Here is a 230,686-nt window from a genome sequence, read left to right as displayed (position 1 = left end):
CCGCGGACGGGCCCCACTTGGCCAGCAGCCGCCTCTCCTCGGCGGCGGTCAGGTTCAGGATCGACCCGTGCCGCTTCTTGGTGCCGCCGAGGTGGTAGTCGCTGCGGGTGGCGAAGTTCGCGGTGCTGCCCAGGTTGGTGGACCGCACCGGCATGTAGCCGCGGCCGGTGGCGTACTGGTCCACCCAGAGGTGCCACTCGTTCGCGCCGTTGGTCTGTGCCCACATCGGGCCCTCGACCACGTTGCCGCCGGTCGCGCCGTTGGAGATGCCGAGGCGCTGGAGGTCGCCGATGCGGGTCCAGGCGCCGAGGATCGAGTTGCTGCCCTCGATGGTGATCTGTCCGTCGGCCGACGCCCGGTAGTAGCGGTAGCCGCCGAGGCTGTTCGCCACCTCGATGATCTGTGTGTCGATGATGCCCTGACCGGTGCCCCGGTCGATGTAGAGCTGGGGAGCGCTCACGGTTCGGAAGTCGCTGGTCCGGACGTACCAGATGCGGTGCTTGGTCACGCCGTTCATGGCCGAGTTGGTGGCCCAGTAGATGACGTAGTCATTGGTGGCCGGGTTCCAGATCGCCTCCGGCGCCCACGCGTCACCGGCGCCGGAGATGCCGCCGGCCACGTTGACGAGTCGGGGCACCGACCAGTTGACCAGGTCGGTGGACTCCCACACGACCAGGTTCTTGCTGCCCCTGGTGGAGGCGTCGCCCCACGAGGTGCCGCTGGCGATCCGCAGGTCGGTGGCGATGATCCAGTACTTGTCGCCGTTGGGGGAACGGACGATCGCGGGGTCACGGACACCCTGCGTGCCGACGGTGGAGAGCAGCACCGGGCCGCCGCCGTTGAGGTCGGTCCAGTTGCGGCCGTCCTTGCTGTGGGCCAGGTAGATCTGCTCGCCCCGGCTGGACTCCCCGATGAAGTGGGCCATCAGGTAGCCGGTGAACGGGTCGAGCGCGCTGGCGGGGGCGGCCAGCCCGGCGATGAAGAGGACGAAGAGGGCGAGGAATGCGCTGACACGGCTGAGGACTCGGGGCATCGGATCTCCGATTGTTAGCGCTAACGCACGGGGGAATGTTTCGAAGTGTTGATGCCTGTAACTTTCTTGTCAAGAAGTCGAAGCATTCGGCATTCGATGACGTTGACGGCGAGGCCACCGCGAGAGGTCTCCTTGTACTTGTCCTTCATGTCCGCGCCGGTCTCCTTCATGGTCTTGATGACCTTGTCGAGGGAGACGTGATGACGGCCGTCGCCGCGCAGCGCCATCCGGGCGGCGGTGACCGCCTTGACCGCGCCCATGCCGGTGCGCTCGATGCACGGGATCTGCACCAGCCCGATCGCGGTCCGGTGAATCCGGTGGCCTCGTCCACGGATCGCGGTCTACTCGCAGGCGCTCGACATCGGGTTCTTGCGGGCCAGCGCCATGGGCGACCCGTTGCGGCGCTGATGGCCGGCGTGCAGCCGGCGCATCACCGGGTACATCGCCAGCAGGAGACGGGCGGTGACCCAGGCGCGGGCGAACGACCCCCGCCGCAGGCGGCCGATGTGCCGGGCGTAACCGCGCTCGGTCATCAGCAGGTACTCCCGGAACCCGGCGAAGTCGCCCTTGACCCGGCGCGACGACGTGCCCGCCACCAGGCGCCGGGCGTAGAACACCGAGAAACCGCCCTCCCGCAGGTGGATGCCGAGATCCAGATCCTCGTGGAACAGCTCGTCGGCGCAGAGGCCGGCCGCTACCGCCTCCCAGATCGGCCGGCGGATCGCCATGTTCGCGCCGAAGATCCAGTCGAGCCGGCCGTTCGGCACCGTCCAGAGGCCACGGACCAGCGCGTCACCCCGGGCCGCCACTCGCGGCAACCTCACGTCGTAGTAGCGCACCGGGCCCGTCGCCGCGTCCACCGACGGGTCGCCGAACGTGGCCACCACCTCGGCCAGGTAGTTCTCCGGCAACCGGGTGTCCGCGTCGATCCGCACGATGATGTCGCCGGTCGCCGCGTTCAACCCTCGATTGCGGGCGTGCTGCACGCCCTGCCGCGGCTCACCGAGCACGATCACACTCTCCCGGAAATCATGCAGGATCTCCGCCGTACGGTCGGTCGAATTGTTGTCGACGACGATCACCTCGTCGGCGGCCCGCGACTGCCCGAGAACGGCTTGCAGGCAGGGGCCGATCATTGACTCTTCGTTGTATGCGGGAATGACGACGGAAATACGCGGCCGGGACATCGATCCTCCGATGCTCATATTGGCCAGCATGATTCCGCGCAGGTGGAGAAGGGGGAAACCGCATTCGGGCGACGGGTGGGTGGCGGTTTGATGAGCGGCCGGACACCGGTAAGGTCTGTCGATGTGCCGATCATGACGCGTTGATTAAGTCGCCCCTAAGAAAAACTTAAAACAAACGAGGAAAAGGACATGCGAGCCCGGAGATCCCTGCTGGCGGCATCGGTTGCCGCTCTCGCCGCATTTGTCATGGGAGCGTGCTCAGCCGGAGAGCCGTCGACCGCCTCGCCGGCCCCCGACGCGGCGGTCCCCGGCCGACAGGTCGCCGACGGCGCCGCACTGCCGCCCGGTGCGTCTCCGGCCCCCGCCGCCTCCACCGGCGCCCTCTCGGCCCCCGCGGGACCGTCGGCTCCGGGGGCCCCGGCATCCGCGGCCACCGCCGCCGCAGGATGCGCCCGCAAGACCTCCGCCGCCCCCACCGCCCGGATCACCGACGTCAAGCTGCCCACCAAGGTGGTCGGTTACGGATCCGAGGGCGACACCGAGAAGCTGCCGATGGCGATCGCGGCCCGCCCCGACGGCGGCTCCTGGCTCGCCTGGCTCGGCACCGACGGCAAGATCCACCTCGGCGAGCTCGGCTGCGACGACGAGTTGACCGGTACGCCCACCAGCTTCACCGGCATCGACCTGCAGGACGTCCAAGCCGACGCGAACGGCGGCGTCATCCTGCTCACCCGCAAAGGCGACTGCGGCAGCGGCCCGCTCTGCGGTGGCGAGTCCAGCCCGTGCAACACCATGCACATGATCCGGTTCGACAACGACGGAAAGCTCGCCTGGGAACGTCAGGTCACCAACCTGACCGGCGACCGCACGGGGTACGACGACGGCGCCCGCTTCATCTGGTGGTACCAGCACCACGGCCGCCTCGCCACCAACGGCTCCGACTACGCCGCCTACTTCGGCGTGGCCATCACCGTCAAGAACGGCAACTGCGTCGACGTCCACGAAGGCGACCGGATGCAGGTGGTGAACGCTGACGGGAAACTGGTCGCCAACCACAAGGACGCCTTCGAGGTCGGCTGCAGCCACTCCTGGACGTCCCGCATCGTCTGGGACCCCGACACCAAGCGGTTCGTCACGGTGTGCGCCACCGACAACGGTTGCCGGATCGCCCAGCCCAACCCGTACCGCACCGTCGCCGCCGGATCCTGCGACGGCACCCTTTTCGGCGGCGACCTGGTGCTCGCCAAGACCAAGGGGTACTGGACGGCCTGGAGCCAGGGCGGCACCGTCCGGCTGGAACGGTTCACCACCGGCAAGTCCACCAGCACCATCAAAACCGGCATCTCGTCGGCTCACCCGCACCTGGTCTCCTACGGCGCCGACCGGATGCTGCTCGCCTGGCAGTCCGGGTCCTCCATCGCCGCTCAGGTCTACGACGCCGACACCGGCAAGGCTGTGGGCGGGCGGCTCTCGATCAGCGTCGCGGACCACTCTTACCAGGCCTTCAAGGCCTACGCGGATGGGAGCGTCGCCTATCCGGCGGCGGGCTCGTCCAACTCCTCGATCAAGATTGCCCGGGTGTTGCCGCAGGCCTGACCCCACCCACCCGGCCCCCACCACCGCCTGGTCTCGCACCGCTCCGGTTCCACTTGTCCGCGCTCCCGGAACCCGCGATCTTGAAGCGGTGACCACCTACATCGGTGGTTGGCGCATCAAGGTCACTGTTTCAGGTGGCCGCAGCGTCCATCGTGCACCGCCAGTCCGCCAGTCCGCCAGTCCGCTCGTGCGCGGTGCCAGGCCCGGGAGCGCGTAGCGCGGTGACGATGAACCCCACGTCGTGCGGTGTGAACCGAGTGCGTGCCGTAGTCGGCGCGTGTTGTGGGCGCGCGGTGGCACCTCACGGCTACGGCTGGGTGGGGTGGTGGATGCGGGCCGAAGCTGGGACGTGCGGTGGCACGGCCGGACTGGGCAGGCGAGTGCTGGTCAGGCGGTGATGGGGGTCCAGGTGGGGTACTTCGGGAGGCGGTTGTCGCCGGAGGATCGGCCCCGCAAGCGGCGGTTGATCCACGGGACGACGTGCTGGCCGTAATAGCGCGCCTCGGCGAGCAGGCGGAAAGCGGGCGCCGGGCCGGGGTCGAGGACGTGCGGCGGGACGTTGTGGCCGAGGCCGGCCAGGATCAGCGAGGCGACGCGCCGGTGACCGGCGGCGTTCAGATGGAGGCGGTCGGGGGACCAGTAGACGTGGCGGCGCAGTTCCACGTCGCGGAAACAGTCGACGAAGGTGACTCCGTCGAGGGGGAGCAGGGCTTCGACGGCGGCGGTGAGGGCCTCGCCGCGGTGGCGGAAGGTGCTGCCGAACGGGAGGTGGTCGGACGGGTCGGCGCCGCTCAGCAGGAGCAGCCGGACGCCGGCGTCGGTGCAGCGGCGGATGACCTGCTCGGTGAAGGCGACGAGACGGTCGACGGAGGCGCCGCGGCGCAGCATGTCGTTGCCGCCACCGTTGAAGGAGAGCAGCGTGGGCGCCGGGGAGAGGGCGAGGGCGGCTTCGAGTTGGTCGTTGACGATCGGCTCGATGAGGCGGCCACGGATGGCGAGGTTCGCGTACTCCACGGGGCCTTCGGTGGCGAGGCCGGCCGCGACCAGGTCGGCCCAGCCGCGTTCGGTGCCGTCGGGCAGGGTGTCGCCGAGGCCTTCGGTGAAGCTGTCGCCGATCGCTACGTAGCGTGTCATGTGGTGCCCTCGCTGAAGAAACCGCTTGTGATCGCAACGACGTTATCCGACCGGCCGGTCGGATTTCTAACCGTTCGTTGGCGACCTGCGTCACGGCCCACGCATCGGCGAACGCGGATCGACGTTTCCCGCGCTGCCCGGAGCCGGCCACTCATCGGGGTGGTGTCCGGCTATGCGGCCGGATCGATGGCGCCCCCCACCCAGGGCCGGCGGGACGGCGTCACGCGGGCCAGTCGACGCTCAGATACTGGGTCTCCTGGAACTCGCGCAGTCCGTCGCGCGCTCCCTCCCGGCCGAGCCCGCTCTGCTTGACGCCGCCGAACGGCGCCGACGGGTCGGACACCAGGCCACGGTTGATGCCGACCATGCCGGCGTCGACGGCTTCGCCGAGGCGCAGGGCGCGGGCCAGATCGCCGGAGTAGACGTACGCGGCCAGGCCGTACTCGCTGTCGTTGACCAGGTCGAGCAGTTCGTCGTCGGACGTCCAGGTGGTGATCGCCGCGACCGGCCCGAAGATCTCCTCCTTGAGGATCGCCGCGCCGACCGGCACGTCGACCAGCACGGTCGGCGGATAGAAGTGACCGGGCGCGTCCGGCAGCGTGGCCCGGTGGCTGATCCGGGCACCGGCCGCGACGGCCTCGTCGACAGTCCGGGTCACCCGGCGAAGGGCTGCCGCGCTGATCAACGGCCCGATCGCGGCCCCGTCGGCGGCGGATCCGACGGTCAGGTTCTCCACCTCGGCGCCGAAGCGGGAGACGAAGGCCTCAAGAACGGACGAGTGCACGTAGAAGCGGTTCGCCGCGGTGCACGCCTGCCCGCCGTTGCGGAACTTGGCGATCATCGCGCCGGCCACGGCGGCGTCCAGATCGGCGTCGTCGGCGACGATGAACGGCGCGTTGCCGCCCAGTTCCATCGACGAGTTGACCACCCGGCCGGCGGCGTGCCGCAGCAACACGCGGCCGACCGCGGTGCTGCCGGTGAAGGAGATCTTGCGGACCCGCTCGTCGTTCAGCCAGGCGCCGACGACACCGGACGAGTCGGTGGTGGTGACCACCGTGATCACGCCGTCCGGCAGTCCGGCCTCGGTGAGCAGGCGGGCGATGGCGAGCGCGGTGAGCGGCGTCTCGGCGGCCGGCTTGACCACCGCGGTGCAGCCGGCCGCCAGCGCCGGGCCGATCTTGCGGGTGATCATCGCGGCCGGGAAGTTCCACGGCGTGACGAGGGCGGCGACACCGACCGGGCGGTGCGTGACGAGGGTGCGGGTGCCGCCGGCCGGCGATTCCCCGAAGTCTCCGCCCGGCCTGACGGCCTCCTCGGCGAACCATCGGAAGAACTCGGCGGCGTACGTGACCTCGCCGGTCGCGTCCGGCAGTGACTTGCCGTTCTCCCGGCTGATCAGCCGCGCCAGCTCGTCCCGGTCGCGGATCATCAGCTCGAACGCCCGGTGCAGGATCTCCGACCGCCGCCGGGGCGGGGTCCTCCGCCACGCCGGGAATGCCCGAGCAGCAGCGTCGACAGCGGAACGGGCGTCCGTGAGGCCCTGATCGGGGACGGTGCCGACGACGAGCAGTGAGGCCGGGTCGAGCACGGAAAACGTCATCGGATCTCCTGGGAAGCGGCCGCGATCACGCCGACAAGTCTCAGCCCGGGAGCCATGCCCGTCCATTACCATCTCGGCAGCGTGACTATGCCGAGGAGGCATGATGGAGCTACGCCATATCCGGTATTTCGTGGAAACGGCGGAAGCGGGAACGGTCAGTGGCGCGGCCGCGAAGCTCCATCTCACCCAACCAGGGCTGTCCCGTCAGCTACGGCAGTTGGAGAAGGACCTCGGGGTGCGGCTCTTCGACCGGGACCGCGGCCGGCTAGAACTGTCGACGACCGGCCGGGCTCTCCTCCCGCTGGGCCGTGACCTGCTGCAACGTGCCGAAACACTGAAACTGGCGGCGTCCTTGCACGCCAACGGCCGCCTGGAGCGCCTCACCATCGGCGCACCGACGGTGACGTTGACCGATGTGGTCGCGCCGTTCATCGCCACGCTCGCCCCGGACGATCCGACCACCGACGTGCTCGGCTCGGACGGCCTGTCTCCGGCCGAGACGCTGCGGCTCGGCGCCGACCTGGCGATCGGCACGGTCCCGGCAGGAGCGTCGTTTCACGAGACGGCGCTCGCGGTGCTCCCGGTCTGGGCCTACGTTCCCGCCGGCCACCGGTGGGCCCACCGCGGCAGCGTTGCTCTCGACGACCTGCTCGGGGCGGCGCTGATACTGCTGCCGCCCACCTTCACCGCGCGGCAGGCGCTGGACGCGGTGGCGACCGGTCACCGCCCCGCGATCGAAGCCGCCAACGGCACCGTCGCGCAGGCCCTCGCCGCCGCCGGCCGCGGCATCGCGGTCGCCTCCGACGACCCTCGCTTCGGCCTTATCCCCCTGGCCGTGGACGTCGGGGATCGCCGCCTCTGCATCCGCTTGCGCGCCGCCTGGGACTCCCGCCACCCGGCGGCCGCCACGATCGGACGCTTCGCCAGCCGCCTGGGCCGCTTCATCCGCGACCGCTACGACGCCCCCGCCTCCTGACCTCGCCCGCCGCCGATCACGGCGGTCCCCGCCCGCTCTCCCTCACCTGCCGCAAACCCATGGGCGGGGTACGGCCACCGGCGCCCCGCCGAACCAGCCCGTCCCGCACCACCGCGCGACGCCCGGCCCCCTCCCGGCCGTCTCGCGGCCGCCGGGCTGGACCCCGGCGCGAGGGCTGGGCCGCTCTCCACCTCGGGTGTGCCGCCGGTGGCGGCCGGGCGGGGCCGCTCTCAACCTCGGGTGTGCCGCCGGTGGCGGCCGGGCGGGGCCGCTCTCAACCTCGGGCGTGCCGCCGGTAGCGGCCGGGCGGGATGCCGAAACGGCGTTTGAACGCGGCCGCGAAGGCGAACTCGGACCCGTAACCCACCTGCCCGGCGATCGCGCCGACCGTCGTGTCGGTGCGCCGCAGCAGCCCGGCCGCGACCGTCAGCCGCCACCACGTCAGATATGTCATCGGTGGCCGGCCCAGCAGGTCGGTGAACCGGCGGGCGAACGGCGCCCGGGACAGCCCGCCCTCCGCCGCCAGCGCGGCCACCGTCCAGTCCCGTTCCGGCTCGCGGTGGATCGCCTGCAGGGCCGCGCCCGTCACCGGGTCGGCCAGTGCCGCCGCCCAGCCGGTCGGATGCTCGCCGACCAGCCAGGTGCGCAGCAGATAGACCAGCATCGTGTCGAGCAGCGCCGGGATCAGCGCGGCGCTGCCCGCTCCGGGCGTGGCCAGTTCGGCGGCCAGCAGGTCCACGGTGGCACGCAGGTGCGGATGCCGGCCCCACTGGGCCGGGACGTGGATCAGCTCCGGCAGGTCGGCGATCAGCGGGTGCACCAGTTCCGGGTCCAGCTCGTAGGCGCCGCACAGGGTCACCGTGGCGTCCGCGGACGCGGGCGAGCCGACCACCGCGAAGGCCGGCAGGTCGCCCATCTCGGCCGGGTCGCAGGCCGGCGCGACCGGCCTGGTGCCGGGGGAGTCGGCGAGGACATGACCGCCGCCGTGCGGACGGAACACGATGTCACCGGCGCCCAGCGCCAACGGCTCCGCGCCGTCCTGGAGCAGGCGGCAGGAACCGCGCAGCACCACATGGAAGCCGGCCGAGCCCGGCACCGGCGCGAACTCCTGCGCCCACGGCGCGTGCCAGGCCACCTGCGCCGACCGGACCCGGCCCGTTCGCATCACCGCGAGCACGTCGCTCAACACGTCCATACGCGAGACGATCGCATAGGAAATCGAGATCGTGAAGCATTCATCGTCCTCAACCGGCTGCCTACGGTGAACCGTATGAGAGCGATGCGCATGCACGGGTACGGCGAGCCGACCGTGATCCGGCTGGACCGGATCGAACAACCCGCTCCCGGCCCCGGTGAGGTCCTGATCAGGGTGGCCGCGACGACGTTCAACCCGTCCGAGGCCGGTCTGCGGCGTGGCCTGTTGCGGTCGATCGTGCCGGTCGAACTGCCGTACACCATGGGCCTCGACGTCGCCGGAACCGTCGCCGCCGTCGGCCCGGCGGCGCCTGCCGGCGGGGCAGCGACGCCTGCCGGCGGGGTGGCGGCGCCTGCCGGCGGGGTGGCGGCGCCTGCCGGCGGGGTGGCGGCGCCTGCCGGCGGAGCGGCCGGGGACTCCGTGGGCCTCGCCGTCGGCGACCGGGTGATCGGCCGCCTGGACGGTGGAGCCGCCGCCGACTACGCCGTCGCGCCCGCGAACGTGCTCGTCCCGGTCCCGGCCGGGGTCAGCCTCGAAGACGCCGCCGCCCTGCCGATCGCCGGGCTCACCGCGTGGCAGGCCGTGTTCGAGCACGCCGCCGTCACGGCCGGGCAGCGGGTGCTGGTCAACGGGGCGGGCGCGATCGGCCGGTTCGCCATCCAGCTCGCCCGGCACGCCGGCGCGTACGTCATCGCCGTCGCCACCCCGCGCACCATGGAAGCCGCCCGAGCCGCGGGCGCCCACCACGTCCTGCCCGCCGGCGAGACGGGCTCCGGCGGACTCTCGCCCGCCGGAGGTTCCCGCCCCGGCCCGCCCGGCGGCGCGGAGATCGGGCCGGTCGACGCGTTGATCCACCTGGTTCCGGCCGATCCCGAGCACGCGGCGCTGATCCGGCCCGGGGGTGTGCTGGTGTCGGCGACCACCCCGGCCGGCCGGCTTCCGGCGGGCCGTTTCCGGGCGGCGCACTTCATCGTCCGTCACGACACCGCGGGCCTGGCCGCCCTGCTCACGCTGGTGGAGGCCGGCACGGTCGGTATCGACATCGCGGGCCGGCGGCCGCTCGCCGACCTCGCCGCCGTCCACGACGAGGCCGAGACCGGCCGGCTCGCCGGCAAGACCCTGCTGCTGCCCGGCCGGTAGCGGGCCGGGGTCAGCCTGACGCCTCGCCGGCCCGGCGGCGGGTCCACGCCTGCGGCGCCGTCCAGTGCCGCACCATGGCGATCACCCGGAAGGCGAACACGGCCACCGCCGCGGCCGGCGCCGCCACCGACATCGGCAGGTCCAGGCGGTGTGCGACGGTCACGGTGGCGGCGCCGAGCATCGCCGGGATCGAGTAGAGGTCGGTGTCGACCTTGACCAGGGCCGGGGTCTGCCGGGCGATGACATCCCGCAGCAGACCGCCACCGACGGCGGTGGTCACGCCCAGGACCGCGGACTGCACCGGGCCGAGGCCGTGGTCGAGGGCTTTCAGGGTTCCGGTGACGCAGAACAGCCCCAGCCCGGCCGCGTCGAACAGCAGCACGGCGAAGGTGAGCCGCTCCACCACCGGGTGGGCGAAGAACGCGACCGTCGCGGCGGCCACCGGCACCAGCAGCAGCCAGACGTCCCGGAACGCGGCCGGCGGCGTGTCGCCGATGATGACGTCGCGGACCACGCCGCCACCGAGCGCGGTGACCTCCGCCAGGATGAGGATCCCGACGGCGTCGAACCCCTTCTGGATGGCGGTCAGGGCGCCGGAGATCGCGAACACGAAGATGCCGATGAGTTCGAGGGCAGCCATCGCGTGGTGAGTCGACATTCCTTCAGTCTCGGTGACCAGCCGGCGATGACGGCCTCGCCGGACGGCGTCACGCCGCGCCTGCCGCGCCTGCCGGGCGTCCTGGACGGCGTACGCCGCGCCTGCCGGGCGTCCTGGACGGCGTGACGCCGCGCCTGCCGGGCGTCCTGGACGGCGTCACGCCGCGCCTGCCGGGCGTCCTGGACGGCGTCACGCCGCGCCCGCCGGGCGTCCGGAGGGCCGTGGATTCGCGAAGGCGAAAAGTGTGCCGCATCGGTGAGCTGACGGGGTGGGCGCGGTTCGCCGGCTTCTCCGAGGCCGGCCGTGATGGCCGAGGCGTGGCATCGATGATCGACGGAACCGGCCGCCGACGTCGCCGGCCGGCCGTACCCCGAGGTCATCCGCAGGTGAACGCCCTGGCAAGCTTCCGCATCGTGGAAGCATTGCGGCTGATTCTGCTCTTCATTCATCTGGTCGGGTTCGCGCTGCTGCTCGGCGGCGCCGTCACCCAGTTCGTGTCCGGCAAGTTCCGGATCAACCCGGCGATCCTCTGGGGATCTATCATCCAGCTCGCCAGCGGCATCGCGCTGTCCGCGCCGCTGCGTGGGGGCGGCGACGACGAGCCGAGCCCGGTCAAGCTCGGCGTCAAGCTGCTCTTCGCCGTGCTGATCTTCATCATGGTCTTCATCCCGCGTAAGCGCGAGGACGTCAACAAGGGTCACTTCATCGGCATCATCACGCTCACCGTGGTGAACGCCGCCGTCGCCGTCTTCTGGCACTGACAAGCCGTCTTCCGGCACTGAACAAGCCGTTTCGCGGCACTGACGACGCGCTGGGTTCTGTCTCGTGGGTCTCGTGAGCAGCGGCACAGAACCTAGTCGATCGGGCAATAATCCGCCGCGCCCGCGTCGAAGCCCCGGTCGAAGCCGAGGACGTAACCGCGCGTGTAGTCGGTGATCTTGAAAGTCTCGGCCCGGGCCGGTTTCTCGCAATCGTCCCGGGCGGCCTGCAGCCCCCGGTCGAAACCGTCCTGGTAACCCTGCTTGAACTGCCGTCCGTCACTCGGGGCGGCGACCGCCGGCGCCGGGGCGACCGGGCCCAGCCCGAAGCCGACCAGCAGGAGCGCGACGCCGAATCGTCTCGCCTTCATGACTGACAGAATCTACGCGCCCCGTCGCCCGGCCGCGTGGTGAACGGGAGAACCCGCGCGGTCCGCCGTGGGCTGAACGGAAGAACCCGCGGATGAGTGTGATGCGGGCGGCGAGGGCGTGCGCGTTCTCCCGGGCGCCGGTAGTCTCGGTCGGATTCTTGCGGGTAGGAGGCCCGTTCGATCATGCCCACGGCAGGGGCGCGGGGACGTTGCGTAGGATTTCTGGCCGCACGACCTCACCAAGGGAACCGAGGAGCACGATGCCGCTCACTCCAGCAGACATTCACAACGTGGCGTTCAAAAAGCCGCCGATCGGAAAGCGTGGATACGACGAGGAAGAAGTCGACGCCTTCCTGGACGAGGTCGAGGGTGAACTGACCCGCCTCCTGGAGGAGAACGGCTCCCTCAAGGACACGCTGCAGCGTGGCGGCGGCGGTGGGGGTGGCAACCCGGCCGCCACGATGGTGCTCAACAACGAATTCGCGGACCTGGCGGCCCAGTTGGAGCGGCTGCAGGAGGCTCGCGCCCGGGCCGAGCAGAACGCCCGCAACATCCAGGACCAGCTCCAGCGGGCCCGCAGCCAGGGCCCCTCCGGTGCGATGCCGACGGTCCCCGCCGACGACGACCGCAACTCGCGGGTGCTGATGATGGCGCAGCGGACCGCCGACGAGCACATGCGTGACGCGCAGCGCGAGTCCGAGTCGTTGATCACCAACGCTCAGGACAAGTCCGACCAGCTCGTCAGCGAGGCCCAGATCAAGGCCGCGACGATCGAGGCCGACGCCCGGCGCAACCACACCGAGGCGATGGACAGCCTGGTGGAGAAGCGGACCTCGGCGCTGGACGAGATCGAGCGCCTGGGCCAGCTCGCCACCAGCTACCAGGAGGCGCTGACCAACCACGTCCAGCAGCAGCTCATGGACCTGACGGCGGCTCCCGAGCCCGGCGGCCGCGACATCTGAGTCCCGGTGACACCGAAGGCCCGCCCCGAAAGGGGCGGGCCTTCTGCTGTCGCCTCTTACGCTTCCGGGCGGTGGTCGTGCTCGTCGCCGCCGTCACCGGTGTTGAAAGTGCCCTGCGGACCGGCCGGAGCCGGCAGCTTGATCGGCTTGCCGGGAACCGGCTTGCCCTTCACACCGTTCACCGACTCCGTCGAGAAGGCGTAGGTGAGCTGGGCGAACGCGATCAGGTCACTGTTCAGCTCGAGCGCTTTCAGGTCCAGGTTGGTGATGTCGTCACCGGCCTGGTGATAGTTCGGGTCGAACGACGCGCCCGCGGTGCCGCCCCAGATCGCGGCCTGCTCCTCGGTCTTGACCACCTCGGCGCCGGTGAAGAGACCACCGGACGGGATGCCCGCCTCGATGAACGCCTGGTAGTCGCTGCGGCCGGAGAACTCGGCGTCGTCGTAGGGCTGCTTCTTCCAGGTGTAGTACGACTCGAAGAGGTCCTCGAGCGCGGTCGAGCCCTCCGGCACCACGACCGGGGCCGGGAACGACGACTGGTCGGCGTCGTACACCTGGAAGATGTAGTTCGGCGAGGCCACCATGTCGTAGTTCAGGTACAGCGCGATCTTGTCCTTCTCGGCCTGGGACAGCTCCGCGACGTACGCCGCGGAACCGAGCAGACCCTCCTCCTCGGCGCCCCACCAGGCGAACCGAATGGTGTTCTGCGGCTTGCTCTTCGCCAGGGTCAGCGCCGTCTCGAGGATCGCGGCCGAGCCGGAGCCGTTGTCGTTGATGCCCGCGCCGGCGGTCACGCTGTCCAGGTGGGCGCCGGTCATCACGACGTTGTCGCGGTTCCGGCCGGGCAGCTCGGCGATCACGTTCACGTCCGTCCGGGTCTCCGACGGCAGGATCCGCACGTGCGCGGTCGAACCGGCGGCCGCCAGCGCGGAGCCGTCGGCGAAGCTGGCGCCGACCACCGGAATCGTGACGTCGGGGTTCTCGCCGAGGGTGCCGACGATCAAGCCCTCCCGGGTCGGGTCGTTGCCCTGGTTGAAGAGGACCACGGCCTCGGCGCCGGCGGCCTGGGCGTTGCGCGCCTTGGTCACGAAGTCACAGGTGCCGCGCTGGACGAGGGCGATGTCGTTCGCGCCGCTGAAGTCCAGGCCGGTGAAGTCGGCGGCCTCGCAGCCGCTCGTGCTGGCGCGGTCGCCGGTCAGGTTGATGTCGACCGGGATCACCGGGCCGGTCACGTCTCCGGGGGCGCTGTTGGTGAATGCGCCGGTCGCGTACGACGCGCTCGCCGGGGTGATCTGGTCCAGGACCGCCGGGAAGACGAACTGGAACTCGAACGGGTCGAGGGTGACCTTGTAACCGGCCTTGCGCAGCAGGCCGGAGACGTACTTGACGCTGTCCGCGTAGCCCTTCGTGCCGGCCGCCCGGCTGCCCGGGTAGTAGGGGTCCTTGTTCCTGTCGGCGATCTTCTGGAGACGTTCGAGGTGCTCGACCACCCCGTCGACCGTCACACACTTGAGAACTTCGGCGTAGGTGTCGTTGGCCTGCTTCGCGCACTTGTCATCGTGGCCGTGGCCGTGACCACCGGCCGAAGCGGCGGTCGCCGGGGCGATGGTCAGCACGGTGGCGATCGCCACCGCGTTGAGGGCCCGGAGCGATCGGCGCCTGGTTGGCGCCACGTCGTCGTGACTCATCTACGAATCTCCCTGTCCATTTCGGAACTGGCACCACCGTAGAAGAGGTTGGTGTCGATGACCATCGGACGAAATCAAGCCGGAACAAGTGATATGCGGCGGAGCGGAAGATACTCACGGCCCGAATTCGCTGACCGGCCCTTCAGGGCCGCCCACTGCGGCCGGCACCGATGATGCGGATTGATGTCACGGCGAGTAATCGATCATGATGGTGCCCCATGACGGACGGCGCCACGGTCTACTCCTATGTGTTGATCGTGACGGTCTACGGGGTTGTGTTCGCGGGCACCGTGCGCGCGGTCCGCGGGCGCGGGCAGCTTCTCGGCGTGCTGACCGCCCGTCCGGGGGCGCGGGCGGCGTTCTTCCGGAACAGCATCGTCAACCTGGCGATGCTGGCCGGGATCACGGTGCTGATCGTCGCGCTCCACCCCGGCCTGACGCCCGCGGAGGCGGGCTGGGCGTGGCCGGCCGGTGACGGGCTCGGCTACCTTCTCACCGGCTGCTTCCTCGTGCTGATGATCCTCGTCCGCGTGCGGTCGCGGCGGGGCGCGCTGCCGCTGGTGACGGCGGCGATGCTGCCCCGGACGACCGGGGAGCGCTGGCTCGCCGCGGGGGCCTCGGTCGCGGTGGGCGTCGGCGAGGAGGCGATCTACCGGGGCCTGCTCCTGGCCATCGGAACGGACCTGCTCGGCCTTCCGGTGCTGCTGGCCGCGGCCGCCGGGCTGGCTGTCTTCACCGCCGCGCACGCCTACCAGGGATGGCTCGGCATGATCACCGTGGCCTTGCTCGGTGCGCTGTTCACCGCGTTGTACCTGACCTCGATGAGCCTGCTGCTTCCGATCGTCGCGCACACCTGCTGGGACGCCATGGTGCTTCTGCTGCTCCGCTCGGAGCCGGCATCCGAGGCCGCGCCGATCGCCGATCCCGGGCCGCGTCCCGCGCCCACGGCCGAGACGGCGTCAGCGTCGGTGTCGGCCGAGGCGGCGCCGACCGTGCCGGGCCCCGGGGCCGCCGCCGAGACCGCCGGCACAGGACTGCCCGGTCCGGAGGGCGACGTCCGGATCCGTCTGCGTGCCGCCGCCCCGGCCGACGCGGTTCGATAGCGATGCGGCCGGTGAGCCAGGCGGGCGGGCGGGAACGGCGGCGGCAGGCGGTCAGGCGGGGCCGGCGGGAGCCCACGGCCACCGCGCCCCGCGACGGGCCGCGCGCCGCAGACGCACCGCGACGACCGGGATCGCGACCACCGCCATGACCAGGAAGATGTACGTGAAGACGGCCATCCGCTCCTGGCTGACGGTGAACCCCTCGGCGCTCAGCATGCCGGGGAGCACGGCCTTGGCGTGGACGTACGCCGGATGGGCGGCCAGCACGATCCACCCGGGAGCGACGGCGGCGACGATCGTCGCCGGTCCACGGAGCCCGTGCGGAAGGAACGGGATCGCGCACATCAAAGCCACCGCCACGGCCAGCGCCGCCGGCCACAACAGGGAGACGCCGCCGATGTCGAACGGCGAGAAGTCGACCCGTTCCACTTTTCCGTCGCGGACCGCCCAGAAGGAGCTGAGATCCGGGGTGGCCCGAGCCGCGGCGAGGGCCGCGGTGACGGCCAGCGCGCCGGCGAGGACGAGTTCGTACGGTCCGGCGACGATCAGGGCGGCGACCAGCAGGAGCAGGAACGTTCCGGCGAAGGCCAGAACCCATCCGCCGCTCACCCGCCAGGCCGGGCCGCCGGCGCTCAGGTCCCCGGTGGGCGCCACGGTGGGCAGGAACTCGGCCGCCAACCGCCCGTCGAGCTGCTGGATCCGGCCGTACAGCAGGAGCAGCAGCCCCATCAGCAGCCCACCGGCGACCAGGGCTGGCACACCGGCGACGAACCGCCACGTGTCCCGGCGCGGCACCAGCGTCAGAGTCAGGATCGTCAGCATGGTGGCGCCCAGCGCATACGCCGGCCAGTACACCGGCGTGCCGGTGCCGTGCATCGCCATCAGGGAGAGGCCGCCGGCGGAACCGGCCTCCAGGAAGTCGAGCGTGCCGCCCAGGACGAGCGCCCCGATGCCGAGGGCGGCGAGCGTCCAGAGGCCGCCGGCGCTCCGCCGGACGGGAGGTGGGGCGGCCGGGCCGCGACCGCGGCGCAGAAGCGCCAGACCGGCCGTCAGCCCCAGCGGCGCCATGATCACGGTCACCATCCAGAAGGTCACCGCGGTGACCTCGGAAGGCGTGGGAGCCATCTCCGGCATGGTCGTCCCCTCCCCGGCCGATCCACGATCGTAGAACGATGCGGACCGACCGGGGTGCCCGTGTCGGCGCCGGGCGATCGGTGTGGGTCAGTCCCGGCGGACCAGGGTGACGCGGTAGGTGGTCCGGCTGCTGCCGTCCTCACTGGTGGTGACGACGGTGCGGGCCTTGCCGGAGCCGGTGACCTCGACCGTGGCGTACGGGTCGGTGGTCACCGCCGTCACCTGGGCGGACGACGGGTCACGTGCCGGGACCTGCCAGGAGGTGACCGCGGGGTCGAACGACCCGATCGCCACGCCGTCGACCAGGATCGAGCTGACCGACGAGTCGGAACCGACGCCGGGCGCCGCGGCGTACACCTGAAGCTCGGAGACGGTCAGGTAACCGTCCGGCGTCGGGGTCAGCCGTAGGCAGAACGAGGTCGAGCCCGGAGTGAGCGGGATGTCGACGACAGCCGAGGTCACCGCAATGGGCGACCCGACGACCTGGCAGCCGGCGGCGGAGACCGTACCGGCCTGGACGGTGGCGGCGACACCACCACCGGAGGAGTTGTCCCGGTAGAAGTGCAGCACCGCCCGGTGCGCCGTGCGCCCGGCCGGCAGTGTCGCGGTGAGCGTCTCGACCGGGTTGCGGCCGGACCCCTTCCAGTTGGACCACGCCTTGTCGGTGATGTCGCCGTTGGTGAGGCCGGCCGTCGAGTAGCCGGGCTCGGTGTAGGAAGCGGTCACCGAGGCCCCCGCCAGCGGGCCTTCGGACGGGGGTGTGACCTGTACCCGGGCGGTGGCCGGAAGCGTCTGGCCGGGCGCCACGGTGGCGGTTCCGGTCACCTCGGTCACGCCCAGCTTCGGGAACGACGCGGCTGTCCAGACCACCGGGACGGTCGCCGTGCCGCCGTTCTTGCCGAGGGCGGTGACGGTGGACGGCATCGAGGCCGTCCCGCCGACGTAGGCCTTGGCGCGGCCGGCCACCGTCGAGGTGAAGACGTCGACGCTCACCTTCGCGGTGGCCGGGACCTTCTTGCCGAGGGCGTCGGTCGCGGTGCCGGTGACGAGCACCGTGCCCGGCGTGTTCCACTTCTCCGCCGGCGGAAGGGTCCAGGTGACCGGCAGGGCGCGGTTCTCGCCGCTGGGCAGGACGGCGGTCACCGTCGCGGGGAGCACGGGCGCCTGGCCGGGCACCGTGTGGGTGAGGGCGATCTCGGTGCGCCCGACCGTCTCGTCCTTGAGCCTCCACCGCTGGTTCGACCCCCCGGTGGGGATGTAGGTGCCGACCCGAGAGCCGTCGCCGGTGGAACCCCCGTTGACGTCGAGCAGTCGTCGTTCGCCCACGTTGACGAGGGTGTAGGTGCCGTCCCCGGTGCTGGAGAAGCGCCACAGCGCACCGTCGTCGACGGCTCCGGCGGTCTCGGCGACCGCGGCTCCGTCACGGACGGCCAGCCGCTGGCCGGTGCCCGCGTTGATCAGCTGGTAGCGCTCGTGGACGTCGCTCTCCTGCACGGTCCAGAGCTGGTCGGCGGCGGTGGTGCTGTTGGTGCGGATCACCACGTCGGTGCCGGACGGCGTCATCGACCGTCCGCTGGCGGTGCCTTCGAACCGGTAGGTGCGGCCGGCCCGCAGGTGCGACTCACCGTCGTCGCGGACCGAGCTGACCAGGAAGGTCGTCACGGACTGGGCGGGCACGGTGAGGGTGACCCGCTTGTCGGTGACCTGTACCGCGGTGCCCTTGACCAGCTTGCCGCTCGCGCTGGTGACGATCGGGGTGACCTTGGCGCTCTTGTCGACCTCGAACTTCGACAGGTCGAGGGTCACGTTCTCGGCGGTCACGGCCGGGTTGCTGTGGACGACCGTGAGGCCGCGCTTCGAGGCCGCCGCCACGCTCCGGGTCCCGTCGACCTTCACCAGGCGGTCGCCGGGGCGGATGTAGTGGGTGAAGTTCCGGATCGTGTCGAACTTGGTGTTCGTCTGGATCGGGCAGGTGGCGAGGGTGTCGTTCTTGCCGCAGTCGAACGGGACATGGATGGCGCCCCACTGCAGGTTGCCCTCGGCGATCATGTTCTTGGCGTCCTCGACCGGCTGCCACAGCACCCAGGCGGTCGGCTCCAGCTCGCGCAGGTCGTCGATGATCCGCTGGGCCATCCCGAGGCCGGAGTCCATGCTGGTGAAGTCCTTGCCCCAACTGCCCTCGACCTCGCTCATCCAGAGCGACTTCTGCTCGGCCTTGGCGATGTCGCGAACGCTGGTCCGCTGGCCGGTGCCGTACGTGTGCACGTTGATCCGGTCGACCGCCTCCTTGGCGGCCGGGGTGTAGCCGTACCAGTCGGTGACGAGTGTCCCCGGGTTGGTCTCGTCGGGGCCCGCGATGCCGCGGTGCGGTGCGATGCGGCGGAGCGACTCGAGCACCGCGGCCTGCAGTGCGGGCCCGGCGTGGGCGCCTTCCTGCCGGCCTCCGGTGGGCTGGCCGTCGGCGCCCAGGGTGGTACGCCAGTAGTTGGTGTTCGGCTCGTTGAGCGGCTCGATGGTGTCGACCTTGATCTTGTGCTTCTTCTCCAGGAACTCGGTGACCCGGAGCAGGTAGGTCGAGAATTCGTCGAGCGTCTCGGTGCGGATCTGGTCGGTGTTCGGGTCGAAGCCGCCGCTGACGTATCCGCTGACGGTCTGGAACCAGGGTGGCGAGTTGCTGAAGGTCTCCCAGTGGTCGACCCGTTTTTTGATCTTGTCCACCCACCAGCGTTGGTTCTGGTCGGCCTGCCAGTTCCAGTGCTGTGGGTTGTCCGGGTCCCACCAGTCCTTGTCGGCCGGCGTGTAGGTGGCCGGCGCCTTCCACCAGCCCGGCACGGCGCCACCGGGCCGCAGGTAGGGCTTGACCGTCGGCGCGTTGCCGCCGCCGATGTTGTAGCGGGCGATGTTGAGGTTCAGCCCGGTCGGGCCGTAGAGCATGTCGGCGAGCTTGTTGCGGATCTCGTCGGGGTAGCCGCCGGTGGCGTCGGCGAGCCAGGCGAGGCTGGTGCCCCAGCCTTCCCACTCCGCTCCGTGGTAGCTCGGATCGATGGTGATCGTGGTGGTGGCAGCGGCGGCGGAGGCGGCCACCGGTGCCGAGAGGGTGGAGACGGCCACAGTTGCGGCCGCGAGGAGCGCTCTGATCTTCATGGCTGCCCTTGTTTCGAGGACGAGGATGTTTACGTAAACATTTGCCAAAATAGATGTCAATGCCGAGCAGGCCGGGAGTTGGCCCCGGCCTGCTCGGGCTTTCAGAGAGTGATGCCGCCGCCGTCCAGGTGAACGTCGCGCACCTCGTGGACCAGCTTCCCGGTCCGCGACTCCCAGATCCTGATCACGACACCGTCCTTCCGGCCGTCGAGCACGCTGACCTGGAGGCGGTAACTCCCGGTCCCGTTGATCGTGCCGGTGCCGAGGAACGACGCCACCGGCCCGATCACCAGCGCCGGGGTCAGACCGGTCGACTGGAACGCCCGGCCGTCCGGCAGCCGGATCCAGGCGCTGCCGCCGCCCTTGCCGGAACGGGCCACGAACGCGAAGTCCGTCTGCCCGCTCCAGCCGCTGCCGGCGACGTAGCCGGAGCGCGGCTGGTGGGCCGTCACGAACGGCAGCACGCCGGCGACCGACGCCCCGTCGTCGTCGCGGACCGTGACACCGGGCCGGTAGACGCCGGCGGTCGTGTACCGGTGCCGCAGAGTGCACACGCCCCCGGCGATCGTGCCGTCCGAGGTGGTGCCGTCACCCCAGGTCGCGGTGCAGGTCAGCACATCGCTGCCGGCGTCGCGGACGTCGACCGTACGAACCACCTCGGTCGTCGTGGCGACCGGCGCGTCCGGGGCGGGGCGCCCGCCCGGCACGGTGAGCACCGGCGCCGCGTTGACGATGCGGACCGTCGCCGAGTCACGGCTGCGGCCTGCGGTCAGGGTGAGCGTGTACGTGCCGTCGTCCGCGCAGGTCACCGTCGTGGCCGCCGCGTGTGGGTCGGCGAAGACGCAGCCCGCGCCGCTGGCCGTCCAGGACGGCCGGTTGGCGTCGTTGGATACCGTCCCGCGCAGGCTGACGGCGCTGCCCTCGACACCGCCCACGTCCGGCCCCGCGGTCACGATCGTCACCGGGTCCACGCTCGTGAGCGTCGGCGTCACCGGCTTGATCGCCCCGTCGGCCGCGAACTCCATCCGGTCGATCGTCGTCTCCCGGTGCGTGCCGTCACCGCCCGGCATGGCGAACCGGTGGTAGGCGATGTACCAGTCGTCGCTGGAGGAGCCGCCGGGGACCCGGACCACCGAGTGGTGGCCGGTGCCGAGGATGCCCAGCGAAGTGTCCTTGCGCAGGATCACGCCGGCCCGGTCGCTCCACGGCCCGGTCGGGGAGGAGCCGGTCGCGTACGCCACCTGGTAGTCGGGACTGCGGGTGTCGTTCTCCGACCACATGAAGTAGTAGACGCCGTTCCGCTTGGCGACGAAGCTGCCCTCGTTGTAGTTCGCCGGCTTGTAGGTCTTCACCAGCGAGGCGTCGAAGGACACCATGTCGTCGTTCAGCGGCACCTGGTACGAGCCGCCGTTGCCCCAGTACAGGTAGGACTTCCCGTCGTCGTCGGTGAACACGGCCGGATCGATCATCTGGCCGCTGTAGGTGCCGCCGGCGACCAGCGGCTTGCCGAGCGCGTCGGTGAACGGCCCGGCGGGGGAGTCGGCCACCGCCACGCCCAGGTGCTTGGCCGTGTTGCCGCTGGCCAGGCCGCCGCTGAAGTAGAAGTAGTACTTCCCGTTCCGCTCGGCGATCGCCGGTGCCCAGGCGCTGTTGTCGGCCCAGGTCACGTCCGGCCCGAGGTCCAGGATCACCCCGTGGTCGGTCCAGTTGACCAGGTCCTTCGAGGAGAACGCGTGGAACCGGGTGCCGGACCAGCCGGCGAACCCGTCGGTGGTGGCGTGGATCCAGAAGGTGTCGCCGAAGACCGAGATGTTCGGGTCGGCGTACAGGCCGGGGATGACCGGGCTCTTCATCGCCAGCGCGGTGACGGTCCAGGTCCGCTTGGCGCCGTCGGCGCCGGTGATCTCGTACGTCACCGGAGCGCTGAAGTCCCGCACGGCGCCCGAGGCCGGGCTGATCGTCGAACCCTTGGCCAGGGCGAACGACGGCGCCAGCTTCGTCACGTCGGTGCCGGGCTTGACCGGCAGCCGCACCACGGAGGCCGAGTCGTCGACGATCGCGTCGATCTTGAGTTCGGGGAGGGTCACTCCGCCGATCGACGTGGTCTTCCCGGCCAGTTCCAGGATCTCGGGCGCGGACAGGGCGGTGTCGTAGATCCGGAAGTCGTCCACCTCGCCGGCGTAGTACGGGTCGGCCGCGTAGAGCGAACGGCCCACGTAACCGCTGTACGACTTCGTCGCGTCGTACAGGTCCGAGGGCTTGACCGTGACCCCGGTCGCGGTCGCGACGCGGGCGCCGTTGAGGTACATGGCGGCGTTCGGCCCGTCGAGGGTGACGGCGATGTGCTGCCAGCTGCCGCCCGGCAGGGCCGCGCTGTGACTGAGCTGCGACTCCGCCTGCCAGGAGCCGGTGGTGATCGCCGAGAACAGCACGTTGCCGCCGTTGCGCGGGCCGGTGTACAGATACTTGTCGCTGTCCGGGCCGAGGCTGTAGATCCACTGGTTGATCGTGGTGGAGGCGGACCACTTGGCCCAGACCGAGACCGTCGCGGCCCGCGCGCCCTTGAGCACCCCGTTCGGGATGGTGACGTAGGGGGAGGCCGAGCCGCCGGACATCTTGAACGAGCCGTCCTGGACGCCGGCGCCCCACGCGGGCGTGCGTTCGTAGGTGCCGTTGAAGTCGTTGCCCGACGTGTCGCGGGCGACCGTGCCGCTCGTCTCGTCGAACTGGTAGCGCAGCCGCAGGCCCTGAGCCGGGGTGGGTGGCTCCTCGTACCGGGCGGAGATCCGCTCGTACTCGGCGGCGGTCACCGGCAGCACCGTGCCGTGACGCGGGCGCGACGGCAGGCTGTAGGTGGGTTCCGGCGTCCACTTGCCCGAGTTCAAGTCGGTCGTCGAGAACGGGACGTAGCCGCGGCCGCCGTACTCGTCGATGAAGAGGTACCACTTGTCCTCGGTGTTGGACTTGAACACCAGCGGGCCCTCCCCGCGGTCGATCGCGCCCGAGCCGATGCACTCGGCCTCGAAGTCCCAGCTGGTGTCGAGCAGGTCCGTCGCCTTCTCCTGGATCAGGAACTTGCTGCACGGCGAGGTCGAGGAGTTGTTCCGCTCGTCCTTGGTGATCCGGTGATGGACGCCCTCGTGCTCGACGATCGTGGAGTCGATCACCGAGTAACCGGGGTCCTTCCACACCTGCGGTTCGCTGAACGTGCGGAAGTCACGCGTGGTCGCGTACATCATCCGGTTGTAGGTGTTGCCGGTGTGCGCGGTGTCCGACGGGTCGTAGAGCTTGGAGGCCCAGAAGACCACGTAGGCGCCGAGTTTCGACGAGTAGAACGCCTCCGGCGCCCAGGTGTTGCCGGCCGTGTCGGGGGAGACCTTGACCAGGCGCTGGTCGGTCCAGTTGACCAGGTCGGTCGACTCCCACACCATGATCGACTTGCTGCCGGTGCGCTGGGACGCGTCCCAATCCCCGTTGCCGTGGATCTTCAGGTCGGTGGCGATCTGATAGAACTTGTCGCCCTCCGGCGAGCGGATGATGAACGGGTCCCGCAGGCCTTTCGTGCCCAGCGTCGAGGTGAGCACCGGGTTGCCGTTGTTGATCTCACGCCAGCTCAGCGGGTCGTTGCCGTTGCTGAGGGCGTTGTAGATCTGTTCGCCGTTCGCGTAGCCCTCACCGGTGAAGTAACTGAACAGGTAGCCCTGGTAAGGCTCCTTCTTCGGCAGCGGTGGGACGGTCGCGATGAAGTCGCGCGTCGCCGTCGCGGTGCCGTAGGTGACGGTCGCGGTCAGCGTGACGGTCTTCGCCGCGGCGCCCGCGGCGGGGCGGTGGACCTCGCCGGTGGCGGAGACGACGGCCGGGTCACTGGAGGCCCAGGTCGCTGTCGTGGGGAGGGTGAGGTTTCCCCGTACGTCATCGAGGTCGTGCACCACCAGGGCTTTCGCCGCGGCCGCGGCGTTGGCGGCGTCGTCGAACGCGGCCTTGACCGTCACCGTGAAGGTCTTGGTGCCGGTCGCCGCGCCGCGGCTCAGTGTCGCGGTGAGCGTCGCCCGCGCGTCCGGCTCGCCGGTCGCCGGGCGGGTGATCTTGCCGGTGTCGCTGATCACGCCGGTGTCGCTGCTGCTCCAGGTGACCTTCGAACCGTGCGCGCCGGTCGCCGGGAGGCGGAGGTCGGCGCTGAGGGCGCTGGTGTCGCCGAGGTCCAGGGCGGCCACGTCGGCGGCGACCGACTCGGTGTTCGCGGGGCCCGCCAGGGTCTCCACCTCGGCGGTGCTCAGCGCCCGGTCGTAGACGCGGACGTCCCGCATCCGGCCCTTCAGGAGCCGGTCGCCGGTGTAGACCGACTTGCCGAAGTAGTTGGCGGTGGTCGAGCCGCCGCCGATCGCGCCGGGCAGAACGCTGATGGCGGTGTTGGTGGCGACCACCGCGCCGTCCTCGTAGAGGGTGCCGGTGGTTCCGGTCTGCGTATAGGTGACCGTCTTCCACATGCCGCGGCCCAGATCGGCGCCGGACCCCGGCCGAGTGTTCTGCTCGCCGGACCAGTTGCCGGTCGAGATCGCGTTGCGGTAACCGTTGCCGGTCGCGAACAGGTAACCGTTGCCGTAACCGGTCGCGGTGTCGGTGTTGCCGAAGCCATAGAGGAAGTACGGCGTCGCCTGGGCGGTGTCGATCTTCACGTCGAACGAGACACTGACCGAGTTCAGCCCGCGCAGCAGATGGTCGGGGGCCTTGACGTAGGTGTCGGCGCCGTTGAGAGCCAGCCCCTGGCCGCCGGACCAGGACGGTGTGCCGAGCACGGCCCCGTCCCGTCCGTTGCCGGACGAGTCGGTGGCGACCGAACCGCTTGACTCGTCGAGTTTGTACCAGAGGACGAGCCCGTCGGCGGCGGCGGCCGGCGCCGGGGCGGCGAGCGAGCCGGCCATGACGGCCAGAACGGCGAGGGGTGTCGACACTAAGGCTCTACGGCGCCCGGGGCGCCTGCTCAACTGCATATCTCTCCCTGCTGAGGGCAGCCGCGCCAACCGTCCCGTCCGGGGGGCGCGTAACGGGGGTGTTGCCAGAGTGTTAGCGCTCACAGCAGTGGCGTCAAGAGTTTGGCAATCCAATGTGGCTTGCTGGGGTGTGTCAGCCGCCGAGGCCGGCCCACCGTCGCCACTGCCGGATGGTCGGCCGCAGCTCGTACTCGCGAGCCTGGCCCATCATCCGCACCCACATCGTCTGGTAGGCCACGTCCATCGACGGCTCGGCCAGGTCGGCCTCGAAGAGCATCCGGGTGGTGGAGGTGGCGTGCCCCGCCAGGCTCATCTCGTGGGCGCCCCGCTGGGCGCGGGGGTCGCCCGGCCCGTCGAAGGGGAACGTCACGATCAGCGCGACCAGTTCGTAGTAGTCGCCGAACGCGAGCATGCCGGTGGCCGTGGTCAGGTAACGCAGATGGGTGGTCTCCGTGACGTCCGGGGGCTCGGCGCACATCACGCCGACGGCCTGACGGCGCATCCGCTCGGCGTGCCGGAGCTGGGTGGCCCGCAACTGCCGGCCGGCGGCGGTGACGGCGAGCCGGGTGGCGTCCGGCCGGTCCACCGACCGCAACTGCAGCAGATGCGGCTCGGCCAGGTCGTCGAGGAGCAGGGCGGCGATGCGGGCGATCTCCGCGTCCGCCGGGGCGAGGCCTGCGGCGGACGGCGCCTCCCGCCCGGCGATCGCCGCTCTCAGCTCGGCCAGCGCCGCGGCCCGGCCGCACGGCCCGGCCTCCTCCAGCAGGGCTCGCAGGCTAGGGGTCGTCCACAGCGCCATTTCCCCACGGTACCGCCCGAAGGGTCCTATTTCGAGAGTCGTCTATGCCTGGTTCGCCACCCTTACGGCCTGCGCGGTGAACCGGGTCCCGGGGTCATATCCTCGACACGGTTCGACAGAAGGCGGGAGAGTGAACCGTGCCGGCGGTGAATGACAACTCGGCGAAACTGGCCGTGCTGATCGACGCTGACAACGCGCAGGCGGCGATCGTCGAAGGACTCCTCGCCGAGGTGGCGAAGTACGGCACCGCGCACGTCAAACGTGCCTACGGCGACTGGACCGGCACCAACCTGCGCGGCTGGAAGGACCAGTTGCTGGCCCAGTCGATCCAGCCGATGCAGCAGTTCTCCTACACGACGGGCAAGAACGCCACCGACGCCGCGATGATCATCGACGCGATGGACCTGCTCTACACCGAGCGCTTCGACGGGTTCTGCATCGTCTCCAGCGACAGTGACTTCACCCGGCTCGCCTCCCGCATCCGCGAGTCCGGGCTGACCGTCTACGGCTTCGGCGAGCGCAAGACGCCGAAGCCGTTCGTGGCCGCCTGCGACAAGTTCATCTACACCGAGAACCTGTTCGAGCCGGAGGCCGTCGCCATGCCGGCGCCGAGCCCCGTCCTCGGCGCCACCCAGCTGCGCGGCGACACCAGTCTGATGAACCTGATCCGGTCCGCGGTCGAGGCCGCCTCCGGCGACGACGGCTGGGCGCCGCTGGCCGCGGTCGGGCACATCATCACCAAGCAGCGCTCCGACTTCGACCCGCGCAGCTACGGTTACCCCAAACTGGGCGGCCTGGTCACCGCGATCGGGCTGTTCGACATCGACCGCCGTGACACCGGCGACGGCAAGCCGGCGATCATCTGGATCCGCGACAAGCGCCGCCGGCCCGAGAAGAAGGCGGCGGAGTGACGGCGCCACGCGGGCGGCGCCGGGACGCCGAGGAGAACCGGGACCGGATCCTGCGGGCGGCACGGACCCTGCTCGCCCGCCAGCCGGCGGCCAGCATGGACGACCTGGCCCAGGCGGCGGGCGTCGTCCGGCGGACGGTCTACGCGCACTTCCCCAACCGGGACGAGCTGCTGGCCGGGCTGGCCGACAAGTGCGCCACCGACCTGCTGGACGCGCTGGGGCGTACCGAGAGGGATGCTCTTGAACCGGAGGTCGCCCTCGCCGATTTCGCCCTGACGGTGTGGGCGGCCGGCGAGCAGTACCGCCTGCTGATCTCGCTGGCCGAGAGCAACCTGGGCATGGCCGGGTTGCGTGAGCTGCTGCACCCGATCGCCACGCAGAGTTTCGCGCTGCTGGAGCGGGCCCGGGAGAGCGGCCGGTTCGCCACCCATCTGCCGCTGCCGGTGCTGAGCGCGGCCCTGCAGGCGATGACCCTGGCCATGATGCAGGCGGTCAACGACGAGCTGTGGGCCGACGACGGGACTGGGGCCGCGGTCGCGGTGCTGGTGGCCGCCGGCCTGCCGCAGCCGGCCGCCGAGGAGGCGATCCGGCGAGCCGTGTCACAGGATGTTGCACACCTGTGAGCATGAAACCTAATCTGCACGTGTCCGTGCATCGTCTCGTCGCCGAGGAGTCGCCGTGAACACCGTGCTGGCCGGCATCGTCATCGTGTTCTTCGGCATGCAGGGCATCGCCCGCCTGACCGCCGACCCGGCGGAGCAGCACGCCGCCGCGTACCATTTCGGAGTCTCGATCGGGGAGTACCGCAAGTTCTCCGCCCTGATGATCCTCGGTGGCGCCGGGCTCGCGGCCGGACTGGTGATCCCGCCGCTCGGCATCGCCGCCGCCGTCGGCCTGATCGGTCTCATGGTGATCGCCGCCGGACTGCGCTACCTGTGCCAGGACGGCGCGTTCCGCGTGGCGCTGCCGCTCGTGATCGCCGTTCTCACAGCGGGTTACCTCACCACGGCGGGCTGAGAATTCCCGGTGGCCGATCGGTGAACGCCATTGCGTCCAGGTCGGATCCTCGGGTAGTCACTTCAGAAATGAAGCGTCTTCTCTTCACGGCACTCCTCAGCACCGCGCTGATCGGCAGCGCCACGCCGGCGCTCGCGGGCGGGCGGCACCACGATCTTCGCTTCGCGACATACAACCTGTCGCTCAACCGGCCGTCCGAAGGCCTTCTCCGCGAGCATCTCGCCAACCCGGCCGTCGACGACGTCTACCGCCGCCAGGCCCGCAACGTCGCCGAGGTGATCCAGCGCGCCGCGCCCGACGTGGTGCTGATCAACGAGTTCGACTTCGACCCCGACGCGGCCCGGCTCTTCGCCGACAACTTCCTCGCCGTCGGGCAGAACGGGGCCCGCGGCCAGAGGTACCCGTACCGCTACGTCGCCCCGTCGAACACCGGCATCGCGTCCGGCTTCGACCTCAACAACAACGGGGTCATCGACACCACGCCCGGTGACGGCTCCTACGGCGACGACTCGTTCGGCTTCGGCCTCTTCCCCGGTCAGTACGGCATGGTCGTCTACTCCAAGCACCCGATCGACACCCGCGCGGTTCGCACCTTCCAGCACTTCAAGTGGAAGGACATGCCCGGCAACCTGCTCCCTGCCGACTTCTACTCGGCCGAGGAGCAGGCGGCGCTGCGGCTCTCCTCGAAGAGCCACTGGGACGTGCCGGTCAAGATCGGCGGGCGCACCGTGCACTTCCTGGCCTCGCACCCGACGCCGCCCACCTTCGACGGCGCCGAGGACCGCAACGGCCGCCGTAACCACGACGAGATCCGCTTCTGGGCCGACTACATCACCCCGGGCCGCGCCTCGTCCTACATCTACGACGACCGTGGCCGACGCGGCGGCCTGCGCGCCGGCGCGGCCTTCGTGATCGCCGGCGACCAGAACGCCGACCCGAACGACGGCGACTCCACCGGCGACGCCATCGATCAGCTCCTGGACCACCCGCTGATCAACACCCGGGTCACCCCGGACAGCGCGGGCGGCCCCGAGGCGGCGGCCCTCCAGGGCGGCGCGAACCTCACCCACACCGGGGACCCGGCGTACGACACCGCCGACTTCTCCGACACCGCGCCCGGCAACCTGCGTGCCGACTACGTGCTGCCGCGGAAGGGCCTGAAGGTTCGTGACGCGGGCGTGTTCTGGCCGGTCCGCGCCGACCCGCTGTCCCGGTTGAGCGGGGTCTACAGCCCGGAGTGGGCCGCGGTCAACGGCTTCCCGACCTCGGACCACCGGCTCGTCTGGCTGGACCTCAAGCTTCGTCACTGACGCGTGCGGGGTGGAGCACTCCGCGTCGGCCGGCGGGCTCCACCCGGCGCCCCGGCGTGGCCCGCCGCTCGCGACGACTGTCTCCCCGGTGCCCCGGCGCGGCCCGCTGCCCACGACGACTGTCCGATCGGCGGCAGTTCGCGCCGATGCGAGTCGATGAAGGGCACTCTGGATCGCCATGGACGTACTTGTGGTGGGCGGCGGCATCGCGGGCCTCGCCCTGGCCCGGGCGCTGCGCCGCCGGGACGTGCCGGTGGCCGTCGCCGAACGCGGCGACGGCGACGGCGGCGGACTCGCGATCAACCTGCCCGGCAACGCCGTCGCCGCCTTCGCGGCCCTCGGGCTCGCCGAAGGCCTCAGCGGTCTCGGCCGCCCCACCGAACGCCGCGAATACCGGTCGATCCGCGACCGCCTGCTCTTCTCGGTCGACGAGGACGCCTTCTGGGGGCCGGAGGCGCGACCGCGGTGCGTGCGCCGCTCCGACCTTCTCGCCCTCCTCGCCGACGGGCTCGACGGCGCCGTGCGGCGACCGCTTCCGGTCGCCGCGGTGCGCCCGGTGCCCGGTGGCGCCGAGGTCGATTTCGGCGACGACACCCGCCAGCAGTTCGGCTTCGTGGCCGGAGCGGACGGCGTGCGCTCGGCCGTCCGCGCCACCGCCATCGGCAGCGACACCACCCGGCCGGCCCTGCTCAGCGCCGCGAGCTGGCGCTTCATGGCACCCAACCCGGGCGTCGACTGCTGGACGGCCTGGTCCGGCCCCGGTGGGGCGTTCCTGCTCATCCCGGTCGACGGCGATCAGGTCTACGGCTACGCCTCCGCGACCGGCGGCGGCCCGGTCAGCGCCGACCCCGCCTGGCTCCACGAGTCCTTCCGGGACTATCCGGGGCCGGTCCGCCGGGTTCTCGACAGCATGACCGATCTCTATCACTCACCGGTCGAGGAGGTCCGCACCGGCAGGTGGTCCGCGGGCCGCTGCGTGCTGGTCGGCGACGCCGCCCACGCCACCGCGCCCGTCTGGGCGCAGGGCGCCGCACTCGCCGTCGAGGACGGCCTCGTGCTGGCCGACCTGCTGGCCACCGCGGACTGGGACACGGTGGGTTCCGGTTACGAACGCCTGCGACGCGAGCGGATCACCCACGTGCGGTCGGCGACCGACCGCTTCTCCCGGGCCGCCGCCCTGCCGTCCTGGCTGCGCCACCTGATCATGCCGATGATCGGCCCGCGCACCTATCGCGAGACCTACGGTCGCCTCCGGCACCCTTTCCCCACCCCATGATCTTTCCGGTACGCCGTTGCCCGAACCGCCGGACGACGGCTGTCCCCGGGCCACCCCGCGAGACGGCGCGGGGCTGAGGCCCCGGCGCGGCTCTCGGGCTGAGGCTTCGGGTCACCGGCTCCTCCGCCCGTGCCCTGCCACCTGGCGTGGACGTGTGGAGTCGCGGTGCGCTCCGCGCTCGTATCTCCCCCGCAGGGGCGCGCGCCGCACCGGCACTTCGGACGTTGAGCCGGAGTACCGCAGTGCGGACGCTGAGCCGGAGTACCGCAGTGCGGACGCTGGGCCGGAGCATCGGCAGTGCGGACGGTCGCGACGGGACCGGATCAGTTGGGCGTGAAGAGACCCTGCAGGCCGACGATGATCGCGATGATGCCGAAGACGGCGACGAGCAGGGCGGGCCCGGACAGCTCGGCCGGGGTGGGCGTGGCCGGGCTGGGCGCGGCCGCCGGAGCCGGACCGGCGATGCCACCGCCGGCCCCCGTGTGCGCGGGCGCCGCAGCGGTGGGGGCCAGCGGCCGGCGGCCGGTCAGGCGCTCCCAGGCGAGGATGACGCCGACGGCGATCCCGACCACCTCGAAGTGGAACAGGTGTGGGCCGGACACCAGGTGGACGATCAGGAAGTAGCCACCGGCGACCAGCCCGACGATGCCGATCAGCCATCGCCAGGGCGCGATGCGCGTGGTCACCCGGGCGACTGCCGGAAACCGCCCGAGCAGGCCGACGGCGAGCAGCAGGCCGCCGACGATGTTGGCGGCGTCGAGCAGCAGGGCCATCAGCATGGCGTCCGTCCTTCGGTCGGCGTCGGCTTCACGAGCTTAACTTGGAGCGCTCCCAAACGCAGGGCGGGCGGTGTGCGGCCCTCGCTCTCACGACGGCCGCCGCAGGAGGGGGCGGATCAGCCAGGTGGCGACGAGCGCGACCACACAGAGGGCGGCCAGGCTGAGGAAGCCGGCACGGAACGACCCGGTGGCGTCCTTGACGGCGCCGAGCGCGTACACGAAGGCGAAGCTGCCCAGATTGGCGCAGAAGTTGCCGAACCCGCTGATCAGGCCGGCGTTGCGATCTCCGAGAACCTGCAGCGGCAGGGCGAACAGCGGCCCGAAGTAGACCTGGATCGCCATCGAGATCAGCGCCACCGCACCGAGCACCCCGGCCATCCCGGGCACATGGGGAAGCAGGGCGAGCCCCACGGTCAGCACGGCCAGGGATCCGCCGATGACCAGCAGCGGGCGGTCGATCCGGTCGGACAGGTAGCCGCCGAGGTAGTTGACCGGAGCGCTGATCGCCGACGCCACGGCGGCGACCAGGCCGGCCGCCGCCAGCGACTGGCCCCGGTCGACGACCAGATAGGTCGGCAGCCAGAAGGTGAAACCCTGCGCCACGGCCAGCCGGGTGAACTGGACGACGCCGGTCAGCTGGATGATCCGGAACCGCAGGAGCCCCGGGAGCTCGGCGAAGCGGACCGGTGTGGTCTCCGGCCGAGGGATGGCCGGCCCGGCGAGATGCCGGTAGAGAGCCAGCACCAGCAGGCCGAAGACCGCGAACAGCAGGAACAACGGCCGCCAGCCGAGCGGGCCGACCAGGATCGGGCCGACCGCGCTGAGCAGGATGTTCGACGAGAAGCCGCCGACCACGTAGAGGCCCATCGCGGTCGCCCGGCGGCCGGGCGGGAACAACTCGGTCATCAACAGCATGCCGGGCGTGAAGACCAGCGCGCGGAAGACTCCGGCCAGCGCCTGATCGATCAGGAGCAGGGGGAACGATTCGAGCATGGCGAACAGGGCGGCCAGCAGGTTCGTGCCGAGCAGCCCGATCAGGAACAGCCGGCGCGGGGTGAACCGGTCGGCCAGATATCCCGACGGCACCTGCATGAGCGCGTAGGTGAGGCTGCTCGCCGCCGCCAGCGTGCCCGCGTCGGTGAAGGTGAGTCCCAGGTCGGCGCGGATCAACGGCAGGAACAGCGCGATCCCGCCGAAGATCAGGCCGATGGTGCTCTGGCAGACGATCAACAGGGTGATGACCGGGCGGCGCGGCCGGGTGTCGCTGATCGTCACCCGTGGATCGTAAGCGGGACCTGCGGGCGCCCCGGATCGCATCCCGTGTCGTACCCGGCCGCTAGCGTGTCGCCATGTTCGACGCCATCGACGTTCCCGGCTATCTGTCCCGTCTGGGCCTGCCCGAGCTGGCCGGTCACGAGCCGAGCGTCCCGGCTCTGCGGGCGCTGCACCAGGCGCATGCCGAGCGGGTGCCTTACGAGTGCCTGGAGATCTACCTCGGCCGCCCGGCCTCGATCTGCCCGGCCGAGTCCACTCGGCGCATCGTGGCCGGTCGCGGGGGCTACTGCTTCCACCTCAACGGGGCGTTCTCGGCGCTGCTGCGGGCGCTGGGTTACCGCGTGACCCGGCATGTCGGCGGCGTCCAGGGCGACGCCGATCCGGCCGGTGCCTGCGGCAACCATCTGGTGCTCACCGTCGCCGGCCTGCCCGCGGCCGAGTCGCCCGAGGGCGACTGGCTGGTCGACCTGGGCATGGGCGACGGCCTGCACGGCCCGCTTCCGCTGGTCGCCGGCACCCATCAGGACGGCCCTTTCCGATACGGTCTGCGTCCTTCCGAGGCCGAGCCGGGCGGCTGGCGTTTCGATCACGACCCGGCGGGCAGCTTCCGGGGCATGGACTTCCGTGCCGAGTCCGCCCGGATCTCCGATTTCGCCGCCAAGCACGCCGAGCTGTCCACCTCTCCGGAGTCCGGTTTCGTGCGGGTCGCGGTGGTGGCCCGCCGGGACGCCTCCGGCGCGGACGTGCTGCGCGGTCTCACCCTGACCCGCATCGGCGCCGCGCCGGCCCGTGCCGAGCTGACCACGTCCGCCGACTACTTCGCCGCCCTCGGTGACCTTTTCGGCATCACTCTGTCGGCGGATGACCGCGCGGTGCTCTGGCCGCGCCTCGCCGCCGCCCATGAGCGGTGGCTCCAGGAGCAGTCCGGCTAAGGGCGTCGCACCGCCGGATTTGCCAATGCGAATAGGCCTCTGATTAGGTAAGCCTTGCCTTATTGATCGTTAACAGTTTGGGCGTGGGGGCACGCATGATTCGATATGTCTGAGACAACCAGTTCCGTCGTCCTTGCCGAGAAGGTCGACATCGACGAACTGGCCGCGGTGTACCGGCGGGTCCACGCCGCCGATCTGCATCTGACCGACCACAGCGATCCGTCGGTCGAGGACCGTCTTCGCTGGACCGCCGAGGCGCCTGGCTTCCAGGCCGCGCTCGGCTACGTGGACGGCGAACTCGTCGGCACGGTGATGGGCTGTCCGCTGCCGCCGGAGACGCTCTGGTGGCGTGACCTGACCGATCTGTCCGATCCTGATCTCGCCGTCGAGTGGGAGGGCCGCACGTTCGCCATCTGCGAGGCGTTCGTCGACCCCGCCTACCAGCGGCACCGGCTCGGTGTCCGGATGGTCGCCGACCTGCTGGATCAGCGGCCCGAGGAGCGCACCTCCATGGCGGTGGCCGAGACCAACACCAGGGTGTGGGGCGCGCTCCAGCGTCTCAAGTTCGAGCACGTCGGGGATCTGATCCCGTTTCCCGGCTGGCGTTCGCACCGCATGCTGGTGCGTGCGTTGCCGCTCAGCGCCTCCCGCTGATCTCCCGATCTTGTGAAGCCACACGGCAACGCCGCCGTCACTCTCCCCAAGGTCACCCCATGAGGTGGCGATCTTGGGGAGGTGGGCGGCTACGGTGCGACGGGATTGCGCAAGGTCGCGGACGTGGTGCGGTGGTGGCGTCAGCGGGGGTGGGCGCCGGGGCCGGGGCGGGGGTGTATTTCGCGCTTCGACTCGACGGTGTGGCCGTCGGCGCAGGCGACGTTGATGTGCAGTTCGGCGCCGCAGTCGCGGTGGGCGTACTCGATGGGCGGGCCCTCGGGGTCGGCCAGGTAACGGTTGCCCCACTCGGCCAGCGCGATCATGACGGGGTAGAGGTCGAAGCCCTTCGGGGTGAGCCGGTACTCGTGGCGCACCCGGGAGCCGGGCTCCCGGTAGGGCTCGCGGCGCAGCACGCCGTTCTCGACCAGGGTGCTCAGCCGGTTGGTGAGGACCTGGCGGGGGATGCCGGTGCGCACCCGCATGTCGTCGAAGCGCCGGATGCCGGTGAACACCTCGCGCAGCACCACCAGGGTCCACTTCTCGCCGAGGACGCTCATGGCCCGTTCGACCGTGCAGTTGTCGACGGACCAGTGGAGGGCTGGTGGAGTGGGCATGTGAGGAAGGCTAAGTCTCGTTGACAGATGCAGCAAGCCTCTGTAAGCCTGCATCCATGACGCAGACCCAGGAAGCCGCCCGCACCCGCACGTTCGGCTGGACCGACCCGGCCGAGCACGCGAGCCGGCTCGGCCGTCTCAGTGGGCTGGAGATCCTTCAGTCGATGTCCGCGGGCGACTTCCCCCCGCCGCCGATCATGCAGCTGATCGACGCCGCCGGCATGCGCGTCGAGGAGGGCAGCGTCACCCTCGAGCTGGACCCGCAGGAGTTCCACTACAACCCGCTCGGCACCGTGCACGGTGGCGTCCTGTCCACGCTGCTCGACACCGCGGCTGCCTGCTCCGTGCACAGCACCCTGCCGGCCGGAGTGGGTTACACCAGCATGGACCTCAATGTGAAGTTCCTCCGGCCGGCCACCATCTCGTCCGGCCGGCTGACCTGCACCGGCACGGTCCTTCAGCGCGGTCGGCGGACCGCGCTCGCCGAGGCCCGGATCACCGACGCGGCCGGCCGCATGGTCGCGCACGCCACCTCGAGCTGCATGATCTTCGAGATCCCGGCCGCCTGACCCGCTATTCCGGCGGATCCTCGCCGGTCAGGCCGTCGATCGCCTCGCGGATCAGATCGGCGTGGCCGGTGTGCCGGGCGTACTCCTCGATCATGTCGATGAGCGCCCGGCGCAGACTGGGGGTCTGCCCGTCCGGCCAGGTGAAGTCGAGCGGATGGTCCAGGCCGCCCTCGCTGAGGGCCGCGGTGATGTTGGCGCGGGAGCGTGCCGCGCACTCCGCCCACAGGGCGTAGAGGAACTCCGGGCTGTCGTCGGCCGCGGTGCGCCACTCCCAGTCGGGCTCGGCGTCCCAGTCGACGTCCTTCCACAGCGCGGCCGGCTGGTGACCCAGGCGGATCGAGAAATACATGTCCTCGCAGAGCGCCAGATGCTTGAGCAGTCCGCCGAGCGTCATGGTGCTGGCCGCGGCGGTCGCGCGCAGGCCGGTCGCGTCGAGCCCGCCGGTCTTCCAGGCGAACGTGCGCCGCTGCCGCTCCAGCGCTCCGATCAATGTCTCGGCCTCGGTTCCGGCCGCGGGAGGTCCCATCGGAATCATGACCGCACGCTAATCTGCATTCCGGACGATCGGCTTCCGGAATGCGAGGAAGTGCCATGGAAAGCCCGACGGCACGGGCGCTGATGGCTTACGAGGCCGTGCAGGGCAGCCCCGGCATCACCGCCGACCGGCTCGCCGAGCGACTCGGCGGCATCTCCGCACGAGCGGCCCGCCGCTACATCGCGATCCTGCGCGAGGCCGGCATTCCCATCGAGTCGGTGCGCGGCCCCTACGGCGGCTATCGCGTCGGCCGCGGCGCCCGCCCCGCCCCGCTGCTGTTCACCCAGGAAGAGGCACTCGGCCTGGTCATGGCGGTGCTCGACGGCCACCACGCGGCGGGTGACAGCGGCGACCCGGTGGGCAGCGCGCTCGGCAAGATCGTCCGGGTGCTGCCGGAGGCCCTGGGCGCCCGCGTCGAGGCGGTCCGCCGCACCGCGGCGCCCGCGCCCGACCCGGCCGCGGCCCGGCCCGACCCCCACCTCACCAGCGCTCTGGTGCAGGCCTGCGCGGGAAATCTGAGGGTACGGCTGAGTTACCGCTCCGAGGCCGGCAAGGAATGGGACACCGAAGCCGACCCGTGGGCCATCGTGGTCCGGCACGGCCGCTGGTACCTGCTCTGCCACTCGTACAGCTCCGGCGCGCGCCGGGCGTATCGGATCGACCGGGTCACCGCGGTGGAGATCCTGACCGCGACCTTCCGTCCGCCGGACGACCTGGACCCGGTCGCCGTCCTCGACGAGCATCTCGCCAGCGGCTGGGAGTACCGCGCCGAGATCCTGATCGAGGCGCCGCCAGGCGACGTGGCCGGCCGCGTCGGGCCGTCGCTGGGCTCGATCCGGCCCGGCCCGGATCCCGGCACGACCCTGCTGACCGGCACCACGAGCAGCCCTTACTGGTACGCCCAGCAGCTCACCGCCGTCCCTGTTCCGTACCGCATTCTCGGCGGCCCCGAGGTGTGTGAAGCCGCCCGCCACATCGCCGAACGCCTGCTCGCCGCCACCCGGCCCGAGCCTGACCACCGGACTGAGCCGGCCCACCCGGACTGAGCCCGCTACCCGAGGTGAGGTGCGGGCGGCAGGGTGGTGCCGGCAGCGAGCCGGGGGACCGGTGGCACGGGGACGGCGTGGGTGTGGGTGTGGGCGGCCGCGTTCCGGGGCGCCGGCGCGGCGGCCGGCTGATGCGGCTGCCGGTGCGGTCGGTGACCGGCGGCGGGCCGAGGCATGACGTCGCCGGTGACGGTGACGGTGACGGTGACGGGGCCCGGGCTGGGGCGCGGGCGACGACGGTCGGCCACCGGGGCGCGGGGATGGGCGAAACGACCGCCGAACCAGGCGCCGAACGCGGCGGCGGCCAGACCGCCGGCCTCGACGACGAGCAGGCTCGCGGACACGGCACGGTCCGGGTCGCGGACCCGCATCAGCGCGAGAACGGCGAAGACGATGAGCACCCCCACGTCCAGGAGGAGGGCGAGGCAGAAGATCCGGGCCGCGGTGGGACTGTCCGCGGAGACGGCGTCGAAGACGGCGGCCAGCGCGGCGAGCACACCGCCGCCCAGACCGGCCACCAGGTTCCAGAACGCCACCGTGCCGATCATGGCGGGCGCCCCGAGCAGAGTGGCCAGGTCGAAGACGAAGGCCGTCCAGAAGAGTCCGAGCGGAAACATCAGCAGCAGCGGCTGCACCCCGTGGCCCGCGAGTCGAAGCCGGCTCTGCATGCGACGGTCCCCCCTGCCGTGTCGCCTCTGTCACCGGGACCCCCTCAGCCTCGACGGAAACTCCTCGGAGCGGGCCGTCCCGGGCGGGTGAATCACTCCGCGAGCGGGTGAATCCGGACGTCCGCCGACGGGCCGACCTGGTCCGGCGCGTTCCGCGGGCCCGGGAAAGGCTCAAGACGGGCGGCGCCGGGCCGATGGTGGCGGGGTCGAGTTCTGCCACGGGAGGTGCCGGTCGTGAACGGCGATTCCCTGGGCACCGTCCAGCGGTCGCGGCGGCAGTCGCTGCGGGCCTCCGCCGCCTACGGGGCGGTGCCGGGGGTGCTCGCCGCGGCGTACGCGATCGGCACCTGGAGTTCAGCCGGCCGCGGCCCGATGCTGTCCGTTGCCGCGGCGCTGGTGCTGTTCGCGGCGTTCGGCTGGGCCATGGCCGGCCGGATCGCCCGGACCCGTTGGTGGATCTGGATCCAGGTGGCCGCCTCGGCCGTCAGCCTGGCCGGCTCAGCGGTCCTGGGGCTGCTCGACGGCGGCGTGGGCGGGCCGCTGGGCACGTTCATCCCCCTCTCGGTGGTCCTGATGGCGATCGCGCTGCCTCCACGGATGTTCGTGGTCAGCGCGGGGCTGGGCGTCGTCGCGTACACCGTGCTGCTGGTTTCGGGTGATCCGCCGCCGGCCGGATACCCGCTGGTCCACGCCCTGGGGTTCGCCTCCGTCGCGGTGTTGAGCCTGCGGCATTCGGCGGTGCTGGCGTCGCTGCGGCGGCGTCTGGCCGACAGTTCGCGCACCGACCCGCTGACCGGCTGCCTGAACCGGCGCGGGTTCGACGAGCGGGTGGCCGCCGAACTGGCCGAGGCCGAGAGCACCGGCGCCCCGGTCACCCTGGTGCTGCTCGACCTGGACCACTTCAAGCAGGTCAATGACACGTACGGGCACCGCGCCGGTGACGAGCTGCTGGCCTGGACCGGGAAGGAGTTGCGCGCGGAGCTGCGGGCGCATGACGTCGTCGGCCGGCAGGGCGGCGACGAGTTCGTGATGCTGATGCCGGGAATGGACGCGGCCGGCGCCGTGACGGTGGTGGAACGGCTCCGGGAGCGGCTGCGTGCCTGCGCGCCGGGCAGTCTCGGGCACGCGACCCTGACGGCTGACGCGCCAGACTACGCCGGACTGCTGCTGGTCGCCGATCAGCGGCTGTACCAGGACAAGGCGGCCCGGGTACGGCGCGCTCCGACCGCCGAGGCGGTGGCCGGCGCGCGAAGCCTGATGGGGCCGTCCGGCCCGATGCGGGCGGTCGAGGCACGGGAACGCCGCCGGCATTCGATCGCCGACCCGGGCTGGATGTCGATCACCCAGACATGTGTCGCGCTGGTCTATGCGCTGGTGTTCGTGAGCGACCACGCGCACCGGGCCGGCATGGTGGCGTTGTCCGCGTGGGGGTTCCTGACCGGCCTGGCGGTGGTCGCCGGCGCCGGCTGGATGAGCCGGTCGCGCCTGGCCCGGCCGTTCATGCTGGCGTTCGCGGTCAGTTCGTTCGTCTGCTGCGGGGCCATCGCCGTCCTGGACGGTGGCGTGGATCAGCCACTCGGTATCGGCATGCTGCTTCCGATTCCACTGCTGATGCTGGGCATGCGCCCGGAGGTGATGGCGCCGGTCGCGGTGGCGGCGGGCGGGCTCTACGTGCTGGCCGGAGTGTTCGTCGGTGACCCCGGTGGCTGGTACATCGCGATCCAGGTGCTCGGCACGGCGGCCGCGGCGACGGCCTGCGCGATGCAGGGCAGGTCCGCCGCCCGGCAGCGCCGCCTGCTCACCAAACTGTCCCGGGTGGACGCGCTCACCGACGTGCTGAACCGGCGGGGGTTCGCCGAGCGGTTCGCCGCCGAGACCGCGTACGCCCGGCGGACCGGCCGCGACGTCGCCCTGCTCGTCCTCGACCTGGACGGGTTCAAGCGGCTCAACGACGCGCACGGGCACGCCGCCGGCGACGAGTTGCTGCGCTGGGTGGCCGCGACGCTGCGGGCCGGGACGCACCCGCACGACATCGTGGGCCGGCTCGGCGGCGACGAGTTCGTGATCCTGCTGAGCACCGACGGCGCCGGCGACGATCCGTTCGCTGTCGCGGCCGGGCTGCGCGCGACGCTGGCCGCTCGGACCGGCGTGAGCATCGGCGTCGCGGTTCTCGGCGTGGCCGGCGACGACTTCGACGATCTCTACGCGATCGCCGACGCCCGGCTCTACCACGAGAAGCAGCTGGTCAGGCAGCAGCAGAAACAGCAGGCGAGGCGGTACGCCGGGAGCGGGCGCCGTGGCAACCGGTTAGCAACCGGCGACCACCCGGGGCGGCACCCGTAGCCATCCCAGAATGGGGATCCCTCGATGAGAACGGATTCCCATGAAGCGCGTTCTGCTCCTGATCGCTGCGGTATCCACGCTGGTGGTGGCCCAGCCCGGCGTGGCCCAGGCGGCCGCCGGCAGCGCGAAGGCCTACGCCTTCATGAGCCAGTCGCACGGTGCCAGGCTGATCGCCCGCTGGAACCCGTGCGGTGGCGTTCTCGACTACCGGGTCAATCTGGACCGGGCGCCGAAGAACTCGCTCGCCGAGGTGAAGACGGCGTTCAGCCGGATCTCCGCGGCCACCGGGCTGCGCTTCCGGTATGCCGGGACGACCAGCGTGATCCCGCAGGCCGCGAAGGGCTACAACGGCACGTACCCGGCCGGCACCGACTTCGTCGTCGCCTGGGCCACGCCGGGCCGGCACAGCACGTGGCTGCCGTCCGGCGCCCGTGCGCTGGGCATGGGCGGGGGAGTGTGGCAGAGCGCGTACACCGCGTCCGGTGGCGCGGCGCTGATGATGGTCGAGGGCGCCGTGGTGCTGAACGCGACCTCGGTGAAGTCGATGGCCCGCGGGTTCGGGGCTGCCCGGGGCGGCACCACCGGCGCGGTGCTGCTGCACGAGATCGGGCACGCGATCGGTCTGGCTCACCCGGAGCAGGACGACCGGAGCCAGATCATGTACCACACGATCACCTCGAAGAAGGCGGTGTGGGGCGCCGGTGACCTGGCCGGGCTGCGCAAGCTCGGCAAGTCCAGCGGGTGCCTTTACCACTCGCGGTCGGCCAGGGCGGCCGTCGACTCCGCGGGCCGGGTCTGATCACTTCGCCAGGCCGGAGACCCACGACTCGACGTCGGCGGCGGTGCGGGGCATCGCCGCCGACAGGTTCTCGTGACCGTCGGCGGTCACCAGCACGTCGTCCTCGATCCGCACGCCGATGCCGCGGAACCGTTCCGGCGCCAGCTGGTCGTCGGCCTTGAAGTAGAGGCCCGGCTCGACGGTCAGGATCATGCCGGGCAGCAGTTCGCCGTCCAGGTAGTCGTCGCGCCGCAGCAGCGCGCAGTCGTGAACGTCCATGCCCAGGTGGTGTGAGGTGCCGTGGACCATCCAGCGGCGGTGCCAGCCGCCGTTCTCCGCGTCCAGAGTCTGCTCGACGGTCACGCCGTCGGGCAGCAGGCCCCACCCGTGCAGTCTCTCGGCGATCACCCGGATCGCGGCGGCGTGGATGTCACGGAACCGGTTGCCCGGCTTCACCGCGGCCAGCCCGGCCTCCTGCGCGGCGAGGACGGCCTCGTAGACCTCGCGCTGGGCGTCGCTGAACCGGCCGCCGACCGGCAGGGTACGGGTGATGTCGGCGGTGAACAGCGAGTCGACCTCCACTCCGGCGTCGATGAGAATCAGCTCGCCCGGTCGCACCTCACCGGTGTTCTTCTGCCAGTGGATGGTGTTGGCGTGGTCGCCGGCGGCGCAGACCGAGTCGTACCCGATGCCGTTGCCCTGATGCCGGGCGTGCAGCCCGAAGACGCCCTCGACCCACCGCTCGCCGCGTCCTCGCGCGACCGCCTCGGGGAGCGCCTCGATGATCGCGTCGAAGCCGCGATGCGTCGCGGCGACCGCCGAGCGCATCTCGCCGATCTCCCATTCGTCCTTGACCAGCCGCACCGTGGACAGGTGACGGTCGAGTTCGGCGTCGGCCTCCGGCAGTCGGGCCGGGCCGTCCACCCGGAGCCGGTCGACGATCGCCGCCACGTCCGGGTCGGCTGACCGCAGCACCCGGATCCGGGCCGGGTCGGTGTCCTTGGCCAGCGCGTCCGGCAGCGAGTCGAGGTGGGCGGCGCCGAGGCCGAGGCGGGACTCGATCTCCTCGGTGCCGGGCCGCGGGCCGACCCAGAACTCGCCGTGGCGGGAGTCGGCGAAGTACTCGGCGCTGTCGCGCGGCGCGGGCGGCCGGAAGTAGAGGGTCGCGCCATGGTGGTCGAGGACGAGCACGCTGTCCGGTTCGGCCTCCGCGCCGAGGCCGGTCAGGTAGGCGAAGGCGGTGTGCGGGCGGAACGGGTAGTCGGTGTCGTTGCTGCGCACCTTCAGCCCACCGGCCGGGATGACGAGCCGCTCGCCGGGGAAACGGCCGGTCAGGGCGGTCCGGCGGCGGGCCGCCCAGGCCGCGGCCTCGGAGCGGGGCGCCGGCGCCGGCGTGCGAGGCGTCCATCCGGAGGCCATGAACGCGCGGAACGCGTCGCTGCCCGGTCCGGCGCGGTGTTCGTTCTCTGCTTGCTTCTCACTTGCCACGAGGGGAAATGCTGCCATAAGTCGCGGTTATCGCGGGGGTTACCGAATGTGAACAAGTGATTACCATCGATACATGCGGGCCTTCTTGAGTGCACTTCTGCTGCTCACCGTGGGCGTGGTTCTGCCGGCACAACCGGCCGCGGCCGCACCTACCGATCCTGCCGGCCGCGAGATCGTGCTGCGCGGCTTCAACGTCTCCGGCAGCACCAAGCTGTACGAGAACGGTCTCCTCCCGTTCCGGAGCACCGCCGACGCGGCCGCCGCCGCCGGCCAGATGCGCGAGCTCACCGGCGCCAACGCGATCCGTTTCCTGATCAGCTGGGAAGGCGTGCAGCCGGCCCGCGACCGCATCGACACCGCGTACCTGGACCGGGCCGCCGCCCAGATCCGGCAGTTCACCGACCGCGGCATCCGCGTGATGATCGACTACCACCAGGACCTCTACTCGGCGCACCTGTTCGACCCGGACAGCTGGTACACCGGCGACGGCGCGCCGAAGTGGGTGATCGACGCCGCGAACTACCCCGACGAGTCCTGCGGCATCTGCGTCCTGTGGGGGCAGAACATGCTCACCAACGCAGCGGTCCGGTCGGCGATGTACGACTTCTGGCGCAACCGCAACGGGGTGCAGGACGCCTACCTCGAGCAGGCCCGCGCGGCGCTGGTCCATTTCCGGGCCCGTCTGGACCACTCGATGATGCTCGGCGTCGACCCGTTCAACGAGCCCTTCGACGGCGGGCTGGACGGCGCTTCCGGAACGACCTGGGAATCCACCTGGCTGATGCCGTTCTATCAGCGGTTCCGGGCCGTGATGGACGCGGCCGGCTGGGCGGACCGGCCGCTCTACGCCGGACCACTGGTCTTCTGGAACACCGGGTTCGGCGAGGCGGGCGGGTTCTCCACGATCGCCCCGCTGGGGCCGCGTTACGTCTTCAACAGCCACTACTACGACGGGGCGCGGATGACCCTCGACCCGACGGCAGCCGGTAACGGGACGTACAGCGCGGCGATGAACCGGATCCGGGACCGCGCTGCCGCGCTGGGCACCAGCGCTTTCGTCTCCGAGTTCGGCAACGCGATGAGCGGCTCCCGGACGCCGTGGATGGTCCGTGCCATGTACCAGGGCCTCGACTCACGGCTGGCCGGCAGCGCCTTCTGGAACGGCGCGGCCGGGTCCGGGCCGGTGCTGTCGTCCACCCAGTGGCAGTGGGACGTCTACAGCGGCCGGCACCACGAGCCGATGAACGGCAACCCGGACAAGATCCAGACGACCGGGGACGCCTGGAACGGCGAGGACCACTCGGTGATCGCGAACGGGGCGCTGCGGCTGGATCGGCGCGTCCTCGACCGCCTCTACCCGAGCGCGGTGGCCGGGAGCACCGTCGCCTTCGCCTACGAGGACCTGGCCCGCGACGGTTACGCCGGAGCCGGCCGCCAGCAGGCGTGGCTGACCGTTCCGTCCCGGCTGCCGGCCATCGCCGGCCTCGTCGCGCGGCGCCAGTACGGCGTCCTGGTCTGGCGGGAGCCGTCCACCCCGCTCGGCGCGCCGACCGAACTGCACCTTCCCGGATCGTTCCCGTCCGCCCGGACGGTCGTGGTCTCCGACCTCGGCGTCCGCGCCGGGCTCCCGGCGAGCGGGCCGATCGCGGTCGCCACCGAGCAGGGCGCCACCACCGCCCGGCGGCTGCTGCTCGACGCGGCCGGCTCCGCGCCGGGCGCCGTGCACGTCGCGCTGGTGGTCAACGCCGCCGACGTGGCGTCGGTTCCGCCCGCCACGCTGACCGCGGCCCGCACCGAACTACTCGGGTGGGTGGCGGGTTGGTGACCGCCGGACGGCGTGGCGATTCTTGGTCCATGAGTGTCACCGTCGTGCCGATCACACCCGCGGACGTGCAGCGGGTGGCACAGTTCCTGCACACGCACCTGAACTCCCGGCTCCACGTCGACGTGTGGGCGCGATCGATCATCCCGCCCTGGCGGGCGGACGCGCCCAACCACGGGTTCATGCTGCTCTCCGCGGCCACCGTCGTCGGCGTCTACCTGGCCTTCTATTCGGAACGCGCGATCGGCGGAAGGCGTGAGCGGTTCTGCAACCTGGGCGGCTGGTGCGTGCTGCCGGAGTACCGGCTGTCCAGCTTCCGTCTGCTCAAGGCGATACTCGCGCAGGAGGGGTACCACTTCACCGACCTCACGCCCAGCGGCAACGTGATCGGCATCAACGAACGTCTCGGCTTCCGGCATCTCGACAGCACCCTGCTGCTCGCGCCCAACCTGCCATGGCCGGCTCCGCCGGGCCGGGTCACCTCCGACCCGGGCCGGATCGAACGCCTGCTCACCGGCGACGACCTGCGGCGATATCTCGACCACCGGGAGACGGCCGCGGCCCGGCACACCGTTCTCACCGATTCCGGGGGTACGTGCCACGTGGTGTTCCGTGCCGATCGCCCGAAGAACCTGCCCTTCTTCGCCTCTCTGGTGCACGTCAGTGACCCGCTCGTGTTCCGCCGGATGTTCCGGCCGTTCACCGGCCACCTGCTGGTGCGCCATCGGATCCCGGCCACCCTCGTCGAACCCCGGGTCGCCGGCCACCGCCCCCGGCCGTCGGTGCGGCTGCGGTCGGCGCGCCGCCGGATGTTCCACAGTCCGTACCTTCGGCCCGACCAGATCGACCTGCTCTACAGCGAGCTGGTCTGCGTGCCGTTCTGAGTGCCGGACACGGACCGTCACCCAGCAGACGCGTCCCGGTCAGGGCAGCTGTTGGCTCGGTCACGGTGTCATCGGGATTTCGGCTCTCGGACACATTCCGCGGGTACGACTTCAGGCATGACCGACCCGCGTTACGAGATCGAGCGAGACACCCGCAGGACGGGGTCCACCGTCCACCTGCGCCTCATCGGCGCCTTCGACCGCGACGCGCACCGGGTGCTGCGCCTCGGCCTGCGGGATGTGTTCGCCTCCGGGCGCCGGGGGCACCGCGTGTTCGTCGACATGGAGCGGGCCGAGTCGATCGGCAGCGAGTGCATCGAGCTGCTGCTGGTCGGCTACACCCGTGCCCTGCGGTCGGGCCACGGTTACGAGATCGTCAACGCTCACGGCCACGTGCGGCAGGCCCTCGCGCTGACCGGCCTGTGTGAGCCCGAGGTCGCTCACCCGGCGTGGAGCGACGACCTCATTGCGACATCCACTCCGTGAACCTGCCGATCAGCGCCAGAGCCGTCCCCACGAAGAGCAGGCCGCCGAGACCGCAGAGGAGGTACATCACCAGTTGCAGCGCCGACCAGTGCCGGACCTCGGGGCGCGACATGTCGTACCCGATCCGGAGCGTGTCGCCGGGTTTCTCGCCTCGGAAGAAGCCGGCGTCGTCGATCCGCAGGCGCTCCGATCGGCCGTCGCTCCACTGTGCCCACACCAGACAGGAGTCGTAGAAGCCGACGCCCTCGAAGAGGGTGAGGGGACCGCGGCGCTGACACTGCTCGACGGTCGCCGTCCCCTTCGGCGCGGCCCGCGCGAAATCGGGTCCGGTGTGCCGGCCGATCGTCGTGCCGGCGTTGAACAGGGCGAGGCCGAGCAGCGCCAGGAGCACCAATGTCCTGACGCTGCGCCGGTCGTCGACGGGTGCGGTGTCCCGGATCTGCCGCCGGAGCGTCTCCGCGTGGTGGAGTGCGTCTCTGCGCCGTTTCTGCGCGGCGGTCAGCCGTTTGCGCCCCATCGACGATCCCCGTTTCGGTGGTCGCTCAGCAAACCACCGTGACCTGGCCGGTGTCCAGGTCGTAGCGGGCGCCGACCACCCGGGCCCCGCTGTGTGCCACGATCTCGCTGCGAGTGACGAGGGCCGACACCTGGGCCCGGATGTTGGCGCGGACCGCCTTCTCCACGCCGTTCGGGTCGTCGGCGAACGGCGCGACGATCGGCCGCAGCGCCTCCACGATCGCGCCGATGTGGCCGGGGGCCTCGGCGCCGGTCCGCACCGCGTCCAGGGTGGCGCTGATCGCTCCGCAGCGTTCGTGCCCGAGGACGATGATCAGCGGCGGGGTGAACTCCTCCACCGCGTACTCGATGCTGCCGAGCAGCAGGTCGTCGACGAGGTTTCCGGCGACTCGGTTGTCGAAGAGGTCGCCGACGCCCTGGTCGAAGAGGATCTCCGGGGCCACCCGCGAGTCCGCGCAACCCAGGATCACGGCGAACGGGTGCTGTCCGGCGGCGATCTCCTTGATCCGGGCCGGGCTCTGGTGGGGGTGCCGTGCGTGCCCGGTGACGAACCGGCGGTTGCCGGCGAGCAGGGCGTCCAGCGGGTTCGCGGGCCGGGTGGAGGCCGCGGCGGCCTCGCCGAGGGCCATCGATCCGGCGAGTGCGCCACCGGCGGCGAAGAGAGACCGCCGGCGAAGCGATGAGTCCAACATCGTGTGCTCCAAACACAGAGGGATACCGGCATCCTGCTCCTGTTGATCACGGTTCGCCAGTGTCTATCGCGATCAAGACATGGGTATGTCGACATTGGCCTCCAAAACGGACTCAAGCCGTATTTCGGGAGTTGAGGTCGAATGCTCCGGGCGCGAGAGGGGTCGTTCCCTCGGAAGCGTGACGCGAGAAAGAGCCGACATGGCTTATGTTCTTTCAGTGGGTTTCCAGCCCGCCGCCCGGTCGCGCTCGGTGAAGCGCTCCGGGCTATTTTTCGTCCCTGATGTCGGGCGAAAAGAATTGTAGTGTCGTCAATCCGACGAGTGTTTCGAGGGAAAGAGATTCGAAATAACTCACCGGGAAGTGGGAATCATCGAGATCGACTTGAATTGTGCATGCCGAATCACGATAAAGTCGGGCCGCTCCATTCCTGGTGGCGTATTCCTCCATTGCTGAAAGGGCGACGACCTTGGCTGCCGCCGTCATGATCCTCACTTCCGTCGTGCTCGCCACGTTCGCGGCGGTGACCCTCTGGTGGACGATGCACGCGTGGCGTACCCCCGAGACGCTGGCCGCCACGCGCTTCGCCGAGCCGGACGGTGACCACCGCCTGACGTTCTCCCTGCTGCTCCCGGCCCGGCACGAGCAGTCCGTGCTGGAGCACACGATCCAGCGCCTGCTCCGCTCGACCCACCAGGGCTACGAGATCATCGTGATCGTCGGCCACGACGACCCGGAGACGGCGGCCGTCGCCCACCGGGCCGCGGAGAACGCGCCCGGCCGCGTCCTGGTGGTCACCGACCACAACGAGGTCAAGAACAAGCCGCGTGCGCTGAACACCGCGCTGCCGTACGTCCGCGGCGACGTGGTCGGTGTCTTCGACGCCGAGGACCAGGTGCACCCGCACCTGCTGGAGCACGTCGACCACGCGTTCCGCTCGACCGGCGCCGACGTGGTCCAGGGCGGCGTCCAGCTGATCAACTTCCACACCAGCTGGTTCAGCCTGCACAACTGCCTGGAGTACTTCTTCTGGTTCCGCAGCCGGCTGCACCTGCACGCCCGCAAGGGTTTCATCCCGCTCGGCGGCAACACCGTCTTCGTCCGCACCGACGTGCTGCGCACGGCCAACGGCTGGGACGGCACCTGCCTCGCCGAGGACTGCGACCTGGGCGTGCGGCTCTCCAGCCGCGGCGCCAAGGTTGTCGTCGCCTACGAGGCCTCGCTGGTCACCCGCGAGGAGACCCCGGACACCCTGGGCAGCCTGCTCAAGCAGCGCACCCGCTGGAACCAGGGCTTCCTGCAGGTGCTGCGCAAGGGGGAGTGGCGGCGGCTGCCGTCGTTCGGGCAGCGGCTGCTGGCCCGCTACACCCTGGTCGGCCCGTTCCTGCAGGCCTTCTCCGGGGTGGCGATCCCGATCGGCATCGCCGCCGCGATCTTCGCCGACCTGCCGATCGGCATCGCGCTGGCCACCTTCGTCCCGGTGGTGCCGATGGCCGCCAACATCGTCTTCCAGACGGTCGGCCTGCGCGACTTCGGGCAGCAGTACCACCTACGGATCAAGCCGCTGCACTACGCCTGGCTGATCCTCGGCGCGTTCCCGTACGCCCTGGTGCTGAGCGTCGCCGCGTTGCGCGCCGTCTGGCGTGAATACACCGGCCGCCGCAACTGGGAGCTGACCGCGCACGTCGGCGCCCACCTCAACAACGCCAACGCGGGCGCCGAGGCGGGTGTCGCATGACCACGACCAGCGAACCCCCGCAGACCACCACCGCGCTCATTCCCAAGGCGCGATCCGGCGTCATCGACGTCACCCGGCCACTCGTTCCGGCACACGACCACCAACCCTCGCGGGTACGGCGGCGCGAGCTCACCGGCGGCGAAGGGCTGCTGGCCGGTGGACTCACCGCGCTGGTCCTCGCCGTCCTCACCGTCAACATCACCGGGTTCCCGATGGCCAGCGACGACGAGGGCACCTACCTCGCGCAGGCCTGGGCGGTGGCCACCGGCAAGGGCCTGGCCCACTACACCTACTGGTACGACCACCCGCCCCTGGCCTGGATCCAGCTCGCCGCGCTGTCCTGGATCCCCGGCCTCTTCCAGGTCGACGGCCCCGCCGTGATGGCCGCCCGGGTCGCCATGATCCCGGTCGTCGCGGCCTGCCTGCTGCTGGTCTACCTGGTCTGCCGCCGCCTCGGCATGGCCGTCTGGGCCGCCGCCGCAGGACTGCTGATCTTCGGCCTGTCGCCGCTGACCATCACCATGTACCGCGAGATCTACCTGGACACCTTCGCGGTCACCTGGATGCTCGGCGCGCTCGCCCTGGTCCTGTCCCCGCGCCGCAACCTGTGGCACTACACCGCGGCCGGGGCCGCCACCGCGCTCGCCGTGCTCAGCAAGGAGACCATGCTGGTCACCCTGCCGGCGGTGTGTGTGGCGCTGTGGCAGAACGCGGCCCGCAGCTCCACCCGCCCCTGGGCGGTCGGTGGCTACCTCAGCGGCCTGGTCCTGGTCGGGATGTTCTACCCGCTCTACGCCCTGCTCCGCGGCGAGCTGTTCCCCGGCCCCGGGCACGTGTCGCTGATCGGCGCCTGGCAGTTCCAGCTCGCCAACAGGTCCGGCACGGGCAGCATCTTCGAGGCCGGGGCCGGGTCGCACGAGCTGGTGAAGTCCTGGCTGTTCTACGACCCGGTGATCCTGCTGGCCGGACTGGCGGCCACGGTGCCGGCGCTGGTCGTACGCCGCCTGCGCCCCGCGGCCGTCGCCGCCGTGATCCTGGTGCTGGTCGCGATCCGTCCCGGCGGCTACCTCCCGGCCATGTACGTCGTCCAGATCCTCCCGTTCTTCGCCATCGTCATCGCCGGAATGCTGGACGTCACCGGCCGGGCCGTCCCGGCCCACCGGCGCTGGTGGCGGCCCGCGCTGGCGACCGTGGCCGTGCTGCTCGCCGCGACGCTGATCGGCCCCCGCTGGTGGGCCGGCAACCAGCGGGCACTGACCGCCGCGGACAACGCCGGCTACACGGCCGCCGCCGACTACCTGCGCACCTCCGTCCCGGACCGGGCCGGCGCCACGGTGGTCGTCGACGACGTCCTCTGGCTCGACTGCGTGAACGCCGGCTATCCGGAGGAGCAGGTCATCTGGTTCTACAAGCTCGACCTGGACCCGGCGGTCGCCGCCCGGATGCCGAACGGCTGGCGAGACGTCGACTACCTGGTGTCGACGCCCGCGCTACGCCAGGACCCGGGATCGCTGCCGCTGGTGAACACCCTGCTGACGAACTCGACGGTGGAGGCGGCGTTCGGGCCGGCCGACGGCCGTATCGAGATCCGCCGCATCAACAAGGAGATCCGCTCATGACCACCCCCACGCAGGCGCAGGGCCGGGCCCCGGTGGCGCTGCCGCACCAGGCGAGCGCCGGCCCCGGTGAGAAGACCCTGTCGCTGGAGCGGTACCGCGGGCACGGCCGCACCCGGGCCGTGCTGCCCGGCCAGATCGGCGTGCTCCCGTCGCCGGTCACGTTGCGGCAGAGCATCATCGTGCCCACCTACAACGAGCGCGACAACGTGCCCGCCCTGCTGGAACGGCTCGCGGCCGCCCTGCCGCACGAGGACACCGAGATCGTGTTCGTCGACGACAGCACCGACGGCACCCCTGAGGTGATCGCCGCGTCTCTCGCCGGCTTCCCGATCGCGGTAACCGTCCACCACCGCGAACAGGGCGAGGGCGGGCTGGGCGGGGCCGTGGTCGAGGGCATGCGGATCGCCCGCGGCGAGTGGATCGTGGTCATGGACGCCGATCTCCAGCATCCGCCGGAGATCGTGCCCGACCTGATCGCCGCCGGCCTGCGCGACGGCGCCGACCTGGTCGTCGGCAGCCGTTACGCGCGCGGCGGCGACACCGGAGGACTCGCCGACGGGTACCGCAAGCTGGTCTCCCGAGGCTCGACGCTGCTGGTGAAGACTCTGTTCCGGAACAGTCTGCTGTCGGTGAGCGACCCGATGAGCGGCCTGTTCGCGATCCGCGCCAGTTCGCTGGACACCGGGCGGCTCCGTCCGCTCGGCTACAAGATCCTGCTGGAGCTGATCGTCCGCAACCGGCCCGGCCGGATCGTCGAGGTGCCGTACGGCTTCCAGGCCCGGCACGCCGGCGAGTCCAAGTCGACGGCCGCCGAGGGGATCCGCTTCCTGAAACACCTCGCCGGGCTGCGGATCGGGCCGGCCCGGCTGCGGCTGCTGGCGTTCGCCCTGATCGGCGTCTCCGGGCTGCTGCCCAACCAGGCCGTGCTGTGGGCGCTGACCAGCTTCACCGAGATGCACTACACGGCTGCCGCGGTGGTGGCCAACATGATCGCGGTCGGCTGGAACTTCGCCCTGACCGACACGCTGCTCTACCGCAACCACCGGCGGCGGGGTCCGGCCAGCCGGTTCAGCCGGTTCTTCCTGGTCGGCAACGCCGACCTGCTGCTGCGGATCCCGCTGCTGGCGCTGCTGGTCAGCGGCTTGAGCCTGGGCGTCCTGGCCGGCAACCTGCTGACCCTGCTGGCGTCGTTCGTCGTCCGATTCCTGATCTCCGAGAAGCTGATCTACCGAGCCGGAAAGAAGCCATGACCCCGTCACGCCCGTTACTGAGCCGGCGTAACCGGCTCCACATAGCCCGGTTGCTGGTGCTCACCCTGGCGCTGTTCCTCGTTCTTCCGGAGCGCCCGGCGTCGGCCGGCGCGAACCTGATCGCCAACCCGGGCCTGGAGTCGATCGCCGGCGACGGATTCCCGGTCTGCTGGGAGAAGTCCGGCTGGGGCGCCAACGGCCACACCTTCGAGGTGAGCGCCGACGCGCACAGCGGCGCCCGGTCGATGTCGGTCACCCTGACCACGGCCGGCCAGGGCGACCGCAAGGCGATGATGCTCGAAGACACCTCGTGCGCGCCGAACGTCACGCCGGGTCACCAGTACGACCTGTCCGCCTGGTACAAGTCGTCCACCCCGAACACGGTGATGACGGTGTTCCGGCACGACGTCGCGCAGGGCTGGGTGTACTGGACCGACCTGGCCAGCCTGCCGGTCGCCACCGGGTGGACCCAGCAGACCGTCCGCACCCCGCAGGTCCCGGCGAACACCGACCAGATCGTCTGGGGCATCACCATCTACGGCAACGGCACCTTGAAGACCGACGACTACACCATGGTCGACGCGACCCAGCCGACGCCGGACGACTCGTGCAGCGCGGGCGACAAGTGCGTCAAGGGCGACTGGCAGGTCATGCCGTTCGACTCGGCGGTCCGCGGCATCCACGCCGTGGTGCTGCGCAACGGCGACGTCCTGCTCATCGCCGGCTCCGGCAACGATCCCGACGCGTTCGCCGCGAAGACCTTCAAGACCGCGATCTACAAGCCGGGTACCGGCCGGTTCACCGCCGTGCCCACGCCGGAGGACCTGTTCTGTGCCGGGCACGTTCAGCTCAAGGACGGCCGGGTGCTGGTCATGGGCGGCAACAAGGACTATCCGGCCGCCGACGGCGGCCACGGCTACAAGGGTCTGAAGAACTCGTACATCTTCGACCCGGCGACCAGCGCCTACCAGCGGGTCAACGACATGACCGCGGGATCGTGGTACCCGTCGGCGACCGTGATGGGCAACGGTGACGTGATCTCGCTCGGCGGCCTGGGCGAGGACTCCCACGGCACGGTCGCCACCCAGTACTTCTCCGACGCCCAGCAGCGCTGGCTCGGCCTCAACGAGGCGAACCAGACGTGGAACTTCTGGGGCCTCTACCCGTCGATGGTCCTGATGCAGGACGGCCGCCTCTTCTACAGCGGCAGCCACGTCTTCGGCAACGGCACCCCCGGCAGCGGCTCGTCGATCTACGACTACCAGGCCGGCACCATCGCGCCCGTTCCGGGTCTGCGCAAGAAGGACGAGCGCGACCAATCGATGAGCGTGCTACTGCCGCCGGCCCAGGACCAGAAGGTCCTCACCCTGGGCGGCGGCAACATCGAGACCAACCCGGACGCCCACCGGCTCACCGACATCATCGACCTCAAGCAGCCGTCGCCGGCCTACACCGCCGGGCCGCCGATCCCGCACGGCAAGCTCACCGGCGGCGTCGCTCAGACCGGAGACCAGGGCAAGATGTACGTCTCCGCGGTGCTGCTGCCGGACGGCAAGGTGTTCGAGACCGGCGGGGCCCTGCACAACCGGGCCGACCCCGTCTTCGAGGCCTCGATGTACGACCCGGCCACCAATCAGTTCACGCCCGGCATGGCCACCGACCCGGTGCCGCGCGGGTACCACTCGTCGGCGTTCCTGCTGCCCGACGGCCGGGTGATGGCGGTCGGCGACAACCCCGGCAACGGCACCTTCGACATGCGCGTGTCGGTGTACTCGCCGCCGTACCTGTTCCAGGGCGCCCGTCCGCAGATCACCGGCCTGTCCAGCGCGAACTGGGCGTACGGCAGCGCGAACACGATCACCGTCGACAAGCCGGTCCTCAAGGCGGAGCTGATCCGCCCGGCCGCGGTGACCCACTCCAGCGACCCGAACCAGCGGTTCGTCGATCTGCCGATGACGGTCAACGGCAACTCGATCGACCTGAACCTGACCAGCAACCCCAACCTGGCGCCGCCCGGCTGGTACATGCTGTTCGTGGTCGGCACCAACGGCGTTCCCTCGGTAGCGAAGTGGGTGAAGATCGGATGAGCCGTACCCGACTGGCCGCGCTGGCCCTGGCCGCGGTAGCCCTCACCGCCGGCGTCGGCTGGGTGTCGCTCACCGGGAACGACCCGGGGACGATCCGCACGACCTCGGTCGCCGCCGAGGGAGGACTGCCCGACATCGCGCCCACTCCCGGGGGTCCCGGAACCGATCCCGGCGCGGGTCCCGCGGCGCCGGGCGCCGGTGGTCCCGGGAGCACCGGGCAGACTCGGGAGTTGGCCGCCGCCGGACAGCAGGCCGCCCGCGCGCCGGCGCGCCGTGCCACACCGGCCCCGTTCGTCCAGCCCTTCGCCGGGCAGCCCGGCGTGACCAGGCAGAAGCCCAAGCGCAAACCCACCGCGCCGGTGAAGGTCGCGCCGACGGTCGACGGCTGCGACCGCTCCTACGGCACGATCGCCCAATGCGTTCCGGTCCGCTTCCCGCCGGGCGTCACCGACAAGTGCGCCTGGCTGCGCGACCACGGCTTCCCGGCCCTCAAGGTCACCGGCCCGGACCGTCAGGGCCTCGACCCGGACCGCAACGGCTCGGCCTGCGACGAGTGATCCCGCGATCGGTGCGGGGCGCGCCCATCGTGCCCCGCACCGTTCGCGCCCGCACGGTCTCCGGAATGGACGGCCGGCGCCATAATTCCCGTCGCGAAGCCACGGCCGTTGTGTGATCGTGGGCGGATGCCGCAACCGATCCTGCGCACCGAGCGGATGCTCCTGGTACCCCTGGCCGACGAGCACCTGGAACTCGAGGTGGAACTCGACGCCGACCCCGAAGTGCTGCGGTACATCCTCGGGCGGGCCCGCACCCGGGACGAGATGGCCGTCTCCCACGCGAAGCGGATGGAACTGGGCCGCCGGGTGGACGGCCTCGGCTTCTGGGCGGCGTTCGGGGCCGGTGACGACTTCATCGGCCTGATGATGCTCCCGCCGGACGAGGAACCGTCGGTGGCGGAGCTCGGCTATCGCGTCGCCCGCCGCCACTGGCGGCGGGGCTATGCCGCCGAGGCGGCCCGAGAGCTGGTGCGGCACGGCTTCGAGACGGCCGGCCAGAGCCGGATCTTCGCGCAGACCATGACGGTCAACGCCGGCTCGCGGCGCGTCATGGAGAAGACCGGCCTGCGGTACGTGCGGACGTTCCACCCCGACCTGCCGCCGATCCCGGGGTCCGATGAGGGCGAAGTGGAGTACGTGATCACCCGCGACGAGTGGCTCGCCGGCCGGCGGACGGCCCCGCTCGTCGACGACCTCCGCTCGTTCACCGACGGGCGGCCCGCATCGACGTCCACTCGGCCAACCCGGCCGGGGCCGCGAAGATGATTCAGGCCCTCGCTCACCGGGGTTACCGTGTGCGCGCCGCCACCGGTACGCCCGCGGTCGGCATGGCCTGAACCTTCTTTCGAAGACTCCGTCTCCGCGTGGACGGGACGAGATCTTGTACGCAGATGAACGATGAGCGGGAGCGGTGCCCGATGCCTGCCGTCAAGGTGCACTTCGACCTGCCGCGCGACGATGCCGGCTGGCCTCCGGTCGCGGTGGAGAGCCTGTGGGCCGACACGGTCGGGGCCGACGTCGTCCGTCTCACCAATGTGCCCTGGTTCGTGCGCGGTGTCGCCAGCGGCGACCTGATCCGGGTCGAGCGTGACGGCGAGGGCGTGCTCTGGGCGGCCGAGCATCTGGAGTGGTCCGGCAACTGCACGATCCGGGTCGCCCCGTCCCCGAGCGGCCCGCTGCGTGGTTCCCGCCAGCGGGTGCTGGACACGTTCCAGCCGTTCGGCGTGACCGGTGAGGGCATCCAGCAGTTCGGTCTGGTCGCCCTCGAAGTCCCGCCGGGCGCCGACCTGGCCGGTGTCCAGCGTGTGCTGCGGGCCGGCGCTCGCGACGGCTGGTGGGATTACGAGGAGGGCTGCGTCAGCGAGGAGTGGGTCGCGGCCGCGCCCGACTGAGAGGGCCGCGACCGGCGCCAACCGCGAACGATGTTCGCGGTTTAGAGTGAGGGAGTGACTGACGCACCCCCGATCTGGAACAGGCCCGAACGCGGCAGCCGCGGACCGCACCCCACCCACAGCCGGGACGAGATCGTGGCGGCCGCGATCACGCTCGCCGACACCGAGGGCCTGGCCGCCGTCTCGATGCGTGCCGTCGCCACGGCGCTCGGCACCGGCGCCGGCACGCTCTACCGTTACCTGTCGTCGCGTGACGATCTGCTCGACCTGATGAGCGACCGGGTGGTGGCCGAGTTGTGCCCCTACCCCGCGCCGGGGCCGGACCCGACGGAGGCCCTGCTGCACCTGGCCCGCCGGCAACTCGACCTCTACCGGCGGCACTCCTGGCTGGTCGACCTGCTCCCCCGGTCCAGCGGCATCGGCCCGGAGAGCCTGGGCTGGTTCGACCACTGCCTGCGCGTCCTCGAACCCGTCCGGTGCGGGACCGCCGCGAAATTCGAGGCGCTGGCGATGATGACCGGGGTCGTCACGCTCTTCGCCCGCAACGAGAGGGCGGCGCCGCCACCGGCCTTCACCGGGCTCGACCTGACGGCGTACCCCCATCTGGTCGCGGCCTTCGCCGTGCCGGGGACGCCGCGGCCGGACCTGTTCGAGCGGACCCTCCGCGGGTTGCTGTCCGTCCTGCTCGCCGACGACGGAACGGCGCCGGAGTCGTGGGGCGGCCGTTCCGTCGTACCGGAGGAGAAGGGGTGAGGGCCAGGCGGGTCGCCGGGCGCCGCGGCCGGCCGGGAGAAACGCGCCGGCGCGGACCGTGGCCCGGTCGCCCGGCGGGGCGGATCCGCGGTTCCCTAGGATGATCGGCATGGGGGATCCAGCAGAGGGACCCGTCACCGCGGTGCGGGTGGAGTGGACCGGCGCGCGGTACCGGATCCATCTCGTCAGCGGCAGCGGCGACATGAGCGTCGTCGACGGCGGCGCGCGGCCGGCGGACGTGGTGGTGGCGTTGACGGCGCGCGGAGTGCCGGTGGAGGACGCGGAACACTGCGTCCGCGAGGTCGTGCCCGGCTTCAAGGTCTGATGGCCGGCCCGTCACGGGCCGGCCGTCAGCGAGAGTGCGATCAGGAGTCGAACGAGAACCCGATGGCGTTGGCGGCCTTCAGGATGAGACCGTCCCGGCCGCCGTTGCGGTCGGAGCGCGCGATCGCGTTGCGGATGACCTGGACCGCCGGGTAGAGCATCGGCTCCGGCGGGATCGGCAGCGGCTTCCTCGTGACCATCTTCACCCTGGTCCGGGCGGTGTCCCGGCCGTCCAGCAGATCGAGCATCACGGTCGCCCCGTAACGGGTGGCCGCCACCCCGAGCCCCGTGAAACCGCTGCTGTAGGCGACCTTGCCGCCCATCGCCCGGCCCTGGAACGCGGCGAGCTGGGTGCACATGTCGATCATGCCGCCCCAGGCGTGGGAGAAGCGCACGTCGCCGAGCTGCGGGAATGTCCGCATGAAGTGATCGGCGAGCCGGGCGAACGTCTCCGGGTTCTGGTCGTGCTCGGGACGGATGCCGCCGCCCTTGTGATAGACCGCGTCGTAGCCGCCCCAGAGGATCCGGTTGTCCGACGTCATCCGGTAGTAGTGGAACTGCCGGGAGGTGTCCGAGATGCCGAACCGCTTCGTCCAGCCGATCTCCTCGACCTGCGCGCCGGTCAGTGGCTCGGTCATCAGCACGTAGTCGTAGATCGGCACGGTCAGCAGGCGGTTGCGCTTCAGCAGGGTGGGAAACCCGTTGGTGGCCAGAGCGACCTTGCGGGCCCGCACGCTGCCGGCCCAGGTCGCCGCGCGCACCGTGCCGCCCTGGTCCTTGATGCCGGTGACCGGGGTGTTCTCGTAGATGCGCACGCCCAGTCTCCGGCAGGCGGCCTTGAGGCCCCAGGCCAGTTTGGCCGGGTGCACCAGCGCGGCGCCCTCGTGCTGCATCAGGCCGGCCCGGAACAGCGGTGACCGCACCAGCGTGCCGAGCTGTTCCCGGTCGTAGAACGTGGTGGTCGCGCCGGCGGCCGCGCGCAGCTCGTCGACCTGGTGCGGCTCGGTCGCGACGGCGAGCACGCCCTCTTTCCGGAACTCGGCGTCGATGCCGTGCCGGGTCAGGGTGTCCTCGAAGCCGGCGAAGTTCTCCGCGGCCAGGGCGTCCAGGATCGGCAGCTCGTCGGCGAAGTGGCGGCGCCCGTTCTCGGTCCCGTGGGTGAGGCTGGCCTCGACGAACCCGCCGTTACGGCCGCTGGCGGCCCACGCGATCTCGTTTCCCTCGACGAGCACGACGTCGAGCGACGGGTCGGCCTCCTTGGCGATCAGCGCCGTCCACAGCCCGCAGTAGCCTCCGCCGATCACGAGCAGGTCCGCGTCGGTCGCGCCGCTCAGCGCCGGCTCGGGAGCCGGCCGACCCGGGTCCTCCAGCCAGAACGGGGTGCGGGCGGCGCCGGCCAGGGCCTTGTCGATGCGCTGCCGGTCGGTGCGGATGGCCAGATCGTAAGCGGGGGGTGTGGCCGCCATGGTGAGTCCCTTCCAACTCCTCGAGATCTCCCGGTGTCCGCCGATGGAGATCTCGTGAACAGATGAAACAGCCCCGAGAACCTTATGTCAATGCGTTGACATAAGAGGCGACTAAGGTGGTCACGTGCCAGCAGTGGAACGTGTGCGCAGCGTGGGGGCCCGTCGCCGGAAGACGCGGACCGGGGTCGTGCTGACCGCGGACATGATCGTCGACACCGCCCTGCGGCTGATCGACGCGCCCGGCGGCGACCGGCTGAGCGTGCGCCGCCTCGGCGCTGAGCTGGGCGCCGACCCCACCGCCGTCTACCGCTACTTCCGCGACATGGACGCCCTGCTGCTCGCGCTCGCCGACCGGCTGATCGGCGACGCCTTCGCCGAGTTCGTCCCGCGCGAGCACTGGGCCGACTCGCTGCGCGACCTGGCCGCCTCGCTCCGGCGCTCGATGCGACTGCACCCGAGGCTGGCACATCTGCGAGCGATCCGCGTCACCGCCGGCCCGCACGAGATGCGGGTCGTCGACACCGGCATCGGGATCATGCTGAGTGCCGGGTTCGCCCCGGCCGACGCGGTGCGGCATTACCGCGACTTCGTCGACACCGTCCTCGCCGTGGCGGCGGTCGACGCCGCCGAGCTGACCCCCGAACAGGAGGCGGCGGAGCAGGAGGCCTGGTCCCAGGTCTACACCTCACTGCCCGCCGACGGTTACCCCAACGTGCATCTGGTCCGCGAGCACCTGCCGTCGATGTACAACTCGGCCTTTCCCGGGACGATCGACAAACTCATCGACGCGCTGGTCCAGGCGGCGCCGGCCGAGCGGCCGGCGCCGTAACCCGGTCAGTGGTAACCGAACATCTTCGCCGCCAGGTCCGCCATGATCTCGGTGGCGCCCGCGCCGATCCCGAGGATCCGGGTGTCCCGGTAGTGCCGCTCGACCTCGGACTCGCGCATGTAACCCATCCCGCCGTGCAACTGGACGGCCTCGTCGACGACGTACTTGCAGGCCTCCACGGCGGCGTTCTTGGCCAGGCAGACCTCGCCGATCATCGCTTCACCGGCGGCGTGCCGCTCGGCCACCCATCGCGTGTACTGACGTGACAGGTCGATCCTCTGCTTCATCTGGACCAGCTTGTGCCGGACCACCTGGCGGCTGATCAGCGGCCGGCCGAAGGTCTCACGGGAACGGGCGTGGGCCAGGGTGAGGTCGAGACTGCGCTGGGCGACCGAGTAGGCGTGCACCGCGGCGATCACCCGCTCCGACACGAACGCCTGGCCGATCAGCGCGAAGCCGAAGCCCTCCGGCCCGATCAGGTTGGCGGCCGGTACCCGGCAGTCGGCGAAGGACAACTCGGCGGTGTCCGAGCAGAGCCAACCCATCTTGTCGAGTTTGCGGGAGACGGTGAACCCGGGAGTGCCCTTCTCGATCACGAGCAGGCTGATCCCGGACGCGCCGGGGCCGCCGGTGCGCACCGCGGTGGTCACGAAGTCGGCCCGGATGCCCGAGGTGATGAACATCTTGGCGCCGTTCACCACGTACGAGTCGCCGTCGCGCACCGCGGTGGTGCGCAACGAGCCCACGTCCGAACCGGCCTCCGGCTCGGTGATGCCGAGCGCGCCGATCTTCTCGCCGGCCAGGGTCGGCCGGACGAACCGGTCGATCAGCGACGCGTCGCCGGAGGCGATGATGTGCGGCAGCGCGATGCCGTGGGTGAAGAGCGAGGCGTGCGCGCCGGACGAGCCGCCCGCCTCCAGGAACGCTTCGGTGGCGACCACCGTGTCGACGGTGTCGCCACCGTCGCCGCCGATCTCCTCCGCGAAGCCGATGCCGTAGAGACCGGCCTTGGCCAGATCGGCGTGCACGTGACGCGGGATCTCACCGGCTCGTTCCCAGCCGGCCAGGCGCGGGAGGATCTCACGGGCGACGAACTGCTTCATCGAGTCGGCCAGGGCGAGGCGTTCCGGGGTGTCGAACATCAACTCTCCTTTGAGCGGGCGCGTTCAACGAGGGTGGACGGATCGCGGTGGCCGAGCAGGATCGCGGCCGCCCGCTTCCAGCGGCGGATGAGCAGCTCACGGCGGCCCAGGTCGCCGTTGACGATGCCGGTCATGGCGAGTCCGGTGAGGACCTCGTAACTGAACTCCACCACGGTCGGCACCCGGGGATCTCCGGGCGAGCTCTCGGCGAGCAGCGTGCGGGCCCGGTCGTGCAGGACGGTGAAGATCTCCTTCTCCACCGGAAGCAGAGCGGCGCGCACTTCGGCGTCGGTGCGGGCCGCGTTCCACAGTTCGAGCGCGGCCCAGAACAGCGGTGACGAGAAGTGCCGCCAGATGATGTCGATCAGCGCGTCGAGGCGGTCGGCCTCGGGACCGATCGCGGCGAGTTCGGCGGCCAGAGCCTCGACGCGGCGGCCGGCGACATAGTGCACCGCGCCGACCAGCAGGTCCACCTTGGTGGGGAAGTGGTGCAGCAGGGTGCCGCGGGGCACGTCGGCGCGGGCCAGGACCTCGGCGGTGGTGGTTTCCGCGTAGCCGCGCTCGACCAGGCACTGCACCGTCGCCTCCAGGACCCTGGCCCGGGTGGCCTCGCTGCGCTGCGCCTGCGTTCGTTTCACGGCGGTTACCGTACGACTTGACGGTTAGTTGCGTCCATAAGGCTGATTCCTAATGATCTCTATGGTCTTGCCGTGACCCAGGTCACGCCCTTACCGTCAGGCCAGACTGTTAGGGGAGCGTCGATGCTGGCAAGTCCCACCGCCCGTCTCCGTGCCGGGTTCGCCGTCGCGCGCGCGGCCGCGGCCACGCTGCTGAGCCGCTCCCGCCCGGAGCCACCCGCGCCGCCCGCCGCCGCCCCACCGCCCCGCCGGCTCGCCCACCCGTGCGCTGTCTCGGTGCCGGTCGAGGCCACGGCCGAGCAGGTCTTCACGGTGCTCGGCGACCCGGCCCGGATGCCCGACTGGGTGCTCCAGCACACCGGGTGGATCGGGCAGCCGCCCGCGGAGTTCGCCGAAGGAGTGCGCTTCCGGCAGCGGATCAAGCTGATGGGAGTGCCCAGCGAGGTCCGCTGGACGGTCACCGGAGTCCTGCCGGAACAGGCCGTGTGGCTGGAGGGCACGGCTCCGATGGGGATCACCGTCGGGTTCTACCTGTCGGTCACACCGGTGAACGGCGGCTCGATGGTGCGGTTCGACGGCGGGGTCGAGGGCGGGTCGGCCGACGGGCCGCTCGGGCCGATGGTCGCCCGGAACCTCGCCGACGCCATGCGCAAGTCCCTGGACGAGCTGGGGAGAGTGGCGCTCACGGCGCAACCTGTGGCCCGTACCCCGCGGAAGGTCGTGAAGAAGACCGTGAGCCAGGCGCCGGTCCGCTGGGAGCGGACCGGCGCGGAGATCGACCCGCGGACGCCGGTGATCGTCGGCGTCGGGCAGGTGTCCGACCGGTCCACCGACCCGGCCGGCGGTGACCCGGTCTCCCTAGCCGCCCGCGCTTTGCGGCTGGCCGCCGAGGACAGCGGGGCCGGGCCGGACCTTCTGCGAGAAGCGGATCTGGCGGGGTACGTCGCGAGCGTCTCGTGGCAGTACCAGGACGGCGCCGCGCTGCTGGCGCGGATGGTCGGCGCGAGCCCGGCCGAGACCGTGCAGACCACCATCTTCGGTGGCGACGGCTCGTTACGGCTGCTCAACGACGTGGCCGCGGCCATCGCCGAGGGCCGCGCGTCGATCGCCGTGGTCGGCGGCGCGGAAGCGGCCTCGACCGCGGCCGCCGCCGAACGTGCCGGACGGGACCTCGGATGGCCCACCCAGCCGGACGGCGCCGAGCCGACCCGGGTGATCGGCGGCGACGCCCCGGCCAACAACGACCCGGAGACCGCGGCGGGACTGGTCGCCCCGATCTACCTGTACGCGCTGATCGAGACCGCCGTCCGTGGCCGTCTCGGCCTCAGCCCGCAGGCGCACCTGGAGCGGATCACCCGGCTCTGGTCGGCCTACTCGGAGGTCGCCGCCGCCAACCCGCACGCCTGGCAGCCCACGGCGTACACACCGGAGGAACTGGCCACGCCGACCTCCGGGAACCGGATGATCTCGGCGCCCTACCCCAAGCTGCTCACCGCGAACCTTCAGGTCAATCAGGGCTCCGGCATCATCGTGTGCAGCGCGGCGGCCGCACAGGAGGCCGGCATCGCCCAGGACCGCTGGGTGTTCGTGCACGCCGGGGCGCACGCGACCGAGGAGTGGTACGTCACCGAGCGCGCCGATCTGGCCACCTCGCCCGCGATCAAGGCGATCGGTGACGCCGTCCTCGGCCACAGTGGCGTGACGATCGACGACGTCAAGCACATCGACCTGTACGCCTGCTTCCCGTCCGCTGTGCAGATCGCCGCTCTCGAACTGGGCCTGCCGATCGACGACCCTTCGCGCCCCCTCACGGTGACCGGTGGACTGACCTTCGCCGGCGGTCCGGGGAACAACTACACCAGTCACGCGGTGGCCAATCTGGTGCCGCTGTTGCGTGCCGAGCCGGAGAGCTACGGGCTGGCCACCGCGCTCGGCTGGTACCTCACCAAGCACGCCGCCACCGTCCTGTCGGCCCGGCCGCCCTCCACCGCGTTCCGCGACATCGACGCCGACCCGCGCCTGCCCCGGCCACCCGCGCGCCGGGCGCTGCGAGAGCACTCCGGGCCGGCGGTGCTGGAGGCCTGCACCGTCGTGTACGAACGCGACGGGTCACCGGGTCCGGCGATCGTCACCGCGATCACCCCGGCCGGCGACCGGGTCGTCCTCCGTCTTCCGGAACTGTCGGAGATGTCCGAGCTGCTGGCGGAGACCGACCCGCTCGGCTGGCAGCTGGACGTCACCGGCGCCACGTTCACCGTCACCGAGACGACGCCGGTGGACCTGCCGCCGCCCGGCGAGCCGCCCCTGATCGTCGAGTGGCACGGCCCGGTCACCGTCTTCCGGCTGAACCGCCCGGCCGTGCGCAACGCCATCGACCTGGCCACCGCCCGCGCCCTGGAGAAGGCCGTCGACGCCTTCGAGGCCGACCCGCTGGCCCGGGTCGCCGTCCTCACCGGCTCGGACACCGTGTTCAGCGCCGGCATGGACCTCAAGGCCGCCGCCCGCGGCGAATACCCGATCACCGAGGGCCGCGGACTGCTCGGCGTCACCGCCCGGCCGCCCACGAAGCCGCTGATCGCGGCCGTGGAGGGCGCCGCCCTGGCCGGCGGCTGCGAACTGGCGCTCGCGGCCGACCTGATCGTCGCCGCCCAGGACGCCGCCTTCGGCATCCCCGAGGTCAAACGCGGCCTGGTCGCCGCGGCCGGCGGGGTGCTCCGGCTCGCCCAGAGCCTGCCCCGCAGCACCGCCCTCGAACTGGCCCTCACCGGCGAGCCGATGCCCGCACGCCGGCTGCACGAACTGGGTCTGATCAATCGCGTCACGTCACCGGGCAAGGCGCTCGACACCGCGCTGGAACTCGCCCACGACATCGCCGCGAACGCGCCCCTGGCAGTACTTCTCTCGAAACGCATCGTCGACGAACACCGCGACTGGGGCGCGGCGGATGCCTTCGACCATCTCTCCGACATCGCTGCCGAGGTGATCGGGTCCGCGGACGCCCTGGAGGGCATCCGCGCGTACGCCGAGCACCGACCCCCCTCCTGGAAGGGCTGAAGAGTGAGCACGCTCGAACACCTGCACGCGGTTCTGCGGATGCACCAGATAGGTATCGTCAATCTGCTGCGGCCCGATCGTCTGGTCAAGGCCGCCGCCAACAACGCCAAGATCGGTCCTCAGGCGGCCCTCATCGAGAAGGCCGCCAACGAGCGTCCCGACCTCCCCGCCCTCACCGACGAACGCGGCACCTGGACGTACCGCGAGTTCTTCGAGCGCTCCAACGCGCTCGCCCACGCCCTGCGCAAGGTCGACCTGCCGCCGAAGGCGGTCATCGGGGTCCTCGCTCGCGACCACCGCGGCCTGGCCCTCGCCATCACCGGCACCGCCCGGGCCGGTATGCGCCTGGCCATGCTCAACACCGGCCTCGCCGCGTCCCAGCTCGCCGAGCTGATCAAGCGGGAGAACGTCCGCTTCCTGATGTACGACAGCGAGTTCGCCGACGCCGTCGACGGGCTGCCGGACGACATCCTGCGGTACCTGAGCTGGGCCGACGACGACTACGAGCGCCCCGAGGGGGTGCTCACCGTTGACGAGCTGACCGCCGCCGAACCCACCACCGTGCCGCTGCCGCTCCCCGAGAAGCCGGGCGGCTTCATCATCCTGACCAGCGGCACCACCGGACTGCCCAAGGGCGCGCCCCGGACGAAGGTCTCGCCGCTGGCCAGTGCCGTGATCGCGGATCGGATCGACTTCCCCCGGCAGGGCACCGCGGTGATCGCGTCCCCGCTGTTCCACGCCACCGGGTTCGGCGCCTGGACCGTCGGGCTGTCCCTGGCCAACCACGCCGTGCTTCTGCGCCGCATCGACGCCGAGGGAATCCTCGCCGCGATCGCCGAACACCGGGCGCACATGCTGGTCGCCGTCCCGACCATGCTGAACCGGATCCTCGCCCTCGGCCCGGACGTCATCGCGAAGTACGACACGTCGTCGTTGAAGACCGTCTTCCTGGCCGGGTCCGCCCTGCCGCCGGATCTGTGCGTCCGCTTCCAGAACACCTTCGGCGACGTGCTCTACAACGTGTACGGGTCCACCGAGGTCGCCGTCGCCTCCGTGGCGCAACCCCAGGAACTGCGCAGATCTCCCGGTACGGTCGGCAAGCCCCCGGTCACCGTGCACGTCGCGCTCTACGGCGACGACGACAAGCCGATCACCGAGGTCGGGGCGAAGGGCCGGATCTTCGTGCGTACCGGCATCCCGTTCGAGGGCTACACCGACGGCCAGCACAAGCAGGTCATCGACGGCTACATGGCCACCGGCGACCAGGGCCACTTCGACGCCGAAGGCCTGCTCTACATCGACGGCCGCGACGACGACATGATCATCTCCGGTGGGGAGAACGTCTACCCGCTGGAGGTGGAGAACCTGCTCGCCGCACGCGAGGACGTGATGGACGTCGCGGTCATCGGCGTCGACGACCCGGACTTCGGCGCCCGGCTGCGCGCCTTCATCGTCCCGACCGACGACTCCGCCCGCGACCCGCAGGAGATCCGCGACTACGTCCGGGCCGGCCTGGCCCGCTTCAAGGTCCCCCGCGACGTGGTCTTCGTCGACGACCTGCCCCGCAACCCCACCGGCAAACTCATCCGCCGCGAACTGCCTACCGGGCCGCTGTAGGTCCCTCGATAGAGTGCCGCCATGGCCAGGTGGTTGCTACCCGTACTGCTCGTCGTGGGGCAGCTGCTCTTCTGGCCGGTGCTGCCGCTGCTGCGCGGCGACCCCGTTGCGGCTGTTCCGGCGGCCGGGGTCGCCGCCGCCTGTCTGCTGATCGGCGCCGGGCTCGGGTGGCGGCGGGAACGGCCGGCGCCGGCGCTCGCCGCGGTGCTGGCCGGAAACGGTCTCGCGGCCCTGGCGGCGCCCGCCGCGCCCCAGTGGATGGACAGCCATGACGCCCTGCTCGTCATCTGGCTCTCCCTGCTGGTGGGCCTGTTCAACGTGGCCGTCCGCGCGCCGGCCCGCACCACCGTGCACGCCTACGTGGCGGTCATGCTGCTGGAGTGCGTCGTCGCGGCGGCGCAGCACGGCATCGGCGGGGACCATCTGGTCACGGTGGTCCTCGCTGTCGCCGTCCACGGTCTCGTGGCCGCCCTCGGCCGGCGCCGCGGCCGGTGGAACGCCGAACGCGCGGCCGCCGCCCGCCGGCTCGTCGCGGCGCACGAGGCCGGGCGCGACGCCACCGCCGCCGAGCGCCGCCGCCTGGCCCGTGAGCTGCACGACGTCACCGCCCACCACCTCACGTCCATCGTGGTGAACTCGTCGGCCGCGGACATGCTCGGCGATCAGCGGCCCGACCTGCGGGCCGAGGCGCTCGAGTTCGCCGCGCGTACCGGCCGGGAGACCCTCGACGCGCTGCGGCGGCTGGTGGCGATCATGCCGGCCGCCGCGCCGCCCGGCGACGAACCGACGCTGGCCGACCTCGCCGAGGGATTCCGGGCGCTCGGCCAGCGGATCACCCTCGACCTGCCGGACGGCGGGCCACCGCCGGAAGCCGCGGCGGTCGCCTACGGCATCGTCCGTGAGGCGCTCACCAACACACTGCGCTACGCGCCGGGAGCCGACGTACGGGTCCGCTGGACGTCCACCGATGTCGGCTCCTTCACGGGGGGCGCTTTCTCCACGGGGCATGCTCCCTCGGTGGGGCGCGCTCTCTCCGGGGAGCGTGCTCTTTCCACGGGGCACGCCGCCGAACTCGTGATCGAGGACGACGGCGGCGCCGCCCCGGTGGTGGGACTCGGCGGCGGACGCGGACTCGCCGGGATGCGCGAGCGTGCCGAATCCGTGGGCGGCACGTGCGAGGCCGGTCCTCGCCCCGGCGGCGGGTGGCGGGTGCGGCTGGTGCTGCCGGGCGCCGGCGAGACCGTGCGGGCCGCGTACCCCTGGCTCCGCAGCCAGGCGGTGATCGACGCCGCCCTGATCCTGGTCCTCCTGGTGTTTCAGTTCACCGGGATCGCCGTGGCCCTCGAGGAGGGACTGAGCCCGGCGACGGCCGCGCTGGTGCTGATCGCGCAGATCGCCCAGGCGGTGCCGCTGATGTGGCGCCGGCGGGCCGCCTGGTGGGTTCTCGCGGCGGCGATCCTGACCGGAGGCCTCGGACCGCTGCTGGTGCTCACCGGTGTGGTGCCGGCCGGCCTGGGCTACCTGTTCGCGTTGAGCGTCGCCGTCCCGCTCGCGGCGGTGTACGCGGTGGCGGCCTGGGGCGTACAGCCTTCCCTGACCTGGCTCGCCGCCCTGGCGGTGTCGGTGCCGTCGGCGATCGTCGTGTCCCTGTTGATCGCGCTGGATGTGGCCGACGACCCGGAGGCCGCCGGCGACGGCCCGGAGGCGTTGGCCGCGATGATGATCCTGCTGAGCGTGGTCCTGGCGATCGCGCTGATGGTGCCGGCGGGCATCTGCTGGGCGGCCGGCTACACGGCCCGCCGCCGGCGGGACCGGCTGCGGGAACGCGAGGAGGGCGGGGTGGCCGCGGCCCTGGCGCAGGCCGCGTTCCAGGCCCGGCTGGAGCGGCTGCGCATCGCGTCCGGCCTCCACGAGGCGGTTCTGCGGCACGCCGCGGCGGTGCCCGCCGCCGCCGAGCGAGGTGACCTCGACGGGGTTCTCGACGCCGCCCGCCAGGCCCTGACCGCCATGCGTTCGCTGCTCGACGGCCTGGGAAGCAGGCCGGAGCCGCCGGGCCGGCCGCCGGCCGCGCCCGTGTTCGCCCGGGAGGAGGTGCCGTCATCGCCGTCCGTGTGATGGTCGTCGACGACCAGGTCATGGTGCGGGCGGGGCTGGCGGCCATCGTCGGCTCGCAGCCGGACCTCGAAGTGATCGGCGAGGCCGGCGACGGTGCGGCCGCCGTCACCCTCGCCGCCGAGCTGCGGCCCGACGTGATCCTGATGGACGTGCGCATGCCGGGCGTCGACGGGCTGACCGCGACCGCCCGGCTGACCGCCGGCCCGAACCCGCCGCGGGTGCTCGTGCTGACCACGTTCCACCAGGACGCCTACGTCTTCCAGGCGCTGCGGGCCGGCGCCTCCGGGTTCATGCTCAAGGACGCGGAGCCGGCCGATCTGATCGCCGCCGTCCGGACCGTCGCCGCGGGCGAGGCCATGCTCAGCCCCGCCGTGACCCGCAGCCTCATCGACGCCTTCGCCACCGGGGCGGTCAACCCCGCGCCGGTGGCCGATCCGCGTCTCGACGCGCTGACCCCGCGCGAGCGGGACGTGCTCTGCGCCATCGCAGGCGGGCTCTCCAACGCCGAGATCGGCGAGGCGCTCGGCATCGCCACGGGAACCGTGAAAGCGCACGTCAACGCGCTGCTCGCGAAGATCGGGGCGCGGGACCGGGTGCAGGCCACCATCGTCGCCTACGACACCGGGCTGGTCAGCCCGGGCCGGCGAGGTTCCGGACCGGCCTGACCAGCCCGCCACCGTTGCGCGGGCCGCGCGTTGACCGTACGTGCTGTCCTGCCGCCGTGCCGCGACGATCGCCCTGCTGGCGGTGCTGCCCGCCGCCGCCTTCGCGGTAGCCGTGACCTTCCATCGTCCGGTGCGGAGCACCCCGGCGGTCTGGGTGACGCCCAGCGTGCCGCCGGTCGTGACGGTCGCCCGCTACGGTTTCGAGGATCCGCGGCAGTGGGCCGACGCGTCCGAGTTCCGGCACGACCTGACGCCGTACGCGGGTAACGACGCCCGTGTCCGCCGGGTCCCGCACGGCGCCGGCCAGGCGATCCAGTTCCCGCCGCCGTGCGCCCGGGAGCCGTGCCCGCACCTGATCCTGCGGGTTCTCAGCCGGCCCGCCCTCAACCCGGGCGCGAGCCCGTTCAGTTACGGCGCGACGGTGCGCCTGGCCCGCCGGCACACCACCGACGGCCAGAACGTCCTGCAGAAGGGCTACGCCGCCGAGGGCAGCCAGTACAAGCTGCAGGTCGACGGCCAGGCCGGGCTGCCCAGCTGCGTGCTGGTGGGGGAGGAGTCACGTCGGATCCACGTGGCGGTCGCCGACGTCGGGGTGGCCGACGGCGGCTGGCACCAGGTCACCTGCCGCCGCGGGCCGGACACCCTGACCATCCTGGTCGACGGTGCGCCGCGGGCCAGCACCCCGATCCCGCCGGCGCTGCGGGTCGACAACGCCATGTCCCTCAACATCGGGGGCAAGAGCGCCCACGCCCGTAACGACCAGTTCCACGGCGCGGTCGACGACATCTGGATCTCCCGGCCCTGACGTCGGACGGCCGCGGCGTGCCGGCGCCCGCCGGACAGCTTCGTCAGCGGTCGCGCAGCAGCGCGTCGATCAGGTCGCGCAGCGGCGGCACCAGGTCTTCCTCGGTCGCCGACGCGAGCGGCTCCAGGCCGGATTTGGTGCGCAGCAGCGCTATTCCCGTGGCGGCGGCGAGGACCACCTGGGCGCGCAGCAGCATGCGGTCGTCGCCCGGCGGTGAGCCGGTGGCCTCGGCCAGGCGTTCCCCATAGGACCGCAGGAGGCCGAGGCGGATGCGGTCGGCGCCCTCGTCGCCGGAGGAGCGCAGCAGCAGCACCAGGTGATTGAGCAGGCCCTCGGTGCGAGGGCGGGCGATCTGCCGGGCGATGGCCTCGGGCGTCCGGCCCAGCGGGGTGTCTTCGGCGTTTCGCCGGATCTCGTCGACGCTGCTGGTCAGGCAGGCCTCGAAGAGGCCTTCCTTGGACTTGAAGTACCGGCTGATCAGAGCGACGTTGACGCCGGCGTCGTCGGCGATGTCACGGACCGTGGTGGCCGCGTAGCCGTCGCGGGTGAACCGCTGAAGGGCCGCGTCCAGCAGCAGCTGACGGGTCTTCGCAGCGTCGCGCCGCCGTGGCGGCGTCGCCGTCTCCCTCGCTGTCACAGCCCTCCTCCGCTCTGTCGTAGCAGCTTATCCGCCGGATGGATGTGACGTAAACGGATGTTGACCCGCTATGCCGTACGCCGGTACGGTTTTATTGTCAGCATCTGTTTACTAACTGTGGGGCACGTGCATGACCACCCTCGCCGAGAAGGCGGCACCGGCGGCACCGGCCCGGGCCAAGGCTCGCTGGATCGTCGTGGTGGTCGTGGCCGCCATCCTCGGCGCCGAACTCGCCCTCGGCTGGCAGTCCCTCGCCGACGCCCTCACCCACCTGCGCGCCCCGCATCTCGGCTGGCTGGCCGCCGCGCTCCTCGCCGGAACCGCCGCCATCCAGGCCTACGCGCGAATGCAACGTCACCTCCTGCGCTCCGCCGGCGTGCGGGTCTCCCTGCTGCGGCACACCGCCCTCGCCTACGCCGCCCACTCGCTGAGCGTGACCCTCCCCGGCGGGCCCGCCTTCTCGACCGCGCTGAACTACCGGCAGATGCGCCGCTTCGGCGCCTCACCGGCGATCGCCTCCTGGTGCATCGCGCTCTCCGGCATCCTCTCGGCCGCCGCCCTCGCCCTGATCACCGCGTTCAGCACGATCACCGCGAACGGCACCCCCGATCCGCACACCTTCGTGGCGCTGGCGGTCGCCGCCCTGCTCGCCACCATCGGGGTCCGCCGCCTCACCCGGCACCCCAGCAGCCTGACCGCGGTCACCCGCCCGGTGCTGATCGCCGTCAACCGGCTCCGCCATCGCCCCGCCGACCACGGCCAGGAGCGCATCCAGGGCTTTCTCGAACAGTTGCGCGCGGCCCGCCTGACTCCCGGCCACGGGGCCGCCGCCGTCACGTACGCCCTGCTCAACTGGCTGCTCGACGCGGCCTGCCTGTGGCTGTGCAGCATGGCCGTCGGCGGCGGCTCGATCGGCGCCGGTCAACTGATGCTGGCCTTCTGTGCCGGCATGGCCGCCGGCACGATCACCATCATCCCCGGCGGTCTCGGCATCATCGACGGCGCGCTGATCCTCGGCCTGATGGCGGGCGGCATCACCGCCGAGATCGCCATCGCGGTGGTGGTGCTCTACCGCCTGATCACGCTCGGGTTCATCATCGGCGTGGGCTGGCTGTCCTATCTGGCCATCCGCCGTGGCGGGACTCGCTGACCGGGACCGCGCCCCGCGGAAACGCGGCGGGACCCGCTGACCGGGGCGCGCCTCGCGGAAACAATGTGCGGATGTTACGCATGCGATCGTGAACACAGCGGGGCAAAGTGGATGCCGTCGCCGGGGATTCGCCAGTTCTTCACGTGGGCGAACGATGTCACCCCTTGTTCTTTAATTAACAAGCATCGATGATCTGGCGCATGCGAACCTTCTCCCTCCGCATTCTGGTGACCACCGTCGCCGCGATCATCGGCCTCACCGCCATCCCGGCGAGCGCCGTCGCCGCCCCCGCCGGGAACACCGCGCAGGCGCTGCCCTCCTACGAGACCTGGCTCGCCGACGTCGAATCCGTCACCGACCGGGCCGCCGACTATCTCGACGACCGGCTGCCGGCCTCCGGCGCCCGCGCCGCGATCGTGCTCGACATCGACAACACCGCGCTACAGAGCAAGTACCGGCCGTATGCCGCTACACCGTCGGTGCTCGCCCTCGCCCGTCAGGCCCGCGCCGACGGCGCGGCGGTCTTCTTCGTCACCGCCCGCCCGGAGATCATCGAGGCGGCCACCGAGATCAACCTCAGCGTCGTCGGATACCGGTGGACCGATCTCTACACCCGGCCGACGTTCGACTTCTCCGACAACCAGACGTTGAAGACGAAGGCCCGCATCGACATCGAGCGCCGTGGCTACACGATCGTCGCGAACATCGGCAACAGCGCCACCGACCTGGGCGGCGGACATGCCGAGCGCACCTTCAAGCTGCCCGACTACAACGGCCAGTTGGACTGACCCAGCCGCCGGCCCGTCCTCGGTCCGCTTCCGGCTCGTTCTCGGTCCGTCGCCGGCCCGGCGGAAATCCCTCCGCCGGGCCCGGCATGTCGCGCAACGATCAACCGTTATGGTGCGCGAGTGACCGATACGGCGGCCCACGGCCAGACGCTCCGCCAGTTGGGACCGACGGTCTACCTGCCCTCCGCGGTCTACTCGACCGGCGTCGGCGCGGTCGCCCCCGTCGTCGTCCTCACCGCCACCAGCCTCGGCGCGTCCCCCGCGGCCGCCGCCGTCGTCGCCGGACTGCTCGGGCTCGGCCAGATCAGCGGCTCTCTGCCCGCCGGCGTGCTGATCTCGCGAGTGGGGGAGCGGCGCACCATGCTCACCGCCGCCGCGTTCGCCGTACCGGCCCTGGTCGCCTGCATGCTCGCGCCGACCGTCCCGCTCCTCGGCGCCGCGGTCGTGCTCCTCGGCGTCTGCAGCGCGGCGTGGGCGCTGGCGCGGCACGCCTACCTCACCGAGGCCGTCCGCCCGGAACTGCGCGCCCGTGCCATGTCGACCCTCGGCGGCGTCGGCCGGATCGGCACCTTCACCGGCCCTTTCCTCGGCGCCGGCGCGATGCACTTCGCCGGGCTCGACGGCGCCTACCTGGTCGCGATCGCCGCGGTCGGGCTCGCCACCGTCGTACTCATCGTCCTCCCGCCCGTCCCACACGACCGCACCCCGCCGGCCGGCGCCGAACGCCCCCGGCTGTGGGCGATCATCCGAGCCAACCGGCGGACCCTGCGTACCCTCGGCCTCGGTGTCCTGCTGGTCGGCGCGCTCCGCGCCTCCCGCCAGACCATCGTCCCGCTGTGGGGCGCCTCGCTCGGCCTCGAACCCGCCACCATCGGCCTGATCTACGGCGTCTCCGGCGGCATCGACATGCTGCTGTTCTATCCCGCCGGCAAACTCATGGACCGCTACGGCCGGCGCGCCGCGGCCGTCCCCGCGATGGCGCTGCTCGGACTCGCGCACGTGCTGCTCCCACTGGCCGGCAGCGCCGCCGGCCTGACCGCGGTCGCCCTGCTCATGGGCGTCGGCAACGGCCTCAGCGCGGGCCTCGTCATGACCCTCGGCGCCGACGCCTCACCCGCCGCCGGCCGTGCCGAATTCCTCGGCGCCTGGCGCCTCTGCTCCGACGTCGGCCAAGGCGGAGGGCCGCTCCTGATCGGCGCGGTCACGGCCGCGGCCTCGCTCACGGCGGCGGCCGTCGCGGTCGGTGGTGGCGGTCTGCTCGCCGCCTTCCTGCTCCATCGCTGGATAAAACCGCCATCGTCGTACGCCTGAAACCGCCCCACCGGACCAGCCCGTCCCGTAACTCCCGCGCGGCGTCCCCCCGACCCCGAACCGCAGCGCGACCACCGGGCTGCTGCCCACTCACCGGCCACGCCGCCAACTGGCGCACCACCCCGCAGGGCGGGACGTTCCTGCGCTCGCCCGTGCCGGCGGATCCGGCAGACTGGTGCGGTGCCTGAGGGGATTCCGCTGACCGACCACCAGCTGGGGCTTCGCGCCCGGGTACTGGCCGCGCCGCTGGTGAACGCTCCGGAGCCGTGGAGCGAGCGGCATCAGGTGGCGGTCGGCGGGCTGCTCGGCGCCGGCTTCGCGGTCCACCCGGAGAGTGGCCGTGACCTGTTGCTGATCGGGTCGCATGACGGGCTGGGCCTGTTCGACACGGTCACCGGCGAGCGACTGGCCCGGGAGCGCGACGGCGACGCGGGCTGGCCGGGCGAGAACCCGGGCTGGCCGGAGGACGACGACCTCACCTGTGTCGGGATCGGGCCGATCGCCGGGACCCGGGTGCGGATGGCCGGGCTGCTCGGCGGTGGGCTGCGCACCGTGGCGCCGGACGGCTGGTCGGTGGAGGTGGTCAGTCCGGACTGGCCGCACGACCGGGTTCTGCTGTCGAAGCCGGGCCACGATCCCTGGTCGGGAGACCACGGCGACTCCTGGTGGCACATCTTCCACGCGAACGTCACCGAACTGCGGGCCGCCGGTTTCTCACCGTCAGGTGCGACGCTGGTCGTCGCCACGAGCAGCGATGTCACCCTGTGGCACCGCTGACCACCCGCCGCTGGCGAACGACCGCGTGACTAGCTCGCGGCGTCGACGATCAGGAGGCCGTCGTCGATCAGGGCAACGTCCGGGATCCGGCCGCCCGGCCGGTAGGGGACGACCGTGAGGACCCGCTTGCCCTCCACCCGCAGGTCCTGGCCGGGTTCGAGGACCTCGCCCTCGGCGAGCATCCGGCCGAGCTGGTTCAGGATGGTCGCGGCGTCCCCGATCTGATCCTCGGGAACACCGATGACCAGGTCCGGCCGCCCAAACTTGATCATCCCGCGGGTGTGCACCGGATGCCCGAACCCGGGCACGCTCTCGGCCTCGGCGACCACGCTGATCTCCCGCATCGGGACGAACGGCCGGTGCGCGTCGAGCGCGGCGACCGCCTCGCCCGGGAACCAGTCGTGGGCGTACACGTCGAGCACCGCCACCGCCCCGGCCCGGGCGACGGAGGCCGCCACCTGCCACGCGAGCTGCAGGTGGGCCAGGTCGGGTGGGTCCTGGACCGCCACCCGGATCGTGTAACAGCAGGTGGCCTCGTCGAGCGGCCGCAGGTCGGGGAGTTGCTGCGCGGCCAGGTCCCGCAGCGGCCCGGTGCGGAACCCGTCGATCCACTCGGGTTCCTCCGCATACCGGTGCAGGTGAACGTTGAGCGCGTCCACCGGCGCCGTCTCGGGCACCGTGCCGGCGAGGGCGAGCTCGGTCAGCACATCATCGCCGGCGAAAGCGACCAGCATGGCGACCGCCTCCCGGCCGGTGGCGTGATGGGCGGGACGCTGCCAGGGCTCCACACGAAGATCCACCCACCCATCGTGCCAGTTCTCGCCCGTGGTGGGTGACGCTTGACGGCGCTGCGTGATTCCGGAGGCGAACCGGCGAGGATCGCCCCAGATCCTCCAGCGCGGCGTGCCGATCCGCGGCCCACCCCGGCGAGGGCCGCTGGTCAGTCGCGGACCCAGGGGCTGACCGCGGCCTTGCCGGTGTTTCCGGTGTCGACGTGGTGGGCGACGATGTGCCGGGGCTGTCCGGTCGCCGGGGCGACGTGCACGTACGCCCCGGTCGCGATCTTCTCGGCCTCGGTGGTGAGGTTGCGCCACACCAGCAGCGCCCTCACCCGCTCGCCGGGCGCGACCGTGATCGGTTTCGGCTCGACCGCCCAGTGCTCGATCATGGCGACCTCGGCGACCCCGTGCAGGACACGCACGTCCAGCGGCTTCCGGTCGTCGTCGAGCAGTTCCAGATCCGGGTAGCCCTCGACGGTGTACGGCGCCGTCCCGCAGTTGCGCAGCTCGATCCCGGTCGCGCGCAGCCCCATCGCCGCGCTCGTCTCGCCGAGGGTGATCTCCACTCCGCCGATGCACCGCGGGGCGGGCGGCGCGGGACTGCTCGGCGGCGCGCTGACCGCTGCCGACCGGCCGGTCTCCGGCGTGACGATCTGGTCCGGGCGGGCGCAGGCCGCCAGCAGGAGCACCGCCGCCAGCGGCCAGCGCGTCGCGACGGCCGTCGCGCGGCGATGTGACCGATCGGACCGTCTCATCGCGTCGTGAAAAAGGATCATCTCGACGCCGAGGATAGCGGGATTACAGTGACGTTCGTGCTCCTGACCTTCGATGTCGGCGTCGCCGAGCGCCACACGGTTCGCTTCTCCTTCAACAAGTTCTGGGGTGGCCTCTCCATCACCGTGGACGGTCACGACGTGGTGAAGACCATTCGTTTCGCCTCCGTCGAACTGGTCAAGCGGCACAACTTCGTGGTGGGTGTGCACGAGCAGCACTATGTGACGATCGAACATCACCGCAAGCTGCTCTTCGCCGGATTCCGGGCACAACCGGTGTACGCCTACGTCGACGGCGCTCTCGTCGCCCAGGGCGTCGCTTGACCGGCGGCCCGGGTGGGTTCGCGGGGGAGCAGGTGACGGCCGGGGCCGAACCGGCCGGGTGCGCCCCGGCTCAGTGTCACCGTCGACGAGGCCGACCGCTATCCCGGCAGCCAGCCGAGGTCCGGTGCGGCCCGAGCACCAGCGGTAGCGCAGCACGATCACCGCCCGCTGGCGGGCCGGCAGCGCGGCGACCCGGCGTACCAACTCGTCGCGTTCCTGCCGGTCGGTGTGCGGGTCACTGACGCCGGCCCGGCTGTCCAACTGCTCGTGGTTCATCGGGACGACCCGTCCCCATCGGCGCCGCAGGGACAGGAACTCGTTGAGGACCATCCGTTTCACGTACGCCTCCGGATGTTCGGTCCGTGAGATGCGCCGCCACTGTGCGGAGACCCGGACCATCACCTCCCCGACGATGTCGTCGGCCTCGTGGGGATCGCAGGTGAGCGCGGTCGCGTACCGCAGCAGGGGACCCAGCCGCGCTCCCACGAACTCCTCGAATGTCATGTCCCGGTAACGCTCCAGGTAGGTGAAGTGTTTAGCGGTGCGGAGAAATATCCCGCACAATCCGAGGATGCTGCGAGTGGATCACGGTGTCGTCGCGGGCACCTTCAGCCTGGACGGCCAGACCTTCAACGTCGACAACAACATCTGGGTCGTCGGTGACGACGAGGAATGTGTGGTGATCGACGCCCCGCACGACGCGGACGCGATCCTCGAGGTGGTCGGCGAACGCCGCCTCGTGGCGATCGTCTGCACCCACGCGCACGACGATCATGTCCGGGTGGCCCCGGAACTGCGGGACCGCACCGGCGCCCCGATCCTGCTGCATCCGGCCGAGTGGCCGCTCTGGGAGCTGACCCACGGCTCGGACGTGTGGTGGAACATCGATCTGACCGACGGCGCCCGCATCGAGGTGGCCGGGTCGGTGCTGGAGGTGCGGCACACGCCGGGCCACGCTCCGGGCGCCGTCTGCCTGCACGTCCCCGACCTGGGCTGCGTCTTCACCGGGGACACCCTTTTCCACGGTGGGCCGGGCGCCACCGGCCGGTCCTACTCGGACGCCGGCCTCATCGTCGAGTCGATCAAGGAGAAGCTGTTCACGCTGCCGGACGCGACGGTGGTGCACACCGGCCACGGCGACGACACCACGATCGAGGCCGAGCGGTTCAGGATGGTCTAACCCCTCATCGGGTACGGCCACGGCGTCCCGCCGAACCATCCCCGCCCCGTGGCTCCCACGCGACGTCACCTCGGCGCGCGGCCCCAGCGCGTCTTTCGGGCTGATCCCCACGTCACCGCGCACCCCACCCCGAGTCCCGAAGCCCTCCCCGGGCACCCGGAGGCCCGAGCCGTCGCCCAGCCGCGTCAGCGAGGTTCCGTGGCGTGCCTGAGCGACGGCTGGGGTGTGGGCCGTAGCTCGGCCGTGTCTGCGGGGCTGTGCAGGGCGTGTGGGCTACGGCTCGGTTGCGGGGGTGGGGGCGCGGGCAGCCGTGAGTGGGCAGCAGCCCGGCGGGCGCGCCGCGGTCTCGCGCCGGGGATACCTCGCGTGTCAGCAACGGACTGTTCTCGGGTAGCCGTACAAAATGAATGGAAGTAAACGCCTGACGTCGACGGCGGCCGACGTGCGGGTTAGGCTGCCCTAACCTCTCAAGGGGCGGGTGGAGATGGCGCAGCCGGAATCGCTGGCGGAGTTGCTGAACGGGCGGCGTGCCGCGGTCGACGCGTCGCTGCCCGCGGTCGGGTTCGTGGTCGGGCTGGTGGCGTTCGGGCAGTCGATCTGGGCGGGCGCGATCGTCGCGGTGATCTGCGCGGCCGGCCTGTCGGTGTGGCGGGTCCGTAAAGGCGACAAGCCGCGCGCCGTGCTGATCGGCCTGTTCGTGGTGTGCGTGGCCGCGTTGATCGCGCTCTGGACCGGCAAGGCGGAGAACTTCTTCCTGCTCCAGATCTTCAGCAACGGTGCGAGCATCCTCGCCTGGATCATCAGCATCGTGATCCGCTGGCCGTTCCTCGGTCTCGTCGTCGGCGGCGTGCTCGGGCAGCGGACCAGGTGGCGTCGCGATCCCGCGCTGCTGAAGGCGTATTCGCGCGGCAGTTGGGTGTGGGTGATGCAGTACGTCATCCGGGTCGCCGTGTTCCTGCCGCTCTATCAGGCGGGGCAGGCCGAGGCGCTGGGCGTGGCACGGCTGGCGCTGTCGGGGCCGCTGGTCGCGGCATGCCTCGCGGTGAGCTGGTGGGTGATCCGCCGCAACCTGCCGCCGGACCACCCGGGCCTGCGTCACCCGGTCGTCGCGGAACCGGTTCAGAAAGCCGCCTCGTAGAGTTCGCGCAACCCGATCGCGTCGGCCTCACCGCTGTAACCGCAGATCAGCACGCTGCCGTCGGCCGCGGCGATCAGATAGTTCCTCGCGGCCTCGAACTCTCCGCTGCCGAGCATCCGCTCCGAACCGCCGTCGGCCTGCGACACCCGGACCGTCGTCGCCGCTTCGCCCTTGAAGACGCGCGTCACGGCTAGCGTCACCCGGCCGTTCTCGATGCCGCTCACCGTGCCCTCGAAGGCGAAGTCGGCGGACCCGGCGAGGCGCTGGGCCTCCGGCTCCCGGCATTTCGCCTGCATGCCGGTCGCGGTGAGATCCACGACGACGGTGCTCACGCTGGGCGCCGCCGCCACCGGGGCGCCGGCCTCGGAAGACGGCCGGGTCACCGCCCAGGCGGCGCCCGCGGCGATCAGGACCAGGGCGGCGGCGACGGGCGGCGCCCACCGGCGGACGGTACGGGACATGGCTTCCTCCACGAGGTTCGCGACCTGTTCGGGCGAGGCCGGCTGCAGCGACGCCGCCGGGTCGGCGCGGCGTTCGCGGTGATGCCGAGGACGGCGGCGATCGCGGCGGGGGCCAGGTCCTCCCACGCCCACAGCCGTAGGATATCGGCGTCCTCGCCGGCGCAGTTCCCGCAGCGTGGACGCCAGGCCATCGCCCGGCATCTCGTCCAGCCGCCGCCAGCAGATCAGCAGGGTCTCGCCAGAGCACGTCGTCGGCGGTCGCCGGATCGGTGCGCCGGGCAGTTCTTTCCACCTGGCCGATCTTGGTGGAATCGTGGCAGGATACTCGCCAGTAACCCAGTGTCGGGAGGCTGCCATGCGGACCGCGTACCGGACGTGCCCGTTCTGTGAGGCCGCCTGCGGCCTCGAGTTGACCATCGACGGCGACCGGGTGACGGCCGCCCGCGGCGACCGCGAGCACGTCTTCAGCCACGGCTTCGTCTGCCCGAAAGGCGCGACGTTCGCCCAGCTCACCGACGATCCCGACCGGTTGCGGCAGCCCCTGGTCAACGGGCGCGAGGCCACCTGGGACGAGGCCTTCGCGGCGGTCCGGGCCGGTCTGCGGCCGATTCTCGAGGCGTACGGGCCGCACGCGCTCGCCCTCTACCTCGGCAACCCGAACACGCACACGATGTCCGGCGGCCTCTACATCACTCCGCTGGTCAAGGCACTGGGCAGCCGGAACGTGTACTCGGCCAGCACCGTCGACCAGATGCCGAAACACGTCTCCTGCGGTTACCTGTTCGGCAATCCGCTCACCATCCCGGTGCCCGACCTCGACCGCACCGACTTCCTGCTGATGCTCGGCGCCAACCCGTGGGAGTCGAACGGCAGCCTCGCCACCGCCGCCGACTTCCCCGGCCGGCTCAAAGCCATCCAGAAGCGCGGTGGCCGTTTCGTCGTCGTCGATCCGCGCCGTACCGTGACCGCCTCGCACGCCGACGAGCACCTGTTCATCCGGCCCGGCACCGACGCGCTCCTGCTCTACGGCATCGTCCACACCCTGTTCGCTGAGGATCTGACCGACCTCGGTTCGTTGTCCGCCCACGTGACCGGTGTCGCCGAGGTCCGTGAGCTGGCAGCCGACTTCGCGCCCGAGCGTGTCGCCGAGACGTGTGGCATCCCCGCCGAACGGATCCGCGGCCTCGCCCGCGAACTGGCCGCCGCCCCCACCGCCGCCGTCTACGGCCGGATCGGCACCTGCACCGTCGAGTTCGGCACAGTGACCAGTTGGCTCGTCGACGTCGTCAACATCCTCACCGGAAACCTCGACCGGCCCGGCGGGGTGATGTTCCCGCTCGCGCCCCACCTCACCGACGAGGCCAAACGAGGCAAGGGGTTCCGCACCGGCCGCTGGCACAGCCGGGTCCGCGGATTCGGGGAGGTCAAAGGCGAACTGCCGGTCGCCACCCTCGCCGACGAGATCGAGACCGCCGGCGACGAGCAGGTCCGGGCCCTGATCACCATCGCCGGGAACCCGGTGCTCTCCACTCCTAACAGCGGCCGCCTGGACCGGGCACTGGCCGGGCTCGACTTCATGGTGAGCGTCGACCCGTACCTCAACGAGACCACCCGGCACGCCGACGTCGTCCTGCCGCCCACCGACGCGACACGCAAAGGGCACTACGACTTCTCGTTCCTGGCGCTGGCGGTGCGGAACTTCGCGGCATACTCGCCACCGGTTCTGCCGCCGGATCCCTCGACTCCCGACGAGTGCGACATCTTGGCCCGTCTCGCCCTGATCCTTTCCGGCCAGCCCGATGCGGATCCCGGTCTTCTGCACGACCATCTGCTGGAGCAGGCCCTGCAGCGCGTTGTGGCGGCTGGCCCCTCGCCCGCCGCTTCTGGTCGTTCGCCTGCTGTAGCGCCTGGTCTTTCGGCCGCCGATACTGGCTCGTCGCCCGCCGCCTCCGACCCCGAGGCGGTGGCCCCCACCCGCCGCCGGCTCGACGATCTTCGTGCCCAAGTCACCGGTGATCATCCGGCCGAGCGTCTCCTCGACGTGGCGCTGCGGACCGGCGCTTACGGTGACCGCTTCGGCGCTAACCCTGGCGGCCTCACCCTGCGGAAACTCATCGACAGCCCGCACGGCATCGACCTCGGCCCGCTCCAGCCGCGCATCCCGTCGGCCTTGCGCACCCCGTCCGGCAAGATCGAACTCTGCGCACCCCCGCTGGCCGGCGAAACGGCCCGCCTGCTGGCATCGCTGGACCGCCGCCGCGACGACCTGGTCCTGGTCGGACGGCGCCACCTCCGGTCCAACAACAGCTGGATGCACAACGTCCCGGCCCTGATCAAGGGCCGCGACCGCTGCACCCTCCAGGTCAACCCGGTCGACGCGGACCGCACGGCCCTCACCGACGGTGACTCCGCGCAGGTCACATCCCGGGCCGGAAGTCTCGTCGTACGCGTGGAGGTCACCGACCGCGTCATGCCCGGCGTGGTCAGCCTCCCGCACGGCTGGGGTCACGATGTGCCCGGCACCCGCCTGTCGGTGGCCGCCACCAACCCGGGCGTCAACTCCAATGTCCTCACCGACGAACTGGTCATCGACCCGCTCTCCGGCAACAGCGTCCTCAACGGCATCCCGGTCGAGATCAAGCCCGCCTGACCGGCGCCGACATCGTCCCCAGCATGCCGACGCTCCTCAGCGAGGCGGTCACCGCCTCTGCGCCGTGTGTGGGGGTCCCCCGGCGGGAGTGACTCGAAAACGGTGTGAGCACGACAGCAACCTCGCGCCCGTTGGTTTCGGGTGAGTTGATCTGTTCCTTTTCCAGTGAGTTGATCTGTTCCGCCGTGCGGCAGCGCTGTTTCAGGTCCGTTTTGACCGCGGATTCGCACGGCCAGCAGATCAACGACTGGCGAGGGCGGCCGCGATCTCGGATAGCGCACGGACGGGATGAGTGTTGGCCGGTTCTATCGGCCGGGTCTCCGCCGGTCCGCGCTGGTCTCCGCTGGTCTCCGCTGGTCCGCGCTGGTCTGCGCTGGTCTCCGCCGGTCACGCCAGACAGAAGCCAGGGAGGTCGTGGGTGCCGCTCGACCTGCTTGGGATAGCCATGCAAGGGTCGGCCTGGCCACCGTGCGCTGTGGACGGACACTCCTCAGAGACGGCCGCGTGGTAGCTCCGGGACGCGTGGTCGCGGTTGCCGAAAGCCTGAACCGTATGAATCCCAGGGGTGGGCCCGATCCGGTCCGCTCACAGTTCCGCCGCCTTCACGACTAGCGGATCTTGGTGCGTTGGCCACCCGAATCGGTGGCCGGCGCACCAAGATCGGCGCGCTCTCGATGTCTCGGCAGTGAGGGGGCACTATCCGGTGATCATCGTCCTACGGCGGCCCGAAACGTGGGTGAACTGGGCTTCGTTATTGCCGGGGCACCAGCTCCGCCACCTGCTGTGCATACCCGCCTGGGCTGGCGTCTGTTCGATGTGGGCCGATGGCTTGCCGTGTCGGGCTTTAGATCTCTGGTGCGCTGTTCGCCTGTGGGCCCTGTGGATCGGCGGCGAGATCGCGTAGCCCGTGCGCTGTGATCCGTTCTGCACCCACTCTGCGGTTGATGCGGTGCGGTGCGGCATCGGGTCGGCAGGTAGGGGAGGTGTGGGTTGTGGGTTCGGCTTACGGCGTATCGATCAGAGCCATCCCATGCGCTGGGCATGGTGGATTGCGGTGAGCCGGTTGGGGGTGCCGAGTTTCGTGATGGCGTTGGACAGGTAGTTACGGACCGTGCCCTCGCTGAGATGGAGCTGGGCGGCGATCTCGGCGACCGAGGCGCCGGAGGCGGCGAGGGAGAGGGTGTCGCGCTCACGCTCGGTGAGTGGGCTTTCGCCGGCCATCATCGCGGAGGCGGCCAGCTCCGGGTCGAGGTAGCGGCCGCCGGCGTGGATGCTGCGGATGGCGGAGGCGAGTTCGGCGCTGGACGAGTCCTTCGGGATGAATCCGCGGACGCCCGCCGCGATGGCGCGCCGCAGGTGACCGGGACGGGCGAAGGTACTGAGGATCAGCATGGCCCGGCCGGGGAGCTGTTCGGCGATGGAGAGACCGTCGAGTCCGGGCATCTCGATGTCGAGGACGATCACATCGGGGTTGTGGGCGGCGACCGCTGGCAACACCTCGTCGCCGCGGCCGCACTGAGCGACCACCGTGAGGTCCTCTTCGAATTCCAGCATCATCGCCAAGGCCTCGCGGATGAGGTGCTGGTCGTCGGCGAGTAGGACGCTGATCATGCGGTCATTCCGGAAGTCTCGGAGGCCCGGCCCGCGACGCCGCTCATCGGGCAGGCCACAACGAAGGTCATGTCGCCGGCCGTGATGTGGTTGGGGTGGCGGTCTGTGGTGGAGGCCGTCACGTGGTTGCGGTGGCGGTTTGTGGGGTGGGTCATGTCGCCGGGCCCGACGCCGTCGCCGTGGGGGTCTGTGGAGCGGGTCATGAAGCGGATCATGCCGGTAGCCCCGTCGGCGCGGTGGCCCGGACCAGGAAGCGGCCGTCGCCGGTCGGCTGGGCGGTGAGGGAACCGCCGACGACGGCCAGGCGTTCGGCGAGGCCGGCGAGTCCGGTGCCGCCCTGGACCGGCTCGACAGCACCGTCGTTGACCACCTCGAGGACCGCCGACCCGTCGGCGGCGCGCAGCGACATCGTGCACCAGGTGGCCGAACTGTGCCGCAGGATGTTGGTGGCGCTCTCCCGGACCACCCAGGCGAACGGCCCGGCAGCCTCCGGGTCGACGATGCCCGGCGGCACATCGATCTTGCAGCGCACCCCGTCGGCCTCGAGGATGGCCTGCACACTGGCCACCTCGGAGGTCAGGTCGAGGACCCGGTAACCGCGGACGGCCTCGCGGATCTGACGCAGGCTGTCTTGGGCGAGACCGCGAACCTCGGCCATCTGCTCGGCCGCCCGGCCGGTGTCGATGGTGGTGAGCTTGCCGGCGAGCTCGCTCTTCACCGCGATCACCGAAAGGCTGTGGCCGACGAGGTCGTGCAGGTCGCGGGCGAACCGCAGCCGTTCCTCGGTGACGGCGAGCCGGGCTTCGGCGTCCTTGCTGGCGTGCGCCTGCTCGGCCAGATCGAGGATCCAGATCCAGAGCCTGTTCGCGTACGGCAGGGCGAAGCACAGGACGCCGTAGACGATGATGTTCGCCTCGCGGGGCAGCGGCTGGAGCCCTGGGTTGATCTCGGTGACGACGACGCAGAAGGTCGTGGTGCCGGCGGCCAGCAGGAAGGTCACCCGCCGGCCGGTGCGGACCGCCGCCAGGCTGACCCAGGCGATCGCGACCATGCCCCAGCCTGCCGGGTTGGCGTCCTGCACCAGCAGAGCCGTCAGGACGGCGGCGCCGGAGACGGCGGCCTCGACCCGGCTCCGTCGTGCCGCCGCCGGCCAGTGCACCGACACCGACCGGGCCAGCCGCATCCCGAACCAGGTGAACACCACCAGGGCGGCCACGGCGATCGCCAGGCGGGGCGGCTCCAGCCGGTCCTCGGCGATGTACAGGCCGGTGCCGGCGATGGCGCCGAACCACGCGAGGAGCAGGCTGATGCCGAGGCTCCACATGGTTACCCTGCGAGCTCGGTGTACCGCGCCGGTCATGACGATCACCCTAGCTTTCAGCCGCGACGGGGATCCCAGCGGAAGAACCTCCGGGCCAGGACTGTCGCGACCGCCACCCATGCGGCCAGAACGGCGAGAGACGACCACTGGAAGGCGTCGCCGTATCCGGCGCGGACCAGGTCGGCGACCGGTGTCAGCGGCAGGAACTCGGCGACCTGCCGCAGCCGGTCCGGGAAGGCCTCGGTCGGCACGATCACCGGCGACAGGATCATGCTGATGAGCATCACCGGCACGGTCGCGAGTTGCGCCAGCTCACCGGAGGAGCTGAGCCCGGAGATGACCATCGATAGCAAGGCGAACACGACCGCCCCGCCCAGGACCGCGATGAGCACCAGCAGCGGGTTGCTCGGCAGGCCGACGTCGAGCGCCGCCGCCGCCGCCCCCACCGCGAGGGCCTGGACCAGGTAGACCACGGTCGCGCCGGCCGCGCTGCCACCCAGGATCGCGGGCGCCGAGGCGGGGCCGCCGAGCAGTCGTTTGAGGACCAGTTCCTCACGGCGGCTGGTGAAGAAGCCGGCCAGGTTGACCAGCGGCGCGAACAACACCAGCGCGGCGATCTGGCCGGTGATGACATAGGACAGGTTGTCGGCGCCGCCCTGCTCCCGTGCCGTGAAGATCAGGAACGCGGCCACGCCGAGCGGCATCAGGACGGCGTTGGCGAGCGCGGACCGGTTGCGGAAGATCAGCCCCAGGTCGAGACGCGCCAGCCGGTAGACGTGTGCGAGGTCGGTCTTCACTTGTCCTCCACGATGCTCAGGAAAACGTCTTCGAGGGAGGCGGGACGCACCGACAGGCGGTCGAGGGTGACGCTCTGCGTGGCGGCCCAGGCCAGTAGGTCGGCGACGGATCGGTGGGCGCGGCCGTCGGGATCGCCGCCGGTCACCGTGTAGCGGGCGGTGGGGAAGCCGTCGGCGACGGTGATCTCCGGCGGGAAGCCGTCGAGGCGGGGAAGGGTGTCGATCGGGACGTGCGCCGGGACGCGGAAGGCGATCCGGTCGCCATGGCCGGCGACCACCTCGGGCACGGTCCCCGCGATCCGGATCTCGCCCCGGTGCATGATCGCGATCCGGTCGGCGAGCCGCTCCGCCTCCTCCAGATAATGCGTGGTGAGCAGCACGGTGGTGCCGTCGGCGACCAGGTCCTGGATCAGTTTCCAGGTGGCGATGCGGGCCTCCGGGTCCATGCCGGTGGTCGGCTCGTCGAGGAAGAGCACCTCCGGCCGGCCGACCACGGCCAGAGCCAGGTCGAGGCGGCGTTTCTGACCGCCCGACAGCTGCCGGACCGCCGTCCCGGCCTTGTCAGCGAGGTCGGCCCTCGCCAGTGCCTCACCCACGGAGAGCGGGCGGGCGTGCAGGTCACGCCACAGGCCGATGGTCTCGGACACGGTCAGGTCGCCGATCAGGCCGCTCTCCTGGAGCATGATCCCGACCCGGGGCCGCAGCGCCCTCCTGTCCCGGAACGGGTCGGCACCGAGCAGCCGGACCGTCCCCGCCGCGGCCGGCCGGAATCCCTCCAGGACCTCCATGGTGGTCGTCTTGCCGGCCCCGTTCGTCCCCAGCAGCGCGAACAACTGGCCGCTCGGAACGCTGAAGTCGATCCCCCGGACGGCCTCGAAGGCGCCGTACCGCTGGCGTAGCCCGCCCACCTCGATGGTCTCTGTGCTCATGCCTCAATGGTTCGCGAGCACCCACTCCCGCCGGTAGTCACGAGAGTCAACGTTCATCCATGACAGATGTCATCGAAGGTAGTGTCAAAGCGACCTTGTGAAGCAGGTCCCCGCTGGTGAACGGTTTCTCTATGAAGGCGATCCCGTGATCCAGCACATGAGTGGTGCCGAGCAGCCCGTTGCTGTAACCCGACATGTAGAGCACCGGCAGGTCCGGTCGCTCCCGCCGGGCGAGCTCGGCCAGCCGCGGACCGGTCATCTCCGGCATGATCACGTCGGTGAGGAGCAGGTCGCAGCCGTGCTCCTGGAAGATCCGCAGTCCCTCGGCCCCGTTGTTCGCGGTGCGCACGTGATAGCCCGCGTTGCTCAGGATCCGGGTGAGGATCCGGGCCAGCGCCACCTCGTCCTCCACCACCAGCACGGTCCGGCCGTCCCCACGTGGCGGCTCACCGATGCGTTCCGTCGCCGGCGAGCTTCCCGTCGCGGCGGAGATCGGCAGATAGACGCGGAAAGTGGTGCCGACACCCGGCTCGGAGTAAACGTTGATGCTGCCCGATGCCTCAGTCACGATGCCGTAAACGGTGGCCAGCCCCAGACCCGTGCCCCGGCCTCGTGGTTTGGTCGTGAAGAACGGCTCGAAGATCCGCGCCGCCACGTCCGGCGCCATGCCCTCGCCGGTGTCGCTGACCAGCAGCCGGGCGTAAGTTCCGGCCGGCAACGGCGGCTGCATGTTCAGTTCGTCGCCATCCAGTGTGGCCGCGTTCGCCTCCAGCACCAGGGTGCCGCCGTCCGGCATCGCGTCCCGCGCGTTGATCGCCAGGTTCAGCAGGATCTGATGGATCTGACCCGGGTCGGCTCGCACGATCAGCGGCTCGGGCGACGGCACCGCGATGAGAGTGATGTGCTCGCCGATGGTGCGGTCCAGGACGGCGTGCACCTCGCCGACGGCCGCGTTGAGGTCGACGTCGCGCAACTGGATGGCGTCGCCCCGGGTGAAGGTGAGCAGCTGCCGCGTCAGGCTGGTGGCCCGCTCCACGGCCGTCCGCACGTGCGCCAGGTCGGCCTGCACGTGTGGCCTGTCGGTGGTCTCGTCCATCACGAAATCGGTGTAGTTCGCGATGATCGCCAGGATGTTGTTGAAGTCATGCGCCACCCCGCCCGCCAGATTGCCCAGGCTCTCCATGCGTTTCGCCTGGTCGGTGCGCTCCTGCACGGCCCTTTGCCGCTCGGCCGCCTCCTTGGCCGCGGACACGTCCCGGCCGATCACCGAGACCCCGATCACCGTGCCGGCGGGATCGCTGACCGGCGTGACGGTGAAAGCCACGTCCACCGGGCTGCCGTCCTTGCGGAGCCGCCGCCCCTCATAGGAGAAACTGCCCTCCCCCGACCGGATCCGTGCCAGCATGGCTTCCTGCTGCCCGGCGCCGTCCTCGTCGGCGAGCATTTCCGCCGGCAGGGACAGCACCTCCGCCGCGGAGTAACCGAAGATGCGCTCCGCGCCCCCGTTCCAGGCGTTGATCCGCCCGTCCGGGGTCAGCCCGATGATCGCGTCGGCGCTGTCCTCCACGATCGTCGCCAGGGTGGCCTTGTGCCCCTCGGCCAGGTCCCGCGCGGCCTGCTCCCGGGCGTCCGCCTCGTCCAGACGCCGCTGCCCCCACGGATCGACGTAGATGGCGCCCTTCTGCAGCAACACGCCGTAACCACGCCGCAGGGTCCAGTAATAGACACCCGCCCCCGCGGTGCACGCGTCCCAGATCGCCGAGCTCCAAGACCAGCTCAGATTCCCCGGATGAACATGAGGGGCCTCCGGTGCGGCGAGAGCCTGAAAGGCCATCACCGCGTGAAGTCCGTGCCCTACCGAGCAACTGAAGAAGACCACCGCCGTGGCGGTGGCAAGCTTGTTGGATCGCAACTGCCCCGCCCGATACACGGGCACCACGATCAACACCATGATCGCCGCATAGGCCACCATGATGACGAGGTTGGCCAGCAGAAACATCCGATCCGGCACGTCCCCCCGATCGGACGGCCGATGCGGAAACTGAGGTTGCATCCGCCGATAGGGTCTTGATCATGACGTTGACCGATGCGCTGGTCCGGGCTGCCACCGTCGTACCAGGTCAGGGTGTGGTCCACGTCCGTGGCGGCTTCACCGGCTACGCCGAATTGTTCGCCGACGCGCTGCGCATCGGCGGCGGCCTACGCGAGGCCGGGCTGAAACCCGGGGATCCGCTGCTGGTGGTGGCCGACGACAGCGCCGACTTCCTGGGCCTCTTCTGGGGCGCGATCGTCGCCGGGGTCGTACCGGTGCCCCTGCCTCCGGAACCGCACCGACTCGCCGCCGTCAGCCGCCACCTCGGCGACCCGCCCTCGGCGGGCGACACCGCGACGCCCGGCGCCACCTTGCTCTCCCCCCGCGACCTGCGGTCCGCCCTCCCGTTGCCCACCCCTCATCCGGTACGCCCGGACGACCTCGCCTTCCTCCAGTTCTCCTCCGGTAGCACCGGTGCGCCGAAAGGCGTCGAACTCACCCACGCCAACGTCGTCGCGAACCTTGAGCAGGCAGCCCGCACCGGCAGGGTGACCAGCGCCGACGTCGTGGTCACCTGGATGCCGTACTTCCACGACATGGGTCTGATCGGCACTCACCTGGTGCCGCTGCACGCCGGGTGCCGCCAGGTCCGCATCAGCCCGCTGGCCTTCGCGAAACGTCCCGAGATCTGGCTGCGCACCGCCGCCGAACACCGTGCCACCGTTCTGTCGGCGGCCAACTTCGCCTTGGCGCTCGTCAACCGCCGGGTCTCCGAGGAAACCCTGGACGAGCTGGACCTCAGCAGCGTCCGCCTGCTGATGGTCGGCGCCGAGCCCATCTCCCCGTCCGTCTGGGACACCTTCGCCTCCCGGCTCCGCCGGGCCAGGCTCACCCCCAGCGCCATGCAACCGGTGTACGGCCTGGCCGAAGCTACCGTGGCGGTCGCCTGCCCTCCACTGGACGAGACCGCCTCTCCCGTCCACCTCAGCCGGGCGGCTCTGTCCCGCGGCGTCGCCCTCCCGGCCCCGACAGCCACCGACCCCGCCACCGTCACCCCTACCGTTCCGGCCGCTGGCGTTCCCATCTCGGACGTGCCCGCTTCGGGAGCGTCGCCGGACTCCGGGCGCGCGGCCGCAGTGTCGCTGATGGATGTCGGCTTCCCGGTGCCCGGCTGTGAGCTGCGCATCGTCGACGACGCGGGCCTGGTGCTGGAGGACAGCCTGGTCGGCCACATCCAGGTCCGCGGCCCGAACGTCACCCGGGGCTATCACCGGGATCCCGCGGCTACGGCAGCCGCTTTCGACGGTGACTGGCTCCGAACCGGAGACCTGGGCTTCCTGCGTGCCGGCCGCCTCTGCGTGACCGGCCGGCACAAGGACGTCCTGTTCGTTCACGGCCGGAACTTCCATGCCGCCGACCTGGAGGAGATCGCGTCCGCGACACCGAGCCTCGGTTCCGGTCCGGTCGCCGTCGTCGGCGTCACCGATCCGGTTCAGGGCCGGGAACAGGTCGTGGTCTTCCTCTCCGCTCCCGCGGTCCGCCCCGATCCGGTCGCCCTGCCCGCCCGGGTTCGAGCGAGGGTGTCAGAGGCCCTTGCCTACGGCGAGGTCCGGGTCGAGGTGGTCCCCACGGGCGCCTTCAGCCGGACCACCAGCGGAAAGCTACGCCGCCAGCCGCTCCGCGACCGCCTGATGACCGCCGGCGCGCCTTCCGGGCGGGCGCCGCAGCCGTCGCCGGCGCACCCGGACGTCCCGGGCTCCCCGCCGGCGCACCCGGATGTCCCGGGCTCCCCGCCGGCGCACCCGGATGTCCCGGGCTCCCCGCCGGCGATTCCCGGTCGATCGCCGATACCCACGAGGGCGCCGAGTTCGGAGCGGCGAGCCGGAGACCTCGGTGAAGGCGAGCCGGACCGGCGAAGTCCACAGCCCGGCCGTTCCGACCCCACCCCCAGCGATCCAGGCATGGGCATGGGCGTGGCTGCGCCGCGGAGCCGAGCCGACGTCGAGCGAGTCGTGCAGGCCATCTGGGCCCGTGTGCTGCGTGTGTCGGCGGACACGATCGGGCCCGAAGACCGCTTCCTGTCGATCGGCGGATCCTCACTGGCGGCGATGGAGGTGTTGGCAGGACTGGAGGACGCGTTCGGCCACCTCCTTGATCCGGCCATGCTGCGGGATTGCGCGACCGTGCCCGCCCTCGCCGATCGGCTGCTGGCCGGCGAGGCCACAGGGACGCTGCTTCGCCCGTCGCCTGCTGCCGGATCACCCGAACCGGTTCCAGTTGTCAGGTCCATGCCGCACACCGTGCCGGGGACTGACGAGGCGACGGCGACGCGCGGGCATGGCGCGGTGTCCGATGGATCTGCGGTGGCAACCCAGACCCAGGGTCACGAGAGGCAGAGGGAGCGGGGAGCCGCGTCCTCTGCCGAGGAGAGGCGCGAGGAGACGCCGCAACCATCGGCGCGAATGGGAGCGGCGCCGGATGCGAACCCGGAAGGCTGGGGGCCGGGGCATGGTGGCGGCCGCGGAGAGTTGGCGGTCATCGGGATGGCGTGCCGGTTTCCGGGGGCGGACACGCCGGAGGAATTCTGGGACAACCTGGTGGCCGGGCGCGACAGCGTCACGGCGGTGACCAGGTGGGCCGGTGGCGGGCACGGCGCCTTTCTGGCGGATCCGGCGCTGTTCGATGCTGGGTACTTCGGTATCAGCGACGAAGAGGCACGGCTCATCGACCCGCATGCCCGGATCTTCCTCGAGCTCGCCCACGAGGCGCTGGAGCGGGCCGGATATGCCGGCCCACGCCGCAAGGACCGGCGGATCGGGGTCTTCGCCGCCGTCGGTGAAAGCGGGTTTCCGGAGATACTGGCCGGAGCCGGAGCCGGAGCCGGAGCCGGAGCCGGAGCCGGAGCCGGAGCCGGACCCGCTGGGCCGTACGCGCTGACAGGCTCTCTCCGTAACCTGATCGCCGCCCGCGTGGCGCATCTGCTGGATCTTCGCGGTCCTGCCGTCGTGGTCGACACCGCCTGCTCGTCGGCGCTGGTGGCGCTGCATCTGGCTCGCCTCAGCCTGGCCGCCGGGGACTGTGACATCGCCGTCGTCGGCGGAGTCAGCCTCAACCTGACCGCCACCGGTGAGTCGCTGCTCGGTGCCGCCCAGGCGCTGTCACCGACCGGCCGCTGCCGGGCTTTCGCGGCAGGCGCGGACGGGTTCGTACCGGGTGAGGGCGGGGCCGCCCTGGTCCTGACCCGGCTCGCGGACGCCGGCTCCGATCATGTGCTGGCCGTGGTCCGCGGCACCGCTGTCAACAACGACGGCCGCTCGCTGAGCCTGATGGCGCCGAATCCGCTGCTCCAACAGGAGGTGATCGTGGACGCCTATCGGACCAGCGGCGTCGATCCGGCCGACGTCACCTACATCGAGGCACACGGCACAGGCACCGCGGTCGGTGATCCGATCGAAGCGCGGTCCCTGGCGTTCGCGTTCCCGCCCCGCCTCGACGGACGCCCCCGGCTGCTCGGCTCGGTCAAGACGAACATCGGTCACCTGCTCAATGTGGCGGGATTGCCCGCTCTGGTGAAGGTGATCCTGGCTCTGCGTCACCGGGAACTGCCACCGTCGCTGCACTACGACCGGCCGTCGCCCCGTTTCGACCTGGCCGCTGCCGGCTTCGAGATGGTCACCGGGCGTCGTCCTTGGACTGGTTCTCTCGTCGCTGGTGTCAACGGGTTCGGGTTCGGCGGCACGAACGCCCACGTCGTCCTCGCCGCCGCGCCCAGCGGAAAGGTCGCGGACGGGCCGCATCGTCCCGCGCTTTCGGCGCAGCCCGTCGCGGTGCTGCCGTCACCTCTGGATCGGTCTGGTGAGGCGGTGGCGGCTGGGCCGCATCTTCTGACGCTTTCGGCGCGGTCGGGGGCCGCGCTACGAGCGGCGGCCATCGAGCTGGCTGCCCACCTGCGGGAGCATCCCGGGCTACGGATGATGGACGTGTGCGCCACCGCGTCCACCGCGCGAGACGACGGCCCGTACCGGGTCGCTCTGGTGGCAGAGAATGATCTTCCGGCGCGGTTGGCCGGGGTGGAGCCCGGTCCACCGCTCGGCCGGCACGCCCGGGCGGCTTTCCTCTTCGGCGGGCAGGGCACGCAGCGGCCTGGCCAGGGCGCTGATCTCTATGCCACCGCACCCGTGTTCCGCGCGACCCTCGATGAGGTGTCCGCGGCGGCCGGCCCCATCGCCGGCCGCACCCTGGTCGACTGGTGCACCGACCCGGGCGTCCCCGCCGCGGAACTGGCCCGCACCGAGGTGACGCAACCGCTGGTGGTCGCCTTCGGGGTGGCTCAGGCCGCGCAACTCGCCGCCTACGGGATCCGGCCCGCCGCGGTCGCCGGCCACAGCATCGGCGAACTGGCCGCGGCCGTCTCCACGGGCCGTCTCACCGCGGTCGAGGCCGTTCTGCTGGCCGCCGAACGCGGCCGGCTCACCGCCACTCTCGCCGAACCCGGCGCCATGCTCGCTGTAGCGGCCTCCGCCTCCGACATCGCCGCCGTCCTCGCCCAGCCCTCGACCGACCCCGAAGATCCTCCAGCCAAGGACGGCTCCACCCCAGCGTGGGCTGTCGGGACGGGGCATTCGGCCGGGGCCGGATTGCGGCTCGGCCCAGCCGCCGATCAGCCGGAGCAACAGGAGCAGGGAACAGCTCACCTCTCAGCGTTCGGGGTGGTCGTCGCGGCTGAGAACGCCGTGAACCGGGTGGTCCTCGCGGGTTCTCGGGAAGCGATCGAGCGAGTCGCTGACCGGCTGAGTACCCACGGTGTGGTCACACGCCGTCTCGCGGTCTCGCACGCGTTCCACTCTCCGGCGATGAACCCGATCACCGAACCTCTCGGCCGGCTGGCGCCGCCGTCCCGCCCGGCTGCGATTCCGCAGCTCAGTACGGTGACCGGGGAATGGGGGGCGTCCTTCGACGCCGCCTATCTGGCGGCACACGCGGTGCGCCCGGTCCGGTTCGCGGCCGCGGTCGCTCATCTGCGCGGCGCCGGTTTCGACACCATGGTCGAGGTGGGCGGTTCGGTCACCCTTTCTTCTTTCGTGCGAAGAACGGCGACCCCCCAAGCAGATGTACGCGAAGCGAACGCCCCCCAGCCAGATGTGCGGGGAACGACTGTCCTGAGTGCGGGATTGAACGCCACGGCGCTGCTGACGACTGCCGGTGCCCTGTGGCTGCGCGGTGTTCCTCTCGACCGCACCCACCTTGACGCGGGGGCTCGCCGCGTCGGCCTCCCGACCTACCCGTTCCAGCGGCGCCGCTACTGGATCACCGACCCGCCCGGCCCAGTCCTGTCGGTGCCCGTCTGGATCGACGCGCCCTTTTCCCACCGGGAGCCGGATCGGCGGACGACGCATCCCGCCGCAGACGGGTCTTCCGGACCGGTTCGTCTGGTGGACGCCTCACCCGTGGGAGCGGGTCGCGGGGCGGCAGTGGGCTCTGGCGTGCCGGCTGGCTTGGTGGGCGTCTCGCCTGTGAGAGCAGATTCCGAGGCACGCGTGGGGTCTTCCGTGCCGATCCGTTCGGTGGACGTCTCGCCTGGGGGAGCGGCTTCCGGGCAGGGAGTGGGGTCTTCCGTGCCGATCCGTTCGGTGGACGTCTCGCCTGGGGGAGCGGCTTCCGGGCAGGGAGTGGGGTCTTCCGTGCCGGTCCGGCCGGGGAGTGCCTCGCCCGTGGGATCGGCGGTGACGGTCCTGGTCGCCGATGCCGGAGGGGTGGAGGCCGCGTTCGGGGCGATCACTGCGGCGCCCACGGACGGGTTTCTGCTGGTCGTGACACGTGACCTCTATGCGACCGGGGCGGAGCGGCCGGATCCCGGGCATGCCGTCTGGGCGGGGCTGGCCATGGCCTTCGCCGATGAGAATCCGCGCGCTGGGGTCCGGATCGTCGATCTCTGCTCGGACGAGACGGAGGAGGCGCAGCGCGCAGCCGTCGACGCCGAAACAGCGGTGCCGGCGGCTGCCGGGCCCGCGGAGATCGTCGCCTGGCGGGGTGGACGGCGGTTGACGCGGGTGTTCGTGCCGGCGGAGGACAGGGCCGAGCATGCTCCGGGCGGTGGCGGTGGCGGTGGCGGTGGCGGTGGCGGTGGCGGCGCGGCGCTGAAAGCGGCACGTCGTCGGGCGCTGCCGGTGGCGGACGCTCAGGCGCTGGCCGTGCCAAGGGACGGCAGCTATCTGATCATCGGTGGGGCTGGGGCGGTCGGTGCGGAGATCGCCCGGTACCTGGCTCGGCGCGGCCGGCCCCGGCTGCTCCTCGCCGGGCGGTCCTCCGAACCCGTCGCTCTCCTTGATGAGCTGAGGGAACTCGGGGCCACTGCCGAGTACCGGGTGACGGACGTGACCGTCGCGGCGGATGTCGCCACACTGGTGAACGGCCGTGATTTCGATGTGGTGGTTCAGGCCGCCGGTGTGGTGCGGCCAGGCAGCTTGCGGGCCAAGACAGCGGATGAGGTGACCGCCGGACTGGCCGCCAAGGCGACCGGGACGGTACTGCTGACCCGTGCGCTCGGTGACCGGCATCCGCTTGTCGTGGCACTCTCCTCGATCTCGTCGGTGAGGCCCGGACTGGCCGGCGCGGTCGGCGACTACGTCGCGGGCAATGTCTTCCTGGATGCCTTCGCGGCGGCTGAGCGGGCCGCCGGCCGGCCTTTCGTAGCGGTCAACCTGCCGGCGCTCACGGGCGGAGGCCTCGCCGCAGCCCACACCCCCGCCCGCGGTCTGCCAGCCGGCCGCCATCAAGCCGGTACAGCTCAGACGAGCGGTCCGGGTTCGTCGGGCGGTCCGGGTTCGTCTGGCGCTTCGGGTTCGTGGGATGGTCTCGGCTTGTCGGGCGGTTCGGGTGTGCCCGGCGGCCCGGGCGTTCCGGGCTTGTCGGGCGGTCCCGGTTCGTCCGGCGGTTCCGATGTGTCCGGCGATCTCGGCCTGTCCGGCGGGTCAGGGGTGTCGAGCGGTCTGGGTCCGTCGAATGGTTCGGGTCCGTCGGATGGTTCGGGTTCGTGGGACGGCCTCACCGTGTCGGGCGCTTCGGATCTGTCGGATGGTCCGGATTTGTTCGGCATGCCGAGTGGTCCGCGGATGTTGAGCGGAGCCGGCAGTCCAGGTGCTTCCGCCAGTCCGGGTAGTCGGAGTGGCCTGCATGGGGTTGGTTCGGCTGTTGACGGCTCGCTGCCGATCGAGCAGGTTCCGGAAGTGCTCTGGGCCGCGGCCGGGCTCGGTGCCGCCCAGGTGCTGGTGACCGCGCCCGAATCGGGATGGGCCGCCGCCGATCAGGCGGTAGCCGGCCGGGGCGCACTCGCATCTCGGCCGGCGCTGATGCGCCGGGGCGTCTCTGCGTCGCGATCGGCCGAAAAGAGCCCGCAGGCGGCTGCCCGGAAGATGGCCGGAGGGCGAGCGGCCGGCCCGGAGCGGCTTGAACCAGGGCCAGCCGCAGCAGAAGCGGTCGAGCCTGCGGCGAGCAGGTGGGACGTGGCCGAGTCTGCGGCGGGTGCGTCGAGCGCGGCCGAGTCTGCGGGGGGTGGCTGGGGGCGTGCCGAGTTGGTGGCGGTCGTCCGGGAGTTGTTGGCCGGTCCGCTGGAGAGAGAAGCGGAGTCGATCGGGGTGGACGAGCCGTTCCTGGCATTGGGACTGGACTCGCTCACGGCCGTGGACCTGGTCAAGGAGCTGGAGAAACGGCTCGGGCGGACGTTGTCGACGACACTGTTCTTCGAACATCGGACGATCGGGGAACTCGCCGGGCAACTGGCGGGTTCCGGGGCGGTGATGTTCCCGTTCAGCCCGGTGCAGCGGGCCTTCGTCACGACGGGGCGGCTCTATCCGGAGGTTCCGGCCTATGCCTATGTGCGGCAGACACTGGGTGGGACGGTCGACGCCGAACGGCTGGGACTCGCGTTCGCCGAGTTGGAGCGGCGGCATCCGATGCTGAGGGTGCGGTTCGGGACGGACGGGCAGTACTTCGTGGCCCCCTGCGGTCGGCGACCGGAATGGTTCACGGTCGTCGACCTGATGGACCCGGCTGCCCCACCAGCGGCGGTGCGGATCAGGGCAACGAACGAACCTCCGGCGGTGTGGACCGGGCCGGTTGGCGAGGCCTCGGCGACGTGGACTGTGACGGCGGGCGAAGCCCCGGGGGCGTGGACTGGAGTAGCGAACAAGCCTGCGGTGTCGTGGCCGGGGGCGGTCAGCGAGGACTCGGCGGCGCGAACCCAGGCGATGAACCAACCTCCGATGGGGCGGAGCGGAGCAGCGTGCGCAGCACCGTCGGGGTCTAGTGGAGCGGCGTGCGCGCTGCCGTCGGGGTCGAGCGGGGCGGTTGGCGAGAGCTCGGTAGCGGGGACCGGGTCGGTGGGCGCGGACGGAAGGCCGGCGACCGCCGGGCCGCGGTCGGTGGAGGAGCTGGATGCCGAGCTGCGGAATCGGCCGTTCGATCTGACTCGTGAGGCGCCGGTGCGCGCGGTTCTCGTGGTGACTGCGCCGAATCTGGCGCATTTGATCGTGGTGGTGCATCACGCGGCGGGTGACGGATACAGCATCGCGGTTCTCGGGGACGAGCTCTGGGCGCTCTACGGCGGGGAAGCGCTCGGGCCCGCTCCGACGGTGACGTTCGCCGATCATGAGGCTCGGCGGCGTGGGCCCGCGATGGCCGATATCGACTACTGGCAGAGGGCCCTGGCGGGATATCCGCGGCTTCGGCTGCCGTTCGACGGGGATGCCGAGGAGGAGCCGCGGGCGCCTTTCGCCGTACACCAGAGGGTTGTGGAAGCCGAGGTCGGTGAGAGGTTGACCGCGACGGCCCGCGCCGCCGGGGTGTCGGTTTTTCATCTGTTGCTGGCCGGCTATGTGCGATGTCTGGCGCGGTGGAGTGGGCAGGAAGCCGTGCCGGTGTCGGTGGCTCGGGCCGGGCGGGAATCCCGGATGGCGGGTGTGGAGCGGATGGTCGGGCCGTTCGCCGACACGCTGCCGGTCCTCGCCCACGTGCGGGCCGGGGAGCCGGCTGTCGCGCTGGCGGGGCGGCTGCGTGATGTCTGGCTCGCGGCAGAGCAGCACGGGTCGGTGTCCACCATGGATCTCGCGCGGATGTCGGCCGCCGGTGGGTCGGGACCGCGGACGGCGAGTCCGGCGGGTTTCAGCTTCGCGCGGTTCCCTGGTGCGGGGAAGGCCGGGGCGAATGTGCTGGCCACGACGGCGGGGACGGCATCGGCGGCCACCCGGCTGGGGCTGGTGTGCTTCGAGGCACGCGGGGCCCTGCACTTCTCGTGGAACTATCCGGTGGGCCTGTTCCGGGAAGCGACCGTCGAACGGTTCGCCGAGGAGCACCTGGCGGAGATCATCTCGCTGGCGGGGGAGCCGGCGACGGCGTCCGAAGCACGTTCGGCGCGAACTGATGTCGACCTGCCGGTAGTGCGGACTGATGTCGACCTGCCGGTGGCGGGGGCTCATGAGGATCTGTCGGCGGTGCGGGGTGATGGGGGTTCGCCTGCCGGGGCCTCAGTGGTGGAACGGATCCGGGAGCAGTGTCGGCGTACCCCGGCTGGGGTCGCGGTGATGACCGATGGCGCGGCGCTCACCTATCGGGAGATGGACGTCGCGTCCGACCGGCTCGCCGGAAGGCTGGCGTTCGGTGGGACCCGGCGGATCGGGCTGCTGACCAGCGCCGGGGCGGACACCGTGATCGGCGTGGTCGGAATCCTCAAGGCGGGTGCGGCGTGGGTGCCGATGGACGCCTCGCATCCACCGGCCCGTCTGGCGGGCCAGCTCAGCCGGGCCGGTGTTGAGGTGGTCGTCCATGACACCGGCACCAGCTTCGCGGCTGAAGGGCTCGGCCGACGTGGATTCACGCTGGTGGAGGTAGGTGCGTCGACCGAGGGCGCGCCTGTGAAAGCGGGCGCGGCGGCGATCGACGGAGCACGCGCATCAGCGAGCACGACGCCGGGTGCGGGGGCGGGCGATACGGCGTACGTCATCTTCACGTCGGGGTCGACCGGTCGCCCGAAGGGCGTCGCTGTCAGTCACCGGGCGATGTGCGGCTATCTGGACTGGGCGATCTCCGCCTTCGGGTACCGGGAAGGCGATCGGCTGGCGCAGACCGCGTCGATCTGCTTCGACGCCTCGGTGCGGCAACTGCTCGCACCGCTGCTGGTCGGCGCGACCGTGGTGGCCTGGGATCGGGACACGGTACGCGACCCGGAACTGCTGGTGCGGCGGCTGGAACGGGACCGGGTGACGGTGTGGAGCTCGGTGCCGGCGCTGTGGGAACGGGTGCTGACGGCCGCCGAGAGGAGCGGGGCCGATCTGTCGCGGCTGCGGTGGGTGCACGTCGGTGGGGAGGAGTTGTCGCCGGCGCATGTGCGGCGGTGGTTCGACCTGCTCGGGCCGGGGCAGCGGATCACCAACCTGTACGGGCCTACCGAGACGACCATCAACGCGACCTGGCATCTCATCGACGTGCGGCCCGGAGACGAGGTGACCCGGTTGCCGATCGGGCGGCCGGTCGGCGGTGCGGTCGTCGAGGTGGTCGCGGCCGGCGGGCGGGTGTGCGCGGACGGGGAGATCGGGGAGCTGTACATCGGCGGGACAGGGCTGGCGGACGGGTATCTCGACGATCCGGAGCAGACGGCGGCGGCGTTCGTGGAACGGGACGGTCGGCGCTGGTATCGCAGCGGAGACTTGGCGGCACGCGATGCCGACGGGGTGCTGTGGTTTCGCGGGCGGGCCGACGACCAGGTGAAACTACACGGGTACCGGGTCGAGCCGGGTGAGGTCGAGGCGGTGTTGCGACAGCATCCGGCGGTGGAGCGGGTCGCTGTGCGGGTCGAGGGACGGCGGCTGGTCGCCTGGGTGCAGTCGTCGTCCGTGGACGGGCCTTCGCTGCGGGCCTACCTGGCGGGGTTGCTGCCGGACTATCTAGTGCCGGGCCGGTTCGAGGTTGTGGGGCAGTTACCGCTGACCGCCACCGGGAAGATCGACAGGGCGTCGCTCCGGGTGGTGCCACCCGCCGAAGTCCCGCGAGGTGAGTGGACCGGCCATGGCGAGCGGACCGAACGGGCCGGTCAGGGTGAGCAGGACGGCCGAGACCAGCGGGGCCGGCCGGAGACCGCGACCGAGCAACTGCTCGCCGGGCTGTGGGCGCGGCAACTCGGTGTAGCGACGGTCGGGCGGGAAGACGACTTCTTCGCGCTGGGCGGTGACTCGATCGGGGTGCTGGAGCTGTTCACGAGCCTGGCCGGGCACCGGCCGGTGCTGCCCCGGCCCACGGTTCTGTACCGGCACCGGACCCTCGCCGAACTGGCCGCCGTGATCGATGCGGCAGCGGTCGATGTGCCGGTCATCGAGGTGCCGGTGGCGGCGGAGATGGGTGGCCCGGCGACGGCCGGGGACTTCCCGGTCACCCTCACACAGCGGGGATTCCTGCTGGCGGACGCGATGGGGACGCCGCCGACCTGGCTGGCGGCGCCGCGGCTGCGCGGGCCCCTCGACCTGGAGCGGTTCCAGCGGGCGGTGGACGTGCTCGTGGCGCGGCATCCGATGCTGCGGACGGTCTTCCCGCCCGACGTGCGGCCGCCGGTGCAGCGGGAACTGCCGTCCGCCCGGCTGACCGTCGGCTACGACCCTTCGCCGCGGGCGCTCGACGAGGAGCTGGCGTCGGAGCGGGAGCACCGCTTCGACCCGGCGGAATGGCCGCTGGTGCGGTTGCGGCTGCTCCGGTACGGGCCGTCGGAGCATGTGCTGCTGACGCACGCGCATCATCTGGCCGGTGACGGCTACAGCGTCGCGCTGCTGATGCGTGAGCTGCTGGCGGCCTATGACGGGCACCGGCTGGAACCGTTGCGGGCGACGTTCCGGGACTACGTGGCGCTGCTCGCGAACCGGACGGCCGAGGTGGCGCCGCACGACGGTGGGCCGATGAGGGCCGGGGGACCGGTCACCACGGCCGGTTTCACGGTGGGCGCGCACGATGTGGCGGTGCTGCGGGAACGGGCCGCGGCGGTGGGCGCCACACCGTTCGTGCCGGTGCTCGCGGCGTACCGTCGTGCGCTCGCGACGGTGACCGGCAGTCCTCGCCCGGTGATCGGCGTCGCGGTGACCGGTCGTGATCACGCCCTGCCCGATCTGGGCCGGATCTTCGGGCCGTGTGCGACAGCGGTCGCGGTTCGCCCCGATCCCGGCGCCGGGCTGACCGAGGTGGCGGACGCTGTCACCGCCGCCCGGGCCGGAACGTTCACGGCGCCGCGCGGGTGGCGGTACTTCTTCACCTATCTGGATTTCGGGGCGCTCGGTTCTCCGGAAGGCGAGACTCTGCGGTTGACCTGGGACGATGCGGACGCCGAACTCGCCGTCCCACCCGGCACCGACGTCTTGCTGGCGGTCCGTCCCGTCGACGGCGGGCTTCGCCTGACGCTGCGTTCCCGCCTGCCGCGGGAACGGTTGACCCACATCGCGCGAGCGCTGTCCCGCGACCTTGAGACAGCGCCAAGGACAGAGCCGATGACAGAGCCGATGACAGAGCCGATGACAGAGCCGATGACAGCGCCGATGACAGCGCCGATGACAGCGCCGAAGGCGACGGCGATGACAGCGGCTACGGCAAAGACAGCGACGGAGGCTACGGCAAAGGCTGCGGTGAAGTCTGCGGGGCTGGATGCGGGCCTGGTCGGTTACCTACCGGCGCCGGGGCAACTGGCCACCCTGGCCGCAGCCCTCCCGCAGGAGATCCGGCGGGTGCTGCCCGCCCTGGACCGGGAGACCATCCGCACGATGCTGTTCCCCGACCGCCGGCCGCGCCTGCTGGAGACCGTCGACACCCCGCTGGGCCGGTCGGGTTTCATCGCCCTGCCCCGGTTCGCCGACGAACTGAACCACGCCGACCTGGCGGAACACGCGGCGGCAGCGGTGGACCTGGCCGCCTCGCACGGCGCCCGGACCGTCTCGCTGGCCGGCATGATCCCGGCGAACACCGGCTACGGGACGGCCGTTTCCCCGTACCTCCGCTCCGGCGCTCACCTCACCACCGGGCATGCGGTGACCGCCGCGGCGGTCGTCCGCACCGTTCTTTCGGCGCTGGCCGCCCGAGACCGCAAGCTGGGGGAATGCGTCGTCGCCGTGCTCGGCATGGGGTCGATCGGCACGTCTTCGCTCAGCCTGCTGCTCGCCCGGGCGGCCGAGCCCCCGGCCGCGTTGATCCTCTGTGACGTGCCGGCGGCCGTCCCGCGTCTCACCGAGACGGCGTCGGGGATCGCGGTTCCGGTGGAGATCGTGACGGATCCTCAGGGCGTCTACCGGGCGGACGTCATCATCGCCGCGACCAGCAGCGGCCCCCGCACCCTCGACGTCGATCGCCTGCATCCCGGCACGATCCTGGTCGACGACTCGTTCCCGCACTGCTTCGACACCAGCCGCGCTCTGGCCCGGATGCGTGATCGCGGGGACGTGCTGATCGTCGGCGGTGGCCTGCTGGACTGCGGACGGACCGGCCGGGAGGCGGCCCCGGGGCTGCCGTCGGTGAAACGCCACCTGCCGGGGTCGATCGCGTCGTGCCAGCTGGAGTCGCTGCTGCACGCCGCTGTCCCAGGACTGCCCCTGGTGCGTGGCCCGGTGACGCCCGGTGACGCCGCCGCTTACTGGGATGCGCTCGACGCCGCCGGCGTGCGGGCGGCCCCGCTGCACCTGCTGGACCAGCGACTCGACGCCGGGGGCCGGGGAGAATGAGGAGTCACTGCACCAGCGGCTCGACGCCGAAGGCGACGTCCAGGCGGTAACGGTCGCCCGCGTACCGGGACTCGCTGAGTTCCAGCGGCCGTTCGTGCTGGTCGAGGATCAACCGCTCCTCGACCAGCAGCGCCGAACCGACCGGAACCCCGAGTTCCCCCGCGTCCTCAGCGGTGGCCGCCTCCGCCCGGATCGTCGCGGTCCCGTGCACCGGTGTGTGGCCGAGAGCGACGAGCGCCTCGTGCACCGACTTGGACAGGTCGGCGGCGAGCAGGTCGCCGACCGTTCCGGGGTACATTGCCCGTTCGAAGGCGATCGGTTCGTCGTCGGCGAACCGGACCCGGTGGATGGCGAACACGTCGCCCCTGCGCAGCCGCAGCCGGGTGGCCTCCACTGTGGTGGGCGGGCGCAGTTCGGCGACCACGACCTTGGCCCAGGGGCGTTTACCCTGCTTGCGGATCTCTTCGCTGAGCCGGATGAGGTGGTCGGCCCGGCGCGGGCCGCTGGGTACGGCGACGAACGTGCCGCGCCCGGGCGCCCGGTAGACGAGGCCGTCGTTGACGAGCTGGGTCACCGCGGCACGGGCGGTCATCCGGCTGACGCCATGTTCGCGGGCGAGTTCCGGTTCGGACGGCAGCGGGTCGTGTGGCCTGGACTTCGCGATCCGTGCGCGCAGCTCCTGTTCGATGCGGAAGTAGCGCGGCGAGAAATCGGGGTCCCCGGACATGCCGCACACCTTACAGATCCCCGAATCCTGTCTAGACAACCACCTGTCTATACAACTACTGTCCAGTAGCATGAACTTCACCGTGCCGCAGATCGCGAAGATGATCGACCACTCCATCCTCCGGCCCGAGTTCACCCTGGAAGACGTGCGTGAGGGCTGCGCTGTGGCCAGGAAGTACGACGTCGCCTCGGTGTGCGTGCGCCCTTGCGACGTGCCGGTCGCCGCGGAGCTGCTGCGCGGCACCCGAGTCGCCGTCGGCACGGTGATCGGATTCCCGCACGGTGACAGCCCCACCGAGGTCAAGGTCGCCGAGACCGAGCTGGCCGTGCACCAGGGCGCCACCGAGATCGACATGGTGCTCAACATCGGCTGGCTGCGCTCCGGCGACATCGCCGCCGTCGAGCACGAGATCGGCCAGGTCGTGAAGGCCGCCGGCGCCGCGCACGTCAAGGTCATCCTGGAGACGGCGTACCTGACCGACGAGCAGAAACTCGCCGCCTGCTGGGCCTCCGAGCGGGCCGGCGCGGCGTTCGTGAAGACCTCCACCGGCTTCGCGCCCAAGGGCGCCACCATCGACGACCTCGCGCTGATGCGCTCGGCCGTCTCGCCGAAGGTGCAGGTCAAGGCCTCCGGCGGGGTGCGCAGCCTGGACACCATGATGGCGATGGCCGCGGTCGGCGTGACCCGCTTCGGCACGTCTTCGACGACCGAGATCCTCCAGGACCTGGCCCGCCGTCAGGTCGCGGTCTCCGCCGGTCGCGCTTGATCCTCCGGGGTACGCGGTGAGCACGCCCGTCGCCGGCTCGGCAGCCGTCCGCATCGTCCGCCGATGTCCGGTGAGCCGAGCCTGGTGATCAGCTTTATGCTGAGCCGATGCTGCAGCGGTACGACGAGCGCAACGCCGACATCCTCTACTGGGTCAACGGGAATCTGCTGCACCGCGACCAGCCCGGCCTCTCGCCGTTCGACTCGGTGGTGCAGGGCGGCGACGCGGTCTGGGAGGGCCTGCGCCTCTACCGGGGCTCGATCTTCGGGTTGACCCCGCACCTGGCCCGGTTGCGGAAGTCGGCCCTGGCCCTGGGCTTCAGCGACATCCCCACCGATGTCGAGATCACCGACGCGATCACGGCCACGCTGCGGGCCAACAAGATGAGCGACGGGGTGCACATCCGGCTCACCCTGACCCGCGGCGTCAAGGTGACCAGTGGCATGGACCCGCGGCTCAACCGGGCCGGCCCGACGCTGATCGTGCTCGCCGAGTACAAGCCGCCGGTCTACGACACCGGCGGCCTGACCCTGGCCACGTCGAGCATCCGCCGCCCGTCGCCGGACGTCCTGGACCCGAAGATCCACCACAACAATCTGATCAACTCGATCCTCGCCAAGATCGAGGCGAACGCGTCCGGCGCCGACGACGCCCTGATGCTGGACCAGCGCGGGTTCGTCGCCGAGACGAACGCCACCCACCTGTTCGCGGTGATCGCCGGAGCCCTGGTCACCCCGACGACGGTCGCCTGCCCCGAGGGCATCACCCGCCAGACGGTCCTCGAACTGGCCGCCGTCCACGAGATCCCCGCCGTCGTCCGGGACGTGTCTCTGACCGAGATGTACGCGGCCGGCGAGGTCTTCTGCACCGGCACCATGGGCGAGATCGCCGCCGTCACCACGATCGACGGCCGGCGGATCGGCAACGGCGAGGTCGGTCCGGTCACGGCCCGGCTCGCCAAGATCTATCAAGAGCATGCGGCGGCGTACGGGACCCGCCTGATCCAGGTCTGAGGACACCGGCCACGCGCGACGGTCGGCCCGGTGGTGATGCCCAGCGCGTCGAGCCTGGGGCGCCGTCCGCCCGTGGCGGTCAGCCGGTGGTGACGCCCGGCGCCCTCGGTGACCCGCGCCGATCCATCGTCGGTGGATGCGGGATTGACATGGCGGGCGGGTGGTTCACAGGCGGTGGGCGGCGAGTTCCTCGTAGTAGGGGCGGGCCGCCTCGACCAGGGGGCGCAGGCGCTCCGGGACGTCGGCGGGCCGCGGGTCGTACGGGGCGAAACCGGTGGAGGCGTGCACCGACGCGTACCAGTGGGGCGCCCACACGCCGTCGTCGGGGCGCGGGCCGGGCGCCCAGGTGAGCATCGCCGGGTCGAAGGCGAAGCCGAGGCCGGCGCAGAGGAGCCGCAGGGTGCGCTCCGGGTCGCGGAGCACGTCGGCGGCGTCGACGACCGGGCCGCCGAAGGCGCGGAAGATCTCGGCCTGTTGCGGGTAGCCGAGGTCTTCGAGAGTGGGCTCGCCGCGGACCTTCGCATAGGAGGCGACCACGTGTTCCGGGTCGCGGATCAGGAACGCGTGGGTGAGCCGGCCCAGCCACTCCCGGCCGATGCCGGGGAGCAGGTGGTGGGTCATGTGCTTCTGGTAGAAGACCGCCGGGTCGCCGGGCAGCGGGCCGGTCAAGGCGTCCGCAACGTCCTGCCAGCGGGCCGGCTGGCTGGTCAGGATCTCCTCACGCCCAGGGTGATCGAGACCGGTCACGGTCAGGTAGTGGGCGTAGAGCGGCTCGTCGCAGACCACGGTGTCGGCGCGTGAGCCGAAGCTGCGCATCATGGCCGTCGAGATGTTGCGCGGACCTGACCACATCGCGACCCGGATCGTCATCCACCCATGGTCACACGTGTCGCGGTTGTCGCGGGGTGTGCCCCGGCCGGCTGTCCCGGGTCCGCACGGGTGTCGGAGCTCAACGCCAGGTGCCCGATGTGGCGGCGCCCGCTGATGGGCCGGATCCGCGTCGCTCATGCCCGCATCCTGAGCGGTCCGCACCGCATATGTCAATCTCGGCCTATCGGTTTACTAGGATATGGGAAGGCGGTTGACGAGCCGTGCGATCGCAGCGCACCGTCGGTGGTGCGAGCCGGCCGGCGCGTGACCCCGGGCATCACGCGCCGGGTCCGGCTCGTCAGTGCGGCGACGCTGCCGCGCTCTCTGATCACGAAACGCATTGCGATGGAGGCCCGTCATGACCTTGCAGACCATCCCCGCCGGCACCGTGGACGCCGACCTCTTCCGGCAGTTGCTGCGCCGGCACGCCGCGGCCGTCGTGGTGATCACCGCTCCGGGCGAGCCGGCCACCGGCTTCACCGCGACCTCGTTCACGTCGGTCTCGCTCGACCCGCCGCTGGTCTCGTTCTGCCTGGCCCGCACGGCTTCGGCCTGGCCCGCGGTGGAGGCCGCCGACACCGTGGCGGTGCACGTGCTCGGCCAGGAGCAGGAGCACGTGGCGCGCACCTTCTCGGCCCGCGGCATCGACCGGCTGGCGGAGCACGGCGCGTGGCGGCCCGGCCCGGAGGGGGTGCCTCTGCTCGACGGCGTGCTGGCCCGCCTGGTCTGCCGGATCGTCGACCGGGTGCCGGCCGGTGACCACACGATCGTGCTGGCCACCCCGCTGACTGGCGAGCACGGCTTGGGTGAGGCGTCGACGCCGCTGGTGTACCACTCGGGCCGCTATGTCGCCCTCAACCATGGCCGATAGCGAGCCGCCGATCGCTGCCCCGGCTGCGCGTCGTACCGGGTTCGCCGTGGATCGGTCCGTTGATCTGTCTCGGTCACCAGGGCTCGGGCTGCTCGATCTCCAGGCCCCCGCGGTGAGGGGTCGTGACATTCCCTCGGCCGGTGTCGGCAGCGCCTCGACACATGCGGTCGAGCAGGCGTTCACCAGGAGCGGCAGCACGTCCGTGGCCACCCGCGACGACACCCACACCGAGGACGGCCTCAGGGACACGCGGTTCCTCGCCGGCCGGAGCAGCGACAGGGGCCGTCAGGCCATCACCGGTTGAACGGCGACGGCCGTCACGTGACGGCATCGTGCCAGAGGTAGGCGGCCAGTCCCAGAGCGGCGACGGCGATCACGATGCGCAGCGGGCGTTCCGGGATGCGGCGGACCAGCGCCGGGCCGATCCAACTGCCGACCAGGCAGCCGGCGCCCAGCAGGAGGGCCGCCGTCCAGTGCACCGGGGCGATCACCGCGTACAGGATCGCGGCCGCGAAGTTCGCGCCACACAGGACGATGCTCTTCACGGCGTTGGTGACCGCCAGCGGCTCGACGATCGACATCGACAGCACGGCCAGCATCAGGACGCCCGCCGCCGCCCCGAAGTAGCCGCCGTAGATGCCGATCAGGAAGACCGCCAGACCCAACGGAGGCTGAGCGAAGCGGCCCTTCGGCCGTGTGTACCAGCCTCGCAGCCGGTCGCGGAGCAGCAGCACGGCCGCGGCGAGAGCGATCAGCGCCGGCACGATCCGCTCGAACACCGACGAGGTGGTGTTCATCAGCAGCACCGCTCCGGTGGTGCCGCCGAGCAGGGCGAAGACGCTCTGCCGCAGGATCCGGGCGCCCTGCCCGCGCAGCTCGCGCCGGGAGCCGAGGGCCGAACCCGCGCCGCTGGCCAGCAGGCCCACCGAGTTGGTGACGTTGGCGGCGATCGGCGGCAACCCGACCGCCAGCAGCACCGGATAGCTGATGAGTGACGCCAGCCCGGCCATCGACCCGGTCAGCCCGGAGCCGACACCACCCGCCACGAGCAGCACCGCATGATCGAGTTGCACGAGCCAGCTTATCGACCCGTCCGGCCGCACACCGGCGGGAGCGGTCTTGGATTCGTCACCCGGCCCGAGTCCGGCTGCCCGGTCGGCCCGTACTGGCGGGAGGGGTCTCGGATTCGTCACCCGGTCCGAGCCGGCCGTCGGTGGCATGGATCTGGTCGCGTATCCCGCCGTCTGCCGCGGGCGACGGCAGGCGGCGGGAGGGGACGCGGAGCGCCGGAGAGCGGCGCCGCGGTGTCAGCCGAGGAAGAGGGGCATGGCTTCCCTGAGTTGCGCGCGCCAGTGCGACAGTGGCGCGATGCCCACCTCTGACCAGCGGGAATGGCCGAGCACGCTGTAGCTGGGCCGGCGTGCCGGGCGGGGGAAGCGGTCGCTGGTGGTCGGGCGGACCCGGGACGGGTCGAGGCCGGCCTCCTCGAAGACCGCCCGGGCCAGGCCGAACCAGGTGGTGGAGCCGGTCGCGGTGCCGTGGTAGGCGCCGGGTGGGGCATGGCCGGCGACCGCCGCGTGGGACAGCGCCACCAACTGGTGGGCCAGGGCGTAGGACCAGGTGGGCGGGCCTTCCTGGTCGTCGACGACGTCGAGGGTGTCGCGGTCGGCGGCCAGGCGCAGGATGGTCCGGACGAAGTTGGAGCCGTGTTCGCCGTAGAGCCAGGCGGTGCGGACCACGTAGCCGCCGGCCGCCAGAACGGCCGTCTCGCCGGCCGCCTTGCCGCGACCGTAGGCGTTGACCGGGGCGTGCGGGGCGTCCTCGGGGTACGGCGCGGTGGCGTCGCCGCCGAAGACGTAGTCGGTGGAGATGTGGATCAGTCGTTTGCCGGCCTCGGCGGCGAGGATCCCCGCGCCCACGCCGTTGATCGCGGTGGCGGAGTCCTCGTCGGCCTCGGCGCCGTCCACGTTCGTCCAGCCGGCGGTGTTGAGGACGATGTCCGCGTCGGCCACCGCCCGGCGGACCTGCCCGGGGGAGGTGACGTCCAGTTCGGCGCGGGTAGCGGCGACCACCCGGGTCTCGCCCTGCTCGGCCAGGACCCGCTGGAGGTCCCGGCCGAGCATGCCGCCGGCGCCGGTGATCAGCCAGCGCAGAGCCGGCCGTTCGTCCGGCGGCAGCGGGACGGAGGAGACGGTCATCAAAGACCGGCCCGGGCCTTGAGCGGTTCCCACCAGGCGCGGTTGTCGCGGTACCAGGCGACCGTCGAGGCCAGGCCCTGGTCGAGGGTGACCTGCGGCGCGTACCCGAGCTCGTCGCCGATCTTGGTGATGTCCAGTGAGTAGCGGCGGTCGTGGCCCTTGCGGTCGGTGACCGGGCGGACCATGTCCCAGCCGACGCCGCACGCCTCGAGCAGACGGCCGGTGAGTTCCTTGTTCGTCAGCTCGGTGCCGCCGCCGATGTTGTAGACCTCACCGGAGCGGCCCTTCTCCAGTACGAGCTGGATGCCACGGCAGTGGTCGGAGACGTGCAGCCAGTCGCGGATGTTGCCGCCGTCGCCGTAGAGCGGGACCGGCTTGCCGTCGAGCAGGTTGGTGACGAAGAGCGGGATCACCTTCTCCGGGAACTGGTGGTCGCCGTAGTTGTTGGAGCAGCGGGTCACCACCACGTCCATGCCGTGGGTGCGGTGGGCGGCGAGGGCGAGCAGGTCCGAGCCGGCCTTGGAGGCGGCGTACGGCGAGTTCGGCGCCAGGGGCCACGTCTCGGTCCACGAGCCCTCGTCGATCGATCCGTAGACCTCGTCGGTGGAGACGTGCACGAACCGTCCGACGCCGGCGGCGCGGGTGGCGTCGAGCAGGATCTGCGTGCCCAGCACATTCGTGGTGACGAACGGCAGAGCGCCCGAAATGGACCGGTCCACGTGTGATTCGGCGGCGAAATGCACTACCGCGTCGTGACCCGGAAGCAAGTCGCGTAGGAGGTCGGAATCGGAAATGTCGCCCTGCACGAATCGCAGTCGCGGATCCGACACTGGCAGGTTGGAGCGATTACCCGAATAGGACAACAGATCCAGAACGGTCACCGAGGCACCGGTCGCACCCGGAAACTCGTCCTGCAAGAGGGCCCTGACGTAGGCCGATCCGATGAAACCGGCACCACCGGTCACGAAAATCTGCACGGGTAGGGAGTGTAGTCCCAAGCCGAGCATTGACTATTGTTCCCCGGTGCGCGGAATTCTGCTTGCCGGTGGCACCGGCTCAAGGTTGTGGCCGATCACCATGGCCATGTCCAAACAGCTCATGCCCATCTTCGACAAGCCCATGATCTACTACCCCCTCACTACGCTGGTGTCGGGCGGGATCCGCGAGGTCCTGGTGATCACCACGCCCGAGGACCGGCCGCACTTCGAGCGGCTGCTGGGCGACGGCAGCCGGTTCGGGCTCGAGCTGAGCTACGCGGTGCAGCCGAAGCCTGACGGGATTGCCCAGGCATTCCGGATCGGTGCCGATTTCATCGGTAATGACCCGGTGGCGCTGATCCTTGGCGACAACATCTTCCACGGCGTCGGCCTGGGCCGGCAGCTGGCGAAATTCGCCGAACCGGCCGGTGGGCGGGTGTTCGCCTACCCGGTGGCCGACCCGGAGCGGTATGGCGTGGTCGAGTTCGACGGCGCCGGCCGGGTTCTGTCCATCGAGGAAAAGCCCGAAAAGCCCAAGTCCAACTATGTGGTGCCGGGTCTCTACTTCTACGATGCCGACGTGGTGAAGATCGCTGACCAGCTGCGGCCCAGCGCCCGTGGTGAGCTGGAGATCACAGCGGTGAACGAGGAGTACCGGCGTCAGGGCCGGCTCGACGTGACGGTGCTCGACCGTGGCACGGTGTGGCTGGACACCGGGACCTTCCAGTCGATGGTCCAGGCGTCCGAGTATGTCCGGGTGATCGAGGAGCGACAGGGTTTGAAGATCGGTTGCGTGGAGGAGGCCGCCTGGCGGCTCGGCTTCATCTCTGACGACGAGCTGCGCCGGCTGGCGGTTCCGCTGCTCAAGAGCGGGTACGGCCAGTACCTGGTCCGCCTCCTCGACGGCGGTGTGTGGTGAGGATCCGTCCGCTGTCGATCGAGGGCGCCTTCGAGATCACTCCGGCGCAGCACGGCGACGACCGGGGCCGCTTCCTGGAGTGGTACCGGTTCGACCGCCTGGCCGAGGCTGTCGGCCGCCCGCTCGACCTGGCCCAGGCGAACCTCTCCACCTCGGCCGCGGGCGTGGTGCGGGGTGTCCACTTCGCTGATGTTCCTCCTGGTCAGGCCAAGTACGTGACCTGCGTGTCCGGCGCGGTGCTCGATGTGATCGTGGACCTGCGGGTGGGGTCGCCCACGTTCGGCTCCTGGGAGGGCGTCCGGCTCGACGACGAGGACCGGCGGGCGGTCTATCTGACCGAAGGCCTGGGGCACGCGTTCTGTTCGCTGACCGAGGGCGCTACTGTGGCGTACCTCTGCTCGACGACCTACCGTCCCGGGCACGAGCACGGCGTCCATCCGTTGGATCCGGACCTGGGCATTGCCTGGCCGGTGGCGGAGCCCGTACTGTCCGCCAAGGACGCTGCGGCGCCGACGCTGGCGGAAGCCGGAGCGAAGGGTTTACTGCCTGATTACGAGGCGTGTAACAAGTACGTCAAATCGTTGCGTCGGATTGACGACAGCCGATAACCGCCTTTCGCGGGTCCGGTTCGGACGCCAGGGGACACATCGGTTCCCGGCATCGTCCGAATCGCCAACCCTGTCAAACGGAAAGGTGTAGCGCGGACGGGGACGCGTTGAGAGTCTGTCTCATGTGTCTCGCGGGTTTCGCCTGCGGGAAGTTTTCTGCCGGGCGTGTCCGAGCGCGTCGGCGAGGAAGTGGATCATGAGTCGGTCGCAGCCGATGATGGGGGCCTGGCGTGCAGACAATTGAATCCGTGGAGACCGTTGACCTGGCGGCGACGGTTTCCCAGCTCAAGGCCCGGTCGCGTGCCAGTGCGGCGCGCACCGGGTGGCAGGGCCGTTATGCCCTGACCCTCTATCTCATAGACTTCGTGGTGGGCCTCAGCGCCGCCTCGTGGGCACTCCTGCTGCGGTTCGGCGCCGAGGGTGTCGCACCGCATCAGCGCGACTACCTACTGCTCACGATGCTGCTGCCGATCGCCTGGATCGTCTGCCTCGTGTTCAACAGAGCGTATGAGTCCCGTCACCTGTTTGTGGGCACGGAAGAGTACGCGCGGGTATTCCGTGCGGGATTGGCGCTCACCGCCGGCCTCGCCATTGTTTCCTTCGCATTCGATCTGCGCCTGGCCCGCGGTTATGTGAGCATCGTCATTCCGCTCGCGATCGTGGTCGACCTGGCCGCCCGGTTCGTCTTCCGGCAGCGGCTGCACCGGTCCTGGGCCCGTGGCCAGCGCCTGCACCGAGTCGTCCTGGTCGGTCACGACCGGGCCGTCGTCGACATGACCCGCCGCCTCAGCCGGGAGCGCTACCACGGTCTCGGCGTCATCGGCGCCTGCCTGCCGCCGGCCCCGTCCCGCACCCGGACGCTGGCCGGGATGCCCCCCGTCTACGGCAACTTCGACGACGTGGCCACCGCGGTCGCCCGCTCCGACGCCGACACCGTGATCGTGCTCTCCTGCCCGGAGATCGACGGCCCGGCCCTGCGCCGTCTCGCCTGGCAGCTGGAGCGCAACGAGGTCGACCTCATCGTGGCCAGCACGCTGGTCGACGTCGCCGGCGACCGCACCACGATCCGCCCGGTCGACGGCCTGCCGATGCTGCACGTCGAGCACCCGCGGCTCAAGGGCAGCGCCCGCGTGGTCAAGGAGATCTTCGACCGGGTCGGCGCGATGCTGCTGATCCTGCTCGCCTCCCCGGTGCTGGTGATCGTCGCCGGACTGGTCCGGTTCGGCCGCAACGGCCGCGGCCCGGCCATCTTCAAGCAGGAACGGGTCGGCAAGGACGGCAAGCCGTTCACCCTCTACAAGTTCCGCACCATGCAGGTCGACGCGGAGGCCCGGCTCTTCGAGCTGGGCGACCTCAACGACAACGACGGCGCGCTGTTCAAGATGCGCCAGGACCCGCGGGTCACGCCGGTCGGCCGCTGGCTGCGCCGGTTCTCGATCGACGAGCTGCCCCAGCTGCTGAACGTGGTGAAGGGCGACATGTCGCTCGTCGGCCCGCGCCCGCCGCTGGCCAAGGAGGTCGCCGACTACCCGGCGGACATGCTCCGCCGGCTCGTGGTCAAACCCGGTCTCACCGGCTTGTGGCAGGTCTCCGGCCGCTCCGACCTGTCGTGGGAGGAGTCGATCCGGCTCGACCTGACCTATGTCGAGAACTGGTCGCTCGTCATGGACCTGGTCATCCTCTTCCGTACGGTCAGTGCCGTGGTTCGCAGTTCAGGCGCTTACTGACCGAGCCTGTCGTTCGCACACCCACCCGGTATCGCCGCATCGGCGGCGGTACCGGGTAGATCTTTTTCCGGGGGTACGACAACCGGCCCGAGGTGTTCAGGCGGGTCATTCCTGGCGTCGTCCGCCCGCCTGAACGACGGCTCGTCGTTCCGGTACCCACCCTAGGCGGGGCCCTGCCGCGGCGTAGACGGGTTTTCGGGCCCCGCACACCTGGCTGAGCGACGGGTGCCGTCATAGGAACGGCCACCCCACCCGAGGGGGTGGGGTGGCCGTTCGGGCAGGTCAGGTCACTTCTCGGTGGGGGTCTCCAGTAGCTGCCCGTCCGAGGTGATGCCGACTCCGTGCAGGATCGGGCTGTCGCCGCCGGCCGCCCGGGTCAGTTCGACCCGGTACTGCGCGTAGCGCGAACCGCCCTTGACCCGTCCGCCCTGGCCCACCGCGGACCAGGAGCTCCAGCTGCCATCCGGCGTGGCCGTGCTGCCGGTGCGGACGAACACCCGCAGCCCGGCCCCGCGCGGCACGTCGGCCTGGTAGGTCAGCCGGTCCCAGTTGACCATCTGCTGAACGTCCATGACCCGGGACACGTGCTTGCCGGAGCGGTTGCCGTCGGCCAGCCGGACCCCGTCGTCGGTGACCGTGGTGCCGGACTCGACGCCGGTGCGCAGCTGCGGCGCGGTGTGGTCGGCCACACCGACCGCCGACGAGACGAACGTCGCGGGCGGCTGGTCGAGGGCCGGCCACGTCGAGACGTTGCCCGCCGTGTCGACGCTGCGGACCCGGTAGTGATAGGTCGTCCGCGGTTCCAGACCGGTCACCACGGCGCTCTGCCGGGTGCCGCCCTGCGTGCCGGGCCACCGGCTCAGATCGGCCGGGGCGGTCCCGACCAGCAGGGTTCCGGCCGCCTGCTCGCTGGTGCGCCAGGCGACTTCGGCGGTGCCGTCGGGGCGGGGCGTCACCGTAACCCCCGATGCGGCGGGATCCGTCCGGTCCGCCGCGCCGGTGGTGACCTTCTGCAGCGGGCCGGTCGTGGTGCGGCCGCCCGGAGTGGTCACCTTCACCCGGTACCAGTAGGTGGTGCCGGGAGTGAGGCCGGACAACTGGACGGTGCGCCTGCCGGACTCGGTGCCGTCGCCCGCCTTCCGGGTGAGCTGGTCGGGCGAGTCGCCGTACGCGATCTCGGTCTTGGCCGCCGTGTTGCTGGCGACCGTGACCGAGGCCGTGGTGCCGCCCGTCTCGGCCGCCGCGGTGGCGGTGAGCGTCGCGGGCGCCGCGGCGGCGTATCCGGCCGTGTACGCGCCGGTCGCGGCCGTGAACATGGCGTACTCGACGCCCTTGATCGTGGTCCGGGTGAACGGGACCGCGACGCCGGCGCGGGTGAGGGTGGACAGTGTCCGCCCGCCCGGCCCGGCGGTCGGCACCATGCCGGTGAGGCCGTCGGCGCCGGCGCCGACGTTGACCGAGAACGTCAGGTTGTCGCCGGACCAGGCGATGTTCGAGTACGACGAGGCGTTGCGCCCGTCCAGCCAGGTGAGCAACTGGTGGCCGGTGATGATCGGCACGTTGCGGGCGCGGGCCGAGGCCAGCACCTGGTCGCTGTCGTAGGTGGTGGGCTTGTCGGTGTGCATGTTGGCGGTGAACGCGCCGTAGTAGCCCAGGGAGCCCAGCGCCGCGTCGAGCAGAGTGTTCGAGGTGTACGGGTAGCTCTGCCCCGATTCGTCGGTCATCTGGGTGGCGGCCTGGTAGACGTCGATCAGCCCACCGCCCGAGTCGGCGAACCGCATCGGCATGCCGGAGCCGGTCATGAATCCGGGCCGGTCGGCGACCCAGGTGTCCGGCCAGTAGTAGTAGTTGGTGTCGAGCCGGATCCCGTTGGCGCCCGAGGCGGTCGCCTGGCTGGACCAGTCCGACCAGACGATGCAGTGGGTGCGGTTGGTGTCCGGCGCCCGGACCGAGCTGTACTTCGACCGGAACGATTCGAGCTGGCCGGTCAGGTTGGCGGCGATCGAGGCCGGGGTGTAATCGGCGCAGTTGGTGCTGAGGTGCAGGCCGACCTCGAACCCGTTGGACTGGTAGCCACCCGCCTGGGCGTTGCTCAGCGGGGTGTTCGGATAGATGTACGACGTGAACCGCGGGCACTGCCACTCGGCGACCGAGCACCCGGCCGGGCTGTTCGCGAGGTACTGGTCGAACCGGCCCGCGGTGCCGCCGCTGGCGTGGTCGTCACCGGTGGCTACGACGACGGCCTTGAGACTGCGCGGGAAGTACCAGAACCGCGGCAGCGGCTTGCGGTCGAGGTTCATCGCCCCGATCAGGTTGGCCAGCAGGCGCTGCTGCTCGTCGGCCTGCGGCACGGCGACCTTGGTCAGGTCGACCCAGTCGGCCGAGCCGGCTCCGAAGTACATGTCGTTGGAGCGGACCGGGGCCTTGCCGTCGCGGTTCTGCTTCTCCCAGGCGGGGTTGCCCTGGCGGGTCTGGACCAGGGAGCGCGGCAGGTCGAAGGTGAAGGCCGCCGCCTGGCCGCCGGCGGTGCCGACGTCGGTGAGCGACACCGCCGGGTTGACGGTGGCCGTGGTGCCGTTGGAGTAGAGCGTGGCGACCGAGCGGGCGCCGGCGAGGGTGTAGCGGTCGGCGGCCGAGTGGTACTGGATGGTCTGGCTGGTGATGCCGGCACCGGGCGACGACGACGTGTCGACCCGCAGGTAACCCTCGGTCAGGGTGCCGGTGGTGGAGGTCAGGCCCAGCAGGGCGGCCAATTGCTTGTCGGGCCGGAACGCGATGAGGTTGCCGCCGCCGGTGACCCAGGTGGTGAACATGGCGACCTGGGCCGCGGTCAGTGGTGTCGAACCGAGCAGGACCACGTCGTACTGGCCGAGGACGGCCGGGGTGACGGTGGACAGTTCGGCGGTGGCGAACTCGTTGAGGCCCTCGGCGCGCAGCACCTCGGCCGTGAACGAGGTGAATCCGCTGGCCCCGGAGACCGACGACTTGATCACCAGGACGGGGCCGCCCGGGCCCTGGTCCGGCGGGGGCGGTGGCGCCGCCGCGGTGGTGAACGACCAGGTCGCCGAGGTCATCACGTTGCCCGCGGCGTCCCGGGCGCCACTGACCGTGGCGGTATAGGAGGTGGAGTAGGCCAGCGCGGCCGACGGGGTGAAGACGACGCTGGACGTGGCCGAGTCGTAGGAGGTGCTGCCGGCGACCGCCCCGGACGGTCCGGTCAGGGCGACGGCGGCCGCCGTGACCGGCTCGTTGAAGGTCGCGGTGACGGCGGTGGTGGCCGCCACCCCGGACGCCCCGGGGCCGGGGGCGCGGGCGGTCAGGACCGGCGCCTGGGTGTCCGCGGCGGTCGTGTTGAACACCACGTCCACCCAGTAGTTGGTGGCCTGGTAGGTGCCGGTGGGGTACGCGCTGGCGCCGTACCGGTAGACGCCGTTGCCGCCGTCGGCGCCGTTGGCCAGGGCGGTCAGCGGTCCCCGGGTCACCGCGGAGGCGAGACCGTTGCCGGTGACCGCGTAGCGGCCGGCCGGCGCGTAGTAGGACGCGACGTACGTGGTGTTCGCGGCCACCGCGATCGGAGCCGGCAGGGACGCGGTCTGCCAGCCGGTGGCGCTCTCACCGGTGAAGGTCACCGTCGAGAGCCGGGAGCCGCCGGTGTTCCAGAGCGAGCCGGTGTGCGTGCCGGTGTTGCCGCTGCCCTTGTAGAACTTCAGGCCGGTGATGTAGCCGGCGGTGGTGGTGCGGAACTTGACGCCCAGTTCGACGGGGGAGTTGTCGGCGGCGGCCGCTGTCGCCGGGGTGGCGGTGGCGGCCCAGATCGAACAGGGACAGCCGGTTCCCCCGGGCGGCGCGGTGGTGAACGACCACGAGTACGGGGCCATGGTGTTCCCGGCCGTGTCCCGTGCGCCGGAGACGGTCGCGGTGTAGCTGGTGGACGCCGCGAGCGTGGCCGGAGTGAAGGTCACCGTGCGGGTGGCGGTGTTGTAGCTGGTCGTGCCGGTCACACCGGCCACGGCCAGAGCCGGGGTGCCGGCCTGCACCGGCTCACTCAGGACAGCGCTGACCGTGGTGGTGGTCGCCGCGCCGGTGGCGCCCGCGGCCGGATCGGTGCTGGTCACCGTGGGTGGCGTGGTGTCCGGTCCGGTGGTGTTGAAGACGACGTCGACCCAGTAGTTGCTCGACTCCCAGCTGTTGGTGGGGAAGCCGCCACCGGCGCCGTACCGGTAGACGCCGTTGGCGCCGTCCTCGCCGTCCCGCAGCGCGGTGAGCGGGGCGTTGCCGACCCCGGCCGAGGCGAACGTGCCCTCGTCCACGGCGTACCGCCCGTTGGGGGCGTAGTAGGAGGCGACGTAGGTGGCGCCCGCGGTGATCGCGATCGGGGTGGCGAACGTCGCGGTCTGCCAGCCGGTCGCGGTCTCGTTGGTGAAGGTGACGGTGCCCAGGTTGCCGCCGGCCGCGGTCCACAGGTGGCCGACGTGGGTGCCGCTGTTGCCGGCGCCCTTGTAGAAGCGCACTCCGGTCACCAGGCCGTCGGTGTCCGATCGGAACTTCACGCCCACCTCGACGGCCGAGGGGTCGGAGTCAGCCGGCGTGCCCGGCACCGCGGACGCGGCGAAGATCGTGCACGGGCAGGCGGCGGCGGACGCCGCCGTCGACCCGACGACCGCGGTCATGGCCGCCACCAATATCAGGACCAGGAGGTACGGCCGTATCTTTGATATGAACAAGTTGTGCTCCATCAGTTGCCCGGAGTGAACACGACGTCCACCCAGTAGTTGCCGGACTCCCAGCTGTTGGTGGGGAAGCCGCCACCGGCGCCGTACCGGTAGACGCCGTTGGCGCCGTCCACGCCGTTGCGCAGCGCGTGCAGCGGGCCGTTGTCGACCCCGGTCGTGGCGAAGAAGCCGCCGTCGAACGCGTACCGCCCGGCCGGCGCGTAGTAGGACACGACGTAGGTGGTTCCGGCGGTGACGGCGACCGGCGTGGAGAAGGTCGCCTGCTGCCAGCCGCTGGCGGTCTCGCCGGTGAAGGTCACGGTGGCGAGCCGCGTTCCGGTCGAGGACCAGAGCGAGCCGGTGTGCGTGCCGGTGTTGGCCGCGCCCTTGTAGAACCGCACACCGGTGATCCGGCCGGCGAGATCGGAGCGGAACTTCATGCCGACCTCCACCGCGGCGGTCTCCGAGTCGCTGGGGGTGCCGGGCGTCGCCGAGGCCGGCCAGACCGAGCACGGGCAGTCCGGCCCGGTGGGCGCGGACGCCGTGGTGAAGGTCCACGAGGTCGCGGTCATGGTGTTGCCGGCGGCGTCGCGGGCCCCGCTGACCGTGGCGGTGTAGGTGGTGGACGCGGCCAGGGCGGCCGACGGGGTGAAGGTCGCGGTCGACGTGCCGGCGTGGTAGGCGACCGCGCCCGCGACGGCGCCGGACGGGCCGGTCAGGGTGACGGCAGCGGCGCTGACCGCCTCACTGAACGTCGCGGACACCGTGGCGCCGGCCGCGACACCGGTCGCTCCGGACGCCGGCGTGCGGGCGCTCACAGTCGGCGCGGTGGTGTCCGGTGCGGTGTCGTTCGGGGTGAACACCACGTCGACCCAGTAGTTCGCGGACTCCCACGACAGGGTCGGGAAACCGGCGCCGAAGCGGTAGACCCCGTTGGCGCCGTCGAGGCCGTCACGCAGCGCGTGCAGGGGTCCGCTGTCCACGCCGCTGTCGGCGAAGTACCCGACGTCACCGGCGTACCGGCCGTTCGGCGCGTAGTAGGACGCGACGTAGGTGGCGCCCGGGGTCAGCGTCACCGGAGTGGCGAAGGTGGCCTGCTGCCAGCCGGTCGCGGACTCGCCGGTGAAGGTCACGGTGGCCAGCTGCGTCCCGGTCGAGGACCACAGTCTGCCGACGTGCGTGCCACCGTTGTTGGGGCCCTTGTAGAAGCGGATCGCGGTGACCTTGCCGGCCACGTCGGCTCGGAACTTCACGCCGACCTCGGTGGCCGTCCCGTCCGGGTCGCTCGGCACGGCGGGCACGTCCTCCGGGGTCCACAGGCTGCACGGGCAGACCCGTTGGCCCACCGTGATCGACCGGGTGGCGGCCGTGCCGATCCGCGCGCTGTCGTCGATCGCGCGGGCCCGGATCTCGACCGCGCCGGAGCCGGTCGGGGTGAAGCTGTACGTCCAGGCGCCACGCCCGGTCGCCGGTTTCCAGGACGTGCCGCCGTCGGTGGACACCTCGACGCCGCCGACCACGCCGCCGACGTCGGAGGCGGTGCCGGAGACGGTGACCCGGGAGCCGGCCGACACCGTCGTGCCCGCCGCCGGGGCGGTGATGACCGCGGTCGGCGCGGTGGTGTCGGTGGACGCGGTCGCGACGGTCAGCCCGGAAGCGATGGTGGCCGGCTGGGCGCCCATGTCGGCGAAGAGGTTCACGGTGGCCTGGCGCATCGGGGTGCTGGCCGCGCCGGATCCGCGATCGTGGTTGCTGTCCAGGCCCCACGACCACTGCACGGTGCCGGCGCCGAAGACCAGCGCTCCGCTGGCGGCCCGGTACAGCGTCAGGTGGTGGGTGGCGCTGCCGCTGGTGTACGAGGAGCCGTGGTCGGTCAGGATCTCGACCCCGCTGGCCTCGGTGGTGGAGAGCCGGATCAGGCCCTGCGGGCGGGCCGCGTTGACCAGGTCCTCGTCCCACTCGTACCCGACCGTGCCGGTGCCGAGGGTGGCGGTGGCGTCCGCCGCCTGGCTCGCGACCGTGGTGCCGCGCCACAGCCTCATCTTGCCGTCGGCGGCCGGGACCCGCAGGTTCACCGTCCCCGAGTTGACCTCGAAGGCGGTGCCGGTGAGGCCGTTCTCCGGCCGTCCGCCGTTCTTCGGCGGGCTGAACCGCGGGTCACGCCAGGTGCCGGTCCACTCGGTGGGGCTGGGGTCGATGGTCGCGTTCGCGTGGGTCTCCTTGTAACAGACCAGCGTCCGGTACGGCGTTCCCGAACCGTCCACGGCGGTCTCCCAGCGGGTCTTCCAGAACACCTCGTTGCCGCTGAAGAAGGCCAGATGAACGCCGGCGTCCCGGGCGGCCTCGACGTTGGCCCGCTGGGCGCCGGACCAGTACTCGTCGTGGCCGACGGAGAGGAATGCCTTGTGGTTGCGCAGCAGTGAGCCACGCTGGTCGGTGTCGACGCCGGAGATGTAGCTGACGTCGTACCCGTTGGACTCCAGGAACCGCACCATCGGGTACTCGGCGTTGAAGACCGCGTCCTCGGCGCCGGTGCCGCGGGTGGTCAGCGGCCGGTTGTAGCTGACCTTGTAGGCACGGCCGGCCGGCGATCCGGTGTAGAAGCTGTTGCCGCCGTACGAGTTGTACGCCTGCCAGGTCGTGTCGGAGGTCTGGAAGACCAGGTCGGACCGGCTGGAGTCGTCCCGCACGACGAACACGACGTGACTCGCGCCGCTGGTGCCGTCGGTGCGCACCAGGCGCGCGAAGTAGATGCCGGACACCGCGGTCGCCGGCACCGGCCAGGACGCCGAGACCGCCCAGTTGCCACAGTCGACCAGGCCGGTCGAGGAGTTGGAGACGCAGTCTGGCTGGGTCTGCCGCCCGACCGGGTTGACCGTGGTGATCAGCCGCGCGCCGTTGCCGCCGTAGTAGCCCATCCGGTAGATGTCCAGCCGGTACGACGCGGCGGTCGACTTGACCTTGAAGTGGACCGTCTCGCCGACGTTGGCGCTCATCTGGGTGGTGAAGCCCTGCAGCGCCGCGCTGCCCGCTCCGGAGACGTCCCATGTGGACTTCGGTGTGCCGGCCTTGGTGTTCTCGCAGGCGACCGGGTTGACCACCGGCGCGCACGGGTCCGCGGCCGCGGCCGGTGACGCGGCCGGCACGAACAGCGCCGCCGCGACGAGTATGAGAACCAGCAGCGATCGCTGGCGTATGGACTTGAAGTCTCGCAAGGGACACGCCTCCCCGCCGCGCGCCCCCGGCGTCACGGCCGTCGTCAACGCCGGTCCGGCCCGGCAGAGCTGGAAGGATCCTCAGATAGGAGCACGACGATAGCTATCGACCCGCTGACACTCGAAGGCCCTGATGGGTCATTCGATCCTGTCGGCGGATGAGGTCTGGGACCGACTTGATCCACCCGGCCGACGAACGGCCGGACCTGGCCGTCCTTTCGGATATGCGGGCGCCGCCGGGCCGTACGGGGGTGCCGGTTTCCGACACTCGGGTTGGCCGACCGGCCGTACCGGCGGTTCGGTGCAGACGGCAGGATGATCCCGTCCGTGTAACCAGGGGAGGACAAGTTGGACAGAACGCCCGATACCGTGGCGGTCGTTGTGGTCACGTACAACAGCGAACGATTGCTACCTGACCTCATCGCTTCGCTGGGCCCGGGCCTGGACGGCGTCGACTGGCATCTGACCGTCGCGGACAACGCCTCCGTGGACGATTCGGTGGGTGCCGTGCGGCGGCTCGCTCCGGGCGCCACCGTGGTCGAGATGGGGCGCAACGCCGGATATGCCGCGGGCATCAACGCGGCCGTCGCCAAGGCCGGCCCGTTCACCGCGCTCCTGGTGCTCAACCCGGACGTGCGGCTGACGCCCGGTTGCGTCCGCACGCTGCTCGGCGTGCTGCGCACCGAGGGAACCGGCATCGCGGTGCCGTTGCTGGAGGACGGCGACGGCGAGCTCATCCACACAATGCGCCGCGAGCCGTCGGTCCGGAGGGTCCTCGGTGACGCGCTGATGGGCGCCGTCCGGGCCGGCCGGTACCCGGCGTTCGGTGAGTTGGTGACCGACGAGCGGCTCTACACGGCCGAGACGGTCACCGACTGGGCCGAGGGCTCGACGGTCCTGATCAGCGCCGAGTGCTGGGACCGGATCGGGGCCTGGGACGAGTCGTTCTTCCTCTACTCGGAGGAGACCGACTTCGCGTTGCGGGCCCGGGACGCCGGGCTGGCCACCCGGTTCACACCGGCCGCCAAGGCGGTGCACCTGGAGGGCGACTCCAAGGTGTCGCCGGCTCTGTGGACGCTGCTGACGCTGAACAAGGTCCGTCTGTACGGCCGCCGGCACAACCCGGTGCTCGGTGCCGCGTTCTGGGCCGCGTTGCTGCTGCGCGAGGGCAGCCGTGCGGTGCTCGGCAAGGCGCCGAGCAAGCTGGCGGTGCGGGCGCTGGTCAGCCCGGCCCGGTTGCGGGAGGCGCCGGGCCCGCACACGGTCCAGCGTGACGCCGCCCGCGCCACGGCCCGCTAGCCGGCGCCAGTTGGTAGAAGGCCGCTGACCGGCGCCTGTTCCGGGAGGGATGGCCGGACCGCCCCTCCCGGAACAGGCGCTGCTCAGCGCAGCCGCTTGACGACTCCGACCGCCTCCAGCTTGAGGCGGGTCAGTGCGCCGGGGCCCACCAGGGCCTCGGCGCGCAGGCCGTCCACCGTGTCCTCGCGGCGGAGGCTGTACCGCGGCTGCAGCCAGCTCCCGGCCTGCGCCCGTCGCCGGTCGCTGGTGAAGACCCGCCGGTAACCGAGCTTGCGCATCTTGCCGAGCAGCTCACGGTCGTACCGGCCGAGTGGGCAGGCCGCCTGGTCCACCGGCACACCGACCACCCCGGCGATCCGGTCCCGGGCGGTCGCCAGTTCCTCGGTGCTGGTCTCGGCGTCCATGCCGCGCCACGGGCGGTGCCACATCCCGTGCGTACCGATGGTCATGCCCGCGCCGTGCAGTCTGCGGACGTCGTCCTCGCTCAGGCTGCCCGGCTTGCCGAAGCGGGCGGCGATCACGAAGAAGTCGGCCGTCAGGCCGCGCTCCTGCAAGGCCGGCAGGCCGATCTCGAGGTCCGACGCGTTGCCGTCGTCGAAGCTGATCCGGACCGAGGGCCAGGTGCGGACCTCGTCGAGGACCGCGTGGAACAGCTCCACGCTGATCCAGTACCGGTCCTCGCCCAGTTCCAGGTCGCGTTGCGGCGTCCCGATGCCGTGGAAGCAGATGTTGATGACGTCGTCGCTCATGACTTCCTTATCGCCGTGCCGCGGATTCGCCGTCGGCGATCCGGGATGACTCGTCGCGTCCCCATGCCGCGCCGCCGTCGCCGGCCCGCTTGGCGGCCAGCGCCGCCCACACCGTGATGCCGACGTAGCAGACCGCCGCGGGCGCCAGCCACGGCCGGGGGAGCACCACGTCGCGCAGCCAGGAGCTGCGGGCGGCCGGGCGGACTCCGACGGTGATCTCGCCGCGCGCCGCCGCCGCCCGCATGGCGGCGTTGCCGCCGCGGACCCGGACCAGGCGGCGGATCAGATCACCGGTGCGCCGCGGGGTGGCGACCCGGGCGGAGTACGCGTTGACGTGCTTCTTCTCCTCGCGGCCGAACTGCGAGTCGAGGTACAGGTCGTCGGCGACCAACTCGGGGAAGCGGTCGAACCGGGACCGGCCCTCCTTCGACAGCGCCACCACGCCCCGTCCGAACAGCCCGTCCCGCATCACCGGCAACCGGCCGTGGATCGCGAAGTACGCCTTGACGAGCAGCGGGCGCCCGGTCAGGTCCAGTTCGCGGCCGACCGTCGCCGACGGCGCCCCGGCCTCGAGTACCTCGGTCAGGGCCCGGACCGCCGCGGTGCTCAGCACGATGTCGGCGTCCAGGTAGATCCGGGGGAAACCCTGGGCGGCCGCGTCACCGGCGTTCAGCGCGCCGGCCTTGCCGGGCTGCGGCAGATCCAGCACGCGCACGCCCGGACGGGTCGCGGCCACCGTCGCGGTGTCGTCGGTGCACCCGTTGGCGACGACCGTCACGTCGAGCTCGCCGGGCGCCGCGTCGGCGAGCAGGGCGTCCAGGCAGCGGCCGATGACGGCGGCCTCGTTGTGGGCCGCGATCACGATGCTGGTCACGGCTGGTCCACCCGGGTGTCGGAGCTGGTGCGCTGGCGCGGGATACGCGGGGCCGGCGTGCCGCCCGGCGCGGGCAGGCGCTTGGCCAGCAGCCGCTGGAACACGGCGGCGTACGGGCCGGCCTGGTGCTCCCAGGAGAGCATGCTGAGGAACCGGTCGCGGCCCAGCTTGCGCATCTCCTGCCGCCGTTCCGGGTCGTCGAGCAGTTCGTCGATCACCGTGGCGAACTCCTCCGGCGTGCCGTTCGCCACGTACGCGCCGGCGTCGCCCAGGGTGCGGCGGGTCTCGATGCCGTCGGCGGCGACCACCGGCAGGCCCCGGCCGACGTATTCGACGGTCTTCGCCATCGTGGAGAGCTGGTTCATCCGGGTCGGCAGGTCCGGCTGGATGGCGACGGTGGCCGAGCGCAGCACCTCGTCGACCTGCTCGCCGTTGAGCCAGCCGGTGAGCTCGACCACGTCCGAAAGGCCCTTCTCGGCGATCAGGGCACGGACCGACGGCATGCTCTCGCCGTCACCGGCGAGGACCACGCGCCAGCCGTCCCGGCCGCGCCGGCGGATCAGCTCGTCGGCGGCCAGGACCACGCCCTCGACGTTGTCCTGCGGTCCGAAGACGCCGAGGTAGACGACCCGGTGCAGGCCGTCCGGCGAGGCCGGCTCCTGCGGATCGCCGTCGACCGCGATCTCCTTGAGCGACGGGCCGTTACGGACCACGGTCACTTTGTCCGGGTGAACCCCTTTACGGACCGCGTTGTCCTTGAAGGACTGGTTAGTGGCGACCACCTCGGTGGCAGTGCGCAGGGTCAGCCACTCCAGGGCGTTCAGCGTGCGCAGCACCCACTTGTTGGGCGTGCCGTCGCCCCGGGAGATGTAGACCTCCGGGCACAGGTCGTGGTGGTCGAACACCCACGGCCGGCCGATCGCGCGCAGCAGCAGCGCGAGCGGCCAGTACACGTCCGGCGGGTTGCAGACCTGGACGGCGTGGGCCCGGCCGGCCAGCACCTCGCCGATCAGCCGGACCGCGATGCAGAGGAAGGACCAGCCGAATTCCACAGCGAAGGTGAGCAGGCCACTGCCGTACACCTTGACCGGGTACGGCTTGAGGCGCGTGTTGCGGCTGCCGGGAAGGACCTTCAGGCTCTTGTCGCCTCGCGGCGCGATGACCGTGACGTCGAAGCCCTTCTCCTCCAGCGTCAGGCACTCCCGGATGACGCGGCGATCGCGTTCCGCCGGCAAGTTGGCGATGAGAATGGTGACGTGCGGATTTCCTGCCATCGTCTCGTCTGTCCCCCTGGGTCGTTCGACTCGGGAGAAACAGTGCTGGATCCGCTCCACAGCGGCCAGTGGCTATCCGGGCGGAATCGTGTCGTCCATTTCACTTTGACGGCCATCTTGATCCACTTTCAGAGCAATGCCCGTTTAGGACGCCTTATCTGATCCGCTCTGAATGCCCCCGAATGCACAGTAGATATCGACCAGTATGCACGTTCTCGCTGCCGCGACGTGCGCATGTCGCATCAGAGACAGAAGTCTCAGCGAGCACTACCGGCGCAGGCTGCCGTAGAAGGCGAGCAGATCGGCCCGGAGCCCGTCCTCGTGGTAGTGCGCCAGGATCTGCTTCGACGCGGCCAGCCCCGCCGCGGCAAGCGTGCCGGGATCCTCCTCGTACCGCCGCAGAGCGTCCTCGACCGCGACGGCGAAGGCCAGCAGGTCGGCCTCGGCGATCGGGGCACAGTACGCGGGGTCGAAGAAGTCGCGGCCACCCAGGCCGGTGAAACCCACCACATAGGCGCCGCTCGCCATCGCCTCGGCCGGCGGCAGGCCGAAGCCCTCCCGCTCGCTGAAACTGAGGAACACCGCGCAGCCGCGCAGCGCCTCCGCGGTCCCGGCCTCGGTCAGCCCGTCGATCGACACCAGCTCCCAGCCGTCCAGAACGCCCCGGGCGCGCAGGATGTGCAGTAGCTGCTCCTGTTCCTCGGCGCGACGTCGCGGCATGTAACCGATGCGCCGGCCGGCCGGCGTGCCGCCCGGATGGAACACCCGCTCGTCCACGACCACCCGGGCGACGTGCACCGGTACCTGCCCGAACGCGTGCCGGAGCAGGGCCGCGTTGTCCTGCGAGACGGTGAGATGCGCCTCGATGCCGGGCACCGAGGCGTACGGCGCGCCCGCCGCCGTCGTCGCGAACGGCACCAGGGAGAAGGTCTGATAGGCGTTTTGGTTGAACACGACCTTCCGGCAGCCGGCCGGGAGCACGCCGAGCCCCGGTCCGTAGATCTCCGGCACCACCAGCAGATCGTCGCGCCCCAGCGTCACGTCGCGGGTGGCGAGCACTCGGGTGTCGTTGTGGAACCAGCCGACCCGGAAGCCGGGCCGCTCGTGCAGCACGACCGCGCTCAGCCCGGCGGCGTTGAGCAGATCCACGTGGCGATAGATGACCCGGATGCCGCCGGACGGCTTGTCCGCGTCGGGGCACAGGTAGTGGATGGTGCCCGTGCCCGATGCGGCCGCGTCGTATCTGACCTCGGCGGGAGTGTGCCGCCGCAGGTCACGAAGGTCAGCGGCACGCCGGAGGGCTGCGCGGACAGGGCGGACGATCGCATTAGTCATGACAGTGGAACTCCACGTGATTGTTGGCATTGGCCGGATGCGGCCGCCCCGCCACCCTTCCGGTACGAATGGAGCATGGCAACCACCGTTCGTACCGGTGAGCGCGTCCGGTTGCCGACCCGTTCCGCGGCCGGAGATACCTTAGTATCGATACGGTCACGCCGGTGTGACGTTAATCTTCAGTTGTCAGAACCCCGTACTCATGGGGGACACTGGCGCCGTCCGGGCAGCTACCACTAGGTTCTACCCGCTGGTCGACCGTCGAGGGTCGACCAACTCCAGCTACAAGCATCGGTAAGGGCAAGGGGAACGTGTGGACCTCTGGGACATGACCAAACTGCTGTTCCGGCGTTGGTACTTCTCACTCCCGATGCTTCTGGTGACCATCGCGGCGGTCGGGGTCGCGGCGGTGACGGTCAAGCCGGACTACAGCGCCACCGGGCACATCCAGTTCATCCCGCCGGTCGGCACGGTCGCCAAGGACGGCGAGAAGAACCCGATCGACAACCCCTGGTTCGACCTGGGTTACGAGGCCATGGCCAACGCCACGGTGATCGACGTGACCAAGAAGTCGGTGCTGGAGAAGATGGTCAAGCAGGGCCTCAGCGACAACATCACCGTCACGATCGACCAGGTGCCGCTGTTCGCCATCGAGGTCGTCGGTGAGTCGCCCGAGCAGGCCACCGCCACCGTGCAGTACGTGCAGAAGGCCATCGCCGAGGCCGTCGAGCAGCGTCAGTCGACGCTGCGGGTGGCCGATACCGAGGTCATCACCACGCTCTCGCTCGACGACGGCAGCGAGGTCGAGGAGAAAAGCTCCAAGATCATGCGAGTGATGGTGGTCGCGGCGGGTCTCGGCCTGCTGCTGACGGCCGGCTTCACGATCGGCATCGACGCTCTGATCCGGTGGCGTGGCCGTCGTCGCAACGACGACGACCCGGCTGCCTCGTCGGTTGTCGGCTCGGCCCATCCGGACGGTCGCGGCGGTTCCGTGCCGGTGCCGTCCAACTTCGAGAAGACCCAGCCGGTCGGCCAGGCACGCCAGCAGGCGGTCCCGGTTCAGAACGGTCCGAACAAGCCGGTCGAGCAGCAGCCGCAGCGCCCGGCCGGCAACAGCGGGGCGCCCGCCCAGCAGCCGGTCCAGCAGCCGCAGCGGCCGGCCGGCCCCAACGGCAGCGGGGCGCCCGCGCAGCGACGGGGTTCCGACGGCACGTACCGGTCGAAGCAGTCCGGCTCGGCCGAGCCGGACCCGCGTCTCGAGCAGGCTCCGGCCGACGCCACGATCGTTCTGCCGCCGTGGGGCTGGAAGCGAGACGAGAAGGCCGAACGGCGTTGAGTTCGGCGGCCGTCTCACACCCGGTCGACCTAGAACCGTCCCTGCTCGACCAGAACGTCTACAGCTCGCGGCGGTACAAGGCGACGATCGACGTCGTCACGCTGGTCTCGATCGCCGTGGTGCTGCTGTACGTCCTGCCGGGCACCCTGATCGTCCCCAACCTGACCTACGCGGGCCGGCCGGCGCTGCTGCTCGCCCTGCTGATGTTCGCGTGGTGGTGCCTGGCCCGGCTCAGCCCCAGGCTGCTCCTGGTCGGGCCGCAGCCGATCCGATGGTTCCTCGGCCTCTACCTCATAGCGAACCTGCTGTCCTACATCGCCGGACTGTTGCGCGGCCTCCCCACCCAGGAGTCGAACGCGCAGAACTTCGCGATGCTCCAGCTCTTCGAGTTCCTCGGGGCGGCGCTGATCGTCGCGGACGGCATCCAGAACTGGGACCGGCTCAACCGGCTCCTCCGGATCATGGTGTACAGCGCCGGCTTCATGGCGGTGGTCGGCATCCTCCAGGCGACGTTGAAGATCGACGTCTCGGAGTACTTCGTCATTCCCGGCCTGGAGGTCAAGGGCGGGCTGGTCGGCTTCGGCACCCGCGGTGACGAGGGCCAGTTCCGGATCGCAGGCACCACCACGCACTACATCGAGTTCAGCGCCGTGGTCGCCATGATGGTGCCGTTCGCCATCCATGTGGCCCGCTTCGCGGAGACGAAGTTCCAGCGCCGGTTCGCCGCGCTGTGCGGCTTCCTGCTGGCCGTCTCCAACCCGATGTCGATCTCCCGGACCGGCATCGTGGCGCTCGCGCTCGCGCTGGTCATCATGGTGCCGATCTGGTCCTGGCGGCTGCGCTACACCTTCATGTACCTCGGCGTCGCCGCGGTGGCGGCGATCACCATCGCCAAACCCGGCGTGCTGGGCACCCTCAAGGCGATGTTCCTCAACGTCGGGGTGGACCCGAGCATCGAGGGGCGCACCAACGACTACGACCTGGTCGGGCACTTCTACGAGCAGCGTCCCTGGCTGGGGCGCGGGCCGCGGACCCTGCTGGCCGACCCGGTGCGCGACACGATCCTGGACAACCAGTGGCTCTACACCCTGGTGACGGGCGGGATCATCGGCGTGCTCGCGCTCCTGGTGCTGCACATCGCGGCCGTGACCCTGGCGGTCATCGCGCTGCGCCGTTCCACGCGTGAGCAGGACCGGCATCTGTGTGTGGCGCTGATCTCGGCGCAGGCGGTGGCGGTCGTGGTCGGCGGGACGTTCGACTCGCTGTACTACACGACCTTCGCCATCACGCTCGCTCTGTTCATCGGCATGTGCGGGACGGTGTGGAGGTTCACCCATCCGGCCCGGACCGTGAGAACAGCCACCACCCGCCGCACCTGATAAGCGGGAACTTATTACCATAGGTGCCGTTCCAAGATCAGCCGAGTCGCTCGGCCGGTCGGCCGACCTTTGTCACGAGGCAGCCGACGGGTCGTCCGACCTGGCCGGTCGTACGAATTTATCGGCCGAAGTTGCGGTACGCCCGGTGGACACCCAGAGCTACGCTCCCGCTGAAATCGAGCTGAGCGGGCCAGATGGACATTTACCGGCCGCACATCGTCCAGAGGGAGCAGACGTCTTGAGCAAGTGGAAGGCGCTGTACGTGGCCTATACAGCGCGCTACCTGAAACCATGGTCGAAGCGGCGCACGCTGGCGGTGGCGGCCGGTGTCGTGACCGTGGCCGCCGGTGGCGTCATGGTGGTGCCGGCCGCGGCCTGGGCCGACCCGTGCAACCCGGGCAACAACCCGATCGTCTGCGAGAACAGCAAGGACGGCACGCCGAAGTCGGTCTGGGACATCGACGGCGCCGGCGACCCCAGCCTGCAGGGTTTCGCGACCGACATCAGTGTGAACGCCGGTCAGCGGGTCGACTTCAAAATCAAGACGGACGCTTCCGCTTACGAGATCGACATCTACCGCCTCGGGTACTACGACGGTGACGGCGCGCGCCTGATCGCCAGCGTGGCGCCGGTCGCCGCCCCGCAGCCGCAGCGCGCGTGCATCACCGAGCCGGCGACCCAGCTCTACGACTGCGGCAACTGGGACGTGTCCGCCTCGTGGACCCCGCCCGCCGACGCCGTGTCCGGCGTGTACATCGCCCGCCTGTTCCGTGACGACACCGACGGCTCCAGCCACATCACCTTCGTTGTGCGGCAGGACGCCAGCACCTCCGACGTCTTCTATCAGACCTCCGACGCGACCTGGCAGGCCTACAACCTGTACGGCGGCTCGAACTTCTACGCCGGTGGGCCCAACGGCCGGGCGTACAAGCTGAGCTACAACCGGCCGTTCGCGGACCGGGGCAGCGTCGAGCGGCGTGACTTCCTGTTCGGCGCGGAATACCCGATGATCCGGTTCCTGGAGCGCAACGGGTACGACGTCAGCTACACCACCAACGTCGACAGCGACCGCCGCGGCCAGCTCATCAAGAACCACAACGTCTTCCTCTCCGTCGGTCACGACGAGTACTGGTCGAAGAAGCAGCGCGACAACGTCGAGGCGGCCCGCGACGCGGGCACGCACCTGGCCTTCTTCAGCGGCAACTCGGTGTACTGGAAGACCCGTTACGAGCCCAGCAAGGACGGGACGAACACCGACCACCGGACCGTGGTGACATACAAGGAGACCTGGGCCAACTCCAAGCTCGACCCGGCGGCCGAGTGGACCGGAACCTGGCGTGACCCGCGGTTCAGCCCGCCGTCCGACGGTGGCCGGCCGGAGAACGAGCTGATGGGCACCCAGTACATGGTCAACGACGGTGACCTGCCGGTCACCGTCAAGTCCGATGAGGGCAAGTACCGGCTCTGGCGGCACACCGACCTGGACGACATCCCGGCCGGCCAGTCGGTCGCTCTCGCGCCGCACACCGTCGGTTACGAATCCGACGAGGACGTCGACAACGGGTTCCGGCCCGAGGGCCTGGTCCGGCTATCGACCACCACCGGTGACGTCCCGCAGCTCGTGCAGGACGGCTGGGGCAACAAGGTCGGCCCGGGCAAGACCAGCCACCACCTGACGCTCTACCGGGCCGGCAGCGGCGCGCTCGTCTTCAGCGCCGGCTCGATCCAGTACACCTGGGGCCTGGACGAGGTGCACGACGGCCAGCCCACCCCGACCGACAAGCGGATGCAGCAGTCCGTGGTGAATCTCTTCGCCGACATGGGCGTGCAGCCGGGCACCCTGATGAGCGAGCTGCACGCGGCCACCGCCTCCACCGACGACACCGCGCCGACCGTGACCATCACGTCGCCGGCCTCCGGCGCCTCGTTCGCCCGGGGCGCCACGGTGACGCTGACGGGCACCGCGGCCGACGTCGGCGGCCGGGTCGCCGGGGTCGAGGTCTCCATCGACAACGGTGCGACCTGGCATGCCGCCACCGGCACCACGAACTGGTCCTACAAGTTCTTCGCGGCCGGCCTGAACACCCAGACGGTGCAGGTCCGGGCCGCCGACGACAGCGCCAACCTCGGTGCGTCGCCGGCGACGGCCGAGTTCAAGCTGACCGGGCCGAACACCATGTTCGGCAACCGGGTGCCGGCGACCCCCGCGGTCGCCGACGGCAGCCCGGTCGAGCTGGGCGTGCGTTTCCAGCCCGCGGTCGACGGCTACATCACCGGCATCCGGTTCTACAAGGGCGAGGGCAACACCGGCTCGCACACCGGGTCGCTCTGGACCACCACCGGCCAGCGGCTCCGGACCGGGACCTTCCAGAACGAGTCGGCGTCCGGCTGGCAGACGCTCACCTTCTCCTCACCGGTCAAGGTCGAGGAGGGTACGACCTACGTCGCCTCCTACTACGCCCCGAGCGGCAACTACGCCGCCGACAGCTACTGGTTCACCCGGGACTGGACCAACGGCCCGCTCACCGGGTCGCGTTCGGTGACCGGCGCCGGCAACGGCCTGTTCAAGTACGCCAACGGCGGCGGGTTCCCGAACGAGTCGTTCAACGCCGGCAACTACTACGTCGACGTCGAGTTCGTGGTCAGCAGCGAGCTGCCGCCCGTGGTGACCAGCACGACCCCGGTCGACGGCGCCGGCGCGGTGCCGACCGCCACCACCGTCTCGGCGGCCTTCTCCAAGGCGCTGAAGGCGACGTCGGTCCAGTTCACGCTCACCAAGCAGAGCGGCGGCGCGGTCACCGGCACCACGGCGTACGACAGCGTCGAGAAGAAGGTGACCTTCACCCCGGCACAGCCGCTGGACGCGTCGACGTCGTACACCGCCGAGGTGTCCGGCAAGGACACGGAGGACCGCTCCGGCGGCACGTCGTGGTCGTTCTTCACCGCCGTCGACGGCACGGTCCACTCCCTGTTCCCCAGTGACGCGGTGCCCACCACGGTGTCGCAGACCGACTCGGCGAAAGTCGAACTGGGCGTCAAGTTCCAGGCGACCACCGACGGTGAGCTGGTCGGGGTCCGGTTCTATCAGGGACCGGGCAACTCGGGGACGCACCAGGTGAGCCTGTGGAACGCGAACGGCTCGAAGGTCGACTCGGCGATCGTGCCCAGTTCGACCGAGAACGGGTGGCGGACCGCGTACTTCGCCCAGCCCGCCGCGATCACCGCCGGGACCACGTACGTGGCCTCGTACTTCGCTCCGAACGGCAACTACGCGTTCGACAGCGGGTACTTCGCCTCGGACATCAGCCGGGGGCCGCTGAAGGCTCAGGGTGGCAACAACGGCGTCTTCCGGTACGGCGACAGCGAGTTCCCGCAGCAGTCGTACAACTCGGCGAACTACTGGGTCGATCCGCTGTTCGTCTCCGAGGGGCACGGCACCCCATCGCCGTCGCCGAGCGCGTCCTCGGCGTCGCCCTCGCCGAGCGCCAGCGCCAGCGCGTCGCCGTCACCGTCGGCCAGCACGAGCGCGCCGAGCACCTACGGCGTCTTCACCGACGCGGACACCCCCGCCACCGCGAGCTGGGACGACCCCGACGCCCTCGAAGTGGGCATGAAGGTGATCCCGTCGGTGAACGGCAAGGTCCACGGCGTGCGGTTCTACAAGGGTCCGGGCAACACCGGCACGCACACCGGCACGCTCTGGTCGCCCGGCGGCATCGAGATGGCGACCGTCACCTTCCAGAACGAGACCGCGACGGGCTGGCAGACGGCGTACTTCTCGCAACCGGTGGCGGTCAGCGCCGGCCATCAATATGTGGTTTCCTACCACATGACGGCCGGGCATTACGCGGTGACCGGGGGTGGCCTGGCCAACCCTCGAACAGTCTCGCAGCTGACGGTGCCGGCGAACGGAGCCACCTACCGTTACGGGACGGGTGGAGTGATGCCGGGGTCATCGACGACCGCCAACTTCTGGGTCGATGTGGTGTTCGCACCCAACTGACCTGCGGGTGACCGGCCGTGGCGCGGATGGTGCAAACCGTCCGCGCCACGGCCGCGCCCGGGCACCATCGACCGCGGCGGATCGTCCGCCGGTTCGCGACCGACTGGGGGAATAGGTGCGACTGATCGTCGGCCTGCATCATCTGGAACTCGGCGGGAGTCAGCTCAACGCTCTGGACCTCGCCGTCAGCATGCGCGACTACGGGCACGAGGTCGCCGTCTTCGGCAACTACACCGACCGGCCCGGCCCGATGGCCGACCTGGTCCGCGCCGCCGGCCTGCCACTGATCTCCGAGCGGCACTCGGCGGTGCGGCTCGGGAAGACGATGCCCGCCCGCCCCGCGCTGTCCCGGGCGATCGGCCGCGCGGCCCGTGAGTTCCGGGCGGACCTCCTGCACGTCTACGAGTTCTCCGTCGGGCTGGACGCCTTCTACGGCGCGCACGTGCGGCGCGGCCTGCCGGTGGTGACCACGATCTACGGCATGCGGGTTCCCCGGTGGATGCCCCGCTACGGCGAGATCATCGTCGGCACTCAGCAACTGGTCGACGAGGCGGCCGGCTTCCGGGCCCGGCCCACGCTCATCGAGCCGCCGGTGAACACCGATTCCGACGACCCGGCGGCGGTCGACGGCCGGGCGTTCCGGGCACGGCACGGCGTCGGCGACGACGAGATCATGATCGGTGTGGTCTCCCGGCTGGAGCCGGACATGAAGGCCGAGGGCATCCTGCGGACCATCCGCGCCGTCGGGCTGCTCGACGACCCGCGGGTCCGCTTCGTGGTGGTCGGTGACGGTCCGTCGTTCGCCGACGTGTCCGCCGAGGCGGACCGGGTCAACACGGCCCTGGGCCGGCCCGCGGTGGTCATGGCGGGCGCCATGGAGGACCCCCGCCCGGCGTACGCGGGCGCCGACCTCATGGTCGGGATGGGCGGATCCGCGCTGCGGGCGATGGCGTTCGCCCAGCCGCTCGTGGTCCTCGGCATCCGCGGGTTCTTCCTGCCCGCCGGACCCGACACCATCGACCACTTCCTGCGCGAGGGCTTCTACGGCATCGGTGAGGGCGACGTCGACGCGGCGCCGCTGGCCGCCGCGCTGCGCACCCTGGTCGACGACCCCGCGCTGCGGGCCGAGCGGGGTCGCTGGGGACGGCGGTTGATCCTCGACCGGTTCAGCCTCAAGGCTGCCGCGAAAACCCTCAACGAGGTGTACGAACGTGCGCTCGCCAATCCCGTGCGGCCCTCGCGCCGCCTGAGCGAGGGCGCCCGGGTGGCCGGCCACAAGGCGGTCGCGGACCTCCTCTCCGACAGCGCCCGCCGCCGGGTGCGACGGTTCCTCGGATGAGCGAGCAGGAACCGGCTCTCTTCCAGAAGGCGTCGCGGGCGCTGGGCTGGAGCCTCATCGGCACGCTCCTCAGCCGGCTGAGCACGCTCGTCATCGGCATCGCCCTGGCCCGGATCCTCGGGCCGGAGGAGTTCGGCACCTTCGCGGTGGCCCTCGTGGTGCTGGCCGCCGTGCTGAGCTTCAACGAGCTCGGGGTGAGCCTGGCGATCGTGCGGTGGCCGGACGACCCGGAGGAGATCGGCCCCACCGTCGCCACCCTGTCGGCGCTGTCGAGCCTGCTGGTCTACGCGGGCTGCTGGTTCGGGGCGCCGGCCTTCGCGCGCGCTCGGGGACGAGAGCTCGATCCCGGTCATCCGGGTGCTGGCGCTCGCCGTGGTGGTCAGCGGCCTGGTGGCCACCTCGGTCGGTCTCATGCAGCGTGCCTTCATGCAGAAGCAGCGGACCATAGTCGACCTGGTCAGCAACTGGACGAGCGCGCTGATCTCGATCGGGTTCGCGGTGTCCGGCGCCGGCGCGATGAGCCTGGCGATCGGCCAGCTGTCCGGCGCGGTCGCCGGCGGGATCCTGTTCTTCGTGTTCGCCCCGAAGGGCCTGCGGTTCGGCTTCAACCCGGCCAAGGCGCGGGCGCTGCTGAAGTTCGGCCTGCCGCTGGCCGGGTCGAGCATCATCGTCTTCGCGACCACCAATGTGGACCGGATCGTGGTGGGTACGGTCCTCGGGCCCACCGCGCTCGGCTATTACATGCTCGCGTTGAACCTGGCGAGCTGGCCGATCACCATCTTCTCGCAACCGGTGCGGGCGGTCGTGCCGGCCGCGCTGGCCCGTCTGCAGCACGACCGGCCGGCGTTGCGGTCGGCGTTCCTGTCGGCGTCGGGGCTGCTCGCGGTGATCGCGCTGCCGGCCTGCCTGCTGCTGTCCGGCGCGTCCGGGCCGCTGATCCGGTTCCTCTACGGCGACGTGTGGGAGCCGGCCTCGACGGTGCTGGTGTGGCTGGGCCTGCTGGCCGCGATGCGGGTCCTGTTCGAGCTGTTCTACGACTACTTCGTGGTGCTGGCGAACACCCGGGTGGTGCTGGTCGTGCAGACGGTCTGGTTCGTGGCGCTGCTGCCATCGCTCTACCTGGCGAGCCGCGCGGGTGGCCTGTGGGCCGCCGCCGCGGTGCAGTTCGCGGTCGCGGTGGTGGTGGTCATGCCGCTCTATCTGATAGAGCTGCGCCGCACCGGGGTGACGTTGGGCACGCTGGCGGCCCGGATCGCTCCGGCCGTGCTCGGTGGGGCGGTGGTCGCCGGGATCGCGTGGGCGGCCACCCGGACCGGCTGGCACGACCTGGTCGTGCTGGCGGTCTCCGGTGCCGTCGCCGCGGGCGTCGTGGCGCTGCTCGGCTATCGCCTGCGTCACGTGCTCCGCGAGCTGCGAACGGCCGCGACGGTTACGGATTCACCGGCTATGGCGGATCAGATTTAAGCGAGACTTAAGACTCGTCAGACACACGGGAGGGGCCCGCAGGCCCCTCCCGTGTGCTGTCAGATCAGCACTCGTTGATGGCCTTCACCTGACCGGTGACCTTTCCGGACGCCCAGTCGTAGGTGACGGTGGCATTTCCGCTGAAGGCTCCGATGAGGCCGCAGGAAAGCTCGGCCGGGCCGAATCCGTAACTGCCCTGCACGACTTTGTTGCCGGTGACCGCGGGGAAATTCCCGCCGGTCAGGCGCAGTGCGTAGGCGCCGCCGGCGAGCAGGTTGTCCTGCACCGTCGCGCCGGCGTTGCCCTGGTCCGGGATGAAGATCGGCGCCGTCGGGCAGTCGTCTTTGCGCTGGTCGATGGTGTTGTGCTTGATCGTGACGCTGGGTCCGCCGTACGCCTGGATGCCGTCACCGTGCGGGTCGTCCGAGGCGCACATGCCCGGCGGCACCGCGAGCTGGGCGAACGAGTCCTGGATGACCACGTTGCCGGCGCCGCTGTAGTCGGAGGCGCCGACCCGCCAGCCCTCCATCCGGTTGATCACCTTGCAGCGCAGGCAGGTGTAGTCGGCGACGCCGAACGCGTACTGGTCGTTCGTCGAGTACTCCTGGCCGGGCGGGTTGACCACCTCGGTGTCCTTGATGGTGGTGTGGCCGTACACCTTGTTGCCGTGGAAGTTGTCGACCGCGCCGTAGACCCGGGTCTTGCTGATCGTGACGTTGTCCGCCTTGATCATGATGCTTCCGGTCACCAGGTGGTCGGAGATCACCGTGCCGGCCTTGGTGACGGTCAGGTCGCCGTTGACGGTCTTCTTCGGCTTCCACCCGGCCGGCACTCCGGTGCAGGCCGGAGTGGGGTACCTCGGCAGCGCGCAGCCGCCGGCGGACGATGTGGTCGTCGCCTTCTCGGTCGGCTTGGAGCTGGCCGACGCGCTGGGCGACGCCGACGCCGACGCCGACGCCGAGGCGGACGCCGAGACCGAGGCGCTCGGTGACGGCGGCAGGGCCGACACCGACGGCGCCGGGGCGCTCAGGCCGGCCGGACTCGTCGGGATCTGTGCATTCGCCACGGTCTCGGGCGAGGTTTCGCCTCCGTCATTCTTTGCGTAGGCCTGGAACACGAAGGCGCCGGAGGCGGAGAGGACGACCAAAACCATCGCGACAATGGGAACGAGAGCTTTCGGCCGGAAATTGCGGCGATGTTTCATGGGGTGCGATCTCCTCATGATGGTCCCGGTTCCGGGCGGTCATCGAGAGTGCTTCTGCATAGGGCAACCCGAGCATCCTAGAAGATGCGGCGTGGGGATGAGGTGCCGCGGGTCGGCCGGTTAAGGAAGAGCCAAGAAAAGCCGCGGATCTCGAATCGCGTTTTCCGGCAATTCTCCCCATCACTGCCGATCGGGCGAAATCTCCCTCCGAAGAGGACTCGGCCGACCGGTTCGGCGCATGGTCGCCGAAGGGTGCACGGCAATCCCCCGTTCGTCCGGTACCGAGCCGTCCGGAGTGGTCATATCGACGATCCGGAGTGACGGAAAGCTGGCACAGCGGCGGCGTCCCGTCGCCGGGTCACGGTATCGTCGGCGCGACCACGCAATCGGAAGGGCACAGACATGAATTCCACCCCCGGACGGCCTCGTCGGCCGGTCGGAGCGGCGAGCTAGATGGGAGTTCGAGTCAGCGCCATCACCGGCTCGGACGTGCCCGAGGTCGCGGAGTTCCTGCACCGGCACCTCAACGAGAGGGTCTCCGCCCAGGCGTGGGCGCGCGCGGTCGACGTCCCGTGGAAGGTCGACGCCCCCAACCACGGGTTCCACCTCCGCACCGACGACGACGTCGTGGTCGGCGCATACCTCGCCTTCTACTCGGACCGGACGATCGGCGGCCGGGTTCTGCGGTTCTGCAATCTCGGCGCCTGGTGCGTCCTGCCCGAGCAGCGGTTCCACAGCCTGAAACTGCTGAAGGCGCTGCTGGACCAAGGCTGCGACGCGTACACCGATCTGTCGCCCAGCGGCAACGTGGTGCCGATGAACACCCGCAAGGGCTTCCGCTTCCTCGACACCACCACCGAGCTGGTGCCGAACCTGCCCGGACTGCCCGGTTCCGGCTCGGTGACGGACGACCCCCGCAAGATCGAGGCCACGCTGTCCGGCGCCCAGGCACAGATCTACCAGGACCACGCCGGCCTGGCGGCGGCCCGCCACCTGCTGCTCACCCGCGGTGACGAGACCTGCTACGCGATCTTCCGCAAGGACCGCCGCAAGGGTCTGCCGCTCTTCGCCTCGATCCTGTACGTGAGCAATCCCGCCCTCTTCCGCCGGATGTTCCGTCAGGTGTCGCGCCACCTGCTGCTGCGGCACGGCATCCCGGCGACCCTGGCCGAGCCGAGGGTGGTCGGCGGCTCGCTGCCCGGCGGCCGGACCCTCGAGAACCCCCGCCGCAAGATGGTCCTCGGAGACGGGTTCGCCGACTCCGACGTCGACTACCTCTACAGCGAACTCGTGTGCCTCAGCTGGTGACCTCCGGGTGCCCGTCACAAGGAAGAAGCAACTCCACATGCGCATCCGCCTGCACGATCTGCTCCTCGGCTCGGCCGATCGCTCCCCGGAGTCGCCGGCGCTGACCTTCAAGGACCAGACGCTGAGCTACGCCGAGCTCGCCGACCGCACCCTGAACGCGGCCCGCGGCCTGCGCCGCCTCGGCCTCCAGCGCGGCGACCGGGTCGGTGTGTGGCTCGACAAGCGCGTCGAGACGGTGGCCGCGATCTTCGGCACGTCGGCGGCCGGCGGGGTGTTCGTGCCGGTCAACCCGGTGCTGCGGGCGCGGCAGGTGGGCCACATCATCGCCGACTGCGACGTGCGGGTGCTGATCACCACCCCGGACCGGCTGGCCCTGCTGCACGACGAGCTGGAGAACCTCAAGTCGGTGGAGCGGGTCGTCCTGGTCGGCGGCGCCGCCACCGGGACGGCGCAGACCCCGGCCGGATACACGGTGTCCTCCTGGGACGACCTGGTCGTCGCGGCGACGGGCTCTCCCGACGCCGGCGGCATCGACGCCGACGTGGCCGCGATCCTCTACACCTCGGGCAGCACCGGCCGCCCCAAGGGCGTGGTGCTGTCGCACCGCAACCTGATCGTGGGGGCCGAGAGCGTCAGCACCTATCTCGGCAACACCGCCGACGACGTGATCCTCTCCGTCCTCCCGCTCAGCTTCGACGCCGGCTTCAGCCAGATCACCACCGCGTTCGCGGTCGGGGCGCACGTCGTGCTGACGAACTACCTGCTCCCCAAGGACGTGGTCCGGCTCTGCGCCAAACACGGCGTCACCGGCCTGACCTGTGTCCCGCCCCTGTGGGTGCAACTGGTCGAGCAGAGCTGGACACCGGAGGCGACCGCGTCGCTGCGCTACTTCGCGAACACCGGCGGCCGGATGCCGCGAACCACCCTCGACCGGCTGCGGGCCATCTTCCCGGCCGCCAGGCCCTTCCTGATGTACGGGCTCACCGAGGCGTTCCGGTCCACCTACCTCGATCCGGCGGAGGTCGACCGCCGCCCGGACTCGATCGGCAAGGCGATCCCGGACGCCGAGATCCTGGTCGTCCGGCCCGACGGCACCGAGTGCGAGGCGGGGGAGCACGGCGAACTGGTGCACCGCGGGGCGCTGGTCGCCCTCGGCTACTGGAACGACCCCGAGCGCACCGCCGAGCGATTCAAGCCGCTGCCGGTCCGGGAGGGCGCGCTCGCGCCCGAGCTGGCGGTCTGGTCCGGCGACACCGTGGTCCGCGACGAGGAGGGCTTCCTCTACTTCGTCGGCCGGACCGACGACATGATCAAAACGTCCGGTTACCGGGTGAGCCCCACCGAGATCGAGGAGATCGCCTACGGCACCGGCCTGGTCCGCGACGCCGTGGCGCTCGGCCTGCCCGACCCCAAGCTGGGCCAGCGGATCGTGCTGGTGGCCAGCGCGCCCGAGGGCGCCGACCTCGACCCGGCCGCCCTGCTCGACCGGCTCAAGAAGGACCTGCCGATCTACATGCTTCCCAAGCAGATCGAGGTACGCCCGGAGCTGCCCCGCTCGCCCAACGGCAAGTTCGACCGCAACCTCATCCGCCAGGAGCTGAACTCGTGACTTCGCACCCCACCGTCGCCGCCTTCGGACGCCGGGAGGGCCGGCTGGCCGTCAACGGTGTGCCCGTCGACCGGCTGGCCGCGCGGGCCGGCGGCACGCCCTACTTCGCGTACGACCGGCAGCTGCTCACCGACCGGATCGCGCTGCTGCGGGCCACCCTGCCCGCCGACCTGCAGCTGAGCTACGCCGTCAAGGCCAACCCGATGCCGGCCGTCGTGCAGCACCTGAGCGGCCTGGTCGACTCGTTCGACGTGGCCTCGTCGGCCGAGATGCTGGTGGCGCTCGACACGCCGGTGCCGGCCCAGCGGATCAGCTTCGCCGGGCCCGGCAAGACCGACGCCGAGCTGCGGCAGGCCGTGGCCGCGGGCGTGACGATCGAGATGGAGTCGGAGAACGAGGCCGCCCGCGCCGCCCACATCGGCGAGCAGCTCGGCATCCGCCCGAGGGTGGCGGTCCGCGTCAACCCCGACTTCAGCCTCAAGGGCTCGGGCATGCGGATGGGCGGCGGCCCCCAGCAGTTCGGGGTGGACGCCGAGCGGGTGCCCGCCCTGCTCAAGCAGCTCGGCGAGACCGAGTGCGAGTTCCTCGGCTTCCACGTCTTCGCCGGCTCGCAGAACCTGCGGGCGGAGAGCCTGATCGAGGCCCAGCAGCACACCGTCGACCTGGTGCTGCGGCTGGCCGACGACGCTCCTACCCCGGTGCGCTATGTCAACCTGGGCGGCGGCTTCGGTATCCCGTACACCGATCGTGATCTGCCCTTGGATCTCGCCGCCGTGGGCGCGAACCTCAGCGAGCTGATGACCGGCAAGCTCCGGCCCCGGCTCCCCGAGGCCCGGGTGGTGGTCGAACTGGGCCGCTACATCGTCGGCGAGTCCGGCGTCTACGTCACCCGGGTCGTCGACCGCAAACAGTCGCGCGGCAAGACCTTCCTGGTCGTCGACGGTGGTCTGCACCACCAGCTCGCCGCGTCCGGCAACTTCGGCCAGGTCATCCGCCGCAACTATCCGCTGGTCGTCGGCACCAGGTTCGACGAGGAGCCGGTCGAGACGGTCACCGTGGTCGGCTCCCTGTGCACCCCGCTCGACCTGCTCGGCGACAATGTCACGCTGCCCCGCGCCGACGTCGGCGACCTGATCGTCCTCTTCCAGGCCGGCGCCTACGGGCTCACCGCCAGTCCGACCGCTTTCCTGAGCCATCCGGCCGCGGCCGAGATGCTCGTCTAGAACCGCAGAAACTACGGAGGAACACGATGGCACTGAACAGCTCTGCCCTGCTCGACGAGGTGAAGACGGTTCTCGTCGAGACGCTCGCCATCTCCGACCGGGCCGCCTCGATCGACGCGAACACCGAACTGCTCGGCAACCTGCCGGAACTCGACTCGATGGCGGTGCTGGAACTGGTCGCCGCCCTGGAGCAGCAGTTCGGCATCGCGGTCGACGACGAGGACGTGACCGCCGAGGTGTTCGAGACCCTGGGCAGCCTCACCACGTTCGTGGCAGAGAAGCGGAACTGACCCTCCCATGTGGAGAAAGCGCCTGCTGGCAGCGCTCGCGACCGTGCTGGTCGGGGGCGCTGCCGCGTGGTGGTACGTCGAAAGCCGCCCGGGCGGCGGCGACACGAGCCCCAACTTCACCAACACCAGGAAGAAGGCGGACGTCTTCCCGGACGCCGCGTCGACCGGCGTGCTCGACGGGACGTCGCTGCGCTCCTACGACGGGCCGTGCACGATCAAGGAATCCGGCACCGTCATCGAGGCGAGCGACGTCCGGTGCCCGCTGCTGATCCAGGCGGCCGACGTGGTGATCCGCAACAGCAAGGTCACCGGCTCGGTGAAGGTCGAGGGCAAGGGCCACTCGCTGCTGATCGAGGACTCCGACATCGACGGCGGCGAGGCGTTCCTGCACACCGTCGGCTTCGAGAACCTCACCGTGCTGCGGTCCGACATCGTCGGTGGCCAGAGCGCCGTGAACTGCTACCTGAACTGCGTGATCCAGGACTCGTACCTGCACAACCCGTTCGTGCCCGAGGGTGGGGACTGGCACCTCAACGGATTCCTCTCCAACGGCGGCACCAACATCAAGCTGATCGGCAACACGCTGGCCTGTGACCGGCCCACCAACAAGGCCGGCGGCGGGTGCACCTCCAACGCGTCGATCTTCGGTGACCTCGGGCCGAACTCCGACTACACGATCCAGGGGAACCTCTTCGTCGCCTCCACCGAGATGTCCTACTGCTTCTACGGCGGCTACGACGCGAAGAAGAAGTTCGGCACCCAATCAGAGCGGATCGTCGTGGTGGACAACGTGTTCCAGCGCGGCCCCAACGGCGAGTGCGCCTCGTTCGGCACCGTCACCTCCTTCAACACGAAGGCGCCCGGCAACGAGTGGCGGGGCAACAGGTTCGTGGACGGCAAGGCGGTCGAGCCCAGCGCGAGCTGACGGCGACGAGCCGTCCTGGAGCTCCTTCCCGTCAACCTCGGATGACGGCGGGTGACCAGGCGTCGCCGACCAGCACGCGGGGCTCGCCCGTCCCGTCCGCCGGCACCGCCCACACGTCGCTCGACGCGGAGCTCTCGTCCTGCCGCGGCAGACCGTAGATCACCGTCTTGTCGTCGAGCCACTCGACCTGGTCGTCGACGCTGCGCGTCTCGGACAGCACCGTCTCGCTCCCGCTGCGCAGGTCGTAGACCGCCAGCCGCCACTTACCCGGCGGCAGGTCGCCGTGCTTCTTGAACGCGACCCGGGTGCCGTCCGGCGACAGCGACGGGCACTCCACGTCGCCCCGCACCGAGGTGACCGTGCGCGCCGACAGGTTGCCGTCGACCAGCCAGGTCTTCCCGCCGGAGGACGCGGTCGCATAGAACCGGTCGCCGCCGGCGAACGTGACGCCCCACAAGTTCTTGTCCGCGGCGGTGATCTCCTTGCCGTCGACGACGAGCGTGAACTTCTCGATGTCGCCGACGACCTCGCCGTCGGTGCGGGTCACCACGGTCCGGGTGGAGAACTGCCCCGGGTTGGCGTAGGAGTCGCCAAAGACGAACGTCGTGGTGGCGACCAGCGACCCGTCCTTCGACAGCCGGGCCCGGGACGGCAGTCCGGTCAGCGGCAGCTCACGCGCGGGCGCCCACGACGCGTCGAGCAGCTGCGCCTTGTAGGTGGTCACGATGCCGCGGTCGGCGGACAGGCAGATGGCGTCGGCGGGGGTCGCGTAGACCCGCTCGCAGGAGATCGTGGTGAACGCCCGCGCCCCGGACGGCGCGCTCAGCGGCACCACCGCGACCTGGCCGTAGCCCTGGCCCAGCGCGGTGCTGCGGAAGACCAGGTGCGGCTGGGAACGCAGCGCCGCGACGTCGCCGCCGGCCGAGACGGCCGGGGCGGCGGCCAGGTCGGCGGCCTGTTCCTGGCGCACGTCCCAGACGAAACCGACGGACGCGGCCAGCGCGACCACCAGGATCGCGGCCAGCAGGGCGATGCGGATCCGGACCGTCATGCGTTCTCCTCCACCCGGTCGATGCCCCGCAGCAGCCACACCGCCGCGGGAATGGCCAGGGCCAGCAGCCCGGCGAAGAGCACCAGCGACCAGCCCGGCCCCCGCAGGCTCCACAACAGACCGAAGCTGAGCGACGAGGCGAACCGGGCCAGCGCCACCACGGTCTGCGCGGCCGCGATCCCGCTGCCCCGCGCCTCGGCCGGGACCAGGCGGCTGATCAGGGCGGGCAGCACCCCGTCGGTGGCCGCGTAGAAGACGCCGAGCAGCATCAGGACGATCAGGGTCAGGCCGATGCCCCCGGTCGGCAGCGCCGCGAGCAGGTAGCAGGCGAGCAGGGCGCCGTGCCCGGCCACCAGCACCTTCGCCCGGCCCACCCGGTCGGCGAGCCGGCCCAGCGGCACGGCCAGCGCCAGATAGGCGAGGTTCGTCCCGACATAGAGCAGCGGGAAGTAGACGGCCGCGAAGTCGTCGCGCTCCTGCAACGACAGGTAGAGGAAACCGTCCCCGACCGTCAGCAGGCCGAGCGCTCCGGCGGCGAGCAGCGGGCGGCGCAGCCGGCGGCCGGCCACCGCCCGGAACGTGCGCCGCAACCCGATCCGGGCGGTCCCGGCGGCAGTGCGCAGGTTGGGCACGAACAACACCAGGACGGCCACGCCGACGATGGCGAACGCGAACGACACCACCCAGATCGAGTCGTAGCTGCCCGGCACGGCGGCCAGCAACGCGAACGCCACGAGCGGGCCGATCGCGGCGCCGATGGTGTCCAGGGTGCGGTGCACGCCGAACGCGCGGCCCAGCATCTTCGGGTCGGAGGCCTCGGCGATCAGCGCGTCCCGGGGCGCGGTCCGCAGCCCCTTGCCGAGCCGGTCGACGGTCACCACGGCGGTGATCGCGGCGAAGCCGGTGGCCACGAGCATCGCGATCCGGCTGAGCGCGGACGCGCCGTACCCGAGCACCGCCACCCACTTGGGCTGGCCCCCACGGTCGCCGGCATAGCCGCCGGCGATCCGCAGGAACGCGCTGACCCCCTGGTACATGCCGTCCAGGAAGCCGTACGCGACCGGACTGAGCCCGACCGCCGCCGTCAGATAGAGCGGCAGCACCGACGCCACCATCTCGGAGGAGACGTCGGTCAGCAGGCTCACCACACCGAGCAGCATCACGGTGGAGGAGACCCGCTTGACCGCGCGGCCCGCCCCGGCCGGCTCGTCAGAGCCGGGACGGTCGCGCAGTGACACGTACACGGTGTTACCTAACTTGTCAGTAAGCGAGGGCCTTGCCGAGTTCCTCGACCACCCGGGCCTGCTGGTCCGGGGTGATCTGCGGGTAGATCGGCAGCGACAGGATCTCCGGCGCCACCTTCTCCGCGTTCGGGAAGGAACCGCCGAGCGACGCGAACGCACCCGTCCGGTGCACCGGGATCGGGTAGTGGATGGCCGCGCCGACGCCGGCCGCGTTCAGCTTGGCCAGCACCTCGTCCCGGTTCGGCACCCGGACGCAGTAGATGTGCCACACCGGCACGTTGCCGTCCAGCACCACCGGGCGGACCACCTGCTCGAAACCGGCCAGCAGCTCGCCGTAGCGGGCGGCGGCGGCGCGGCGCTGCTCGTTCCAGCCGGCCAGACGGGCCAGCTTGGCCCGCAGCACGACCGCCTGCAGACCGTCGAGGCGGCTGTTCACCCCGATCATGTCGTGGTGGTACTTACGCAGGCCACCGTGGCTGCCGAGGGTGCGTACCGTCGTCGCCCAATCCGCCGAGGCGGTGGTGACCGCGCCGGCGTCGCCGTAGGCGCCGAGGTTCTTGCCCGGGTAGAAGCTGGTCGCGGCGATGCCGTCGACCCCGGAGCCGAGGCCGTGCCGGGTGGCGCCCTGCGACTGGGCGGCGTCCTCGACGATGGCGATGTCCCGCCCGGCCAGACCCTGCTTGAGCAGGTCGACCGGGGCGAGCTGGCCGTAGAGGTGTACCGGCGCGATGGCCCGGGTGCGCGGCGTGATCGCGGCGAGAGCCGCGTCCACGTCGATCAGGTACGTGTGCGGGTCGCAGTCCACCAGCACCACCTCGGCGCCGGTCCGGGCGACCGCCTCGGCCGTGGCGATGAACGTGTTCGCCGGCAGGATCACCTCGGTGCCCGGCCCGACGCCGACGGCCTTGAACGCCAGCTCCAGGGCGTCGGTGCCGTTCGCCACGCCGATGCAGTGCGGCAGGCCGGAGAAGGCCGCGTACTCCTGCTCGAACGCGGCCACCTCGGCGCCGCCGATGAACGCCGTGGCGGCGATGATGCGCTTGAATCCGGCCTCGACCTCCTCGGCCACCTCCGCGTGAGCGGCGGCCAGGTCGACGAGCGGGATGCGGGTCATGAAGTCAGCTCCTCAGACATTACGCAGGAAACGGGCCGGGCTGCCGGCCCAGACCTCGCCGGGAGGCACGTCGCGCAACACGACCGAGCCCATCCCGACCAGGGCCCAGGCGCCGACGGTCACACCCTCGCGGACCAGAGCCCCGGCGCCGACATAGGCGCCGGTCTCCAGAACCGCGGAACCACCCAGCCGGACGCCGGAGGCGACGGTGGCGAAATCGGAGATCCGGTCGTCGTGGGTGAGCACCGCCTGCGGCATGACCGCCACGTGCGCGCCCACGGTCACGTCCGCGGTGAGCACGGTCCCGGCGAGCAGAACCGTTCCGGGGCCGACGGTGCTGCCGGATCCGATGGACGCGGACGGGTGCACGACCGTCGCGTACCGGTCGGCGGGCAGGCCGAGCCGCTCGACGATGCCGCGCCGCGCGGTGAAGTTGCGCGGGTTGCCCACGCACACCACGACGGCGGCGTCCGTCTTCCCGGCGACGGTGTCGATCGCGCCGAGGACGGGCAGGCCGGAGCGGACGACCCCGAGCAGGCCGGGGTCGTCGTCGGCGAATCCGAGGACCCGCCATCCGGCGTCGGCCGCGGCCGAGGCGGTTTCCCGGGCGAACCCGCCCGCCCCGACGATGACCAGCTCTTTCACCGGCTTGCCAGCTCCCGCAGCACGCCGACGATGTGGTTCTGGTTCTCTTCGGTGAGCTGGTGGTGCAGCGGCAGGATCAGCGACTCACGGGTGATCCGCTCGGTCACCGGCAGCGGCGCCGTGGTGACGCCTTCGTAGGCCGGTTCCAGGTGGGCGGCCATGATGCCCCGCCGCGCGGAGACGCCCCGCGCCGCGAGTTCGGTCAGCACCTCGTCGCGGCTCACCCGGAAGCCGTCCAGCAGCACCCAGAACGACTGGTAGTTCGTCTGCCCGTAAGCGGGGTCGCGAACCGGCACCAGACCGTCGATGTCCGCCAGCAGCTCCTGGTAGCGGGCCGCCAGCTCGCGCCGCTGCGCGACCAGACCGGGCAGCCGGCCGAGCTGGACCAGGCCGACCGCGGCCTGGATGTCGGTCATCCGGTAGTTGTAGGCGGTCTCCAGATAGGCCTCGAGCACCGGCTGCTTGCTGGCGTGCCGGTCGGCGGCGGACACGTTCATGCCGTGCTCGCGGAGCCGCTTGAGGCGCGTGGCGAAGGCCGGGTCGTCGACAGTGACCATGCCACCCTCACCGGTGGTGATCAGCTTGCGCGGGTGGAAGGACCAGGCGGCGACCTTCGCGCCGGTGCCGGCCGGAGCCCCGTAGACGGTCGAGCCCGCCGCGCAAGCGGCGTCCTCGACCAGCCCGATGCCCCAGCCGTCGGTGGCCTTGCGCAGCGCCGCGGTGTCGAACGGCACGCCGCCCTGGTGCACCGCGATGACCGCGCGGGTCCGGTCGGTGCGCACCGCGTCGATCGTCTCCACGGTGACGTTGCCGGTGGCCAGTTCGACGTCGGCGAAGACCGGCGTCGCACCGACGTAGCGGACCGCGTTGGCGGTGGCGATGAACGACAGCGACGGCACGATGACCTCGTCGCCGGGCTTGATGTCGAGCAGCACGAGGGCCAGGTGCAGGCCGGTGGTGCACGAGCTGACCGCGACACCGTGGCCGGCGCCGACGACCGCGGCGAACTCGGTCTCGAAGCGGGCGACCCGGGGACCCTGGGCGACCCAGCCGGAGCGGATCGCCTCGGCCGCGGCCTGCGCCTCTTCTTCCCCGAGCTGGGGGATCATCACCGGGATCACTTGGACCCCCGCCACCAGTCGACGAGGCCCTCGAGGCCCGCGGTCAGGGTGAGTTCGGGCTTCCAGCCCAGCTTCTTCTCCGCGAGGGAGATGTCGGCCAGGCGGCGGGTGACGCCGTTGACCGCGCGCGCCGGGCCGTGCTCCGGAGCCAGCTCCGACTTCATCACGGCGCTGAGCGCGGCGGCCAGGTCCTTGAGGCTGGTCTCCTCGCTGCTGGCGATGTTGAACACCTCGTCGGTGACATCAGCCTTGGCGGCCAGGATGTTGGCGCGGGCGATGTCGGCCACGTGCACGAAGTCCATGGTCGCGAGGCCGTCGCCGAGGATCAGCGGCGGGTTGCCCGCCTCGATGCGCTCCATCCAGCGGATCAGCACCTCGGTGTAGAGACCGTGGATGTCCATGCGCGGGCCGTACACGTTGAAGTAACGCAGGGCGACGTAGTCAAGGCCCTTCATCGCCTTGAAACTGCGCAGCGTGGCCTCGTTGAACGCCTTCGCCGCGCCGTAGAACGTGTCGTTGTTGTATGGGTGGTGGCGCTCGGTGGTCGGGAACTGCTCGGCCAGGCCGTAGACCGACGCCGACGACGACGCGACGAGCTTCTTCACGCCCGCCTCGGCGGCCGCCTCGATCACGTTGAACGTGCCGTCGACCAGCACCTCGTTGGCGAGCCGCGGCTCCTCGGCGCACTGGGTGATGCGGATCGCGGCCAGGTGGAAGACCAGATCCTTGCCCGCGGTCACCTCTTTGACCAGCGCCTGGTCACGGATGTCGCCCTCGACCAGCTTGACCGGGCCGTTCTCCAGCGCCCAGGCCAGGTTGTCGCGCCGGCCGCGCACGAAGTTGTCGAGAACGACGATCTCCGCGGCGCCGCCACGGACCAGCTCGTCGACGACGTGCGAGCCGATGGTGCCCGCTCCGCCGGTGACGAGAGCACGGGTGCCCTCGATCTGTACGCCAGTCACGCCATGTGCCCTTCGTCGAGCTTGATCATTGTTCCGCCCTCGGCCAGGCTACGCGAGGCAGCCTGGAGGATCTCCAGCACGCGCAGCCCCGACCGGCCGTCGGTGAGCGCCGGCGTTCCGGTGGTGATGGCACGCGCGTACTCGTCCACCATGGTCCGCAGCGCCTCACGCTCGGTGAGTGCAGGGGAGACCACATCGCCGGAGCGGTACGACACGAGGATGTCACGGCGCTGCTCGTCGCCGAGCTCGTCCGGGGACGACACGTCGACGCCGCGGTCGTAGATGGACAGCCGCTGGCTGGGGTTCAGGTCGTCCCACACCAGGGTCCGCTTCGACCCGCCGAAGATCGCGGTGCGGACCTTCACCGGCGACAGCCAGTTCACGTGGATGTGCGCGATCGCGCCGGTGCTGAGCTGCAGCGTGAGATAGGCCACGCAGGCGCGGCCGGCGCCGATCCCGTCCGCGCCGTGCGCGGCGACGGCGATCGGGCGCACCGACGGCGGCAGCACGAAGTCCAGGATCGACAGGTCGTGCGGAGCCAGGTCCCAGATGACGTCGATGTCGCGCTGGACCAGCCCCAGGTTGATCCGCACCGAGTCGAGGAAGTGCAGCTCACCCAGCTCGCCGGCGGCCAGCAGGTCGCGGATGCGCAGCACCGCCGGGGTGTAGCAGTAGGTGTGGTCGCACATCAGGGTCAGGCCGCGCTTGTCGGCTTCCTCGACGAGCTGCAGGCCCTCGGAGAAGGTTGCCGCCAGCGGCTTCTCGACCAGGACGTGCTTGCCGGCCCGTAGCGCGGCCATCGCCACGGGCAGGTGGGTGCCGGCCGGGGTGGCGATCGCCACAGCCTGGACCTCGGGGTCGGCCAGAACCTCGTCGAGGTCGGCGGAGACCTGAACGGTGGAGTAGCCGCCGAGGACCCGCTGGGCCCGCTCGACGTCGAGGTCGCAGAGCCAGCGCACCCGGAAGTTCGGGCTGCTCTGGAAGTTGCGGACGAGGTTGGGGCCCCAGTAGCCGGCCCCGACGACGGCGACGCCGATGGGTGCGGGGAGCGGAGGAGTCACGAGCATCCGTTTCGTCGATGTGGAAGAGACGCGCCCGGGCAGGGTAGACGGACGGTGCCGACGCAGTCCGTCCGGAAAGCTATCGATCCGCCGTGTCCCAGCGCCAGATCGCGAGTGAATTTCGGACGGAGCTGCGGGGTGAGCCGATACCTTCGGCCATTTCGGGTTACGCCTGACGGTCAGTGATCGTGCAACTCAACGGCCAGAATGGATGAGAAGGTCAGTTTCCCGACATAACTTTCTGGCCCCGCCCACTACCCTGTGCCGGATTCTCCGCCGATCTCCAGGAGCTCAGCATGACCGTCACCGTCGCACCCACCGCCGATGTGGACGACCGGGCCGAGATCGGCTCCGGCACGCGGGTCTGGCATCTCGCCCAGATCCGGGAGAATGCCACGCTCGGTCGCGACTGCATCATCGGCCGCGGCGCCTATGTCGGCCCCGGCGTCGTGATCGGCGACAACGTCAAGCTGCAGAATTACGCCCTGGTCTACGAGCCGGCCCGCCTCGGCGACGGCGTGTTCATCGGCCCGGCCGCGGTGCTCACCAACGACGAGTACCCGCGCGCCGTCACCCCCGACGGCCGCCTCCAGACCGGCGAGGACTGGACCGCCGTCGGCGTCACCATCGGTGAGGGCGCCGCCATCGGCGCACGCGCCGTCTGCGTCGCGCCGGTCACCGTCGGCCGCTGGGCCCTGGTCGCCGCGGGCGCCGTGGTCACCAAGGACGTTCCCGACTTCGCCCTGGTCGTCGGCGTGCCGGCCCGCCGCGTCGGCTGGGTCGGGCGCGCCGGACGCCCGCTCGTCGCCAAGGGCGACAACACCTGGCTCTGCGAGGCGACCGGTGCGGAATACACCGAATCGGACGGTCTGCTCACCGAAAAATAAGCCCTGTCTTGTACGGCTACCCCAGCACCGTGAGCCACCACGCGAGGCGGCCGCGGCGCACGGCCGCGGCGCGCCTTTCGGGCGGAGTCCGCTGGTCACCGGCCAGCCAGCCGTAATCCAGACAGGTTCTGGGCGCGGGTAGCGGGTGTGGTCTACGGCTGCGATGTGCCCGGACGGGCCAGCCGTAGCGCAGGCGGGTTGTGGTGTGCGGGTGGCGGGTGTGGGCTACGGCTGGGTCTGGCGTTCAGCCTGCGCCTGGCGGTCCAGGCGGCGGGCCAGCACTCGCTCGGTCAGCGCCACCAGCACCGCTTTGACCGACTCCCGCTGCCGCGCGTCGCACTCCAGCAGCGGCATGTTCGACGCGACGCCCAGCGCGTCGCGGACCTCTGCCGCCTCGAACCGGCGCGCCCCGTCGAAGGCGTTGACCCCGATGATGAACGGGATGTCGTGTTCCTCGAAGTAGTCGATCGCCGGGAAGCAGTCCTCGATCCGGCGCGTGTCGACCAGCACGATCGCGCCCAGTGCCCCGAGCACCAGATCGTCCCAGAGGAACGCGAACCGGTCCTGCCCCGGCGTGCCGAAGAGGTAGAGCAGCAGCGTCTCGTCCAGGGTGATGCGGCCGAAGTCGAGCGCGACCGTGGTGGTGGTCTTGCCGGAGACCGCCGACGTGTCGTCCACCCCGATCGATCTCTCGGTCATCTCCGCCTCGGTCACCAGCGGCTCGATCTCCGAGACCGCGCCGACGAAGGTGGTCTTGCCGACCCCGAAACCGCCACTGATGACGATCTTGACGGCGACCGGTGACGGTGCCGTCACTGTGCTAGAGCGCCCGAACACGATCCCTGATCCTCTCGATCAACGCGGTGGTCAACTCGCCCGGCAGCTCACCGACGCGTAACAGCCCCTGGGTGACCAGGTCGGCGACGATGACGCGGACCACGCCGAGCGGGGCCGGAAGCTTCGCCGACAGGTCGGCCACCGACTGCGGCCGCTGGCAGAGCACGACGATCCGCCGTGACTCGAATCGCAACGGCGCCGACAGGGCGGCCGGTACGGCCCACAGTTGCGTCTCGATCCGCAGTCCATCCTGGAGCGGCTGGGTCCGCCCGCCGGTCAGCATGAAGGGGCGTACCACCGGTTCCTCGGCCTCGGGCCTCATCGGGGCAGGTGTTGCCGCGATTCGGCGATCAGGGCCGGGGTCAGCAGGTCACCGAAGCGTTCGGCGAGCCGCGAGATCTCGTACCCGACCAGGCCGAGGTCGCTGTCGCCGGCGGCCACCACGCCGAGGCAGCTGCCGCCCGGGATCACCGAGATGACCAGGAAGCCCCGGTGCATCTCGATCATGATCAGTTTGAGGCCGTCGAACTCGTACCGGCGGGACGCGCTGCGCGCCAGGCTCGCCATGCTGGACACGATCGCGCCGAGCTGGTCGGCCTCGGCGCGCGCGAGCCCGTCGGACGCGGCGATCAGCAGGCCGTCGGAGGAGACCGCCACCGCGTCGCGTACCCCGTCGGTCTGATGGACGAAGTTGCCGAGCAGCCAGTTGAACTGATGCCGGTCGGCCTGCGCCTCGACGCTCACGAGATCTCCTCATTGACGATGTGCCTGGGCCGGCCGGAGCCGCGCTGGATCCCCGCACGCAGGGCGGTCAGCCGGTCCCGTACCGCCTCGGGTGTGTCGGTGACCGGAACCGCCGGCGTGGGCCGGGGTGGTGGCGCCGTCTCCTCCCGGGTCCGCTGCGCCCGCGGGGTTCGCCGGCGCAGGCCGTTGACGGTGTGCCCGGCGTCGCCGTGCATCGGTGCGGAGAGGGGACGGCGGGGCGCCGGCACCTGCGGCCGATGGTCCAGCACCACGTAGTCGACCTCCTCCGCCAGCGGCCGTGGCCCGACGGCCGACCGCGCCAGTGACGGCAGCCCGACCGGTTCCGGGGCCATGAGCACGGCGGTCCCGTTCAACGGCGTGGTGTCGTCATCGGCCGACGCGGCGGGGGAGGGCGTGTCGGGGGAGGACGCGGCGGGGGACGAGGGGGCCGCGGCGGACGAGGGGGCCGCGGGGGCGGGGAGGGAAGCCACGGGGGGCGCGGCGGGGGAGGACGGGGCGGTGATGGCCTCGGCAGTGGCCAGGATGCCCGCCGGCAGCGAGACCCGGGCGGTCACCCCGGTCACCGGCGACCGGGCCAGCTGCACGCCGACGCCCATCTCGGCGGCCAGCCGGCCGACCACGTAGTGCCCGAGGAACCGGGCCGGCGCGGTGATGAAGTCACCCTCGCCGCGCAGACGCCGGTTGGCGACGTCCAGCTCCGCCTCGCTCATGCCGACGCCCTGGTCGCAGACCGCGATCAGGTAGCCGCCGTCGATCAGCCGCCCGTGGATCTCCACGTCCAGGTCGGGCGGAGAGAACGCCAGACCGTTCTCGATCAGCTCGGCGAGCATGTGGGCGAGGCCGCTGACGACCGAGCCGGTCACCATCGCCTCGTCCAGCCGGCGCAGCGACACCCGGCGGTACTCCTCGACCTCGCTGACGGCCGCCCGGATCACGTCGGTCAGCGGCAGCGGCCGTGACCACTGCCGTGGGCTGGCCGCGCCGACCAGCACCAGGAGGCTCTCCGCGTTGCGGCGCATCCGGGTGGCCAGATGGTCGAGCTCGAACAGATTGGCCAGGCCGGCCGGGCTGGACTCCTCCTGTTCGAGCCGGGTGATGAAGCCGAGCTGGCGGCGCAGCAGGTTCTGGTTGCGGCGGCCCAGGTTGGCCAGCGACTCGGCGCCGGCCCGGCGGAGGTCGGCCTGTTCGGTGGCGAGCGCGTACGCCGTCGCCTGCACCCGGTCGAACGCGTCCGCCACCAGCCGCACCTCGGTGCTGGCCCGTTCCGCGACCCGCACCGCCCCCGGCGGCCCGGTCGCCTCACCGGTGATGGCCCGGCGCACCGCCTCGGGCAGCCGTTCGCCGGCCACCCGGTTGGCCTCGGCCGCCAGCCCGGCGAGCGGGCTCGCGATCGAGTGCGCGGCGACCGTGCCCAGATAGATCGCGATGCCCACGCAGAGCAGGACCACCGCGGCGAGCCCGGCGAGCCGGAGGTTCGCCTGGTCGAGCAGCACGTCGGCGCGGGCTTGCAGAGATGCGCCGATCTGCTGCGCCAGCCGGGTCATGTCGTCGAGCACCGTGCCCGTCGAGGTCCACCAGAGCTGCGTGTCGGCGCGCAGCGGCTGGCCGTCGCCGGACCGCAGCGCCCGCGTCTCCAACTGCAGGGCCCGGTCCGCCGGATCGCTGCTGAACAGCTGGTCCTTGGCCGCGATCGCCTCCGGGGTGGCGTACTCCTCGAATTCGGCGACGGCGGCGTTGAGGTCGGCCCGCAGTTGCACGTACCGCAGGAACTCGCCGTCGGTGAAGCCGCCGGCGGAGAACACCCCGTTGAGGAAGGCGCGCTGCTGGGCGCGGGCCTCCTTGGCGAGGTTGAGCATGGCGAGCGATTCGGAGCCGAGGCGCATCGTCGCGTCCGCGGCGTTGTCCAGCGCGAAGTAGACCTCGCCGAGTTCCTCGACGACCTCGTTGTAGTCGTCGAAGATCTCGTTCCGGTCGGCGCCGCCCTTGTCCACCTCGTCGCGGATCTCGGCCAGCACGACCGTCTGCTCCAGGGCTTCGGTGACCTGCCCGTCCAGGTCGCCGCGTTCGGCGACCAGCTGTTCCACGCCTCCGCGCCGGGTGTCGACCTGCTGGCGGGCGGGGGTGATCTGGCCGGCGAAGTCCTGGTTGCCGGCGAGCAGCCCGAGCGTCACCCCGCGCTCGTTCTGAACCTCCTGGGCGAGCGCCTGGACGGCGAGGTCCAGGGTGATCGCGTGGCCGGTGCGGGCCGCCAGCCGGTAGGTGGTGAACTCCTCGACCACCACGACGGAGAGCAGCAGCATCATCGCCGCGACCGGGAGCGCCAGCATGCGGACGATGCGGCCCCGAATGGTCCGTCCGCGTTTCATCCGGCCTCCTCTGTCGACCTCGCGGCTGCCTGGAGTGCAACTTGCAACGCGGCACAGGATTGACGGACGCCAACATGGGGTCAACACCTCTATCGAGCGACAGGTACCGTCGCAGGCCTGTCACCTCCCGCTCTCGCCCGCGCAGGTGCGGGGCGGGTCCTACGAACGGGTGGTCGCAGCGGTCACGGTGCGAGGCCGGTGATCGCGCGTTCCAGCAACGCGGCGAGCTGCCGGCGCTCGATGTCGGTGAAGGCGTCGGCGAGCCGTTTCTCGACGGTCAGGGCGGCGACGTCGGCGTCTTTCAGCAGGGCGGCGCCGGCCGGGGTGACGCGGTTGACGACGACCTTCTGATGCAGCGGGGACGGTCCGCGTTCGATCAGGCCTTTGGCTTCGAGGTTGGTCAGGACGGTGGCCATCGTCTGCGGGGTGACGAGCGACTCGCGGGCCAGTTGGGCGGCGGACATGCCGGCGCCCTCGCCCGAGGTGAGCAGGAGCAGCGCGGCGTACTGGGGGACGGTCAGCCCGAACTCGCGCAGAGCGGCCGTCTTGCGGGCGATCAGGGCCTGCTCGGCCCGCTTGATCACGAGGCCCAGCCGGTCGTCCATCGCGCTCATGGCGGCATTCTGCCACGGGGCCGGGTTGTGAGTGAGCTCTGTTTTATGACAGAGTCCTGTCACATGAGCGTTATTCCGGACCGTTACACCGATCTGCTCGAACGGCCCCTCTTCGGTCACCTCGGCACCGTGCGCGACGACGGAGAGCCGCAGGTCAACCCGATGTGGTTCACCTATGACGGCGAGTTCCTGCGGTTCACCAACACGACCACCCGCCGCAAGTACCGCAACGTGACCACCGAGCCACGGATCAGCCTCTCGATCAACGACCCGGCCCAGCCGTACCGCTATCTCGAAGTGCGCGGCCTGGTCGAGCGGATCGAACCGGACACCGAGGGGGTGTTCTTCGCGGAGCTCGCGGCGCGGTACGGCATGAACTTCGACGGCCCGCCGGGCGACGTCGAGCACCGCGTCGTCTACGTGGTCCGCCCGACGGCGGTCAGCTACCAGGGATGACGCGTCACGTGATTGTTCAATATCGATATTGACCATAGTCTTCTGGCGCGTGGACCGTCATCCTGACCAGGATCGGCGATCCCTTCCAGCGAGGGGGAGCTTTGGACACACCAGCCGAGAAATCTTCACTGAGCCGTCGCCGCATGATCACGATCGCACTGGGAGGCGCGGCCACCGTCGCGCTCCCGGCGCCCGCGTGGGCCGTCGGCGATCAGCGGCCCGGCGCCGCCCGCCCGCCGGCTCTGACCGGGGGCGACCGGCGCGTCGCCGGCCGCGTCTCCGCCGAACGTGCTCTGCGGCACCTCCAGGTGCTCTCCCAGGGCATCGGGCCCCGCATCGGCGGCACCCGCTCCGAGCGCAAGGCCGCCGACTACCTCTCCGGCGTGCTCGACCACCTCGGGTACGACGTGAGCCGCCAGCCGTTCACGGTGGCCGACAAGTTCCTCGCCCAGCTCGACTCGCGCCGGCTGCCGTCCGACCTGTGCTGGCAGGCCGGTGCGTCCCCGCACGCGGCCCTGGACACCAGGGTGCGCGGCGACGTGCTGGACGCCCGCTCCGGGGCCGCCGCCGACTACCCGGAGGACGTGACCGGAAAGATCCTGCTGATCGACTACGTCGCCGCCGACCGGGAGGCGCTGGTCGCCACCGCGGTCGCGCGCGGCGCCGCGGCCGTCGTCTTCCTCCCCGCCGACCTGGTCGAGCCGCGCCGCGCGTCGGCGTTCAGCCCGACCCTGCCCGGCTCGGCGACCACGCCGGTGCCGATCCCGGTCGTCGGGGTCGCCCAGGCGCAGAAGCACCGGCTGCGCGAGCTGCTGGCGAAAGGCCGGCTCCGGCTGACCGTCACGACCGCCGCACACCGCGGCCTCACCTCGCAGAACGTGATCGCCGAGCGTCCCGGCAAGGGCGCCGGCCCGGTGGTGATGGTGAGCGCCCACTACGACTCGGTCATCGGCGCGCCCGGCGCCAACGACGACGGCTCCGGCACGGTCCTGTGCCTGGAACTGGCCCGGGTGCTGCGCAGACTGCCCACCGAGGCGACGCTGCGGTTCGCCCTCTGGGGCTCCGAGGAACAGGGTCTGATCGGGTCGCGCTACTACGTGGCGCAGCTGCCGCAGGCGGAGCGGGACCGGATCGTGGCCGTCTACCAGAACGACATGGTCGCGACGAGCTGGGATCCGGCGACCCGGTACTGGCTGCTCTCCTTCACCGGGCAGGCGAACCGGGCGACCGACGAGGTGACCGCGGCGGCCGAACGGCTCGGATACCAGCCGCGGATCTCTCCGGTCACGCTGCGCGGCTCCAGCGACCACCAGTCGTTCCAGGAGGTGGGGATCGCCGCGGCCAACTTCTCGTGGCGTGGTGAGGCGTCGCCGGCGTTGCTGGAACCGCCCTACCACAGCCCCGAGGACACCATCGCGAAGAACATCAGCCTGGAACGGCTGCAGGTCTCGATGGAACTGATCGGTTCGGCGGCGTACGCGACGGCCGGCCCGCTGACCCACGGTGCGCCGGAGACTTCGTAGATGACCGGGCGATGCTACGGCCGGTGAAAGAGCCGTAGCATCGCCCGGTGCGAATCCGACGGACCGTCCTGACCGTGCTCCTCGCCGGTTCGCTGGCCGCATGCCAGTCCGGCAGCCCGGAGCGGACGCCCCTTCCCGCCGAGCCGTCACCACCGGCGCCCTCGTCGGCGGGGTCCCCGCCCGCGCCGCCCGCGCCGGCGCCGCCGTCCGCCTCCGTGGCGTCCGCCTCGCCGTCCCCGGCGCGGACCGCCTCGCTCCCGAAACCCGGGAATCCCGCCGGCAGGGCCACGATCCCGGCCGCGGCGAAACCGGCCGACACCGGCGACCCGGACCGCACCGTCGGCGACGGCACGCCCGCGAGCTGCACCTCCGCCGCGGTGGTCAAGGCGGTGGCGGCCGGCGGCGTCATCACCTTCGACTGCGGCCCGTCGCCGGTCAGGATCACCCTGACCGAGACCGCGAAGGTCCGCAACGACGTCGCCGCGATCGTCCTCGACGGCGGCGGCCGCGTCACGCTCAGCGGCGGCGGCAAACGCCGGATCCTCTACATGAACGTCTGCGACCCGGCGCAGGGCCGCAGCTCCGCCGGCGGGGACTGCCATGCCAAGGCCACACCCCGCCTGACCGTCCAGAACATGGCCTTCACCCGCGGCAACGCCACCGACCCGACGGACGAGACCGGCGGCGGAGGCGCGATCTTCGCCAACGGCGGCGGGCTCAAGGTCGTCAATTCCCGGTTCACCGGCAACAGATGCCACGGTACGGGCCCCGACCTCGGTGGCGCCGCGATCCGGGTACGGCTGCAGGGCGCGAACCAGCCGGTCTACGTCGTGGGCAGCACCTTCACTGGCGGCGTCTGCTCCAACGGCGGCGCCCTGAGCAGCATCGGCGTCTCCTGGACGCTGCTGAACAGCCACTTCTCCGGCAACGCGGCGGTCGGCGACGGCGCGAACCCGGCCCGCGACGGGACACCGGGCGGTGGCAGCGGCGGAGCGGTCTATCAGGACGGTGACACCTACAAGCTGACCCTGGACGGAACGTTGATCGAGAAGAACCGGGCGGCCGAGGGCGGCGGCGCGATCTTCTTCGTCAGCAACGACCGCACCGGAAACCTGACGATCCGGAACTCGACGCTGCGCCGCAACGTCAGCGAGGGGTTCGAGACCGACGGCCTGCCGGGCGTCTTCTATCTGGGACCGGGGAACCCGGCCGTCACCGGCTCACGGCTCAGCGGATAGATCGGCGTTGTTAGACTCCCGCGGTGTCGTGGCGCCAGACCTTCCGTGAACAGTTCCGCCAGCAGACCGCCGCCGAGACCGAGAGCCCTGCGATCGCCCGCGCGCGTGGTTTCGCCGCCGTGCTGAGCATCGTGTTCGGCCTCATCGGACTGAGCGGCTTCCTGTCCCTGGCCCTCGGCAACATCGGCGGGGCGGCCGGGATCGGGTGCGCCCTCATGGTCGCCGGCGGCGTGCTGGGCGGGCTGGTGTTCCTGAAACGCGATATCGGCGCGGCACGTCGCCTGGGCCTGTGGGCGGCCGTCTGCACGGTGGCCGGCTTCCTGGAGTTCTACCTGGTCTCCGTGCTGACGTCCTGACACTTCTCCATCACGAGGGATTGATGACGTTCAAGGTTCTTCCGGGCGACCTGGACGCCTACGCGCGCCAGCTCGGCCGTGCCGCCGACGACGCGGCCCAGGCCCGGCAGTACCTCAGCGGGTACGCGGGGCTCGGCGGCTGGAACGGCGCGCTCATCATGATCGCCGGCCCGCCCGCGGTCGACTCGCTGAACGCCGCCATCGAGGCCTGCGACAAACTCGCCGGGGTGCTGTCCGGCAGCGGGCAGGGTGTGACCGCGAGCGCGAACTACTACCGCGCCACCGACGTGGACGCCGCGGCCAGGATCGACGCGACTCTGTCCGGCATCTGTGTGGCCGGCACGGCGCTGGAGGAGGCCTGGGCGGCGAACCCGTGCGGGCCCGGGTTCGCCGACTCCCGGGAGCCCTACACCCGGCTCAAGCCGGTCGAGGACGTGGAGTACAGCCACCCGCTCGGGTTCCTCGACAACATCAGCATGACGCACTGGGCGCTCGAGGCCGCCGACAAGATCATCGGCTGTAATCCGCTGAACAAGGCCCTCGACCACTTCCTCGGCGACTGGCAGTCCTTCGCCAAGGCCGGCAAGGCTCTCGCCAACGCCGCGGACTCCCTCGACGACCTCGCCTACAACGTGCAGGGTGGCGCCATCGCGCTCCACAGCACCTGGGACGGCCAGGCCGCGGACAGCGCCTACCAGCATTTCACCAGGCTGGCCGCGGACATCCAGGGGCTCGCCGGCCCGATGCGGGAAGCCGCCAAACAGTTCGAGCAGATCTCGCACGGCGTGTGGAGCAGTTGCGAGGCGGTCAGCGGCCTGATCAAGGGGCTCGGCGACGCCCTCACCATCGCCGGGATCGCGGCCGTGGCCGGCACCGTCACCGCCGAGACGGGCGTCGGCGCCGTCGTCGGCTACGGGATCGCCGCCTGGCAGGTCGTCGAGATCCTCGACATGTGGGGCCAGGCCACCAAGGCGATGGCCTACATCTACGGCGCGGTGCAGGGTGGTGTCGGGCTCATCGAGGCGCAGACGTCGATGCTGCGGCAGACGTCCCTGCCACAGATCAGCGCCGACGGCGCCTACCGCCATCCGATCGCCGCCCAGTGACAGCCGAAGGTGACCGACATGCATGACAGCGTCTACGACGTCGCCGGCGACCCCCGCAAGGCCGAGCTGCTGCGGATGAGCCTCGACCGGATCGCCGAGGGTCCGGACGGGCCGCTGCGGGAGATGGCGCGGGAGGTTCTCGCCGGTCGTGCCGACCTGCGGGCGGCGACCCGGGAAGCGGCGTACGGCGACGAACTGAGCAAGGCCTTCGGCCGGTTCTGGGGCGATTACCAGGCGATGAGCCCCGCCGAACGCGACCAACTGGTCCAGGACACCCGGCAGCGGGTCGACGAGCTGTTCGACGAGCCCCGGCCGCACTGAACCGGCGCGCCCGGGACGCGCTCGTCGGCGGTGCTCGAAGCCCAAGGCCGTGCCGTCGGCGGCGACGAGAAGTCTTGTGCGTCGGCGCTGAACAGGACGAGGCCATTTCCGACATCGCGGCAGAACAGCACGCAGCGCGACCCGGCTGAGCCAACTCAGCGCGATCGGTTCTCGATCAGCTCGTGGAGCTGCAGGGTCAGGGGATCGTGTGGGCGGGCAGCGAAGAATATGTGCAGCCAGCCGTCGGCGTCGGATTGGAAGAGATCGTCGCGGAGGGACGGGTCGGCGCCGCGGTCGAGGAGCAGGCGGATCACTTCGAGATGACCGGGCGGGATCGCCCAGTGCAGGCCGGTCCGTCCGTAGTAGGGCGCGACGTCGGGGTGGACGCCGTGGCTGAGGAACCAGCGCACGATCTCTACCCGGCCGTGCTGGCAGGCGTGGACGAACGCCTCTGCCACAATCTCTTGCGGATCATCGGTCGCTGGTGGCCGGGAAAGCAGGCCGATACCGGCGTCCGCGGGGTTCGGGCGTGCCAACGCGGCGTCCGGCTGTGGCCTGCCATCCGCGTCGAAACAGGCTTGCACGAGATCGAGCCGGCCGCAGGCGGCATATGTCCAGAGCGCTCGCGGGATGATCCCATGCTCGGCGAGAACGTCGACGACTCCTGTGTGGCCGAAGTAGATGGCGTTCTCCAGCGCAGTGGCGCCCCAGCTTCGGTTGCCCGGGTCGACGCCGGCGGCGAGCAATAGGCGCACATATTCGACCCGGTTGGAGCGGGCAGCCCAGATAAGCGGGAGGTCCAGATCAGTGGCCTTGCTGAGCAGCAGATCTACTGCCGCGCGCGGCACACCGAGTTCCTCGTCGAGCCGGACGCCGGGGATCGTCTCGGGACCCGCGAGCATGTGGAGCAGGATGTTGGCCTGCTCGGTGGTCAGACCGGCCAACCGATTGGTGTCGCCGGCCAACAGGGCTTCGGCCTCCCGGTGCAGGCGCCGCCACTTCTCTTGCCGTTCGTCGAGATCGCGCATGGACTTCTCGGTGAACGATACGAGTTCACGCCAGGCCGGGAAGCCGAGCTCCCGCGCGATGACCAGCCGTGCGTCCCGGACCTCGGCGGTAGTGGCGGAAGCGGTGGATGCGTGCCGGGGCACGTAGGCCCGCAACCGTTGCAGCGCGCCGGGGTCGTTGCGGCGTAGTTCGACGAGGAGAGCGTCTGCCATCGAGGCGTAAGAGGTCGCCCTTATCCCCGCGAGGCGCGAAACCGGCCGGTCCTCGGTGGTGTTCCGGCACTCGATGTGAGCGCGGAACTTGGCCCAACTCTCGAATCCGTGTTCCTGAGCGAGCACGAACTGGGCGTCGGTGAGCTGGAACCGCTTGGTGCCCCGGCCGCCCAGCACTTCGCCAACCCGGGCTTCGGCTGCCGCATCGCCCGCCGCGTAGGCGCGATGCAGGTCTTTGGCCTGCTTGCGGTAGTAGTCGAGGTCCGGGTGCGCCGGCAGTTCGAAATGACGATCGGACATCGCAACCTCCTTCGTCACCGGGCCGGACTCCCCGGCGGGACCGGGTCAGTCCAGGCCGCCGGGGCCGCCCGTCGTCGTGTCGGACTGGTAGGACGCCGCCTGCGACGGCTCCCCGTGCTGCAGGGCGTCGCGCACGTTCTTCTGCACGGCGACCGCCGCGAACAGCGCCAACGCGAAGGCGAGACCGTAGAAGCCCTTCTCGCTGAGCGTCATCGTGGCGTTCCAGAGGCCCACGACGAACGCCACGATCCCGAGGGCCAGCGCCGCCCAGGAGGCGCCGACGGAGGCGGCGGAGGGCTTGACCGCGGACGGCGGCGGGTAGGCCACAGGAAACTCCCGAGGGTCGCGGTCAGAGGGAAAGCCCCACCCCGCGGCACGCTCGACCTGAACGACCCGCGTGGGATGGAGCGTGCCCGATCGTAGCCGCGCGGGACAAGGCGGAGCGGGGCGCGACAGTGGTCACCGCGCCGCGCCGCCCGGCGTGCCGAAGGCGGTCAGGAACCGGTCGCGGAAGGCGTCCATCTTCCAGAGCGGGGCGTCAGCGCCGGGCTTCAGCCCTTCATGCCACTTCCAGTCGGCGATCTTGTCGAAGACGGACGGGTCCTTGGCGATGATCGAGATGGGCACGTCGTGGTCGGAGCCCTTCCCGCTCACCCTCGCGTTGGGCTGGTGGTCGCCGAAGACGATGAGGACGAGGTCGTCGTCGGCGTACGTCCGGGCCCAGGAGAGCAGGCTGTCGATGGAGTAGACGACGGACTCCGCGAACCGCACCTGAACCGGCGCGCCGGCCCGCTCCGACTGCTCGCCGGCCTGGGCGATCGGGCCGTAGATCGTGCCGTCGCCGAGGGTGTTCCAGTCGACGAGCGGAGGGGTCGGTGGCCACGGTGTGTGGCTGGAGGTGAGGCTGACCTCCGCCATCATCGGTTTCTGCCGACCGGCGAACGCGTGCTTTTGGAAGGCCCCGAGGGTGAACTGGTCCGGAATCCGGGACCAGCCGAAGCGGGGGCCCTGGTAGCCGAGGTTGCGGGCGTCCCAGACCCGGTCGTACCCATAGAATTCCGCCTCCGGCCATGCCTTGGTGTTGCCGGGCTCGATGCCGACCGTGTCCCAGCCGGCGGTCTGGAAGGCCTTGGTGAGGGTGAGCCGGTCACCCGAGACGAGCTGCCGGTACCGGTCCGGGTTGTCGATCCAGACGCCCGACTGGAACGTCGCGTGGGCCAGCCAGCTGCTGCCGCCGTAGGTCGACGACGTGAGGAAGGCGCTGCGTGCGGAGAACCCGGCCTCGGTGAGCTGCCGTTGCCGGTCGGCCAGCGCCGGGCCGACGATAGAGGCCATCGGCTCGTCCTGCAGCGCGGTACGCCCGTAGCTCTCCACCACCCCGATCACCACGTCATGGCCGCGCAGCCCGCCGAGGAGCTGATCGGCCGGGACGTTGCGGAAGGCGTCGGCCTGGGCCAGTTCCGCGAACTTCGCACGGTCGGCGAGTGCCGTCGGCACACCCAGCACCGTGTTGCGGACCAGGACGGCGACGTTGTCGGAGGAGCGCGGAACGCCGACGACGGTGTGCCCGCTGAGCAGGGCCAGAACAGCCCAGACCGGCACCAGCGCGGCCACGGCTCGCCGCGCCGGCCGGTGGTGCCGTGCCGTGACACCGGCCAGATGCCGGACCGCGACGGCGATGACGGCCACGGCGGCGACGCTCACCACGACGATGCCGATCACCGCGCCGATGGCGGCGGCCCGGCTGGACGTCTCGACCAGATAGTTGTAGCCGTCGCCGAGGAGCGACCAGTCCAGTACCGGATTGAACCGGCGGCCGAGGACCTCACGGAAGCCCGCGTTGATCACCTTGAGGATGCCGAGGACACCGAGAGCCGCACCGAGCGCGATCGCGACCGTCCGGCGGGCCCGGGCCGGCGTGGCCAGAAGCACCGCGGCGCCGAGGATGCCCTCCAGCGGCAGGCGCAGCAGCGAGATGAGCGCCTGGCGGAGCGAGGCGAACGCGTCCGGATTGTCCGGCACGGCCAGCACGGCGAAGACCAGCAGGCCCGCGAGCCCGGTCCGGATCGGGAGCCTCCGCCTCGCGGACCGGTCCCGATCGGCGGCAGACGTCGGTTCCGGCGCGGGCGAACGGTGAAGGCGCGTGATGAGCGACAAACCGATGATCCTTCAGGCTCCGGTCGGGGACGCTCGTGGCGACGTGGCGGCCGTCTTCCGACTAGGTGGGCAATGCCGGCGACACTCGTACGGCCGCACCTCTACGTACGGATCACTCGGCCTCTTCGTTCACCGCCGTCCGGCCAGAACGAACCGCCGTTTGAACCGTCCCGCGCTGACGGACGTGTTGGGGTGCAGGAGAGCCCGTCACGGGCGGTGCGTGGGTTCGGGAGAAACAGTGACGTTTTCCGCACAGCGCGGAGCATCCTGGCGCGCTCACCCGCCGGCCGCGGGCGTCGCGGCGCGAGCGGCGGTCCTGGTCGTGGGGGCCGCGGGAGACGGGCCTCCACCCGCCTCCCGTGCCGGCCGGGCTAGGCGGCGGCCGGCCCGGGCCACGGCGCCGGGGACGGCAGGCAGTAGACGTCGCCGGCGTTGGCCTCATGCGGAAGCGCGCGGATATGGGCGGCCATCTCGTCGCGCGACCTCCACTCGCCGAATTCCATCCTCATCGACTCGCCCATGGACAGGTTGAAGGCCGTGAAACCCAGAGCCGCCACCTGGTCGAGGCACCGCAGCGCCACCGAGCGCTCGATCGTCGTGAACTCGAACGACAACGCCGGCACGATCTGGCTCAGACCGGCCAGCACCGAAGACTCGAAACCCTCGACGTCGATCTTGGTGAAAGCGGGGATGCCGTACGACTTGACGAGGTCGTCGAGAGTCAGGGAGGGCACTTCGATCTGCTCGTCCCAGACCTGGTCCTGCCAGCCCTGCGCGCCGTCGGCGGCCTTGACGAACTCGGTCGACGCGGTGGACACGGTCGGGTTCTCCGAATTGACGTAGAACTGCGCGGTCCCCTCGGACGCTCCGCACACCGCTTCCACGAGAATCACGTCCTCGTCGCCGGCGTAGATCTCTTTGATGGCTCGAATGCACAGAGGCTGCGGCTCCACCGCCACGACTCGGGCACCGAGCCGGCGGAAACTGCCGATGCGGTCACCGACGTGGGAGCCGATGTCGAAAACGAGATCACCCGGCCGGACGAACGGGGCGTAGAAAGCGTCCATCGTCGCGTCTTGAGCGGCGTTTCCGTAATAGAAGCCGAGCGACCGGTGGATGGCGGCGACTGTGGGGTCGGCCTTAAGCGATTCGACGGCATCATGGTTGATTCCCATGCCGAATTGTACATCGTCGCTGGTGAGGGCGTGGAGCGAGGTGTCCTGTAGCACGGCCCGGATTCCCCGCTAATGCGGGTCGCCGGGGCTGAACTGGCTGACGTACGGTCGCCTCGCCGTCGCGTTCTTGCTCATTCTCTCCGGCCGTCTCCCCGGCGCTCGGCGGCTGGCGGCTCGGGAGCGCATCCGTTTCTGGGGCGACGTTCCTGGCGCATTCTTCCACCCTGCTGGGCGGCATTCCTGCTGCTCATTGTTGTTGATGATCCGCCGCGACCGGGCGTGGCGGTTCCGATGAGATCACCTCGGCGGAATCCTTCCCAGGAAACGTGTCAACGCGTAGATTATCGAGGTTCGTCGATGCGCGGGCGGCTGTCAAGCCGAGTTTGCGCAGGTGGAGGCCAAGTCTTAGGCGGTTCCGCCCGTCTGTCGGCAGTTGGCCTACGCGGCGCCGGCGGACGGCTGCGTCGGCGTGATCGTGATCAACAAGGCCGGTGCGGAATGTACCCGGTGCCGGGGTCCTGTTGGGTGGGTCCCGGTGGGCCCACGGGCCCACCGGAACCGCCTCGCCGCCGGGAGCGTCCGATAGCGATGAGCCTTCGACCGCCGCTGTACGCCGTACCGATGCTGCTGTTGGTCTGCGCCTGTGGGTCTGGCGAACCGCCTCGTCCACCGGCGGACCCGGCCGCCGCGATCGTCGAGGTGGACCGGGGCGGCGGCCTGGCGGCGGCGGTCGAGCGGTGGACGCTGCCGAACCTCACGCTCTTCGGCGACGGCACCGCGGTGCTGCGTGGCGAGACACGCGGCGGGTTGCTCAGCGGAGTGCGGCGGACCATCCCGGCGGGGCGGATCACCGAGTTGTACCGGCTCGCGGACCGGGCCGGCCTGTTCACCGGGCGGACCCACGACCGCGACATCATCGACGGGGAGGTGCTCACCGTGCGCATCGCCGACGAGACGGGCATCCGCGAGACCACCGTGGTGGGGCCGTCGGACGACGAGGACTCCGGCCGGGGTGGGGTCGTGGCGTTCGCCGACGCCGCGCTCGGCAGCGGCTCCGACGCCGGTGAGTACCTGCCGGAGCGCTACGCGGTGCTGGTCACCGCCGGATCGGACGCGCGGGGCGATGTTCGGCCCTGGCCGCTCGCGGCGCCGCTGTCCCAGCTCGCGGGTGCGCCGTCGAAGCCGTGCCAGGTGGTGGAACGAGGCGAGGCCGAACCGCTGCTGACCGCGCTCCGTGACGCGGGCCCGGACACCCGCTGGGAGGCGGACGGCCACCGGGTGGTGCTGGTGGCCCGGCCGCTGCTGCCCGGCGAGCAGACGTGCGCCGACCTCTGAGACCGGCCCCGGCGGCCGACGGGAACGAGCGGCCGCCGGGGTCGCGTGGGGCCCGGTATTGCTCGATCTCGGCGCCGGTCAGGTCGTGAAGACGGTGAAGGCCACCTGGTGAACGGCGCCGTCGGCGCGGAACTGCAGGAACATGCGCTTGTCGCCGCGTTCGGCGAAGGCGGCGTGGAAGGAGAGGACGCCGTCGGCCGGCGCGCCGCCGGCGGCGTCGGCCGGTATCGGGTGCAGGTGTTTGAGGCCCTGGGTGCGCACCTCGAAGTTGGACAGGTGGGCGTACGCGCCGAGGTACGGTTCGAGCACGGCGGGCCGGCCGTCGCGCGTCACCTGGAACCGCAGCGCCGTCTGGGTGCCGGAGGCCAGGTCGGTGGCGCCGTCGAGGCGGCGCACGGTGTACGGGCCGGAGCTGTCCTGCGCCTGTGGAGCGGGAACCGGGACCATGGTGGTGTCACCGGAGATGACGAACGGCACCCCGAGGACGGTGGGTTCGGCGCCCGGGGGACGGCCGTGCGGGACGAACTCGATGTACACCCGGTAGGCGCCGCCGTCGGCGATGGTCACCGGCGTGGTCCACGCGCCGTCCACGACGTCGGGGTGCAGGTGCTGGTAACCGGAGAGGTCGTCGCGCAGCACGTACATGTGCACGGGTTTGGTGTGGACGTGCTGGAAGTCGGTGGCCGTCCCGGCGGGGCCGGTGACGCGCAGCGACACGGTGCCCGGGCCGCGGCCGGTGGGCAGGGCCAGCGGCTCCGCACGGAAGCCGTCGTAGGTGTCGGAGAGTCCGTCGCTGTGGTAGGTGACCGGCGAGGGGGCCGGGGCCACCGCCGGGGCTGCCGCCGGGCCGCGGCTGTCGGCGAACAGATAGGCGGCCCCGACGAATCCCGCGAGCGTCACCGCCGCCGTCAGGCGGCGGCGGTGACGCTCGGTGCCGGAGGGCTGGCTGGTCAGCTTACGGCCGCCGTGCCGGTGGGCCGCACGAGGAACAGGCCGACGCCGATGCTCTGAACGGCGACCACCCCGTTCTTCAGGTACGGCAGGGCCATCCAGCTGCCGCTGTAGCCGCTGGCGTTGGAGGCCGGGTCGACGTCGAAGTAGCCGACCTCGGGCAGCCGGGCCGAAGCGGCGGAGGTGGTGTCGAGGATCCGCAGGCCACCGCGGTAGGACGCCTGGAAGTGCCGGTTGCCGACGGTGTAGCCGTTGTGGTTGACGAACTCGCCGCGCGTGGCGACGTCCTTGCCGACGAATCGGGCCGCGTCGAGCCGTTCGATGTTGTAGACGAAGTCCGGACTGCCGCCACGGGTGCTGATCGTCTCGTCGTTGACGATCATGTGCTTGTAGTCGCTGGTGGCGAAGCCCTGGTGGATGAAGCTGGCGCCCGGGTGGGTGACGCTGGACAGGACCTTGATGTTCGCCTTGTCGGTGACGTCGAGGATCTGGAACCGCCTGCCCTGGCCGGTGTAGTTGAACGCGATCTCCCGCCCGGTGAACCGGGTGTCCGGTCCGGCGTAGTTCACCACGACGGACTCGTGCGAATAGACCTCGCGGTCGTAGCACGCCGCCAGCCTCAGGGTGAGCGGAGTCTTGATGTCGTAGATGGTCAGGCCCTTGCGGCAGGTGTTCGCGCCGGAGACGTACAGGAAACCGGTGGTCTGGTTGATCCACAGGGTGTGGCTGTTTGTCAGTCCGGTGAAGCGGGCGTCCGCGGTGAACGTCTGGGTGTTGGTCACGCCGCGCAATTTGTTGAGGTCGAAGACCTGAATGCCGTGCGAGACCGAGTCCTTGCCGATGTAGGCGTAATTGCGGTACGTGCGGACGTCGCACCAGGATGAGCTGACGCCATTCGCGGCCGGCAGGTTCCCGAGGTATCTCGGGTTGGCCGGGTCGGTGACGTTGACGAAGGAGACACCGTTGGAACGGCAGTACAGGATGTACTCGTTGCTGTCGCGGGTGTCGGTCCAGTACCACATGCTCGACGAGCCGCCGCCGCCCAGCGCGGACTGGGGCAGGAAGCTGAGCAGGTCGACGTTCTTGCACGGGTACCTGTCGGCCATGCCGTTGACGCAGGTCACCGGCGCGCCAGCCAGGCTCTCACCACTGCGCCAGGTGGGCTCGTAGATGCGGACCATCTCCGCCTGCTCGGCCTTGCCCTCCGGAGTGTCCGGGTCGTGCGCGGTGGCCGGCGGGCCCGCGACGGCGAGTAGCAGCAGAAGTGCGGTGGCGGCGAGCATCGTGCGACGTACTCCTCGGAGCATGGTCAACGCCCTTTCGCGCGGAGGAGTCGGCGCGGGCAGGGTGTGGCACGCGCCGGGAGCGTGCCTGAACGCTAGGCATTAATTTGACAGAGGTCAATGTTTTTGCGACGGCTGAGCGCCATCCGAGAACGCATTCGCGGTCGAATCAATTCGCCATATCGCACGGCAGATAGGGGCGGCGTTATGAAAGCGCCGGGCTTGGCTGATATGGAGATCCCATGGCCGTGGAGAGCCGTGGGGCGGTCGGCGAGGCGTCGCCGGTGAGGATGACGCGGCTACCGTTTCGGGTCTTGGCGCGGCTTCCGGCCCGCGAGCGGGCGCAGGTCGAGATATCCTTGCTGCATATGGCTACCTACCGCAGCGCCTCGACACTCCTCTCCTCCGACGGCACCAGGACCCCTGGCACGGTCGCGCTCTTCGCCGAGCCCGGCCGCAACGGCGGACCGCCGCCCTGGGCCGGCGACTTCCGGCCCGCGAACGGCTCCGGCAGCGTGAGCAAGAACGCCACCGGGAAGTCCTTCACGTTGGAGCTGCCCAACGGCAGCACCGGCAAGGTCGTGGTCCAGAACATCAAGAGCGGAAAAGGCGGCGTCATCCTGGCGTTGATGGGCGAGGACGCGCCTCCTTTCTGATCGGCTCAACGACTCGGTCGGACCGCCGAGTGATTTCGCGCCCGGTGCGCATCGCGAGCCGTGCCGGGCGTTCTCCACGTCTGTTAGCTGTCGGCCCGGCTGGGGTATCAGGCGCCGGCCGGGCAGACACTCTTCCGCCCTGCTCTCAGGGAGGAGAAGAGACGTGGTCTTCAGAAGGATGCTCGGCGCTCTCGGTGTCGGCGGTCCCAGCGTCGACACGGTTCTGCTGAGCCCGCACACCTATCCCGGTGGTCTGGTGGCCGGGCAGGTGGAACTGACCGGTGGCGGCCAGGACGTCGAGATCGAGCACATCATCCTGGGGCTGGTCGCCGGCATGGAGACCGAGGGCGGCGAGGGGGCGGCCGCCGGCGAGTTTCATCGCACGGCCGTCAGTGGCCCGCTGCGTCTGCCTGCCGGCCGGCAGCTGTCGGTTCCGTTCGAGCTGGAACTGCCGTGGCAGGCTCCGATCACCGCCGTGTACGGCCGGCCCCTGCACGGACTGGTGATGGGCGTGCGCACGGAGGTGTCCATCGCTCGCGCCGTGGACAAGGGCGACCTGGATCCGATTCTGGTCAACCCGTTGCCGGTGCAGTTGCGCATCCTCGACGCGTTCGCCGAGTTGGAGTTCGGGTTCAAGGGTGCCGACCTGGAGCGCGGGCGGATCGCCGGGGTGCCGCGAAGTCTGCCGTTCCATCAGGAGATCGCCTACTCCGCCGCCCCGCGGTACGCGCACGCCGTCGGCGAGGTGGAGCTGACCTTCGTGACCACCCCGCACGCTGTCGAGGTGATCCTGGAATTCGACAAGCGCGGCGGCGTGCTCTCCGGCGGCCCCGGCGGTTTCGGCCGGTTCACCGTCGGCCACGCCTGTGCTGACACGACCGACTGGACGCGCCAGGTCGACGCCTGGGTTCAGCGGACCGTCGAGCAGCGGCAGGGCCGCGGCGGCTTCCGCGACGAAGGTTGAGCCGGGGGCCCAGTGCGGCGGACGCCATATCCGGCGGTGGATGTGATGGGTTCGTGCCTGGTGTCGATGGTGACATCTCGACGGTCATGACCATCAAGGACGGTGGCGACGACGGCTGCGACAAGCAGGGCTTCAACATCGGTAACTGGCACAACTGCCGGATGGTCTACTGGTGGGACGGCAACAAGAACGGCACGATCCAGGCCACCGGCTGGTTCAACGAGTAGCCCCGACCGGACGCCGAGCCCGGCCGAGCTGACAGCCGAACGGCTGATGTAGCCGAAGACATCGCCGGGCGGCGGCCCCCCCGGGCGCCCGCCCGCGGCCGGGAACGGGCCCGCCCCCGCCGCGGGCCGCGCCCCCGCGCCCCCCCCCCCCGCGGCCGCCCCCCCCCCCCCGCTTCTCCTTTGTGGATCGCCGACAAGGGGCCGCGCGTCGCACGCCCCGAAGAGGGACATCCGTCGCGAAACGGCGTGAGTCGATCTTGACGTTTGGCATTCATGCCCACTGATGCACATCACAGGCAGATCTCAAAACGATAGATGCAGGTGACTGCGCAGGCACCGAACGTAGAAGATCCCGCTCAATGCGTTCGCCACCCTTGCGGACGCCATTCCCGCGGAGGACCCCACCGTGAAGCAACGATTGGCCTGGAGCCGGCGGCCGCTTGCCGTCGTCGTCGCCATAGGCCTCACCGTTCTCGGCGCCCCTAATCCAGCACATGCCGAACCGGTCGTGCCCGCTCCGGCGGCCGAGCCGGGCGACGCGCCGAAGGCCGGCGCCTCGGACGAGCTCGGCGCCCACGATGCCGGCCTGTTGAGCGAAGCCCGCTCCGGCGGCAAGCGCGACGTAACGGTGATCATCGCGACCGAGTCGGGTGAGGCGGCCGACGTCGCCGGCGAGGTCGAGCGGCTCGGCGGCACCGTCGCCCAGCGTTTCGACCGCGTCGGATACGTGCTGGCGCAGATGCCCACCGGTAGCGTCGTGAAAGCGTCCAAGCTGCCCGGAGTCGCGGCCATCGACCTGGACGAGACGATCAAGCTGCCCGACCCGGTCGCCGACCGCGGCACCCGTGCCGGCGCCGCTCAGGCCGCCGCTGTGCCCGGCCCCGGGCCGGGCACCCCCGCCGTGAACGGGTACATGCCGACAGCGGACATCGGATCCGTGGCATTCAAGCGCAAGCACCCGACGTGGGACGGCCGTGGGGTCACCATCGGCATCATGGACTCCGGCGTCGACCTGGAGAACCCGGCGCTGAAGACCACCTCGACCGGCGAACGCAAGATCGTCGACTGGGTGACCGCGACCGACCCCCTGCTGGAGAACGACCGCACCTGGCGGCCGATGCTCAGCGCGCCGCCGAGCACCTACACGGTCCCGGCCGGCTCGTACCTGTTCAACACCTTCGCCGAGTCGATCACCGGCGGCAGCGACCCGGCCGGCGACGTCAACCGCGACGGCGACACCACCGACGTCTTCGGCATCCTCTACGACCCGGCCAGCCACGACATCCGGGTGGACACCAACCAGAACCAGAACTTCACCGACGACGCCGTGATGCGGCCGTACAAGGAGAAGTTCGACGTCGGCCACTTCGGCACGGATAACCCCGCCACCCCGATCGCCGAGCGCATCCCGTTCGTGGTGGAGTTCCGTGAGGACGTCGACATGACGCCGGCCGGAGTCGACCGGACGGCCGACTTCGTCAACATCGGCATCTCCGAGAGCACGCACGGCACCCACGTCGCCGGCATCGCCGCCGCCAACGACATGCTCGGCAACGCGGCGCTCGACGGCCAGGCTCCGGGCGCCAAACTGGTCTCCTCACGGGCCTGCTCCTGGGGCGGCGGGTGCACCGCGGCCGCGCTGACCACCGGCATGGTCGACCTCGTCGTCAACCGCGGCGTCGACGTGATCAACATGTCGATCGGTGGACTGCCCGCGCTCAACGACGGCAGCAACGCCCGCGCCCAGCTCTACAACCGCCTCATCAACGACTACGGCGTGCAGATGTTCATCTCGGCCGGCAACTCCGGCCCGGGCCTGAACACCATCGGCGACCCGTCGGTGGCCTCGGACGTGGTCAGCGTCGCCGCCAGCGTCAGCAAGGAGACCTGGCTGACCAACTACGGTTCCGTGGTCCGCGAGAAGATGTCGCTGTTCCCGTTCTCCTCGCGGGGCCCGCGTGAGGACGGCGGCTTCAAGCCGAACATCTCCGCCCCCGGGTCCGCCGTCTCCACGGTGAACACCTGGATCAAGGAGCCCGACCTCGCCGAGGCGGGTTACACCCTGCCCATCGGGCTCGCCATGTTCAACGGCACCTCGATGGCGTCGCCGCAGGCCGCCGGCGCGGCGGCCCTGCTGCTGTCGGCCGGTTTCGCCACCGACAAGGGCATCACTCCGGCGCAGCTGCGCCGGGCGCTCTACACCTCGGCCGACCAGATCCCGAACGTGCCGGTCACCGGCCAGGGCAACGGCCTGATGGACGTCAACGGCGCGTGGGCGCTGCTGTCCAAGAAGGTGGAGACCCGTAACCACACCGCGTCCGCGCCGGTGTGCACCCCGTTCTCTGACCTGCTCACCACCCCGGGCCGTGGCTCCGGCATCTACAACCGGTGCCCCGCGGCCGAAGGCGGGCAGCGGGCCGGGACCAGCCGCGTCTACAACGTCGAGGTGACCCGCACCTCGGGGCCGGACCGCAACATCCGCCACGACCTGAAGTGGCTGGGAGACAAGTCGTTCACCGCGGCGCGCAACGTGTCGCTGCCCCTCAACCGGGCGGTCACCATCCCGGTCAAGGTCACCGCGCGCGACGGCCTGAACAGCGCCGTCCTGCGCATCGACGACCCGGCGACCAGCACCGTCGACTTCGAGGTCATGAACACGGTGATCGCGTCCTCGGAGCTCCGGAAGCCGTCCTACGCGAGCACCTTCGAAGGCGCGGTGGACCGCAACTCGACGACGTCGTTCTTCGTCACCGTCCCGGCCGGCGCCGACGCCCTGCAGGTCAACCTCTCCGGCATCGCGACCGCGTCGCAGACCCGGTGGGTGGCGATCAACCCGTGGGGCGTTCCGGTGGACCCGACCTCGACCCCGCAGTGCTACACGAACTTCTCGGATCCTTCGGACACCTCGCCCTGCAAGCCGGCGGAGCGGTCGTACGAGAACCCCATGCCGGGCGTGTGGGAGTTCGAGGTCGAGGCACGCCGTACCTCCCCGGTGCTCAGCAACCCGTTCGAGTTGACCGCCCGCATTCAGGGTGTGGCTGTCGAGCCGGCGACCGTGGAACTCCCCGCGGTCACCGCGGGTAAGGCCGCCCCGGTGAGCTGGAACGTCACCAACCGGTTCGGCCCGGTCTCGGTCGTCCCCCGGGGCGGTCCGCTCGGCAGCGCCGCCACGGCACGGCCCACCATCGCCAACGGCGCCGTGCAGCAGTACGAGGTGACCGTCCCCGCCGGGGCCGATCGTCTCGACGTCTCGATCGGCAACGTCAGCGACCCCGCGGCGGACCTGGACCTGACCGTCCGGCTCAACGGCGCGGTCGTGGGGCAGTCCGCGGACGGCGACTCCGAGGAGTCGGTGTCCATCGCCAAGCCCGCCGCCGGCGTCTACACCGTGGTGGTCGACGGGTACGCCGTACCCAGCGGCAGCACGGCGTACGACTACCGGGACGTCTACTTCAGTGGGTCGCTCGGGTCGCTCACCGTCCCGGCCACCCCGGTGGCGCTGGCCGCCGGGCAGACCCTCCCGGTGACCGGCTCGGTGACCGCGAAAGCCGCGCCGCAAGCCGGCCGTAACCTGTTCGGCCAGGTGAGCATCGTGACCGACATGGGCGCGGTGGTCGGCCGTGGCTCCGTGCTGATCGGCGCGGTCAACTAAGGCCCTCACACCGAAGTGGCCCGCACCGGCATCGGTGCGGGCCATTTCGGTATCAGTGCCGGCGAAAGCGTGTTGGCAATGGTTTTCATGTTAGATTGGGGTGAGCCGCGCCCGGCGCACCTGACCTGACAGCGGGGGATGCCGGGCGCGCTTTCCGGAGAGCCCGGCGGACAACGGCGTCCGCCGGGACGCACCACCCGTCCGGGTCGCCCTTTTGGGCGCGCGGGCTGCCAATCACCGCTGCCGGCATGGGGCTTCGATGAAGGCGATGCCGGAAGGGGGCTCGTTTCCCGGCCGGCGGGCAGGGCTGAGCACATGCGCAATGTTGCATGACGTGTTCGTCCGGTCACGTTGCGATCATGATCCTCTTGGATCGGGCCGAACCATCCACTACGTTTGGGCCGAGCCGGTCGAACCGGTTCGGTAGGTCGTGGAAAGGTTCTGCATTCTCGGCGGCACGGGGAGTGTGATGGCGCCTTACCTGCAACCGCGCGTCGACGGCGATCTGCGCTCCCTGCTGGACGACCGTGTTTGGCTGCACCGGCTCGTGGACGCGCTCGGCTCACCGGTCAACCTGGTGCTGCCCGGCCACGTCGCGGAGAACGTCCGTCGCTTCCGTGCGGTCTACCGCGCCCGCCACCTCAGCGGGCACATCTTCTTCGCGCACAAGGCGAACCGGTCCCAGGCTCTCGTCCGCGGCCTGGCGGCCGCCGACGCCGGCATCGACGTGGCGTCGCTGGGCGAGTTGCGCAACGCCCTGGCGGCCGGCTTCACGCCCGAGCGCATCATGGCCACCGGCCCGAAGAGCCGGGAGTTCCTCTGGCTGGCCGCCCGCGCCGGAGTGATTGTCAACGCCGACTCCACAACGGAACTCGACGCGCTGGCCGGGATCCTGCGGGCGCACGCCCTGCCGCGGGTGCGGGTGATGGCCCGGCTGTCCGGATTCGCCCCCACCGGCGCCAACATGCTGACCCGTGCCAGCCGGTTCGGCATTCCGGTCACCGGCTTGGCCACCCTCTGGGAGGTGCTGGAGAAGCAGCGTGATCTCCTCGACTTCCACGGCGTCGCCTACCACCTCGACACGGTGGGGCTGCCGGAGAAGGCCGCCGCGCTGGAGGGCTGCCTGCACGCGATGGACGAGGCCGGCCGGCAGGGGCTGAGCCCACGGGCGATCGATGCCGGTGGCGGGTTCGGCGTCAGCTACCTGGCCGACGAGAGCCAATGGGAGGCGTGGACCACCGAGCTGACCGGCGCGGTCCTCGGCAAGCGGCCACCGCTGACCTGGAACGGCCACGGATACGGGCTGCGCAACGAGGGCGGCAAGCTCCGCGGCATGCTCAGCGTCTACCCCGGGTACCGGACGATCGCCGGACCGGCCTATCTGGACCGGCTGCTCGACACCGAATCGGCCACGCACCGGCGGACGCTGGGCACACTGCTCCTGGACAGCATGTACGACCTGCACGTCGAGCCCGGCCGGGCCCTGCTCGACCAGTGCGGCGCCGTGCTGCTGCGGGTGGAGGAGGTCCGCGACGACGGCCACGGCGAAACCCTGGTGCGACTCGCGGGCAACGGTGGCGACATCGCCCTGGAGCAGCACGGCGTCCTGATGGATCCGCTCCTCGTCCCGCGCGGCGAGCCGGGACCCGAGGAGCCGGCCGGGGTCTATCTGACCGGGAACCTGTGCCTGGAAGCCGACCTGATCACCCGCCGCAAGGTGTTCCTGTCGCGGCAGCCTGAGCCGGGCGACCTGCTGGTCTTCGTGAACACCGCCGGCTACCTGATGGACTTCAGCGCCGGCGAGGCGCTGATGCAGCCCAGCGCCCGCACGGTCGCGGCCTACCGGGGCCGGGACGGCTGGCAATGGTGCCTCGACGAGCAGTACTGGCCTGTCACCGGCCGGGAGGAGACCGCGTGAGGTACGACAGCGTCACCGACGTCATCGGCGACACGCCACTGGTGCGCATCGACGCGGCGGTGCACGGTCTGCGCAACATCGACCTGTACGCCAAGATGGAGCTGCTCAACCCGTTCGGCTCGGTCAAGGACCGGGCCGCCTGGAACATGGTCCGCGACCGGATCGCCGGCGCCGCCGAGCGCGGCGACACCGTGGTCGAGCTGTCCAGCGGCAACACCGCCAAGGCGCTCGCCCTGATCGCCGCCATGCACGGCCTGCCGTTCCGCAGCGTGACCAACCGCATGAAGGTGCCGGAGATCAAGGATCTGCTGCTGCTGCTCGGCGCGCAGATCGACGAGCTGCCGGGCCGGTCGGAGTGCCTGGACCCGGACGACACCGACGACCCGCTGACCCGGATGTACCACACCGTGTCCGCGGACGGCGGCGGCTACCTGCACACCGACCAGTACTTCAACGAGCTCAACGTCGACGCTCACACGCACGGCACCGGACGAGAGATCATCGCCGACCTCGGCGGGCGCGCGCCGGACTACTTCATCGCCTGCGTCGGCACCGCCGGCTCGTCCACCGGCGTGGCCCGGGCGCTGCGCGCGCACGATCCGGCGACCACGGTCGTCGGCCTGGTCGCGCAGAAGTCCGACTTCATCCCGGGCATCCGCAACATCGACGAGGTGCACGAGGTCGGCCTCTTCGATCCCGGCACCTACGACACCATCGAGGCGGTCAGTTCGGACGAGGCGATCGACGGCCTACTGACTCTGGTCCGCCGCTGCGGGACGCTGGCCGGGCCGACCGGCGGCGGCGCCTACCAGGGCGCGGTCCGCTACCTGCGCGGCATCGACGAGACCTTGACCGAGCGGCGTACGGCCGTGTTCATCGTCTGCGACCGGGTCGAGAGCTACCTGAGCTATCTGCGGGAACGCCGCCCCGAACTGTTCCAGCAGCCGGCCCGGGCGCAGACGCTGCGCACGCTCACCGACGGCGATCTGGCCGCCGCCCGCACGATCGGCGTCGCCGACGCCGAGGAGTGGATCGACAAGGAGAGTCCGCTGGTCGTGGACCTGCGCAGCCCGTTCGCGTACCGGGCGCTGCACATCGACCGGTCGATCAACATCGTCGACGACCTGTTCGGCGAGATGCTGCACGGCGGCCTGCCGTTCGGCCGGCGGCAGCCGGTGCTGCTGGTCTGCCCGGTCGGCGAGAAGTCGGCGCGGTACGCGGCGTTGCTGACCCGGATGGGGCACCAGGACGTGCGGTCCCTGGCCGGTGGGGTCATCGCCTGGCGCGACGCCGGCGCCGAACTGGTGCGGGACTGACGTGGCGCTCGTGCCCGCGCACTACAACCACGGCGTCACCTTCCCGGACGAGCTGCGACCGTGGCAGAGCCGGCTGCGCGAGCAGTTCCCCATCATCGCCGGCGATCCGGACCTGGCCTATCTCGACAGCGCGGCCACCGCACAGAAGCCGCGCGCCGTCCTCGACGCCGTGACTGACTACCTGACCACCGAGAACGCCAACGCGGGACGAGGGACCTATCCGTGGGCCAACCGGACCACCGCGCTCATCGAGCAGGCTCAGCAGCGGGTGCGCCGGTTCCTCGGCGACCCGGAACCGGACCGCTCCGGCGTCCACTTCGTCAGCGGAACCACCGAAGGGTTGCGGCTGGTCGCCCGGGACTGGCTGGTGCGCCACCTGCGTGACGGCGACGAGATCATCCTGCCGGTCGCCGACCACTCGGCCAACACGCTGCCCTGGCGGGAAGCGGCCGACCAGCTGGCCCGGGAGGGCGTCACGGTGGGGGTGCGGCCGATGCCGTACGACGCGGCGCGTGACTATGACCACCGGGCGCTCACCGCGATGGTCAACGAGCGGACCCGGTTCATCGCCACCACCCACGTGCACCACGTCTACGGCGGTGACATGAACATCGGCAGGATCCGCGCGGCGGCCGGTCCCGACGCCGTGATCTGCCTGGACGCCGCGCAGGGCGTCGGGCACCTGCCGCTGTCGGTGGCCGAGCTCGACGTCGACTTCGTCGTCTTCTCCGGGCACAAGGCGATGGCGCTGCCCGGCACCGGCGCGATCTGGTCCCGCAACCGGCGTGGGTCGCGCTTCGCGCCGGGCGGTTGGGCCGGCACCCCGAACACCAGCGGCATCGTGAGTCTCGCCGCGGCGCTGGACTGGCTGGAGGAAGCGGGCGTGGAGTGGATCGCCCGCTGGACGGTGGCGCTGGGCGCCCGGCTCACCGACGGCCTGCGCAAGCTGCCGGCGTACGAGGTGCTGGGCTGTCAGCGCAGCCTGGCGGCCGACTCGCCGGTGCAGCAGCGGCACGGGATCGTCACCTTCCGGCATCGCCGGATCGGCTCCAACGATCTCGGGTTCATTCTGGCGGCGGAGGGCTTCATGGTCCGGGCCGACGGCCACTGCCAGGCCGAGGGCGGCGAGACCACCTCATCGGTACGGGTGAGCGTGCACGCGTACAACACGGTGGATGAGGTCGATCGCCTCCTGGAGGCGCTGGCCCGGCTCGACACGGAAGGTTGACGTTTCGCGTCGTAGTTGAAAACGACTTCCGTTACAGTGGGCGGCGCTGATCGGCCTCCGCCGGTCGTCCACCGCCCCTTCGTCCTTCGAGGTTGTCGATGGCATCCACGTCGCACGCGTCCTGGGTCGTCCCCGTTCTCGACCGGGCGGCCGTCAACCGGTGGCGCGGAGCCTGGGACGAGGTGATGGCCGGCTTCCTGCCCGGCGCCGACGGTTGCGAGGCCGCGCTGCTGGCCGTCGCCGAAGCCGTCTGTGGCGGCGCTCCCGGGCGCGTCCTGGACCTCGGTGGCGGGCCCGGTGTCTTCGCCGAACGGATGGCCGTGCGCTGGCCCGGCGCGGAGGTCGGTCTGGTTGATCTGGATCCGGTCCTGCTCGCGCTCGCCGCCGCGGGGACCGCCGGCCGCGTCGGCGTGCACCGTGCCGACCTCGGGGCGGCCTGGTCCGAGGCGGTCGCCGACGGCGGCCCCTTCGACCTGCTGACCACCGTCATGACCATCCACTACCTTCCCGCGGAGCAGGCCCTCGCCTTCTACCGGGCGGCCCGCGCGGCGCTGCGCCCCGGTGGCCTGCTGGTGGTGGCGGATCTGATGCCCGAGCCCGGGCTCGACGGCGTGACGGCGCGGCTGCATCCCGCCGCCGACGAGGCCGTCGCGGGCATGGCGTGGACGCGATGGTGGGACGGCCTGCGGACGCACGAGCCGCTGCGGCCCCTGATGCGGCAGCGGCAGGCGATCCTCGGCGGCCGGGTGCCCGCCGAGTTCACCCCGTCGGTGGACTGGCACCGCCACGCGGCACGTGCGGCCGGGTTCGGCGAGGCCGGGGTCGTCTGGCGCTGGGGCGCCCACGCCGCGCTCGCCGCCGTCGCATGACGATGCCGCGCTGTGTGACCGCATCGCCGCCATCCGCCGTGGCCGCTGCGGGCCCGGCCGGTGGCACTGCGCACACTGCTTACATGCTCACCATTGCATAATTGCGGAACCGCCGCGGTTCCCGCGCGGCTATACCCGTGACGGAGCAGCACTGTGAAGGCGACGCCGAACGCGACCCGCAACACCCGCCAGCGCGGCGAGGTCATGGCCCTGCTCCAGGAGGTGGAGGGCGCCCGCAGCGCGCAGCAGCTCTATCTGCTGCTGCGGGAACGGGGCGCCAAGGTCGGCCTGACCACGGTGTACCGCACCCTGCAGATGCTCGTCGACGCCGGTGACGCGGACACCACCCGGCTGCCCGGCGGCGAGCAGCTGTTCCGCCTGTGCAGCCCGACCCACCACCATCACCTGGTGTGCCGCGGCTGTGGAAAGACGGTGGAGGTGGCCGGGCCCGCGGTGGAGCGCTGGGCCGACGAGGTGGCGGCCGACAATGGATTCACCGACGTCGGGCACACCATCGAGATCTTCGGCACCTGCCGCGACTGCGCGGCGGGACAGGCCGGCCCGGCGTGACATCGATACATCGTCACTTTGCCATTAGACGATAGTTCTTGATAACGATTATCGTTTCGCTCCTCAGTGACAGGAGTGAAATCGATGAAGCACGGGCAGCGCGCTTTCCGGACCGCGGCGATCGCCGTGGCCGTCACCGTCATGGCCGGATGTGGCTCCAGCGCCGCCGAGAGCAAGGACACCGCGGCCGGCGGCGCCAAGCTCGCCGTCGTCGCGACCACGCCCGAGGTCGCCGACTTCGTGCGTAACATCGGCGGCTCCGAGGTCGCCGTCACCGGAATCCTCAAGGCCAACGTGGACCCGCACGACTACGAGCCCACCCCGGCCGACCTGCAGGCCATCGCCTCCGCCAAACTCGTCGTGAAGAACGGTGTGGGGCTGGAGGAATGGCTCGACCGCACCATCGAGTCCGCCGGCTTCAAAGGCGCGGTCGTCGACTCCAGCCAGGGTGTCACCCTCCGCGAAGGCGGCCACCACGAGGAGGAGAAGGAGGAGGGCCACGCCGAGGAGGCGCGGGAGGGGCACGCGGGCGAGGAGGAACACGACCCGCACATCTGGCACGACCCGCGCAACGCCAAGATCATGGTGATGAACATCCAGAAGGGCCTCGCCGCGGCCGATCCGTCCAAGGCGGACGCCTTCACGAAGAACCTCGCCGCCTACTCCGCGGAACTGGACAAGCTCGACGCCGACAACGCCACGGCCTGGGCGAAGATTCCCCAGCCGAACCGCCGGCTGGTCACCAACCATGACGCCTTCGGGTACTACATCGGGCGCTACGAGCTGGAGTTCGTTGGCTCGGTCATCCCGAGCCTGGACACCTCCGCCGAGCTGTCCGCCCAGCAACTCACCGACCTGGTGGCGAAGATCAAGGCAACCGGGACGAAGGCGATCTTCGCGGAGAGCTCGCTGCCACCCAAGACCGCCGAAGCCATCGGCCAGCAGGCCGGCGTCAAGGTGATCGCGGGCGAGGACGCCCTGTTCGGCGACAGCCTGGGCGAGCCGGGCACGCCGGAGGGCACCTACCTCGGCGCCGAACGCCACAACACCAAGACCATCGTCGACGCGCTGGCCGGCTGACATGGAAGCCGCCGCCCTGCGCTACACGAACGTCAGCGTCGGCTATCAGGGCACGCCCGTCGTCACCGGTGTCGATCTCGAACTGAGCGCGGGGCAGCGGCTCGCCCTGGTCGGCCCCAACGGCGCCGGCAAGTCCACCCTCATCAAGTCGATCCTCGGCCTCGCGCAGATCCTCGCCGGGACGGCCGTCGTGCTGGGGAATCCTCCCGCCCGCGCCCGTGGCCTGACCGGGTACGTGCCGCAGACCGACACCCTCGACGCCGACTTCCCGGTCAGCGTCCGCCAGGTGGTGATGATGGGCCGCTACCGGCAACTCGGCTGGTGGCGCCCGGTCCGGGCCGCTGATCGGCAGGCGGTGGAACGGGCCCTGGACCGGGTCGGTCTCGCCGACCGGGCCCGGCACCGCTTCGGCACCCTCTCCGGCGGCCAGCGGCAGCGGGTCCTGCTGGCCCGCGCCATCGCCGCACAGCCACGGCTGCTGCTGCTCGACGAGCCGTTCAACGGAGTCGACGCGGTCAGCCAGGAGGCTATCGTCCGGGTGCTGCGGGAGCTGTCGGCCGCCGGCACCGCGCTGGTGCTCAGCACCCACGACCTCGCGGTGGCCCGGGACCTCGCCGACCTGGTGTGCCTCGTCAACGGCCGGCAGTGGGCGGTCGGCCCGCCGGCGGAGACCCTTACCGCGGGGCCACTGCGCCGGACGTACGGAAGCTCCGCCATCGACGTGGCGGACGGCCGGATGGTGCTGGTCGAACCGTGATCGAGCCGTTCGCCGTACCGTTCATGGGCCGTGCCCTGGCCGAGATCGCCCTCCTCGCGCTGATCTGCGGCCCGATCAGCGTGTTCGTGTTCGTCCGTGGCCTGTCGTTCGTCTCCGACGCGCTGACTCACACCGTCTTCCCCGGAGTCGTGATCGGATTCGTCGCCGGCGGCCTCGACGGCGTGTTCACCGGTGCCCTGGTGGCCGGGGTGCTGACCGCCGTGCTCCTCACCGTCCTGACCCGCAGCGCGAGACTGTCCGATGACGCGGCCACCGCCGTGGTGCTCACCGCGATGTTCTCGATCGGGGTGGTGCTGGTGTCGCGGCGCTCGTCGTACACCTCCGATCTGACGTCCTTTCTGTTCGGGCGTCTGCTGACCGTGACGCCGCGCCAGCTGGCCGAGACCGCGGTGCTCGCGGGGGTGATCCTCGTGGTGCTGCTGATCAGCGTCCGGGCGCTGCTGTTCCGGGCGTTCGACCCGGCCGCCGCGGCCGCCGCCGGGTTCCGGGCCGGATGGCTCGACCTGCTGCTGAACGTGATGCTCGCGCTGGTGGTGGTGGCCGCGGTCCGGGCGGTCGGCACGATTCTGGTGGTGGCGCTGCTGATCGTGCCGGCGGCCGCCGCCCGGATGGTGACCGACCGGCTCGCGGTGATGGCCGTCGCCGGCGCCGGGCTGGTGTTCGCCGCCGGTTATGGCGGGCTGCTGCTGAGCTGGACCGCGTCGCTGCGGTACGGGGTGGCGCTGACGTCCGCCTCCGCCGTGGTCCTGCTGCTGGTGCTGTCCTATCTGGTGTTGCTGCCGGTGCGCCTGCTGCGCGATCGGCGGCGCGGTGTCGTGCCGGTTCCGGCGGAAAGGACGTCTCCGCATGAACTGGTGGGATGACGTGATGTACCGCGCCGTGGCCGAGGTCGTCCTCGTCGGTGCGCTGGCCGGTCTGATCGGTGTGCAGGTGGTGGTGCGGCGACTGTCGTTCTTCACCATGGCGCTGACCCACGCCACCTTCCCCGGTGTCGTGGCCGCCTCGATCATCGGCGTCAACCTGCTGGTCGGCGGCGTGGTGACCGGAGCGGTCGTCGCCGTGGGAGTGGCCGCGCTGACCCGGCGCCGCGGGCAGGACGCCGCGGCCGCCACCGGGGTGCTGCTGTCCGGTGGGTTCGCGCTCGGCGCCGCGCTGGTGGCCTCGCAGAACGGGTTCAGCCGCGATCTCTCGTCGTTCCTGGTCGGCTCGATCCTCACCGTCGGCGCCCAGGACCTGATCAGCACCGCGGTGGCGCTGGTGGCCGTCGCGCTGGTGCTCGCGCTCTGTGCCCGGCCGCTGCTCTACGCGGGGTTCGATCCGGACGGGGCGCGGGCCGCTGGCCTTTCGACCGGGCGATGGGATCTGGTGCTGCTGCTCACCATCGAGGTGGTCGTGGTGACCGTCGTCCCGGCGGTCGGCACGATCCTCGCCCTGTCGCTGATCGTCGCGCCCGCCGCGGCCGCGCGCCTGTGGTCCGACCGTCACGCGGTGATGACCGCGACGGCGGTCGTGTTCGCCGTCGCCAGCGGCCTCGCCGGGCTCTATGCCTCCAGCCGGTGGAACGTCGCGGCGGGCGCGAGCATCTCGCTGACGGCCACCGGTGTGCTTCTGGCCTCCTGGGTTCTGGTGCGGCTCAGAGGGCTCGTCGCACCGGGGACGCGACGGGCTGTGCCGGCATGAGCGATGGCCCGATGGTCGACCCGTCCGATCTGGACCGCGCGGTGGAGGTGCTGCGGGGCATGGCCTATCAGCACCGTCTGCATATCCTCGTGGTGCTGCGGGCCGGCGAGGCCACACCCGCGGCGCTCGGCGAGGTCGTCCCGGCGCATCCCACCGCGATCTCGCATCACCTTCGTCACCTCACCGACGCCGGCCTCATCCGGCGCAGCCGCCGGGGCCGGAACGTGTACTACTCCTTGCGCGGCGAGTCGACCGGCAGGCTGATCGATCAGGTCATCGCCTTCGTGAGCGGGGCGGCGGGCGGGGCCGTCTCGCCCCTCCCGGTGTCGGGCGCGGTCCCGGAACGGGATCCGGCCGGGCTCGCCGTCGGTGCGGCGGCGGCGAGTACACCGAGCAGCCCCAGCCCGGCCACCGGCCCGAGCACGGCCAGCGGGGCACGTTCCAGATAGGCGACGGCCGTGGCCAGCTGGGCGCCCCACTCCGGGGAGTCGTGGCCCGCGCCGAGTCCGAGAAACCCGAGGCCGGCGATGGTCAGGGCGGTGGCCGGAACCCGGGCGAGCGCGTGCAGGACGACCGGCCCGGCCACCGCGGGCAGCAGGTGACGGCGCAGCAGACGGCCGGGACCGGCGCCGCAGAGTTCGGCGGCACGGTAGTAGCCGCTCGCGCGTACCTCCTCGGCGAGGCCGCGGGTGTGCACCCCGAGGGGGACCCAGGCGACCAGGGCCGCGGCGAGCGCGGCGGCGGCCAGGCCGGGGCTGAGGATCGCGGCCACCACCAGGCCGACGAAGACCGGCGGCAGGGCGTTGAGGATGTCGGCGGCTCCGGCGCGGGCCGCGCCGCCGCGCAGGCCGATCGTCAGGCCGGCGAGCAGGGAGACGACGGTGACGGCGGCGGCGGTGCCGACGGTGAGAACAGCGCCGTGACCGAGTTGGGCCAGCACGTCGCGGCCGACCGGATCGGCGCCGAGCGGATGCGCCCACGACGGCCCGGTCAGGCGCGCGCCGAGCCGCACCCGGTCGGCGTCGCGCAGCAGCCCCGCCACGACGACGCCCAGCAGCAGCGTCGCCGCGGCGATCGGCGCCACGCGCCGGCCGCGGCGACGGTGGGCCGGCACCGCCGGGATCAGGCTCGCGGCCGCCCCGGCCGGGCCGAGCAACAGCCGGTGCACGGCGATGCCCAGCCCGCCGACCGCCACACCGACGATGACCAGCAGCAGCACACAGCCCTGCACCAGCGGAAGATCCTGGGCCAGGCTGGCGTGCAGGGCGATGCGGCCGAGCCCCGGGATGGCGAAGAGTTGCTCGACGGCGACGGCGCCGCCGAGCAGGCCGACGAAGAGCACCGCCACCTGCGTGACGACCACGGTCACCGCCCGGCGCAGCAGAGCCGCGGCGAGCTCACCCCGTCCGCTGCCGGCGGCACGCCAGGTGTGCACCCAGGGCTCCGCCGCCGTGGCCTCGACAGCGGTGATGAGCAGCCGGGCCAGGAGCCCCCCGGTGGGGATGCCGAGGGCGAGTGCCGGCAGCACCAGATAGGACGGGCCGAACCAGCCGGCTGTCGGCGCCAGGCGCCAGTTCACCGCCACGACGGTGATCAGCACCGCGGCGAGCACGAACTCGGGCAGTGCCGTCAGAGCCGCGGCGGTGAACCCGGCCCGGGGCCGGCGCCCGCTCGCGGCGGTCCAGGCGGCGGGCGCGCCCAGCAGCAGCCCGACGGCGACCGCGACCACGGCCGCGGCGCCGCCGAGCAGCGCCGACACCCCGGCTGCGGCGGCCACCGTCTCGGCGACGGACGAGCCGTCCACCCACGAGCGGCCGAGGTCGCCGGTGACCGCGCCGGACAGCCACTGGGCCGCGCCCTGCACGGGACCGGCGGGCAGGTCGAGTTCGGAGCGGACGGCCGCCAGGGCCGCCGGGTCGGGTTCGCGTTCACCGAGGCGGGCCCGCAGGACGGAGCGGGCCGGGTCGTCGTCGCGCAGCCAGGGCAGCGCGGCGACGAGCACCGCGAGCCCGCCGATGGTCGCGGTCAGTGCGGCCCACCGGCGGGCAGCGGCGAGGGTGGCCGTCATCGCAGGCTGGTGCCCACGGTGACGAGGGTGCGCTCGTACGGGTCCTCGGCGAGCCCGCCCACGCCCTTGGCGGCGCCGATGCGGGCCCGCTCGTGGCCGATCGGAACCGTGATCGCGCGGCCGGTCAGGTCCGCCTCGATCCGCAGCGCGGCGTCCTGCCGGCCGGCGATGTCGGTGACGGCGTCGGCGGCGTCCAGGCGGGCTTCGACGGCCGGGTCGCAGAAGCGGGCGAGGTTGTAGCTGCCTTCGCAGGAGAAGTCGGAGCGCAGATAGCCGATCGGGTCGGCGGCGTCCAGCAGGTAGGAGCGGGTGCCGAGGACCGCGTCGAACTTGCCGGCCAGCAGATCCGGCTCGAGAACGGTGTACTCGCGGACCACGGTCTCGACCTCGAAGCCGCGGGTCTTCCACGCGGCGGCGATCGCGGAGGCCACCTCGGGCAGCTCCGGCCGGTCGGTGTAGGTGGCCAGGGTGATCTTCCGGCCGGCCGGGTCGGCGGCGGTCGCCGCGGCCACCACGGGCACGGCGGGGCGGGCGGTGGCCGCCCACGCGGAGGCGGGGCCGAACAGGCCGGTGGGGGCGTCGGCGCGTCCCTCGTAGACGGCGGCGGTGATGGCGGCCGGGTCGAGGGCGGCCTTCGCGGCAGCGCGCAGGCCCGCGTCGGCGAAGGCCTTGCCCTCCGAGCTGACCAGGTGCAGGCCGATCGTCCGCGGCAGCGGGATCTCGACGACCCGCTGGTCGGTGATGTTGGGCAGTTGGGCGACGGGCAGCGCGTTGACCACGTCGACCTCACCGGCGCGCAGCGCACCGGCACGGGCGGCGCCGTCGGTCAGGAACCGGACGTCCAGGCCGGGCAGTTGCGGGCGACCGCCCCAGTAGGTGTCGAAGCGTTCCAGCGTGGCCGCCGTCGCTCCCTGCACCCGGGTGATCCGGTACGGCCCGGTGCCGTGGCCGACCGGATCCGGCCGGCCGGCGTCCTCGGCGTACGCCTTCGGGGCCAGGATCATCAGCTGCGGGCTGGCGAGCCGGTTCAGCAGCGCCGGGTCCGGCTGCTCGGTGCGTACGTCGATGGTCTTGTCGTCGACGGCGGTGGCGGTGAGCTTCACTTTGGCGATGGCCCGCGGCGCGGGCTTGGCGGCGGTCGCGTGGGTGAGCGCGTCGACAGCGGCCTTCGCGGTCAGCGCCGTGCCGTCGTGGAAGGTGACGTTGTCGCGCAGGGTGAGCCGCAGCGTCTTGTCGTCCGGCTGGGTCCAGCTCGCGGCCAGGGCGGGCTCGACCAGGCCGTCGGGCTTGAGCCGCACCAGCGGTTCGGCCGCGCCGAACTGGGTCACCAGCGTCGCGTCGTCGGTGTAGGGCGACAGCCGGCCGTCCGGGGCGAAGGCCGAGCCGACCCGCAGTCGCTTCTCGCCGCCGGCGGTGGGTGTGGTCGCCTGTTCGGCGAAGCATCCGGCGGTCGTCGCCACCGTGGCGGCGGCCATGGCCGCCAGCAGAATCCGTCGTTTCACGGCTTACCTTTCATGCCGGCACGCGCTCGCGCACGGCCGTCGTGGGGGTGATCAGCCAGAGCGCGGCGGCGCTCAGCAGAGGTACGGCGGCGACGATCGTCCAGGGCAGCGGCGACGACGTCTGCACCGTGTCCATGAGGGCGCCGGTGAGCGTGCTGCCGAACAGCACGGCCAGGCCACCGGCGGCCGCGACCACGCCGTAGTAGGCGCCGAGCCGCCGTTCGCCGGCGAACCGTCCGGTGACGTCGGCGGCGATCGGGGTGGCGAACATCTGCCCGGCGGTGAGCAGCACCACCAGGGCGACGGCCGGCAGCACGGAGGTGGTTCGCGGGACGAGGACCGCGACCACGGCGAACGCCGCCGCCATGGTCAGGAAGCCGGCGGTCAGGGCCCACCGGGGACCCAGCACGGTGCGGGCGAGCCGGGTGACCGGCATCTGCCCGGCGATCACCATGATCGAGGCGGAGGCGAACAGCCAGCCGAGCGCGCCGTCCGCGCCGACGCGGTCGAGTTCCCGCGGCAGCGCGAGATAGAGCTGGTGGTACGCGAACAGGCCGGCGCTGTTGGCGGCGGCGAAGCCCAGGAACCGGCGGTTGGCGAACACCTCGCGCAGGCCGCCGCGGATCGGTTCGCGGGAGTGCGCGCCCGGTCCGGCCGGCAGCCACCGCCAGTGCATGGCGAGGATCGCGGCGAACACCACGGCGGCGGCCACGCCGGTCGCCTGAAACCCGGCGGTGAGCAGCAGGACACCGAGCAGCGGGCCGGTCACCGCGCCGATCTCCCCGGCGACGGCGAACATCGCGAACAGTTCGGTGCGGGGCAACCGCCCGGCCGCCTCCAGCCGGGTTCCCTCACGGGCCAGGGCCGACTCGACGGCGGGGGAGAAGAGCGCGGCCGCCACGCCGGTGAGCATCGCCCCGGCCAGGACGCCGGGCAGGCTGTGGGCGAAAGCGAGCACGACGAAGCCGGCGACCCGCACCGCGCAGCCGGCGAGGACCAACGGGCGCACGCCGAAACGGTCGGCCAGCACCCCGCCGAGCGGGAACAGCCCCTGCTGGCTGAAGGTTCGCAGGCCCAGCACCAGGCCGACGGTGGCGGCGGCCAGGCCGAGGTCGTCGGCGAGGTGGTCGGCCAGGAACGGCAGCACCAGGTAGAAGCCGATGTTGAACGCCAGCTGGGTGAGCACCAGCAGCCGGGGGACGGCAGGCAGGCGCACGATCTCGGCGAGCACCAGCCATCGGCGCGGTTGCCGCGTCACGCCGCGCCGACCGGCAGTCGTGGCACGGCGGCCAGCAGGTCGCGGGTCGCGTTCGTGCCCGGCGCGCCGAAGACGTCCACCACGGTGCCGGACTCGGCGATCCGGCCCCGGTCCAGGACCGCCACCCGGTCACACACCCGGCGCACCGCGGCGACGTCGTGGGAGACCATGACCAGGGCGGCGCCGCTACGCTCGGACGCCTCGAGCAGCAGGTCCAGCACCATGACCCGGACGGTGGCGTCGAGCGCGCTGACCGGCTCGTCGGCGACCAGCACCTCCGGGCGCGGGGCCAGGGCGCGGGCCACCGCGACGCGCTGTCGTTGCCCGCCGGACAGCGCGGCGGGCCGCCGCCGCGCCAGAGCCGGGTCCAGATCCACCGCGGCCAGCAGTTCGGCGACGCGTTCCCGGTGGTCGCCGGGAACGCGCAGGCATTCCAGCGGCTCGGCGATGATCTCCGCGACGGTCATGCGCGGGCTCAGCGATCCGTACGGGTCCTGCGGCACCAGTTGCACCGCACGGCGGAACCAGGCCAGCGCGCCGGGCCGCGCCGGGCGGACCGGCCGGTCACGAAAGCGGATCTCGCCCCGGTCCGGAGCCTCGACGGCGAGCAGGAGGCGCAGCAGGGTGGATTTGCCGGCCCCGGAGGCGCCGAGGATGCCGAGCCGGTCACCGGCGGCGATGTCGAGGTCCACGCCGTCGAGGACGCGGCGCGGGCCGTAGGACTTGGTGGCCGCGGTGGCCACGAGGAGAGCGGTCAACGGTGGATCACGCGGCCAGGGCTCGGGCCGATGCGACGAGCGCCCGGGTGTACGGGTGCCGGGGCGCGGCGATGACCTCGGCCGTGTCGCCCTCTTCCACGAGACGGCCGGCGTGCATCACGGCGAGCCGGGTGCAGACCTGGCTGACCACCGCGAGGTCGTGGCTGATCAGCAGCAGCGCGGGCCGCGCGCCGCCGTCCGCCGGTGGAAGGTCGCGCAGAAGGCCGAGGACGCCGGCCTGGGTCAGGGGGTCCAGCGCGCTGGTCGGCTCGTCCGCGATCAGCAGACCCGGCCGGCCCGCCGCGGCCAGGGCGATCGCGACACGCTGCCGCTGCCCGCCGGAGAGCTGCGCCGGGTACGCCGTGGCGGTCTCGGCCGGCAGTCCCACGCGGTCCAGCAGGTGCGCGCACTCCTGAGCGGCCTCGCGGCGGGACAGGCCCCGGTGCCCGCGCAGCGGGATGCGCAGATGACGGCCCACCGTGGCGAGGGGGTTGAGGGCGGCGAGGGCGTCCTGGCCGATGAAACCGACCCGGGATCCCCGCACCCGCCGCAGCCGCCGTTCCGGGGCGCCGCACAGTTCGGCGCCGTCGACGGTGATGCTGCCGGTGGCGTGCGCGGTGGCGGGCAGGAGGCCGAGCACGCCCAGGGCGGTGAGCGTCTTGCCGGAGCCGGAGCCGCCGATGAGGCCGACGGCTTCGCCCGGCCCCACGGCCAGGTCCACATCGTCCACGACGACGCGGTCGGCGAAACGCACCGACAGGCGCGACAGTCTCAGCACGGCGAAGATGATAACCGTTTTCATTGTACGCCGGTGAAGGGGTCCCCTCGCGCTGCCGTGCGGCGCCGCCCTCGGCCTGAGCTCGCTGCCAGGCGCCGGCGGTGAGCAGGCGCAGGCCGTTGAGCCCCACGATGACGGTGGAGCCCTCATGCCCGGCGACGCCGAGCGGCAACGGGAGATGCCCGAACACGTCCCAGCAGACGAGCACGGCGATGAAGGATCCGGCGATGGCGAGGTTGGCCTTGACGATGCGGCGGGCCCGCCGGGACAGCGCGATGACGGCGGGCAACGCGCTCAGATCGTCGCGGGCCAGGATCGCGACGGCGCTGTGCAGGGCGAGGTCGGATCCCTTCCGGCCCATGGCGACGCCCAGATCGGCGGCGGCCGTCGCTCCGACGGCCGGCAGGGACGACGTCCACCTGCGTAAGGACCTCTGACACACACCGCGACGGCCACATGCCACCGGGTCCGCCGCCGTCCGTGCACGCCGTCCGCCGACGAGCACGTCGCGCGCCGTAACGGGAGCTGGTGGACGCCGGCGTCCGACTTCGGCCGCGCCCGTACTTTTGCCTTCGCGGGGGAACCACGAAGATGTACCGCATGACGATCATCGCGCATATCAGCGACACTCACTTCGACGGTAGCGAACGCGCGATGAGTCGCTCGCGGCGGGCCATGGATTACCTTCGCGGCTGCGACGTCGACGTGATCGTGGTGACCGGCGACCTTACTGACCATGGCGATGTCGAGGAATATGACCAGGTCAGGTCCGAGCTCGTTGCGGACGTCCCGGTCTTGCTTCTGCCGGGCAACCATGACGACCGGGCCGCCTACCGTAGAGTGTTGCTCGGTGGCGAGGGCGCAGCGCCCATCAATCAGCTACACCGAGTCGGCGGTGTGGTGTTCGCCCTCTGTGACTCCACCATTCCCGGACAGCATGGCGGTCTACTCGCGCCGGAGACCCTCACGTGGTTGCAAGGTGTTCTCGCCGACGCCGAGGAGCCGGTCTTCATCTGCCTCCACCACCACCCGATCCGGGTGAACAATCCCCTCCTCGACAGTATTCGGCTACAGAATCCTGACGACCTCGCCGCAGTGGTGAGCGCGTCGCCGATGGCCGCCGCGGTTCTGTGCGGACACGCGCACGCTGCCGCGGCGGGCACTTTCGCCGGCGTGCCCTTGATCATGGCTCCCGGGATCTTCTCCACCACCCGCCTGCCATGGACCACGACCGACGAACTCGCCTGGTCCAATACCTTTGACCGCGACGATATCCCCGGCCTGGTGTTTCACGTCTTGGAGAACGGCCAGCTGACAAGCCACTTCCGCACCGTCCCCGCATGATGCTTTCCGTTTCTGCTCCGGCTTTCGGCCCATCAGGCCGACAGGCACCATAAGGAGTCCGCCAGCTGTTACACAGCCCGGGAACCGCCCCGTCGGCAGGCCATCTTCCCGGGGCGGCCGCCGAAAAAGCATGCCGAGCGCGAGGGTGCACAGCACTCGGCGGTCGGCTTGCCGAGCAGCTCGGCCCAGGGCGGCCCCGATGCCGGCGTTCTGGATGCCGGAGTCGGTGAGCAGCGGCTTCAGGATGTCCTTTCGGGAGTGCTGCCCGCGGCGGCGGCCTCGTAAGCCGCCTGCAGCTCGGCGAAGGCCGACGGGGTGCCCGGTGGGCGGGGGATGCCGAGGTGCTGTTCGCGCAGCTCGTCCATGAAGCGGTCCCACAGTTCGGGGCCGCCCTGCTCAAGCAGCTCGGCGCGCACGGAGAGCTCGCGGCTGGCCGGCATGTGCATCCGGCCCCACGAGCCGAGCGCGGCCATCACCGGGACGAGCTGCACGCCCGGCTCGGTGAGGCTGTAGCGGATCTTCTGGCGGTGGGTCTCGTCGTCCGTGCGCCACAGCAGGCCGTGGGCGACCAGGCGTCGCAGCCGGTCGGCGAGGATGTTCGAGGCGATGCCCTCCTCGGAGCCGGTCAGCAGCTCGCGGAAGTAGTGCCGGTTGCCGAACATCATGTCGCGCAGCACCACCAGCGACCACCGATCGCCGAGCACCTCGACCGCCAGATTGATCGGGCATCCCGACCTGTGCTCTCCCACGCGCTGATGGTACTTCGCAACCGGTCGTGCTAGCGTGGTCGCTACCACTTGCGAACTGCAATCAGTTTCGGGGGGCGCGGTGCGAGGTGAAATACGTCAACCTCGAGGCCACCCGCACGTGCTGGTGCTCGCCGGCGACACCGCCTGGGACGGCGGCCTCGACGTGGCTGTCGCCGGAACCGCGGCGCCCGTCGCCGACGACGCTACTGAGAGGGCGCGATGAAATTCCTGCTCACCGACTCCGGCGTCAAGAACCCGAGCATCCACGCGGCCCTGCTCGACCTGCTCGGCAAGCCGATCGAGGAATGTGTCGCGCTTGCCATCCCGACCGCGTCGTACGGCCACCCGTGGGCCAAGCCCGCCGGGCCGTGGCGCTTCATCAGCGGCCGCGGCGGCAACCCGATGACCGAGCTGGGCTGGAAGTCCGTCGGCGTGCTCGAGCTGACCGCGTTGCCGAGCATCGACCGGGACAAGTGGGTCAATTGGGTGCGCGAGGCGGACGTGCTGCTGGTCAACGGCGGCGACGCGCTCTACCTGGCCCATTGGATGCGCGAGTCCGGCCTGCTGGACTTGCTGCCCACGCTCGGCGACAAGGTCTACGTGGGCTTCAGCGCCGGCAGCATGGTGCTGACCCCGCGCATCGGCGACGACTTCGTTGGCTGGAACCCGACCGGCGGCGACGCCGCGCTCGGCGTCGTCGGCTTCTCGATCTTCCCGCACCTCGACGTGCCCGACTGCCCCGAGAACAGCACGGCCGCCGCGGAGAAGTGGGCGGCCGAGATCGGCGTCCCGGCCTACGCGACCGACGACCAGACAGCCATCAAGGTCGTCGACGGCGTCGTCGAGGTCATCTCCGAGGGGCACTGGCTGCGCTTCAACGGCGCGGCCTGAAGATCCTGGAGCTCGCCGCGCCCGGCCCGCCCTCGCCGACACCGAGGCGGCGATGACCGGCCTGCCCGCCATCTACGAGAAGGAGGGCGAGCCGCTGCCGGCGGCGAGCGCCACAGCGTCATCGACTCGGAGGGGAAACCGGCCGCGGTCATCGAGCTGACCCGGGGCGCCACCGAACCGAGTGAAGTCGGTCAAGAGGTGCGTTTGGTGCGGGCGTAGTGGCGCGCCGCGCGGGCGCGGTTGCCGCATCCCGGTGAGCACCACTCCCGCCGCGGGGTGTCGCGGACGAAGTGCAACACGCAGCCGGGCCCGTGGCAGGCCCGCAGCTCCTGCCGGGCCTCCCCGGCGAACAGGGCGATCGCCTCGTCGGCGAGGGCGGACAGCACGGCGGCAGCCGGAGGGCCCGCGCTCCGGTCGACGGTGTGTGGCTGTGGGGCCCAGCGCAGTTCCCGCCATCGGGGCGCCTGGCCGGCCACCGCGTTCAGCGTCGCCATATCGGCGGCGGTGGGTTCCCGGTTGTTCGCGAGCGCGTCGGCGATCGCCCGTATCGCGTTCCGCAATTCCCTGGCCTGGCCCAGAACAGCGTCGTCGACGGCTGCGGCGGGCAGCGCGAACGGCAACCGCTCGCCCATGGCCCGCATCCAGCCAGTCAGCCCTTCCGAAGTCGACAGGCCGTCCCTGATCTTGCCGCGAACCGCGTGGAGGGTGTTCGCGAACTCGATCGCGATCGGCTCACCGAGCACCGGGGTGGTCACCTTTCTAACGGTACACCGGACTTGACGGCGTGAGAAAAATCGGGGATGTTCTAACGGCAACAGCGACACCAAGGCGTTAGAAAGGCTTTGTCATGAGTGCACCCGCCCTGCAGACCGGTCACGTCGGCCTCAACGTGACCGACCTGGCCCGGTCCACCGCGTTCTACCGCCAGGTCTTCGACTTCCAGGTCCTCGGGGAGCGAGTCGACGGCGAGCGCCGGTTCGCCTTCCTCGGGCGAGACGGCACACTGCTCGTCACGCTGTGGCAGCAGAGCGACGGCCGGTTCGCCACCGGCCTGCCCGGCCTGCACCACCTGGCGTTCCAGGTGCCGGACATCGAGGCGGTGCGCCGGGCCGAGTCGACGCTGCGTGAGCTGGGCGTGGAGCTGGTCTACGACGGGATCGTGCCGCACGGCGAGGGGGCGTCGTCCGGCGGTGTGTTCTTCACCGACCCGGACGGCATCCGTCTGGAGATCTACGCGCCGTCCGGCGTCGACAGCGCGCCGGTTCCCACCTCCGGCGCCCCCACCTGCGGATTCTTCTAGGAAGGGGAGAGTCGTGCCGCATCCGGGCGAAGAGGAACTGCAGAGCCGGGCCGGTCTGTCCCGCCAGGCGTGGGGCTCGGCCGGTGTCGGCGCGACGATCCCGCCGGTCGCCGCGGAGTTCCTGGCCGAGCAGCGATTCCTGGTGATCGCCGCGACCGATGACGCGGGGGCCGCCTGGGTCAGCCCTCTCAGCGGGCGTCCGGGCTTCACCCACGCCCGCGACGAGCGCACCGTCGTCGTCGGCCGGCTTCCGGCCACCGGCGACCCGCTGGCCGGGCGCTTCGGCGCGGAACGTGACATCGGAATGATCGCCATCGAGCCCGCCCGGCGCCGGCGCATGCGGGTCAACGGGCGTGCCCGCCGGGACGGCGACCACCTGGTGATCCACACCGAGCAGGTGTACTCGAACTGTCCCAAGTACATCCAGACCCGTACGCCGTCGGAGGGGCCGCCGCACCAGCGTGGCGCGGTGACCGTGACCAGGGAGCTGACCGCTGCGCAGCAGCGGTGGATCGTCGCCGCGGACACGTTCTTCATCGGCACCTACGCGGCCGGTCTCGGCATCGACGCCTCGCACCGCGGCGGTCGTCCGGGGTTTGTCACGGTCACCGGTGACGACCGGATCGTCTGGCCCGAGTACGTGGGCAACTCGATGTTCATGACGATGGGCAACCTGCTGCTGGAGCCGCGGTGCGGGTTGCTCTTCCTCGACTGGACGCGGGGCCACACGCTGCACCTGACCGGCCGCGCCCGCCTCGACGAGGACCCGGAACGGGTGGCCGCCGTGCCGGGCGCGCAGCGCCTGGTCGACTTCCGCGTCGACCGGGTGGTGGAGGTCGCCGGCGGCTTGCCGGACCGGTGGGCCTTCGGCGAGTTCTTCCGCCACAATCCGCCGGTCCTCAGCGCCTGAAACCCGAAGATCGTGAGTCAGAGGCCGCCGGGGGTGGTCCCGGCGGTGGGCTGACTCGGACCTGCCGGACACGTTCCTCACCGACCTGCGTGACGCGACCGGAGCTCCGGTGCCGGCCGCCGGCGAAGTCAGCTCGCCGGCGCGACGGTATTCAGGCTACGAGCAGGCGAAGGCCGAGTTCTGCCGCGTCGAGGGCGACGAGGTCACGGTTGCGCTCAGCCCACCGGCCGGAGGACAGGTCTTCGCGGAGTCTGTCCACTGCTCGCTGCTCGGCCTGTGACCCGACCCTGGTCCATACCGATACCGCCCGGCGTACCTGCTCATCCAGGTATGCCTCGGGCCGGCGCCAATGCGCCTCGAAGAAGCCGTCAGCGCAGTCCCACGGGACGAGCACCGGCTCCGCACGGCCCCCGATCGCCCCGGTCAGGTCGGCCAAGGTCGGCCAGCCGACGAGAAGGTCAGCGAACTCAGGCAGGTAGTCGCGGGTGAGCCAGAACCGCTCGCGCCGGCCGGTGTTGTCGGCGTCGTAGGTGAACACCACCACGCGGCGGGCCACCCGCTTCATCTCGCGCAGTCCGGCGATCGGGTCCGGCCAGTGATGGACGGTGCTGACCGCCATGGCGGCGTCGAAGGACTGGTCCTCGAACGGCAGGCTCCCGGCTCCGGCGGCCACGCACGGTGCGGCGCCTGGGGGACGTTGTGCTCGCATGACCGCCGACGGCTCCACCGCCGTGACGTCACGGTCCGGTGGTTCGTAGGAGCCGGTGCCTGCTCCGACGTTCAATACCGTTCGGGCGTCCCCGAGCGCGTCCCAGATGCGCGCGGCGATCCGGGGCTCGGTGCGCCGCGTGGCCGGGTAGGCCGACCCGATGGTGTTGTACAGCTGCGCGCCGAACACTTTCAGTTGCTCCTCCGGGGTCGTCCTGATTCCCATTGCTCGTGCCTCCAGTTCCCTGTCGATGGCCGTGACCATGGCGGCAGCACGGTCCCGCTGCTCCAGCAGCAGGCCCCGTAGCCGGCACAGATGCGCGACCGCGTCGGTGGCCGGGTCGTCGACCAGATCCGCGATCTCCCGCAATCCGAAGCCCAACCGCCGGTAGGCGAGCACTTCCCGCAGCCGCTCCACGTCGTCGGCGGAATAGGCCCGGTATCCCGCGACGGTCCGCGCCGACGGCTGCAACAGGCCGATCTCGTCGTAGTGATGCAGCGTACGAATGGTGACGCCGGCCAGCTCGGCCACACGCCCTACGGTCAGGTGCTCCTCCACGCCCCCGACTATGTGGCATGACGCCACGTGAGGGACAAGCGTCTTCCCGGCATGATCGGTTTTCCGGATGCTGTCCGATGGTGCCCGTTACTCACTGTGCTCGTCGTCTACCCGCCGACAGTCGCCCCGCTACCCTTCGGGTATGAGTGCACCATTACGGCGGGCCGTGACACCGCATGGCACGTCGGTGGTGACTGACCCGTGGATCGATACCGACCCTGTGCACGACGATCTTCGCGCCGCGAAGGCGCTGGTGTACGACCCGGGCGGCTTCGTCTGTTCTCGTCCTCTGCCCGAGCGGGAGAGCGCTGACTACTGTGCACATTCCTTCCTGGTCAACGGCTTGTCCGTCAGGTTCCGCACGGGTAGAACAACACCGACGAAGATCGGGCAATTCGTCACGCTGTGGGCGAGGTCAGAGAGTGGGCCGATTCGGCCCCTCAACACCGGGGACGCGGTGGATCTGGTGGTGATCAGCACCCGGGACGCTCGGCACTTCGGCCAATTCGTCTTTCCGCTGGAGGCGCTCCGCGAACGCGGTATCGTCGCGAGCAACCATTCAGGTGGTAAGCGTGGGTTCCGCGTATATCCGCCCTGGGTCACCACGGCGAGTCGTCAGGCCATCACCACGCAAGCATGGCAGGTGGGCTACTTCCTGTCCGTGGACGACGGCATGCCGCTTGACATCACCCGGACCCGAGAGCTGTACGGCGTGGCGAATCGGCTACCGGCTCAGTCACGATCGTGACGGCAGTCGGCATCGCCTTCGTCAGTCCCGGGAGCCGGGTCGTCGAGAGGTCATTTCTCTGCGAGGCGCGCTGCTGCGGCGTACCGAAGATGTTGTTCCTCGATGGGGTCTTCGCTCAGCTCGGCCATCCGCCTTCTGCAGTAGCGCGATGAGTCTGGCGTCCGGCAGGTCCACCGGATCGGGGGGCAACCACGTAGCGGGGCCGGGCGGCGGCGTCCAGCGCGGCGTCGAGGCGAGGGCCACGGACATGAGGGTCTGCCCCGGGCCAGGTAGGTCAGGATCGAGAGGATGTAGCCGAACCGGCCGTCGTCCAGCTGCTGTTGTTCGTCCGGCCCATAGGATTCCCGATCCGCCATCAGCGGTGCCGGGTCCAGGCGTGCATCGCGTATGAGGCGCGCCAGATAGGCGGGGCGCTCCTCGACCTGGGCGTCCCACCGTGTATCCCGACCGGCACATTCATAGATCAGTCGAGCCTGACCGGGCTGCTCGCGCAGGTGAGCTACCGCGATACCGCGGCCTCGTTGCAAGGCGCCGCGCAGAGTGCGGTAAGGGTTCACGCCGATTGCGACTGACTGATCAACACCCCGATGTGCCGCTGCCCATCTCCCGCTTCATCGCCGGCTCAGGCCGTCGGGCTACCGATCGCGGGCGATGGGCAGAGTGAGAACCTGCTCGTGATCGAACCATTCGCCTGTGGGCTGGAATCCGTATCGCACATAGAAGCCGTACGGTGAGCCGGCTCCGGGCACCACGCTCGTTGTCAGAACCTCTGCGTCGGATCGCTCGCGCAGATGAGTGACCAGCAGATCCAGGGCCGCGCGGCCGTAACCGTGCCCCTGAAACCGGGCATCGATCAACATCCGCCACAGGTAGTACGGCCACGGGACAACGCCGTTACCGGGCTCGGCTGCGTCAGTTGCCATGAGGAACCCGACCGGCACGTCCCCGGCGTAGACGGCGCGCACCCAAGGCCGCGCAGCTGGATTGGCAGCCGCTTCGCTCAGCGAATCCGCCACCCCGTCGACAAACTTCTCCTGGCCCGGCCCAACCCGCAGGGCCGTCACCGCTTTCCTGTTCTCGTCATCGATCACGCGTAGCGCGACTGATCTGGGCATACCTCGCATCTGGTCATCATGGTCGCGGCGAGCCGGTACGCAAAGCCCCTTCGCGTCTACCCAGAAGGCTGCAGTGGCCCTCGACTCATCGAGGTACGGCAACAGCGCAGTGGCTACAACAGCTGACACACGGACGGCGGCATAGAAAGACCAGGAATCGCGGTTCCGGCTACAGCGAGCGGTGGTCGGGCCGCCCGCGTCGGACAATGCCCGCCGCTCTCGGGCGCAGGGTGCTGGACTGCCTTCTGTGTTCCGAAATCTCGTGTTCCGAAATCTCTACGGGTGATGCGGTGTGACGCGAACGCAACTTCCACAACGACACACCGTCGCTGCCGCTTGCGCTGGCTATTGTGCCGCCGTCTGGAGAGAACGCCGCAGACCAGGCGTCGCTGCCGGCGAAGGCCTTATCCCTCGCGGTACCGGTGAACGGGTTCCACAGCCGCACCGTTTCGTCGTCGCCGGAACTGGCCAGCAGTCGCCCGTCAGGCGAGAACGCCACCGCTGTCACGAAGTGGGTGTGGCCGGTCAGCGGTTCACCCACGGCGCTGCTGGGGGCCGAGTCCCATAGCCGCACGGTCTTGTGGCTGCTCGCGGTCACCAGGAGTTCACCGTCGGGAGAGAACGCCACTGAACACACGCCGTTGATGGGGATGGTCAGTACTCGTTCCACGGTTGTGTGACTCTCGGATTCGCCAATAGTGCCGTCGGGGTGAGCGGCTTGAGCGCCGTGCGATGCTACAGCGCAAGGCATCGCGCCAGTCAACAGCGCTGTACCGCATTCGACTCTGCACGACAGGGTGAGAAACGCCCGCTCATCGGCTACGAGAGCGCAGCGGCGACGCGAACATGCCGCCGGAACGGCGTCCGCAGCGTCGGCCGGTGGCAGATCAGCACGTCTCGCCGCCGGCGTGCGGGTGGCCGTGGGCTGCCATCATCGTCAGGCGGATGACAAGCGGTCGGCGCGTCGGCCACCATCACCAGGAACGGGATCCGGCTGGACGGACATGCCCCACAGCATGCTCCTCGGATCATTTCGCAGGATTTGCCGGGCGGGTGTCAAGACCGGCGCAGTGGCTCCGACTGACGGGTGAAGGGGGCCAGGAAGGCCCCATTCGATAAAAGGAGTCCCGAGATGAGCAAGGTCGTCGTTGACATCGCCGCTTCGCTGGACGGGTTCGTCGCCGGGCCGAACCAGAGCGCCGACGCCCCGCTGGGTGAGGGCGCGGAAACCGTCCTGCACCAATGGATGTTCGACGCGGCGGAGGAGAACGCACCGGAGGTCGCCGCCATCATCGACGCCGGTGCGTTCATCATGGGCCGCAACATGTTCGGCCCGGGCCGCGGCGAGTGGGACCTCACCTGGCGGGGCTGGTGGGGCGAGGAGCCGCCGTACCACGGCCCGGTCTTCGTGCTGACCCACTACGAGCGCCCGCCGCTGGAGATGGCCGGGGGGACCACCTTCCACTTCGTGACCGGTGGGATCACCGAGGCGCTCCACCTGGCCCGGGAGGCGGCGGGCGACCGCAATATCTCCGTCGCCGGCGGTGCCGCGACCGTCAACCAGTTCCTGGCCGCGGGACTGGTCGACGAGCTGCGCCTGCACGTCGCGCCGGTGCTGCTCGGCGAGGGTGAGAGGCTGTTCGACGGCGTCGGCAGGACCAGGCTGACCCAGATCGAGGCCCGGCAGACCTCGCTCGTCACCCACCTGCGCTACGCGGTACGCCTCGGCTGACGGCCGAGCATCGGCGATTACCGGCCGCGGGGTCCGCGCGTCCACAGCCTCATGCGCGTAGACGGTGAGGGAGGTCGCAGGAGGTTTCTGGCGCAGCCGCCCGACGGTGGGACGCGGTTCCGGGGGTCAGGTGGGTTCGACTGCGGGATCGATTGACGGCGACCGCGCGGCCGGTGGGCGGCCCCCCGAAGCCGCCCACCGTGGTCACTTCGCCTTGCGGGCGTACTTGGCGCGGAACTTCTCCACCCGGCCGGCGGTGTCGAGCAGTCGCTGCTTACCGGTCCAGAACGGGTGGCTGGCCGCGGAGATCTCCACGTCGATCACCGGGTACGTGTTGCCGTCCTCCCACGCGATGGTCTTGTCGCTGGTGGCGGTGGAGCGGGTGAGGAACGTGAAGCCGGCGCTGCGATCGCGGTAGACGACGGGTCCGTACGCCGGATGGATGCCGGGTTTCATGGTTGGTTCTCCTTGTCGGTTCTGGTCTCGCCGGCCAGCGGGAAGCAGCCGGCGAACGGGTCGGGCAGGTCGCGCCAGGTGTCGAAGCCGTCGGCGAGTTCGGTGTCGGTGAGCAGGCACGAGGTCAGCAGCGCGGTGATGGCGGCGTGGTCGAGGCGCAGGCCGATGAGGGCGAGCACGGTGCGGCGGTCGCCGTAGTAGGGGTCCCAGGCCAGCTCGGCGGCGATGCGGCGTTCGTCGCTGGTCTCGGTCCAGCGTTCGGCCGGAAGCGCGGCGAGCCAGTAGCCGAGGCTGCCCAGGCTGACGCCACCGCCGGCGAACTCGAACGCCAGCGCGGTGTCCGGCTGGCTGGCGATCCAGAGCTGGCCACGGCCACGCAGCGCCTCGCTGGTCAGTTCTTCGAGGGCGTCGTTGAGCCGCTGCGGGTGGAACGGGCGGCGGCTCTCGAAGAGGAGCGAGACCACCTCGGAGGAGTCGGTGTCGTGCAGGGCGATGGGCCGGCCTTCCAGGGCGAGGCCGAGCATGCCGGGCCGGTGCGGGTTGTGGCGGCCGGTACGGCGAACGAGCGAGCTCAGCCCGGTGCAGTCGAGGCTGTTGGTCGTGCCGATCGGCACCTGGATGGCCCACGGCGCGAGCCGGTGGACCAGGGTGCCGACCCGGTTGAGTTCGAGGCTGTCGGTGTCGGGCCGGCTCCACAGGATCACGGTGTCGCTGAACTCGACCTGGTGCGCCACGACCTCGGCGACGGTGCGGTGGTCGTCGTCGGCGGCGTGCAGGTCGCAGTCGCTCAGATCGTCGGTGCTGGCCAGGTCGTCGAGGAAGCGGTCGGCGTCGACGACGGTGACGTAGGAGTCGAACCGGACGGCCTCGGTGGCCGGTGTGCCGTCGACCAGGCAGTGGGAGCAGGCCGCGGCTACCGCCTCGGGCTCCACCGCGGGCGGCAGGACCAGCAGCAGGTCGCTGCCCGGGTGGGTGCGGGCGAGCCGGACCAGGGTGGGCAGCACGTCTTCGCGCAGGGTGCAGGAGACGCAGCCGTGCACCAGCTCGACGGTGCTCTGCTCGATCAGTTCGGCGGCGGAGCGGACGGTACGCCGCACGACGCCGCCACGGATCTCCGAGAGGTCGTGGGCGACCGCCAGCAGTCGCCGGTCGTCGGCGATCAGCAGAGCCTGAGCGGTCGCGCGGACGGCTCCGGGGGAGAAGCCGGACAGCACGGTGACGGCGGGCCGGTTGTCCACCGGGGCGGGCAGGGCGGAGGTGATCGGATTGGCGCTCACCCCCTCATCTTGTCGACTGGACTTGCTAATGACAATGGTTTTCATTATAAAGTTGCCGCATGTCCAACGTCTGTGACGTGACCGGCGCCAAGCCCAGCTTCGGCAACGCCGTGTCGCACTCCCACCGCCGCACCCGCCGCCGCTGGAATCCCAACGTGCAGCGCCGCCGTTACCGCCTCGCCGACGGCACGACGGTGCGGCTCAACGTCAGCACCACCGGCATCAAGATCATCGACCGGGACGGCATCGACTCCGTCGTCATCCGCCTCCGCGCGAAAGGGGCGAGGATCTGATGGCCAAGAGCACCGACGTCCGCCCGGTGATCAAAATTCGCAGCACCGCCGGGACCGGGTACACGTACGTCACCCGCAAGAACCGCCGCACCAATCCCGACCGCATCGTTCTGCGCAAGTACGACCCGATGGTGCGCCGTCACGTCGACTTCCGGGAGGACCGCTGATGGCCCGCCGCAGTCTCACCGAGCGCGAGAAGCGCCGCGCCGAGTTGTCCGCGCGCCACTTCGACCGCCGCGCCGAGCTGAAGAAGCAGGTGCTGGACCCGGACACGCGTGCCGACGCCATGCGTGCCCTGGCCAAGCTGCCGCGCGACTCCAGCCCCTCGCGGCGCCGCAACCGCGACATGATCGACGGGCGGCCCCGCGGCGTCTTCGCCCGCTTCGGCCTGTCCCGGGTCCGTTTCCGGGAGATGGCCCTGCGCGGCGAACTGCCCGGGATCCGCAAGGCCTCCTGGTGACCCCGCCCGCGGCCTGACCCCGGCCGGGCACCGGCGCACCGGGGAGGGAGCCCGGTGCGCCGGTGATGGCGCGGATCAGGCGGTGCGGAGGTCCAGCACGTGCCACCGGGCGGCTCCCGCGCTGCTGGTGTACCACCACACCAATCCGCCACGGCTCTGAGCGTCGTTCGCCGAGGAGGTCAGCTCGACGGTGTTTCCGGTGCTGATGTCATAGACGAGCAGGCCCGCGGTGCCGGTGCTGCCGGAGTTCGGGCCGGGTTCGGCGAGAAGCTCGAAACGATCGAGTATCGCGACGTCGGGAACGGCGGTCCGGGCGGTCGCGCCGGCGATCTGCCGCCGGGCCGATCCGTCGGGATGCATCAGATCGATGCGGGCCAACCCGTTGTCGCTGGTCACCATGACGCGGCACCAGGAGGGGCTGCACGCCGCGAACTCCGCGCCGGTGGTGGGCACCGTGATCTCGCGGCCGGTGCTCATGTCGCGCAGCAGCGTGGCGCCGGACCCGTCGCTGGCGCCGTCGTCGAGCCACGGCCACGCCGCCATCGTCCACTCGCCCTTCTCCTGGACGACCTCGACGCGACCACCGCTCAACGCCACCGAACGGATTTCGGTCGCCGCCGTGCCGTCGTCCGGCTGAGCGGTCCAGTACACGCGGCCGTCGTGGTGCAGCAGGTCGTACTGGCTGCCGTAGAACACCACGTTGCCGGTGTCGGCGGTGAGTCGCCTGGCCGGACTGCCGTCACGCATGCTCGCGGCCCAGATCTCCGGTGGCCTGCCGTCACCGAACTCGGTCCAGACGACCTCGTCCCCGGCCGCGGTCATGTTCTCGAACCGCGGCCGCTCGACCATGGTCAGGCGGCGCAGCTCACGCAAGGCGCCATCGGGGCCTCGCAGAAGAAGGCGCAGGAACCGGTCGTCCTCGCTGGGCGCGGTGCCCAGCGCCGTGGCCGTGTCGAGGAACAGCAGCGGTCGCAGCGGCAGATCGGCGATCGTGCTGAGCTTCGCCGCCGGCCATGCCGCCGTCGCGGACATCCGTCCGCCCGGCACGGCCGGCTGGGGCTCGGACGGGCCGCCGCCGACCATCAGGGCGCCGATCGCGGCGACCGCGACGACAAGGCCGACGACAGAGGAACCACGGCTTCGCCTCAATGCCCGCTGCGAGGCCGGCGGGGCGGCAAGAGCATTGATCATTCGTACGTCTGCCTGGGCGCCGTGGTCTTCTGCCAACTCGTCACCTCGAAGTACGGCACGTCGGCCTTGTTGACGGGATCCTTCTCGACCCGGCTGCTGTAGGTCCCGACGACCTGGACCCAGGTGTCCACGGGTGCGTCGACGCTGACACCGCCGGCCAGCCCGACCTTGATCGGGCGACCGTCGGCGGCGCAGCACGCCAGCACCATCCGGGCCAGCATCGGGCGTCCGTCCGGGCCGGCGGTGACGAAGCCGGTGAGCCGCAGAGTGCGGCCGGTCAGGCTCCTGCCCTCGTCGAAGACCGCTCGCGACGCGTAATCCATGAGACTGAGCGGTACGGGGTCGCCCGGCGGCAGCGGCGCGAACTCCGAGTCGGCCGGCGCGGCGGCGAGGACGGTGCCCGCCTGCCCGGCGGCGTACGAGCCGAGAGCCGGGGGCGCGATCAGCAGCAGGCCGACCGCCGGAAGGATCAGCAGCCACCCGACGCGGGGTTCGTGGTGGGCGTGTCCGTGGCCGTCGTCGCCGGCTGCGCCGTCCCTGGGGGGCCGGAACTCGTGGTAAAGGGTCATCACCGCCGCCGCCAGCAGCAGCGCACCGGCCACGATGAGGAACGGCCGCAGGCCTTCCTTGACGTAGCGCAGGTACACGTCGGTGAGGCTGGCCTTGAGGATCGCCCCGCCGAAGAACATCATCACGACCGCTTGCGCCTGCCGGTTCACCAGAGCACCACTCCCACGCCGGTGCCCACCACGACGGCGGTCACGAAGGTGACCGGCGCGAAGCGGAAAGCGAATCGCCGACCGAACACCCCGGTCTGCATCGAGATCAGTTTGAGGTCGACCATCGGGCCGACCACCAGGAACACCAGCCGCGACGTCAACGAGAACTGCGACAGGGAGGCGGCGACGAACGCATCGGCCTCGCTGCAGATCGACAGCAGGACGGCCAGCGTGGCGAGCGCCAGCACCGACAGGACCGGACTCGCGGCCAGTCCCTGCAGCCAGGGCTCGGGCACGACGACGTTGATGGTCGCGGCGGCGGCCGCGCCCACCACGAGGAAGCCGCCGGCGTGCATGACGTCGTGCCGGCACGCCGCCCAGAACGCCCGGGCCCGTGACGCGTCGTCGAGGTCGGGGCGGCGGGGCAGGCGGATCCACTCGCTCTTGCCCAGCCGGAGCCACAGCCACCCCATCGTCATCGCGACGACCAGGCTGGCGCCCGCGCGTGCGGCCACCATCTCCGGGTTGCCGGGGAAGGCCACCGCGGTCGCGGTCAGGACGATCGGGTTGATCGCCGGCGCCGCCAGGAGGAAGGCCAGGGCCGCGGCCGGCGTGACGCCACGGCGGATCAGTGAACCCGCGATCGGCACGCTGCCGCATTCACAGCCGGGCAGGACCACGCCCGCCAGGCTGGCGGCGGGAACGGCCAGCGCGGGATGCCGGGGCAGGGCCTTGGCCCAGAACGAACGTGGCACGAACACCGCGATCACCGCGGACAGCACGACACCGAAGACCAGGAACGGCACCGCCTGCACGAGCACCGACACGAACACCGTGGTCCACGTCTGCAGCCGGGGATCGGAGACCAGGCCGGCGAGCGGAGTCCGGAAGGCCACGAGAAGGACGAGCAGGATCGCCAGCGCCTCCACGGAGCCGAAACGCCATGAATCGCGACCCGGCTGGCCGCTGTCACGAGGCCGCGTGGTCTCCGCCGCGGCCGACGCTGGGTGACCGACGTGGTCCGGTGCCGTCCGGGCACGGGTCGCCGCACCGTCAGTGGGATTCAACAATGCACTCCCATTCCACCACGTCATTTATAGCTATCGATCAACCTACCGGTTCTCGGCGCGGGCGCAATATCTTCGGCGGCGCTGATCGGCCAGGTTTCCCCGTATTGAATATGTGCTCAAATGCTAAATTGCTAATATGTTCGCGAGCTGGGGGTCGCGAGGGCTCCCACGTTCGTGCGGGAAGCCCCGACCGGCCCGGAAAAGCGCAACTCCGCGCTCAATAGCGCCCGAGCTCTGCGCGGCGCCCTTTCTCATTCCGGACACGGGCCGTTGAACAGGCCCGAACATCGCCCCTGCGGTCAGGACGCCGGAGCGACCGGGCCCAGTTCCCGTGCCGTCCGGGCGAAGTCGAGGATCGTCTCGGTCACCCCGGCCGTCCGCCACACCAGCGCCCACCGGCCCGGCGGAGAATCCCGGATCGGCACGTACGCGAGGCCGGGAACCTGCAGGACCCGCTCGCCGTGAGCGAACGACGGCGAGACGGCCTCCCCGCTGATCAGGAACGGGATCATGTCCAGGTAGTTCGTGACGATCGGCCCGATCTCGATGAGCCGCCCGCTCGGCGTGTGGGTGGGCACCAGCCCCGCGCGCCAGTAACCCGGCTCGGCACCGCCCATGACCACCTCGTCACCGAGCTCCTCCAACTCGATGGCCTCCCGGGAGGCCAGCCGGTGGCCGGCACCGCAGAGCAGCACGATCGGCTCGGTCAAGATGATCGGCCCCACGGTCAGGTCCGGCTCCTCGACCGGGAGCCAGGTGATCTGCACGTCCACGGCGCCACGGCGTAGCGGCCCGAACGGATCGCTGAAGTCGACGTGGCGGTACCGGACCTCGCACCCCGGACGGCGGACCGCGAACGCGTCGAGGATGGGCTGGTAATCGACGAGATTGTGGCCGATGGTACCGAGTCGCAGCGTCTCCGGCCGGGCTCGTGCCGCCGCGACGGCGCGGGCGAAGCCGCTGTGCAATTCGCGGTACGCCGGGCGTAGGTCCTCGGCGAGTCGCCTGCCGATCGGGGTGAGCGCCACCCGCCGGCTGGTGCGCTCGAACAGGGCGGCCCCGATCTGGCGCTCCTGCTTCTTGATCGCCTGACTGACCCGGGCCGCACTCACGTGCAGGCGTTCGGCCGTACGCCCGAAGTGCAGTTCCTCGGCGAGAGTCAGAAAGATCTCGATGTCGCGCAGCTCCACGCGGCCCCTTTCCTTAAGCGACAGGTTAAGTCATGGTGCGGAACCGGCCGTTGATCACATAGGACGGTCGCGGACAGGCTGGGGGAGTTGGCGAGACACCTCTCGTAGGGAGCGGAAAATGATAACGACCACTGACCGGCCGGCTTCGGCCGCGGCACGACTGCCCGGCCGCCGGCCCCGGCTGCGGCGGCTGGGCCGAGGACTGATCTGGGCGTTCGACGCGCTGATCGTCGTGCTGGGCCTGGCCTTCTTCGCGCCCCGGGCGCCGGTCGACCCGGTTCAGGACCTCCTCGGGATGATCGCGCTGTTCGTGCCCTGGCTGACCGGCTTCCTGATAGCCGTCGTGGTGATCGGCGCCGGAACCACGCTGCTGCTCCTGCGACGCGGCCACCGGGCGCTGTCCGCCGCCGGCGCCCTGACCGTGCTGCTGGCCGGCCTCATGGTGATCGTCCCGTGGTCAGCGGCCCGCGGCAGTTGGGTGGAGCACTTCACCCCCGCCCTCTCCGTGGCGCCGACCGCGACGGAGACGTACGCACCCGGCCTGCAGGTCGACGTCTACCTGCCCCCGAAACCGGCGCCGAGCCGGCCGGCGCTGCTCTACGTTCACGGCGGCGGCTGGAGCTCCGGCGCCCGCGCCGACAGCGCGTCGTGGTTCGGCTGGATGGCGGACCAGGGCATCACCGTCTACTCCGTCGACTACCGGCTCGCGCCGCCGCCGCGTTGGCAGGACGCGGTGGGCGATGTGAAGTGCGCGCTCGGCTGGGTGCGGTCCGCGGCGGCCCGGCACGGCGTCACGGCGTCGAACGTGTCGATCGCCGGCGACTCGGCGGGCGGCCAGCTCGCCATGATGGCGGCGTACACCGTCGGCGACGAGCGGTTCCCGCCGGCCTGCGACGTGCCGGAGGAGCCGGTGCGATCGGTGATGGGTTGGTACGCGCCCACCGACCTGCCCGCCCTGTTGGCGGAGAGTGGCCTGCCCGGCGCCGCGGCCCAGGCGGTCGGCGGCTATCTGGGCGACCAGGATCCCGCGGTGGCCTCGCCGATCACCTACGCCCGGCCGGGACTGCCCCCGACCCTGCTGGTGCAGGGCGACCGGGACCACATGATCCCCACCGCCCAGGCCACCGCGCTCGTGGACCGGCTGCGCACCGCCGGAGTGTCCGCCGAGGTGGTGACGATCCCCTGGGCCGAGCACAATTTCACCGGGCACTGGGGGAGCTGGGGATCGCAGGCCATGCGGCCGGTGGTCGGCGATTTCCTGCGGCGCCACGTGCTCGCGTGACCCGGGTCCGTCGGAACCCGACGATCCTCCCGCGTCACCCGGCATGCCAGGTGGCGGCGAGCAGCCGGGTGGCGAGGCAGGAGGGGATCGCGCGCAGCGCCGTGTCACGTAGCCATGCGGCGACGCCGGTCTGGGAGGTCATCCGGGACTGCCGGGCCGACGCCGTCATCAGGCGGCTGGTGCGGGGCCGGCGTTCGGCGTCGTAGCGGCGCAGCAGTAGTGGGACGTCGGCCGGGCCGGCGCCGGTGAGGTGCCGGGTGAGCGCGGCCGCGTCCTCGAACGCCTGGCTGGCGCCGATCACCCCGACACGCACGACAGCCCGCCTTCATACGACTACGAGTGTTCTACTACGACCGCTGTCATTCAGACGATGGCGCGGAGCTTGGCGAAGAACGCACGGACGTCGCCGACGAAGAGGTCCGGGGCTTCCATGGCGGCGAAGTGGCCGCCGCGGTCGAACTCGCTCCAGTGCACGACGTCGTGCTCGATCTCGACGGTCCGCCGGATCGACACGTCGCCGGGGAACACCGCGACGCCGGTCGGCACGGTGGACCGCTCACTCGCGCCCCAGGCGCCGGCGTGTGCGGTCTCGTAGTAGCTGTTGGCCGAGGACCCGGCGGTGCCGGTCAGCCAGTACAGCATCACGTTGGTGAGCAGCAGATCCCGGTCCACCGCGTCCTCGGGCAGGTCGGCGGCGGGGTCGGTCCACTCCTTGAACTTCTCCACGATCCAGGCGAGCTGCCCGACCGGGGAGTCGTGCAGTCCGTGCGCGAGAGTCTGCGGCCGGCTGATCTGGATCATCGCGTACCCGGACTGCTCGGTGTTGAGGTACTCCAGATGCGCCAGCCGCGCTCGCTCGGCGTCGGTCAGCTCCGCGACCTCGTCCGGGTCGATCTCGGTGAACGCGGACAGCCCGTTCGCGTGGACACCGACGACCTTGCCGGGGTTGAGCCGCCCGAGCCCCGGTGAGACCACCGCGCCGGTGTCGCCGCCCTGCGCGCCGTAGCGGTCGTAGCCGAGCCGGTCCATCAACTCGGCGAACGCCCGGGTGACCCGGTTGGTGTCCCAGCCGGCCTCGACAGTGGGCCCGGAGAGCCCGCTGCCCGGGATCGAAGGGATCACCAGGTGGAACGCGTCCGCCGGGTCACCGCCGTGTGCCGCGGGATCGGTCAGCGGGCCGATGACGTTCAGGAACTCCACGATCGAGCCGGGCCAGCCGTGGGTCAGGATGAGCGGCAGCGCATCCGGCTCGGGTGAGCGCACGTGCAGGAAGTGGATGCGCTGGCCGTCGATCTCGGTGGTGAACTGCGGGTACCGGTTCAGCTGCCGCTCGTGGACGCGCCAGTCGTAGCCGTCGCGCCAGTACGCGGCCAGCCCTTTCAGATAGCTCACCGGTACTCCACGGCTCCAGCCGACGCCGGGCAGGTCCGCCGCCCACCGGGTCCTGGTGAGCCGGTCCCGCAGGTCGTCCAGATCAGCCTGGGGAATGTCGATGGTGAAGGGCCGGATCCCGTTGTCGTTGTCCATACCCACCACCCTAGGAGCCGGTTAGGTCAGCTCTTGTCCTAAGTGGATGACAGACTTTCGGCCATGTGGGAAACCTCGGCTCGACTGCTGCGGCTGCTCTCTCTGCTGCAGGCGCGACGCGACTGGTCCGGCGCCGAACTGGCGGAGCGACTGGCGGTCACGCCCCGAACCGTGCGGCGCGACATCGAGCGGCTGCGGGCCCTCGGCTATCCCGTGCTGGCCGCCGCGGGCACCGCCGGCTACCGCCTGGGCGCCGGCACGGCTCTGCCGCCGCTGCTGCTCGACGACGACGAGGCCGTGGCGATCGCGATGGGCCTGCGCACCGCCGCGGGCGGCTCGATCACCGGCATCGAGGAGACCTCCGTACGGGCCCTGGCCAAACTCGAACAGCTGCTGCCGTCCCGGTTGCGCCACCGGGTCAACGCCCTGCAGTCGGCGACGGTGCCGATGGCGAACACCGGCCCCACCGTCGACCCGGCCACCCTGACCACCATCGCCGCGGCCTGCCGGGACGCGCTGCGGCTGCGCTTCGACTACCGGACCCACGACGGGACGACCAGCGTCCGTACGACCGAGCCACACCGCATGGTGCACGCGGGCCGCCGGTGGTACCTCGTCGGCTGGGACGTCGACCGGCAGGACTGGCGCACCTACCGGGTGGACCGGCTCGAACCGCGCCCGCCGACGGGACCCCGGTTCACCCCGCGCACCCCACCGGAGCCCGACCTCAGCGGCTACACCTCGCGGGCGATCTCCACCTCGGCCTACCGCTACCAGGCCCGGTTCACCCTGCACGTCGGCATCGAGACCGCGTCGGAACGGATCTCTCCCACCACCGGAACCCTGGAGCCGCTCGACGAGCACAGCTGCACCCTGTACGCCGGGTCCAACTCGCTCGATGAGCTGGCCATCTACGTGACCACCAAGGGCTTCGGCTTCCAGGTGCACGAACCCGCGGAGCTGGTGGACCACGTCCGGACGCTGGCGGCCCGGCTCGCCGCCGCGGCGGGAGGGTGAACGGGAACGGCTCAGAGGTCGAGGGTGAGATGTGTTCCCCGGCACCGGGAGACGCAGATCATCATGAGTTCGCCGGCGGCGCGCTCCGCCGCGGTGAGGACGGCGTCGCGATGGTCGGGCACGCCGTCCAGCACCACCGTCTCGCAGGTCCCGCAGGTGCCCTCCTGGCAGGACGAGAGCACCGGCACACCGGCGTCCTCGACCGCTTCGAGGACGGAGACGCCGGCGGGCACCCGTACCGTCCGGCCGGACGAGGCCAGCGTCACCTCGAATTCATGATCGGCGCCGGTCACCGCCGGCGTGGTGAAGCGCTCGACCCGCAGAGCGCCGGGTGGCCAGGCGACGCAGCGGCGCTCCACCGCCGTCAGCAGCGGTTCCGGGCCGCAGCAGTAGACCAGGGTGTCCGCCGTGGGCCGGTCGAGCGGGCTCAGGTCGATCAGCCCGGTGGTGTCCTGCGGGAAGATCTGGACGCGGTCGCCGTAGCGGGCGAGGCGGTCCAGGCCGGCCATCGCGGCGCGGCGCCGTCCGCCGTAGAGCAGGCGCCAGTCGGCGCCCGCCGCCTCGGCGGCGGCGACCATCGGCAGGATCGGGGTGATGCCGATGCCGCCGGCGATGAACAGGTACGCGGGGGAGGCGACCAGCTCGAAGTGGTTGCGCGGGCCCTCCACGGTCAGCGTCGCGCCCACGGCGATCCGGTCGTGCACGAACCGGGAGCCGCCGCGTCCCCCGGGCTCGCGCAGCACCGCCACCGTCCATCGGCTCCGGTCCGCGGGGTCGCCGCAGAGTGAGTACTGCCGCACCAGGCCCGGTTCGAGCAGGAGGTCGACGTGGGCGCCGGGTCGCCAGGCCGGGAGCTCGCGTCCGCCGGGAGCGCGCAGGACCAGGGCGCGCACCCCTTCCGCGAGGGTCTCGGCCCGCTCGACGACGACGGTCACCACGGTCGCGACGCCTCGTCGCAGGCCTCGTGGTCGGGGTGTGCGAGCAGCCACCGCCACATCAGGACCGGGTCCTCGGCCTCGTGCTCGGCCCCGCAGTGGCAGACCCCGTGCAGCCGGTCCGAGCCGGGCGACCAGCGGATCGTGTAGACGGTCCTCGCCGTCTCGCGGGCCGTCACGTCGCTCACTGTTCCACGAGTTTCCGGAGCAGGCGGCGGGCGGCCAGGCCGCCGGTGTCGATGTTGATGCTGAGCTCCTGGTAACCCGCGGGCTCCGTGGCGATGACCTTTTCGAGCGCGTTGAGCGCCACCACGTCCTGCAGCACCACGGTGCGGTTGCTCTCCGCCAGGAAGCGCGACACCTCCTCGTCGCCGGTCGCGAAGTCCCGGGCCACCATCCAGAAGTCCATCGTGGTGGTCTCGGTCTCCGGCGTGATGGCGTAGACGATCTCGGCGTGGCAGGCGGCGCTGTCGTCACCGTCCGGGCCGGGCTCCACGCCGGTCGGCGCGATCCGGCTGTGCAGCAGGTAGAGGCACGGCGGGTGGTACTCGATGTCCTGCCAGCGGTCGATGCGGCCCTCGATGCCGGTGGACCTGGCGTAGAACGGCGGGCATGCGACGTCCTTCATCCGGCGGCGCACGTGGACGATCCGGGCGTCCTCGTCGACCTCGGTGGTGATCGGGGTCTCGGCCACCTCGGGCGTGCCGATGTAGCCGCCGTGCAGGTAGGTCTCGTGTGACAGGTCGAGCAGATTGTCGACGAGGAGGCCGTACCGGGCGGCCAGCGGTTCCATGCCCCGGACGACGGTCCAGCCGGGAGAGTCCAGCCAGGGCGCACGGGGAACGGTGGCGGTGTCGGCCACCTGGGGGTCACCGATCCACACCCACACCAGCGAGTCCCGCTCGACCACCGGATAGGCGGGCACCCGGGCGGTGCGCGGGATGCGGGTCTGCGCCGGAACGTAGGCGCAGGCGCCGCTGGGCTCGTAGGTGAAGCCGTGGTAGCCGCAGACGATCCGGTCACCGTCGCGGTGACCCATCGACAACGGGTACCGGCGGTGCACGCACCGGTCCGCCAGGGCGGCGACACTGCCGTCCTGGAGCCGGTACAGCATGAGGGGCTCGCCGCAGACCGTACGGCCGAGCAGGTCGTCGCCGACCTCGTCGCGGTACGCGGCCACGTACCACTGGTTGCGGGGGAAGGGTGTCATCGGCGTCTCCTCGGGGTGCGGGAGGTGGTGCCTCAGACGGTCGTTCGTCCCGGGCCGACGGCGCTACGGACCTTCCGCTGAGTGGAAGAGGCGGCTTCGTGACCGCCGGCGACGGCGGCACCGGAGCTTCCGCGCAGTGCCCGGGAGAGTCCCCGCGACGCCGTGCAGACCGCGGGAGCGAGCGCTGACGGCGGGCCGGCGCCGGCCCGGGTGACGATGGAGATCGCCGCCACCACCTCGCCGTCCGGCCCACGTACGGGGGCGGCCACGGAGAGCGCGTCGAGGGTCACCTGCCCGTTGCTCACCGCGTACCCGAGGCGCCGCACCTCGGCCAGCTCCCGGCGCAGCCGCGCGGGCTCGGTGATGGTCCGCGGCGTGAACCGGGCCAGCGGCCCGGCGAGGTAGCGCTCCTGGTCGTCCCTGCTCGCATGGGCCAGCAGCGCCAGGCCGACGCCGGTGGCGTGTGCCGGCCAGCGGCCGCCGACCCGGGTGAGCACGCTGACCGAGTCGCGTCCGGGTATCCGTTCGACGTAGACCACCTCGTTGCCGTCGAGCACGGCCAGCTGGATGTTCTGGTGGGTGGCCTCGTACAGGTCCTCCAGGAACGGCAGCGCGGCTTCGCGCAGCCCCAGGCCCCGTGGCGCGAGCGAGCCGACCTCCCACAGCCGGAGCCCGATGCGGTACCGGCCGTCGCTGTCGCGTTCGAGCGCTCCCCAGGCGGTCAGTTCGGCGGTGAGCCGGTGCGCGGTGGCCAGCGGCAGCCCGGCACGGCGGCTGATCTGGGTCAGGGACAGGTGCCGGTGCTCGGCGCCGAACGCGCCGAGAAGGGCCAGCACCCGGCTGGTCACGGTCTCCACGGGAGGTCAGCCGGTGGAGGTGAGCTGACCGGCGTCGTCGGCGATGTCGTCGCCGGGCGGATGCGCGAGCGCGTGGTGGCAACGGTCCAGCAGCTCTCGCAGGGTCGTCGCGTCGGAGCAGGTCAGCCCGCGCAGCATGTCCTTCTCGATCTGCTCGGTCTCGGCTCGGCACTCGGCGAGTTTGGTCTGGCCGGTGGGGGTGAGCCGGGCCAGCAGGACGTGTTTGCGGTCGGGGCTGGGGTGCCGTTCGATCAGGCCCTGGCGCTCCAGGCCGACGACGGTCTCGTGCATGGTCTGCGCCCGCACGAACGAGCGGCGGGCCAGTTGGGCCGAGGAGAGATCGCCCCGATGCTGGAGCACGCTCAGCGCCGTGTACTGCACGGTGGTGATCCGGTACTGGCGCAGGGTCGTGTCGAGACGGGCCCGGATCGCCGATTCGAGCTGTTTGACGAGGTAGAGCGTCAAGGGGGTCTCGCCGATCATGGACCTGCCTCCCGTATCGGTTGTTCCGCTCGATTGTCCCGACTCCGGCTATTGACGGTGCTGTAACGAGCAGGCTACAACCTAGCAATCAGGTTTCCTGATAGCCAGACCTCTATTCGCGGGAGACCCCATGTCACTCTCCGCTGCAGCCGCGGTCGTTCACGGCGCGGGAAAGCCCTTCACCATCGAAGAGATCAGCCTTGACGAACCCGCCGGCCACGAGGTGGTGGTGCGGATGGTCGCCGCGGGGATGTGCCACACCGATCTCACCGTGCAGGCCGGCTTCATCCCGTTCCCGCTGCCCGGCGTGCTGGGCCATGAGGGCGCCGGGGTGGTCGAGCGGACCGGCGCCGGCGTTACCTCGGTCGCCCCCGGCGACCACGTCCTGCTCTCCTTCACCTCGTGCGGCGTCTGCGGCGCCTGCCAGGGTGGTCAGCCGTCACTGTGCGACACCTGGCTGCCGCGCAACCTGCTCGACGGCGCCCGCGCCGACGGCAGCGCGCCGCTGGCCGGCCGGGACGGTTCGGCGCTGCACGGCCACTTCTTCGGCCAGTCCTCCTTCGCGGAACGGGCCCTGGTCGACGAGCGCAGCGTCGTCAAGGTCGACCCGGACACGCCGATGGAGGTCCTCGCACCCCTCGGGTGCGGCGTCATCACCGGCGTGGGCACGGTGTTCAACGTGCTGAAACCCGTGCCCGGAGCCACCCTGGTGATCCTCGGCGCCGGCAGCGTCGGCCTGAGCGCGGTCATGGGCGCCGCCCTCAGCCCGGCTGGCCGGATCGTCGTGGTCGACCGCGTGCGCTCGCGCCTGGACCTGGCCCGTGAACTCGGCGCCACCGACGTCATCGACACCACCGAGGCCGATCTGACCGAGGCGCTCGCCGCGATCACGGGTGGGCGCGGCGCGGACCGGATCATGGACGCGACCGGAGTGGCGTCGGTCATCACGGCCGGCATGGGTTCGCTCGCCCCCGGCGGCGTGTTCGCCCTCGTCGGCGCGCCACCCTTCGGGACCACCGTGCCGGTCGACGTCAACGCGATGCTGCCCGGCCGGTCCGTGGTCGGCGTGACGATCGGCGCCGCCCAGCAGCAGTCACTCATTCCGGCCCTGGTCACGCTGCACAGGCAGGGCCGGCTGCCGGTCGAGAAGATCGTCACCGGCTACGACTTCGCTCAGATTCAGGACGCCGCCGACGACATCCACTCCGGCCGGACCGTCAAGCCGGTGCTGCGGTTCGGCGCCACGGCATCCTGACCGGCCACTTCAGACAGGGAACGAGACAGATCATGACCCAGATCCAGGAACCGGTCCACCTCTCCGGCCACTCGGCCGTACCCCTGCCGCCCGGCCGTCTCTTCATCGATGGTGACTGGCGCGACGCCGTGGCCACCGGCCGCCGCGACGTGATCGACCCGGCCACCGGCAGCGTGATCACCACGGTGGCCGACGGCGGCGCCGCCGACATCGACGCCGCCGTCACCGCGGCCGGGCGGGCCTTCGACGAAGGACCCTGGCCGCGGATGAGCGGACGGGAACGCGGCGACCACCTGCTCAAGCTCGCCGAGGTGATGAAGGAGCACCGGGAGGAGCTCGCTCGGCTGGAGAGCCTCGACACCGGCAAACCGATCGTCTTCGCCCGGATGGTCGACCTCGGCGACGCCATCGACCAGTACACCTACTACGGCAGTCTGGCCAGCACGGTGCAGGGCGCGACCCGCAGCATCCGGCGGCCCGGGTTCGCCTACACCCGCCGGGAACCCCTCGGCGTGGTGGGCGCCATCAGCCCGTTCAACTTCCCCCTCATCCTGTCCAGCACCAAGATCGCCCCGGCGCTCGCGGCCGGGAACACCGTGGTGCACAAGCCGGCGGAAGACACCCCGCTCACCGCGTTGCGCCTGGCCGAGCTGTTCGCCGAGGCGGGGCTGCCGCCGGGCGTGCTGAACGTCGTCACCGGCGGCGCGGAGGCCGGCGCGGCCCTGGTCCGGCATCCGGGTGTGCACAAGATCGGTTTCACCGGCTCCACGGCGACCGGGACAGCCGTGGCGGCCGCCGCGGCCGAGGGAGTCAAACCCGCGACGATGGAGCTCGGCGGCAAGAGCGCGCAGCTCATCTTCGCTGACGCCGAACTGGGCCGGGCGATCGAGTGCGCGGTCAACGGCTTCGTCTTCAACACCGGGCAGTTCTGCATGGGCGGCACCCGCCTGCTGGTGCACCGTTCGCACTACGAGACGGTGCTGGGCGCCCTGGCCGAGGCCGCCACCCACGTGCCGGTCGGTGACCCCCGCCAGGAGAGCACCATCGTCGGCCCGCTGGCCGGGCTCCGGCATCTGGAGAACGTCGAGCGGTACGTGGCCCTGGGGGAGGGCCGCGTCGTGGCGGGCGGCCGGCGCCTCGACATCGGCGGCGGCTATTACTACGCACCGACGGTGCTGGCGGACGTGGCGAACGACGCCCGGGTCGTGCAGGAGGAGGTCTTCGGCCCGGTGCTGACCGTGCAGCCGTTCGACACCGAGGACGAGGCCGTCGCGCTGGCCAACAGCACCCGCTACGGACTCGCCGCGGCCCTGCACACCAACGACCTGGCACGGGCACACCGGGTCGCCGCCCGCCTGCGCGCCGGGATCGTCTGGGTCAACTCGTACGCGGTGCTCGACGCGGCGCTGCCGTTCGGCGGTGTCGGCCACTCCGGGTACGGCCGGGAGAACGGTCCCGAAGGGCTCGACGCCTACCTGCAGACCAAATCGGTCTACATGCCGACCGACTGACTCCTCCTCGAGGCGCCGGCGGCCCACGCATCCCCGCGATGACGGCCGCCGGTCAGCCGGGGCAACTGACCTGGTACGGCAGCTCCGGGATCTCGCGAGCCCACTCCTGGGGCGTGAGGCCACGCCCGGTGACCGTGCAGCCGACCGCGGCCGGATCGGCACGAAGCCGGTTCAGCTCGCTGAGATCCCAGAGGGCGATGTGCCCGGTCCACCCGTGATCGGTGCCGACGACCAGAGTGCTCCCGTCAGAGCTGAACGCCATGTCGGTCGGGGTGTGGTACTGATCGATCTTCACCCGGGCGAGCCGTACCGGTTTGGAGGGCTGGGAGACGTCCCACAGGACCGCCCACGAGCCGTCCTCAGCGGTCGCCACCGTCTTGCCGTCCTGGCTGAACGCGACGGCGCCGACCTTGTAGGTGTGGCCGGTCAGCGTCGTCAGCCGGCGCGGCTTGGCCGGGTCGCTGACGTCCCAGAGGATCGCCGTGTGATCGAAGCTGCCGGTCAGCACCTTCGTGCCGTCCGGGCTGAATCGCACCGCCAGCACCGTGTTGCCGTGACCGCTCAGGACGGACAGTTGCTTCGGCGCCGCCCGGTTCGTGACGTCCCACAGGCTCACCGTCTGGATGGCGCTGACCGCCATCGTGCGTCCGTCCGGGCTGAACACCACCTCGCCGACCGAGGACGTGGTGAACGTCAGGGTGGTGAGCCTGGTGGCGGCCGCCCCGCCCGGAAGGTCCCACAGTTCCAGCTTGCCGGCGCCGCCGATGACGAAGGTGCGCCCGTCCGGACTGAACGCGAGCACGCTCGGCGACGAGACGCCGGTACGTACTGTGGCGGGCGCCGAGGGTTTCGCCGGATCGCTCACGTCGGTCAGGTTCACCACGCCCTCGGCGGCCGAGTTGGCGATCGTGCGCCCGTCCGGGCTGATCACCGCCCGTCCGAACGCCGTCAGTCCCGGAATGGGAACGGTGGCCCGCTGGACGGGCCGCTCCCTATCGGTCACGTCCCAGAACGCCGCGGCGCCGTCCGCTCCGAGGGTGGTCATCGACCGGCCGTCGGACCCGTACGACAGCGCCAGCAGCCGGTCGGTGTGGGCGGCGACCGCGGACAGGTGGCGTGGGGCGGCGAACTCGGTCGTGTTCCACAGCACCGCCGTGTCGGCGCTGTCGGCGGTCACGAGCGTCCGGCCGTCACTGCTGAAAGCCAGCGACTCGATGCCGCCGACGCCCGGCATGTCGCCGATCTGGCGCGGATATGCGCCCATCTGCCAGAGGATGGTCCGTCCGTCATGGTCGCCGGACGCCAGGACGCTGCCGTCGGCGCTGAACGCCAGCGAGAGCATGAGCGTCTCGTTGTCGTACTGCAGCCTCGCGGTCTGTACCGGATTGGCCGTGTCGTCGATGTCGTACAAGGTCAGCTCGCCGAGCCCGTTCCCGACGGCGAGCAGCGGCGCCGTGGGGCTGAGCGCCATCGAGAAGTTGGTGTAGGTGGCGTTGATCGTCGCGCGCGCGACCGGCGCCGCGGGATCGGTGACGTCCCAGATGTGGGTGTCGCCGTTGCCGTCCACGAGGGTGCGGCCGTCCGCGCTGAACGCGAAGTCGTCACCCGAGACCGAACTGCCTTCCAGGGTGGAGAGCTGCTTCGGCCGCCCGCGATCGGTCACATCCCAGAGCGTCGCGTAGCCGTCGCGACCCGTGCGGTCACCGGTGACCAGGGTGCGGCCGTCCGGGCTGAACACCGCCGAGTTGTACCGGCGGTCCGCGGGCAAGGTGGTGATGATCGCGGGACGCGAGGGGTCGCTGACGTCCCACAGCTGCGCGACGCCGTCGCGAACCACGCTCAGCGACTTCCCGTCCTTGCTGAGCGACATCCTGTTGTTCAGCGGGCCGGGATCACCGATCGTGGCGAGCCGCACCGGATCCGCGCGGTTCGACACATTCCACAGCGACACGACGCCGACCTTGCCGAGAGTGATGAGAAGACTGTCCGGGCCGTGTTCGACCGCCGCCACGTCGTCGATGGAGCCGGCGTACCGGGTCGACGTGATGAGATTGGCGACCTCACGGCGGGTCTCCGCCTCCGGATAGATCTTCTGTGCCGCGATTCCCAGCCGCATGGCCGTCTGCGGTTCGTCCTGGAGGGTGGCCTTGGCCTCGTTGACCAGCCGGCGACTGATGGCGATCCGCTGCTGCTGACTGGCGTTGGCCTGCTCGCGTGCCGCGTTCTCCTTCTCGCGTGCCGCGTTCGCCTTTTCCCGCGCCGCGTTCGCCTTCTCCTGCTCGGCCTCCGCCTTCGCGTCCTTCGCCCGCTGCTCCTGTTCCTTGGCGATCTTCTCCTGTTTCCGGGCCTCGGCGGCCGCCTCGTTGGCGAGCCGCTCCTGTTCCTTGGCGATCTTCTCCTGTTTCCGGGCCTCGGCGGCCGCCTCGTTGGCGAGCCGCTCCTGCTCCTTCGCGATCTCCTCTTGCTGCCGGGCCTCCGCGCCCGCCTCGCGGGCCAGCTTCTGCTGTTGCCGGGCGATCTCCGCCTGCTGCTCGGCGCGCTGCTGCTGGCGGCGCATCTCCTTCGCCGACTCGCGTGCCAGAGCGTTCTGCCGTTGCGCGAGCCGCTCCTGTTCGCGGGCCCGGGCCGCCGCGCTGTCCGCCCTGCCCAGTTGCGTCTGGGCCTCGGCCGCCGCGTCCCTCGCCCGCGCCTCCTGCGCTTCCGCCAGCTCCTGCTGCCGCTGCGCCTGGTCCGCGAACTTCGCCGCGCTCCCGCGCTGCACCGACGCTTCCTGCTGCTGGCGGCGCGCCTCGATCGCGGACGCGTTGGCCCGTGCCGCGTTCTGCACCGCGAAGACGCCGGTCACCGAAGCCAGTAGGGCGAGCAGCGCCAGCGAACTGACCGCCGCCAGCCGGAGCCGGCCGGCGCGGCGGTGCTGCCGGACGTCCTCACCCTCGAGATCGTCTTTGCTGACCCCGTGCATCGGGGCGGCGAGCTGGGCGATCGCGTCCCGGAAACGGGAGTGCCGCAGGCTCAGATGCTGATCGTCGCGGGCCCAGCGCAGGTCGAGATGCAGCGGCTCCTCGTCGAAGACACCCCGCAACGCCGGTGGCACCGCGGTCGACGCCTCGTCGAAGTCTCGCGCCCTCCGGTCCCACAGCCACTCGCCGTCGGTCACCACCGGCAGGATCTTGTCCGCCGACTTGGTGGCCACCCAGTGTTCGATCTCGCGATTGACCCACGGTGACCGCGCCGCCTCCGGCGAGGCCATCAGAACGAAGTAGTCGGAGCCGTCTATCGCGCGCTGGATGGACGACCACAACGCGGGCGTGACCGACAACCCGGTCTGGTCCCGGAAGATCCAGAGTGCCCGGCGACGGTTCCACGGCTTCGCCAAGTGATGAAGACCCCGCTGCACGGCGGGCGCAAGACGTCCGTCCGCCGCGTGGCTGTACGAGATGAACCCGTTGTACGACACGGTCATCGATTGTGCATGATGTCTTTCCCCGTCCGCGCCGGGCTCCTCAGGCCCGGCGCCCAGCTCAGCCGAAGATCCTCCAGCCCGTGGGGAACTTTCCGGGGCCGGTGGACGACAACCTGCCGTTGCCGCTGGTGAGGGGAATGTCGTCGTGAAGTGGGTCGGACCGGTGGCACCGGTCGCGGTGGTGGCGTTGCTGGTGGCGCTGGTCTTCGGGGGTGGGGTGGACGACACCGTCCTGCCCGGCATCCCCAGTCCGGGGCCGCTGACGTGGTGGGGGTTGCCGGTCGTCAAGATGCTCACCAACGTGCTGGGTGTGCTGGTGGCCGGGGTGACCGTGACGGCGGCGTTCCTGCTGCCCGGTGACGGTCCCAGTGTCTCCGGGCACGGCTGGCGGCTGATGCGTGCGGCGACCTGGCTGGCGCTGGGCTGGGCGTTCAGTGCGGTGGCGTTGATTCTCTTGACGGTCTCCGACGTGCTGGGGCTGCCGGTCACCGAACTGAGCGGCACCGCGATCACCGGCTTCGCGGTGTCGATCTCGCAGGGGCAGGCCCTGCTGATCCAAGCCGGACTCGCGCTCCTGGCGGCTGTCCTGACCCGGGCCGGTGTCTCACGAGGGCTCGCCGCCGCGACGGCGCTGATCGCGGTCGTCGCCGTGGTTCCTCCGGCGTTCACCGGGCACGCCGCCGGGTCCGGGAACCATCAGCTCGCCGTCTCCAGCCTGGCGCTGCACGTGGCCGCGGCCACCCTGTGGGTGGGCGGGCTGGCGGGTCTGTTCGCGGTGCGCGGGGTCAAGGCGCTCGCGGCGACCGCCGCCCGGTACAGCCGGCTCGCGCTGGGCTGCTTCGTGGCCACCGCCGTCAGCGGCGCGGTCAACGCCGCGGTGCGCCTCGGCTCGCTCGAAACGCTGTGGACGACTCGGTACGGCGTACTCGTGCTGACGAAGATCTTGGTCTTGATGGTGGTGGGCCTGGCCGGCGCCGCCCACCGCACGCACACGCTGCCCGCGCTCGCCGCCGGACGCCCGCGCGCGTTCGTGCGCCTGGTCGCCGGCGAGCTGGCGGTGATGGGCGCGGCGATGGGCCTGGCCACCGGCCTGTCGCGCACGCCGACGCCGGAGGCGGAGGACCTGGCCGAACCGGATCCGCTGACCGAGCTGCTCGGGTTTGCGATGCCCGAGCCGATCACGGCCGGACGGCTGCTCGGTGACCCGCTGCCGGACCTGTTCTTCCTGGTGGTGGCCGCTGCCGGGATCGGTGTCTACCTGGCCGGGGTGATGCGGATGCGCCGGGCCGGGCATCGGTGGCCGGTCGCCCGGACCGCCTTCTGGGTGGGTGGGATGCTGCTGTTCGCGGCGATCACCGGTCTCGGCGTGGCGCGATACGCCTACGTGCTGTTCAGCGTGCACATGGTCCAGCACATGGTGCTGTCGATGGTCGTGCCGATCCTGCTGGTCGCCGGCGCCCCGGTCACCCTGGCGCTGCGCGCGTTGCGCCGCCCGGCCGACCCGCGGGTCCGCGGCGCCCGGGAATGGCTTCTCGTGGCGGTGCACAGCCGGGTCGCGCGCTTCTTCACCCATCCGCTGGTCGCCCTCGGCATCTACGTCGTCAGCCTGTACGGCCTCTACTTCGGTGGGCTGCTCGGCACCCTGATGCGCTACCACATCGGCCACCTGGCGATGGTCGCGCACTTCGTGCTCGCCGGATATCTGCTGTTCTGGGTGCTGATCGGGGTGGATCCGGGGCGTCGCAGGCTGCACCCGGCGCTGCTCACGCTGATCCACTTCCTGGCGATGGTGGCGCACGCCTTCTTCGGGTTCGTGTTGCTGCAGTCCACCACGATCATCGGCGTGGACTGGTACGCCGGAGTGCACCCGTCCTGGGCCGACTCGCTGCAGGCCGATCAGCGGCTCGGGGCGGGGCTGGCGTGGGCTTTCGGGGAACTGCCGGCCGCGGTCGTCGTGCTGGTGCTGGTCCGGCAGTGGATCCGCAGCGACGAACGCGAGCAGGCCCGCCTGGACCGGGCCGCCGACCGTGCCGAGGCGGCGGGGGAGGACGACGACCTCGCCCGGTACAACGCGTTCCTTTCCACCGTGTCGAGGAATTGACACGCCGTTCCGGCGGCCGGTCGCGTACCAAGGAAAGGGGCCGGGCTGTGGAAGGGGCGGCGTGCGACGCTGGATCTTGCTGGGGATTCTCGGTGTGCTGGTCCTGGCCGGCGTGGTGATCGCCGTCCGGAACGTCGAGGACGAGCCGGAGGTCACCGCCCCGGCGCCGGCGCCTTCGGCGTCGTCCCGCCGCCCGGCGCCGGTGCTGCCGGTGTTGCCGGTCGGTCACTGGGAGGCCGCCTACCTGAGAGGGTGGGACTTCGAGCGGGAGAACGGCCTGCCCGCGAGCCGGTCCGGCGACAGCTGGAACCACTACAGCCTGTCCTACGACGTCGACGCGAACACCGCGATGTTCCGGGCCACCGGCCAGGCCCGCTACCTGGACCGGGCCCTGGAGTACGTGGAGAACGTGACCGCCTCCGCGCGGGCGTCGTCGTCGTTGCCCACGAGTCAGTACCGCGACCGGTTCCTCGGCTGGATCTCCAACCGGGAGGACCTGGAACCGACCGGTGTGGAGGTTCCGCTGTACGAGAGCTACTTCTGGCGGCACGCCACCACCCTGCTGCGGGTGATGCGGCAGACTCCTGCCGCCTACGACGACGCGGGCTACCGGCAGCGTTACGAGAGGCTTCTCGGCTTCGCCGAAGAGAACGTCTTCACCAAATGGCACACCCGGGGCGCGGCCGACAACATCCATCGCGAGCGTACGCACATGGCCGCCCACTGGGCCGCGATCGCCCTGAACCTGTCCCTGATCACCGCCGACGACGGTCGCCGGGCCCGCTACCGGTACGTCGTCGACACCATCGACCAGCGACTACGGGGCCAACTGCGGCCGCACCCGGCCGATCCGGCAGCCTACTTCTGGAACGACCAGTGGGGGTTGGAGAGCCGTCCCGGCCAGGACGTCAGCCACGCCAACGGGGTCCTGTCCTACCTGACCGAGGCCAAGGATCACGGCAGCTTCTGGACCGACGCCGACATGGCCGCGTTCAGCGCTCTGCTCACCCGGGTGGTGTGGCCGGGCGGCACGAGGTACGCCGCCTACGTCGACGGCACCGGCGACGACAACGGCTGGTTCTCCGACGGCTTCGCCAAACTGGGCCGGTACGACGCGGCCGTCCAACAGCGACTGGAACAGCACGAGGTCGCCAACCTGCACTTCGCCGCGAACATGGCCCTCAACGCCAGCCGGCTGAGCTGACCGACGGCCACGCCGGCGCGGACGACGGCGATACGAGGACGCCGGTGGGCAGACACGAAACGGCGGCCCGCTGAACCAGTCGGGCCGCCGTTTCGTGAAGCGTTGATCAGCGTGAAGCTTGATCAGCGTGAAGCTTGATCAGATCGGGCGGATGTTCTCCGCCTGCGGGCCCTTCTGGCCCTGGGTGACGTCGAACTCCACCTTCTGGTTCTCGTCGAGGCTGCGGAAGCCGCTCGTCGCGATCGCGGAGAAGTGGGCGAAGACGTCGGCGCTGCCGTCGTCGGGGGCGATGAAGCCGAAGCCCTTGTCAGCGTTGAACCACTTCACGGTGCCTGTAGTCATGTCTGCTCCTTCGCAGGCTGTTGGAGGCCGCACTGTGCGACCTCACACGCCGCTGCGTTGATCACCCGCGTCGGAACCGACACTAAAAAACGAAAAGCGCCTGGATGGGTTCAGATAACCCCAACAGGCGCCGAAAACGTCTACGGAAATCAAAACTGCAACGAGATGAATCTAGCACAGCATCGATGCGGTCGCCTCCGGGGGCCGGGTCCCGCCCCGGCGCCGAGCACTTCCGGCGGCACGCGTGCGCCGTCACTGTCCACGTCGTCCCGCCGTCCGAGCCCGCTTCGTTCCCGGCCGGCCATCAAGGCCCGCCGGTAGTTCCCCGACCAAGAACAACGCTAAGAAACCGATGGTTGATCAAGCTCTGATCCGGTAATTCACTTTGACTGGTGCGGACGAGGCGTTCGTGCGCCAGTGCCGGATCGGCCGCAACGTGCGGGGTGTGGCGGTCCAGCTGACCGGTGACCTCCGTGGTGAGCGGTGGCTCTCATCTACGCCGCCGTTCACCACGGAGGTCGCCGCGACGCTGGCTGGCGGCCCTACGGGAAGAGGTACAGCTCGGGCGAGAGCGCCAACTGGACAGCCTGATCCGTGGAAAGCACGGGCTCCGGTCGAGTCGCGACCGGTGCGTTACCGTTCACCACCTGGCGATCGGTGTTCGACACCTGCACGAGGATCTCGCTGTGACCCCGGTAGACCCGGGCGACGAGGTCGCGCGGGAGCTCGGCCGGCATGCCGTCGGCCGCGGTGCTCAGCAGCACGGATTCCCCGTTCGGCCCGCTCTGGACGCTACATTTCCCCATCGTGCTGCGGCGGCATTCGTCCACGGCCTGACCTGCCATCGACGGGTCGACAACGCCGACCATGACCGTCAGATCCCCGGTTCCTTCGGCGTCGTGGATCAGGGCCATCGCGTCGATCCGGTTGCCGAACGGCGGTTCGCCGCCGTGGCTGAATCCCAGCAGGGGCCCGGCCGGTGCGCCCGGCACCCGGGCATACCGCGCGTCCGGCAGCAACCGTGGCAGCTCGTCGTTGAGGTGACAGGTCACGCTCGTCGAAGCCCACTCCCGCACTTCCGGCGGCAGCGGCTGGTCGGCCGCGATCACCCCGGGAGGGCGAGGCCCGGGTGGGAACGGGCACGGCGCAGCAGCCGCGAAGTCCGCACCGGTGGAGGTACCGCTGGACACGACGACCACGCCGATCCCGACCAGCGTGGCCGCCAGGGCGGCCCCCGCGAACCCGGCCAGCCGGCGGGTCCGGCGTGACCGCCGTCCGGCCGTGAGGACCCCGTCGGCGGTCAGTCCCATAGCCGGCTCGGCGTCGCTCACGTACGACTGCAGCGCGTATTGCATTTCCGTTTCCTGCATCGGTTACTCCCTGGTGAGCGCGGCGCCGTCGAACGCCCCGCGCATGGATTGGATGGCTCGCGCGGTCTGGCTCTTCACCGTGCCCTCGCTGATCTCCAGCAGGGCGGCCACCTCGGCCACCGGCAGATCCTCCAAGTACCGCAGCACCACCGCGGCCCGTTGCCGCGGCGCCAGATCGGCCAGCGCACGGCGCACCGCCAGCTGATCGGTGGGGTCGGCGCCGCCCGCCGCCGCCCGTTCGGGTGGGTCGGCCATCAGCGACTCACGCCGCCGGGCACGCCGATGCGTCAGGAACACGTTGACCAGCACCCGCCGGGCGTAGGCGTCCACCGTCTCGTCACGGATGCCGGGCCAGCGCCGGTACAACCGCACGAAGGTGAGCTGTACAAGATCCTCGGCGGTGTGCCAGTCACCGCACAGGGCATAGGCAAGTCGGCGCAGCGGTTGCGCTCGTGCGCAGAAATATTCGACGAACTGGTCTTCCCAGTCGGCTCGGACCACCACGCCCCCTTTCAATCGACCACACCATCTACTCCGCGGAAGGCCGGAAGGTTGCATGCCACCGGCCGCGAATGGGCCAGGGCGGTGCCGCCGGTGGTACTCGTCGTTCTCGGCGGTGATGCGGGCGGAGGTCTGCGTCGAGCCGGACGTAGATGCCCCAGAGTGGCGAGGTGCCGGTGGCGTGACGTGGCCTGGAGTTCCGCGGCGCTGCGGGCTCTTGGCAGCCGGATGGCGGCCTGCCTTCAACCGCCGGCAGAGGTCTCGGCTTCCTGCGTGGCCGCGTCCAGGACGTATTGGGCGTCCGCGATGTAGGGCTGGTGCTGGTCGGGGTCGGTGGCGGCCAGTTCCCGCCACAGGGTGACGGCTTCGCGGGAGCTGGCTGCGGCCTCGCCGAGGTGGCCGGCTCGTACTAGCGCCTGATGGTGTTCGCGGAATACGCGGGCACGTGAACTCTTATCGGGGGCGAGCTGGGCAAGGGTCAGTCCTAGCGCGATCATCGTGTGTCTCAGTGTCACATCGGGTTCGCCGACGTGGTCGTCATCCGTGACGGCGACCAGGTCCTGCTCCGGCTCGGCGACCCACCCTCGCCGGTGCCCGAGAGCGACCACCGCGAAGAATGGTCAGTCAGTGACCGGCCGCCAACGGAATGAGTAGCCAGCGCGCGAAGCAGCTCTTCTCGTCGAGTTCCGTGAACCAGCGGACTTTCAGCCGGTAGGCCGCCACACCCACCGTGCTGATCAGTAACCCTGGATCGACGCCCCGCGACGGCGACCCGTGTTCCGCTGGCACCGGACCGGGCCGCGCCTGCTCGAACGGATTCGCGAACTCCCCGTCGCCATCGGCCGCCGCTGTGAAGACAGCCAGTTCGCCGCTGTCGACCGTGACCACCGCACCGTCGAGGTCCTCGTCATCTGGATAGGCCAACGCTGCCGCCAGTGCCATCCGGTAGTCCGGTCCGCTGGCCTGCACGAACGCCAGCACGCCGGACTCACCCTGGAAGACCTCGATCCAGCTGTCATCCCGAACGACACCGTCCCCGCCGACGAGAACCGCCATCCGCATGCCGACCGAAAGCCCTGTCTCCTCTGGCGTCAACTCCAGAGTCCGATCAAACTCCTCGTCGCTGTCTCCCCGCCAGTCACCACGCCCGGCGCTGTCGATGGCGAGGAACTGCTCACCGTTGGTCCACAACCGCCCGACATGAATCCACTCGTCCCGCATCAAGCCAGTATCTCGACGGACCCACCGGTATCCGCTCCTGGGCCAGGACTCCCTTGCCGGTTCATGACCTACCGTAGTTCCCCGCCTGGATACCGAGCCGAATACGCGACGGTTGATTACACGATTCCACCAGACCGCCGTGGATGTCGGGAAGCAGGCAGCCCCCCCCCGCCACGGTGACACCTCGTCGTGGCGGGGCAGTTTGTTATCGAGCGGTCAGCGGATGTGCGACGCCGTCGTCTCGGCTGTGGACAGGCAGACCACCAGCAGTCAACTGTCCACCTGTACCTCGTCGATCACCGGCCCGGCCGGGCCCGCCATGGTGGAGCGGAACTGGCATATCTCGCCCTTTCCGGTAACGAGGAGCCGGCCCGCGTCGCCGGGCTCGCGGTGATTCCCCATCTGCTCCGGCTGGACCTGTCCGAGGCCGTCGTCGAGGACGTCACCGCGATCGCCGCGTTCCCCGCGCTGCGGGTGCTGTCGCTGAACGGCGCTCAGTGGCAGGAGTTGCTGGCTTGGGGGTGGGATCCGCGGACGCTGGCCGCCGCCGAGCTCAACGGGGAGTACACCGAGGCGGACAAGGCGGCCTTCGAGCGCGCGACCGGCCTGGTTCAGGAGTAGAGGGAGGTCAGGGCGGCGGCCGGAGCTCGCGCACCGCCGACAGCCTTCAGCCTCGCCCGCCACGAGTAGCCACCGGACGTGATGGACACGATCACGTCATCACGCTAGACAAGAACTTGTCGCCGCCACGACAGGCACTCTTAGCTGACCGACCTGAATGGAGACGGACGCATGGACTGGCGCGACAGCGATGTGATCCCGTCGAAGTTTCTCGACGCGGAGATCGAGCATCCCGCGGCCGAGCAGTGGGCGGCGGAGGTCCTCTCCGGCGGCCACCCGCGGCTGCTGGTGCTCGGGCCGAGCTACAGCGGCAAGACGTACTTGAAGTGGACAGCGCTGCGCCGACTCCTGGCCGGGGGCTACCCGCCGGAGCAGGTCGCGGTGCACGACCGCGTCGGCGCTGTCAGGGGCGGATACAGCCCGAGCATCATTGACGACGGCCCGTCGGTGATCGCCCTCGACAACCTCACCGACCGAATCGACAACATGGTCGGTGTCGCCGAACGCTACCGAGGCACCGACGAGCCCGAGCTGCAGGCAATGATGGCCGCTGCGGACGCGTGCGTATCCGATGCCGTGGCCCGGCTCGCCCGCCGCCCCAACACCTCGTGGATCATGTGCGCGTCCGGGGTCGAGCAGTTGACCACCTTGCACGGTGAGCAGACCGCTGCGGTGGTCACCTCGCTCGCCGAGACGGTTACGTTGCAGAAGCGGCCGCTGAACATGGTCATGGACTGGTAGCGCGCAAGGTGGGGCACGGCGGGGGAGTCGTGATCTCGAGACAGACGGACGAAGGCGCGCCTACGTCACATCGCCACCGCCGACCGCGAGATCCGCCAAAGACGCTCCTCAAAGATCCCGGCTCGACTACGGCGAGTAGCTACAGCGGGTCGCCACGTCAAGAACTGGCGATAGTTGAATAGGCGCTCTCACCAGTAGGGCGGACCATCAACGCGGATTGGTATTTCGATGTGCTGGGTATCAAGGGGGCGGCGGGAGATGCCCGCCGACGGAACGGAGCACAATCATGCTGGTCCTGGGACTCATTCTTTTGCTGTTGGGCATCTTCCTGAAGGTGTCGATCCTCTACACGATCGGCATCGTGCTGCTGGTGATCGGTGCTGTGCTGTGGATCCTCGGCGCTGTCGGCCGCCCGGTCGGTGGTCGAAAAGTCTGGTTCTAATCTGTCTGTCGGCAACGTGGGAAGGGCGGCCGTTTCGAGCGGGCGCCCTTTCGGGTTTCCTGGGCCGAGAACGCGGCGGACGGATGAGCGTGCGGTGTGCTGATCGGGACGTGCATCGCTCGCCGACCGCGAACCGAGGTTCGGGGGACGGCGTGAGGTCCGGCGACCACGGGGCTGGGCTCAACAGGTGGGCCGGTACGGCAGTTCGGGAACGTAGCGAGCCCATTCCTCGACGGTGAGTCCCCGGCCGGTGATCGCGCAGGCGTGTTCGGCGGGGTCGGCGCGAAGGTTCTGCGGCACCGAGTAATCCCACAGCGTGACGGATCGGCTCCCACCGGCCGCCAGGGTGTGCCCATCCGGGCCGAACGCCAGATCGCGGGTCCGGAGCTGGGGGTTCGCAAGCGTCGCGAACCGGACCGGCGTGCTGCGATCAGTGATCTCCCACAGTCGCGCCTCGCTGATTCCGGCCGTTGCCAGGGTGCGCCCGTCGGGGCTGAACCCCAGCCAGCCCAGCGAGGTGTCGGCGCCCTGCAGGGTGGCGAGCCGGTGCGGCTGGGCCAGGTCGGCGATGTCCCAGAGTGTCGCCGTCCCGGTCCAGCCGGCCGCGACAGCCAGGGTGCGCCCGTCCGGGCTGAACGCCACCGCGAAGGCGGAGGTGCCCATGGAGAGCTCCGCGTGGCGCACCGGGGCGGAACGTTCGGCCAGGCTCCACAGCGACACGGTGTAGCCCGCGGTGACGGCCATGGTGCGCCCATCCGCGCTGAACTCGATCGAGCTGGGCGAGCTTCGGTCGGTGATCTCGGCGATCCGGACAGGCCGGGTCCGATCGGCCATGTCGAACAGCGTCGTCCGGCCGCCGGCGCGGCCGACGGCCAGCGTGCGCCCGTCCGGACTGAACGTCAGTGCGCGTACGTCCTCGCCGCCTTCGCTGATCGTGGCCAGCAGCGCGGGCTCAGCCGGGCGGGTCATGTCCACCAGCGTCACCACCTCGTCCATACCGCCGACGGCCAGGGTGCGCCCGTCCTGGCTCAGATCCATCAACTGGATCCTTCCGCTGTGCAGCGGACGGGAGGCACGCTCGACGGGTGCGGCGGGGTCGGTCAGATCCCAGGACACGGCCGTTCCCGGCGCGTCAGCGGCGATCAAGGTGCGGCCGTCGGGGCGGAACGCCACCCCCACCACATCTGCGGGAGACGGCCGGGTGAGCGCGGCGATCGCGTCCCGCGCGAAGGCGCCCCTGATCTTCCACAGCGTCGCCGCCCGGCGTTCGCCGCAGGTGATCAGCATCTGCCCGTCCCGGCTGAGAGCCATCGACCGGATGGGGCCGTCGCGGCCCGTCAGGGAGGCGATCTGGCCCAGCATCGTCGCCTGCCCCGGCAACGCGCCGAGCGAGAAGTTCTTCAGCCTCGTCGTTCCGCTGGAGTCGCTGAGGGCCAGCATGAGCCCGTCCGAGCTGAACGCCATCCGGGTGAGCGCGGAGTCTCCGGTCGCCGCCTCCGTCGAGAAACCGCGCTTCGGCTTCGCCGGGTCCCTCAGGTCCCAGGGGGCCACCAGGCCGTCGTCCTCCTCGACGGCCACCACCTGCAGCTTCGGGTGGAACACGACCGCCCCGCCGGCACGGGCCTTGCCGATCGTGGCGAGCTGTACCGGACGGGCCCGGTCGGCCAGATCCCAGACGGCGGCCGTCGTACCGCTGGTGACCGCGGTCCGCCCGTCCGGGCCGAACGTCAGCGAGTGCGCTGACGGCACCGTGGTGAGCGCGACCGGAGTCCGGCCGCGCGTCACGTCCCACACGGTGGTGTTCTTGTCGCGGTTGCTGGTGGCGGCGGTGCGACCGTCCGGGCTGAACGTCACCGTGGCGATTCCGGCGGCGTCGGGAAGCTCCGCCGTCCGTTCCGGGCGAGCCGGGTCGCTCACGTCCCACAGCACCGCCGGGGACAGCCCGTCGAGGACAGCGAGGGTCCGCCCGTCCGGGCTGGACGCCAGCGTCTTGTCGGCCGAGCCCTCGGTCCGCACGCCGGCGAGCCGGCGCGGCTGCGACGGGCGGGAGATGTCCCACAGCGTCACCGCCCCGCCCGCGTCGGCGGTGACGAGCACCCCGTTGGACACGAGGGCGACGTCGGTGACGTCGGCGAGGGCGCCGGCGTAGTGCGTCGACATGACGAGATGGCTGAGCTGGTCACGCGTCTGCTCGTCGGAGTGCAGGTGCTGCGCGGCCACCCCCAGCATGAGGGCCTTCTTCGGATCGTCAGCGATCATCGCCCGGGCGCGGGCGACCAGCCGCTGATTGATCGCGATCCGCCGCTGCAGTGCCGCCTCCTCCCGCTGGCGGCGCGCCTCCTCAGCCGCCTCCCGGGCCAGCCGCTCCTGTTCCCGCGCGATGCTCTCCTGCCGTCGCCGTTCCTCGGTCGCCCGTTCGGCCAGTTCCTGGTGCTGCCGTGCGATCTTCTCCTGCTGTCGGGCCCGATCCTCGGCCTGGTCCGCAAGCTCCTGCTGCCGGTGGGCGTCCTTCTCATGGCGTCCCGCGTTCTGCTGCTGCCGTCGCGCGTCGTTTTCGTGGCGTCGTGCGATCTCCTGCTGCCGGGCGGCGTCTGTCGCCGCCTGGTCCGCCAGCGCGCGCTGGTCGTCGGCGAGTCGCTCCTGTCGGCGAGTCTCGGCCGCGGCGGCCTCGGCCCGCCCCTCCTGCATCTGGGCGTTCTCCTGCTGCCTCCGGGACTCCTGCGTGGCCCGCTCGGCGCTGCCGCGCTGCTCGGAGGCGATCTGCTGCTGCCGCCGCGCCTCCACCGCCGAGGCGTTGGCCCGTCCGGCGTTACGCATCGCCAGGACCCCGGTCAGCGAGGCCACCAGCGCCAGCACCACCAGCATCGCGGTCGCCGCCGACCACAACCGGCGGGCCCGCCGATGCTGGCGTACGTCCTCGCTCTCCAGCTCGTCCTTGCTGACACCGTGCATCGGGGCCGCCAGCTGTGCGATCGCGTCACGGAACCGGGCGTGCCGCAGGCTCAGGTGCAGGTCCTCGCGGGCCCACCGCAGGTCCAGATAGAGCGGCTCCTCGACGAAGACCCCTCGCAACGCGGCGGGCACCGCCGTGGAATCGCCGGTGAAGTCGCCGGCCGCGGCGTCCCAGCACCACTCGCCGTCGGTCAGCACCGGCAGAATCCGCCGAGGTGACTTCGTGGCCACCCAGTGCTCGATCTCCTTGTTCACCCACGGCGAGCGCGCCGCCTCCGGTGAGGCGAGCAGCACGAAATACTGTGAACCGTCCAACGCGGTCTGGATCGACGACCACAGGTTCGGCGTGACCGCCAATCCGGTCTGGTCGCGGAAGATCCACAACGCCCGGCGCCGGTGCCACGGCCTGGCGAGCCGGTGCAGGCCACGCTGCACAGCGGGCGCGAGGCGCCCATCCGCGGCATGGCTGTACGAGATGAACCCATCGAAAGGCATGGCCCGGTCCCCGTGGTCGGCAATGATCGGCGGCGACCGATTCTCCACGCCGGCACCCCTCAGGAGAAGGGTGCCGGCCACAGCGGCCGCGACGGGTCCCGTTCGTCGAGACGGATTCGAACCCGGTGGTCCCCGGACCCGGCATCGAGTGTCGTATCGTCGGACGGTGCCCGATTCTGTAGCGAGCCGCGGTACCGCGGCTGTCACCCGTGCCGCCGCCGGCCCGCCGCGCAAGAGCGCCGGCGGTCAGCCGTTCAAGACGAAGGCCGAGAAGCGGGCCGAGGCCAAGGCCGCCAAAGCGCGCGCCCGGGCGATGCGCCGACGCCGCCGG

At 71.0% G+C, this 230,686-nt stretch carries 196 protein-coding genes and 5 pseudogenes (1 of these 201 cut by a window edge); 105 read left to right on the top strand and 96 right to left on the bottom strand.

What is annotated here, in order from left to right; genetic code table 11:
* The 3 genes and pseudogenes from QLQ12_RS24740 to QLQ12_RS24730 all read right to left on the bottom strand — a co-directional run.
* Positions 1 to 1,033, bottom strand: partial view of a glycoside hydrolase family 43 protein gene (locus QLQ12_RS24740; protein ID WP_282762826.1) — the 5' portion only. The gene continues 410 nt to the left of window position 1, outside the view; 1,033 of the gene's 1,443 nt are visible here — the first part of the coding sequence; its start codon is at positions 1,031 to 1,033; the stop codon falls past the left edge of the window.
* An 89-nt stretch (positions 1,034 to 1,122) separates the two neighbouring features.
* Positions 1,123 to 1,329 (bottom strand): annotated as a pseudogene (locus QLQ12_RS24735) (L-serine ammonia-lyase, iron-sulfur-dependent, subunit alpha); the annotation flags it as partial.
* 45 nt (positions 1,330 to 1,374) lie between these two features.
* The gene (locus QLQ12_RS24730; protein ID WP_282762849.1) at positions 1,375 to 2,220 is read right to left on the bottom strand and encodes a glycosyltransferase; all 846 of its coding nucleotides are present in this window, start codon (positions 2,218 to 2,220) and stop codon (positions 1,375 to 1,377) included.
* Positions 2,221 to 2,409: 189 nt separating this feature from the next.
* Between QLQ12_RS24730 and QLQ12_RS24725 the strand changes: the two genes are divergently transcribed.
* Positions 2,410 to 3,816, top strand: a complete 1,407-nt coding sequence (locus QLQ12_RS24725) for a hypothetical protein (RefSeq protein ID WP_282762825.1) — start codon at positions 2,410 to 2,412, stop codon at positions 3,814 to 3,816.
* A gap of 387 nt (positions 3,817 to 4,203) precedes the next feature.
* On the opposite strand, the gene QLQ12_RS24720 is transcribed toward QLQ12_RS24725, so the two are convergent.
* Together QLQ12_RS24720 and QLQ12_RS24715 are read right to left on the bottom strand one after the other, a co-directional pair.
* Entirely contained in the window at positions 4,204 to 4,950 is a 747-nt protein-coding gene (locus QLQ12_RS24720; protein ID WP_282762824.1) for an SGNH/GDSL hydrolase family protein, read from the bottom strand.
* A gap of 220 nt (positions 4,951 to 5,170) precedes the next feature.
* On the bottom strand, positions 5,171 to 6,550 hold the full coding sequence (locus tag QLQ12_RS24715) for an NAD-dependent succinate-semialdehyde dehydrogenase (protein WP_282762823.1): 1,380 nt from the start codon (positions 6,548 to 6,550) through the stop codon (positions 5,171 to 5,173).
* 103 nt (positions 6,551 to 6,653) lie between these two features.
* Between QLQ12_RS24715 and QLQ12_RS24710 the strand changes: the two genes are divergently transcribed.
* Positions 6,654 to 7,526 (top strand): LysR family transcriptional regulator, encoded by an 873-nt coding sequence (locus QLQ12_RS24710; protein WP_282762822.1) that lies wholly within the window; start codon positions 6,654 to 6,656, stop codon positions 7,524 to 7,526.
* Positions 7,527 to 7,800: 274 nt separating this feature from the next.
* Here the strand turns inward: QLQ12_RS24710 and QLQ12_RS24705 are convergent, their stop codons facing one another.
* Positions 7,801 to 8,721: an AraC family transcriptional regulator gene (locus tag QLQ12_RS24705; RefSeq protein ID WP_282762821.1), complete on the bottom strand. Its 921-nt coding sequence runs from the start codon at positions 8,719 to 8,721 to the stop codon at positions 7,801 to 7,803.
* Between the two features lie 75 nt (positions 8,722 to 8,796).
* On the opposite strand from QLQ12_RS24705, the gene QLQ12_RS24700 reads away from it, so the two are divergent.
* On the top strand, positions 8,797 to 9,861 hold the full coding sequence (locus QLQ12_RS24700; RefSeq protein WP_282762820.1) for an NADP-dependent oxidoreductase: 1,065 nt from the start codon (positions 8,797 to 8,799) through the stop codon (positions 9,859 to 9,861).
* A 10-nt stretch (positions 9,862 to 9,871) separates the two neighbouring features.
* On the opposite strand, the gene QLQ12_RS24695 is transcribed toward QLQ12_RS24700, so the two are convergent.
* Positions 9,872 to 10,519, bottom strand: a complete 648-nt coding sequence (locus QLQ12_RS24695) for a trimeric intracellular cation channel family protein (protein WP_282762818.1) — start codon at positions 10,517 to 10,519, stop codon at positions 9,872 to 9,874.
* Between QLQ12_RS24695 and QLQ12_RS24690 the strand changes: the two genes are divergently transcribed.
* Positions 10,508 to 10,645 (top strand): hypothetical protein, encoded by a 138-nt coding sequence (locus tag QLQ12_RS24690; RefSeq protein WP_282762817.1) that lies wholly within the window; start codon positions 10,508 to 10,510, stop codon positions 10,643 to 10,645. The two genes, QLQ12_RS24695 and QLQ12_RS24690, sit on opposite strands and share 12 nt — an antisense overlap.
* A 287-nt stretch (positions 10,646 to 10,932) precedes the next feature.
* Positions 10,933 to 11,280, top strand: coding sequence for a hypothetical protein (locus QLQ12_RS24685; protein ID WP_282762848.1), 348 nt, complete (start codon positions 10,933 to 10,935; stop codon positions 11,278 to 11,280).
* Positions 11,281 to 11,372: 92 nt separating this feature from the next.
* Here the strand turns inward: QLQ12_RS24685 and QLQ12_RS24680 are convergent, their stop codons facing one another.
* A complete protein-coding gene (locus QLQ12_RS24680; RefSeq protein WP_282762815.1) occupies positions 11,373 to 11,648 on the bottom strand; it encodes a hypothetical protein in 276 nt (91 codons plus the stop codon).
* 260 nt (positions 11,649 to 11,908) lie between these two features.
* Between QLQ12_RS24680 and QLQ12_RS24675 the strand changes: the two genes are divergently transcribed.
* Positions 11,909 to 12,610 (top strand): DivIVA domain-containing protein, encoded by a 702-nt coding sequence (locus tag QLQ12_RS24675; RefSeq protein WP_282762814.1) that lies wholly within the window; start codon positions 11,909 to 11,911, stop codon positions 12,608 to 12,610.
* Positions 12,611 to 12,666: 56 nt separating this feature from the next.
* Here the strand turns inward: QLQ12_RS24675 and QLQ12_RS24670 are convergent, their stop codons facing one another.
* Positions 12,667 to 14,298 (bottom strand): M28 family metallopeptidase, encoded by a 1,632-nt coding sequence (locus QLQ12_RS24670; RefSeq protein WP_282762813.1) that lies wholly within the window; start codon positions 14,296 to 14,298, stop codon positions 12,667 to 12,669.
* Between the two features lie 218 nt (positions 14,299 to 14,516).
* Between QLQ12_RS24670 and QLQ12_RS24665 the strand changes: the two genes are divergently transcribed.
* On the top strand, positions 14,517 to 15,401 hold the full coding sequence (locus tag QLQ12_RS24665; RefSeq protein ID WP_282762812.1) for a CPBP family intramembrane glutamic endopeptidase: 885 nt from the start codon (positions 14,517 to 14,519) through the stop codon (positions 15,399 to 15,401).
* A 51-nt stretch (positions 15,402 to 15,452) separates the two neighbouring features.
* On the opposite strand, the gene QLQ12_RS24660 is transcribed toward QLQ12_RS24665, so the two are convergent.
* The 4 genes from QLQ12_RS24660 to QLQ12_RS24645 all read right to left on the bottom strand — a co-directional run bounded on the left by QLQ12_RS24660 (position 15,453) and on the right by QLQ12_RS24645 (position 25,469).
* On the bottom strand, positions 15,453 to 16,526 hold the full coding sequence (locus tag QLQ12_RS24660; protein WP_282762811.1) for a hypothetical protein: 1,074 nt from the start codon (positions 16,524 to 16,526) through the stop codon (positions 15,453 to 15,455).
* A 96-nt stretch (positions 16,527 to 16,622) separates the two neighbouring features.
* Positions 16,623 to 19,679: an RICIN domain-containing protein gene (locus QLQ12_RS24655; RefSeq protein WP_282762810.1), complete on the bottom strand. Its 3,057-nt coding sequence runs from the start codon at positions 19,677 to 19,679 to the stop codon at positions 16,623 to 16,625.
* Positions 19,680 to 19,780: 101 nt separating this feature from the next.
* Entirely contained in the window at positions 19,781 to 24,631 is a 4,851-nt protein-coding gene (locus QLQ12_RS24650; RefSeq protein ID WP_282762808.1) for a family 43 glycosylhydrolase, read from the bottom strand.
* 172 nt (positions 24,632 to 24,803) lie between these two features.
* A complete protein-coding gene (locus QLQ12_RS24645) occupies positions 24,804 to 25,469 on the bottom strand; it encodes a hypothetical protein (protein WP_282762806.1) in 666 nt (221 codons plus the stop codon).
* Positions 25,470 to 25,615: 146 nt separating this feature from the next.
* Here QLQ12_RS24645 and QLQ12_RS24640 point away from each other — a divergent pair, with 146 nt between their 5' ends.
* The 5 genes from QLQ12_RS24640 (at position 25,616) to QLQ12_RS24620 (ending at position 29,983) form a co-directional block, all read left to right on the top strand.
* Positions 25,616 to 26,380 carry an NYN domain-containing protein gene (locus QLQ12_RS24640; protein ID WP_282762804.1) on the top strand — a complete coding sequence of 255 codons (765 nt, stop codon included), beginning with the start codon at positions 25,616 to 25,618 and terminating at the stop codon, positions 26,378 to 26,380.
* On the top strand, positions 26,377 to 27,003 hold the full coding sequence (locus QLQ12_RS24635) for a TetR/AcrR family transcriptional regulator (RefSeq protein ID WP_282762802.1): 627 nt from the start codon (positions 26,377 to 26,379) through the stop codon (positions 27,001 to 27,003). Before QLQ12_RS24640 ends, QLQ12_RS24635 begins: the two co-directional genes overlap by 4 nt.
* A gap of 55 nt (positions 27,004 to 27,058) precedes the next feature.
* Complete coding sequence (locus QLQ12_RS24630) at positions 27,059 to 27,397, top strand: DoxX family protein (RefSeq protein WP_282762800.1); 339 nt, start codon at positions 27,059 to 27,061, stop codon at positions 27,395 to 27,397.
* Between the two features lie 68 nt (positions 27,398 to 27,465).
* Positions 27,466 to 28,707 (top strand): endonuclease/exonuclease/phosphatase family protein, encoded by a 1,242-nt coding sequence (locus QLQ12_RS24625; protein ID WP_282762798.1) that lies wholly within the window; start codon positions 27,466 to 27,468, stop codon positions 28,705 to 28,707.
* A 178-nt stretch (positions 28,708 to 28,885) separates the two neighbouring features.
* Positions 28,886 to 29,983, top strand: a complete 1,098-nt coding sequence (locus QLQ12_RS24620) for an FAD-dependent monooxygenase (protein ID WP_407651548.1) — start codon at positions 28,886 to 28,888, stop codon at positions 29,981 to 29,983.
* A gap of 323 nt (positions 29,984 to 30,306) precedes the next feature.
* On the opposite strand, the gene QLQ12_RS24615 is transcribed toward QLQ12_RS24620, so the two are convergent.
* Together QLQ12_RS24615 and QLQ12_RS24610 are read right to left on the bottom strand one after the other, a co-directional pair.
* On the bottom strand, positions 30,307 to 30,762 hold the full coding sequence (locus tag QLQ12_RS24615) for a hypothetical protein (protein WP_282762796.1): 456 nt from the start codon (positions 30,760 to 30,762) through the stop codon (positions 30,307 to 30,309).
* An 87-nt stretch (positions 30,763 to 30,849) separates the two neighbouring features.
* Complete coding sequence (locus QLQ12_RS24610) at positions 30,850 to 32,037, bottom strand: MFS transporter (RefSeq protein WP_282762794.1); 1,188 nt, start codon at positions 32,035 to 32,037, stop codon at positions 30,850 to 30,852.
* A gap of 74 nt (positions 32,038 to 32,111) precedes the next feature.
* Here QLQ12_RS24610 and QLQ12_RS24605 point away from each other — a divergent pair, with 74 nt between their 5' ends.
* Positions 32,112 to 32,969, top strand: a complete 858-nt coding sequence (locus QLQ12_RS24605; RefSeq protein WP_282762793.1) for an arylamine N-acetyltransferase family protein — start codon at positions 32,112 to 32,114, stop codon at positions 32,967 to 32,969.
* Between the two features lie 105 nt (positions 32,970 to 33,074).
* Entirely contained in the window at positions 33,075 to 33,623 is a 549-nt protein-coding gene (locus tag QLQ12_RS24600; RefSeq protein ID WP_282762792.1) for a GNAT family N-acetyltransferase, read from the top strand.
* A 140-nt stretch (positions 33,624 to 33,763) separates the two neighbouring features.
* Here the strand turns inward: QLQ12_RS24600 and QLQ12_RS24595 are convergent, their stop codons facing one another.
* Complete coding sequence (locus QLQ12_RS24595; RefSeq protein ID WP_282762791.1) at positions 33,764 to 34,237, bottom strand: winged helix-turn-helix transcriptional regulator; 474 nt, start codon at positions 34,235 to 34,237, stop codon at positions 33,764 to 33,766.
* A 56-nt stretch (positions 34,238 to 34,293) separates the two neighbouring features.
* Between QLQ12_RS24595 and QLQ12_RS24590 the strand changes: the two genes are divergently transcribed.
* Positions 34,294 to 34,806, top strand: coding sequence for a PaaI family thioesterase (locus QLQ12_RS24590; protein WP_282762790.1), 513 nt, complete (start codon positions 34,294 to 34,296; stop codon positions 34,804 to 34,806).
* 4 nt (positions 34,807 to 34,810) lie between these two features.
* On the opposite strand, the gene QLQ12_RS24585 is transcribed toward QLQ12_RS24590, so the two are convergent.
* Positions 34,811 to 35,341 (bottom strand): DinB family protein, encoded by a 531-nt coding sequence (locus tag QLQ12_RS24585; RefSeq protein WP_282762789.1) that lies wholly within the window; start codon positions 35,339 to 35,341, stop codon positions 34,811 to 34,813.
* Between the two features lie 56 nt (positions 35,342 to 35,397).
* On the opposite strand from QLQ12_RS24585, the gene QLQ12_RS24580 reads away from it, so the two are divergent.
* Positions 35,398 to 36,387 carry a helix-turn-helix transcriptional regulator gene (locus QLQ12_RS24580; protein WP_282762788.1) on the top strand — a complete coding sequence of 330 codons (990 nt, stop codon included), beginning with the start codon at positions 35,398 to 35,400 and terminating at the stop codon, positions 36,385 to 36,387.
* 5 nt (positions 36,388 to 36,392) lie between these two features.
* Here the strand turns inward: QLQ12_RS24580 and QLQ12_RS24575 are convergent, their stop codons facing one another.
* Entirely contained in the window at positions 36,393 to 37,055 is a 663-nt protein-coding gene (locus QLQ12_RS24575) for a DUF2231 domain-containing protein (protein ID WP_282762787.1), read from the bottom strand.
* A 234-nt stretch (positions 37,056 to 37,289) separates the two neighbouring features.
* On the opposite strand from QLQ12_RS24575, the gene QLQ12_RS24570 reads away from it, so the two are divergent.
* Entirely contained in the window at positions 37,290 to 39,398 is a 2,109-nt protein-coding gene (locus QLQ12_RS24570) for a GGDEF domain-containing protein (RefSeq protein WP_282762786.1), read from the top strand.
* 40 nt (positions 39,399 to 39,438) lie between these two features.
* A complete protein-coding gene (locus QLQ12_RS24565) occupies positions 39,439 to 40,197 on the top strand; it encodes a matrixin family metalloprotease (protein WP_282762785.1) in 759 nt (252 codons plus the stop codon).
* Here the strand turns inward: QLQ12_RS24565 and QLQ12_RS24560 are convergent, their stop codons facing one another.
* Positions 40,198 to 41,664 (bottom strand): aminopeptidase P family protein, encoded by a 1,467-nt coding sequence (locus QLQ12_RS24560; RefSeq protein ID WP_282762784.1) that lies wholly within the window; start codon positions 41,662 to 41,664, stop codon positions 40,198 to 40,200.
* Positions 41,665 to 41,737: 73 nt separating this feature from the next.
* On the opposite strand from QLQ12_RS24560, the gene QLQ12_RS24555 reads away from it, so the two are divergent.
* From QLQ12_RS24555 to QLQ12_RS24545, 3 genes are all read left to right on the top strand, one after another.
* On the top strand, positions 41,738 to 43,489 hold the full coding sequence (locus QLQ12_RS24555) for a cellulase family glycosylhydrolase (RefSeq protein WP_282762783.1): 1,752 nt from the start codon (positions 41,738 to 41,740) through the stop codon (positions 43,487 to 43,489).
* A gap of 29 nt (positions 43,490 to 43,518) precedes the next feature.
* Positions 43,519 to 44,370 carry a hypothetical protein gene (locus tag QLQ12_RS24550; protein WP_282762782.1) on the top strand — a complete coding sequence of 284 codons (852 nt, stop codon included), beginning with the start codon at positions 43,519 to 43,521 and terminating at the stop codon, positions 44,368 to 44,370.
* Between the two features lie 117 nt (positions 44,371 to 44,487).
* Positions 44,488 to 44,856: an STAS domain-containing protein gene (locus QLQ12_RS24545; RefSeq protein WP_282762781.1), complete on the top strand. Its 369-nt coding sequence runs from the start codon at positions 44,488 to 44,490 to the stop codon at positions 44,854 to 44,856.
* Here the strand turns inward: QLQ12_RS24545 and QLQ12_RS24540 are convergent.
* The 3 genes from QLQ12_RS24540 to QLQ12_RS24530 form a co-directional block, all read right to left on the bottom strand.
* The gene (locus QLQ12_RS24540; protein WP_282762780.1) at positions 44,834 to 45,373 is read right to left on the bottom strand and encodes a DUF6346 domain-containing protein; all 540 of its coding nucleotides are present in this window, start codon (positions 45,371 to 45,373) and stop codon (positions 44,834 to 44,836) included. The genes QLQ12_RS24545 and QLQ12_RS24540 overlap by 23 nt on opposite strands.
* 25 nt (positions 45,374 to 45,398) lie before the next feature.
* Positions 45,399 to 46,064, bottom strand: coding sequence for a carbonic anhydrase (locus QLQ12_RS24535; RefSeq protein ID WP_282762779.1), 666 nt, complete (start codon positions 46,062 to 46,064; stop codon positions 45,399 to 45,401).
* A gap of 265 nt (positions 46,065 to 46,329) precedes the next feature.
* Positions 46,330 to 46,548: a hypothetical protein gene (locus QLQ12_RS24530; RefSeq protein WP_282762778.1), complete on the bottom strand. Its 219-nt coding sequence runs from the start codon at positions 46,546 to 46,548 to the stop codon at positions 46,330 to 46,332.
* Between QLQ12_RS24530 and QLQ12_RS24525 the strand changes: the two genes are divergently transcribed.
* From QLQ12_RS24525 to QLQ12_RS24485, 10 genes and pseudogenes are all read left to right on the top strand, one after another.
* The gene (locus QLQ12_RS24525) at positions 46,547 to 47,800 is read left to right on the top strand and encodes a glycosyltransferase (protein WP_282762776.1); all 1,254 of its coding nucleotides are present in this window, start codon (positions 46,547 to 46,549) and stop codon (positions 47,798 to 47,800) included. The genes QLQ12_RS24530 and QLQ12_RS24525 overlap by 2 nt on opposite strands.
* Positions 47,797 to 49,419 carry a phospholipid carrier-dependent glycosyltransferase gene (locus tag QLQ12_RS24520; protein ID WP_282762775.1) on the top strand — a complete coding sequence of 541 codons (1,623 nt, stop codon included), beginning with the start codon at positions 47,797 to 47,799 and terminating at the stop codon, positions 49,417 to 49,419. The genes QLQ12_RS24525 and QLQ12_RS24520 overlap by 4 nt, the downstream gene beginning before the upstream one ends.
* Positions 49,416 to 50,669, top strand: coding sequence for a glycosyltransferase (locus QLQ12_RS24515; RefSeq protein ID WP_282762774.1), 1,254 nt, complete (start codon positions 49,416 to 49,418; stop codon positions 50,667 to 50,669). Before QLQ12_RS24520 ends, QLQ12_RS24515 begins: the two co-directional genes overlap by 4 nt.
* The gene (locus tag QLQ12_RS24510) at positions 50,666 to 52,756 is read left to right on the top strand and encodes a galactose oxidase early set domain-containing protein (protein WP_282762773.1); all 2,091 of its coding nucleotides are present in this window, start codon (positions 50,666 to 50,668) and stop codon (positions 52,754 to 52,756) included. The genes QLQ12_RS24515 and QLQ12_RS24510 overlap by 4 nt, the downstream gene beginning before the upstream one ends.
* Complete coding sequence (locus QLQ12_RS24505; RefSeq protein ID WP_282762772.1) at positions 52,753 to 53,313, top strand: hypothetical protein; 561 nt, start codon at positions 52,753 to 52,755, stop codon at positions 53,311 to 53,313. The genes QLQ12_RS24510 and QLQ12_RS24505 overlap by 4 nt, the downstream gene beginning before the upstream one ends.
* Positions 53,314 to 53,439: 126 nt before the next feature.
* A complete protein-coding gene (locus QLQ12_RS24500; protein ID WP_282762771.1) occupies positions 53,440 to 54,078 on the top strand; it encodes a GNAT family N-acetyltransferase in 639 nt (212 codons plus the stop codon).
* Positions 54,036 to 54,149: pseudogene (locus tag QLQ12_RS47405) on the top strand (cyclic-phosphate processing receiver domain-containing protein); the annotation flags it as partial. The gene QLQ12_RS24500 and the pseudogene QLQ12_RS47405, both read left to right, overlap by 43 nt.
* An 81-nt stretch (positions 54,150 to 54,230) precedes the next feature.
* Positions 54,231 to 54,704: a DUF4265 domain-containing protein gene (locus QLQ12_RS24495; RefSeq protein WP_282762769.1), complete on the top strand. Its 474-nt coding sequence runs from the start codon at positions 54,231 to 54,233 to the stop codon at positions 54,702 to 54,704.
* Positions 54,705 to 54,758: 54 nt separating this feature from the next.
* Entirely contained in the window at positions 54,759 to 55,457 is a 699-nt protein-coding gene (locus QLQ12_RS24490) for a TetR/AcrR family transcriptional regulator (RefSeq protein WP_282762768.1), read from the top strand.
* A 109-nt stretch (positions 55,458 to 55,566) separates the two neighbouring features.
* The gene (locus QLQ12_RS24485) at positions 55,567 to 55,782 is read left to right on the top strand and encodes a hypothetical protein (RefSeq protein ID WP_282762767.1); all 216 of its coding nucleotides are present in this window, start codon (positions 55,567 to 55,569) and stop codon (positions 55,780 to 55,782) included.
* A 40-nt stretch (positions 55,783 to 55,822) separates the two neighbouring features.
* Here the strand turns inward: QLQ12_RS24485 and QLQ12_RS24480 are convergent, their stop codons facing one another.
* Positions 55,823 to 57,247 (bottom strand): NAD(P)/FAD-dependent oxidoreductase, encoded by a 1,425-nt coding sequence (locus QLQ12_RS24480; RefSeq protein ID WP_282762766.1) that lies wholly within the window; start codon positions 57,245 to 57,247, stop codon positions 55,823 to 55,825.
* Between the two features lie 124 nt (positions 57,248 to 57,371).
* Between QLQ12_RS24480 and QLQ12_RS24475 the strand changes: the two genes are divergently transcribed.
* Positions 57,372 to 58,076 (top strand): TetR/AcrR family transcriptional regulator, encoded by a 705-nt coding sequence (locus tag QLQ12_RS24475; RefSeq protein WP_282762765.1) that lies wholly within the window; start codon positions 57,372 to 57,374, stop codon positions 58,074 to 58,076.
* Between the two features lie 5 nt (positions 58,077 to 58,081).
* On the opposite strand, the gene QLQ12_RS24470 is transcribed toward QLQ12_RS24475, so the two are convergent.
* Together QLQ12_RS24470 and QLQ12_RS24465 are read right to left on the bottom strand one after the other, a co-directional pair.
* Positions 58,082 to 59,218 carry an acyl-CoA dehydrogenase family protein gene (locus QLQ12_RS24470; protein WP_282762764.1) on the bottom strand — a complete coding sequence of 379 codons (1,137 nt, stop codon included), beginning with the start codon at positions 59,216 to 59,218 and terminating at the stop codon, positions 58,082 to 58,084.
* On the bottom strand, positions 59,218 to 59,856 hold the full coding sequence (locus tag QLQ12_RS24465) for a TetR/AcrR family transcriptional regulator (RefSeq protein WP_282762763.1): 639 nt from the start codon (positions 59,854 to 59,856) through the stop codon (positions 59,218 to 59,220). The genes QLQ12_RS24470 and QLQ12_RS24465 overlap by 1 nt, the downstream gene beginning before the upstream one ends.
* Before the next feature lie 123 nt (positions 59,857 to 59,979).
* Here QLQ12_RS24465 and QLQ12_RS24460 point away from each other — a divergent pair, with 123 nt between their 5' ends.
* The 5 genes from QLQ12_RS24460 to QLQ12_RS24440 are packed head-to-tail and all read left to right on the top strand — an operon-like array spanning position 59,980 to position 68,112.
* Positions 59,980 to 62,910, top strand: coding sequence for a type II toxin-antitoxin system Rv0910 family toxin (locus QLQ12_RS24460; protein ID WP_282762762.1), 2,931 nt, complete (start codon positions 59,980 to 59,982; stop codon positions 62,908 to 62,910).
* A gap of 3 nt (positions 62,911 to 62,913) precedes the next feature.
* Positions 62,914 to 64,527 carry an acyl-CoA synthetase gene (locus QLQ12_RS24455; protein ID WP_282762761.1) on the top strand — a complete coding sequence of 538 codons (1,614 nt, stop codon included), beginning with the start codon at positions 62,914 to 62,916 and terminating at the stop codon, positions 64,525 to 64,527.
* Between the two features lie 21 nt (positions 64,528 to 64,548).
* Complete coding sequence (locus QLQ12_RS24450) at positions 64,549 to 66,642, top strand: ATP-binding protein (protein WP_282762760.1); 2,094 nt, start codon at positions 64,549 to 64,551, stop codon at positions 66,640 to 66,642.
* Positions 66,642 to 67,307 carry a response regulator gene (locus QLQ12_RS24445; protein WP_282762759.1) on the top strand — a complete coding sequence of 222 codons (666 nt, stop codon included), beginning with the start codon at positions 66,642 to 66,644 and terminating at the stop codon, positions 67,305 to 67,307. Before QLQ12_RS24450 ends, QLQ12_RS24445 begins: the two co-directional genes overlap by 1 nt.
* 40 nt (positions 67,308 to 67,347) lie before the next feature.
* Positions 67,348 to 68,112, top strand: coding sequence for a LamG-like jellyroll fold domain-containing protein (locus tag QLQ12_RS24440; RefSeq protein WP_282762758.1), 765 nt, complete (start codon positions 67,348 to 67,350; stop codon positions 68,110 to 68,112).
* 43 nt (positions 68,113 to 68,155) lie between these two features.
* On the opposite strand, the gene QLQ12_RS24435 is transcribed toward QLQ12_RS24440, so the two are convergent.
* A complete protein-coding gene (locus tag QLQ12_RS24435; protein ID WP_282762757.1) occupies positions 68,156 to 68,749 on the bottom strand; it encodes a TetR/AcrR family transcriptional regulator in 594 nt (197 codons plus the stop codon).
* A 130-nt stretch (positions 68,750 to 68,879) separates the two neighbouring features.
* Here QLQ12_RS24435 and QLQ12_RS24430 point away from each other — a divergent pair, with 130 nt between their 5' ends.
* From QLQ12_RS24430 to QLQ12_RS24415, 4 genes are all read left to right on the top strand, one after another.
* On the top strand, positions 68,880 to 69,899 hold the full coding sequence (locus tag QLQ12_RS24430; protein WP_282762756.1) for a lysylphosphatidylglycerol synthase transmembrane domain-containing protein: 1,020 nt from the start codon (positions 68,880 to 68,882) through the stop codon (positions 69,897 to 69,899).
* Between the two features lie 200 nt (positions 69,900 to 70,099).
* A complete protein-coding gene (locus QLQ12_RS24425; RefSeq protein WP_282762755.1) occupies positions 70,100 to 70,687 on the top strand; it encodes an HAD family acid phosphatase in 588 nt (195 codons plus the stop codon).
* Between the two features lie 120 nt (positions 70,688 to 70,807).
* Positions 70,808 to 71,998, top strand: a complete 1,191-nt coding sequence (locus QLQ12_RS24420; RefSeq protein ID WP_282762754.1) for an MFS transporter — start codon at positions 70,808 to 70,810, stop codon at positions 71,996 to 71,998.
* A gap of 180 nt (positions 71,999 to 72,178) precedes the next feature.
* A complete protein-coding gene (locus QLQ12_RS24415; protein ID WP_282762753.1) occupies positions 72,179 to 72,775 on the top strand; it encodes a hypothetical protein in 597 nt (198 codons plus the stop codon).
* Between the two features lie 29 nt (positions 72,776 to 72,804).
* On the opposite strand, the gene QLQ12_RS24410 is transcribed toward QLQ12_RS24415, so the two are convergent.
* Positions 72,805 to 73,575 (bottom strand): hypothetical protein, encoded by a 771-nt coding sequence (locus QLQ12_RS24410; protein ID WP_282762752.1) that lies wholly within the window; start codon positions 73,573 to 73,575, stop codon positions 72,805 to 72,807.
* Positions 73,576 to 73,715: 140 nt separating this feature from the next.
* On the bottom strand, positions 73,716 to 74,309 hold the full coding sequence (locus QLQ12_RS24405) for a DUF4232 domain-containing protein (protein ID WP_282762751.1): 594 nt from the start codon (positions 74,307 to 74,309) through the stop codon (positions 73,716 to 73,718).
* Positions 74,310 to 74,357: 48 nt separating this feature from the next.
* Between QLQ12_RS24405 and QLQ12_RS24400 the strand changes: the two genes are divergently transcribed.
* Positions 74,358 to 74,651: a hypothetical protein gene (locus QLQ12_RS24400; protein ID WP_282762750.1), complete on the top strand. Its 294-nt coding sequence runs from the start codon at positions 74,358 to 74,360 to the stop codon at positions 74,649 to 74,651.
* A gap of 306 nt (positions 74,652 to 74,957) precedes the next feature.
* On the opposite strand, the pseudogene QLQ12_RS47100 reads toward QLQ12_RS24400, so the two are convergent.
* A pseudogene (locus tag QLQ12_RS47100) lies at positions 74,958 to 75,155 on the bottom strand (sigma factor); the annotation flags it as partial.
* A gap of 67 nt (positions 75,156 to 75,222) precedes the next feature.
* On the opposite strand from QLQ12_RS47100, the gene QLQ12_RS24395 reads away from it, so the two are divergent.
* Both QLQ12_RS24395 and QLQ12_RS24390 read left to right on the top strand, forming a co-directional pair.
* Complete coding sequence (locus QLQ12_RS24395; RefSeq protein ID WP_282762749.1) at positions 75,223 to 75,831, top strand: MBL fold metallo-hydrolase; 609 nt, start codon at positions 75,223 to 75,225, stop codon at positions 75,829 to 75,831.
* Between the two features lie 484 nt (positions 75,832 to 76,315).
* Positions 76,316 to 76,969 (top strand): DUF3159 domain-containing protein, encoded by a 654-nt coding sequence (locus QLQ12_RS24390; protein WP_282762748.1) that lies wholly within the window; start codon positions 76,316 to 76,318, stop codon positions 76,967 to 76,969.
* On the opposite strand, the gene QLQ12_RS24385 is transcribed toward QLQ12_RS24390, so the two are convergent.
* A complete protein-coding gene (locus QLQ12_RS24385) occupies positions 76,951 to 77,430 on the bottom strand; it encodes a hypothetical protein (RefSeq protein ID WP_282762747.1) in 480 nt (159 codons plus the stop codon). The genes QLQ12_RS24390 and QLQ12_RS24385 overlap by 19 nt on opposite strands.
* A gap of 355 nt (positions 77,431 to 77,785) precedes the next feature.
* Here QLQ12_RS24385 and QLQ12_RS24380 point away from each other — a divergent pair, with 355 nt between their 5' ends.
* Entirely contained in the window at positions 77,786 to 80,080 is a 2,295-nt protein-coding gene (locus QLQ12_RS24380) for a molybdopterin oxidoreductase family protein (RefSeq protein ID WP_282762746.1), read from the top strand.
* Positions 80,081 to 81,097: 1,017 nt separating this feature from the next.
* Here QLQ12_RS24380 and QLQ12_RS24375 read toward each other — a convergent pair.
* From QLQ12_RS24375 to QLQ12_RS24350, 6 genes are read right to left on the bottom strand one after another with little or no spacing between them, the layout of a single operon-like run.
* On the bottom strand, positions 81,098 to 81,691 hold the full coding sequence (locus QLQ12_RS24375; RefSeq protein WP_282762745.1) for a response regulator transcription factor: 594 nt from the start codon (positions 81,689 to 81,691) through the stop codon (positions 81,098 to 81,100).
* Positions 81,688 to 81,906 (bottom strand): hypothetical protein, encoded by a 219-nt coding sequence (locus QLQ12_RS24370; RefSeq protein ID WP_282762744.1) that lies wholly within the window; start codon positions 81,904 to 81,906, stop codon positions 81,688 to 81,690. The genes QLQ12_RS24375 and QLQ12_RS24370 overlap by 4 nt, the downstream gene beginning before the upstream one ends.
* A complete protein-coding gene (locus tag QLQ12_RS24365) occupies positions 81,903 to 83,051 on the bottom strand; it encodes a sensor histidine kinase (RefSeq protein ID WP_282762743.1) in 1,149 nt (382 codons plus the stop codon). The genes QLQ12_RS24370 and QLQ12_RS24365 overlap by 4 nt, the downstream gene beginning before the upstream one ends.
* Before the next feature lie 17 nt (positions 83,052 to 83,068).
* Entirely contained in the window at positions 83,069 to 83,809 is a 741-nt protein-coding gene (locus tag QLQ12_RS24360) for an ABC transporter permease (protein WP_282762742.1), read from the bottom strand.
* Positions 83,806 to 84,738 (bottom strand): ABC transporter ATP-binding protein, encoded by a 933-nt coding sequence (locus QLQ12_RS24355; protein WP_282762741.1) that lies wholly within the window; start codon positions 84,736 to 84,738, stop codon positions 83,806 to 83,808. The genes QLQ12_RS24360 and QLQ12_RS24355 overlap by 4 nt, the downstream gene beginning before the upstream one ends.
* A 46-nt stretch (positions 84,739 to 84,784) precedes the next feature.
* Positions 84,785 to 86,749, bottom strand: a complete 1,965-nt coding sequence (locus tag QLQ12_RS24350) for a PAS domain S-box protein (RefSeq protein ID WP_282762740.1) — start codon at positions 86,747 to 86,749, stop codon at positions 84,785 to 84,787.
* Positions 86,750 to 86,811: 62 nt separating this feature from the next.
* Here QLQ12_RS24350 and QLQ12_RS24345 point away from each other — a divergent pair, with 62 nt between their 5' ends.
* On the top strand, positions 86,812 to 100,509 hold the full coding sequence (locus QLQ12_RS24345) for a non-ribosomal peptide synthetase/type I polyketide synthase (RefSeq protein ID WP_282762739.1): 13,698 nt from the start codon (positions 86,812 to 86,814) through the stop codon (positions 100,507 to 100,509).
* A gap of 4 nt (positions 100,510 to 100,513) precedes the next feature.
* On the opposite strand, the gene QLQ12_RS24340 is transcribed toward QLQ12_RS24345, so the two are convergent.
* The gene (locus tag QLQ12_RS24340) at positions 100,514 to 101,236 is read right to left on the bottom strand and encodes a GntR family transcriptional regulator (RefSeq protein WP_282762738.1); all 723 of its coding nucleotides are present in this window, start codon (positions 101,234 to 101,236) and stop codon (positions 100,514 to 100,516) included.
* Between the two features lie 70 nt (positions 101,237 to 101,306).
* On the opposite strand from QLQ12_RS24340, the gene deoC reads away from it, so the two are divergent.
* A complete protein-coding gene (deoC, locus tag QLQ12_RS24335) occupies positions 101,307 to 102,002 on the top strand; it encodes a deoxyribose-phosphate aldolase (RefSeq protein ID WP_282762737.1) in 696 nt (231 codons plus the stop codon).
* Between the two features lie 107 nt (positions 102,003 to 102,109).
* A complete protein-coding gene (locus tag QLQ12_RS24330; RefSeq protein WP_282762736.1) occupies positions 102,110 to 103,015 on the top strand; it encodes an aminotransferase class IV in 906 nt (301 codons plus the stop codon).
* Positions 103,016 to 103,180: 165 nt separating this feature from the next.
* Here the strand turns inward: QLQ12_RS24330 and QLQ12_RS24325 are convergent, their stop codons facing one another.
* Positions 103,181 to 103,885, bottom strand: coding sequence for a sulfotransferase-like domain-containing protein (locus QLQ12_RS24325; protein WP_282762735.1), 705 nt, complete (start codon positions 103,883 to 103,885; stop codon positions 103,181 to 103,183).
* Positions 103,886 to 104,243: 358 nt separating this feature from the next.
* Here QLQ12_RS24325 and QLQ12_RS24320 point away from each other — a divergent pair, with 358 nt between their 5' ends.
* Together QLQ12_RS24320 and QLQ12_RS24315 are read left to right on the top strand one after the other, a co-directional pair.
* Positions 104,244 to 104,756, top strand: coding sequence for a flavin reductase family protein (locus tag QLQ12_RS24320; protein WP_282762734.1), 513 nt, complete (start codon positions 104,244 to 104,246; stop codon positions 104,754 to 104,756).
* A 112-nt stretch (positions 104,757 to 104,868) separates the two neighbouring features.
* Entirely contained in the window at positions 104,869 to 105,060 is a 192-nt protein-coding gene (locus QLQ12_RS24315) for a hypothetical protein (protein WP_282762733.1), read from the top strand.
* Between the two features lie 13 nt (positions 105,061 to 105,073).
* Here QLQ12_RS24315 and QLQ12_RS24310 read toward each other — a convergent pair whose 3' ends face one another.
* The 3 genes from QLQ12_RS24310 to rfbB form a co-directional block, all read right to left on the bottom strand.
* Positions 105,074 to 105,829, bottom strand: coding sequence for a sulfite exporter TauE/SafE family protein (locus QLQ12_RS24310; protein ID WP_282762732.1), 756 nt, complete (start codon positions 105,827 to 105,829; stop codon positions 105,074 to 105,076).
* Between the two features lie 234 nt (positions 105,830 to 106,063).
* Positions 106,064 to 106,954: a dTDP-4-dehydrorhamnose reductase gene (gene rfbD / locus QLQ12_RS24305; protein WP_282762731.1), complete on the bottom strand. Its 891-nt coding sequence runs from the start codon at positions 106,952 to 106,954 to the stop codon at positions 106,064 to 106,066.
* A complete protein-coding gene (rfbB, locus tag QLQ12_RS24300) occupies positions 106,954 to 107,931 on the bottom strand; it encodes a dTDP-glucose 4,6-dehydratase (protein WP_282762730.1) in 978 nt (325 codons plus the stop codon). Before rfbB ends, rfbD begins: the two co-directional genes overlap by 1 nt.
* Positions 107,932 to 107,977: 46 nt before the next feature.
* On the opposite strand from rfbB, the gene rfbA reads away from it, so the two are divergent.
* The 3 genes from rfbA to QLQ12_RS24285 all read left to right on the top strand — a co-directional run bounded on the left by rfbA (position 107,978) and on the right by QLQ12_RS24285 (position 111,185).
* On the top strand, positions 107,978 to 108,850 hold the full coding sequence (rfbA, locus tag QLQ12_RS24295) for a glucose-1-phosphate thymidylyltransferase RfbA (protein ID WP_282762846.1): 873 nt from the start codon (positions 107,978 to 107,980) through the stop codon (positions 108,848 to 108,850).
* Entirely contained in the window at positions 108,847 to 109,458 is a 612-nt protein-coding gene (locus tag QLQ12_RS24290) for a dTDP-4-dehydrorhamnose 3,5-epimerase family protein (protein WP_282762729.1), read from the top strand. The genes rfbA and QLQ12_RS24290 overlap by 4 nt, the downstream gene beginning before the upstream one ends.
* Before the next feature lie 248 nt (positions 109,459 to 109,706).
* Complete coding sequence (locus QLQ12_RS24285; RefSeq protein WP_282762728.1) at positions 109,707 to 111,185, top strand: sugar transferase; 1,479 nt, start codon at positions 109,707 to 109,709, stop codon at positions 111,183 to 111,185.
* A gap of 287 nt (positions 111,186 to 111,472) precedes the next feature.
* On the opposite strand, the gene QLQ12_RS24280 is transcribed toward QLQ12_RS24285, so the two are convergent.
* Both QLQ12_RS24280 and QLQ12_RS24275 read right to left on the bottom strand, forming a co-directional pair.
* Complete coding sequence (locus QLQ12_RS24280) at positions 111,473 to 115,855, bottom strand: DUF4082 domain-containing protein (RefSeq protein ID WP_282762727.1); 4,383 nt, start codon at positions 115,853 to 115,855, stop codon at positions 111,473 to 111,475.
* Positions 115,856 to 115,920: 65 nt separating this feature from the next.
* Entirely contained in the window at positions 115,921 to 119,112 is a 3,192-nt protein-coding gene (locus QLQ12_RS24275) for a N,N-dimethylformamidase beta subunit family domain-containing protein (protein WP_282762726.1), read from the bottom strand.
* A gap of 369 nt (positions 119,113 to 119,481) precedes the next feature.
* Between QLQ12_RS24275 and QLQ12_RS24270 the strand changes: the two genes are divergently transcribed.
* Entirely contained in the window at positions 119,482 to 120,411 is a 930-nt protein-coding gene (locus QLQ12_RS24270; protein WP_282762725.1) for a glycosyltransferase family 2 protein, read from the top strand.
* An 83-nt stretch (positions 120,412 to 120,494) separates the two neighbouring features.
* Here the strand turns inward: QLQ12_RS24270 and QLQ12_RS24265 are convergent, their stop codons facing one another.
* From QLQ12_RS24265 to QLQ12_RS24250, 4 genes are all read right to left on the bottom strand, one after another.
* Complete coding sequence (locus QLQ12_RS24265; RefSeq protein WP_282762724.1) at positions 120,495 to 121,160, bottom strand: polysaccharide deacetylase family protein; 666 nt, start codon at positions 121,158 to 121,160, stop codon at positions 120,495 to 120,497.
* 7 nt (positions 121,161 to 121,167) lie between these two features.
* Entirely contained in the window at positions 121,168 to 122,034 is an 867-nt protein-coding gene (locus QLQ12_RS24260; RefSeq protein ID WP_282762723.1) for a glycosyltransferase, read from the bottom strand.
* Entirely contained in the window at positions 122,031 to 123,308 is a 1,278-nt protein-coding gene (locus QLQ12_RS24255; RefSeq protein ID WP_282762722.1) for a glycosyltransferase family 4 protein, read from the bottom strand. The genes QLQ12_RS24260 and QLQ12_RS24255 overlap by 4 nt, the downstream gene beginning before the upstream one ends.
* Before the next feature lie 267 nt (positions 123,309 to 123,575).
* On the bottom strand, positions 123,576 to 124,643 hold the full coding sequence (locus QLQ12_RS24250) for a glycosyltransferase (protein WP_282762721.1): 1,068 nt from the start codon (positions 124,641 to 124,643) through the stop codon (positions 123,576 to 123,578).
* A 313-nt stretch (positions 124,644 to 124,956) separates the two neighbouring features.
* On the opposite strand from QLQ12_RS24250, the gene QLQ12_RS24245 reads away from it, so the two are divergent.
* The 5 genes and pseudogenes from QLQ12_RS24245 (at position 124,957) to QLQ12_RS24225 (ending at position 134,164) form a co-directional block, all read left to right on the top strand.
* On the top strand, positions 124,957 to 125,979 hold the full coding sequence (locus tag QLQ12_RS24245) for a YveK family protein (protein ID WP_282762720.1): 1,023 nt from the start codon (positions 124,957 to 124,959) through the stop codon (positions 125,977 to 125,979).
* Positions 125,976 to 127,358, top strand: a complete 1,383-nt coding sequence (locus QLQ12_RS24240; protein WP_282762719.1) for an O-antigen ligase family protein — start codon at positions 125,976 to 125,978, stop codon at positions 127,356 to 127,358. The genes QLQ12_RS24245 and QLQ12_RS24240 overlap by 4 nt, the downstream gene beginning before the upstream one ends.
* A gap of 238 nt (positions 127,359 to 127,596) precedes the next feature.
* Positions 127,597 to 131,361 (top strand): DUF4082 domain-containing protein, encoded by a 3,765-nt coding sequence (locus QLQ12_RS24235; RefSeq protein WP_282762718.1) that lies wholly within the window; start codon positions 127,597 to 127,599, stop codon positions 131,359 to 131,361.
* A 115-nt stretch (positions 131,362 to 131,476) separates the two neighbouring features.
* Positions 131,477 to 132,700, top strand: coding sequence for a glycosyltransferase family 4 protein (locus tag QLQ12_RS24230; protein WP_282762717.1), 1,224 nt, complete (start codon positions 131,477 to 131,479; stop codon positions 132,698 to 132,700).
* Positions 132,697 to 134,164 (top strand): annotated as a pseudogene (locus QLQ12_RS24225) (lipopolysaccharide biosynthesis protein). The gene QLQ12_RS24230 and the pseudogene QLQ12_RS24225 overlap by 4 nt, the downstream one beginning before the upstream one ends.
* Before the next feature lie 64 nt (positions 134,165 to 134,228).
* Here the strand turns inward: QLQ12_RS24225 and QLQ12_RS24220 are convergent.
* Positions 134,229 to 135,317, bottom strand: a complete 1,089-nt coding sequence (locus QLQ12_RS24220; RefSeq protein WP_282762716.1) for a right-handed parallel beta-helix repeat-containing protein — start codon at positions 135,315 to 135,317, stop codon at positions 134,229 to 134,231.
* Between the two features lie 504 nt (positions 135,318 to 135,821).
* On the opposite strand from QLQ12_RS24220, the gene QLQ12_RS24215 reads away from it, so the two are divergent.
* From QLQ12_RS24215 to QLQ12_RS24195, 5 genes are read left to right on the top strand one after another with little or no spacing between them, the layout of a single operon-like run.
* Positions 135,822 to 136,676, top strand: coding sequence for a hypothetical protein (locus tag QLQ12_RS24215; RefSeq protein WP_282762715.1), 855 nt, complete (start codon positions 135,822 to 135,824; stop codon positions 136,674 to 136,676).
* 37 nt (positions 136,677 to 136,713) lie between these two features.
* Entirely contained in the window at positions 136,714 to 138,285 is a 1,572-nt protein-coding gene (locus QLQ12_RS24210) for an acyl-CoA ligase (AMP-forming), exosortase A system-associated (protein WP_282762714.1), read from the top strand.
* Positions 138,282 to 139,508, top strand: a complete 1,227-nt coding sequence (locus tag QLQ12_RS24205; RefSeq protein ID WP_282762713.1) for a pyridoxal-dependent decarboxylase, exosortase A system-associated — start codon at positions 138,282 to 138,284, stop codon at positions 139,506 to 139,508. Before QLQ12_RS24210 ends, QLQ12_RS24205 begins: the two co-directional genes overlap by 4 nt.
* Positions 139,509 to 139,534: 26 nt before the next feature.
* Positions 139,535 to 139,798, top strand: coding sequence for an acyl carrier protein (locus QLQ12_RS24200; protein ID WP_282762712.1), 264 nt, complete (start codon positions 139,535 to 139,537; stop codon positions 139,796 to 139,798).
* Between the two features lie 7 nt (positions 139,799 to 139,805).
* Complete coding sequence (locus QLQ12_RS24195) at positions 139,806 to 140,723, top strand: hypothetical protein (protein WP_282762711.1); 918 nt, start codon at positions 139,806 to 139,808, stop codon at positions 140,721 to 140,723.
* 31 nt (positions 140,724 to 140,754) lie between these two features.
* Here the strand turns inward: QLQ12_RS24195 and QLQ12_RS24190 are convergent, their stop codons facing one another.
* The 7 genes from QLQ12_RS24190 to QLQ12_RS24160 are packed head-to-tail and all read right to left on the bottom strand — an operon-like array spanning position 140,755 to position 147,921.
* Positions 140,755 to 141,774 carry a TolB family protein gene (locus QLQ12_RS24190; protein WP_282762710.1) on the bottom strand — a complete coding sequence of 340 codons (1,020 nt, stop codon included), beginning with the start codon at positions 141,772 to 141,774 and terminating at the stop codon, positions 140,755 to 140,757.
* Entirely contained in the window at positions 141,771 to 143,018 is a 1,248-nt protein-coding gene (locus QLQ12_RS24185; protein ID WP_282762709.1) for an MFS transporter, read from the bottom strand. The genes QLQ12_RS24190 and QLQ12_RS24185 overlap by 4 nt, the downstream gene beginning before the upstream one ends.
* A 16-nt stretch (positions 143,019 to 143,034) precedes the next feature.
* Positions 143,035 to 144,132, bottom strand: coding sequence for a DegT/DnrJ/EryC1/StrS family aminotransferase (locus QLQ12_RS24180; RefSeq protein WP_282762708.1), 1,098 nt, complete (start codon positions 144,130 to 144,132; stop codon positions 143,035 to 143,037).
* A gap of 12 nt (positions 144,133 to 144,144) precedes the next feature.
* Positions 144,145 to 144,777 carry an acetyltransferase gene (locus QLQ12_RS24175; protein WP_282762707.1) on the bottom strand — a complete coding sequence of 211 codons (633 nt, stop codon included), beginning with the start codon at positions 144,775 to 144,777 and terminating at the stop codon, positions 144,145 to 144,147.
* Positions 144,774 to 145,913 carry a DegT/DnrJ/EryC1/StrS family aminotransferase gene (locus QLQ12_RS24170; protein ID WP_282762706.1) on the bottom strand — a complete coding sequence of 380 codons (1,140 nt, stop codon included), beginning with the start codon at positions 145,911 to 145,913 and terminating at the stop codon, positions 144,774 to 144,776. Before QLQ12_RS24170 ends, QLQ12_RS24175 begins: the two co-directional genes overlap by 4 nt.
* Complete coding sequence (locus tag QLQ12_RS24165; protein ID WP_282762705.1) at positions 145,895 to 146,860, bottom strand: NAD-dependent epimerase/dehydratase family protein; 966 nt, start codon at positions 146,858 to 146,860, stop codon at positions 145,895 to 145,897. The genes QLQ12_RS24170 and QLQ12_RS24165 overlap by 19 nt, the downstream gene beginning before the upstream one ends.
* The gene (locus QLQ12_RS24160) at positions 146,857 to 147,921 is read right to left on the bottom strand and encodes a Gfo/Idh/MocA family protein (protein ID WP_282762704.1); all 1,065 of its coding nucleotides are present in this window, start codon (positions 147,919 to 147,921) and stop codon (positions 146,857 to 146,859) included. Before QLQ12_RS24160 ends, QLQ12_RS24165 begins: the two co-directional genes overlap by 4 nt.
* Positions 147,922 to 148,217: 296 nt before the next feature.
* Between QLQ12_RS24160 and QLQ12_RS24155 the strand changes: the two genes are divergently transcribed.
* A complete protein-coding gene (locus QLQ12_RS24155) occupies positions 148,218 to 148,808 on the top strand; it encodes an acyltransferase (RefSeq protein WP_282762702.1) in 591 nt (196 codons plus the stop codon).
* 225 nt (positions 148,809 to 149,033) lie between these two features.
* On the opposite strand, the gene QLQ12_RS24150 is transcribed toward QLQ12_RS24155, so the two are convergent.
* From QLQ12_RS24150 to QLQ12_RS24130, 5 genes are all read right to left on the bottom strand, one after another.
* A complete protein-coding gene (locus tag QLQ12_RS24150) occupies positions 149,034 to 149,645 on the bottom strand; it encodes a GTP-binding protein (protein WP_407651547.1) in 612 nt (203 codons plus the stop codon).
* Positions 149,629 to 149,967 (bottom strand): DUF742 domain-containing protein, encoded by a 339-nt coding sequence (locus tag QLQ12_RS24145; RefSeq protein WP_282762701.1) that lies wholly within the window; start codon positions 149,965 to 149,967, stop codon positions 149,629 to 149,631. The genes QLQ12_RS24150 and QLQ12_RS24145 overlap by 17 nt, the downstream gene beginning before the upstream one ends.
* Positions 149,964 to 150,389 carry a roadblock/LC7 domain-containing protein gene (locus tag QLQ12_RS24140; RefSeq protein ID WP_282762700.1) on the bottom strand — a complete coding sequence of 142 codons (426 nt, stop codon included), beginning with the start codon at positions 150,387 to 150,389 and terminating at the stop codon, positions 149,964 to 149,966. Before QLQ12_RS24140 ends, QLQ12_RS24145 begins: the two co-directional genes overlap by 4 nt.
* On the bottom strand, positions 150,386 to 152,776 hold the full coding sequence (locus tag QLQ12_RS24135) for a sensor histidine kinase (RefSeq protein WP_282762699.1): 2,391 nt from the start codon (positions 152,774 to 152,776) through the stop codon (positions 150,386 to 150,388). The genes QLQ12_RS24140 and QLQ12_RS24135 overlap by 4 nt, the downstream gene beginning before the upstream one ends.
* A gap of 182 nt (positions 152,777 to 152,958) precedes the next feature.
* Positions 152,959 to 153,390 carry a MarR family winged helix-turn-helix transcriptional regulator gene (locus tag QLQ12_RS24130; RefSeq protein ID WP_282762698.1) on the bottom strand — a complete coding sequence of 144 codons (432 nt, stop codon included), beginning with the start codon at positions 153,388 to 153,390 and terminating at the stop codon, positions 152,959 to 152,961.
* A 63-nt stretch (positions 153,391 to 153,453) separates the two neighbouring features.
* Between QLQ12_RS24130 and QLQ12_RS24125 the strand changes: the two genes are divergently transcribed.
* The 6 genes from QLQ12_RS24125 (at position 153,454) to QLQ12_RS24100 (ending at position 158,390) form a co-directional block, all read left to right on the top strand.
* On the top strand, positions 153,454 to 153,846 hold the full coding sequence (locus QLQ12_RS24125) for a PPOX class F420-dependent oxidoreductase (protein WP_282762697.1): 393 nt from the start codon (positions 153,454 to 153,456) through the stop codon (positions 153,844 to 153,846).
* A 143-nt stretch (positions 153,847 to 153,989) separates the two neighbouring features.
* The gene (locus tag QLQ12_RS24120) at positions 153,990 to 155,369 is read left to right on the top strand and encodes a M20/M25/M40 family metallo-hydrolase (protein WP_282762696.1); all 1,380 of its coding nucleotides are present in this window, start codon (positions 153,990 to 153,992) and stop codon (positions 155,367 to 155,369) included.
* 47 nt (positions 155,370 to 155,416) lie between these two features.
* A complete protein-coding gene (locus QLQ12_RS24115; RefSeq protein ID WP_282762695.1) occupies positions 155,417 to 156,607 on the top strand; it encodes a hypothetical protein in 1,191 nt (396 codons plus the stop codon).
* Between the two features lie 23 nt (positions 156,608 to 156,630).
* Positions 156,631 to 156,963, top strand: coding sequence for a hypothetical protein (locus QLQ12_RS24110; protein WP_282762694.1), 333 nt, complete (start codon positions 156,631 to 156,633; stop codon positions 156,961 to 156,963).
* A 23-nt stretch (positions 156,964 to 156,986) separates the two neighbouring features.
* Complete coding sequence (locus QLQ12_RS24105; protein WP_282762693.1) at positions 156,987 to 158,069, top strand: WXG100 family type VII secretion target; 1,083 nt, start codon at positions 156,987 to 156,989, stop codon at positions 158,067 to 158,069.
* Positions 158,070 to 158,087: 18 nt separating this feature from the next.
* Positions 158,088 to 158,390, top strand: a complete 303-nt coding sequence (locus QLQ12_RS24100; protein WP_282762692.1) for a hypothetical protein — start codon at positions 158,088 to 158,090, stop codon at positions 158,388 to 158,390.
* A gap of 155 nt (positions 158,391 to 158,545) precedes the next feature.
* Here QLQ12_RS24100 and QLQ12_RS24095 read toward each other — a convergent pair whose 3' ends face one another.
* The 4 genes from QLQ12_RS24095 to QLQ12_RS24080 form a co-directional block, all read right to left on the bottom strand.
* Entirely contained in the window at positions 158,546 to 159,910 is a 1,365-nt protein-coding gene (locus QLQ12_RS24095; protein ID WP_282762691.1) for an ankyrin repeat domain-containing protein, read from the bottom strand.
* A 45-nt stretch (positions 159,911 to 159,955) separates the two neighbouring features.
* The gene (locus QLQ12_RS24090) at positions 159,956 to 160,237 is read right to left on the bottom strand and encodes a YiaA/YiaB family inner membrane protein (protein WP_282762690.1); all 282 of its coding nucleotides are present in this window, start codon (positions 160,235 to 160,237) and stop codon (positions 159,956 to 159,958) included.
* A 132-nt stretch (positions 160,238 to 160,369) separates the two neighbouring features.
* A complete protein-coding gene (locus QLQ12_RS24085; protein ID WP_282762689.1) occupies positions 160,370 to 162,067 on the bottom strand; it encodes an alkaline phosphatase family protein in 1,698 nt (565 codons plus the stop codon).
* Between the two features lie 371 nt (positions 162,068 to 162,438).
* Positions 162,439 to 163,242, bottom strand: a complete 804-nt coding sequence (locus QLQ12_RS24080; RefSeq protein WP_282762688.1) for an FkbM family methyltransferase — start codon at positions 163,240 to 163,242, stop codon at positions 162,439 to 162,441.
* A 588-nt stretch (positions 163,243 to 163,830) separates the two neighbouring features.
* On the opposite strand from QLQ12_RS24080, the gene QLQ12_RS24075 reads away from it, so the two are divergent.
* Positions 163,831 to 164,577 (top strand): hypothetical protein, encoded by a 747-nt coding sequence (locus tag QLQ12_RS24075; RefSeq protein WP_282762687.1) that lies wholly within the window; start codon positions 163,831 to 163,833, stop codon positions 164,575 to 164,577.
* Between the two features lie 78 nt (positions 164,578 to 164,655).
* Here the strand turns inward: QLQ12_RS24075 and QLQ12_RS24070 are convergent, their stop codons facing one another.
* Both QLQ12_RS24070 and QLQ12_RS24065 read right to left on the bottom strand, forming a co-directional pair.
* Positions 164,656 to 165,477, bottom strand: coding sequence for a hypothetical protein (locus QLQ12_RS24070; RefSeq protein ID WP_282762685.1), 822 nt, complete (start codon positions 165,475 to 165,477; stop codon positions 164,656 to 164,658).
* Between the two features lie 50 nt (positions 165,478 to 165,527).
* Complete coding sequence (locus QLQ12_RS24065) at positions 165,528 to 166,835, bottom strand: choice-of-anchor B family protein (protein WP_282762684.1); 1,308 nt, start codon at positions 166,833 to 166,835, stop codon at positions 165,528 to 165,530.
* A gap of 344 nt (positions 166,836 to 167,179) precedes the next feature.
* Between QLQ12_RS24065 and QLQ12_RS24060 the strand changes: the two genes are divergently transcribed.
* From QLQ12_RS24060 to QLQ12_RS23995, 14 genes and pseudogenes are all read left to right on the top strand, one after another.
* A complete protein-coding gene (locus QLQ12_RS24060) occupies positions 167,180 to 167,467 on the top strand; it encodes a hypothetical protein (protein WP_282762683.1) in 288 nt (95 codons plus the stop codon).
* A gap of 163 nt (positions 167,468 to 167,630) precedes the next feature.
* Positions 167,631 to 168,431 (top strand): sporulation protein, encoded by an 801-nt coding sequence (locus QLQ12_RS24055; protein WP_282762682.1) that lies wholly within the window; start codon positions 167,631 to 167,633, stop codon positions 168,429 to 168,431.
* A gap of 53 nt (positions 168,432 to 168,484) precedes the next feature.
* Positions 168,485 to 168,658 carry a hypothetical protein gene (locus QLQ12_RS24050; RefSeq protein ID WP_282762681.1) on the top strand — a complete coding sequence of 58 codons (174 nt, stop codon included), beginning with the start codon at positions 168,485 to 168,487 and terminating at the stop codon, positions 168,656 to 168,658.
* A gap of 406 nt (positions 168,659 to 169,064) precedes the next feature.
* A complete protein-coding gene (locus tag QLQ12_RS24045; RefSeq protein WP_407651545.1) occupies positions 169,065 to 172,310 on the top strand; it encodes a S8 family serine peptidase in 3,246 nt (1,081 codons plus the stop codon).
* 469 nt (positions 172,311 to 172,779) lie between these two features.
* Complete coding sequence (locus tag QLQ12_RS24040; RefSeq protein WP_282762680.1) at positions 172,780 to 174,228, top strand: type III PLP-dependent enzyme domain-containing protein; 1,449 nt, start codon at positions 172,780 to 172,782, stop codon at positions 174,226 to 174,228.
* Entirely contained in the window at positions 174,225 to 175,544 is a 1,320-nt protein-coding gene (locus tag QLQ12_RS24035; RefSeq protein WP_282762679.1) for a pyridoxal-phosphate dependent enzyme, read from the top strand. The genes QLQ12_RS24040 and QLQ12_RS24035 overlap by 4 nt, the downstream gene beginning before the upstream one ends.
* Before the next feature lies 1 nt (position 175,545).
* Positions 175,546 to 176,772: an aminotransferase class V-fold PLP-dependent enzyme gene (locus QLQ12_RS24030; RefSeq protein ID WP_282762678.1), complete on the top strand. Its 1,227-nt coding sequence runs from the start codon at positions 175,546 to 175,548 to the stop codon at positions 176,770 to 176,772.
* 98 nt (positions 176,773 to 176,870) lie between these two features.
* Positions 176,871 to 177,641, top strand: coding sequence for a class I SAM-dependent methyltransferase (locus QLQ12_RS24025; protein ID WP_282762677.1), 771 nt, complete (start codon positions 176,871 to 176,873; stop codon positions 177,639 to 177,641).
* 153 nt (positions 177,642 to 177,794) lie between these two features.
* On the top strand, positions 177,795 to 178,211 hold the full coding sequence (locus QLQ12_RS24020) for a Fur family transcriptional regulator (protein ID WP_282762676.1): 417 nt from the start codon (positions 177,795 to 177,797) through the stop codon (positions 178,209 to 178,211).
* Between the two features lie 84 nt (positions 178,212 to 178,295).
* Complete coding sequence (locus QLQ12_RS24015; RefSeq protein WP_282762675.1) at positions 178,296 to 179,291, top strand: metal ABC transporter substrate-binding protein; 996 nt, start codon at positions 178,296 to 178,298, stop codon at positions 179,289 to 179,291.
* A 1-nt stretch (position 179,292) separates the two neighbouring features.
* On the top strand, positions 179,293 to 180,048 hold the full coding sequence (locus QLQ12_RS24010; protein WP_282762674.1) for a metal ABC transporter ATP-binding protein: 756 nt from the start codon (positions 179,293 to 179,295) through the stop codon (positions 180,046 to 180,048).
* Entirely contained in the window at positions 180,045 to 180,932 is an 888-nt protein-coding gene (locus QLQ12_RS24005) for a metal ABC transporter permease (RefSeq protein WP_282762673.1), read from the top strand. The genes QLQ12_RS24010 and QLQ12_RS24005 overlap by 4 nt, the downstream gene beginning before the upstream one ends.
* Positions 180,916 to 181,749 (top strand): metal ABC transporter permease, encoded by an 834-nt coding sequence (locus QLQ12_RS24000; RefSeq protein ID WP_282762672.1) that lies wholly within the window; start codon positions 180,916 to 180,918, stop codon positions 181,747 to 181,749. Before QLQ12_RS24005 ends, QLQ12_RS24000 begins: the two co-directional genes overlap by 17 nt.
* Positions 181,746 to 181,991: pseudogene (locus QLQ12_RS23995) on the top strand (ArsR/SmtB family transcription factor); the annotation flags it as partial. The gene QLQ12_RS24000 and the pseudogene QLQ12_RS23995, both read left to right, overlap by 4 nt.
* Positions 181,992 to 182,017: 26 nt before the next feature.
* On the opposite strand, the gene QLQ12_RS23990 reads toward QLQ12_RS23995, so the two are convergent.
* From QLQ12_RS23990 to QLQ12_RS23970, 5 genes are read right to left on the bottom strand one after another with little or no spacing between them, the layout of a single operon-like run.
* Positions 182,018 to 183,817 carry an ABC transporter permease subunit gene (locus QLQ12_RS23990; RefSeq protein ID WP_282762671.1) on the bottom strand — a complete coding sequence of 600 codons (1,800 nt, stop codon included), beginning with the start codon at positions 183,815 to 183,817 and terminating at the stop codon, positions 182,018 to 182,020.
* Positions 183,814 to 185,319 carry an ABC transporter substrate-binding protein gene (locus QLQ12_RS23985; protein WP_282762670.1) on the bottom strand — a complete coding sequence of 502 codons (1,506 nt, stop codon included), beginning with the start codon at positions 185,317 to 185,319 and terminating at the stop codon, positions 183,814 to 183,816. The genes QLQ12_RS23990 and QLQ12_RS23985 overlap by 4 nt, the downstream gene beginning before the upstream one ends.
* Positions 185,320 to 185,329: 10 nt before the next feature.
* Entirely contained in the window at positions 185,330 to 186,577 is a 1,248-nt protein-coding gene (locus QLQ12_RS23980) for an MFS transporter (protein WP_282762669.1), read from the bottom strand.
* Complete coding sequence (locus QLQ12_RS23975) at positions 186,574 to 187,335, bottom strand: ABC transporter ATP-binding protein (protein WP_282762668.1); 762 nt, start codon at positions 187,333 to 187,335, stop codon at positions 186,574 to 186,576. The genes QLQ12_RS23980 and QLQ12_RS23975 overlap by 4 nt, the downstream gene beginning before the upstream one ends.
* A gap of 7 nt (positions 187,336 to 187,342) precedes the next feature.
* On the bottom strand, positions 187,343 to 188,113 hold the full coding sequence (locus QLQ12_RS23970; RefSeq protein ID WP_282762667.1) for an ATP-binding cassette domain-containing protein: 771 nt from the start codon (positions 188,111 to 188,113) through the stop codon (positions 187,343 to 187,345).
* Positions 188,114 to 188,261: 148 nt separating this feature from the next.
* Here QLQ12_RS23970 and QLQ12_RS46905 point away from each other — a divergent pair, with 148 nt between their 5' ends.
* The gene (locus QLQ12_RS46905) at positions 188,262 to 188,540 is read left to right on the top strand and encodes a hypothetical protein (RefSeq protein WP_328518304.1); all 279 of its coding nucleotides are present in this window, start codon (positions 188,262 to 188,264) and stop codon (positions 188,538 to 188,540) included.
* A gap of 173 nt (positions 188,541 to 188,713) precedes the next feature.
* On the top strand, positions 188,714 to 189,457 hold the full coding sequence (locus tag QLQ12_RS23960; protein WP_282762666.1) for a metallophosphoesterase: 744 nt from the start codon (positions 188,714 to 188,716) through the stop codon (positions 189,455 to 189,457).
* Between the two features lie 239 nt (positions 189,458 to 189,696).
* Here QLQ12_RS23960 and QLQ12_RS23955 read toward each other — a convergent pair whose 3' ends face one another.
* Positions 189,697 to 190,206 (bottom strand): winged helix-turn-helix transcriptional regulator, encoded by a 510-nt coding sequence (locus QLQ12_RS23955; RefSeq protein ID WP_282762665.1) that lies wholly within the window; start codon positions 190,204 to 190,206, stop codon positions 189,697 to 189,699.
* Between the two features lie 219 nt (positions 190,207 to 190,425).
* Between QLQ12_RS23955 and QLQ12_RS23950 the strand changes: the two genes are divergently transcribed.
* Positions 190,426 to 191,097 carry a Type 1 glutamine amidotransferase-like domain-containing protein gene (locus QLQ12_RS23950; protein ID WP_282762664.1) on the top strand — a complete coding sequence of 224 codons (672 nt, stop codon included), beginning with the start codon at positions 190,426 to 190,428 and terminating at the stop codon, positions 191,095 to 191,097.
* Positions 191,098 to 191,288: 191 nt separating this feature from the next.
* Here QLQ12_RS23950 and QLQ12_RS23945 read toward each other — a convergent pair whose 3' ends face one another.
* Positions 191,289 to 191,852: a CGNR zinc finger domain-containing protein gene (locus tag QLQ12_RS23945; RefSeq protein WP_282762663.1), complete on the bottom strand. Its 564-nt coding sequence runs from the start codon at positions 191,850 to 191,852 to the stop codon at positions 191,289 to 191,291.
* A 92-nt stretch (positions 191,853 to 191,944) separates the two neighbouring features.
* Between QLQ12_RS23945 and QLQ12_RS23940 the strand changes: the two genes are divergently transcribed.
* On the top strand, positions 191,945 to 192,397 hold the full coding sequence (locus QLQ12_RS23940) for a VOC family protein (RefSeq protein ID WP_282762662.1): 453 nt from the start codon (positions 191,945 to 191,947) through the stop codon (positions 192,395 to 192,397).
* Between the two features lie 13 nt (positions 192,398 to 192,410).
* Positions 192,411 to 193,307, top strand: coding sequence for a pyridoxamine 5'-phosphate oxidase family protein (locus QLQ12_RS23935; RefSeq protein ID WP_282762661.1), 897 nt, complete (start codon positions 192,411 to 192,413; stop codon positions 193,305 to 193,307).
* A 151-nt stretch (positions 193,308 to 193,458) separates the two neighbouring features.
* Here the strand turns inward: QLQ12_RS23935 and QLQ12_RS23930 are convergent, their stop codons facing one another.
* Complete coding sequence (locus tag QLQ12_RS23930) at positions 193,459 to 194,574, bottom strand: MerR family transcriptional regulator (RefSeq protein ID WP_282762660.1); 1,116 nt, start codon at positions 194,572 to 194,574, stop codon at positions 193,459 to 193,461.
* Positions 194,575 to 194,716: 142 nt separating this feature from the next.
* On the opposite strand from QLQ12_RS23930, the gene QLQ12_RS23925 reads away from it, so the two are divergent.
* Complete coding sequence (locus tag QLQ12_RS23925; protein ID WP_282762659.1) at positions 194,717 to 195,322, top strand: MepB family protein; 606 nt, start codon at positions 194,717 to 194,719, stop codon at positions 195,320 to 195,322.
* Between the two features lie 635 nt (positions 195,323 to 195,957).
* On the opposite strand, the gene QLQ12_RS23920 is transcribed toward QLQ12_RS23925, so the two are convergent.
* Complete coding sequence (locus QLQ12_RS23920) at positions 195,958 to 196,413, bottom strand: GNAT family N-acetyltransferase (RefSeq protein ID WP_282762658.1); 456 nt, start codon at positions 196,411 to 196,413, stop codon at positions 195,958 to 195,960.
* A 193-nt stretch (positions 196,414 to 196,606) separates the two neighbouring features.
* Positions 196,607 to 197,107 (bottom strand): WD40 repeat domain-containing protein, encoded by a 501-nt coding sequence (locus QLQ12_RS23915; protein ID WP_282762657.1) that lies wholly within the window; start codon positions 197,105 to 197,107, stop codon positions 196,607 to 196,609.
* Positions 197,108 to 197,569: 462 nt separating this feature from the next.
* On the opposite strand from QLQ12_RS23915, the gene QLQ12_RS23910 reads away from it, so the two are divergent.
* Complete coding sequence (locus QLQ12_RS23910) at positions 197,570 to 198,169, top strand: dihydrofolate reductase family protein (protein WP_282762656.1); 600 nt, start codon at positions 197,570 to 197,572, stop codon at positions 198,167 to 198,169.
* 204 nt (positions 198,170 to 198,373) lie between these two features.
* On the opposite strand, the gene QLQ12_RS23905 is transcribed toward QLQ12_RS23910, so the two are convergent.
* Together QLQ12_RS23905 and QLQ12_RS23900 are read right to left on the bottom strand one after the other, a co-directional pair.
* Positions 198,374 to 198,625: a type B 50S ribosomal protein L31 gene (locus QLQ12_RS23905; RefSeq protein ID WP_282762655.1), complete on the bottom strand. Its 252-nt coding sequence runs from the start codon at positions 198,623 to 198,625 to the stop codon at positions 198,374 to 198,376.
* Complete coding sequence (locus tag QLQ12_RS23900) at positions 198,622 to 199,902, bottom strand: CobW family GTP-binding protein (RefSeq protein WP_282762654.1); 1,281 nt, start codon at positions 199,900 to 199,902, stop codon at positions 198,622 to 198,624. Before QLQ12_RS23900 ends, QLQ12_RS23905 begins: the two co-directional genes overlap by 4 nt.
* A gap of 59 nt (positions 199,903 to 199,961) precedes the next feature.
* On the opposite strand from QLQ12_RS23900, the gene rpmB reads away from it, so the two are divergent.
* From rpmB to rpsN, 3 genes are read left to right on the top strand one after another with little or no spacing between them, the layout of a single operon-like run.
* Complete coding sequence (gene rpmB, locus QLQ12_RS23895) at positions 199,962 to 200,195, top strand: 50S ribosomal protein L28 (protein ID WP_282762653.1); 234 nt, start codon at positions 199,962 to 199,964, stop codon at positions 200,193 to 200,195.
* A complete protein-coding gene (rpmG, locus tag QLQ12_RS23890; protein ID WP_282762652.1) occupies positions 200,195 to 200,362 on the top strand; it encodes a 50S ribosomal protein L33 in 168 nt (55 codons plus the stop codon). Before rpmB ends, rpmG begins: the two co-directional genes overlap by 1 nt.
* Positions 200,362 to 200,655, top strand: a complete 294-nt coding sequence (rpsN, locus tag QLQ12_RS23885; RefSeq protein ID WP_282762651.1) for a 30S ribosomal protein S14 — start codon at positions 200,362 to 200,364, stop codon at positions 200,653 to 200,655. The genes rpmG and rpsN overlap by 1 nt, the downstream gene beginning before the upstream one ends.
* A gap of 75 nt (positions 200,656 to 200,730) precedes the next feature.
* Here the strand turns inward: rpsN and QLQ12_RS23880 are convergent, their stop codons facing one another.
* From QLQ12_RS23880 to QLQ12_RS23865, 4 genes are all read right to left on the bottom strand, one after another.
* A complete protein-coding gene (locus tag QLQ12_RS23880) occupies positions 200,731 to 201,846 on the bottom strand; it encodes a hypothetical protein (protein ID WP_282762650.1) in 1,116 nt (371 codons plus the stop codon).
* Positions 201,843 to 202,565 (bottom strand): TIGR03943 family putative permease subunit, encoded by a 723-nt coding sequence (locus QLQ12_RS23875; protein ID WP_282762649.1) that lies wholly within the window; start codon positions 202,563 to 202,565, stop codon positions 201,843 to 201,845. The genes QLQ12_RS23880 and QLQ12_RS23875 overlap by 4 nt, the downstream gene beginning before the upstream one ends.
* On the bottom strand, positions 202,562 to 203,659 hold the full coding sequence (locus tag QLQ12_RS23870; protein ID WP_407651544.1) for a permease: 1,098 nt from the start codon (positions 203,657 to 203,659) through the stop codon (positions 202,562 to 202,564). The genes QLQ12_RS23875 and QLQ12_RS23870 overlap by 4 nt, the downstream gene beginning before the upstream one ends.
* 275 nt (positions 203,660 to 203,934) lie before the next feature.
* Positions 203,935 to 204,825, bottom strand: coding sequence for a LysR family transcriptional regulator (locus QLQ12_RS23865; protein WP_282762647.1), 891 nt, complete (start codon positions 204,823 to 204,825; stop codon positions 203,935 to 203,937).
* Positions 204,826 to 204,943: 118 nt separating this feature from the next.
* Here QLQ12_RS23865 and QLQ12_RS23860 point away from each other — a divergent pair, with 118 nt between their 5' ends.
* Positions 204,944 to 206,107: an alpha/beta hydrolase gene (locus QLQ12_RS23860; protein WP_282762646.1), complete on the top strand. Its 1,164-nt coding sequence runs from the start codon at positions 204,944 to 204,946 to the stop codon at positions 206,105 to 206,107.
* 34 nt (positions 206,108 to 206,141) lie between these two features.
* On the opposite strand, the gene QLQ12_RS23855 is transcribed toward QLQ12_RS23860, so the two are convergent.
* Complete coding sequence (locus tag QLQ12_RS23855; protein ID WP_282762645.1) at positions 206,142 to 206,420, bottom strand: FAD-dependent oxidoreductase; 279 nt, start codon at positions 206,418 to 206,420, stop codon at positions 206,142 to 206,144.
* Positions 206,421 to 206,470: 50 nt separating this feature from the next.
* A complete protein-coding gene (locus tag QLQ12_RS23850; RefSeq protein ID WP_282762644.1) occupies positions 206,471 to 207,634 on the bottom strand; it encodes an epoxide hydrolase family protein in 1,164 nt (387 codons plus the stop codon).
* 63 nt (positions 207,635 to 207,697) lie between these two features.
* Between QLQ12_RS23850 and QLQ12_RS23845 the strand changes: the two genes are divergently transcribed.
* Positions 207,698 to 208,651 carry a helix-turn-helix transcriptional regulator gene (locus QLQ12_RS23845; RefSeq protein WP_282762643.1) on the top strand — a complete coding sequence of 318 codons (954 nt, stop codon included), beginning with the start codon at positions 207,698 to 207,700 and terminating at the stop codon, positions 208,649 to 208,651.
* A gap of 11 nt (positions 208,652 to 208,662) precedes the next feature.
* On the opposite strand, the gene QLQ12_RS23840 is transcribed toward QLQ12_RS23845, so the two are convergent.
* Genes QLQ12_RS23840 through QLQ12_RS23820 form a run of 5 tightly spaced genes read right to left on the bottom strand, consistent with a single transcriptional unit; the run spans position 208,663 to position 212,136 of the window.
* Positions 208,663 to 209,589, bottom strand: a complete 927-nt coding sequence (locus tag QLQ12_RS23840; protein WP_282762642.1) for a PDR/VanB family oxidoreductase — start codon at positions 209,587 to 209,589, stop codon at positions 208,663 to 208,665.
* On the bottom strand, positions 209,583 to 209,774 hold the full coding sequence (locus QLQ12_RS23835) for a hypothetical protein (RefSeq protein ID WP_282762641.1): 192 nt from the start codon (positions 209,772 to 209,774) through the stop codon (positions 209,583 to 209,585). The genes QLQ12_RS23840 and QLQ12_RS23835 overlap by 7 nt, the downstream gene beginning before the upstream one ends.
* A complete protein-coding gene (locus tag QLQ12_RS23830; RefSeq protein ID WP_282762640.1) occupies positions 209,771 to 210,796 on the bottom strand; it encodes an aromatic ring-hydroxylating dioxygenase subunit alpha in 1,026 nt (341 codons plus the stop codon). Before QLQ12_RS23830 ends, QLQ12_RS23835 begins: the two co-directional genes overlap by 4 nt.
* Before the next feature lie 32 nt (positions 210,797 to 210,828).
* A complete protein-coding gene (locus QLQ12_RS23825; RefSeq protein WP_282762639.1) occupies positions 210,829 to 211,644 on the bottom strand; it encodes an IclR family transcriptional regulator in 816 nt (271 codons plus the stop codon).
* 15 nt (positions 211,645 to 211,659) lie between these two features.
* Positions 211,660 to 212,136, bottom strand: coding sequence for a MarR family winged helix-turn-helix transcriptional regulator (locus QLQ12_RS23820; protein WP_282762638.1), 477 nt, complete (start codon positions 212,134 to 212,136; stop codon positions 211,660 to 211,662).
* A 130-nt stretch (positions 212,137 to 212,266) separates the two neighbouring features.
* Between QLQ12_RS23820 and QLQ12_RS23815 the strand changes: the two genes are divergently transcribed.
* Both QLQ12_RS23815 and QLQ12_RS23810 read left to right on the top strand, forming a co-directional pair.
* A complete protein-coding gene (locus tag QLQ12_RS23815) occupies positions 212,267 to 213,391 on the top strand; it encodes an NAD(P)-dependent alcohol dehydrogenase (RefSeq protein WP_282762637.1) in 1,125 nt (374 codons plus the stop codon).
* A gap of 32 nt (positions 213,392 to 213,423) precedes the next feature.
* On the top strand, positions 213,424 to 214,902 hold the full coding sequence (locus QLQ12_RS23810; protein WP_282762635.1) for an aldehyde dehydrogenase family protein: 1,479 nt from the start codon (positions 213,424 to 213,426) through the stop codon (positions 214,900 to 214,902).
* A gap of 52 nt (positions 214,903 to 214,954) precedes the next feature.
* On the opposite strand, the gene QLQ12_RS23805 is transcribed toward QLQ12_RS23810, so the two are convergent.
* Positions 214,955 to 218,365, bottom strand: coding sequence for a TIR domain-containing protein (locus QLQ12_RS23805; protein WP_282762633.1), 3,411 nt, complete (start codon positions 218,363 to 218,365; stop codon positions 214,955 to 214,957).
* Between the two features lie 145 nt (positions 218,366 to 218,510).
* Here QLQ12_RS23805 and QLQ12_RS23800 point away from each other — a divergent pair, with 145 nt between their 5' ends.
* Together QLQ12_RS23800 and QLQ12_RS23795 are read left to right on the top strand one after the other, a co-directional pair.
* Positions 218,511 to 220,466 carry a cytochrome c oxidase assembly protein gene (locus tag QLQ12_RS23800; protein ID WP_282762631.1) on the top strand — a complete coding sequence of 652 codons (1,956 nt, stop codon included), beginning with the start codon at positions 218,511 to 218,513 and terminating at the stop codon, positions 220,464 to 220,466.
* A 61-nt stretch (positions 220,467 to 220,527) separates the two neighbouring features.
* Positions 220,528 to 221,670, top strand: coding sequence for a hypothetical protein (locus QLQ12_RS23795; protein ID WP_282762629.1), 1,143 nt, complete (start codon positions 220,528 to 220,530; stop codon positions 221,668 to 221,670).
* Between the two features lie 138 nt (positions 221,671 to 221,808).
* Here QLQ12_RS23795 and cspE read toward each other — a convergent pair whose 3' ends face one another.
* The 5 genes from cspE to QLQ12_RS23770 form a co-directional block, all read right to left on the bottom strand.
* Positions 221,809 to 222,012, bottom strand: coding sequence for a transcription antiterminator/RNA stability regulator CspE (cspE, locus tag QLQ12_RS23790; protein WP_282762627.1), 204 nt, complete (start codon positions 222,010 to 222,012; stop codon positions 221,809 to 221,811).
* A gap of 542 nt (positions 222,013 to 222,554) precedes the next feature.
* Positions 222,555 to 223,382, bottom strand: a complete 828-nt coding sequence (locus QLQ12_RS23785; RefSeq protein WP_282762625.1) for a hypothetical protein — start codon at positions 223,380 to 223,382, stop codon at positions 222,555 to 222,557.
* Positions 223,383 to 223,385: 3 nt separating this feature from the next.
* On the bottom strand, positions 223,386 to 223,883 hold the full coding sequence (locus tag QLQ12_RS23780) for a SigE family RNA polymerase sigma factor (protein ID WP_328518303.1): 498 nt from the start codon (positions 223,881 to 223,883) through the stop codon (positions 223,386 to 223,388).
* A gap of 242 nt (positions 223,884 to 224,125) precedes the next feature.
* Positions 224,126 to 224,491 (bottom strand): hypothetical protein, encoded by a 366-nt coding sequence (locus QLQ12_RS23775; protein ID WP_282762621.1) that lies wholly within the window; start codon positions 224,489 to 224,491, stop codon positions 224,126 to 224,128.
* 16 nt (positions 224,492 to 224,507) lie between these two features.
* Positions 224,508 to 225,104 (bottom strand): hypothetical protein, encoded by a 597-nt coding sequence (locus QLQ12_RS23770; protein WP_282762619.1) that lies wholly within the window; start codon positions 225,102 to 225,104, stop codon positions 224,508 to 224,510.
* 225 nt (positions 225,105 to 225,329) lie between these two features.
* Between QLQ12_RS23770 and QLQ12_RS23765 the strand changes: the two genes are divergently transcribed.
* The 3 genes from QLQ12_RS23765 to QLQ12_RS23755 all read left to right on the top strand — a co-directional run bounded on the left by QLQ12_RS23765 (position 225,330) and on the right by QLQ12_RS23755 (position 226,908).
* Positions 225,330 to 225,725, top strand: a complete 396-nt coding sequence (locus tag QLQ12_RS23765) for a hypothetical protein (RefSeq protein ID WP_282762617.1) — start codon at positions 225,330 to 225,332, stop codon at positions 225,723 to 225,725.
* Between the two features lie 171 nt (positions 225,726 to 225,896).
* Positions 225,897 to 226,466: a hypothetical protein gene (locus QLQ12_RS23760; RefSeq protein WP_282762615.1), complete on the top strand. Its 570-nt coding sequence runs from the start codon at positions 225,897 to 225,899 to the stop codon at positions 226,464 to 226,466.
* A 286-nt stretch (positions 226,467 to 226,752) separates the two neighbouring features.
* Entirely contained in the window at positions 226,753 to 226,908 is a 156-nt protein-coding gene (locus QLQ12_RS23755) for a hypothetical protein (protein WP_092549807.1), read from the top strand.
* 180 nt (positions 226,909 to 227,088) lie between these two features.
* On the opposite strand, the gene QLQ12_RS23750 is transcribed toward QLQ12_RS23755, so the two are convergent.
* Positions 227,089 to 230,355 carry a TIR domain-containing protein gene (locus tag QLQ12_RS23750; protein WP_282762611.1) on the bottom strand — a complete coding sequence of 1,089 codons (3,267 nt, stop codon included), beginning with the start codon at positions 230,353 to 230,355 and terminating at the stop codon, positions 227,089 to 227,091.
* Positions 230,356 to 230,686: the final 331 nt, after the last annotated feature.

Source organism: Actinoplanes sandaracinus, assembly GCF_030009775.1.
Lineage (GTDB): Bacteria > Actinomycetota > Actinomycetes > Mycobacteriales > Micromonosporaceae > Actinoplanes > Actinoplanes sandaracinus.
Note: the sequence above shows the minus strand (reverse complement) of the source record. Positions and strands in the feature narration are given on the sequence as shown.

Bases quoted from the DNA above. Each gene is read 5' to 3' on its own strand.
- QLQ12_RS24730 (WP_282762849.1), bottom strand. From the start codon at position 2,220: ATGTCCCGGCCGCGTATTTCCGTCGTCATTCCCGCATACAACGAAGAG.
- QLQ12_RS24725 (WP_282762825.1), top strand. From the start codon at position 2,410: ATGCGAGCCCGGAGATCCCTGCTGGCGGCATCGGTTGCCGCTCTCGCC.
- QLQ12_RS24720 (WP_282762824.1), bottom strand. From the start codon at position 4,950: ATGACACGCTACGTAGCGATCGGCGACAGCTTCACCGAAGGCCTCGGC.
- QLQ12_RS24715 (WP_282762823.1), bottom strand. From the start codon at position 6,550: ATGACGTTTTCCGTGCTCGACCCGGCCTCACTGCTCGTCGTCGGCACC.
- QLQ12_RS24710 (WP_282762822.1), top strand. From the start codon at position 6,654: ATGGAGCTACGCCATATCCGGTATTTCGTGGAAACGGCGGAAGCGGGA.
- QLQ12_RS24705 (WP_282762821.1), bottom strand. From the start codon at position 8,721: ATGGACGTGTTGAGCGACGTGCTCGCGGTGATGCGAACGGGCCGGGTC.
- QLQ12_RS24700 (WP_282762820.1), top strand. From the start codon at position 8,797: ATGAGAGCGATGCGCATGCACGGGTACGGCGAGCCGACCGTGATCCGG.
- QLQ12_RS24695 (WP_282762818.1), bottom strand. From the start codon at position 10,519: ATGTCGACTCACCACGCGATGGCTGCCCTCGAACTCATCGGCATCTTC.
- QLQ12_RS24680 (WP_282762815.1), bottom strand. From the start codon at position 11,648: ATGAAGGCGAGACGATTCGGCGTCGCGCTCCTGCTGGTCGGCTTCGGG.
- QLQ12_RS24675 (WP_282762814.1), top strand. From the start codon at position 11,909: ATGCCGCTCACTCCAGCAGACATTCACAACGTGGCGTTCAAAAAGCCG.
- QLQ12_RS24670 (WP_282762813.1), bottom strand. From the start codon at position 14,298: ATGAGTCACGACGACGTGGCGCCAACCAGGCGCCGATCGCTCCGGGCC.
- QLQ12_RS24665 (WP_282762812.1), top strand. From the start codon at position 14,517: ATGACGGACGGCGCCACGGTCTACTCCTATGTGTTGATCGTGACGGTC.
- QLQ12_RS24660 (WP_282762811.1), bottom strand. From the start codon at position 16,526: ATGGCTCCCACGCCTTCCGAGGTCACCGCGGTGACCTTCTGGATGGTG.
- QLQ12_RS24655 (WP_282762810.1), bottom strand. From the start codon at position 19,679: ATGAAGATCAGAGCGCTCCTCGCGGCCGCAACTGTGGCCGTCTCCACC.
- QLQ12_RS24645 (WP_282762806.1), bottom strand. From the start codon at position 25,469: ATGGCGCTGTGGACGACCCCTAGCCTGCGAGCCCTGCTGGAGGAGGCC.
- QLQ12_RS24625 (WP_282762798.1), top strand. From the start codon at position 27,466: ATGAAGCGTCTTCTCTTCACGGCACTCCTCAGCACCGCGCTGATCGGC.
- QLQ12_RS24620 (WP_407651548.1), top strand. From the start codon at position 28,886: ATGGACGTACTTGTGGTGGGCGGCGGCATCGCGGGCCTCGCCCTGGCC.
- QLQ12_RS24615 (WP_282762796.1), bottom strand. From the start codon at position 30,762: ATGCTGATGGCCCTGCTGCTCGACGCCGCCAACATCGTCGGCGGCCTG.
- QLQ12_RS24605 (WP_282762793.1), top strand. From the start codon at position 32,112: ATGTTCGACGCCATCGACGTTCCCGGCTATCTGTCCCGTCTGGGCCTG.
- QLQ12_RS24600 (WP_282762792.1), top strand. From the start codon at position 33,075: ATGTCTGAGACAACCAGTTCCGTCGTCCTTGCCGAGAAGGTCGACATC.
- QLQ12_RS24595 (WP_282762791.1), bottom strand. From the start codon at position 34,237: ATGCCCACTCCACCAGCCCTCCACTGGTCCGTCGACAACTGCACGGTC.
- QLQ12_RS24590 (WP_282762790.1), top strand. From the start codon at position 34,294: ATGACGCAGACCCAGGAAGCCGCCCGCACCCGCACGTTCGGCTGGACC.
- QLQ12_RS24585 (WP_282762789.1), bottom strand. From the start codon at position 35,341: ATGATTCCGATGGGACCTCCCGCGGCCGGAACCGAGGCCGAGACATTG.
- QLQ12_RS24580 (WP_282762788.1), top strand. From the start codon at position 35,398: ATGGAAAGCCCGACGGCACGGGCGCTGATGGCTTACGAGGCCGTGCAG.
- QLQ12_RS24575 (WP_282762787.1), bottom strand. From the start codon at position 37,055: ATGCAGAGCCGGCTTCGACTCGCGGGCCACGGGGTGCAGCCGCTGCTG.
- QLQ12_RS24565 (WP_282762785.1), top strand. From the start codon at position 39,439: ATGAAGCGCGTTCTGCTCCTGATCGCTGCGGTATCCACGCTGGTGGTG.
- QLQ12_RS24555 (WP_282762783.1), top strand. From the start codon at position 41,738: ATGCGGGCCTTCTTGAGTGCACTTCTGCTGCTCACCGTGGGCGTGGTT.
- QLQ12_RS24550 (WP_282762782.1), top strand. From the start codon at position 43,519: ATGAGTGTCACCGTCGTGCCGATCACACCCGCGGACGTGCAGCGGGTG.
- QLQ12_RS24545 (WP_282762781.1), top strand. From the start codon at position 44,488: ATGACCGACCCGCGTTACGAGATCGAGCGAGACACCCGCAGGACGGGG.
- QLQ12_RS24540 (WP_282762780.1), bottom strand. From the start codon at position 45,373: ATGGGGCGCAAACGGCTGACCGCCGCGCAGAAACGGCGCAGAGACGCA.
- QLQ12_RS24535 (WP_282762779.1), bottom strand. From the start codon at position 46,064: ATGTTGGACTCATCGCTTCGCCGGCGGTCTCTCTTCGCCGCCGGTGGC.
- QLQ12_RS24525 (WP_282762776.1), top strand. From the start codon at position 46,547: ATGATCCTCACTTCCGTCGTGCTCGCCACGTTCGCGGCGGTGACCCTC.
- QLQ12_RS24530 (WP_282762778.1), bottom strand. From the start codon at position 46,548: ATGACGGCGGCAGCCAAGGTCGTCGCCCTTTCAGCAATGGAGGAATAC.
- QLQ12_RS24520 (WP_282762775.1), top strand. From the start codon at position 47,797: ATGACCACGACCAGCGAACCCCCGCAGACCACCACCGCGCTCATTCCC.
- QLQ12_RS24515 (WP_282762774.1), top strand. From the start codon at position 49,416: ATGACCACCCCCACGCAGGCGCAGGGCCGGGCCCCGGTGGCGCTGCCG.
- QLQ12_RS24510 (WP_282762773.1), top strand. From the start codon at position 50,666: ATGACCCCGTCACGCCCGTTACTGAGCCGGCGTAACCGGCTCCACATA.
- QLQ12_RS24505 (WP_282762772.1), top strand. From the start codon at position 52,753: ATGAGCCGTACCCGACTGGCCGCGCTGGCCCTGGCCGCGGTAGCCCTC.
- QLQ12_RS24500 (WP_282762771.1), top strand. From the start codon at position 53,440: ATGCCGCAACCGATCCTGCGCACCGAGCGGATGCTCCTGGTACCCCTG.
- QLQ12_RS24495 (WP_282762769.1), top strand. From the start codon at position 54,231: ATGCCTGCCGTCAAGGTGCACTTCGACCTGCCGCGCGACGATGCCGGC.
- QLQ12_RS24485 (WP_282762767.1), top strand. From the start codon at position 55,567: ATGGGGGATCCAGCAGAGGGACCCGTCACCGCGGTGCGGGTGGAGTGG.
- QLQ12_RS24480 (WP_282762766.1), bottom strand. From the start codon at position 57,247: ATGGCGGCCACACCCCCCGCTTACGATCTGGCCATCCGCACCGACCGG.
- QLQ12_RS24470 (WP_282762764.1), bottom strand. From the start codon at position 59,218: ATGTTCGACACCCCGGAACGCCTCGCCCTGGCCGACTCGATGAAGCAG.
- QLQ12_RS24460 (WP_282762762.1), top strand. From the start codon at position 59,980: ATGCTGGCAAGTCCCACCGCCCGTCTCCGTGCCGGGTTCGCCGTCGCG.
- QLQ12_RS24450 (WP_282762760.1), top strand. From the start codon at position 64,549: ATGGCCAGGTGGTTGCTACCCGTACTGCTCGTCGTGGGGCAGCTGCTC.
- QLQ12_RS24445 (WP_282762759.1), top strand. From the start codon at position 66,642: ATGGTCGTCGACGACCAGGTCATGGTGCGGGCGGGGCTGGCGGCCATC.
- QLQ12_RS24430 (WP_282762756.1), top strand. From the start codon at position 68,880: ATGACCACCCTCGCCGAGAAGGCGGCACCGGCGGCACCGGCCCGGGCC.
- QLQ12_RS24425 (WP_282762755.1), top strand. From the start codon at position 70,100: ATGCGAACCTTCTCCCTCCGCATTCTGGTGACCACCGTCGCCGCGATC.
- QLQ12_RS24405 (WP_282762751.1), bottom strand. From the start codon at position 74,309: ATGAGACGGTCCGATCGGTCACATCGCCGCGCGACGGCCGTCGCGACG.
- QLQ12_RS24395 (WP_282762749.1), top strand. From the start codon at position 75,223: ATGCTGCGAGTGGATCACGGTGTCGTCGCGGGCACCTTCAGCCTGGAC.
- QLQ12_RS24390 (WP_282762748.1), top strand. From the start codon at position 76,316: ATGGCGCAGCCGGAATCGCTGGCGGAGTTGCTGAACGGGCGGCGTGCC.
- QLQ12_RS24385 (WP_282762747.1), bottom strand. From the start codon at position 77,430: ATGTCCCGTACCGTCCGCCGGTGGGCGCCGCCCGTCGCCGCCGCCCTG.
- QLQ12_RS24380 (WP_282762746.1), top strand. From the start codon at position 77,786: ATGCGGACCGCGTACCGGACGTGCCCGTTCTGTGAGGCCGCCTGCGGC.
- QLQ12_RS24375 (WP_282762745.1), bottom strand. From the start codon at position 81,691: ATGATCAGCGTCCTACTCGCCGACGACCAGCACCTCATCCGCGAGGCC.
- QLQ12_RS24370 (WP_282762744.1), bottom strand. From the start codon at position 81,906: ATGATCCGCTTCATGACCCGCTCCACAGACCCCCACGGCGACGGCGTC.
- QLQ12_RS24365 (WP_282762743.1), bottom strand. From the start codon at position 83,051: ATGACCGGCGCGGTACACCGAGCTCGCAGGGTAACCATGTGGAGCCTC.
- QLQ12_RS24355 (WP_282762741.1), bottom strand. From the start codon at position 84,738: ATGAGCACAGAGACCATCGAGGTGGGCGGGCTACGCCAGCGGTACGGC.
- QLQ12_RS24345 (WP_282762739.1), top strand. From the start codon at position 86,812: ATGACGTTGACCGATGCGCTGGTCCGGGCTGCCACCGTCGTACCAGGT.
- QLQ12_RS24340 (WP_282762738.1), bottom strand. From the start codon at position 101,236: ATGTCCGGGGACCCCGATTTCTCGCCGCGCTACTTCCGCATCGAACAG.
- deoC (WP_282762737.1), top strand. From the start codon at position 101,307: ATGAACTTCACCGTGCCGCAGATCGCGAAGATGATCGACCACTCCATC.
- QLQ12_RS24330 (WP_282762736.1), top strand. From the start codon at position 102,110: ATGCTGCAGCGGTACGACGAGCGCAACGCCGACATCCTCTACTGGGTC.
- QLQ12_RS24325 (WP_282762735.1), bottom strand. From the start codon at position 103,885: ATGACGATCCGGGTCGCGATGTGGTCAGGTCCGCGCAACATCTCGACG.
- QLQ12_RS24320 (WP_282762734.1), top strand. From the start codon at position 104,244: ATGACCTTGCAGACCATCCCCGCCGGCACCGTGGACGCCGACCTCTTC.
- rfbD (WP_282762731.1), bottom strand. From the start codon at position 106,954: ATGACCGTCTCCTCCGTCCCGCTGCCGCCGGACGAACGGCCGGCTCTG.
- QLQ12_RS24280 (WP_282762727.1), bottom strand. From the start codon at position 115,855: ATGACCGCGGTCGTCGGGTCGACGGCGGCGTCCGCCGCCGCCTGCCCG.
- QLQ12_RS24265 (WP_282762724.1), bottom strand. From the start codon at position 121,160: ATGAGCGACGACGTCATCAACATCTGCTTCCACGGCATCGGGACGCCG.
- QLQ12_RS24255 (WP_282762722.1), bottom strand. From the start codon at position 123,308: ATGGCAGGAAATCCGCACGTCACCATTCTCATCGCCAACTTGCCGGCG.
- QLQ12_RS24250 (WP_282762721.1), bottom strand. From the start codon at position 124,643: ATGACTAATGCGATCGTCCGCCCTGTCCGCGCAGCCCTCCGGCGTGCC.
- QLQ12_RS24220 (WP_282762716.1), bottom strand. From the start codon at position 135,317: ATGGTTTTGGTCGTCCTCTCCGCCTCCGGCGCCTTCGTGTTCCAGGCC.
- QLQ12_RS24215 (WP_282762715.1), top strand. From the start codon at position 135,822: ATGGGAGTTCGAGTCAGCGCCATCACCGGCTCGGACGTGCCCGAGGTC.
- QLQ12_RS24210 (WP_282762714.1), top strand. From the start codon at position 136,714: ATGCGCATCCGCCTGCACGATCTGCTCCTCGGCTCGGCCGATCGCTCC.
- QLQ12_RS24200 (WP_282762712.1), top strand. From the start codon at position 139,535: ATGGCACTGAACAGCTCTGCCCTGCTCGACGAGGTGAAGACGGTTCTC.
- QLQ12_RS24195 (WP_282762711.1), top strand. From the start codon at position 139,806: ATGTGGAGAAAGCGCCTGCTGGCAGCGCTCGCGACCGTGCTGGTCGGG.
- QLQ12_RS24190 (WP_282762710.1), bottom strand. From the start codon at position 141,774: ATGACGGTCCGGATCCGCATCGCCCTGCTGGCCGCGATCCTGGTGGTC.
- QLQ12_RS24180 (WP_282762708.1), bottom strand. From the start codon at position 144,132: ATGACCCGCATCCCGCTCGTCGACCTGGCCGCCGCTCACGCGGAGGTG.
- QLQ12_RS24155 (WP_282762702.1), top strand. From the start codon at position 148,218: ATGACCGTCACCGTCGCACCCACCGCCGATGTGGACGACCGGGCCGAG.
- QLQ12_RS24145 (WP_282762701.1), bottom strand. From the start codon at position 149,967: ATGAGGCCCGAGGCCGAGGAACCGGTGGTACGCCCCTTCATGCTGACC.
- QLQ12_RS24135 (WP_282762699.1), bottom strand. From the start codon at position 152,776: ATGAAACGCGGACGGACCATTCGGGGCCGCATCGTCCGCATGCTGGCG.
- QLQ12_RS24130 (WP_282762698.1), bottom strand. From the start codon at position 153,390: ATGAGCGCGATGGACGACCGGCTGGGCCTCGTGATCAAGCGGGCCGAG.
- QLQ12_RS24125 (WP_282762697.1), top strand. From the start codon at position 153,454: ATGAGCGTTATTCCGGACCGTTACACCGATCTGCTCGAACGGCCCCTC.
- QLQ12_RS24120 (WP_282762696.1), top strand. From the start codon at position 153,990: ATGATCACGATCGCACTGGGAGGCGCGGCCACCGTCGCGCTCCCGGCG.
- QLQ12_RS24105 (WP_282762693.1), top strand. From the start codon at position 156,987: ATGACGTTCAAGGTTCTTCCGGGCGACCTGGACGCCTACGCGCGCCAG.
- QLQ12_RS24100 (WP_282762692.1), top strand. From the start codon at position 158,088: ATGCATGACAGCGTCTACGACGTCGCCGGCGACCCCCGCAAGGCCGAG.
- QLQ12_RS24095 (WP_282762691.1), bottom strand. From the start codon at position 159,910: ATGTCCGATCGTCATTTCGAACTGCCGGCGCACCCGGACCTCGACTAC.
- QLQ12_RS24080 (WP_282762688.1), bottom strand. From the start codon at position 163,242: ATGGGAATCAACCATGATGCCGTCGAATCGCTTAAGGCCGACCCCACA.
- QLQ12_RS24075 (WP_282762687.1), top strand. From the start codon at position 163,831: ATGAGCCTTCGACCGCCGCTGTACGCCGTACCGATGCTGCTGTTGGTC.
- QLQ12_RS24065 (WP_282762684.1), bottom strand. From the start codon at position 166,835: ATGCTCCGAGGAGTACGTCGCACGATGCTCGCCGCCACCGCACTTCTG.
- QLQ12_RS24060 (WP_282762683.1), top strand. From the start codon at position 167,180: ATGGCTACCTACCGCAGCGCCTCGACACTCCTCTCCTCCGACGGCACC.
- QLQ12_RS24040 (WP_282762680.1), top strand. From the start codon at position 172,780: ATGGCGCCTTACCTGCAACCGCGCGTCGACGGCGATCTGCGCTCCCTG.
- QLQ12_RS24025 (WP_282762677.1), top strand. From the start codon at position 176,871: ATGGCATCCACGTCGCACGCGTCCTGGGTCGTCCCCGTTCTCGACCGG.
- QLQ12_RS24015 (WP_282762675.1), top strand. From the start codon at position 178,296: ATGAAGCACGGGCAGCGCGCTTTCCGGACCGCGGCGATCGCCGTGGCC.
- QLQ12_RS24010 (WP_282762674.1), top strand. From the start codon at position 179,293: ATGGAAGCCGCCGCCCTGCGCTACACGAACGTCAGCGTCGGCTATCAG.
- QLQ12_RS24000 (WP_282762672.1), top strand. From the start codon at position 180,916: ATGAACTGGTGGGATGACGTGATGTACCGCGCCGTGGCCGAGGTCGTC.
- QLQ12_RS23990 (WP_282762671.1), bottom strand. From the start codon at position 183,817: ATGACGGCCACCCTCGCCGCTGCCCGCCGGTGGGCCGCACTGACCGCG.
- QLQ12_RS46905 (WP_328518304.1), top strand. From the start codon at position 188,262: ATGCCCGGCGACGCCGAGCGGCAACGGGAGATGCCCGAACACGTCCCA.
- QLQ12_RS23960 (WP_282762666.1), top strand. From the start codon at position 188,714: ATGACGATCATCGCGCATATCAGCGACACTCACTTCGACGGTAGCGAA.
- QLQ12_RS23950 (WP_282762664.1), top strand. From the start codon at position 190,426: ATGAAATTCCTGCTCACCGACTCCGGCGTCAAGAACCCGAGCATCCAC.
- QLQ12_RS23940 (WP_282762662.1), top strand. From the start codon at position 191,945: ATGAGTGCACCCGCCCTGCAGACCGGTCACGTCGGCCTCAACGTGACC.
- QLQ12_RS23925 (WP_282762659.1), top strand. From the start codon at position 194,717: ATGAGTGCACCATTACGGCGGGCCGTGACACCGCATGGCACGTCGGTG.
- QLQ12_RS23910 (WP_282762656.1), top strand. From the start codon at position 197,570: ATGAGCAAGGTCGTCGTTGACATCGCCGCTTCGCTGGACGGGTTCGTC.
- QLQ12_RS23905 (WP_282762655.1), bottom strand. From the start codon at position 198,625: ATGAAACCCGGCATCCATCCGGCGTACGGACCCGTCGTCTACCGCGAT.
- rpmB (WP_282762653.1), top strand. From the start codon at position 199,962: ATGTCCAACGTCTGTGACGTGACCGGCGCCAAGCCCAGCTTCGGCAAC.
- rpmG (WP_282762652.1), top strand. From the start codon at position 200,195: ATGGCCAAGAGCACCGACGTCCGCCCGGTGATCAAAATTCGCAGCACC.
- rpsN (WP_282762651.1), top strand. From the start codon at position 200,362: ATGGCCCGCCGCAGTCTCACCGAGCGCGAGAAGCGCCGCGCCGAGTTG.
- QLQ12_RS23880 (WP_282762650.1), bottom strand. From the start codon at position 201,846: ATGATCAATGCTCTTGCCGCCCCGCCGGCCTCGCAGCGGGCATTGAGG.
- QLQ12_RS23870 (WP_407651544.1), bottom strand. From the start codon at position 203,659: ATGACGTGGTGGAATGGGAGTGCATTGTTGAATCCCACTGACGGTGCG.
- QLQ12_RS23860 (WP_282762646.1), top strand. From the start codon at position 204,944: ATGATAACGACCACTGACCGGCCGGCTTCGGCCGCGGCACGACTGCCC.
- QLQ12_RS23850 (WP_282762644.1), bottom strand. From the start codon at position 207,634: ATGGACAACGACAACGGGATCCGGCCCTTCACCATCGACATTCCCCAG.
- QLQ12_RS23845 (WP_282762643.1), top strand. From the start codon at position 207,698: ATGTGGGAAACCTCGGCTCGACTGCTGCGGCTGCTCTCTCTGCTGCAG.
- QLQ12_RS23830 (WP_282762640.1), bottom strand. From the start codon at position 210,796: ATGACACCCTTCCCCCGCAACCAGTGGTACGTGGCCGCGTACCGCGAC.
- QLQ12_RS23820 (WP_282762638.1), bottom strand. From the start codon at position 212,136: ATGATCGGCGAGACCCCCTTGACGCTCTACCTCGTCAAACAGCTCGAA.
- QLQ12_RS23815 (WP_282762637.1), top strand. From the start codon at position 212,267: ATGTCACTCTCCGCTGCAGCCGCGGTCGTTCACGGCGCGGGAAAGCCC.
- QLQ12_RS23810 (WP_282762635.1), top strand. From the start codon at position 213,424: ATGACCCAGATCCAGGAACCGGTCCACCTCTCCGGCCACTCGGCCGTA.
- QLQ12_RS23805 (WP_282762633.1), bottom strand. From the start codon at position 218,365: ATGACCGTGTCGTACAACGGGTTCATCTCGTACAGCCACGCGGCGGAC.
- cspE (WP_282762627.1), bottom strand. From the start codon at position 222,012: ATGACTACAGGCACCGTGAAGTGGTTCAACGCTGACAAGGGCTTCGGC.
- QLQ12_RS23785 (WP_282762625.1), bottom strand. From the start codon at position 223,382: ATGCAGGAAACGGAAATGCAATACGCGCTGCAGTCGTACGTGAGCGAC.
- QLQ12_RS23770 (WP_282762619.1), bottom strand. From the start codon at position 225,104: ATGCGGGACGAGTGGATTCATGTCGGGCGGTTGTGGACCAACGGTGAG.
- QLQ12_RS23760 (WP_282762615.1), top strand. From the start codon at position 225,897: ATGGACTGGCGCGACAGCGATGTGATCCCGTCGAAGTTTCTCGACGCG.
- QLQ12_RS23755 (WP_092549807.1), top strand. From the start codon at position 226,753: ATGCTGGTCCTGGGACTCATTCTTTTGCTGTTGGGCATCTTCCTGAAG.
- QLQ12_RS23750 (WP_282762611.1), bottom strand. From the start codon at position 230,355: ATGCCTTTCGATGGGTTCATCTCGTACAGCCATGCCGCGGATGGGCGC.